197 protein-coding genes, 3 tRNA genes and 1 pseudogene (2 of these 201 cut by a window edge) are annotated in these 226,826 nt (G+C 72.3%); 98 read left to right on the plus strand and 103 right to left on the minus strand.

The genetic code is table 11. From position 1 onward, the window contains the following. Positions 1–184: the beginning of an SMI1/KNR4 family protein gene (locus ACZ4MH_RS15520; RefSeq protein ID WP_351597072.1), read on the minus strand. Its footprint begins 794 nt before the window's first position; 184 of the gene's 978 nt are visible here — the first part of the coding sequence; it begins with the start codon at positions 182–184; its stop codon lies beyond the left edge, outside the window. Positions 185–511: 327 nt separating this feature from the next. On the opposite strand from ACZ4MH_RS15520, the gene ACZ4MH_RS15525 reads away from it, so the two are divergent. Next, positions 512–1,087, plus strand: coding sequence for a YwqJ-related putative deaminase (locus ACZ4MH_RS15525; RefSeq protein ID WP_351597070.1), 576 nt, complete (start codon positions 512–514; stop codon positions 1,085–1,087). 8 nt (positions 1,088–1,095) lie between these two features. Further along, complete coding sequence (locus ACZ4MH_RS15530; RefSeq protein ID WP_351597067.1) at positions 1,096–1,626, plus strand: SUKH-3 domain-containing protein; 531 nt, start codon at positions 1,096–1,098, stop codon at positions 1,624–1,626. 147 nt (positions 1,627–1,773) lie between these two features. On the opposite strand, the gene ACZ4MH_RS15535 is transcribed toward ACZ4MH_RS15530, so the two are convergent. Beyond that, positions 1,774–3,267, minus strand: a complete 1,494-nt coding sequence (locus ACZ4MH_RS15535) for a sensor histidine kinase (protein ID WP_351597064.1) — start codon at positions 3,265–3,267, stop codon at positions 1,774–1,776. Positions 3,268–3,424: 157 nt separating this feature from the next. On the opposite strand from ACZ4MH_RS15535, the gene ACZ4MH_RS15540 reads away from it, so the two are divergent. The 7 genes from ACZ4MH_RS15540 to ACZ4MH_RS15570 all read left to right on the plus strand — a co-directional run bounded on the left by ACZ4MH_RS15540 (position 3,425) and on the right by ACZ4MH_RS15570 (position 9,050). Beyond that, positions 3,425–4,207 (plus strand): hypothetical protein, encoded by a 783-nt coding sequence (locus ACZ4MH_RS15540; RefSeq protein ID WP_351597061.1) that lies wholly within the window; start codon positions 3,425–3,427, stop codon positions 4,205–4,207. Next, positions 4,208–4,278 (plus strand) — tRNA-Gln (locus ACZ4MH_RS15545). Between the two features lie 119 nt (positions 4,279–4,397). Further along, a complete protein-coding gene (gene glmU, locus ACZ4MH_RS15550; protein ID WP_351597058.1) occupies positions 4,398–5,879 on the plus strand; it encodes a bifunctional UDP-N-acetylglucosamine diphosphorylase/glucosamine-1-phosphate N-acetyltransferase GlmU in 1,482 nt (493 codons plus the stop codon). A gap of 106 nt (positions 5,880–5,985) precedes the next feature. Beyond that, positions 5,986–6,960 (plus strand): ribose-phosphate diphosphokinase, encoded by a 975-nt coding sequence (locus tag ACZ4MH_RS15555; RefSeq protein ID WP_351597055.1) that lies wholly within the window; start codon positions 5,986–5,988, stop codon positions 6,958–6,960. 202 nt (positions 6,961–7,162) lie between these two features. After that, a complete protein-coding gene (locus tag ACZ4MH_RS15560; protein WP_351597052.1) occupies positions 7,163–7,750 on the plus strand; it encodes a 50S ribosomal protein L25/general stress protein Ctc in 588 nt (195 codons plus the stop codon). Positions 7,751–7,853: 103 nt separating this feature from the next. Next, the gene (gene pth, locus ACZ4MH_RS15565; RefSeq protein WP_351597049.1) at positions 7,854–8,447 is read left to right on the plus strand and encodes an aminoacyl-tRNA hydrolase; all 594 of its coding nucleotides are present in this window, start codon (positions 7,854–7,856) and stop codon (positions 8,445–8,447) included. A gap of 81 nt (positions 8,448–8,528) precedes the next feature. After that, entirely contained in the window at positions 8,529–9,050 is a 522-nt protein-coding gene (locus ACZ4MH_RS15570) for a hypothetical protein (protein WP_351597047.1), read from the plus strand. Between the two features lie 86 nt (positions 9,051–9,136). On the opposite strand, the gene ppc is transcribed toward ACZ4MH_RS15570, so the two are convergent. Then, positions 9,137–11,911: a phosphoenolpyruvate carboxylase gene (gene ppc / locus ACZ4MH_RS15575; RefSeq protein WP_467754532.1), complete on the minus strand. Its 2,775-nt coding sequence runs from the start codon at positions 11,909–11,911 to the stop codon at positions 9,137–9,139. A gap of 256 nt (positions 11,912–12,167) precedes the next feature. Here ppc and ACZ4MH_RS15580 point away from each other — a divergent pair, with 256 nt between their 5' ends. Together ACZ4MH_RS15580 and ACZ4MH_RS15585 are read left to right on the plus strand one after the other, a co-directional pair. Continuing rightward, positions 12,168–13,169, plus strand: a complete 1,002-nt coding sequence (locus ACZ4MH_RS15580) for an acyl-CoA desaturase (RefSeq protein ID WP_351597045.1) — start codon at positions 12,168–12,170, stop codon at positions 13,167–13,169. Positions 13,170–13,176: 7 nt separating this feature from the next. Further along, positions 13,177–13,863 (plus strand): TetR/AcrR family transcriptional regulator, encoded by a 687-nt coding sequence (locus ACZ4MH_RS15585; RefSeq protein WP_351597042.1) that lies wholly within the window; start codon positions 13,177–13,179, stop codon positions 13,861–13,863. Positions 13,864–13,932: 69 nt separating this feature from the next. On the opposite strand, the gene ACZ4MH_RS15590 is transcribed toward ACZ4MH_RS15585, so the two are convergent. Together ACZ4MH_RS15590 and ACZ4MH_RS15595 are read right to left on the minus strand one after the other, a co-directional pair. Next, positions 13,933–14,295, minus strand: a complete 363-nt coding sequence (locus ACZ4MH_RS15590; RefSeq protein WP_351597039.1) for a VOC family protein — start codon at positions 14,293–14,295, stop codon at positions 13,933–13,935. 4 nt (positions 14,296–14,299) lie between these two features. Next, positions 14,300–15,124 (minus strand): trans-aconitate 2-methyltransferase, encoded by an 825-nt coding sequence (locus ACZ4MH_RS15595; RefSeq protein WP_351597036.1) that lies wholly within the window; start codon positions 15,122–15,124, stop codon positions 14,300–14,302. Positions 15,125–15,256: 132 nt separating this feature from the next. Between ACZ4MH_RS15595 and tamR the strand changes: the two genes are divergently transcribed. The 3 genes from tamR (at position 15,257) to ACZ4MH_RS15610 (ending at position 18,762) form a co-directional block, all read left to right on the plus strand. Continuing rightward, positions 15,257–15,754: a MarR family transcriptional regulator TamR gene (gene tamR, locus ACZ4MH_RS15600; RefSeq protein WP_351597033.1), complete on the plus strand. Its 498-nt coding sequence runs from the start codon at positions 15,257–15,259 to the stop codon at positions 15,752–15,754. A 135-nt stretch (positions 15,755–15,889) separates the two neighbouring features. Next, complete coding sequence (locus ACZ4MH_RS15605; protein WP_351597030.1) at positions 15,890–16,684, plus strand: SDR family NAD(P)-dependent oxidoreductase; 795 nt, start codon at positions 15,890–15,892, stop codon at positions 16,682–16,684. 74 nt (positions 16,685–16,758) lie between these two features. Continuing rightward, the gene (locus ACZ4MH_RS15610; RefSeq protein ID WP_351597028.1) at positions 16,759–18,762 is read left to right on the plus strand and encodes a beta-galactosidase; all 2,004 of its coding nucleotides are present in this window, start codon (positions 16,759–16,761) and stop codon (positions 18,760–18,762) included. Between the two features lie 105 nt (positions 18,763–18,867). On the opposite strand, the gene ACZ4MH_RS15615 is transcribed toward ACZ4MH_RS15610, so the two are convergent. The 4 genes from ACZ4MH_RS15615 to galT all read right to left on the minus strand — a co-directional run bounded on the left by ACZ4MH_RS15615 (position 18,868) and on the right by galT (position 23,384). Further along, the gene (locus ACZ4MH_RS15615; protein WP_351597025.1) at positions 18,868–19,674 is read right to left on the minus strand and encodes a response regulator transcription factor; all 807 of its coding nucleotides are present in this window, start codon (positions 19,672–19,674) and stop codon (positions 18,868–18,870) included. Positions 19,675–20,101: 427 nt separating this feature from the next. Further along, positions 20,102–21,274: a galactokinase gene (gene galK, locus ACZ4MH_RS15620; protein WP_351597022.1), complete on the minus strand. Its 1,173-nt coding sequence runs from the start codon at positions 21,272–21,274 to the stop codon at positions 20,102–20,104. A 113-nt stretch (positions 21,275–21,387) separates the two neighbouring features. Further along, positions 21,388–22,341, minus strand: coding sequence for a UDP-glucose 4-epimerase GalE (gene galE, locus ACZ4MH_RS15625; protein WP_351597020.1), 954 nt, complete (start codon positions 22,339–22,341; stop codon positions 21,388–21,390). Beyond that, positions 22,338–23,384: a galactose-1-phosphate uridylyltransferase gene (gene galT / locus ACZ4MH_RS15630; RefSeq protein WP_351597017.1), complete on the minus strand. Its 1,047-nt coding sequence runs from the start codon at positions 23,382–23,384 to the stop codon at positions 22,338–22,340. The genes galE and galT overlap by 4 nt, the downstream gene beginning before the upstream one ends. Before the next feature lie 243 nt (positions 23,385–23,627). On the opposite strand from galT, the gene ACZ4MH_RS15635 reads away from it, so the two are divergent. Both ACZ4MH_RS15635 and ACZ4MH_RS15640 read left to right on the plus strand, forming a co-directional pair. After that, positions 23,628–25,298, plus strand: coding sequence for a sodium:solute symporter family protein (locus tag ACZ4MH_RS15635; RefSeq protein WP_351597014.1), 1,671 nt, complete (start codon positions 23,628–23,630; stop codon positions 25,296–25,298). Between the two features lie 19 nt (positions 25,299–25,317). Beyond that, positions 25,318–25,617 (plus strand): hypothetical protein, encoded by a 300-nt coding sequence (locus ACZ4MH_RS15640; RefSeq protein WP_351597011.1) that lies wholly within the window; start codon positions 25,318–25,320, stop codon positions 25,615–25,617. Between the two features lie 12 nt (positions 25,618–25,629). Here ACZ4MH_RS15640 and ACZ4MH_RS15645 read toward each other — a convergent pair whose 3' ends face one another. From ACZ4MH_RS15645 to rsmI, 9 genes are all read right to left on the minus strand, one after another. Then, positions 25,630–26,343, minus strand: a complete 714-nt coding sequence (locus tag ACZ4MH_RS15645; RefSeq protein WP_351597008.1) for a helix-turn-helix transcriptional regulator — start codon at positions 26,341–26,343, stop codon at positions 25,630–25,632. 323 nt (positions 26,344–26,666) lie between these two features. After that, positions 26,667–28,580, minus strand: coding sequence for an outer membrane protein assembly factor BamB family protein (locus tag ACZ4MH_RS15650; RefSeq protein ID WP_467754533.1), 1,914 nt, complete (start codon positions 28,578–28,580; stop codon positions 26,667–26,669). A gap of 256 nt (positions 28,581–28,836) precedes the next feature. Then, entirely contained in the window at positions 28,837–30,633 is a 1,797-nt protein-coding gene (locus tag ACZ4MH_RS15655) for an ABC-F family ATP-binding cassette domain-containing protein (protein ID WP_351596524.1), read from the minus strand. Between the two features lie 94 nt (positions 30,634–30,727). Further along, on the minus strand, positions 30,728–31,642 hold the full coding sequence (locus ACZ4MH_RS15660) for a 4-(cytidine 5'-diphospho)-2-C-methyl-D-erythritol kinase (protein ID WP_351596521.1): 915 nt from the start codon (positions 31,640–31,642) through the stop codon (positions 30,728–30,730). Continuing rightward, a complete protein-coding gene (gene rsmA / locus ACZ4MH_RS15665) occupies positions 31,639–32,520 on the minus strand; it encodes a 16S rRNA (adenine(1518)-N(6)/adenine(1519)-N(6))-dimethyltransferase RsmA (protein WP_351596518.1) in 882 nt (293 codons plus the stop codon). Before rsmA ends, ACZ4MH_RS15660 begins: the two co-directional genes overlap by 4 nt. Next, positions 32,517–33,920: a ubiquitin-like domain-containing protein gene (locus ACZ4MH_RS15670; protein WP_351596515.1), complete on the minus strand. Its 1,404-nt coding sequence runs from the start codon at positions 33,918–33,920 to the stop codon at positions 32,517–32,519. The genes rsmA and ACZ4MH_RS15670 overlap by 4 nt, the downstream gene beginning before the upstream one ends. A 71-nt stretch (positions 33,921–33,991) precedes the next feature. After that, complete coding sequence (locus ACZ4MH_RS15675; RefSeq protein WP_351596512.1) at positions 33,992–34,861, minus strand: TatD family hydrolase; 870 nt, start codon at positions 34,859–34,861, stop codon at positions 33,992–33,994. Between the two features lie 31 nt (positions 34,862–34,892). Further along, positions 34,893–35,315, minus strand: a complete 423-nt coding sequence (locus tag ACZ4MH_RS15680; RefSeq protein ID WP_351596509.1) for a hypothetical protein — start codon at positions 35,313–35,315, stop codon at positions 34,893–34,895. 168 nt (positions 35,316–35,483) lie between these two features. After that, positions 35,484–36,353, minus strand: a complete 870-nt coding sequence (gene rsmI, locus ACZ4MH_RS15685; protein ID WP_351596506.1) for a 16S rRNA (cytidine(1402)-2'-O)-methyltransferase — start codon at positions 36,351–36,353, stop codon at positions 35,484–35,486. Between the two features lie 85 nt (positions 36,354–36,438). Between rsmI and ACZ4MH_RS15690 the strand changes: the two genes are divergently transcribed. The 4 genes from ACZ4MH_RS15690 to ACZ4MH_RS15705 all read left to right on the plus strand — a co-directional run bounded on the left by ACZ4MH_RS15690 (position 36,439) and on the right by ACZ4MH_RS15705 (position 41,498). Further along, positions 36,439–38,217 (plus strand): dolichyl-phosphate-mannose--protein mannosyltransferase, encoded by a 1,779-nt coding sequence (locus ACZ4MH_RS15690; protein WP_467754534.1) that lies wholly within the window; start codon positions 36,439–36,441, stop codon positions 38,215–38,217. Between the two features lie 195 nt (positions 38,218–38,412). After that, positions 38,413–40,071, plus strand: a complete 1,659-nt coding sequence (locus tag ACZ4MH_RS15695; protein WP_351596503.1) for a penicillin-binding transpeptidase domain-containing protein — start codon at positions 38,413–38,415, stop codon at positions 40,069–40,071. A 93-nt stretch (positions 40,072–40,164) separates the two neighbouring features. Further along, complete coding sequence (locus tag ACZ4MH_RS15700) at positions 40,165–40,650, plus strand: YbaK/EbsC family protein (protein ID WP_351596501.1); 486 nt, start codon at positions 40,165–40,167, stop codon at positions 40,648–40,650. After that, positions 40,647–41,498, plus strand: coding sequence for an EamA family transporter (locus ACZ4MH_RS15705; RefSeq protein WP_351596498.1), 852 nt, complete (start codon positions 40,647–40,649; stop codon positions 41,496–41,498). The genes ACZ4MH_RS15700 and ACZ4MH_RS15705 overlap by 4 nt, the downstream gene beginning before the upstream one ends. 40 nt (positions 41,499–41,538) lie before the next feature. Here the strand turns inward: ACZ4MH_RS15705 and ACZ4MH_RS15710 are convergent, their stop codons facing one another. From ACZ4MH_RS15710 to ACZ4MH_RS15725, 4 genes are all read right to left on the minus strand, one after another. After that, entirely contained in the window at positions 41,539–42,747 is a 1,209-nt protein-coding gene (locus ACZ4MH_RS15710) for a serine hydrolase domain-containing protein (protein WP_351596495.1), read from the minus strand. Positions 42,748–42,870: 123 nt separating this feature from the next. Further along, the gene (locus ACZ4MH_RS15715) at positions 42,871–43,629 is read right to left on the minus strand and encodes an energy-coupling factor ABC transporter ATP-binding protein (protein WP_351596492.1); all 759 of its coding nucleotides are present in this window, start codon (positions 43,627–43,629) and stop codon (positions 42,871–42,873) included. Continuing rightward, a complete protein-coding gene (gene cbiQ / locus ACZ4MH_RS15720) occupies positions 43,626–44,387 on the minus strand; it encodes a cobalt ECF transporter T component CbiQ (RefSeq protein WP_351596490.1) in 762 nt (253 codons plus the stop codon). The genes ACZ4MH_RS15715 and cbiQ overlap by 4 nt, the downstream gene beginning before the upstream one ends. Before the next feature lies 1 nt (position 44,388). Next, positions 44,389–45,540, minus strand: coding sequence for an energy-coupling factor ABC transporter permease (locus ACZ4MH_RS15725; RefSeq protein ID WP_351596488.1), 1,152 nt, complete (start codon positions 45,538–45,540; stop codon positions 44,389–44,391). Positions 45,541–45,974: 434 nt separating this feature from the next. Between ACZ4MH_RS15725 and ACZ4MH_RS15730 the strand changes: the two genes are divergently transcribed. Beyond that, positions 45,975–49,244 carry a S41 family peptidase gene (locus ACZ4MH_RS15730; RefSeq protein ID WP_351596530.1) on the plus strand — a complete coding sequence of 1,090 codons (3,270 nt, stop codon included), beginning with the start codon at positions 45,975–45,977 and terminating at the stop codon, positions 49,242–49,244. Between the two features lie 83 nt (positions 49,245–49,327). Here ACZ4MH_RS15730 and ACZ4MH_RS15735 read toward each other — a convergent pair whose 3' ends face one another. The 4 genes from ACZ4MH_RS15735 to ACZ4MH_RS15750 form a co-directional block, all read right to left on the minus strand. Beyond that, positions 49,328–49,522 carry a hypothetical protein gene (locus tag ACZ4MH_RS15735; protein WP_351596486.1) on the minus strand — a complete coding sequence of 65 codons (195 nt, stop codon included), beginning with the start codon at positions 49,520–49,522 and terminating at the stop codon, positions 49,328–49,330. 89 nt (positions 49,523–49,611) lie between these two features. Beyond that, on the minus strand, positions 49,612–50,493 hold the full coding sequence (locus ACZ4MH_RS15740) for an SDR family oxidoreductase (RefSeq protein WP_351596483.1): 882 nt from the start codon (positions 50,491–50,493) through the stop codon (positions 49,612–49,614). Then, a complete protein-coding gene (locus ACZ4MH_RS15745) occupies positions 50,490–51,482 on the minus strand; it encodes an alpha/beta fold hydrolase (protein WP_351596480.1) in 993 nt (330 codons plus the stop codon). Before ACZ4MH_RS15745 ends, ACZ4MH_RS15740 begins: the two co-directional genes overlap by 4 nt. Continuing rightward, entirely contained in the window at positions 51,479–53,005 is a 1,527-nt protein-coding gene (locus ACZ4MH_RS15750; protein WP_351596477.1) for a flavin-containing monooxygenase, read from the minus strand. Before ACZ4MH_RS15750 ends, ACZ4MH_RS15745 begins: the two co-directional genes overlap by 4 nt. A gap of 214 nt (positions 53,006–53,219) precedes the next feature. On the opposite strand from ACZ4MH_RS15750, the gene ACZ4MH_RS15755 reads away from it, so the two are divergent. Next, a complete protein-coding gene (locus ACZ4MH_RS15755) occupies positions 53,220–53,999 on the plus strand; it encodes a MerR family transcriptional regulator (protein WP_351596527.1) in 780 nt (259 codons plus the stop codon). 55 nt (positions 54,000–54,054) lie between these two features. On the opposite strand, the gene ACZ4MH_RS15760 is transcribed toward ACZ4MH_RS15755, so the two are convergent. Continuing rightward, positions 54,055–54,939 (minus strand): hypothetical protein, encoded by an 885-nt coding sequence (locus ACZ4MH_RS15760; RefSeq protein ID WP_351596474.1) that lies wholly within the window; start codon positions 54,937–54,939, stop codon positions 54,055–54,057. 212 nt (positions 54,940–55,151) lie between these two features. After that, the gene (locus ACZ4MH_RS15765; RefSeq protein ID WP_351596472.1) at positions 55,152–55,949 is read right to left on the minus strand and encodes an exodeoxyribonuclease III; all 798 of its coding nucleotides are present in this window, start codon (positions 55,947–55,949) and stop codon (positions 55,152–55,154) included. A gap of 67 nt (positions 55,950–56,016) precedes the next feature. On the opposite strand from ACZ4MH_RS15765, the gene ACZ4MH_RS15770 reads away from it, so the two are divergent. The 6 genes from ACZ4MH_RS15770 to ACZ4MH_RS15795 all read left to right on the plus strand — a co-directional run bounded on the left by ACZ4MH_RS15770 (position 56,017) and on the right by ACZ4MH_RS15795 (position 61,156). Further along, positions 56,017–56,499, plus strand: a complete 483-nt coding sequence (locus tag ACZ4MH_RS15770; protein WP_351596469.1) for a GNAT family N-acetyltransferase — start codon at positions 56,017–56,019, stop codon at positions 56,497–56,499. A gap of 147 nt (positions 56,500–56,646) precedes the next feature. Further along, positions 56,647–57,576, plus strand: coding sequence for an ABC transporter ATP-binding protein (locus ACZ4MH_RS15775; RefSeq protein ID WP_351596466.1), 930 nt, complete (start codon positions 56,647–56,649; stop codon positions 57,574–57,576). Beyond that, positions 57,573–58,538 carry an ABC transporter permease subunit gene (locus ACZ4MH_RS15780; protein WP_351596463.1) on the plus strand — a complete coding sequence of 322 codons (966 nt, stop codon included), beginning with the start codon at positions 57,573–57,575 and terminating at the stop codon, positions 58,536–58,538. Before ACZ4MH_RS15775 ends, ACZ4MH_RS15780 begins: the two co-directional genes overlap by 4 nt. Positions 58,539–58,575: 37 nt before the next feature. Continuing rightward, complete coding sequence (locus ACZ4MH_RS15785; RefSeq protein WP_351596460.1) at positions 58,576–58,962, plus strand: GntR family transcriptional regulator; 387 nt, start codon at positions 58,576–58,578, stop codon at positions 58,960–58,962. Positions 58,963–59,069: 107 nt separating this feature from the next. Further along, positions 59,070–59,885 (plus strand): MerR family transcriptional regulator, encoded by an 816-nt coding sequence (locus ACZ4MH_RS15790; protein ID WP_351596457.1) that lies wholly within the window; start codon positions 59,070–59,072, stop codon positions 59,883–59,885. After that, positions 59,882–61,156, plus strand: a complete 1,275-nt coding sequence (locus tag ACZ4MH_RS15795) for a glycosyltransferase (protein WP_467754535.1) — start codon at positions 59,882–59,884, stop codon at positions 61,154–61,156. Before ACZ4MH_RS15790 ends, ACZ4MH_RS15795 begins: the two co-directional genes overlap by 4 nt. Here ACZ4MH_RS15795 and ACZ4MH_RS15800 read toward each other — a convergent pair. Beyond that, positions 61,153–62,016 carry a helix-turn-helix domain-containing protein gene (locus tag ACZ4MH_RS15800; RefSeq protein ID WP_351595538.1) on the minus strand — a complete coding sequence of 288 codons (864 nt, stop codon included), beginning with the start codon at positions 62,014–62,016 and terminating at the stop codon, positions 61,153–61,155. The two genes, ACZ4MH_RS15795 and ACZ4MH_RS15800, sit on opposite strands and share 4 nt — an antisense overlap. A 132-nt stretch (positions 62,017–62,148) precedes the next feature. Here ACZ4MH_RS15800 and ACZ4MH_RS15805 point away from each other — a divergent pair, with 132 nt between their 5' ends. After that, complete coding sequence (locus ACZ4MH_RS15805; protein ID WP_351595541.1) at positions 62,149–62,577, plus strand: hypothetical protein; 429 nt, start codon at positions 62,149–62,151, stop codon at positions 62,575–62,577. Here the strand turns inward: ACZ4MH_RS15805 and ACZ4MH_RS15810 are convergent. Next, positions 62,570–65,617: an alpha-mannosidase gene (locus tag ACZ4MH_RS15810; RefSeq protein WP_351595544.1), complete on the minus strand. Its 3,048-nt coding sequence runs from the start codon at positions 65,615–65,617 to the stop codon at positions 62,570–62,572. The genes ACZ4MH_RS15805 and ACZ4MH_RS15810 overlap by 8 nt on opposite strands. A gap of 201 nt (positions 65,618–65,818) precedes the next feature. Between ACZ4MH_RS15810 and ACZ4MH_RS15815 the strand changes: the two genes are divergently transcribed. The 3 genes from ACZ4MH_RS15815 (at position 65,819) to ACZ4MH_RS15825 (ending at position 68,114) form a co-directional block, all read left to right on the plus strand. Beyond that, positions 65,819–66,337: a M23 family metallopeptidase gene (locus tag ACZ4MH_RS15815; protein WP_351595546.1), complete on the plus strand. Its 519-nt coding sequence runs from the start codon at positions 65,819–65,821 to the stop codon at positions 66,335–66,337. Positions 66,338–66,968: 631 nt separating this feature from the next. After that, positions 66,969–67,169 (plus strand): hypothetical protein, encoded by a 201-nt coding sequence (locus ACZ4MH_RS15820; RefSeq protein ID WP_031051304.1) that lies wholly within the window; start codon positions 66,969–66,971, stop codon positions 67,167–67,169. Positions 67,170–67,253: 84 nt separating this feature from the next. Then, the gene (locus ACZ4MH_RS15825; protein ID WP_351595548.1) at positions 67,254–68,114 is read left to right on the plus strand and encodes a DUF2637 domain-containing protein; all 861 of its coding nucleotides are present in this window, start codon (positions 67,254–67,256) and stop codon (positions 68,112–68,114) included. 91 nt (positions 68,115–68,205) lie between these two features. On the opposite strand, the gene ACZ4MH_RS15830 is transcribed toward ACZ4MH_RS15825, so the two are convergent. The 7 genes from ACZ4MH_RS15830 to galU form a co-directional block, all read right to left on the minus strand. After that, a tRNA-Ala gene (locus ACZ4MH_RS15830) sits at positions 68,206–68,278 on the minus strand. A 75-nt stretch (positions 68,279–68,353) separates the two neighbouring features. Continuing rightward, entirely contained in the window at positions 68,354–69,508 is a 1,155-nt protein-coding gene (gene sepX / locus ACZ4MH_RS15835) for a divisome protein SepX/GlpR (RefSeq protein ID WP_351595550.1), read from the minus strand. A 152-nt stretch (positions 69,509–69,660) separates the two neighbouring features. Continuing rightward, entirely contained in the window at positions 69,661–70,275 is a 615-nt protein-coding gene (locus ACZ4MH_RS15840; protein ID WP_351595552.1) for a GNAT family N-acetyltransferase, read from the minus strand. A gap of 14 nt (positions 70,276–70,289) precedes the next feature. After that, complete coding sequence (locus tag ACZ4MH_RS15845; protein WP_351595554.1) at positions 70,290–70,820, minus strand: MogA/MoaB family molybdenum cofactor biosynthesis protein; 531 nt, start codon at positions 70,818–70,820, stop codon at positions 70,290–70,292. Beyond that, positions 70,817–71,320 (minus strand): cyclic pyranopterin monophosphate synthase MoaC, encoded by a 504-nt coding sequence (gene moaC / locus ACZ4MH_RS15850; protein WP_351595557.1) that lies wholly within the window; start codon positions 71,318–71,320, stop codon positions 70,817–70,819. The genes ACZ4MH_RS15845 and moaC overlap by 4 nt, the downstream gene beginning before the upstream one ends. 150 nt (positions 71,321–71,470) lie before the next feature. Continuing rightward, a complete protein-coding gene (glp, locus tag ACZ4MH_RS15855; protein ID WP_351595560.1) occupies positions 71,471–72,787 on the minus strand; it encodes a molybdotransferase-like divisome protein Glp in 1,317 nt (438 codons plus the stop codon). 4 nt (positions 72,788–72,791) lie between these two features. Continuing rightward, positions 72,792–73,694, minus strand: a complete 903-nt coding sequence (galU, locus tag ACZ4MH_RS15860; RefSeq protein WP_351595563.1) for a UTP--glucose-1-phosphate uridylyltransferase GalU — start codon at positions 73,692–73,694, stop codon at positions 72,792–72,794. Positions 73,695–73,750: 56 nt separating this feature from the next. Here galU and ACZ4MH_RS15865 point away from each other — a divergent pair, with 56 nt between their 5' ends. Next, a complete protein-coding gene (locus ACZ4MH_RS15865; RefSeq protein ID WP_351595614.1) occupies positions 73,751–74,362 on the plus strand; it encodes a 5-formyltetrahydrofolate cyclo-ligase in 612 nt (203 codons plus the stop codon). A 54-nt stretch (positions 74,363–74,416) separates the two neighbouring features. Here the strand turns inward: ACZ4MH_RS15865 and ACZ4MH_RS15870 are convergent, their stop codons facing one another. Beyond that, complete coding sequence (locus ACZ4MH_RS15870; protein ID WP_351595566.1) at positions 74,417–77,131, minus strand: penicillin acylase family protein; 2,715 nt, start codon at positions 77,129–77,131, stop codon at positions 74,417–74,419. Positions 77,132–77,323: 192 nt separating this feature from the next. Here ACZ4MH_RS15870 and ACZ4MH_RS15875 point away from each other — a divergent pair, with 192 nt between their 5' ends. The 5 genes from ACZ4MH_RS15875 (at position 77,324) to mscL (ending at position 82,968) form a co-directional block, all read left to right on the plus strand. Then, positions 77,324–78,829 carry a potassium/proton antiporter gene (locus ACZ4MH_RS15875; protein WP_351595617.1) on the plus strand — a complete coding sequence of 502 codons (1,506 nt, stop codon included), beginning with the start codon at positions 77,324–77,326 and terminating at the stop codon, positions 78,827–78,829. A gap of 393 nt (positions 78,830–79,222) precedes the next feature. After that, on the plus strand, positions 79,223–80,443 hold the full coding sequence (locus ACZ4MH_RS15880) for an MFS transporter (protein WP_351595620.1): 1,221 nt from the start codon (positions 79,223–79,225) through the stop codon (positions 80,441–80,443). A gap of 67 nt (positions 80,444–80,510) precedes the next feature. Next, positions 80,511–80,840: an FmdB family zinc ribbon protein gene (locus tag ACZ4MH_RS15885; RefSeq protein WP_351595569.1), complete on the plus strand. Its 330-nt coding sequence runs from the start codon at positions 80,511–80,513 to the stop codon at positions 80,838–80,840. A gap of 98 nt (positions 80,841–80,938) precedes the next feature. Continuing rightward, complete coding sequence (locus ACZ4MH_RS15890; protein ID WP_351595572.1) at positions 80,939–81,772, plus strand: S-methyl-5'-thioadenosine phosphorylase; 834 nt, start codon at positions 80,939–80,941, stop codon at positions 81,770–81,772. Between the two features lie 623 nt (positions 81,773–82,395). Next, positions 82,396–82,968 carry a large conductance mechanosensitive channel protein MscL gene (mscL, locus tag ACZ4MH_RS15895; protein ID WP_467754536.1) on the plus strand — a complete coding sequence of 191 codons (573 nt, stop codon included), beginning with the start codon at positions 82,396–82,398 and terminating at the stop codon, positions 82,966–82,968. 44 nt (positions 82,969–83,012) lie between these two features. Here the strand turns inward: mscL and ACZ4MH_RS15900 are convergent, their stop codons facing one another. From ACZ4MH_RS15900 to ACZ4MH_RS15915, 4 genes are all read right to left on the minus strand, one after another. Then, the gene (locus ACZ4MH_RS15900) at positions 83,013–83,264 is read right to left on the minus strand and encodes a hypothetical protein (RefSeq protein WP_351595578.1); all 252 of its coding nucleotides are present in this window, start codon (positions 83,262–83,264) and stop codon (positions 83,013–83,015) included. Between the two features lie 144 nt (positions 83,265–83,408). After that, positions 83,409–84,422 (minus strand): LacI family DNA-binding transcriptional regulator, encoded by a 1,014-nt coding sequence (locus tag ACZ4MH_RS15905; protein WP_351595581.1) that lies wholly within the window; start codon positions 84,420–84,422, stop codon positions 83,409–83,411. A 179-nt stretch (positions 84,423–84,601) separates the two neighbouring features. Next, positions 84,602–86,815: an arylsulfatase gene (locus ACZ4MH_RS15910; protein ID WP_351595584.1), complete on the minus strand. Its 2,214-nt coding sequence runs from the start codon at positions 86,813–86,815 to the stop codon at positions 84,602–84,604. Beyond that, positions 86,802–87,701 carry a formylglycine-generating enzyme family protein gene (locus ACZ4MH_RS15915; RefSeq protein WP_351595623.1) on the minus strand — a complete coding sequence of 300 codons (900 nt, stop codon included), beginning with the start codon at positions 87,699–87,701 and terminating at the stop codon, positions 86,802–86,804. Before ACZ4MH_RS15915 ends, ACZ4MH_RS15910 begins: the two co-directional genes overlap by 14 nt. A 394-nt stretch (positions 87,702–88,095) precedes the next feature. Here ACZ4MH_RS15915 and ACZ4MH_RS15920 point away from each other — a divergent pair, with 394 nt between their 5' ends. After that, positions 88,096–89,589 carry an MFS transporter gene (locus tag ACZ4MH_RS15920; protein ID WP_351595626.1) on the plus strand — a complete coding sequence of 498 codons (1,494 nt, stop codon included), beginning with the start codon at positions 88,096–88,098 and terminating at the stop codon, positions 89,587–89,589. A 17-nt stretch (positions 89,590–89,606) separates the two neighbouring features. Here ACZ4MH_RS15920 and ACZ4MH_RS15925 read toward each other — a convergent pair whose 3' ends face one another. Then, entirely contained in the window at positions 89,607–90,107 is a 501-nt protein-coding gene (locus tag ACZ4MH_RS15925; RefSeq protein ID WP_351595587.1) for an AMP-binding protein, read from the minus strand. Positions 90,108–90,293: 186 nt separating this feature from the next. Here ACZ4MH_RS15925 and ACZ4MH_RS15930 point away from each other — a divergent pair, with 186 nt between their 5' ends. After that, the gene (locus ACZ4MH_RS15930; RefSeq protein ID WP_351595590.1) at positions 90,294–90,737 is read left to right on the plus strand and encodes a nuclear transport factor 2 family protein; all 444 of its coding nucleotides are present in this window, start codon (positions 90,294–90,296) and stop codon (positions 90,735–90,737) included. A 173-nt stretch (positions 90,738–90,910) separates the two neighbouring features. Beyond that, positions 90,911–92,155, plus strand: coding sequence for an NAD(P)/FAD-dependent oxidoreductase (locus ACZ4MH_RS15935; RefSeq protein ID WP_351595593.1), 1,245 nt, complete (start codon positions 90,911–90,913; stop codon positions 92,153–92,155). A 49-nt stretch (positions 92,156–92,204) separates the two neighbouring features. Here the strand turns inward: ACZ4MH_RS15935 and ACZ4MH_RS15940 are convergent, their stop codons facing one another. Beyond that, the gene (locus tag ACZ4MH_RS15940) at positions 92,205–93,302 is read right to left on the minus strand and encodes a MerR family transcriptional regulator (RefSeq protein WP_351595596.1); all 1,098 of its coding nucleotides are present in this window, start codon (positions 93,300–93,302) and stop codon (positions 92,205–92,207) included. A gap of 90 nt (positions 93,303–93,392) precedes the next feature. Continuing rightward, positions 93,393–94,643, minus strand: a complete 1,251-nt coding sequence (locus ACZ4MH_RS15945; RefSeq protein WP_351595599.1) for an amidohydrolase — start codon at positions 94,641–94,643, stop codon at positions 93,393–93,395. 307 nt (positions 94,644–94,950) lie between these two features. On the opposite strand from ACZ4MH_RS15945, the gene ACZ4MH_RS15950 reads away from it, so the two are divergent. Continuing rightward, on the plus strand, positions 94,951–96,000 hold the full coding sequence (locus ACZ4MH_RS15950; protein WP_467754546.1) for a methyltransferase: 1,050 nt from the start codon (positions 94,951–94,953) through the stop codon (positions 95,998–96,000). 33 nt (positions 96,001–96,033) lie between these two features. Here the strand turns inward: ACZ4MH_RS15950 and ACZ4MH_RS15955 are convergent, their stop codons facing one another. Further along, positions 96,034–96,522, minus strand: a complete 489-nt coding sequence (locus ACZ4MH_RS15955; RefSeq protein WP_351595605.1) for a group III truncated hemoglobin — start codon at positions 96,520–96,522, stop codon at positions 96,034–96,036. Between the two features lie 428 nt (positions 96,523–96,950). Here ACZ4MH_RS15955 and ACZ4MH_RS15960 point away from each other — a divergent pair, with 428 nt between their 5' ends. The 3 genes from ACZ4MH_RS15960 (at position 96,951) to ACZ4MH_RS15970 (ending at position 99,668) form a co-directional block, all read left to right on the plus strand. Continuing rightward, a complete protein-coding gene (locus ACZ4MH_RS15960) occupies positions 96,951–97,775 on the plus strand; it encodes a hypothetical protein (RefSeq protein ID WP_351595608.1) in 825 nt (274 codons plus the stop codon). Between the two features lie 54 nt (positions 97,776–97,829). Continuing rightward, positions 97,830–98,981 carry a P1 family peptidase gene (locus tag ACZ4MH_RS15965; protein ID WP_467754537.1) on the plus strand — a complete coding sequence of 384 codons (1,152 nt, stop codon included), beginning with the start codon at positions 97,830–97,832 and terminating at the stop codon, positions 98,979–98,981. A 78-nt stretch (positions 98,982–99,059) separates the two neighbouring features. Continuing rightward, on the plus strand, positions 99,060–99,668 hold the full coding sequence (locus ACZ4MH_RS15970; protein ID WP_351596173.1) for a hypothetical protein: 609 nt from the start codon (positions 99,060–99,062) through the stop codon (positions 99,666–99,668). Between the two features lie 74 nt (positions 99,669–99,742). Here ACZ4MH_RS15970 and ACZ4MH_RS15975 read toward each other — a convergent pair whose 3' ends face one another. Then, positions 99,743–99,994 carry a hypothetical protein gene (locus ACZ4MH_RS15975; RefSeq protein ID WP_351596171.1) on the minus strand — a complete coding sequence of 84 codons (252 nt, stop codon included), beginning with the start codon at positions 99,992–99,994 and terminating at the stop codon, positions 99,743–99,745. Between the two features lie 517 nt (positions 99,995–100,511). Here ACZ4MH_RS15975 and ACZ4MH_RS15980 point away from each other — a divergent pair. Both ACZ4MH_RS15980 and ACZ4MH_RS15985 read left to right on the plus strand, forming a co-directional pair. Next, positions 100,512–101,699: a CaiB/BaiF CoA transferase family protein gene (locus ACZ4MH_RS15980; RefSeq protein WP_467754538.1), complete on the plus strand. Its 1,188-nt coding sequence runs from the start codon at positions 100,512–100,514 to the stop codon at positions 101,697–101,699. 79 nt (positions 101,700–101,778) lie between these two features. Next, on the plus strand, positions 101,779–103,047 hold the full coding sequence (locus ACZ4MH_RS15985) for a L,D-transpeptidase (RefSeq protein ID WP_467754547.1): 1,269 nt from the start codon (positions 101,779–101,781) through the stop codon (positions 103,045–103,047). Positions 103,048–103,139: 92 nt separating this feature from the next. On the opposite strand, the gene ACZ4MH_RS15990 is transcribed toward ACZ4MH_RS15985, so the two are convergent. The 4 genes from ACZ4MH_RS15990 to ACZ4MH_RS16005 all read right to left on the minus strand — a co-directional run bounded on the left by ACZ4MH_RS15990 (position 103,140) and on the right by ACZ4MH_RS16005 (position 108,268). Continuing rightward, positions 103,140–105,218, minus strand: coding sequence for a PTS fructose transporter subunit IIABC (locus tag ACZ4MH_RS15990; protein ID WP_351596163.1), 2,079 nt, complete (start codon positions 105,216–105,218; stop codon positions 103,140–103,142). Between the two features lie 99 nt (positions 105,219–105,317). Further along, a complete protein-coding gene (pfkB, locus tag ACZ4MH_RS15995; protein WP_351596160.1) occupies positions 105,318–106,265 on the minus strand; it encodes a 1-phosphofructokinase in 948 nt (315 codons plus the stop codon). Next, positions 106,262–107,023 (minus strand): DeoR/GlpR family DNA-binding transcription regulator, encoded by a 762-nt coding sequence (locus ACZ4MH_RS16000; RefSeq protein WP_351596157.1) that lies wholly within the window; start codon positions 107,021–107,023, stop codon positions 106,262–106,264. Before ACZ4MH_RS16000 ends, pfkB begins: the two co-directional genes overlap by 4 nt. 243 nt (positions 107,024–107,266) lie before the next feature. Beyond that, complete coding sequence (locus ACZ4MH_RS16005; protein ID WP_351596154.1) at positions 107,267–108,268, minus strand: sigma-70 family RNA polymerase sigma factor; 1,002 nt, start codon at positions 108,266–108,268, stop codon at positions 107,267–107,269. Between the two features lie 188 nt (positions 108,269–108,456). Here ACZ4MH_RS16005 and ACZ4MH_RS16010 point away from each other — a divergent pair, with 188 nt between their 5' ends. After that, the gene (locus ACZ4MH_RS16010; protein ID WP_351596151.1) at positions 108,457–109,014 is read left to right on the plus strand and encodes a GNAT family N-acetyltransferase; all 558 of its coding nucleotides are present in this window, start codon (positions 108,457–108,459) and stop codon (positions 109,012–109,014) included. 53 nt (positions 109,015–109,067) lie between these two features. Continuing rightward, positions 109,068–109,487 carry a hypothetical protein gene (locus tag ACZ4MH_RS16015; RefSeq protein WP_351596149.1) on the plus strand — a complete coding sequence of 140 codons (420 nt, stop codon included), beginning with the start codon at positions 109,068–109,070 and terminating at the stop codon, positions 109,485–109,487. A 207-nt stretch (positions 109,488–109,694) separates the two neighbouring features. Here ACZ4MH_RS16015 and ACZ4MH_RS16020 read toward each other — a convergent pair whose 3' ends face one another. Beyond that, positions 109,695–110,120, minus strand: coding sequence for a pyridoxamine 5'-phosphate oxidase family protein (locus tag ACZ4MH_RS16020; protein ID WP_351596146.1), 426 nt, complete (start codon positions 110,118–110,120; stop codon positions 109,695–109,697). A gap of 237 nt (positions 110,121–110,357) precedes the next feature. Here ACZ4MH_RS16020 and ACZ4MH_RS16025 point away from each other — a divergent pair, with 237 nt between their 5' ends. Continuing rightward, complete coding sequence (locus tag ACZ4MH_RS16025; RefSeq protein ID WP_351596143.1) at positions 110,358–111,473, plus strand: questin oxidase family protein; 1,116 nt, start codon at positions 110,358–110,360, stop codon at positions 111,471–111,473. Between the two features lie 93 nt (positions 111,474–111,566). Further along, on the plus strand, positions 111,567–112,064 hold the full coding sequence (locus ACZ4MH_RS16030; protein ID WP_351596140.1) for a MarR family winged helix-turn-helix transcriptional regulator: 498 nt from the start codon (positions 111,567–111,569) through the stop codon (positions 112,062–112,064). A gap of 54 nt (positions 112,065–112,118) precedes the next feature. Here the strand turns inward: ACZ4MH_RS16030 and ACZ4MH_RS16035 are convergent, their stop codons facing one another. Together ACZ4MH_RS16035 and ACZ4MH_RS16040 are read right to left on the minus strand one after the other, a co-directional pair. Beyond that, the gene (locus ACZ4MH_RS16035) at positions 112,119–113,672 is read right to left on the minus strand and encodes an MFS transporter (RefSeq protein WP_351596137.1); all 1,554 of its coding nucleotides are present in this window, start codon (positions 113,670–113,672) and stop codon (positions 112,119–112,121) included. A 119-nt stretch (positions 113,673–113,791) separates the two neighbouring features. Further along, a complete protein-coding gene (locus ACZ4MH_RS16040; protein WP_351596134.1) occupies positions 113,792–114,448 on the minus strand; it encodes a TetR/AcrR family transcriptional regulator in 657 nt (218 codons plus the stop codon). A 232-nt stretch (positions 114,449–114,680) separates the two neighbouring features. Here ACZ4MH_RS16040 and ACZ4MH_RS16045 point away from each other — a divergent pair, with 232 nt between their 5' ends. Continuing rightward, positions 114,681–116,171 (plus strand): M6 family metalloprotease domain-containing protein, encoded by a 1,491-nt coding sequence (locus ACZ4MH_RS16045; RefSeq protein WP_351596131.1) that lies wholly within the window; start codon positions 114,681–114,683, stop codon positions 116,169–116,171. A 75-nt stretch (positions 116,172–116,246) separates the two neighbouring features. On the opposite strand, the gene ACZ4MH_RS16050 is transcribed toward ACZ4MH_RS16045, so the two are convergent. Continuing rightward, complete coding sequence (locus tag ACZ4MH_RS16050) at positions 116,247–116,921, minus strand: TetR family transcriptional regulator (protein WP_351596128.1); 675 nt, start codon at positions 116,919–116,921, stop codon at positions 116,247–116,249. 138 nt (positions 116,922–117,059) lie between these two features. On the opposite strand from ACZ4MH_RS16050, the gene ACZ4MH_RS16055 reads away from it, so the two are divergent. The 3 genes from ACZ4MH_RS16055 (at position 117,060) to ACZ4MH_RS16065 (ending at position 117,777) form a co-directional block, all read left to right on the plus strand. Then, positions 117,060–117,218, plus strand: a complete 159-nt coding sequence (locus ACZ4MH_RS16055; protein WP_169749851.1) for a hypothetical protein — start codon at positions 117,060–117,062, stop codon at positions 117,216–117,218. After that, positions 117,215–117,592, plus strand: a complete 378-nt coding sequence (locus ACZ4MH_RS16060) for a DUF4190 domain-containing protein (protein ID WP_351596124.1) — start codon at positions 117,215–117,217, stop codon at positions 117,590–117,592. Before ACZ4MH_RS16055 ends, ACZ4MH_RS16060 begins: the two co-directional genes overlap by 4 nt. Before the next feature lie 112 nt (positions 117,593–117,704). Beyond that, positions 117,705–117,777: transfer RNA gene (locus tag ACZ4MH_RS16065), tRNA-Arg, on the plus strand. A gap of 150 nt (positions 117,778–117,927) precedes the next feature. Here the strand turns inward: ACZ4MH_RS16065 and ACZ4MH_RS16070 are convergent. After that, complete coding sequence (locus ACZ4MH_RS16070; RefSeq protein WP_351596121.1) at positions 117,928–118,062, minus strand: hypothetical protein; 135 nt, start codon at positions 118,060–118,062, stop codon at positions 117,928–117,930. Between the two features lie 227 nt (positions 118,063–118,289). Here ACZ4MH_RS16070 and ACZ4MH_RS16075 point away from each other — a divergent pair, with 227 nt between their 5' ends. From ACZ4MH_RS16075 to ACZ4MH_RS16090, 4 genes and pseudogenes are all read left to right on the plus strand, one after another. Next, positions 118,290–118,913, plus strand: a complete 624-nt coding sequence (locus ACZ4MH_RS16075; RefSeq protein ID WP_351596118.1) for a GOLPH3/VPS74 family protein — start codon at positions 118,290–118,292, stop codon at positions 118,911–118,913. Between the two features lie 362 nt (positions 118,914–119,275). Then, complete coding sequence (locus ACZ4MH_RS16080) at positions 119,276–120,373, plus strand: polyprenyl synthetase family protein (RefSeq protein WP_351596115.1); 1,098 nt, start codon at positions 119,276–119,278, stop codon at positions 120,371–120,373. Positions 120,374–120,646: 273 nt separating this feature from the next. Then, positions 120,647–121,375: pseudogene (locus tag ACZ4MH_RS16085) on the plus strand (ABC transporter ATP-binding protein); the annotation flags it as partial. Between the two features lie 268 nt (positions 121,376–121,643). Next, complete coding sequence (locus ACZ4MH_RS16090) at positions 121,644–122,435, plus strand: ABC transporter permease (protein WP_351596113.1); 792 nt, start codon at positions 121,644–121,646, stop codon at positions 122,433–122,435. Positions 122,436–122,614: 179 nt separating this feature from the next. On the opposite strand, the gene ACZ4MH_RS16095 is transcribed toward ACZ4MH_RS16090, so the two are convergent. The 3 genes from ACZ4MH_RS16095 to ACZ4MH_RS16105 form a co-directional block, all read right to left on the minus strand. After that, positions 122,615–122,845 (minus strand): hypothetical protein, encoded by a 231-nt coding sequence (locus ACZ4MH_RS16095; protein ID WP_351596111.1) that lies wholly within the window; start codon positions 122,843–122,845, stop codon positions 122,615–122,617. Between the two features lie 264 nt (positions 122,846–123,109). After that, positions 123,110–124,195 carry a terpene synthase family protein gene (locus ACZ4MH_RS16100; RefSeq protein ID WP_351596109.1) on the minus strand — a complete coding sequence of 362 codons (1,086 nt, stop codon included), beginning with the start codon at positions 124,193–124,195 and terminating at the stop codon, positions 123,110–123,112. Positions 124,196–124,335: 140 nt separating this feature from the next. Continuing rightward, positions 124,336–125,001 carry a PadR family transcriptional regulator gene (locus tag ACZ4MH_RS16105; protein ID WP_351596106.1) on the minus strand — a complete coding sequence of 222 codons (666 nt, stop codon included), beginning with the start codon at positions 124,999–125,001 and terminating at the stop codon, positions 124,336–124,338. Positions 125,002–125,161: 160 nt separating this feature from the next. Here ACZ4MH_RS16105 and ACZ4MH_RS16110 point away from each other — a divergent pair, with 160 nt between their 5' ends. Next, a complete protein-coding gene (locus tag ACZ4MH_RS16110; protein ID WP_351596103.1) occupies positions 125,162–126,652 on the plus strand; it encodes a carotenoid oxygenase family protein in 1,491 nt (496 codons plus the stop codon). Beyond that, on the plus strand, positions 126,649–127,524 hold the full coding sequence (locus ACZ4MH_RS16115) for a VC0807 family protein (RefSeq protein ID WP_351596100.1): 876 nt from the start codon (positions 126,649–126,651) through the stop codon (positions 127,522–127,524). The genes ACZ4MH_RS16110 and ACZ4MH_RS16115 overlap by 4 nt, the downstream gene beginning before the upstream one ends. 398 nt (positions 127,525–127,922) lie before the next feature. On the opposite strand, the gene ACZ4MH_RS16120 is transcribed toward ACZ4MH_RS16115, so the two are convergent. Beyond that, positions 127,923–128,120 (minus strand): hypothetical protein, encoded by a 198-nt coding sequence (locus ACZ4MH_RS16120; RefSeq protein WP_351596097.1) that lies wholly within the window; start codon positions 128,118–128,120, stop codon positions 127,923–127,925. Between the two features lie 4 nt (positions 128,121–128,124). Here ACZ4MH_RS16120 and ACZ4MH_RS16125 point away from each other — a divergent pair, with 4 nt between their 5' ends. Both ACZ4MH_RS16125 and recQ read left to right on the plus strand, forming a co-directional pair. Then, on the plus strand, positions 128,125–128,544 hold the full coding sequence (locus ACZ4MH_RS16125; protein ID WP_351596094.1) for an excalibur calcium-binding domain-containing protein: 420 nt from the start codon (positions 128,125–128,127) through the stop codon (positions 128,542–128,544). A 136-nt stretch (positions 128,545–128,680) separates the two neighbouring features. Continuing rightward, positions 128,681–130,768: a DNA helicase RecQ gene (gene recQ / locus ACZ4MH_RS16130; RefSeq protein ID WP_351596091.1), complete on the plus strand. Its 2,088-nt coding sequence runs from the start codon at positions 128,681–128,683 to the stop codon at positions 130,766–130,768. A gap of 40 nt (positions 130,769–130,808) precedes the next feature. On the opposite strand, the gene ACZ4MH_RS16135 is transcribed toward recQ, so the two are convergent. Together ACZ4MH_RS16135 and ACZ4MH_RS16140 are read right to left on the minus strand one after the other, a co-directional pair. Further along, positions 130,809–132,278: a glycosyltransferase family 39 protein gene (locus ACZ4MH_RS16135; protein WP_351596089.1), complete on the minus strand. Its 1,470-nt coding sequence runs from the start codon at positions 132,276–132,278 to the stop codon at positions 130,809–130,811. Positions 132,279–132,591: 313 nt separating this feature from the next. Further along, a complete protein-coding gene (locus tag ACZ4MH_RS16140; protein ID WP_467754539.1) occupies positions 132,592–135,285 on the minus strand; it encodes a D-alanyl-D-alanine carboxypeptidase family protein in 2,694 nt (897 codons plus the stop codon). A gap of 224 nt (positions 135,286–135,509) precedes the next feature. On the opposite strand from ACZ4MH_RS16140, the gene ACZ4MH_RS16145 reads away from it, so the two are divergent. The 5 genes from ACZ4MH_RS16145 to ACZ4MH_RS16165 all read left to right on the plus strand — a co-directional run bounded on the left by ACZ4MH_RS16145 (position 135,510) and on the right by ACZ4MH_RS16165 (position 141,930). Next, complete coding sequence (locus ACZ4MH_RS16145) at positions 135,510–136,271, plus strand: GOLPH3/VPS74 family protein (protein ID WP_351594014.1); 762 nt, start codon at positions 135,510–135,512, stop codon at positions 136,269–136,271. 834 nt (positions 136,272–137,105) lie between these two features. Then, positions 137,106–137,972, plus strand: coding sequence for a helix-turn-helix domain-containing protein (locus ACZ4MH_RS16150; RefSeq protein ID WP_030261813.1), 867 nt, complete (start codon positions 137,106–137,108; stop codon positions 137,970–137,972). Between the two features lie 266 nt (positions 137,973–138,238). Then, on the plus strand, positions 138,239–138,448 hold the full coding sequence (locus tag ACZ4MH_RS16155; RefSeq protein ID WP_351594011.1) for a DUF397 domain-containing protein: 210 nt from the start codon (positions 138,239–138,241) through the stop codon (positions 138,446–138,448). 353 nt (positions 138,449–138,801) lie between these two features. Then, positions 138,802–140,019, plus strand: coding sequence for an aminotransferase-like domain-containing protein (locus tag ACZ4MH_RS16160; protein WP_351594009.1), 1,218 nt, complete (start codon positions 138,802–138,804; stop codon positions 140,017–140,019). Between the two features lie 357 nt (positions 140,020–140,376). Further along, the gene (locus tag ACZ4MH_RS16165) at positions 140,377–141,930 is read left to right on the plus strand and encodes a sodium:solute symporter family protein (protein WP_351594007.1); all 1,554 of its coding nucleotides are present in this window, start codon (positions 140,377–140,379) and stop codon (positions 141,928–141,930) included. Between the two features lie 49 nt (positions 141,931–141,979). On the opposite strand, the gene ACZ4MH_RS16170 is transcribed toward ACZ4MH_RS16165, so the two are convergent. Continuing rightward, positions 141,980–143,101, minus strand: coding sequence for an ADP-ribosylglycohydrolase family protein (locus ACZ4MH_RS16170; RefSeq protein WP_351594004.1), 1,122 nt, complete (start codon positions 143,099–143,101; stop codon positions 141,980–141,982). Between the two features lie 235 nt (positions 143,102–143,336). Here ACZ4MH_RS16170 and ACZ4MH_RS16175 point away from each other — a divergent pair, with 235 nt between their 5' ends. Continuing rightward, positions 143,337–143,594, plus strand: coding sequence for a hypothetical protein (locus ACZ4MH_RS16175; protein ID WP_030261803.1), 258 nt, complete (start codon positions 143,337–143,339; stop codon positions 143,592–143,594). A gap of 56 nt (positions 143,595–143,650) precedes the next feature. Here ACZ4MH_RS16175 and ACZ4MH_RS16180 read toward each other — a convergent pair whose 3' ends face one another. Then, on the minus strand, positions 143,651–146,305 hold the full coding sequence (locus ACZ4MH_RS16180; protein WP_351594000.1) for a bifunctional FO biosynthesis protein CofGH: 2,655 nt from the start codon (positions 146,303–146,305) through the stop codon (positions 143,651–143,653). A 153-nt stretch (positions 146,306–146,458) separates the two neighbouring features. Then, a complete protein-coding gene (locus ACZ4MH_RS16185; RefSeq protein WP_351593997.1) occupies positions 146,459–147,283 on the minus strand; it encodes an LLM class F420-dependent oxidoreductase in 825 nt (274 codons plus the stop codon). A gap of 163 nt (positions 147,284–147,446) precedes the next feature. Between ACZ4MH_RS16185 and ACZ4MH_RS16190 the strand changes: the two genes are divergently transcribed. Further along, the gene (locus tag ACZ4MH_RS16190) at positions 147,447–148,970 is read left to right on the plus strand and encodes a CehA/McbA family metallohydrolase (RefSeq protein ID WP_351593994.1); all 1,524 of its coding nucleotides are present in this window, start codon (positions 147,447–147,449) and stop codon (positions 148,968–148,970) included. 174 nt (positions 148,971–149,144) lie between these two features. Here ACZ4MH_RS16190 and ACZ4MH_RS16195 read toward each other — a convergent pair whose 3' ends face one another. The 7 genes from ACZ4MH_RS16195 to ACZ4MH_RS16225 form a co-directional block, all read right to left on the minus strand. Further along, positions 149,145–150,713, minus strand: a complete 1,569-nt coding sequence (locus ACZ4MH_RS16195) for an APC family permease (RefSeq protein WP_351593991.1) — start codon at positions 150,711–150,713, stop codon at positions 149,145–149,147. Between the two features lie 247 nt (positions 150,714–150,960). Then, positions 150,961–152,418 (minus strand): aldehyde dehydrogenase family protein, encoded by a 1,458-nt coding sequence (locus ACZ4MH_RS16200; protein WP_351593988.1) that lies wholly within the window; start codon positions 152,416–152,418, stop codon positions 150,961–150,963. A 59-nt stretch (positions 152,419–152,477) separates the two neighbouring features. After that, positions 152,478–154,217, minus strand: coding sequence for an N-acyl-D-amino-acid deacylase family protein (locus tag ACZ4MH_RS16205; RefSeq protein WP_351593985.1), 1,740 nt, complete (start codon positions 154,215–154,217; stop codon positions 152,478–152,480). A gap of 59 nt (positions 154,218–154,276) precedes the next feature. After that, positions 154,277–155,401 (minus strand): LLM class flavin-dependent oxidoreductase, encoded by a 1,125-nt coding sequence (locus ACZ4MH_RS16210; RefSeq protein ID WP_351593982.1) that lies wholly within the window; start codon positions 155,399–155,401, stop codon positions 154,277–154,279. A gap of 119 nt (positions 155,402–155,520) precedes the next feature. Beyond that, positions 155,521–156,306, minus strand: a complete 786-nt coding sequence (locus tag ACZ4MH_RS16215; protein WP_351593980.1) for an SDR family NAD(P)-dependent oxidoreductase — start codon at positions 156,304–156,306, stop codon at positions 155,521–155,523. A 30-nt stretch (positions 156,307–156,336) separates the two neighbouring features. Continuing rightward, entirely contained in the window at positions 156,337–157,287 is a 951-nt protein-coding gene (locus tag ACZ4MH_RS16220) for an LLM class F420-dependent oxidoreductase (RefSeq protein WP_351593977.1), read from the minus strand. Further along, a complete protein-coding gene (locus tag ACZ4MH_RS16225) occupies positions 157,287–158,555 on the minus strand; it encodes an amidohydrolase family protein (protein WP_351594020.1) in 1,269 nt (422 codons plus the stop codon). Before ACZ4MH_RS16225 ends, ACZ4MH_RS16220 begins: the two co-directional genes overlap by 1 nt. A gap of 197 nt (positions 158,556–158,752) precedes the next feature. Here ACZ4MH_RS16225 and afsR point away from each other — a divergent pair, with 197 nt between their 5' ends. From afsR to ACZ4MH_RS16270, 9 genes are all read left to right on the plus strand, one after another. After that, positions 158,753–161,698, plus strand: a complete 2,946-nt coding sequence (gene afsR / locus ACZ4MH_RS16230) for an SARP-family global regulator AfsR (protein WP_351593974.1) — start codon at positions 158,753–158,755, stop codon at positions 161,696–161,698. Between the two features lie 225 nt (positions 161,699–161,923). Next, positions 161,924–162,151, plus strand: coding sequence for a hypothetical protein (locus ACZ4MH_RS16235; protein ID WP_351593971.1), 228 nt, complete (start codon positions 161,924–161,926; stop codon positions 162,149–162,151). Positions 162,152–162,371: 220 nt separating this feature from the next. Further along, positions 162,372–163,979 (plus strand): class I adenylate-forming enzyme family protein, encoded by a 1,608-nt coding sequence (locus ACZ4MH_RS16240; RefSeq protein WP_351593968.1) that lies wholly within the window; start codon positions 162,372–162,374, stop codon positions 163,977–163,979. Positions 163,980–164,170: 191 nt separating this feature from the next. Then, the gene (locus ACZ4MH_RS16245; RefSeq protein WP_351593965.1) at positions 164,171–165,745 is read left to right on the plus strand and encodes an ATP-binding protein; all 1,575 of its coding nucleotides are present in this window, start codon (positions 164,171–164,173) and stop codon (positions 165,743–165,745) included. Continuing rightward, positions 165,742–166,170 (plus strand): roadblock/LC7 domain-containing protein, encoded by a 429-nt coding sequence (locus ACZ4MH_RS16250; protein ID WP_351593962.1) that lies wholly within the window; start codon positions 165,742–165,744, stop codon positions 166,168–166,170. The genes ACZ4MH_RS16245 and ACZ4MH_RS16250 overlap by 4 nt, the downstream gene beginning before the upstream one ends. Further along, on the plus strand, positions 166,167–166,526 hold the full coding sequence (locus ACZ4MH_RS16255; RefSeq protein ID WP_351593959.1) for a DUF742 domain-containing protein: 360 nt from the start codon (positions 166,167–166,169) through the stop codon (positions 166,524–166,526). Before ACZ4MH_RS16250 ends, ACZ4MH_RS16255 begins: the two co-directional genes overlap by 4 nt. 70 nt (positions 166,527–166,596) lie before the next feature. Continuing rightward, a complete protein-coding gene (locus tag ACZ4MH_RS16260; protein ID WP_351593956.1) occupies positions 166,597–167,169 on the plus strand; it encodes a GTP-binding protein in 573 nt (190 codons plus the stop codon). After that, entirely contained in the window at positions 167,166–168,560 is a 1,395-nt protein-coding gene (locus ACZ4MH_RS16265) for a cytochrome P450 (RefSeq protein WP_351593953.1), read from the plus strand. Before ACZ4MH_RS16260 ends, ACZ4MH_RS16265 begins: the two co-directional genes overlap by 4 nt. Further along, positions 168,485–169,708: a cytochrome P450 family protein gene (locus ACZ4MH_RS16270; RefSeq protein WP_351593950.1), complete on the plus strand. Its 1,224-nt coding sequence runs from the start codon at positions 168,485–168,487 to the stop codon at positions 169,706–169,708. The genes ACZ4MH_RS16265 and ACZ4MH_RS16270 overlap by 76 nt, the downstream gene beginning before the upstream one ends. Here ACZ4MH_RS16270 and ACZ4MH_RS16275 read toward each other — a convergent pair. Next, positions 169,695–171,521 carry a FadD3 family acyl-CoA ligase gene (locus ACZ4MH_RS16275; protein WP_467754540.1) on the minus strand — a complete coding sequence of 609 codons (1,827 nt, stop codon included), beginning with the start codon at positions 171,519–171,521 and terminating at the stop codon, positions 169,695–169,697. The genes ACZ4MH_RS16270 and ACZ4MH_RS16275 overlap by 14 nt on opposite strands. 189 nt (positions 171,522–171,710) lie before the next feature. On the opposite strand from ACZ4MH_RS16275, the gene ACZ4MH_RS16280 reads away from it, so the two are divergent. The 3 genes from ACZ4MH_RS16280 to ACZ4MH_RS16290 all read left to right on the plus strand — a co-directional run bounded on the left by ACZ4MH_RS16280 (position 171,711) and on the right by ACZ4MH_RS16290 (position 174,217). Then, positions 171,711–172,862 carry a lipid-transfer protein gene (locus tag ACZ4MH_RS16280; protein ID WP_351593944.1) on the plus strand — a complete coding sequence of 384 codons (1,152 nt, stop codon included), beginning with the start codon at positions 171,711–171,713 and terminating at the stop codon, positions 172,860–172,862. Positions 172,863–172,973: 111 nt separating this feature from the next. After that, positions 172,974–173,444 carry a Zn-ribbon domain-containing OB-fold protein gene (locus tag ACZ4MH_RS16285; RefSeq protein WP_351594017.1) on the plus strand — a complete coding sequence of 157 codons (471 nt, stop codon included), beginning with the start codon at positions 172,974–172,976 and terminating at the stop codon, positions 173,442–173,444. Then, positions 173,441–174,217 (plus strand): enoyl-CoA hydratase/isomerase family protein, encoded by a 777-nt coding sequence (locus tag ACZ4MH_RS16290; RefSeq protein ID WP_351593941.1) that lies wholly within the window; start codon positions 173,441–173,443, stop codon positions 174,215–174,217. The genes ACZ4MH_RS16285 and ACZ4MH_RS16290 overlap by 4 nt, the downstream gene beginning before the upstream one ends. 5 nt (positions 174,218–174,222) lie before the next feature. On the opposite strand, the gene ACZ4MH_RS16295 is transcribed toward ACZ4MH_RS16290, so the two are convergent. Continuing rightward, positions 174,223–174,738, minus strand: coding sequence for a hypothetical protein (locus tag ACZ4MH_RS16295; RefSeq protein ID WP_351593938.1), 516 nt, complete (start codon positions 174,736–174,738; stop codon positions 174,223–174,225). A gap of 127 nt (positions 174,739–174,865) precedes the next feature. On the opposite strand from ACZ4MH_RS16295, the gene ACZ4MH_RS16300 reads away from it, so the two are divergent. Next, on the plus strand, positions 174,866–175,708 hold the full coding sequence (locus ACZ4MH_RS16300) for a hypothetical protein (RefSeq protein WP_351593935.1): 843 nt from the start codon (positions 174,866–174,868) through the stop codon (positions 175,706–175,708). A gap of 56 nt (positions 175,709–175,764) precedes the next feature. Here the strand turns inward: ACZ4MH_RS16300 and afsK are convergent, their stop codons facing one another. Together afsK and ACZ4MH_RS16310 are read right to left on the minus strand one after the other, a co-directional pair. Beyond that, complete coding sequence (gene afsK, locus ACZ4MH_RS16305) at positions 175,765–178,350, minus strand: protein serine/threonine kinase AfsK (RefSeq protein ID WP_467754541.1); 2,586 nt, start codon at positions 178,348–178,350, stop codon at positions 175,765–175,767. 666 nt (positions 178,351–179,016) lie between these two features. After that, complete coding sequence (locus ACZ4MH_RS16310) at positions 179,017–179,781, minus strand: VOC family protein (protein ID WP_351598040.1); 765 nt, start codon at positions 179,779–179,781, stop codon at positions 179,017–179,019. A 284-nt stretch (positions 179,782–180,065) separates the two neighbouring features. Here ACZ4MH_RS16310 and ACZ4MH_RS16315 point away from each other — a divergent pair, with 284 nt between their 5' ends. The 3 genes from ACZ4MH_RS16315 to ACZ4MH_RS16325 all read left to right on the plus strand — a co-directional run bounded on the left by ACZ4MH_RS16315 (position 180,066) and on the right by ACZ4MH_RS16325 (position 183,321). Then, positions 180,066–180,713 carry a TetR family transcriptional regulator gene (locus ACZ4MH_RS16315; RefSeq protein WP_351598043.1) on the plus strand — a complete coding sequence of 216 codons (648 nt, stop codon included), beginning with the start codon at positions 180,066–180,068 and terminating at the stop codon, positions 180,711–180,713. A gap of 218 nt (positions 180,714–180,931) precedes the next feature. Then, complete coding sequence (locus ACZ4MH_RS16320) at positions 180,932–182,125, plus strand: thiolase C-terminal domain-containing protein (RefSeq protein WP_351598046.1); 1,194 nt, start codon at positions 180,932–180,934, stop codon at positions 182,123–182,125. 137 nt (positions 182,126–182,262) lie between these two features. Continuing rightward, the gene (locus tag ACZ4MH_RS16325; protein ID WP_351598049.1) at positions 182,263–183,321 is read left to right on the plus strand and encodes an aldo/keto reductase; all 1,059 of its coding nucleotides are present in this window, start codon (positions 182,263–182,265) and stop codon (positions 183,319–183,321) included. A gap of 46 nt (positions 183,322–183,367) precedes the next feature. Here the strand turns inward: ACZ4MH_RS16325 and ACZ4MH_RS16330 are convergent, their stop codons facing one another. Beyond that, positions 183,368–184,258 carry an alpha/beta fold hydrolase gene (locus ACZ4MH_RS16330; RefSeq protein ID WP_351598050.1) on the minus strand — a complete coding sequence of 297 codons (891 nt, stop codon included), beginning with the start codon at positions 184,256–184,258 and terminating at the stop codon, positions 183,368–183,370. Positions 184,259–184,372: 114 nt separating this feature from the next. On the opposite strand from ACZ4MH_RS16330, the gene ACZ4MH_RS16335 reads away from it, so the two are divergent. Beyond that, entirely contained in the window at positions 184,373–185,053 is a 681-nt protein-coding gene (locus ACZ4MH_RS16335; protein ID WP_351598053.1) for a pyridoxine/pyridoxamine 5'-phosphate oxidase, read from the plus strand. Between the two features lie 66 nt (positions 185,054–185,119). On the opposite strand, the gene ACZ4MH_RS16340 is transcribed toward ACZ4MH_RS16335, so the two are convergent. Genes ACZ4MH_RS16340 through ACZ4MH_RS16350 form a run of 3 tightly spaced genes read right to left on the minus strand, consistent with a single transcriptional unit; the run spans position 185,120 to position 186,576 of the window. Beyond that, positions 185,120–185,608 (minus strand): GNAT family N-acetyltransferase, encoded by a 489-nt coding sequence (locus ACZ4MH_RS16340; RefSeq protein ID WP_351598056.1) that lies wholly within the window; start codon positions 185,606–185,608, stop codon positions 185,120–185,122. 45 nt (positions 185,609–185,653) lie between these two features. Then, positions 185,654–186,127: a Zn-ribbon domain-containing OB-fold protein gene (locus tag ACZ4MH_RS16345; RefSeq protein ID WP_351598059.1), complete on the minus strand. Its 474-nt coding sequence runs from the start codon at positions 186,125–186,127 to the stop codon at positions 185,654–185,656. Further along, positions 186,124–186,576 (minus strand): DoxX family protein, encoded by a 453-nt coding sequence (locus ACZ4MH_RS16350; RefSeq protein ID WP_351598062.1) that lies wholly within the window; start codon positions 186,574–186,576, stop codon positions 186,124–186,126. The genes ACZ4MH_RS16345 and ACZ4MH_RS16350 overlap by 4 nt, the downstream gene beginning before the upstream one ends. A 220-nt stretch (positions 186,577–186,796) precedes the next feature. On the opposite strand from ACZ4MH_RS16350, the gene ACZ4MH_RS16355 reads away from it, so the two are divergent. Beyond that, complete coding sequence (locus ACZ4MH_RS16355; RefSeq protein WP_351598065.1) at positions 186,797–189,067, plus strand: acetate--CoA ligase family protein; 2,271 nt, start codon at positions 186,797–186,799, stop codon at positions 189,065–189,067. Positions 189,068–189,140: 73 nt separating this feature from the next. Continuing rightward, positions 189,141–189,986 (plus strand): enoyl-CoA hydratase/isomerase family protein, encoded by an 846-nt coding sequence (locus ACZ4MH_RS16360; protein ID WP_351598068.1) that lies wholly within the window; start codon positions 189,141–189,143, stop codon positions 189,984–189,986. 75 nt (positions 189,987–190,061) lie between these two features. Here the strand turns inward: ACZ4MH_RS16360 and ACZ4MH_RS16365 are convergent, their stop codons facing one another. Both ACZ4MH_RS16365 and ACZ4MH_RS16370 read right to left on the minus strand, forming a co-directional pair. Further along, entirely contained in the window at positions 190,062–190,613 is a 552-nt protein-coding gene (locus ACZ4MH_RS16365; protein WP_351598071.1) for an anti-sigma factor, read from the minus strand. 223 nt (positions 190,614–190,836) lie between these two features. After that, complete coding sequence (locus ACZ4MH_RS16370; protein WP_351598074.1) at positions 190,837–191,406, minus strand: RNA polymerase sigma factor; 570 nt, start codon at positions 191,404–191,406, stop codon at positions 190,837–190,839. A gap of 215 nt (positions 191,407–191,621) precedes the next feature. Between ACZ4MH_RS16370 and ACZ4MH_RS16375 the strand changes: the two genes are divergently transcribed. Beyond that, positions 191,622–192,281 carry a flavin reductase family protein gene (locus ACZ4MH_RS16375; protein ID WP_351598104.1) on the plus strand — a complete coding sequence of 220 codons (660 nt, stop codon included), beginning with the start codon at positions 191,622–191,624 and terminating at the stop codon, positions 192,279–192,281. Between the two features lie 11 nt (positions 192,282–192,292). Here the strand turns inward: ACZ4MH_RS16375 and ACZ4MH_RS16380 are convergent, their stop codons facing one another. From ACZ4MH_RS16380 to ACZ4MH_RS16390, 3 genes are all read right to left on the minus strand, one after another. Next, positions 192,293–193,597, minus strand: coding sequence for an MFS transporter (locus ACZ4MH_RS16380; RefSeq protein WP_351598077.1), 1,305 nt, complete (start codon positions 193,595–193,597; stop codon positions 192,293–192,295). Between the two features lie 98 nt (positions 193,598–193,695). Continuing rightward, on the minus strand, positions 193,696–194,763 hold the full coding sequence (locus tag ACZ4MH_RS16385) for a Zn-dependent alcohol dehydrogenase (protein WP_351598080.1): 1,068 nt from the start codon (positions 194,761–194,763) through the stop codon (positions 193,696–193,698). Between the two features lie 39 nt (positions 194,764–194,802). Beyond that, on the minus strand, positions 194,803–195,714 hold the full coding sequence (locus ACZ4MH_RS16390) for an SDR family NAD(P)-dependent oxidoreductase (protein ID WP_351598083.1): 912 nt from the start codon (positions 195,712–195,714) through the stop codon (positions 194,803–194,805). A 97-nt stretch (positions 195,715–195,811) separates the two neighbouring features. Here ACZ4MH_RS16390 and ACZ4MH_RS16395 point away from each other — a divergent pair, with 97 nt between their 5' ends. Further along, positions 195,812–196,747 (plus strand): cyclase family protein, encoded by a 936-nt coding sequence (locus ACZ4MH_RS16395; RefSeq protein WP_351598086.1) that lies wholly within the window; start codon positions 195,812–195,814, stop codon positions 196,745–196,747. Positions 196,748–196,972: 225 nt separating this feature from the next. Here the strand turns inward: ACZ4MH_RS16395 and ACZ4MH_RS16400 are convergent, their stop codons facing one another. The 4 genes from ACZ4MH_RS16400 to ACZ4MH_RS16415 all read right to left on the minus strand — a co-directional run bounded on the left by ACZ4MH_RS16400 (position 196,973) and on the right by ACZ4MH_RS16415 (position 201,194). Then, a complete protein-coding gene (locus tag ACZ4MH_RS16400; protein ID WP_351598089.1) occupies positions 196,973–197,455 on the minus strand; it encodes an ATP-binding protein in 483 nt (160 codons plus the stop codon). Between the two features lie 414 nt (positions 197,456–197,869). Continuing rightward, on the minus strand, positions 197,870–198,856 hold the full coding sequence (locus ACZ4MH_RS16405) for an acyl-CoA dehydrogenase family protein (RefSeq protein ID WP_351598092.1): 987 nt from the start codon (positions 198,854–198,856) through the stop codon (positions 197,870–197,872). Positions 198,857–198,858: 2 nt separating this feature from the next. Continuing rightward, positions 198,859–199,992, minus strand: a complete 1,134-nt coding sequence (locus tag ACZ4MH_RS16410; protein WP_351598095.1) for an acyl-CoA dehydrogenase family protein — start codon at positions 199,990–199,992, stop codon at positions 198,859–198,861. Continuing rightward, positions 199,992–201,194 carry an amidohydrolase family protein gene (locus ACZ4MH_RS16415; RefSeq protein ID WP_351598098.1) on the minus strand — a complete coding sequence of 401 codons (1,203 nt, stop codon included), beginning with the start codon at positions 201,192–201,194 and terminating at the stop codon, positions 199,992–199,994. The genes ACZ4MH_RS16410 and ACZ4MH_RS16415 overlap by 1 nt, the downstream gene beginning before the upstream one ends. A gap of 181 nt (positions 201,195–201,375) precedes the next feature. Here ACZ4MH_RS16415 and ACZ4MH_RS16420 point away from each other — a divergent pair, with 181 nt between their 5' ends. Further along, on the plus strand, positions 201,376–202,920 hold the full coding sequence (locus tag ACZ4MH_RS16420; RefSeq protein ID WP_351598101.1) for a class I adenylate-forming enzyme family protein: 1,545 nt from the start codon (positions 201,376–201,378) through the stop codon (positions 202,918–202,920). Here the strand turns inward: ACZ4MH_RS16420 and ACZ4MH_RS16425 are convergent. After that, positions 202,887–205,541 carry a protein kinase gene (locus ACZ4MH_RS16425; protein WP_467754542.1) on the minus strand — a complete coding sequence of 885 codons (2,655 nt, stop codon included), beginning with the start codon at positions 205,539–205,541 and terminating at the stop codon, positions 202,887–202,889. The genes ACZ4MH_RS16420 and ACZ4MH_RS16425 overlap by 34 nt on opposite strands. Before the next feature lie 358 nt (positions 205,542–205,899). After that, positions 205,900–207,771 carry a serine/threonine-protein kinase gene (locus ACZ4MH_RS16430; RefSeq protein ID WP_351598967.1) on the minus strand — a complete coding sequence of 624 codons (1,872 nt, stop codon included), beginning with the start codon at positions 207,769–207,771 and terminating at the stop codon, positions 205,900–205,902. Between the two features lie 194 nt (positions 207,772–207,965). On the opposite strand from ACZ4MH_RS16430, the gene ACZ4MH_RS16435 reads away from it, so the two are divergent. Next, a complete protein-coding gene (locus tag ACZ4MH_RS16435; RefSeq protein WP_351598969.1) occupies positions 207,966–209,285 on the plus strand; it encodes a serine hydrolase domain-containing protein in 1,320 nt (439 codons plus the stop codon). Between the two features lie 82 nt (positions 209,286–209,367). Here ACZ4MH_RS16435 and ACZ4MH_RS16440 read toward each other — a convergent pair whose 3' ends face one another. Beyond that, complete coding sequence (locus ACZ4MH_RS16440; protein WP_351598971.1) at positions 209,368–211,074, minus strand: glycerol-3-phosphate dehydrogenase/oxidase; 1,707 nt, start codon at positions 211,072–211,074, stop codon at positions 209,368–209,370. Between the two features lie 209 nt (positions 211,075–211,283). On the opposite strand from ACZ4MH_RS16440, the gene ACZ4MH_RS16445 reads away from it, so the two are divergent. Beyond that, complete coding sequence (locus tag ACZ4MH_RS16445) at positions 211,284–212,531, plus strand: nucleotide sugar dehydrogenase (RefSeq protein WP_351598973.1); 1,248 nt, start codon at positions 211,284–211,286, stop codon at positions 212,529–212,531. A gap of 55 nt (positions 212,532–212,586) precedes the next feature. On the opposite strand, the gene ACZ4MH_RS16450 is transcribed toward ACZ4MH_RS16445, so the two are convergent. The 4 genes from ACZ4MH_RS16450 to ACZ4MH_RS16465 form a co-directional block, all read right to left on the minus strand. Then, positions 212,587–213,696: a GuaB3 family IMP dehydrogenase-related protein gene (locus tag ACZ4MH_RS16450; protein ID WP_030262970.1), complete on the minus strand. Its 1,110-nt coding sequence runs from the start codon at positions 213,694–213,696 to the stop codon at positions 212,587–212,589. A gap of 114 nt (positions 213,697–213,810) precedes the next feature. After that, a complete protein-coding gene (gene guaB / locus ACZ4MH_RS16455; protein ID WP_351598976.1) occupies positions 213,811–215,310 on the minus strand; it encodes an IMP dehydrogenase in 1,500 nt (499 codons plus the stop codon). A 172-nt stretch (positions 215,311–215,482) separates the two neighbouring features. Beyond that, entirely contained in the window at positions 215,483–216,058 is a 576-nt protein-coding gene (locus tag ACZ4MH_RS16460) for a sigma-70 family RNA polymerase sigma factor (RefSeq protein WP_351598978.1), read from the minus strand. Positions 216,059–216,423: 365 nt separating this feature from the next. Beyond that, entirely contained in the window at positions 216,424–217,035 is a 612-nt protein-coding gene (locus ACZ4MH_RS16465; RefSeq protein WP_003948568.1) for a response regulator transcription factor, read from the minus strand. A 388-nt stretch (positions 217,036–217,423) separates the two neighbouring features. Here ACZ4MH_RS16465 and ACZ4MH_RS16470 point away from each other — a divergent pair, with 388 nt between their 5' ends. After that, positions 217,424–217,753, plus strand: coding sequence for a WhiB family transcriptional regulator (locus ACZ4MH_RS16470; protein WP_351598980.1), 330 nt, complete (start codon positions 217,424–217,426; stop codon positions 217,751–217,753). A 96-nt stretch (positions 217,754–217,849) separates the two neighbouring features. Here ACZ4MH_RS16470 and ACZ4MH_RS16475 read toward each other — a convergent pair whose 3' ends face one another. Next, complete coding sequence (locus tag ACZ4MH_RS16475) at positions 217,850–218,761, minus strand: LysR family transcriptional regulator (protein WP_351598982.1); 912 nt, start codon at positions 218,759–218,761, stop codon at positions 217,850–217,852. A 246-nt stretch (positions 218,762–219,007) separates the two neighbouring features. On the opposite strand from ACZ4MH_RS16475, the gene ACZ4MH_RS16480 reads away from it, so the two are divergent. Then, positions 219,008–219,781, plus strand: coding sequence for an SDR family NAD(P)-dependent oxidoreductase (locus tag ACZ4MH_RS16480; RefSeq protein WP_351598984.1), 774 nt, complete (start codon positions 219,008–219,010; stop codon positions 219,779–219,781). Positions 219,782–219,873: 92 nt separating this feature from the next. Here the strand turns inward: ACZ4MH_RS16480 and groL are convergent, their stop codons facing one another. Both groL and groES read right to left on the minus strand, forming a co-directional pair. Continuing rightward, positions 219,874–221,502, minus strand: coding sequence for a chaperonin GroEL (groL, locus tag ACZ4MH_RS16485; protein WP_351598986.1), 1,629 nt, complete (start codon positions 221,500–221,502; stop codon positions 219,874–219,876). A gap of 132 nt (positions 221,503–221,634) precedes the next feature. Beyond that, entirely contained in the window at positions 221,635–221,943 is a 309-nt protein-coding gene (groES, locus tag ACZ4MH_RS16490) for a co-chaperone GroES (protein WP_019329594.1), read from the minus strand. Positions 221,944–222,160: 217 nt separating this feature from the next. Between groES and ACZ4MH_RS16495 the strand changes: the two genes are divergently transcribed. After that, positions 222,161–223,342 (plus strand): THUMP-like domain-containing protein, encoded by a 1,182-nt coding sequence (locus tag ACZ4MH_RS16495; protein ID WP_351598988.1) that lies wholly within the window; start codon positions 222,161–222,163, stop codon positions 223,340–223,342. A 36-nt stretch (positions 223,343–223,378) separates the two neighbouring features. On the opposite strand, the gene tsaD is transcribed toward ACZ4MH_RS16495, so the two are convergent. From tsaD to tsaB, 3 genes are all read right to left on the minus strand, one after another. Then, the gene (gene tsaD / locus ACZ4MH_RS16500) at positions 223,379–224,530 is read right to left on the minus strand and encodes a tRNA (adenosine(37)-N6)-threonylcarbamoyltransferase complex transferase subunit TsaD (RefSeq protein WP_351598990.1); all 1,152 of its coding nucleotides are present in this window, start codon (positions 224,528–224,530) and stop codon (positions 223,379–223,381) included. Next, a complete protein-coding gene (gene rimI / locus ACZ4MH_RS16505; protein WP_351599002.1) occupies positions 224,523–224,993 on the minus strand; it encodes a ribosomal protein S18-alanine N-acetyltransferase in 471 nt (156 codons plus the stop codon). The genes tsaD and rimI overlap by 8 nt, the downstream gene beginning before the upstream one ends. Before the next feature lie 71 nt (positions 224,994–225,064). Then, a complete protein-coding gene (gene tsaB, locus ACZ4MH_RS16510) occupies positions 225,065–225,754 on the minus strand; it encodes a tRNA (adenosine(37)-N6)-threonylcarbamoyltransferase complex dimerization subunit type 1 TsaB (RefSeq protein ID WP_351598992.1) in 690 nt (229 codons plus the stop codon). A 143-nt stretch (positions 225,755–225,897) separates the two neighbouring features. On the opposite strand from tsaB, the gene ACZ4MH_RS16515 reads away from it, so the two are divergent. After that, on the plus strand, positions 225,898–226,479 hold the full coding sequence (locus ACZ4MH_RS16515) for a hypothetical protein (protein WP_351598994.1): 582 nt from the start codon (positions 225,898–225,900) through the stop codon (positions 226,477–226,479). Positions 226,480–226,640: 161 nt separating this feature from the next. Here ACZ4MH_RS16515 and ACZ4MH_RS16520 read toward each other — a convergent pair whose 3' ends face one another. After that, positions 226,641–226,826, minus strand: the 3' portion of a protein-coding gene (locus ACZ4MH_RS16520; protein WP_351598996.1) for a hypothetical protein. The gene runs 18 nt beyond the window's last position; 186 of the gene's 204 nt are visible here — the last part of the coding sequence; its start codon lies off the right edge, out of view; the stop codon is at positions 226,641–226,643.

Here is a 226,826-nt window from a genome sequence, read left to right on the forward strand (position 1 = left end):
CCGGCGGCTCGGCGATCTCCGCCGCCGCCCGCGCATACGGAGAAAAGTCCGGAAAACCCGAACCGTCCACCCGAACACCCCGCGGAAAGCGCGCGGCCCGGACCGGGTCCGGGAAATGCACGACCTGCCCGGCGTAGGCCGTGTTCGGTGGCGCGGCGCTCTGCCCGAGCCGACCTGTCGTCATGGCGGTTGCCCCCTGGCTGGAACTGGCTACTGCCGCACAGCCTAAGCGCTACGGCAACCCCCATCCCCGCCCCCGCCCGCCTCCACAGGCCGTCCGTCGGCCACGCACCGGCCGCCCGCCGAGCGCATTTTCGGGACGTCACACCCGCACCACCACACCCTCGTACATCTGTGCCACCACACCCCCGACCGGCCGACTGTCACAGACCGGTGACAAGGACCGGCACCGACCCGTGACACCCGCAGGGCATGCCCGACTTCCGCAACACCCAGCGCGTTTGGCAGGCTGACCCCCGCAGACGGGGGGATGCAGGGAGGGAAAGCACCGATGAGCACCACCGCACAGTCCGCCGCACGGGCCGCCTCAGGAACCGGCGCAGGGAGCACCGAACAGGGCACCGCGCCGTCATCCGCGCACCCCACCGGCGACCCACGAATCGGCTGGAGCGCCACCGCCGACAACGAAGGGCCGCCCACACTCCGGCACCGCCGCGACGGCATCCTCCCCACCGTCGCCGCCGCCCTCTCCGTCCGCGGCGAGACCCTCACCTGCACCGCGAGCAAGTCCGAACAGCCCCCCGCGCTCCACCCGCTCGTCCAGGACTTCCTCGACACCCTCAACACCGCACAGCGCGAACGCTTCACCGGCCGCTGCCCGGAAGCCGTCCTGCTCTCCCGGCACCTCACCGCCGTCGAAGCCAACCGCTCCAAACGCCAGTCCAAAAAACCGCTCACCAACGGCGAGGCCCGGCGCTCCCTGAAACACTCAAAACTCACCGCCCGCCACATCCGCGAGGACGGCGACCCCCAGCACGGCCACTACGCCGCGCCCTGCCGCTCCTGCGACGCACTCCTGGCCTTCTTCGGCGTCATGCCCGTCGGCCTCTCCGCGGCAGGGAGCTGAACCGCACCATGACCCCATCGCCCCCCTCCACCACCGCGTACGACCGCGCCGCCGGGGACACCACCCGCTTCCCCGTCGCCGTCGACGCCGCCCTGCACGAAGCCGGCTGGCAACCCGGCCACTGGGACATCAAGCAGGCCGAACGCTGGGCCGACGCCCTCCGCGAGTACGCCTCCCCCGGCGGCCACCGGCACACCGTCTTCCCCGCCGCCGTCGAAGCCTGGGCCGAATTCGGCACCCTCCGCATCAGCGCACCCGGACCCGGCCGGCACATCGCCCCCACGCCCTTCGAGATCGACCCGCTGTACGGCATCCACCTCGCCCGCACCCTCGGCGACCTCGGCCGCGCCCTGGACACCCAGGTCGCACCGCTCGGCCGGGAGGCCGACAGCCAGGCCACCCTCGCCATCGACGCCGAAGGCCGCGTCTACAGCCTCGACCACACCGGCGACTGGTACCTCGGCCACGACATCGACCAGGCCCTCTCCACCCTCGTACTGGGCACCCGCCCGACCCGCCTGACGGTGGCGACGGACTGACGGGGGCGACGGGCTGACGGGGGCCTTACCGGGCCGGGCGGGGCCGGCGGGTGCGCGGGCGGGCCGGCGTGCGCCTCGCCTCGCGTGCCTCCGAACGTGCGGGCGTGCGGGCGTGCGGGCGTGCAGTACCCGCGTACGACCGCGTCGTTACCGCTCCCCGCCCCCGCCACCGCCCGCCGGCAGCACCGCCGATACCCGGAAGCCGCCCGCCTCCGTCGCCCCCGACACGAACACACCGCCCAGCCCGGACACCCGCTCACGCATCCCCACCAGGCCGTTCCCCCCACTCGGCAGACCCGCGTCCGCCGCACCGCCCTCCGACGGACCGTTCTCCACCTGCACCGCGACCTCCCCCTCACGATGCGCCAGCCGCACCCGCACCCGCGCCCCCGGCGCATGCTTGTGCACATTCGTCAGCGCCTCCTGCACCACACGGAACGCCGTCTGCTCCACCCCCGGCCCGTACGCCCGCGACTCCCCCTCCACCGACAGCTCCACCACCGTGCCCGCCGCACGCGACTGATCCACCAGCGCCGCCACCTCGACCAGCGACGGCCCCTCCCCCTCGGCCTCCGCCCCCGACACCGACGCTGACGCCGAGCCACCGCGCGCGGCCCGCGCCCGCACCGCCCCCGGAGCACCGTCCAACAGCACCCCTCCGGACCCGGCCCCGGCCGCACCCGCCGCGCCCGCCGCCTGCGCCGCCTCCGACGACTCCGATGCCTGCGACACCCTGGACACCTTCGACGCCACCGCCACCAGACGCTCCGGCTCGTCCGACACCCGCGCCGACGCCGCCGCACCCTCCCCCGTACGCAGCACCCCCAACATCTCCCGCAGCTCCGTCAACGCCTGCCGGCCCATGTCCCCCACCAGACCCGCGTTCCGCGACGCCTTCTCCGGATCCTTCAGCGCCACCGCCTGCAACGCCGCCGCATGCACCACCATCAGACTCACCCGGTGCGCCACCACGTCGTGCATCTCCCGCGCGATCCGCGTCCGCTCCTCATTGCGCGCCCACTCCGCACGCTCCTCCGCGCGCTCCGCGAGCAGCATCAGCTCCCGCTCCAGGCCGTCATTGCGCTCCCGCAGGCTCTCCACCAGGCGCCGCCGCGCCCCCACGTACAGCCCCAGCAGCACCGGCGGCGCCGTCAGCACCAGCCCCAGCGCCACCGACACCAACGGCACGAACCACCACGGCGGGTCGAAGTCCTCCTGCGACGCCACGTCCTGCTGCATCTTCAGGATCGTGATGATCAACGTGCCGATGACGGACATCCCCGCCAGCAACACCGTGAACCGCCGCGGCACGTCCGACGCCGCCAGCGTGTACAGGCCCACGATCCCCAGCAGCGCGCCCAGCTCCGCGGGCGTCACCGCGATCGACACCAGTACGACGACAATCGGCCACTTGCGGCGCAACAGCAGCACCGGGCCGACCAGCAGCCCGAGCGCGATCCCCGCCGCCATCGGCAGCCGGGACTCCTGCGCGAACTGCACCCCCTCAAGGACGCACTCCACCGTCGAGGCGACAGCCAGACACACGTCCAACGCGGCGCTGCGGCGGCGCTCCCACCACCATGGCCCGCCACCCGGCGCACCCCTGACGCCCCCGGCGCCCATTACCCCCGTCGCGGTCATACCGCCCACCCTACGGGCGCCCGCCCCCAATTTCCGGCCACGCCCACCACCATGCAGCTCGCCCGTTACGGACCAGTACCTGCGACTTTCCCTCGAAGCAGCGAATGACCCACATTTTCGGCACATCTGTCCACCACCTGGCGTGACGCTTTGCACTGTGACAAACACCCACACGGACTTCGAGTCCCTGCGCGACAAGGCGGTGACTCCTCGCAGGCCCCGGCGCCACCCCAACGCGAAGGACGACCTCCGCGCCCGAGCCCGCGAGCTCCGCTCGCAGGGCATGACCTACGACCAGATCCAACTGGAGCTGGGCTGCTCGAAGAGCTCGATCTCCCTGTGGGTACGGGATCTCCCGAAGCCGGAACGGCGCCGGCGGGAACCGTCGGAACAAGCGAAGCTCGCAGCCCGCAAACGCTGGGAGCACGAATCGGCGGTCCGCGACGCGCAACGACAGCGGACGAAGGCGGCCGCCACCCAGGAAATCGGCGGACTGACCGACCGTGAGCTGCTCATCGCCGGGGCCGCCCTCTACTGGGCCGAGGGCGTGAAGAGCAAGCCGTACCGCCTGAGCGAGGCCGTCGAGTTCATCAACAGCGACCCTGATGTGATCCGGGTCCACCTCGCGTGGCTGGAGCACGTGGGCGTTGAGCGCGAGAGGCTCCACTTCCGCCTACTGATCCACGAATCGGCCGACGTGGCCGCCGCGGAACAGTACTGGGCGGACCTGGTCGGCACCGACGTGTCCACCTTCGGCAAGACGACGCTCAAGAAGCACAACCCGAAGACGGTCCGACGGAACGCCGGCCAGGGGTACCGAGGCTGCCTGGCGATCCGAGTGCGACAAGGAGCCGATCTGTACCGTCGCATCGAAGGCTGGTGGTACGGCATAGTAGGGGGCGTCCGTGATCCACGAGCAGAGAAACGGACACAAGGGTAATCCCGGGTCGTCTAAGGGCAAGACGTCAGATTTTGGTTCTGATCATGGGGGTTCGAGTCCTCCCCCGGGAGCCTAAAAGTTCGGGTCCTGACCGCGAGGTCGGGACCCGTCCGCGTTTCGGCTGCAATACGCACCGGTATCCTTCGGGTGTCCACCACCCGAAGTAGCCAAGAAGCCGAAGGGCATCCCCGTGAGCGCCAACCGCCCGGCAGCCGTCGTCGTTCTCGCAGCGGGTGAGGGCACCCGCATGAAGTCGGCGACCCCGAAGGTCCTGCACGCGATCTGCGGCCGCTCCCTCGTCGGCCACGTCGTCGCCGCCTCCCGTGAGCTGGACCCCGAACACCTTGTCGTGGTCGTGGGCCATGCCCGCGAGCAGGTGACCGCGCATCTCGGCGAGATCGACGCGTCCGTCCGTACGGCCGTGCAGCACGAGCAGAACGGCACGGGGCACGCCGTCCGCATGGGGCTGGAAGAGCTGACCTCCGGGGGATCCGGCGCGGCCGGTGCGCCGGGTGTGGAGCTGGACGGCACCGTGGTCGTCGTGTGCGGCGACACGCCGCTGCTGACCGGCGCCACCCTCACCGCGCTCGCCGAGACGCACGCCGCCGACGGCAACGCCGTCACCGTGCTGTCGGCCGAGGTGCCGGACGCGACCGGGTACGGCCGGATCGTGCGGGACGAGGCGACCGGCGCCGTGACGGCCATCGTGGAGCACAAGGACGCGACGGACGCGCAGCGGGCGGTCCGGGAGATCAACTCCGGCGTGTTCGCGTTCGACGCGCGGCTGCTGATCGAGGCGCTGGGCAAGGTGCGGACGGACAACAGCCAGGGCGAGGAGTACCTCACGGATGTGCTGGGGATCGTGCGGGAGGCCGGGCACCGGGTGGGTGCGGCGGTCGCGGCCGATCACCGGGAGATCCTGGGGATCAACAACCGTGTGCAGCTGGCGGAGGCGCGCCGGCTGCTGAACGACCGGTTGCTGCGGGACGCGATGCTCAGTGGCGTGACGGTGGTGGATCCGGCGTCGACGTGGGTGGATGCGACGGTGACGTTCGAGCCGGATGCCCTCCTGCACCCCGGTACGCAGCTGCTGGGCAGTACGCATGTGGGGGCGTTCGCGGAGGTGGGTCCGCATTCGCGGCTGGCGGACACGTACGTCGACGAGGGCGCTGTGGTGTCCTTCACGGTGGCGGACGGGGCGCGGGTCGGGCCGGGGGCGAGCGTGGGTCCGTACGCGTATCTGCGGCCGGGTACGGAGCTGGGCCCGAAGGCGAAGGCCGGCACGTATGTGGAGATGAAGAACTCGAAGATCGGGGAAGGCACGAAGGTGCCGCATCTTTCGTATGTCGGGGATGCGACGATTGGTGAGTACACCAACATCGGTGCTGCGAGCGTCTTCGTGAACTACGACGGTGAGGCGAAGCACCACACGACGGTGGGGTCTCACTGCAAGACGGGGTCGGACAACATGTTTGTGGCTCCTGTCACGGTCGGGGACGGCGCGTACACCGCGGCGGGCTCCGTGATCACCAAGGATGTGCCCCCGGGTTCGCTGGCTGTCGCGCGTGGTCAGCAGCGGAATATCGAGGGTTGGGTCGCTCGTAAGCGACCGGGAAGCGCCGCCGCGCAGGCCGCTTCGGCTGCTCGCCAGGAGAGTGAGGGCGAGCAGTGACCGGGCAACGGGTGCGCCGTGCGGGGCGTACCGTGATAAGCGCACGCAACGTGGTCGGCGCACGCAAAGCGCCCTCATGTTTGAGAGCTTGGCAAGGAGATTTGCTGTGACCGGGATCAAGACGACCGGCGAGAAGAAGCTGATGCTCTTCTCCGGCCGCGCCCACCCCGAGCTGGCGGAGGAGGTTGCCTACCAGCTGGGTGTCAGCCTGGTCCCGACGAAGGCTTTCGACTTCGCGAACGGTGAGATCTACATCCGTTACCAGGAGTCGGCGCGTGGTGCGGACTGCTTCTTGATGCAGAGCCACACGGCTCCCATCAATAAGTGGATCATGGAGCAGCTCATCATGATCGATGCTCTGAAGCGGGCTTCCGCGCGGAGCATCACGGTGGTCATCCCCTCGTACGGCTATGCCCGTCAGGACAAGAAGCACCGCGGCCGTGAGCCGATCTCGGCGCGTCTGGTGGCGGATCTGCTGAAGACGGCGGGTGCGGACCGCATCGTCACGGTGGATCTGCACACGGACCAGATCCAGGGCTTCTTCGATGGTCCGGTGGACCATCTGTTCGCGCTGCCGGTGCTGGCGGACTACGTGGGCGCGAAGGTGGACCGGGACAAGCTGACGGTCGTCTCTCCGGACGCGGGCCGTGTGCGGGTGGCCGACCGCTGGTGCGACCGGCTGGACGCGCCGCTGGCGATCGTGCACAAGCGGCGTGACAAGGACGTGGCGAACCAGGTCACGGTCCACGAGGTCGTGGGTGACGTGAAGGACCGCGTGTGTGTCCTGGTCGACGACATGGTGGACACCGGCGGCACGATCTGTGCGGCCGCTGACGCGCTGTTCGCGAACGGTGCGGCGGATGTGATCGTCACGGCCACGCACGGCATCCTGTCCGGTCCGGCGGCCGATCGTCTGAAGAACTCGAAGGTCAGCGAGTTCGTGTTCACGAACACGCTGCCGACTCCGGGTGAGCTGGAGCTGGACAAGATCACGGTGCTGTCGATGGCCCCGACGGTCGCCCGTGCGATCCGTGAGGTCTTCGAGGACGGCTCGGTGACGAGCCTGTTCGAGGAGCAGTGAGCACTGCTCTGACGTATCTCACGTATCTCACGTAGATCGATTTCTGGGGCGGCCTCCCCGCCGGGTAGACTCACGGAGTTGCTCGGCGAGGGAGGCCGTACTTTTTGGTACGGCGGTCCGTTATCGACGCGCTCTTCGTAGCAGGTCTGTCGTGGGCCGGGTGACGGTCAGCAGGTCCGTTCAGTACTACGAGGAGTGCATTATGGCCGAGGTCAAGATTTCCGCCGAGCTGCGTACCGAGTTCGGCAAGGGCAGCGCCCGCCGTCTGCGTCGCGAGGACAAGGTTCCCGCCGTCATTTACGGTCACGGCGCCGAGCCGCGCCACGTGGCGCTGCCGCACCACGACACCCTGATGGCCCTGAAGAACTCGAACGTCCTGATCAGCCTGGACATCGAGGGCAAGCAGGAGCTGGTGATCCCCAAGGCCGTGCAGCGCGCCACGATCCGTCTGGGCATCATCAACCACGTCGACCTGCTGCTGGTCCGCAGCGGCGAGAAGGTCAACGTCGAGCTTCCCATCCACGTCGAGGGTGACCTGGCGCCGGGCAGCAACCTGCTCGAGCACATGCTGAACACCCTGCCGGTCGAGGCCGAGGCCACCCACATCCCCGAGTCGGTCACCGTCTCGGTTGCGGGCCTGGACGCCGGTGACTCCGTGCTGGCGAAGGACGTCAAGCTGCCCGCCGGTGTCTCCCTGGACGTCGAGGACGACGCCGTCGTGGTGCAGGTCGTGGCCGCGCAGGCCGAGGCCCCCGCCGAGGGCACCGAGGAGGAGGGCGCCGAGGCCTGAGCCTCGGACCACCTCTGACGGGTCACCGTCACCGGTTCTTCCGCCGCCGTCCCGTTCGTTGCGAGCGGGGCGGCGGTTTTTTCTGACGTACAGGAGTACAGCTGTGAGTGAGGACGCGGCGGGCCCGTGGCTGGTGGTGGGGCTGGGGAATCCTGGTCCCGAGTACGCCGGCAACCGCCACAACGTGGGGTTCATGGTCGCCGATCTGCTGGCGGAGCGGATGGGTGGCCGGTTCAAGGCGCACAAGGCGCGGGCGCAGGTGGTGGAGGGCCGGATCGGTCCTCCGGGGCCGGGGAGCCGGCGGGTGGTGGTGGCGAAGCCGTCGTCGTACATGAACCTGTCGGGTGGTCCGGTGACGGCGCTGCGGGATTTCTACAAGGTGCCGGTGTCGCGCATCGTGGCGGTCCACGATGAGCTGGACATCGATTACGGAGTGCTGCGGCTGAAGCTGGGCGGTGGGGACAACGGCCACAACGGGCTGAAGTCGATGACGAAGTCGATGGGGGCCGAGTACCACCGGGTGCGGTTCGGCATCGGGCGTCCGCCGGGGCGGATGCAGGTGGCGGATTACGTACTGAAGGACTTCTCGTCCACCGAGCGCAAGGAGCTGGACTACTTCGTGGACCGGGCGGCGGACGCGGTGGAGGCGCTGGTCACAGAGGGGCTGGAACGGGCGCAAAGCGCGTACAACTCCTGAGCCGGACAGGGCGGGACGACGGCTGACGAAGCGTTCCGCTCAGGTTGACCAGGTGTGCGGGGATGGCCAAGGATCGCGGCCATGTCCAGGACCAGTACGACGCGGACCAAGAAGCGGAGCCGGACCCGGCGGGCGGGTGAGAGCGCCTTCGGGGCGCTGCTCGTGGTGAAGAACGCGCTGATGGCGCTGCTCGCGCTGCTGCTGTTGGTGGCCGGTGCGTGGACGTCGTGGAGCGCGGCGCAGTACGCGATGCTGGTGCAGGCGAAGGAGCGCGGCACGATGACGGTCGCGTCGTGCGGCGAGGAGCGCTGCTGGGGTCCGTACGTGCCAACGGGCGGGGACGGGAAGCGGCGGGCGAAGGTCGTGCTCGCGGAGGCGGCGGCCCCGGAGAAGGGGAAGCTGGTCGAGGTCACGGTGGAGCCCGGTACGGATCATGCGGTGCGTACGGGTCCGGGCGGCATCCTGTACGCGTGGGCGCCGCTGGGCGGGGCGATGCTGCTGGCTTCGCTGGTGGTGGCCGGGGGGCTGCGGATGCGGCGGACGGCGTGGGCCGTCGGGCTTGCGGGCGCCGCTCTGCTGGTCGCCGCCTTCTTCACGCTGTGAAGAAGGGGCCGGCGCCAAGCGCCGGCCCCTTTGTCCGCAAGCGCCGGACGGGCTGGATTTTCCGCCCGTCCGGCGCTCGCGTGAGGTCAGCCCGTGTTGCGCAGGCCCGCCGCCACGCCGTTGACGGTGAGCAGCAGGCCCCGGGCGAGTACCGGGTCGGCTTCCTCGCCGCGCTGGGCGGCCTCGCGCTGGCGGGCGAGGAGGGAGACCTGGAGGTAGGAGATCGGGTCCAGGTAGGCGTCGCGGATGCGGAAGGTCTGCTTGAGGACCGGGTTGGCCTCCAGCAGCTCGTTCTCCCGGGTGATGCGCAGGACTTCCTGGACGGTGAGCTCGTGCTCGGCCTTGATGACGTCGAAGACGTGCTTGAGCTCGTCGGGGACGAGCGTGTCGACGTAGTGCTGGGCGATCCGCAGGTCGGTCTTGGCCAGCGTCATCTCGACGTTGGACAGGAAGTTGCGGAAGAAGTGCCAGTGCTCGTGCATCTCGCCGAGTACGGAGTCCAGGCCGGCCTCGCGGGCGGCCTTCAGGCCGGTGCCGACACCGAACCAGCCGGGGACGATCTGGCGGGACTGGGTCCAGCCGAAGACCCACGGGATGGCGCGGAGGCCGTCCAGGCCCGCGCCGCTGTCGGGGCGGCGGGAGGGCCGGGAGCCGAGGTGCAGCTCGGCGAGCTGGTCGACGGGGGTGGAGGCGAAGAAGTACGCCGGGAGGTCCGGGTCCTCGACCAGGCGCCGGTACGCGCCGTGTGCGGCGTCCGAGACCTTCTCCATCGTGGCGTCCCAGCGGGCCAGCGCCTCGTCGGACTGGCGGGGCGCGGTGTGCAGGGCGGAGGCCTGCAGGGTGGCCGCGACGGTCAGTTCCAGGTTTTCGCGGGCCAGGGACGGCACGAGGTACTTGTCGGAGATGACCTCGCCCTGCTCGGTGACCTTGATCTCGCCTTCGAGGGTGCCGTAGGGCTGGGCGAGGATCGCGTCGTGGGAGGGGCCGCCGCCGCGGCCGACGGTGCCGCCGCGGCCGTGGAAGAGGCGCAGCCGTACGCCGTGCCGGTGGGCGACGTCGCGGAGCAGGCGCTGGGCGCGGTGGATCTCCCACTGGCTGGTGGTGATGCCGCCGAACTTGGAGGAGTCGGAGTAGCCGAGCATGACCTCCTGGACGTCGTCGCGCAGGGCGACGAGGCGTCGGTAGGAGGGGTCGGACAGCATCTCGTCCAGGAGCTGGTCGGCGATCTTCAGCTCGTCGGTGGTTTCCAGGAGGGGGACGATGCCGACCTTGGCCCAGCCGGCGTGCAGGTCGATGAGGCCGGCTTCGCGGGCGAGGACGGCGGCGGCGAAGACGTCGTCGGAGCCGGCGCACATGGAGATGATGTACGACTCGATGACCTCGGGGCCGAAGGTGGCCTTGGCCTTGCGGATGGTCTCGAAGACGCCGAGGGTCTTGGCGCCGGCCGCGTCCAGGGGCGCGGGGGTGGAGGCCAGCGGGCGGCGCGAGCGCAGTTCCTTGGCGAGGAGCTTGCGGCGGTAGTCGCGCGGCATGTCGACATAGCGCCAGGACTCCTCGCCGAGGCGGTCGAAGAGCTGGCCGAGGGCGTGGTGGTGGGCGTCGGCGTGTTCGCGGACGTCCATGGTGGCGAGCTGGAGGCCGAACGCGGCGATCGTGCGGATCGTGCGCTCCAGGCGGCCGTCGGCGACCAGGCCGCCGCGGTGTTCGCGCAGCGAGGTCTGCAGCAGGGCGAGGTCGTCGAGGAGCTCGCCGGTGCCGAGGTAGTCACGCCCGGTGACGTGCGGGGTGTCGTTGGCCAGGCGCTCGCGGGTGTTGACGAGCTTCTGGCGGATACACGTGGCCTTGAGGCGGTAGGGCTCCTCGGAGTTCAGCCGCTTGTAGCGGGGGCTGATCTCGGGGAGGAGTTCCAGGTCTTGCTGGAGGGAGGCGAGGAGTTCCTCGGTGGCGCCGCAGTTGCGGATGGAGTTCGACAGCGCGCCGCGCAGCTCGTCGATGTGCTCCATGGCATCGGTGATGCCGTGCTCGTGCTGGAGGATGAGGACGTCCCAGGTCACCTGGGGGGTGACGTTGGGGTTGCCGTCGCGGTCGCCGCCGATCCAGGTGCCGAAGGTGAGGGGACGGGTGCCGGGCGGCAGCTGTACGCCGGCCCGCTCCAGCTCGGCGGCCAGGTCCTCCAGGACGTCGCCGACGGCGCCGAGGCCGAGCTCGTCGAGGTAGTAGATGGCGTTGCGGGCCTCGTCGGTGGGCTCCGGGCGCGCCACGCGCAGCTCGTCGGTCTGCCAGATCAGGTCGATGTTCTCGGCGAGGCGGAGGTCGGCGCGGCGGCGGTCGCCGGTGTCGGCGGTCTCCAGCAGCTCGGCGACCTTGCGGAGCTTGGTGAGGACGGAGCGGCGGGCGGCCTCGGTGGGGTGCGCCGTGAAGACGGGGCGTACGCCGAGGTGGGCCGCGGTCTCGCGGAGGTGCTCGGGGTCGGCGTCCTTGAGCATGTCGGCGGTGCGGGCGAGGATGCCGCCCTCGGCGGCGCGCCGGGTGCGCAGCTCGCGGCCGCGGTGCACCTGCTCGGTGACGTTGGCGAGGTGGAAGTACGTGGAGAAGGCCCGCACGAGCTTGGTGGCGGTGATCAGGTCGGTGTCGCCGAGGAGCTCGGCGGCTGCCTCGCCGTCGGTACGCGTCAAGGCGCGTACACGTTCCACCAGATCGAGGAGCTCGGGGCCTTCCTGGCGTACGAGGGTCTCGCCGAGCAGGTCGCCGAGGCGGCGGATGTCGGCGCGCAGGGCGCCGTTGCCGGCGTCCGCCGTGTCGGCGGCCCCGGGGCGCGGGGTCTGCTGGGCGGCGTCGGGAGAGATGTCGGCACTGCTCACAGGTGCGGCTCCTTGCAGTGTTGAGCACGTCTGGGCTGGTGGGTGTCTTGTGGACACTCCCTGGTGGCGGGTTGCGGACCGCGCTGTCCGACGCCTCAAGAATAGATCTCCGCTTTTCGGGCGGTCATACCGTCCGCTCTGTGAGAGGAGCTGTCGGGCCGGTCACACCCTTGTACGGTGTGGCGGCACTGCCATACTTACGAGACCGTAGGTTACGGAACCGTAGCCATGCCTCCGACCCCAGCGAGGGACACACATGACCGCTGGTCCTGAAGTCGTCGAGAAATCCCCGAAAACCGCCGAGAGCGCGCTGCCGCCCGCGACGCTGGGCGGCGACAGCAAACGGTCTGTGGAACAGATCGCGCTGCTGCTGTTCATCACCGTGCCGTTCCTGGCGCTGGTGGCCGCGGTGCCGCTGGCCTGGGGGTGGGGGGTGAGCTGGCTCGATCTGGGTCTGCTGGTGGTGATGTATTACATCGGCTGCCACGGCATCACGATCGGTTTCCACCGCTATTTCACGCACGGGTCCTTCAAGGCGAAGCGGCCGCTGCGGATCGCGCTGGCGATCATGGGGTCGCTGGCGGTGGAGGGGCCGCTGGTGCGGTGGGTGGCGGATCACCGCCGGCACCACAAGTTCTCCGATGCGGAGGGTGACCCGCATTCGCCGTGGCGTTACGGCGAGACGGTGCCGGCCCTGCTGAAGGGCCTGTGGTGGGCGCACATGGCGTGGATGTTCGACGAGGAGCAGACGCCGCAGCACAAGTTCGCGCCGGACCTGATCAAGGACCCGGCGATCCGCCGGGTCTCCCGCCAGTTCGTCCTGTGGACGTCCGTGTCGCTGCTGATCCCGCCGCTGGTCGGCGGGCTGGTGACGATGTCGTGGTGGGGCGCCTTCACGGCGTTCTTCTGGGGCTCGCTGGTGCGGGTGGCGCTGCTGCACCACGTCACGTGGTCGATCAACTCCATCTGCCACGCGGTGGGCAAGCGCCCGTTCAAGTCCCGTGACCGCTCCGGGAACGTGTGGTGGCTGGCGATCCTGTCGTGTGGCGAGTCCTGGCACAACCTGCACCACGCGGACCCGACCTGTGCGCGGCACGGCGTGCTGAAGGGGCAGCTGGATTCCAGTGCGCGGCTGATCCGCTGGTTCGAGCAGCTGGGCTGGGCGTACGACGTGCGCTGGCCGAACGCCTCCCGGATCGACTCCCGGCGTCAGGAGAACGACGCCCGCCGCAAGGACAAGGCCGCCCAGGCGGCATGATTGACGGGTGGCAATCGATGGCAGCAGCGTGAGTGGCAGTAAGGACAAGGCGTCTTCCGGCGCGGGCGCGCGGCGTGTGCGGCGGGTCCGCATGACCGGTAAGGAGCGCCGGGAGCAGCTGCTGGACATCGGACGCACGGTGTTCGCCGAGCGCGGCTTCGAGGGCACGTCGGTGGAGGAGATCGCGGCGAAGGCCGGGGTGTCCAAGCCGGTGGTGTACGAGCACTTCGGCGGCAAGGAAGGGCTGTACGCGGTCGTCGTGGACCGGGAGATGCGGCAGCTGCTGGACATGGTGACGGGTGCCCTGACCGCGGGGCACCCGCGCGAGCTGCTGGAACAGGCGGCGTTCGCGCTGCTGGACTACATCGAGACCTACACCGACGGCTTCCGCATCCTGGTGCGGGACTCCCCCGTGGCCCAGTCGACGGGTACGTTCGCGTCGCTGATCAGTGACATCGCCACGCAGGTCGAGGACATCCTGGGCCTGGAGTTCAAGGCCCGCGGCTTCGACCCGAAGCTGGCGCCGCTGTACGCGCAGGCGCTGGTCGGGATGGTGGCGCTGACGGGCCAGTGGTGGCTGGACGTACGCAAGCCGAAGAAAGCGGAAGTCGCCGCGCATCTGGTGAATCTCGCGTGGCACGGCCTGGACGGCCTGGAGCCGAAACCGCGGCTGATAGGCCATCGCAAGGCGTGACCTCTGGTCACTCCCGTCACAAAGTTCACCCAAAAGAGTGAGCAGCGCACGAGGCCCGCGCGCGCCGGGTCAGGACAGGGGTTCGAGGAATTCCAGCCGGTTGCCGACAGGGTCGTGGGAGTAGCAGCGCCGGTGGCCCGGAAGGTTGTCGTCCCAGGTGAGGTCCGCGCCGTGGGCCGTCAGGCGGGCGGCGACGGTGTCGAGGTCGGTGACGAGGAAGGCCGGGTGGGCCTTGGGGGACGGCCGGAAGGCTTCGTCGATGCCGAGGTGCAGGCGGATGGCGCCGGCCTCGAACCAGCATCCTCCGCGCCCGGCGAGCGCGGCCGGCTTCGGGACGCGGGTCATGCCCAGGGCGCCTTCGTAGTAGGCGCACAGCGCGGTCTCCGTTCCGGGTGGCGCGGCGAGCTGGACGTGGTCGAGGCCGGTGATCATCCGCTCACATCTCCTTGCGGGCCACGGCGAAGATCCGCCGGAAGGGGAAGACCGTGCCGTGCGGACCGGTCGGATACGCCTTGCGCAGCAGGTCGCGGTACTGATCGAGGAACTCCTCGGCGGCTTCGGCGTCGCCGTCCAGCGCGGTGAGGACGGGCCGCAGCGCGGTGCCCTTCACCCAGTCCAGTACCGGATCCTCGCCCTGCAGGACCTGCACGTACGTGGTCTCCCAGGCGTCCGCCGAGCAGCCCAGGTCGATCAGCCGCTTGAGGTACTCCTCCGGCTGCAGGATGTGCACGAAGCGGCGGCCCTTGCCGCCCAGGCGGGTGCGCCACTGAGGGGTCTCGCACAGCTCGCCGAGGAGGGCGTGGCTGGGGGAGGTGAAGTTGCCGGGGACCTGGAAGGCGAGGGTGCCACCGGGGGCGAGGGAGTCGATCCAGGGGGCGAACGAGTCGGCGTGGCCGGGGACCCACTGCAGTGCCGCGTTGGAGACGATGAGGTCGAAGCGCTCGTCGGGGATCCACGTGGCCGCGTCGGCGGGGGCGAAGTCCAGGCGGCCGCCGCCCGGGGTGGGGCCCGCGTAGGACTGTGCCCTGGCCAGCATGTCGGAGGAGTTGTCGAAGCCGGTGATGTGCGCGTCGGGCCAGCGGTCCGCCATGAGGGCCGTGACGTTGCCGGGGCCGCACCCCAGGTCGGCGATGCGCGGGCGGCGCGCCGCGGGCAGCTCGGGTATCCGGGCGAGCAGGTCGAGGAAGGGGCGGGTGCGGTGGGTCGCGTGGCGGAGGTACTGCTGTGGGTCCCAGGTCGGCGCAACGTGCGTGTCGTGCATGGTCGAACCCCTCTGCTGGTACGGGCCAAGGCCGGTGGAGCCTGAACTCCTGCCGACGCTGCCCAATCGTCCAGCAAAATATATCTTGACGTCAAGAGACTTCATGTCGACACAACCACTACACTGATCGTCATGGAGGACGAGGTCGACCGACTGGTCGCAGCATGGCGCCGCGAGCGCCCCGACCTCGATGTGGAACCACTCGAGGTGCTCAGCCGCGTCAGCCGGCTCGCCCGGCATCTCGACCGCGCGCGGCGGCTGGCCTTCTCCGAGGTCGGCCTGGAGCCCTGGGAGTTCGACGTGCTCACCGCGCTGCGCCGCGCCGGCTCCCCGTACCAGCTCTCCCCCGGCCAGCTGCTCACCCAGACCCTGGTCACCTCCGGCACGATGACCAACCGCATCGACCGGCTCGCCAAGAAGGGCCTCGTCGAGCGGCTGCCCGACCCCAGCGACCGGCGCGGCGTCCTGGTCCGGCTCACCGCGGAAGGGCGCGACCGCGCCGACCAGTCGCTGGCCGGGCTGCTCACTCAGGAGCGGGCGATCCTGGCCGAGCTGTCCCGCGCGGAGCGCGGCGAACTTGCGGGTCTGCTGCGGCAGTTGACCGCGCCGTTCGACAACATCCCGGGCTGAGCGCCCCGGCCACCGGGGTGGGGGTGCGGCGCCGCTGCCGAGTGCGCCACCGTTGTGGCCGGTCGCGCAGTTCCCCGCGCCCCTTACGGGGCGCCCTCTTGCCCGACGCGGCATGCGTCCACTTGGATCGCGGCCATGAGCCAGCAGCGCACCGCGGAGCGTGACGCGCCGCCCGGACCGGCACGGTTCACCGGCCGCACCCACCTCGTCACCGGCGCCGCCTCCGGGATCGGCGCCGCCACCGCCGACCGGCTGGCCGCCGAGGGCGCCCGCGTCCTCCTCCTCGACATCGACGACGAGCGCGGCGAGCACACCGCGCGCCGCATCCGTGCCGCCGGCGGCACCGCCTCCTACGAGCACTGCGACGTCACCGACGAGGCCGCCTGGCAGCGCGCCGTGGCTGCCGCCCGGGGCCGCTACGGCCCCGTCGACGGCCTGGTCTCAGGCGCCTTCACCCGGCACGTCGCGCCCGCCGACCGCACCCCGCGCGCCGACTGGGACCACCAGCTCGCCGTCAACCTCACCGGCGCGTTCCTCGGCGTACGCGCGGCCCTGGACGACCTGCGCGCGCGGCAGGGCGCGGTCGTGCTGACCTCCTCCGTGCACGCCCTGTTCGGGCTGCCGGGGCGGCCCGCGTACGCCGCGTCCAAGGCGGGCCTGACCGGCCTCGCCCGCCAGCTGGCCGTGGAGTACGGGCCCGACGTACGGGTGAACTCCGTGCTGCCGGGGCCCGTCCTCACCCCCGCCTGGGAAGGCATCGCCGAGGAGGACCGCCGGGCCACCGCCGCCGAGACCGCAGCGGCCCGGCTCGGCCGCCCCGAGGAGGTCGCCGCCACGATCGCCTTCCTGCTCTCCCCGGACGCCTCCTACGTCACCGGCGCGAGCCTCGTCGTCGACGGCGGCTGGAGCGTCCTGAAGAATTCCTCCTGACCAGCCACACCGAGCACTCGTCCGGAAACACGGCACCGACCACGCGACCCGACAAGCCGCAGGGGGACTGCGCGATGGGAATCCGGTTCGGCGGGGACTACAACCCCGAGCAGTGGCCCGAGGACGTACGGGCCGAGGACCTCGTCCTCATGAAGCAGGCACACGTCACGATGGTGACCGCCGGGATCTTCTCCTGGGCGGGGGTCGAACCCCGGCCCGGCACCTACGACTTCGGCTGGTTCGACCGCGTCATGGACGGCCTCGGCCAGGCCGGCATCGCGGTCTGCCTGGCCACCATGACCGCCTCACCACCGCCCTGGCTCCCTCACCGGTACCCGGAGACGCTCCCCGAGGACGCCGACGGCACCCGCCGCTGGCCCGGCGCCCGCCAGCACTACTGCCCCTCCAGCCCGGTCTACCGCGAGCACGCCGTCCGCCTCGTCGAACGCCTCGCCCACCGCTACGCCGGCCACCCCGCGCTCGCCCTGTGGCACATCGGCAACGAGTACGGCTGCCACACCCGGCAGTGCTACTGCGACGTCTCGGCCCGCGACTTCCGCCGCTGGCTGCGCGAGCGCTACGGCACCGTCGAAGCGCTCAACGACGCCTGGTCCACCGCCTTCTGGGCGCAGGGCTACGGCGACTTCGAGGAGGTGCTGCCGCCGCGTACGGCGCCCACCACCCCCAACCCCGCCCAGCAGCTGGACTACCTCCGCTTCAGCGACGACGCGCTGCGCGCCTGCTACCTCGCCGAGAAGGAGGTACTGGACCGGGTCACCCCGGACGTGCCGGTCACCACCAACCTCATGCCGGACCACAAGCCCGTCGACGCCTTCGCCTGGGCCCGCGACATGGACGTCATGGCGCTGGACTTCTACCAGGACCCCTACGAGCCCGACGACCACATCCGCGCCGCCTACAACTTCGACCTGATGCGCTCGGCCCGCGAAGGACAGCCCTGGCTGCTGCTCGAACAGGCCCCCGGCGCCGTCAACTGGCGCCCCCGCAACGGCCCCAAGCCGCCCGGCGCGATGCGCCTGTGGAGCTGGCAGGCCGTCGCCCAGGGCGCGGACGCGGTGCTCTTCTTCCAGTGGCGGCAGTCGCTCGGCGGCGCCGAGAAGTTCCACTCCGCGATGGTGCCGCACGGCGGCACCGGCACCCGGATCTTCCGCGAGGTCACCGAGCTGGGGCGGGAGCTGGCCGCCGTACCGGGCATCGCGGGCACCCGCTCCGAGGCGCGGGTCGCGCTGCTCGCCGACTGGGACAGCCGGCGCGCCCTGGAGCTGGACTCCCGCCCCTCCACCGCGCTGCGGGCGCCCGAGCGGGCCCTGGCCCACTACCGCCCGCTGTTCGAGGCGGGCGTCGCCTGCGACGTCGTCCCGCCGGACCGGGACCTGACCGGCTACCGCCTGGTCGTCGTCCCCAACCTCTACCTGCTGCGCACGGAGGACGCCGAGCGGCTGGCCGCGTACGTACACGGCGGCGGGCACCTGCTCGTGTCGTTCTTCTCCGGCATCGTCGACGCGCACGACCGGGTGCACCCCGGCGGCTACCCGGCGCCGCTGCGCGAGGTACTGGGCCTGCGGGTCGAGGAGTTCTGGCCGCTGGACGAGCGCGCGGCCGTGCCGCTGCGCGGGCGGTACGCGGGGCGCGCCGATCTCTGGGCGGAGGACATCGTCCTCGAAGGCGCGGGCTCCGTCGTGGACTTCCTGTACGACGGGCTACGGCCCGCGATCACCCGGCACGCCCACGGCCGGGGCACCGCCTGGTACGTCGGCACCCGTCCCGACCCGGCGCTGATGCGGGCCCTGATGGACGACGTACGGGAGGCGGCGGGCGTCACGCCCGTACTGCCGGGGCTGCCGCCGGGCGTACAGGCGACCGTGCGCTCCGGGGCCCACGAGCGGTACCTCTTCCTGCTCAACCACGGCCAGGAGCCGGCCGAGGTGGAGCTGGAGCGGCCCATGACCGACGCGCTGGCCCAGGCCACACCGCGGGCGGCAACCGTGCATCACCTCACCCTGCCCGCCCGCGGCGTGGCCGTCCTGTCGGAGCCGGGCCCACGGGCCGGCTCCTGATCCGCGGCCCCGGACGGCGGGGCGGTCAGGGTCTGCCGGCGGCCGTAGCGCGACGGTCGCCGGCCACCGTACCGGCCGGGGCGCGGCCGCCGGTCCACGCGCGCCTCACGGCACCGAGACCGACGCCGACGGCACCGGCTGCGCCGCCGGGGACGACGGGGGCGGCTCCAGCTCGACGGGCCCCACCCCGGCCCGGCGCGCCAGCGCCACGGCCGCGAGCGTGGAGTGCACGCCGAGCTTGCCCAGGACGTTCTGCATGTGCGTGCGGACCGTGTGCGGAGAGAGGAACAGCCGCTCCGCGACCGCCTTGCGGCCGAGCCCCGCGACCATGCAGCGCAGCACCTCGCGCTCGCGCGGGGTCAGCGACTCCACCAGCCGCTCGCTCTCGGTGCGGTGTTTGCGGGCCGCTGTCAGCTCCCGCAGTACGCCGGTGAGGAGCGCGGGCGGCAGATGCGTCTCGTCCCGCAGCACGCCGCGGATCACGGCCAGCAGGCGGGAGAGCGAGCAGTCCTTCGCGACCCAGCCGCCGGCCCCGGCCTGCAGGGCGGACGCGGCCCTGCGCGGGTCGTCCTTCTCCGCGAGCACCACGGAGCGCACCATCGGATGCGCGGTGCGGACCGAGATGACCAGCGATATGCCGTCCACGGGCGCGCCGTCGGCCGTGCCGTCGCGGTGGCCCTGCGGCCGGATGGGAACGGAAGCGAGCGGTGCGACGGCGGCGCCGAGGTCGGCGTCGACGAGCATGACGTCGAAGCGCCGGCCTTCGGAGGCCGCCCGCTCCAGACTTCGCAGGGCCGCCGGTCCGCTCCCGGCCGCCGCCACGTCCACGTCCTGTTCGGCCGCGAGGGCGGCCGCCAGGGACTCGGCAAAAATGCGGTGGTCGTCGACCACCAAGACCCGGATGCGTTGCACTGAGGACCCCCTGTCTCGGGGAAACGGGCAGAAACGGGTACGTGCGCCCGGGGGCGGGGTCGCCACAGCGGCACGGCCGCCGCCGTGCTGCGTCGCTGTCCCGTCCCGGGCGCCGTACCCTCACCTCCCCGCGCCGCGTTCGGCGGGAGAGGGTCCAGCTCGCCCCCTGATCGGCACCGGCCCCCACCGGTGCTCTGTTCAGCGTACGTACGGGGTCCGGCAACGGAAGCCGATTGGCAAAACTGCCCGACCCATGTGTTCAGGGTGGGGCAGGCTGCTCACCACGAGGCACCAGTAGCGGGTGATCGGCTCATTCCGGCCCGTTACCGCCGGACGCCGACGGGGCAATCGGCCAGTCGCGCGGACCGGCTGACAGCGCATCAGGGATGTGCGGGGGCGCGCTTTCGCGCCCCCGCCGCCGCCCGGTTCACGCCAGCCGCCGGGCCCCCGCGCTCGGCACGGCGGTGAAGATCCGCGGCGCGGCGTGCCCGGCCGCCGCGAACGCCTCGGTGACCGCCTTGCCCACGGTCTCCGCCGCCGCCTCTTCCACCAGCACGATCGCCGACCCGCCGAAGCCGCCGCCGGTCATCCGGGCGCCCAGCGCGCCGGCCTCGTTCGCCGCCTCCACCACGAGGTCCAGCTCGGCGCAGGACACGGCGAAGTCGTCGCGGAGCGAGGCGTGCCCGGCCGTCAGCAGCGGGCCGATGCCGCGCGGGTCGCCCGCCTCAAGGCGCGCCATGACGTCCTGCACCCGCCGGTTCTCGGTCACGATGTGCCGTACCAGGGGCCGCACGGCGGCCTCGTCCGCCAGCGACTCCAGCGCCTGGCGCAGGCCGTCGTACGCCACATCGCGCAGGGCGCGTACGCCCAATGCCCGCGCGGCCCGCTCACAGCCGGCGCGGCGTTCGGCGTACGCGCCGTCACCCAGCTCGTGCTGCACGCGGGTGTCGACGACGAGGAGGCGCAGCCCGGCCGCGGCGAGGTCGAAGGGGACCTGGCGGCGGGTGAGGTCGCGGGTGTCCAAGAGGAGGGCATGGCCTTCGGTGCAGCAGGCCGAGGCGGTCTGGTCCATGATCCCGCAGGGCACGCCGACGAAGGCGTTCTCGGCGCGCTGGGCCAGCCGGGCCAGCTCCTGGCCGTCCAGGCCCAGGCCGTACAGGTCGTTCAGCGCCAGGGCCGTGGCGACCTCCAGGGCCGCGGAGGAGGACAGCCCGGCGCCGGTGGGGACGACGGAGTCGAAGTGCAGGTCGGCGCCGCCGCCCACCGGGAGTCCGGCCTCCCGCATCGCCCACAGGACACCGGCCGGGTACGCCGCCCAGCCGCCGTCGGGCGCCGGCCGCAGGTCGTCGGTGCGCAGCTCGACGATGCCGCCCTTGACGTTGCCGGAGTGCAGGCGCAGCACGCCGTCGGTACGGGGCGCGGCGGCGGCCGTCGTGGTGTGCGGGAGGGCCAGCGGCATGACGAAGCCGTCGTTGTAGTCGGTGTGCTCACCGATCAGGTTGACCCGTCCGGGCGCCGCCCATACCCCTTCGGGGGCGGTTCCGTAGACCTCGCGGAAGGCGGCTGCGGTGCCGGCTGCGCCGGGCTGCGTGTGTGTCACTCGGACTCCCTTGTCCTGGGGAAGCCGGGGCTCCGCCCCGGACCCCGGTCCTCAATCGCCGGACGGGCTTGGATTGCCGGACGGGCTTGGATTGCCGGACGGGCTTGAAAAGGCTATGAATTGGCGAACGCCCACGCGTCCGCCACGATCTCCGACAGGTCCGCGCGGCGCGGCTGCCAGCCCAGGCGGTCGATGGCGGTCTGGGCCGAGGCGACCAGGACCGCCGGATCGCCGCCGCGGCGCGGGGCCACGACCTCGGGGATCGGGTGTCCGGTGACCGTGCGGACGGTCTCGATGACCTCGCGGACGGAGAAGCCGTTGCCGTTGCCGAGGTTGCAGATCAAGTGCTCGCCCGCGACGGCGGCGTCCAGGGCCAGCAGATGGGCCTCGGCGAGGTCGGCGACGTGGATGTAGTCGCGGATGCAGGTGCCGTCCGGCGTGGGGTAGTCGTCGCCGAAGACGGAGATCGACTCGCGGCGGCCCTGGGCGACCTGGAGGACGAGCGGGATGAGGTGCGACTCGGGGTCGTGCCGCTCGCCGCAGGCCCCGTAGGCGCCCGCCACGTTGAAGTAGCGGAGGGACACGGCCGCCAGGCCGTGCGCCGCGCACTCGCCGCTGATCATGTGGTCCACGGCCAGCTTGCTCGCGCCGTACGGGCTGGTCGGCGCGGTCTCGGCAGCCTCGGTGATCGGCGTGGCCGTCGGCTCGCCGTACGTCGCGGCCGTCGAGGAGAACACCAGGGTGCGCACGCCCGCGACGCGCATCGCCGCGAGCAGGTCCATGGTGCCGCCGACGTTGTTCCGCCAGTACTTCTCGGGGTCCACGACGGACTCGCCGACCTGCGAGAACGCGGCGAAGTGCAGCACGCCGTCGAAGGAGCGGTCCAGCCATTTGGCCGCGTCCTGGACCCGGCCCTCGATGAACTCCGCGCCCTCGGGGACGCCGACGCGGTGGCCGGTGGACAGGTCGTCCAGGACGACCACCTGGTGGCCGGCCTCCAGAAGGTGTGCCGCCACGACGCTGCCGACGTATCCCGCTCCGCCGGTGACCAGGTACTTCTTGCTCACGCGCTCGCTACCTCTCGCAGTCGCTGCGCCGCGGCTTCCGGCGGCACATCGTTGATGAACACATTCATGCCGGATTCGGAACCCGCGAGAAACTTCAGCTTGCCGGGAGTGCGTCGGATGGTGAAGAGCTCTAGGTGGAGGGCGAAGTCGGCGCGGTGCGGGGTGCGCACCGGCGCCTGGTGCCAGCCGGCGATGTACGGCGTCGGCGGCTCCCCTTCCCCGAAGATCCGGTCGAACCGTCGCAAGACTTCCAGGTAGAGCTGTGGGAATTCTGTGCGGGCCGCCTCGTCCAGCGCGAGCAGGTCGGGGACCCGGCGCCGCGGGTAGAGGTGCACCTCGTACGGCCAGTGCGCCGCGTACGGGACGAAGGCCACCCAGTGCTCGCCCTCCAGGACGACGCGGCTGCCGTCGGCGAGCTCGTCGGCCACGACGTCGTCGAAGAGGTTGCGGCCGCCGGTACGCTCCCGGTGCGCGGCGGCCGAGGCGAGCATCCGCTCGGTGCGGGGCGTGACGAAGGGGTAGGCGTAGATCTGGCCGTGCGGGTGGCCGAGGGTCACGCCGATCTCGGCGCCGCGGTTCTCGAAGCAGAAGACCTGCTCGACGTCCGGGAGCTCGGAGAGCTCGGCGGTGCGGTCGGTCCACGCCTCCAGGACCACCGCGGCCTGCTCCTCGGTGAGGTCGGCGAAGGAGGCGTGGTGGTCGGAGGTGAAGCAGACGACCTCGCAGCGGCCGGTGGAGCCGGCGAGCGAGGGGAAGCGGTTCTCGAAGACCGCGACGTCGTAGTCGGCGGCGGGGATCTCCGAGAGCCGGCCCTCGCGCGAGGGGCACAGCGGGCACTCGTCGGCCGGCGGGTGGTAGGTCCGGCCCTGGCGGTGCGAGGCGACGGCGACGGAGTCGCCGAGGAGGCGGTCGTGACGGATCTCGGAGGCGGTGGTGACCTGCGGGAGGGGGCGCTCGTCGACGGCGTCGCGCACGACGTCGTCGCGGGAGTCGTAGTAGATGAGCTCCCGGCCGTCCGCGAGCCGCGTGGACGTCTTCTTCACTGTTGCTCCTCGCCAGAAATCCTCGGCAGACGACCAAACACAAACAAACATAATGAACCACGAGCCAACAGTCCCGTCAACGCCGGGGACGGAGCGATGCGTCCGTAGCACCCAGCGTCACCAAGGGAGTCACTCGATCACGATCCAACAAACAAAACCAACAAAAGTGTTCAGTTTCCGAGCGACCGCGCGTAACTTTCTGCTCGTTCAAGCCACCGGCGCCACGCAACGAAGCGAGACCCCATGATCACGATGGCCGAAGGGCTACGCCTCCCTACCAACGGGCTCGACTACACCATCCTGGCGATCTACTTCGCCGTCGTCCTGGGCATCGGCTTCGCCGCCAAGCGCAGCGTGAAGACCAGCCTGGACTTCTTCCTCTCCGGCCGGTCGCTGCCCGCGTGGGTGACCGGCCTCGCGTTCGTCGCCGCCAACCTCGGCGCCACCGAGATCCTCGGCATGGCCGCCAACGGCGCGCAGTACGGCGCGTACACCGTGCACTGGTACTGGATCGGCGCCATCCCCGCCATGGTCTTCCTCGGCCTGGTGATGATGCCCTTCTACTACGGCTCCAAGGTCCGCTCCGTACCGGAGTTCCTGCTGCACCGCTTCGGGCCGTCCTCGCACCTGCTGTCCTCGATCATCTTCGCGGTCTCCTCCGTGCTGATCGCGGGCGTGAACCTCTACGCGATGGCGATCGTGCTGGAGGCGCTGCTGGGCTGGCCGGAGTGGGTGGCCATCGTCGTCGCCGGCTTCTTCGTCCTCGCGTACATCACCATCGGCGGCCTGTCCTCCGCGATCTACAACGAGGTCCTGCAGTTCTTCGTCATCCTCGCCGCGCTGATCCCGCTGACCATCGTCGGCCTCAAGCGCGTCGGCGGCTGGGACGGGCTCACCAGCAGCCTCACCGACTCCCACGGCGGTGACTTCCTCACCGCCTGGGGCGGCACCGGCATCGGCGAGTCCAACCCGCTGGGCGCCAACTGGCTGACGATCGTGCTCGGCCTCGGCTTCGTGATGAGCTTCGGGTACTGGACCACCAACTTCGCCGAGGTGCAGCGCGCGCTGTCCGCGAAGAACGGCTCCGCCGCCAAGCGCACCCCGCTCATCGCCGCCTTCCCCAAGATCTTCATCCCGCTGGTCGTGGTGGTGCCGGGCCTGATCGCGCTGGTCATGGAGCCCTCGCTGGGCAAGACCAAGAGCGGCCTGCAGTACAACGACGCCATCCCCGTGCTGATGCGCGACCTGCTGCCCAACGGCGTCCTCGGCATCGCCGTGACCGGCCTGCTCGCCGCGTTCATGGCCGGTATGGCCGCCAACGTCTCCTCGTTCAACACGGTCTTCACCAACGACATCTGGGGCGCGTACCTGAAGAAGGGCCGCGAGGACGCGTACTACCTGAAGACCGGCCGGGTGGTCACCGCGGTGGGCGTGCTGATCGGCATGGGGACCGCGTTCATCGCGTCCTCGTTCAGCAACATCATGAACTACCTGCAGACGCTGTTCTCGTTCTTCAACGTCCCGCTGTTCGTGGTCTTCATCATCGGCATGTTCTGGAAGCGGACCAGCGCCGCCGCCGGCTTCTGGGGCCTGCTCTCCGGCACCGTCGCCGCGATGGTCAACTACTTCTGGTTCTACAAGCAGGGCGTCATCTCGATCCCCTCCGACCAGGGGGCCAACTTCGTCTCCTCGATCGTGGCGTTCGTCGTCGGCGCCGTGGTGATGTTCGTGATCACCCTGGTCACCAAGCCCAAGTCCGCGGAGTCGCTGGCCGGTCTGGTCTACGGCACCCGCTCGCCCGGCATGGAGGAGCTGCCCGCCGAGGGTGACGACGCGTGGTACCGCAAGCCCGCCCTGCTGGGCTGGAGCGCGGTCGTCCTCGCCGCCCTCTGCTACATCCCCTTCTCCTTCTAAGGGCCGTAAGGAGCACACCATGAGTGACTACCAGCACGAGGTCGAGGAGCTGGAGGCCAAGTCCGCGACGGCGGCCCGGCTCTTCGACGTACGCCGCATCATCGGCGGACTCTTCGTCGTCTACGGCGTGATCGTCACGATCGCCGGCATCACGGCGTCCGACGCGGACCTGAAGAAGGCCCAGGACATCAACATCAACCTCTGGACCGGCCTCGGGATGCTCGTCCTCGGCCTGTTCTTCCTGGCGTGGATGAAGCTGCGCCCGGCCGAGGCGCCGGCCCCCGAGGAGACCGGCGCCACGACCGGCGCGTCGGACTGACCCGACGCGGATTCACTGCGGCGGGGCCTGCTGCGGCCCCGCCGCGTTGTTGTTCGCGTTGCTGATCGCGGCCCGGTCCAGCAGGCCCGTACGGGCCGCCAGCGCCGCCGCCTCCAGCCGCGAGCCCACCCCGAGCTTCATCAGCACCCGCTGCACGTGCGTACGTGCCGTGCTCGGCGCGATGCCCATACCGGCCGCGATGAGCCGGGTGTCCTCGCCCTCGGCGACCCGGACCAGCACCTCCACCTCGCGCGGGGTCAGCATCTGCAGCAGCCGGGCGCCCTCGTCGTCGGGCTGCGCCGCCGGATGCAGCAGCTCCTCGAAGGCCTGCTGGAGCAGGGCCGGGGCGATCGCCGCCTCGCCCGCCCTGGCCTTCATCATCGCCCGCTCCACGCCCTCGATCCGCTCGTCGTGGCGGACGTAACCGGAAGCACCGGCGGCGAACGCCGCGGCGATGCCCCGCGGGTTGGGCACCGGACCGAGCACCACGACCGCCACCTGGGGCCGCTCCTTCTTGATCCGTACCACCGGGTCGAAGGCCCCCGGCTCGGCGGGCGCTGCCGTCCCCAGGAGGCACACCTCCGGCGCTCTGCTCACCACCAGATCCGCCGCCCCGGCACTCGGCGCGGCCGCCGCGAGCACCCTGTGCCCGCGCAACTTCAGTGCCGAGGCGAGCGCCTCGGCGAGCAGGCGGTGGTCGTCGACCACCATGAGCCGCACGCCCATTCAGCAACCCCCCATTCCCCGGCGAACCCAGCCCCCCGGCCCTCGCCGGGCCCCTTTGCATCCGGAAGCTACACGCTTGTTCGACATCGCGCGCCCCCTACCGGGCAGAAGCCCGTCGGAATGCTGAAATCCCGGCCATTCTGGGCCACTTGCCGCCCGACGCCGATCATTTTCTTCCAGAGGTGGGCAGGCACGGTACCGGAACCCGGCACACCGCACTCCGGCGCACCACCTGCGCCGCCGACGCCCCGGAGAACGACGGCGGCCCCGCCCTACGCGAGGTAGGACGGGGCCGCCGGACAGGCCCTCGGGCCTGCGGTTTCTCAGCTGCCGAAGGCCAGGCCCAGGTACTTCCCGTCACCCAGGCCGTACTTGGTGCCGGACATGATGTCCTGGTTCAGGAACAGCCGGCCGTGCTCGTACACCGCGCGGGTCATGCCGGGGCGCAGCGAGCGGGCCGCGTCGGCGGTCTCCTTCGGGAGGTTGAGGAAGACCGTCTTCTTGCCCTGCTGGGCCGGGTCGATGCTGAGGACCTGGCCGCCCTTGTCGCTGTAGCCGTCCTGGTAGGCGATGAGCTTGTCGCCGGCCATCCGCAGGGGCGCGATCTCCTGGTTGACCTCCGAGGACGCCTTCCAGGTCGCCGACCCGGTCTTCAGGTCGAAGGCGACGATTTCGTTCTGGTTGTCGAAGGTGTCGCCGCCCACCGCGTCGTGCGGCTTGGAGGGCATGTAGAGGTACTTGTCGTCCGCCGTGGCGGTGACGCAGCGCTCCACGCCGCCGGTGATGCCGCAGTTGGGCTTGTACTTGTCGTCCTGCAGCGGGATCTGTGCCTGCTGCTTGCCCGAGTCGTCGATGACGACCATGTCCGTGATACTGGGCTCGCCGGCGGCGATGCCGATGACGACCGGGCCGTTGGTGGAGACCACCTCGGCGCTCTGCACGCCCTTGGGCGCGTCGTAGGTCCACTTGGGCTTGCCGGTGGCCGGGTCGATCTCCTGGACCTGGGTGGTCTGCGAGCCGTACTCACCGCAGCGCAGGATCGCGACGAGCTTCTTGCCGCCGCCGATGCCCCGGTCCAGGCACTGCATCGAGGGGTCGTTGCCGTTGTCGCGCTTGTGCCACAGCTCCTTGCCGGAGATGTCGTACGCGGCTTCGCCGTTGCCCGGCCAGGAGGCGACGACCGCGCCCTGGCTGAAGGTGACGCCCATGCCGATGCTGGAGGCCTGGTCGCCGCCGGGCATCGTCTTCGTCCAGTCGAACTTGCCGGAGTCGATGTCCAGCAGCGCGATCCGACTGCAGGGCTCGCGCTCGTTCTCCCCCTTGCGCGGGCCGGCCTCGAAGACGACCGCGGCCTTGCCCTCCTCGGTGGCGTACGGCGAGGCGCCGCAGACGATGCCGTCCATGGGGAGCTTGTACTTCGGCTTCTTCGCGTCCAGGTCGTAGCCGACGATCTCGCCCTTGCCTACCTTGGCGTACGTCTTCGCCGTCGCCCAGGCGCCGTTCATCGTCACCACCGACTTGTCCGGCGAGGGCATCGGCACGTTGAAGAGCAGCTTGCCCGTGGAACTGCCGGGCTTGGTCTCGGGGTTCAGCGCGACCTTGCCGCCCTTGAGCACCACCGGCGCGTCTCCGCCCTTGCCGCCGCCGGCGCCGCCCTGGCCGCCGCCGTTGGCGTTCGGCGCCGGCTCGTCACCGCCGCCGCTGTTGGCGAACCACACGCCGCCGCCCACGATCAGCGCGACCGCGACCACCGCGGCGACGACGATCATGATGCGGGTGCGCTGCTGATTGCCGCCTCCGCCCTGCGGGGGCATGCCGCCGCCGGGGAACTGCGCGGCGGGCGGGTAGGGGGCGCCGTACGGGCCGGGGGCGCCGGGCTGACCGGGCTGACCGGGCTGACCGGGCTGACCGGGCTGACCGGGCTGACCGGGCTGCTGCGGGTAGCCGTAGCCCGGGCCCTGGGCCGGGTAGCCGTAACCGGGCTGCGCGCCGTACGGACCGGGCGGGGGCCCCTGCGGCGGCTGACCGGGGGCCTGCGGCGGCGGGGCCTGCGGCGGCTGCCCCGGAGCCTGGGGCGGCTGCGGCGGGGCCTGGGGCGGCTGCGGCGGCTGGTTCGGCGGCTGCTGCGGCTGCTGACCGGGCTGCTGCGGGTAGCCGTACGAAGGATCCTGGGGCGCGCCGAAGCCGCCGGACGGCGGCTGACCGGGCGGTGGTGGCGGCTGCGGCGGCTGGGTCATCGGGTCGTTACCTCTTCACGCCGGCCCATGGCTCCGAATCGGCCTCCCCCGCGACCCCGAGCGGCAAAGCCCCCAGGATGGAGTGAATCAGACATAAGGCTCGGCAATTAACGGCACTTGAGCGGGAGTTCTTTGTACCACTCGCCACCGACACCGCACCGGTGCGGTACGCCGCCACCAAAGGGGCGATACCGGCCCGGGACACTCCCGCGACGCACCCGTTACGCACGCCGCCGACCCCGGGCCGCGGAGTCCGCTACGCGTCCTCCGCCAGCTCCAGCCAGCGCATCTCCAGCTCGTCCTTCTCGTCCTTCAGCTCCCGCAGCTGCGCGTCCAGTTCGGCGACCTTGGTGAAGTCGGTGGCGTTGTCGGCGATCTGCGTGTGCAGCTTCGCCTCCTTCGTACCGATCTTGTCCAGCTGCCGCTCGATCTTCTGCAGTTCCTTCTGCGTCGCCCGGTCCACCGCGGCGGCCTTCTGCTTGGGCGCGGCGGCCGCCGGCGCCGGGGCCGCGGCCTGCGCCATCCGCTCCCGCCGCTCGATGTACTCGTCCAGGCCGCGCGGCAGCATCCGCAGCGCCGCGTCGCCCAGCAGCGCGAACACCCGGTCGGTGGTCCGCTCGACGAAGTACCGGTCGTGGCTGATGACGATCAGCGAGCCGGGCCAGCCGTCGAGCAGGTCCTCCAGCTGCGTCAGCGTCTCGATGTCCAGGTCGTTGGTGGGCTCGTCGAGGAAGAGCACGTTCGGCTCGTCCATCAGCAGCCGCAGGATCTGCAGCCGCCGCCGCTCACCGCCGGAGAGGTCGCCGACCGGCGTCCACTGCTTCTCCTTGGTGAACCCGAACTTCTCGCACAGCTGACCCGCGGTCATCTCCCGGCCCTTGCCGAGGTCCACCCGCTCCCGCACCTGCTGGACGGCCTCCAGCACCCGCAGGGTGGGCTTCAGCTCCGCGACCTCCTGCGAGAGGTAGGCCAGCTTCACGGTCTTCCCGACGATGATCTTCCCGCCGGCGGGCTGCGCCTCGCCCTCCGTGCGCGCCGCGTCGGCCAGCGCCCGCAGCAGCGAGGTCTTGCCCGCGCCGTTGACGCCCACCAGGCCGACCCGCTCGCCGGGGCCCAGCTGCCAGGTGACGTGCTTCAGCAGCACCTTGGGCCCGGCCTGTACGGTCACGTCCTCCAAGTCGAAGACCGTCTTGCCCAGCCGGGAGCTCGCGAACTTCATCAGCTCGGCGTTGTCCCGGGGCGGCGGCACGTCCGCGATCAGCTCGTTGGCGGCCTCGATGCGGAAGCGGGGCTTGCTCGTACGGGCCGGGGCGCCGCGCCGCAGCCAGGCCAGCTCCTTGCGCATGAGGTTCTGCCGCTTGGTTTCTTCGGAGGCCGCGATGCGCTCGCGCTCGGCGCGCGCGAAGACGTAGTCGCTGTAGCCGCCCTCGTACTCGTGCACGTCGCCGCGCTGCACGTCCCACATCCGCGTACAGACCTGGTCCAGGAACCACCGGTCGTGGGTGACGACCACCAGCGCCGAGCGCCGGGCCCGGAGGTGCCGCGCGAGCCAGGAGATGCCCTCGACGTCCAGGTGGTTGGTCGGCTCGTCGAGCACGATCAGGTCCTGCTCGGCGATGAGCAGCTTCGCGAGCGCGATGCGGCGCCGCTCGCCACCGGAGAGCGGGCCGATGACGGTGTCCAGGCCCTGCGGGAAGCCCGGCAGGTCCAGGCCGCCGAAGAGGCCGGTCAGCACGTCGCGGATCTTGGCGTTGCCCGCCCACTCGTGGTCGGCGAGGTCGCCGATCACCTCGTGCCGGACGGTCGCCTCCGGGTCGAGCGAGTCGTGCTGCGTCAGGACACCCAGGCGCAGCCCGTTGACGTGCGTGACGCGGCCGTCGTCCGGGGACTCCAGCTGGGCGAGGATGCGGATCAGGGTCGTCTTGCCGTCACCGTTGCGGCCGACGACGCCGATCCGGTCGCCCTCGTTGACGCCGAGGGAGACGCCGTCGAGCAGCGCGCGCAGTGCGTACGCCTTGCTGACGGCTTCCAGATTGACGAGGTTCGCGGCCATCTCACTCCTGGGCTTCACATCGGTCGGCCTTCCAGCCTAGTCCGGCACACCGGTCACTCCCGCATCGCGTGGGGACCGGTACCGGGGACCGTGCTCAGCCGGTGATCGTCGCGCCCGGGGCCGGGCTGTTCGCAACGCGGGCGGTGCGGCACGTACCAGAGGTCAGAAGGGCGTCGGCGACCGCGGAAGCGGAAGCCCGGTCCGCGGCGAGGAAGGCCGTGGTCGGGCCCGATCCGGAGACCAGGGCGGCGAGCGCGCCCGCCTTGGTGCCCGCTTCCAGGGTCGCGGCGAGCGAGGGGAAGAGCGAGAGCGCTGCGGGCTGCAGGTCGTTGGAGAGGGTCTTGGCCAGCGCCGCGGCGTCGCCCGTGCGCAGCGCGTCCAGCAGCGCCGGGGACGCCTCGGGCGCGGGCACGTCGGTGCCTTCGGTGAGGCGGTCGAACTCGCGGTAGACCGCGGGCGTGGACAGCCCGCCGTCGGCGGCCGCGAAGACCCAGTGGAAGGTGCCGCCCACCTCCAGCGGCGTCAGCCGCTCACCCCGGCCCGTGCCCAGCGCGGCCTCGCCGACCAGGCTGAACGGCACGTCGCTGCCCAGCTCGGCGCAGATGTCGAGCAGTTCCTCGCGGGTGGCCCCTGTCCCCCACAGCGCGTCGCAGGCGAGCAGCGCGCCCGCGCCGTCCGCGCTGCCCCCGGCCATGCCGCCGGCGACCGGGATGTCCTTGGCGATGTGCAGGTGGACGCGCGGCTCGATGCCGTGCCGGGCTGCCAGCAGCTCGGCGGCGCGGGCCGCGAGGTTCGTACGGTCCAGCGGGACCCGGTCGGCGTCCGGCCCCTCGCAGGTGATCGTCAGGGTGTCGGCGGGCGCCGCGGTGACCTCGTCGTACAGGCCGACGGCGAGGAAGACGTTGGCCAGGTCGTGGAAGCCGTCGGCGCGTGCGGCGCCGACCGCCAGCTGGACGTTGACCTTGGCGGGGACGCGGACGGTGACGGCGCGGGGGCTGGACGGGGTCACTGGGCTGCGGCTTCCTTGTGCTCGGCGATGCGGGCGAATTCTTCGACGGTCAGGGCCTCGCCCCGGGCCTGCGGCGAGACGCCCGCAGCGACCAGCGCGGCCTCGGCGGCGGCGGCCGAGCCCGCCCAGCCGGAGAGCGCCGAGCGCAGCGTCTTGCGGCGCTGCGCGAAGGCCGCGTCCACGGCGGCGAAGACCTCTTCGCGGCTGGCGGTGGTCTCCAGGGGCGCCGCGCGGCGGACGAGGGAGACCAGCCCCGAGTCGACGTTGGGCGCGGGCCAGAAGACGTTCCGGCCGATCGCGCCGGCCCGCTTGACCTCGGCGTACCAGTTCGCCTTCACCGACGGCACGCCGTAGACCTTGTTGCCGGGGCGGGCCGCGAGCCGGTCGGCGACCTCGGACTGGACCATGATGAGCGTGCGCTCGATGGTCGGGAAGGTCGCCATCATGTGGAGCAGGACCGGGACGGCGACGTTGTACGGGAGGTTGGCGACCAGCGCGGTGGGTGGCGGGCCCGGCAGCTCGGTGACCTTCATCGCGTCGTCGTGGACCAGCGCGAACCGGTCGGCGCGCTCCGGCATCCGGGCCTCGACCGTCGCGGGCAGCGCGGCCGCCAGCACGTCGTCGATCTCCACGGCCGTGACCCGGTCGGCGGCCTCCAGAAGCGCCAGGGTCAGCGAGCCGAGGCCGGGCCCGACCTCGACGACCACGTCGTCGGGGCGCACCTCGGCCGTCCGCACGATCCGGCGGACGGTGTTGGCGTCGATGACGAAGTTCTGGCCCTTCTGCTTGGTCGGGCGGACGCCCAGCGTCGCGGCCAGTTCGCGGATGTCGGCGGGGCCCAGGAGCGGGCCGGGCTCATCGGTGTTGCTGTTGGTCACTGGTGAAGCTTACGGCCGCACACGGGCCACGGGCTCGCCCCCCGGCTGACGTACAGCTTCTTGGCGCGGTAGGTCTGCTCCTGAGGAGGCGCGTCCTGCGGGGCGCCGGTCCCGCCGAGCGAGTGCCAGGTGGCGCGGTCGAACTGGTACAGCCCGCCGTACGTGCCCGAGGGATCGACCGCGTCGGCCCGGCCGCCGGTCTCGCACTCGGCGAGCCCCCGCCAGTTCAGATGGTCGGCGCCGGCCACGCCGGCGGGCACGGTCGCGGTGCCCACGTGCACGATCTCGCTGCGCGGCACGCTGATCACCTCCTGGCGCAGCAGCCGCGGCCGCTGCCGGACGCCGTTGACGGTACGCAGCTGGTACGTGACCCGGCGCACGCCCTGGTGCCCCTGCTGGACCACCGACTCGGTGCCCTTGAAGAGCGCGGCGTCGGGGACGCGGCGGGTCTCGTAGGCGATCGGCTCCTCGCGGACCTCGCGGGAGCCGGTGACGCGCAGCACGGAGATGGTCTGGCCCTCGCGGGGGAAGCTGTCGAGCGGTACGGAGGTGGTGTCCTGGCCGTGCAGCGCGATGCCGGCCCGGACGAGCGCCGCGCGCACGGTGGCGGCGTTGGTGCGGATGCTGCGCGCGCGCCCGTCGGCCATGAAGGTCACCGTGCGCTCGGTGCGTACGGCCAGTTCGATGCCGTGGCGTGCGATGGGCAGCGACCGCGAGGCGGAGATGTACGCGCCTTCGGCCCGCACGCCGAGCTGGCGCAGCGCGCCCTCGACGGTGCGCGCGGTGGTCCACACCCGGCGGCGGTGGCCGTCCACGGTGAGCACGACGGGCCGGCCGTACCGCACGGCCACCTCGTCGCCGCTGGTCAGCGGGGCGTCCGGGCCGGGCGCGACGATGTCGTGCGGGCCGATCGGTACACCTTCGGAGGCCAGCAGCTCGCCGACGTCCCCGGCGAAGGTGTGCAGCCGCCGCGGGCTGCCGTCGACGCTGAGGCGTACGGCCTTGTCGTGCGCGACGAACGCGGTCGTGCCGCCCGCGAGGAACGCGACGACCAGCGCCTGCGGGACCAGCCTGCGCAGCCCCTCGGGCCGCTCGACGAACCGCTTGCGCCGGGCCGCGCGCCGGGCGGCGGCACGGCCCGCGGACCGGCCTCCGATGACCGGCGGCTGGTCGTACGACTGCGGCTCGGGGCGCGGCGGTTCGTAAGACTGCTGCTCGGGCAGCCACGGTGCGTACGACTGCGGGCGCGGCGGTGCGTACGACTGTGCGACGTACGTGTCGTACACCTGGAGCTCGTCCGGCGGCCCGTACGGACCGTAGCCCTGGGTCCGGGGGCCCTCCGTCCCGTCGTACGACTGCGGCGGCCCGTATCCGTATCCGTACGCCTGCGAATGACTCACGACGCTCCACTTGCCCGGGACCGGTTGACGGGCCGGAATGTAGTGGAGAGCGGGAGCACTCCGCAGACGGCTCAGTAGTCGAAAGCGCGGGCCGTGTTGGCCGCGACGGCCGTGGCCAGCGCGTCCTCGTCCATGCCCTTGACCTCGGCCATGGCCCGCAGCGTGACCGGAATGAGGTACGGCGCGTTAGGCCGACCGCGGTACGGCGCGGGGGTCAGGAAGGGCGCGTCGGTCTCGACGAGCACCAGCTCGGCCGGGGCGACGGCCAGCGCGTCCCGCAGCGGCTGGGCGTTCTTGAACGTGACGTTCCCGGCGAAGGACATGAAGTACCCGGCCTCGGCGCACACCTTCGCCATCTCCGCGTCGCCGGAGTAGCAGTGGAAGACGGTCCGCTCGGGCGCGCCCTCCTCGCGCAGCACCCGCAGCACGTCGTCGTGCGCCTCGCGGTCGTGGATGACCAGGGCCTTGCCGTGCCGCTTGGCGATCTCGATGTGCGCGCGGAAGGACCGCTCCTGCGCGGCCATGCCCTCCGGGCCGGTACGGAAGTAGTCGAGCCCGGTCTCGCCGACGCCGCGGACGTGCGGCAGCGCGGCCAGCGCGTCGATCTCCGCGAGCGCCTCGTCCAGCGCCGCGTCGCCGCCCGCCTCCCTGGCGCCCTGACGCGACCATCCGTCGGGGTCACCGAGGACGATGCGCGGCGCCTCGTTCGGATGCAGCGCCACCGCCGCGTGCACCGCCTCGTGGGCCGCGGCGGTCTCCGCGGCCCAGCGCGAGCCCTTCACGTCGCAGCCCACCTGGACCACCGTGGTCACGCCGACGGCCGCGGCCTTGGCGAGGGCCTCTTCGACCGTGCCCGTCTGCATGTCCAGGTGGGTGTGCGAATCCGCTACGGAGACCCCGAGCGGCTCGGGCAGCGGCGGCGGTGCGTCCTTCGAGCTCATACCTCGATCCTATGAGCACCGCGGTACCGGGCTACCTGCGGTGGTGCTGGAAGGGGTGCAGCAGGTCGGACAGGTGCCAGTGGTGGCCGCGCCGCGCGGACGCGTCACCGCCGGGGTCGCCGGCCGGACCGGTCGTGGGCTGCGGCTTGCGCGGCGCGTAGAGCCGCTCGGCGGCCGCCGAGACCATGGAAACCTGACCGGCCCGCATGATCCGGACTATGTTCCCGCCGCACTGGCGGCAGGTGGGCCTGGTCAGAGGTGACGGGACGCGCTCGCCGTCCGCGTAGTAGACGACGCGCGGTGCGCCGGACACGTCCACGTGGTGCTCGATGTCGTAGGACTGCTCCCAGCCGTGCCCGCATTTCATGCAGGCGAAGGAGTACGCCTCGTGTGCGGAGGGCTCGGTTCCGGGCGTGTGCGGGGTCCCGCTCGTGGTTCCCACAGGTTCAGTCATCGCAGCTCCTCTTGTCCGCTGGACAAGCTCTCGGGGACGAACGCCCCAGTTCCAGTGGACGCCTTTCCGAGCTGCGACGCAGCAAAGGTTCTTCCTATTGGCCCAGATTTGAGCGGGCCGAGGAAAAGAACCTCACCGGGCCGACCTGCTCTTTACCTTTCAGACCGGTCATTTACCCGCACGAGAATCACCACGCTCCGCATTCTTTGCCGCCACGACCGCATCGAAGACCTCCCGCTTGGGTACGCCGGCCTCGGCCGCGACCCCCGCGATGGCCTCCTTGCGCCGCTCACCGGCCTCCTCACGGACCCGCACCCGCCGCACCAGCTCCTCGGGGCCCAGATCGCCGGGCCCCGGCTCGGGCGCCCCCTCCACCACGATCGTGATCTCGCCGCGTACGCCGTCGGCCGCCCACTCGGCCAGCTCCTCCAGCGGGCCGCGGCGCACCTCCTCGTACGTCTTCGTCAGCTCGCGGCAGACGGCGGCGCGCCGCTCCTTGCCGAAGGCCTCCGCCATCGCGGCGAGGGTGTCGGCCAGCCGGTGCGGCGCCTCGAAGTAGACGAGCGTGCGCCGCTCGTCGGCGACCTCCTTCAGCCGGCCGAGCCGCTCCCCCGCCTTGCGGGGCAGGAAGCCCTCGAAGCAGAAGCGGTCCACCGGCAGCCCGGAGACGGCGAGCGCGGTGAGCACGGCGGACGGGCCGGGCACGGCCGTCACCTTCACGCCACGCTCCACCGCCGCGGCCACCAGGCGGTAGCCGGGGTCGGAGACCGAGGGCATGCCCGCGTCGGTGACCAGCAGCACCCGCGCGCCGCCCGCCAGCGCGTCGGCCAGCTCCGGGGTGCGCGCCGACTCGTTCCCCTCGAAGTACGACACCACCCGCCCGGTGGTGTGCACGCCCAGCGCGGTCGTCAGGCGGCGCAGCCTGCGGGTGTCCTCGGCCGCGATCACGTCGGCGGCGAGCAGCTCGGCGGCCAGCCGCGGCGGCGCGTCCTCGGTGTCGCCGATGGGGGTCCCTGCGAGTACGAGCGTTCCAGTCACGGCCCCATCCTTTCAGGCGCGGCCGCGTCCTTCCCGCCGCGCCGGGAGACGGGCCTCTCACAGGCCGCTTCCCTACGATGGCCCGGTGACGAGTGACACCGCGACCAACGACCGGCGCGCAGGCGACCGCGGCAGGGCCCCGGTGGCCGCCGGGGCCACCGCCCGCGCCGCGCAGGCGACCCAGGACGGCGTCCTGGCGCCGACCGCCTGGCTGCGGCGGCTGCGCCGCTTCGGCTACACCGCACGCCCGGAGCGGGACGTGCGGACCCGGCTGCTCGCACCCTTCCCCGCGCCGCGCGTCTCGCCCGGCGCGGCCCGCCTCGCCGCGTGGGGCCTGCCCGCCCTGGTCGCGCTGCTCGCCGGCATCCTGCGCTTCTGGCGGCTGGGCAGCCCGGACAAGGTGATATTCGACGAGACGTACTACCCCAAGGACGCCTGGTCCCTGCTGCAGTACGGCTACGAGGGCACGTGGGCGAAGAACGCCAACGACGCGCTCGTCGGCCACCCGTCACACCTCCTGCTCAGCCCCGAGCACTCCTACGTCGTCCACCCGCCCATCGGGAAGTGGATGATCGCGCTGGGCGAGTGGGCCTTCGGCATGAACCCCTTCGGCTGGCGTTTCATGACGGCCCTGCTCGGCACCCTCTCGGTACTGATGCTCTGCCGCATCGGCCGCCGCCTGCTGCGCTCCACCGCCCTGGGCTGCCTGGCGGGCCTGCTGCTGGCCGTCGACGGCCTGCACTTCGTCATGAGCCGCACGGCGCTCCTCGACATCATCGTCATGTTCTGGGCGCTGGCCGCGTTCGGCTGCCTGCTGCTCGACCGGGACCGCACCCGCGCCCGGCTCGCCGCGGCGCTGCCCATTGGCGAGGACGGTCTCGCTCGCCCGGACGACGCGGTCGGCGACCGGCTGCGGCTCGGGTGGCGCCCCTGGCGGCTGGCGGCCGGGCTCTGTCTCGGACTCTCCGCCGCCACCAAGTGGAACGGCCTGTACTTCCTCGCCGCCTTCGCCCTCATGTCGGTCCTGTGGGACGCCGGCGCCCGGCGCACGGCGGGCGCCCGCCACCCGTACCGCTCGGCCCTCCGCCGCGACGTGCTGCCCGCCTTCCTCTCCACCGTCGTCCTCGCGGCGGCCGCCTACCTCGCGTCCTGGACCGGCTGGATCGCCACCAAGGGCGGCTACTACCGCGACTGGGCCACCACCCCCGACGGCCGCGCCGCCGGCTGGACCTGGCTGCCGGACTGGCTGCGCAGCCTGTGGCACTACCAGCACGAGGTGTACGAGTTCCACACCCACCTGACGAGCACCCACACCTACCAGTCCAACCCCTGGAGCTGGCTGGTCCTGGGCCGCCCCGTCTCCTACTTCTACGAGGACCCCAAGGCGGGCCAGGACGGCTGCACCGCGGCGGAGGGCTGCGCCCGCGAGGTCCTCGCGCTCGGCACCCCGCTCCTGTGGTGGGCCGCCTGCTTCGCGCTGCTCTACGTCCTCTACCGCTGGCTGTTCAAGCGGGACTGGCGGGCCGGCGCCATCGCCTGCGGCATCGCGGCGGGCTACCTCCCCTGGTTCCTCTACCAGGAGCGGACGATCTTCCTCTTCTACGCGGTCGTCTTCATCCCGTTCCTGTGCCTGGCGGTGGCGATGATGCTCGGCGCCATCGTCGGACGGCCCCACGACGGCCCTGTCACGGAGCCGAGGCTGCTCCTCACCGGCGACCGCCGCCGCGCGGCCGGCATCGTAGCGGCGGGCATCCTGGTCCTGCTCATCGTGTGGAACTTCATTTATTTCTATCCCGTATACACAGGGCTACCGATCCCCAAGAGCGCATGGCAGGCACGGATGTGGCTGGACTCCTGGGTATGAGGGTGCGGCGGGGAACGGCCGGGTTCGGATGTGACCTTTCCGTGACCGCCGCATCGACTGAGTGTCACCGTACCGATGCTGTAACGAGACGCGCGAGGGTCACTCCAATACCCCGTGTCCCATAGAGTGCGCTGCACGTTCTTGTGTCGGGTTTCCAGGGACGGCCACGCTTCTTCAGGAGGGGAACGGTAAGTCATGCGCCGCGAGGTGAGGTACGGGCTGATCGGCGGGGCGATCGCCCTGGTCGCGGGAGGCGTCGGCGGGTACACCCTGATGGGAAGTTCCGGTGACGAGACCCCGCGGCAGGAGGTCATGTCGGCGGACGGCAAGTCCACCGACGGCGGGTCCTCGGTGAAGACCGGGCCGCTGTCCGCGAAGGAAGTGAAGACCGCCGCCACCGGGTTCCTGGACGCCTGGCAGTCGGGCGAGGTCGCCAAGGCCGCGAAGCTGACCGACGACGCCGAGGCGGCCACCACCGCGCTGACCGGCGTCGCCAAGCAGGCCCACATCGAGCGGGTGACGCTCACCCCCGGGACCCGCAAGGGCGACGAGGTGCCGTACCAGGTGTCCGGGCAGATCTCGTACCAGGGCAAGAGCGCCCCCGTCTCGTACGCCACCTCCCTCACCGTCGAGCGGGACAAGACCACCGGCGAGCCGGTCGTCGACTGGCGGCCCACGATCGTGCACCCCGGCCTCGGCGAGGGTGACACGCTGCGCACGGGCGAGAGCGAGGCGCCGCCCATCAAGGCGGTGGACCGCAACGGCACCGAGATCACCAAGGACAGCAACCCCGAGCTGGCCGGCGTCCTCGCCAGCCTGCGCGACAAGTACGGCGACAAGGCCGGCGGCACCCCCGGCGTCGAGTTCTTCATCCAGCGCGCCAAGAGCGACAACAAGGCCGCGCAGAAGCCGGACCAGACCCTGAAGGTCCTCTCCAAGGGCACCCCCGGCACGCTGAAGACCACCCTGGACGCCAAGATGCAGGCCGCGGCCCAGAAGGCGGTCGCCACCAAGAGCAAGGCGTCGGCGGTCGCGGTCAAGCCCAGCACCGGCGAGATCCTGGCCATCGCCAACTCGCCCGAGAAGGGCTTCAACGTCGCCACGCAGGGCTCGCTGGCCCCCGGCTCCACGATGAAGGTCGTCACCTCGTCGATGCTCATCGACAAGGGCCTGACCTCGCCGAACAAGGCGCACCCGTGTCCGAAGTACGTGACGTACGGCGGCTGGAAGTTCCAGAACCTCAACAAGTCCGAGATCAAGAACGGCACCTTCGCGCAGAGCTTCGCCGCCTCCTGCAACAACGCCTTCATCTCGCAGGCGAAGAAGCTGCACGACGACGACCTGACCAAGCAGGCCCGGGACGTCTTCGGCCTCGGCCAGACCTGGAACACCGGCATCCCCAGCTTCGACGGCAACGTCCCGGTGCAGAGCGACGCCCAGATGGCCGCCTCGCTCATCGGCCAGGGCGGCGTCCGGATGAACCCGCTGAACGTCGCCTCCATCGCGGCCACCGTCCAGTCCGGCGGCTTCCACCAGCCGTACATCGTCTCCCCGGACGTCGACCACCGGACGCTGGCCAAGGCGTCCCGGAACATGAAGCCGGACACCGCGTCCGCGCTGAAGTACCTGATGAAGCTGACCGCCACGTCCGGCACCGGTGCCGAGGCGATGTCCGGGCTCAGCGGTGACATCGGCGCCAAGACCGGCTCCGCCGAGGTCGACAACCAGAAGAAGCCGAACGCCTGGTTCACCGCCTACCGCGGCGACCTCGCGGCCGCCGCCGTCGTCCCCGCCAGCGGCCACGGCGGCGACAACGCGGGCCCGGTGGTCCGCGCCATCCTCAACCAGGGCTGAGCGCAGCCCTTACCGGAAGGGGGTCGTCCACATCGCGGACGGCCCCCTTTTCCCGGTCGCATGGCCCGTACAGCTTTCGCTAGCGTGCGGGCCATGAGTACTTCAGCCGACGCTCATCCCCTGTTCGCCGCCGCCCTGCGCGAGCTGGGCCTCGAAGTCGCGGTACGCCGCTTCCCCGACGCCACCCGCACCGCGGCGCAGGCCGCCGCCGCCGTCGGCTGCGAGCCCGCCGAGATCGTCAAGTCGCTGGTCTTCGAGGCGGACGGGGTCCCCGTCCTGGTCCTCATGGACGGTGCCTCCCGGGTGGATCTGGAGAAGGTCCGCGCCGAACTGGGCGCGGACCACGTCGGCCGGGCGAACGCCGACCTCGTCCGCGAGACCACCGGCTACGCCATCGGCGGCGTACCGCCCTTCGGGCACCGCACCCGTACCACCGTCCTGGCCGACCGGGGGCTGCTGGCGCACGGCACGGTCTGGGCCGCCGCCGGCACCCCGCACACCGTCTTCCCGCTCGACCCCAAGTCGCTCATCGAGCACGCCGGCGGCCGCGTCGTGGACGTCCGCGAGCGCACCCCGTGACCCCGCTCGTCGTCGCGGCGGTACTGGCCGCCGCCGTCACCCACGCCGCCTGGAACGCGATCGCCCACGGCATCAAGGACCAGCTGCTCGCCTTCACCCTCGTCGGCTCCGGCGGCGCCGTCTGCGGCGCGGTGCTCGCCGCGCTCTCGCCGCTGCCCGCCTCCGGCGCCTGGCCGTTCCTGATCGGCTCGGCGATCCTGCACGTCGTCTACCAGGCGCTGCTCATGCGGTCCTTCCGGCTCGGCGACTTCGGGCAGATGTACCCGATCGCGCGCGGCACCGCGCCGCTCGTGGTCACCGTCCTCGCCGCGGTCTTCGTCCACGAACTGCCCGACGCGTGGGCGCTGACCGGCGTCGCGCTCGCCTCCGCCGGCCTCCTCGGCGTCGCCCTGTGGGGCATCCGCGGCTCCGGCGCCCGGCCGCACTGGCCCGCGATCATCGCCGCGGTCGCCACGGGCCTGGCGATCGCCTCGTACACGACGGTCGACGGCGTCGGCGTACGCGCCTCCGGCACGCCGCTGGGCTACATCGGCTGGCTGATGCTCCTGGAGGGCATCGCGATCCCCGCGTACGCGCTGGCCTCGCGGGGCCGCGCGCTCTTCGCCGAGCTGCGCCCCTTCGCCGCCCGCGGGCTGCTCGGCGGCGTGCTCTCGGTCTTCGCGTACGGGCTGGTCCTGTGGGCCCAGACCCGCGCACCGCTCGCACCGATCGCGGCGCTCCGCGAGTCCTCGATCATCGTCGGCGCCGCGATCGGCGCGATCTTCTTGAAGGAACGCTTCGGGGCGCCGCGGATCGCGGCGGCGGGGCTGATGGTCGTCGGCATCGGGCTGATGCTGCACACGAGTTAGGTCGTGGGTTTTTCGCGGGGCTGCCGCCCCGCACACACCCTCAGACCGTCGTCCGCAGCGCGCGCACAAGCGCCTGTGCGCGCGGGTCCGCCGTGACGTTCTTCTGCATGCCGTTGGTCGTGTAGCCGAAGGAGAGACCCGATTCGGGGTCGGCGAAGGCGAGGGCGCCGCCGCGGCCCGGGTGGCCGAAGGAGCCGGGGGCGAGCAGCGGGGCCGCGGGGCCGTGCAGCATGTAGCCCAGGCCGAAGCGCGAGGAGGCGATGAGCGTACGGTCCGGGCCTGCGGACTCCTCGGTACGGGCCAGCGTCAGCGTCGCGGGCGCGAAGAGGCGGGGGTGGCCGTCCACCGGGCCCATGAGCGCCGCGTACAGACGGGCCAGGGCGCGGGCCGTGGCGATGCCGTTGGAGCCGGGGAGCTGCGCGGCGCGGAACTCGGGGGCGTTCTCGTCGGCGTGCGGGGAGATCGCCCCGAAGGCGCGGCGGGTGAGGGAGGTGGGATCGTCGTACGCCTCGGCGACGGACCGCTTGGGCCGTACCTTGAGGCCCGCCCCGTCGGGGGCCGGCGGCGGGGAGACCTCGGCCAGGCGCCCGACCCGGCCGCGTGCGGCCTCCGCTTCGGGGAGGCCGATCCACAGGTCCAGGCCGAGCGGCCCGGCTATCTCCTCGGCGACGAACGCGCCGATCGTGCGGCCGGTGACCCGCAGGACCAGCTCCGAGAGGAGCCAGCTGTACGTCTGGGCGTGGTAGCCGTGGTCCGTGCCGGGGGCCCAGGCCGGCGCCTGCGCGGCCACCGCGGCGGGGCCGCTGACGCCGTCGACGGCCTGCGCGGGGGTGAGCGGGGTGTCCAGTACCGGTACGCCCGCGCGGTGCGAGAGCAGGTGGCGGACGAGCGTGCGCTCCTTGCCCGCGGCCTTGTACTCGGGCCAGTACGTGCCGACCGGCGCGTCCAGGTCGAGCTGGCCGCGCTGGTGGAGGAGGAGCGGTACGACGGCGGCGACGCCCTTGGTCGCGGAGCGGATGAGCTGCGCGGTGCCCTCTTCCCAGGGCGCTTCCGTACCCACGGCGCCCGCGTCCCCGTCCCGGACCCCCGCCCACAGATCGACGACCTTGCGCCCGTGCCGATAAGCGGCGACCGCCGCCCCACGCTCGCCGCGCCGCGCGAAGTTCGCCGCGAAGGCATCGCGGACCGGCTCATAGCCGGCCTCGACCGTGCCGTGGACGTCCACCACTGGTTCCCGCTTCCCACTCATCCGTCGCGTTTGTGACCCATCCATGGTGCAACGCGCCGATCAGTGCTGATGACCAGGAACCCGCTGCCCGTGGGGAGGGTCACAGGGACGAGTCCGCTCCCGGCGCCGCGACGGGGCCGCAGGTCACACGGGTGCGGTCACCGAGCGGGGGTCGAAGCCGAAGGGCAGTTCCAGCCGGTGCGCGGCCATCAGGTCCGCGTCGGAGAGCAGGTCCTGGGTCCGGCCGTCGGCGGTGATCACGCCGCCGGAGAGGACGACCGAACGGGGGCAGAGCTCCAGCGCGTACGGGAGGTCGTGGGTGACCATCAGGACCGTGACGTCCAGGGAGCGCAGTACGTCGGCGAGTTCGCGGCGGGAGGCCGGGTCGAGGTTGGAGGAGGGCTCGTCCAGGACGAGGATCTCGGGGCGCATGGCGAGGACGGTGGCGACCGCGACCCGGCGGCGCTGGCCGAAGGAGAGGTGGTGCGGGGGCCGGTCGGCGAAGCCCGCCATGCCGACCCGGTCGAGGGCCTCGATGACGCGCTCCTCCAGCTCGGCGCCCCGGAGGCCCGCCGCGGCGGGGCCGAACGCGACGTCCTCGCGCACGGTCGGCATGAAGAGCTGGTCGTCGGGGTCCTGGAAGACGATGCCGACGCGGCGGCGGATCTCCGCGAGGTTGCGCTTGGCCACGGGGAGGCCGGCGACGGCGACGGTGCCGGCGCCCGCTTCGAGGATGCCGTTGAGGTGGAGTACGAGGGTGGTCTTGCCGGCGCCGTTCGGGCCGAGCAGGGCCACCCGCTCGCCGCGGGCGACGGTCAGGTCGACGCCGAAGAGGGCCTGGTGGCCGTCGGGGTAGGCGTAGGCGAGGCCGGAGACGTCGAGGGAGGGGGCTGTGGTGTTCATAGGGTCCATCCGAGGAGGCAGACGGCGAGGGCGGCGAGGGGGAGCACCGCGGCGGAGGTCCACTGGGCGCGGTCGGCGGTCACCTCGTCGGTGACGGGCATCGTGCCGGTGTAGCCGCGGCTGACCATCGCGAGATGGACGCGCTCGCCGCGCTCGTAGGAGCGGATGAAGAGCGCGCCGGCGGACTTGGCGAGGACGCCCCAGTGGCGGACGCCGCGCGCTTCGAAGCCGCGCGAGACGCGGGCGATGCGCATCCGCCGCATCTCGTCGGTGATCACGTCGCCGTAGCGGATCATGAAGGACGCGATCTGGACGAGCATCGGGGGCATCTTCAGGCGCTGCAGGCCGAGGAGGAGCGCGCGGAGTTCGGTGGTGGAGGCGAGGAGGACCGATGCCGCGACGCCGAGGGTGCCCTTCGCGAGGATGTTCCAGGCGCCCCACAGGCCGGACTCGCTGAGCGACATGCCGAGGGCATGCACCCGCGGGCCCTCGGCGACGAACGGCATGAGCAGCGCGAACGCCACGAACGGCACCTCGATGAGGAGCCGCTTGAGGAGGAAGCCGGCGGGGACGCGGGCCGCCGCCGCGACCGCCGCGAGGAAGACTGCGTACAGGCCGAAGGCCCAGACCGCCTCGCGGGGCGTGGAGACGACGATCAGTACGAAGCCGAAGACGGCCGCGATCTTGCAGTGCGCGGGGAGCGCGTGCACGGGCGAGTGCCCGTGCCGGTAGAGCTTGTGAGCGTGTCCCGCACCCATGTCAGACCTGCTGCGGGGTGCGGTCGTCGGTGGCGGACGCGTCCGCGGCGTCGCGACGGCGGCGGATGACGACGAAGACGCCCGTGCCGACGGCCAGGGTCGCGCCGACGCCGATCACGCCGGCCAGGCCGCCGGAGAGCCGGGCGTCGGTGATGTCCTTGACGCTGTAGTCGGCGAGCGGGGAGTCCTTGGCGGCGTGGTCCTTCGCCTGCTTGTCGATGCCCTGGTCGTGGGCGACCTTCTCCAGGCCGTCGGGGCTGGCGGAGGCGTAGTAGCTGATGCCGCCGGCGCAGACCAGCGCCGCGGCGACGCCGGCGAGCCAGACGCGCTTGGTGGAGCGGTGGGCGGGCGCCGGAGCGGGAGTCTTGGGCTCGGCCTCGGCCGTGGGAGCCGCCTCGGACGCGGCGATGGGGGCTGCGGGCTCGGGACGGGGTGCGCCAGGTGCCGTGGGGGCGGCGACAGGGACGACCTTCAGTTCGAGCGGCTTGCTGAGGCCGCGGGCGCCGTACACGAGGTCGGGCCGTACGGCGATCACCGCGCCGACCGTGAGCGCGGTGATGACGGCCTCGCCGATGCCGATGAGGACGTGCACGCCGACCATGGCGGTCAGCACCTTGCCGGTGGAGACGTCCGCGGTGCCGCCGAGCGCGTAGATCAGGGTGAAGACGAGGGCGGCGGCCGGGACGGAGACCAGGGCGGCGACGAAGCTCGCGACCGTGATCGAGCGGCGCTTGCGGGGCAGCACCTTCACCAGGCCGCGGAAGATCAAGTAGGCGACGACCGTCGTGGTCAGCGCCATGTCCGTGATGTTGACGCCGAGCGCGGTGAGGCCGCCGTCGGCGAAGAGGACGCCCTGCATGAGGAGGACGACGGAGACGCAGAGGACGCCGGTGTACGGGCCGACGAGTATCGCCGCGAGCGCCCCGCCGAGGAGGTGGCCGCTGGTGCCGGCGGCGACCGGGAAGTTCAGCATCTGTACGGCGAAGATGAACGCGGCGACGAGGCCGGCGAGCGGCGCGGTGCGCTCACCGCCGAGGCCGTCGCCGCCCAGCTCGCGGCGGGCGCCGCGCAGGCTGACCGCGACGGCGGCCGCGGCGACCGCACCGGTCGCCACCGAGACCGGGGCGTTGATGAATCCGTCGGGGACATGCATGGCTGGGCTCTCCGCTCGTGGTCGTAACCCACTCATGGTGGTCGTACTGCAAATCATGTGCAAGAGCGCCCATACTGCGGAACTGCCCGTTCGGGGAGGTCACTCCCCCTGCGTCCGTCGTGGGCACCCCGGCCGGCACCGACAAAAGGCGGTAATCCACCTCTTTTCATCGGCTCTGCGGCGACCGCGGAACGTTTTGTTCCGTACCGGAAGGGGCGCGGTATGACATCTGCCACCACCGCGTGCGGCACTGGCGTACGCCCGGAGGGAAGCGTGGGGCACAGTTCCACACACCGTCACCCCTTGGGGTGAGTTATGGGAGTCGAGTTGCCGCGGCCTGCCGGGGCCGAAACGATGGACGGGTGAGCGACGCACAGGAGGCCGTCGAGCCGCCCTCGGAGACGCAGTCCGCCCCCGCAAGAGCCCGCGGCCGCCTGCGGCCGGTCAAGCCGGACGGAGGTACCAGCGGCGGGTCCTACCTGCGCTTTCCCCATATCCACGGGGACCTGGTGTGTTTCGCCGCCGAGGACGACCTGTGGGTGGCACCGGTCGTCCCGGAGGACGCCGAGCCGCCCCGCGCCTGGCGGCTGACCGTGGACCGCACCCGCGTGAGCCACCCGCGCTTCTCCCCGGACGGCAGCGAGATCGCGTTCATGACGTGGCGCAGCCTGGACCCGGAGATCCATCTGGTACCGGCCGAGGGCGGCCCCGCCCGGCGGCTGACCTACTGGGGAAGCGTGGACGCCCGGGTGTGCGGCTGGACCCCGGACGGCGAGATCCTGGCGGTGTCCTCGCACGGCCAGCCGTTCTCGTACTACTCCTGGGCGTACAAGGTGCCGACGGACGGGAGCCCCGGCGGGCGGCTGCCGTGGGGCCCGGTGTCGAACATCGCGATCGCCGACATCGCGGGCGAGCACAAGACGCTGCTGCTCAGCGGCACCCCGCCGCACGAGCCCGCGGCCTGGAAGCGGTACAGAGGCGGCGCGACGGGGCGGCTGTGGCTGCACGGCACGCAGCTGGTGCCGGAGATCGACGGCCATCTGGACACCCCGATGTTCGTCGACGGCCGGATCGCCTTCCTCTCCGACCACGAGGGCGTCGGCAACGTCTACTCCTGCCTCCCCGACGGCACGGACCTGCGCCGCCACACCGACCACGCGGACTTCTACGCGCGGCACGCCGCGAGCGACGGCGAGCGCATCGTGTACCAGTGCGCGGGCGAGCTGTGGCTGGTGGACGACCTGAGCCCGGCGGGCAGGCCGCGCAAGCTGCCGGTCCGGCTCGGCGGGCCGCGCACGGGCCGCCGCACGCATCAGGTGCCCGCCGCCGCCAACGTCACCTCCCTCGCGGTGGACGCCACGGGCCGGGCCAGCGCGGTCGGCGTCCGCGGCAGCCTGTACTGGCTCACGCACCGCGACGGCCCGGCGCGCACGATCCACGACATCCCGGGCGTGCGGGTCCGGCTGCCGGAGATGCTGGGCGACACGGGCCGGATCGCGTACATCACCGACGTGGTGGGCGAGGACGCCATCGAGATCGCCGACCTGCCGAAGGCGTCCGGGCCCGGGGAGCCGCGCCGGCTCGCCGCCGGGCAGCTCGGCCGGGTGCACGAGCTGGTGTCGGCGCCGGACGGCGAGCGACTGGCGGTGGCCGCGAACGACGGGCGGCTGCTGCTGGTGGACGCCTCCGAGGACGGCGACGGCGAGGTCACCGAGCTGGTGCGCTCCGTCAACGGGCCGGTGCGGGACCTGGCGTTCTCGCCCGACTCGAAGTGGCTGACCTGGTCGCATCCGGGCATCGGCCGGTCGCTGCGGCAGATCAAGATCGCCAAGCTGGGCGACGGCCTGGTCGTGGACGTCACCAACGGGCGCTTCGAGGACGAGCAGCCGGTCTTCACCCGCGACGGCCGGTACTTGGCGTTCCTGTCCTGGCGCGGCTTCGACCCGGTCTACGACGTGCACACCGGCGACCTGTCCTTCCCGCTGGGCTGCCGCCCGTATCTGGTCCCGCTCTCCTCGGCCACCCCCTCGCCCTTCGCGCTGTCCCCGGAGGGCCGGCCCGCGGCCGGCGGCCTGGACCCGGTGGACACCTCGGCCGAGGGCATGGTGCTGGTGGAGGTCGAGGGGCTGGCCAGCCGGGTGACGCCGTTCCCGGTCGCGGCCTCGAAGTACTCCGCGCTCTCGCCGGTGGCCGGCGGCGGGCTGGTGTGGCTGCGCTGGCCGATCTCGGGCGCGCTGGGCGAGACCTTCGCCAACCCCGACAACATGTCGGGCCAGCCGACGCTGGAACACTTCGACCTGGTCAAGGCCAAGCGCACGGAGCTGACCGGCTCGATCGACTCCTACGCGCTCAGCGGTGACGGCACCCGCCTGGTGATCAACGACGAGGGCGACCTGCGGTCGGTGCCCGCGATCGAGACCCCGGACGCCGACTCCACGGTCTTCCTGGACCTGCGGCGCATCCTGCACGACGTGGACCCGGCGGCCGAGTGGCGGCAGGCGTTCGACGAGGCGGGCCGGATCGTGCGCTCCTACTTCTGGGACCCGGGCATGTGCGGCATCGACTGGGAGGCGGTGCTGGACCAGTACCGCCCGCTGGTCGAACGGGTCGCTTCCCCGGACGAGTTCGCCGACCTGCTGCGGGAGGTGATGGGCGAGCTGGGCACCTCGCACGCGTACGTCACGGGCGCCCGCCGCAACGAAGGCCCGCCGCACTACCAGCGCGCGATCGGCCTGCTGGGCGCCAACTTCGTGTGCCGCAACGACCGCTGGATCCTCAACCGCATCCTGCCCGGCGACTCCTCGGACTCCAAGGCCCGCTCCCCGCTGGCCGGTACGGGCATCCGCGAGGGCGCGGTGCTCACCCACATCGACGGCCGCGCGGTCGACCCGGTGACCGGCCCGTTCCCGCTGCTGGGAGCGGCGGGCGGCACGACCGTGGAGCTGACCTTCGAGTCCCCCGAAGGCGACGGCCGCTCCCGCCGCGTGGCCATCGTGCCGCTGATCGACGAGCGCCCGCTGCGGTACCAGGACTGGGTGGCCAAGCGCCGCGAGGTGGTGCGCGAGCTGAGCGGCGGCAAGTGCGGCTATCTGCACATCCCCGACATGGGCGGCTCCGGCTGGGCGCAGTTCAACCGCGACCTGCGGATGGAGGTCTCGCACCCGGCGCTGATCGTCGACGTACGGGGCAACGCCGGCGGCAACATCTCCGAGCTGGTCATCGAGAAGCTGACCCGCACGATCGTGGGCTGGGACCTGACCCGGGACGCGCAGCCGGTGACGTACGTGTCCAACGCGCCGCGCGGCCCGGTCGTGGCCGTCGCCGACGAGATGACGTCCTCCGACGGCGACATGATCATCGCGGCGTTCAAGCTGGAGGGCATCGGGCCCGTGGTGGGCCTGCGCACCTGGGGCGGGGTGGTCGGGATGACCGGCCGGCACCGCCTCGGCGACGGCACGTCGATCACCGTGCCGATGAACGCCGCGTGGTTCGAGGCGTACGGCTGGGACGTGGAGAACCACGGCGTGGAGGCCGACATCCAGGCGCTGCGCTCGCCGCTCCAGTGGGCGGAGGGCCGCAACCCGCAGCTGGGCGTCGCGGTCCGTACGGCGCTGGAGCTGCTGGAGCGGCACCCGGCGACGGACCCGCCGGGGCTCGCCAACGTCCCCGACAACAGCCGGCCGGCGCTGCCGCCGCGGGAGTGACACAACACGGCACACGTTGAGGGGCGCACCCGGCTCACCGGGTGCGCCCCTCAACTGACTTCACACGTCTTCGCGTGCCCGCGTCAGATGTCGTACTCGTCGCGCATGTCGTCCGCGCGATCCCGCAGCGACTCCTGGGTGCCCTGGCCGCGCTCCTGACCTTCGTCCTGGTCCGGCCGGCCGCGCTCCTGGTCCTCGTCGCGGCCCTGCTGCCCACGCTGCTGCGCCTGCTGCTTGAGCCGCTCGGCCTTGTCCTGGAACTGGTCTCTGATGCCCATGGTGGTGCACTCCTTCTGAAGGTGGGGGAAGGGCCGGAACCAGCCTTGCACGACCGGACATTGCACGCATTCCGGAAGGGATGCCGGAGTTACCGCTGCGAGCGCGCGCTCTCGTCCGCCGCTCCCCCGGCGCCCACCAGGCCGACCTTCATGCCGTCCAGCCGGCTGCCGAAGCGCTTCATCTCGCGCTGCCCCACCGACCCGATGAGCGCGGGCAGATAGCCGCGGACGGACTGCATGCCGCGCAGCCACCACTGGCCGTACACGTGCGAGGAGCGGCGCTCGATGCCGGCCACGATCCGGTCGACGGCGGGGCTCAGCGGATACGTCTTGTTCGACGGCCAGGGCAGCCGCTGGCGCAGCTCGCGCATCACGTCGTCCTGGTCGGCGCCGCGCACCATGTCGGTGTCGGTCCAGCTCAGGTAGCCGACGCCGACGCGTACTCCCTTGTACCCGACCTCGGCGCGCAGGCTGTGCGCGAACGCCTCGACGCCCGACTTGGACGCGCAGTACGCGGTCATCATCGGCGCCGGGGTGATCGCGGCGAGCGAGGCGATCTGCAGGAAGTACCCGCGGGACTCCATCAGTACGGGCAGGAAGGCGCGCCCGGTGACCGCGCCGCCGATGAGGTTGACCTCGATGACGCGCTTCCAGGCGACCGGGTCGGAGTCGACGAACGGGCCGCCGGTGGCCACGCCCGCGTTGGCCACCACCACGTCCACCTTGCCGAAGCGGGCCTTCACCTCCTGCGCGACCCGGGCGAGCGCCTCGTGGTCGGTGACGTCGGCGTACCAGTGGGCCGCCTCGCCGTGCAGGGAGGCGGCGACCTTCTTCAGCTCGTCCGGCTCCAGGCCGACCAGCGCGAGCGTGGCGCCGCGCGCGGAGAGCTTGCGGGCCAGCAGCTCGCCGACGCCGCGGGCCGCCCCGGTGACGACGACGACCTGGCCCTCCAGGGTCCTGCGTCCGCTCATGCCGTCTTCTCCTTCGCTTCCCGGGCGCGCCGCGCCTTCGTCTTCTGCTGCGGGGCGAGCGCGGCCGGCTCGGGCGCGGCCGCGGTCAGGTGGTCGCGGACCAGCTCGCGGACCTTGCCCGCGACCGTGTCCGGCGCCTCGATGGGCGTCATGTGGCCCAGCCCCGGCAGTTCGGTGAGGCCGAGGCAGTCCGGCAGGACGGAGGCCAGCCGGCGGGCGAGCACGACGGGGGTGAGCCGGTCGGCGGTGCCCTGCAGTATCGCGGTGGGCACGGCCAGGCGGGCCACCTCGCCGGTCAGCTCCAGGCTCGCGAGGACCTTGCCCCACTGTGCGCGTACCCCGGTCGGACAGGAGTGCACGATGCGGGCGCACGCCTCGACCTGCTCGGGCGTGGCGTGCGGGCCCATCGTGGCGTACTTCAGTACGCGCTTCCCGGGCGGCGTGACGGGGCCCAGCGGGGCGCGCGAGCCGAGGACGGCGCGGTGCGCGAAGCGGCGCGCGCCGGGCGAGCGCAGCGGTATCACCCGGGACTCGGCCGCGAGGTCGGCGGCGCCGGTGCTGCACAGCAGTATCGCGGCGGCGCGTTCGCGCAGGCCGGGGCGGCGGGCCGCGGCCATCGCGGTCATGCCGCCCATCGAGTGCCCGGCCAGTACGGTGCGTTCGCCGGGCTCCAGGGCCGTGCCGAGCACGGCTTCGAGGTCGTCGGCGAGCGCTTCGGTGCTGTAGCCGCCGGGGCCGGCGGCCGGGCTGCGGCCGTGGCCGCGCTGGTCGTAGACGACGACCTTGTGGTCGGTGGCCAGCTCCCGTACGACCGGGGCCCAGAAGGCGGTGGAGCAGGTCCAGCCGTGGGCGAGGACGACGGCGGGCGCACCGTCGGGGCCGTGGATCTCGGTGTGCAGCCGGGAGCCGTCGGCAGAGGTGACGGTCAGCTCGCGGCGGGCGGCGGGCGGGGCGTAGCGCCCGCTGGTGGCGTGCGGCGGGCGGCTCACGCGACGGCCTCCACGGTCTTGTCGGTGTCCTCGGTCCGTTTGCCGGCCTGTGGGCGTAGCACCTCGTACTCGGCGAGGTCGACCTGGCGGGTGACCTTGCGGAACTCGGAGGTGGTGCCGGGCCAGACGGTGGTGTTGCGGCCGTTGGCGTCCAGGTACCAGCTGTCGCAGCCGCCGGTCTTCCACACGGTGCGCTCCATCCGCTTCTGGATGGCGGCGGACCAGGCGTGCACGGCGGAGGGGCGGGCGTCCAGGGCTATGCGGTCGCCGAGCACGTCGAGCTGGCGCAGGTAGTCGATCATGTAGTTCAGCTGGGCCTCGATGATGAGGATCATCGAGCTGTTCCCGAGCCCGGTGTTGGGCCCGATGATCGTGAGGAAGTTGGGGAAGCCGGCCGCGCTGCTGCCGCGCAGCGCCTCCATGCCGTCCTTCCACTCCTCGGCGAGGGTGGTGCCGTGCGCGCCGGTCACCCGCTCGGCGATGGGCATGTCGGTGACGTGGAAGCCGGTGCCGAAGATGATCGCGTCGACCTCGGTCTCGGTGCCGTCCGTGGCGACCAGGGTGTTGCCGCGCACCTCCTTCAGGCCGGAGGCCACGACGTCCACATTCGGCTGCGCGAGCGCCGGGTAGTAGCTGTTGGACAGCAGGATGCGCTTGCAGCCGATGGTGTAGTCGGGGGTCAGTCTGGCGCGCAGCGCGGGGTCCTTGACCGCCCGGTGCATATGCGCCTTGGCCAGGGCCTGGACCATGCCCAGCTCCTTGGGCCGCTTGGTGAACGCGGAGACCTGGAGCTCGCGGATGCCCCACAGCAGCTGGCGGCGGAGCGCCCGGGTGGCGGGCACCTTGGTGTGCAGCCAGTGCTCGGCGCGGGTGATCTTCCGGTCCGCGCGCGGCATGACCCACGGGGGCGTCCGCTGGAAGACGGTGAGGTTCTCGACGGTCGGCTGGATCGCGGGCACGATCTGGATCGCCGAGGCACCCGTACCGATCATCGCGACGCGCTTGCCGCGCAGGTCGTAGTCGTGGTCCCAGCGGGCCGAGTGGAAGACCTTGCCCTGGAAGCCGGCCAGCCCGGGGACGTCCGGTATCTGCGGGTCGGAGAGCGGCCCGGTCGCCGAGACGACGACGTCGGCGGTGAGCGTCCCCTGCGCCGTCTCGATCTCCCAGTACAGCTCGTCGGTGTTCCAGCGCGCGCTGCGTACCTCCGCGTTGAAGCGGAGGTGCGGGCGCAGCCCGAAGGTGTCGGTGACCTTCTCCAGGTACGCCCGGATGTGCGGCTGCCCGGAGAAGTTCCGCGGCCACTCGGGGTTGGGCGCGAAGGAGAAGGAGTACAGGTGCGAGGGGACGTCGCAGGCGCATCCCGGATAGCTGTTGTCCCGCCAGGTGCCGCCCACCGAGTCGGCCCGTTCCAGGACGACGAAGTCGGTGATTCCCTGGCGGCGCAGCCGGACGGCGGCCCCCAGGCCGCCGAATCCCGATCCGATCACCGCCACCCGTACGTGTTCGTGCTCGCGCTCGGCCATGCCGCGCCTCCTGTGTCCGTCCCTGACTCCGAACCGCGCCAGTAATCACTGGCACAGTCGGAGAGTAGGGCAGGTGTGTACTGAGCGGTAGGGGTTGAACGAGAGGAAGTTACCGGCGGTTGCACCTCGCAGCGCCGCCGGGCCACCGGCATAGGGTGAAGCCGTGGAAGCGACGACAGGCACCGGGGACGGCCCGAAGGAACGCGAGTTCCGCATGACCGAGCTGGCCAAGGAGGCCGGCATCACGGTGCGTACGCTGCGCTTCTACCGCGAGCGCAAGCTCATCCCGCCGCCCCGCCGCGAGGGCCGCATCGCCTGGTACAACGAGCACCACCTGGCCCGGCTCCGGACGATCGCGGGTCTGCTGGAGCGCGGCCACAACCTCGGCGGCATCGCGCAGCTGCTCACCGCCTTCGAGAGCGGCCGCGACGTCGGCGAGCTGCTGGGCCTGGACAGCAGCTCGCTGGTGGCCCCCTTCTCGGAGGAGACCCCGGTCCGCCTCACCCCCGAGGAGCTGGCCGACCACTTCAAGGACCATGTGACGGTCGACAACCTCGCCGCGTCCCTGGACATCGGCTATCTCGCCGTCGACGGCGACGAGTTCGTGCACATCAGCCGCCGGCTGCTGGACGCCTCGACGGACCTGGTCGCGGAGGGCGTGCCGCTCGCCGCCGTACTGGACGCCGGGCGCCGGGTGCGCGCGCACGCCGACGCGCTGGCCGAGCTGTTCATCACGGTCATCCGCACCCACGTCCTGCAGGACGTACTGGCGCGCGCGGAGGCCGGCGGCACGCTCGGCCCCGACGAACTCGCGCGGATCGCGGGAACCATCGACAAGCTCCGCCCGCTCTCCAAGAGCATCGTCGACGCCGAACTCTCCATGGCCATGGACCGCCGCATCGCTACGGAACTGTCCGCCTGGGCGGGCGGCACGGCGACGGACACGGCTCCGGCGGACGCCCAGGAGGCGCCGGGCGCCCCGGAAACGGACTGAGCCCGCCCCCGGCGGCCTGCGCGCGCCGGGAACGGGCTCATCGCACTGCTGCCGGCTACGCGCCCGCCGGCTTCGCCACATGCGGCTTCGCGGCCGCGGGCTTGGTCGCCTGCGGCTGGGTGCCCTCGGGCTTCGTCGCCTCGGGCTTGGTCGCCTCCGCCTGCGACGCCTCGTGGTGGCCGGGCTCCGGCTTCGCGGCCTCGTGCTGGCCGGTCTCGTGGTGACCTGGCGCGGGCTTCGCCGGGTCCGGCTTCGTCGGGTCCGGCTTGGCCGGGTCCGGCTTGGCCGCGTCGTGGTGGCCCGGCTCCGGCTTCGTCGGCACCGGCTTCCCGTTCTGCGGCTGCTGCACCGGGTCCTGCTGCTGCGGGGCCTGCTGCTGCGGGGCCGCCGCCTGCCGGACCTCGGTCAGCTTCCAGATCTGCCGCGGGTTCTTGTCCATGCACGGCTTCAGGGCGACGCGGTCGCCCTTCTTCGGGTCGATGACCGCGGTGACGCAGTCGTGCCGGACCTCACCGCGCAGCTGTCCCCGACTGGGGTCCGTGCCGGGTCTGCGGATCTGGTAACCGGCGCCGTGCCGCGTGAACGACCAGTCCGTCATCTGCTTCACCGAGCAGGACGGGAACATCAGCTTCCGTCCGGGGTTGATGCCGAGGCAGCCCTTCTTCGCCTCGCTGCGCAGCTGGAACCGCTCGGCGTGCGGCTTCAGCCCGAACACGTCGGTCGCGCCCTGGCTGCCGCAGGTGATGAGCGACAGGTCCAGCACCCCCTTGACCGCACGGGGTGCCAGGCAGCGGCCGTCGGCGGCGCTGGCGATGCGGAAGTCCCCCTTCCCCGGGGCGGCGGGCCGGCCGCCGGGGTCACCCATGGCGGTCCCCGCCTGGGCGAGCAGCAGCGCCGCTCCGGCCACCGCGCCGGACACAGCCTTGATCCTGTACCGCATGTTGCGTTTCCTCTCCTGGCTTGCCGCACGACCGGAACGGCCCGCGGCACCAATGTCGACAAAACGCAACAAAGCACGAAACCAGAAGATATGCCGACTAACACGCATGAACGAGTGAAAGAAACGTCGCGCTGGAGTCCCCGACTCGGACACGCGAGTGAACATCATCGGGGGCTCCCGGAGCTCGCGGCGCCGGGAGTCCCCGGGCCGGCTCAGACGTCGTAGACCGCCGTCACCGGGGCGTGGTCGGACCAGCGCTGGTCGTAGGTGGCGGCGCGCTCCACGTGGGCCTTCAGGGCGCGGTCCGCGAGGGCCGGGGTGGCCATCTGGTAGTCGATGCGCCAGCCCGCGTCGTTGTCGAACGCCTTGCCGCGGTAGGACCACCAGGAGTACGGGCCCGCGACGTCCGGGTGCAGGGCGCGGACGACGTCCCGGTAGCCCGCCTCGTCCAGGACGCGGGTGAGCCAGGCGCGCTCCTCGGGGAGGAAGCCGGCCTTCTTCTGGTTGGCCTTCCAGTTCTTCAGGTCCGCTTCCTGGTGGGCGATGTTCCAGTCACCGCAGACCACGACCTCCCGGCCGTCCGCCGCCGCCTTGCCCTTCAGCTCCACCAGGTACGGCAGGAACTCCGCCATGAAGCGTTCCTTCTCGTCCTGCCGGTCCGTGCCGACCTCGCCGGAGGGCAGGTAGAGGCTCGCCACCGTGACGCCCGGGAGGTCGGCCTCGACGTAGCGGCCGCTGGTGTCGAACTCCGCCGACCCGAAGCCCACCCGCACCTGATCCGGCTCCCGGCGCGTGAGCAGCGCCACGCCGGCCCGCCCCTTGGCCGCGGCCGGCGCGTACGTGGCGAACCAGCCCTCGGGCGCCCGCACCTCCGCCGGGAGCTGGTCGAGCTCGGCACGTACTTCCTGCAGGCAGATCACGTCCGCGGCGGTCTCCGCCAGCCACGGCACGAAGCCCTTCTTCGAGGCGGCCCGCAGGCCATTGACGTTTACTGAGGTCACGGTGAGCATCCGGGCACGATACCGACTCACGAAACGCGCTCGCCCCAGGCGGTCGGACGCCCGTACGATCCCAAGAATGGAGATTTCCCCCCTCGTCCGCCCGGTGCGCTACGACCACCCCGACGCCGTCAAGCTCGACGAGCTGGTCCAGCAGGAGTACGTGCTCCGGTACGGCGACCCCGACATCACCCCGCTCGACCCGGCGATGTTCGAGCCGCCGCACGGCGTCTACCTGCTCGCGTACGAGGACGGCCGCCCGCTGGCGACCGGCGGCTGGCGCCGGCAGGACGCCAACGACGAGGGGTACTCGGACGGCGACGCCGAGATCAAGCGGATGTTCGTGACGGCCGAGGCGCGCGGGCGGGGGCTGGCGCGCCGGATCCTGGCCGCGCTGGAGGACGACGCGCGCGCCGCCGGGCGGACGCGGATGGTGCTGGAGACCGGCATCATGCAGCCGGAGGCGCTGGAGCTGTACGCGTCCAGCGGCTACCGGCCGGTGCCGAAGTTCGGGCACTACCGGGACTACGACGAGAGCCGCTGCTTCGCCAAGGCACTGTGACGCCGGCCGGCTGAGGCCGGTTGCCTGAGGCCGGTCGCCCGAGGGGCGGCAGGCACTCGGGCCCCGCACTCGCGATCTTTGTTGACATCCGCCCGGGCACCCTTCCATACTCATTCCACTAATTAACTAGTGAAAGGGGGGACCGGGATGAGTGAAGCCATCGCGATAGAAGCCCGGGAGCTGAGCAAGAAGTACCGGCGCGGCTGGGCGCTGCGGGACCTGTCCTTCCGGCTGCCGGCCGGACGGGTCTGCGCGCTCGTCGGGCCGAACGGCGCGGGCAAGAGCACGCTCCTCGGGGCCGCCACCCGGCTCGTCCGGCCGACCGCCGGGACGCTGGAGCTGTTCGGCGTGCCGGTCACCGACCCCGCCGTGCTGTCCCGGTTCGCCTTCCTGGCGCAGGACAAGCCGCTGTACAAGCGGTTCACGGTCGCCGAAACGCTGCGCATGGGCCGCGAGCTCAACCCCCGCTGGGACCAGGCGGCGGCGGAGCGGATCGTGCGGTCCGGGGACATCCCGCTGGACGCCAAGGTCGGGACGCTGTCCGGAGGGCAGCGCACCCGGGTCGCGTTCGCGCTGGCCTTCGGGAAGCGGCCGCAGCTGCTGCTGCTCGACGAGCCGATGGCCGACCTCGACCCGCTCGCCCGGCACGAGCTGTCCGGCCTGCTGCTGGCCGAGGCGGCCGAGCACGGCACGACGGTGCTCATGTCGTCCCACGTGCTCGCCGACCTGGAGGAGATGTGCGACTTCCTCCTCGTACTGGCCGGGGGCCGGCTGCGGATGGCGGGCGACACCGACGCGCTGCTCCCCGCGCACGCGCTGATCACCGGCGCGACGGAGGACGGCGCCCTGCCCCGGGAGCTGACCGACGGCCACACGGTCGTGGAGACCCGCGTCACGGGGCGGCAGTTCACCGCGCTCGTACGGAGCGAGGGGCCCCGCACCGAGCTGCCCGACGGCCCCTGGGAGACCGCCGTACCCGGCCTGGAGGAGGTCCTGCTCGGCTACCTCCGCTCCCCCGAAGCCCCGTCCCTGATCACCGCCGCTGCCCGGCCCTCGACCCACCTGGAGGCGGCGTGAGCACGCTGGCCGAAACCCGTCCCGCCACCGCCCGGAGCGGCGGCCCGCTGCACGGCCTGACCTGGCTGGTCTGGCGCCGCAACCGCACGGCGTTCCTGCTGCTGGCCGCCGTCACCGTGGTGTCGTGCGGGTACTGCCTCTACCACCGCGCCGGCGTGGTGGACTTTGTCGCGCAGTACGGCAACAACATCCGCTACAGCGAAAAGTTCGACAAGGCGTACAAGGCGGTGTTCGACCGCACCTACGTCCTGTCCTCCCTGCCCGCCGTCCTGGGCATCTTCCTCGGCGCCCCGCTGATCGCGGGCGAGCAGGAGCACGGCACCGTACGGCTGGCCACCACCCAGTCCGTCCCGCGGACCCGCTGGATCGCCGCGACCGTGGCACTGCCGCTGCTGGTCGTCCTCGTCTGCACCACGCTGATCTCCCTCGCGTTCACCGCCCTGTGGAGCCCGGCGAACCAGCTCGTGAACTACGGCGACTGGCTCGGCGGCACGATCTTCGACATCACGGGCCCGGTGCCGGTCGCCCTGGCGCTGTTCCTCACCAGCTGCGGCATCGCCGTGGGCATGCTCGTGCGCCGCGTGGTGCCCGCCATGCTGCTCACGCTCGTCGTCGCCGCCGGCACCTCGGTCGTCCTGGACCGGCTCCGGACCGGCCTGACCACCCCGCACACGGCGACCGGCCCCGCCTCCCGCGACTTCCCGAAGATCCCGGACTCCGCGATCAACTTCGACCAGTGGCTGGGCACCGCCGACGGCCGTCTCCTGGGCTATGGCACCTGCGTCGACGCCAAGAGCGAGGCGGCGTGCCTGGCCGACAAGGGCATCGTGCACAAGATCATCGAGTACTTCAGCCTCGACCAGATGGCGGGGATGCAGTGGCGCGCCGCCGCTCTGCTGCTGGTCCTCACCGCGCTGATCGTGACGTTCATCGTTCAGTGGACCCGCCGGCGGCCGCTCTGAACACCCAGCGCGCACACCGAGCGGAAAGGCGCTGACCATGGTCGAATTCCGCATCGACCGGCGCAGCGGCGTCGCCACCTACCAGCAGATCGTCCAGCAGGTCCGGCAGGCGCTGCGGCTGGGCACGCTGGTGGAGGGCGACCGGCTGCCGACCGCCGCGCAGGTCGCCGCCACCACGAAGGTCAATCCGAACACCACGCTCAAGGCCTACCGCGAGCTGGAGCGCGAGGGCCTGGTGGAGCCGCGCCCGGGCCTGGGCACCTTCGTGAGCCGCACCCTCGCCCGCCCGGAGTCCGCGGGGGACGCCGTGCTGCGCGCAGAGCTGGCGGGCTGGCTGGACCGGGCCCGCGCGGAGGGGCTGGACCGCGAGGACGTCGAGGCACTGTTCGGTGCCGTACTGGAGGAACGCTTCCCGAGGACCTGAGGTTCCCCCTGCCCCGCCTCGCTCCCCTGTCTTGACCCTCACCTCACGTCAGGCCGCAGGCTGAGCACGACGGATGACGGACGGACACGGGCGGGGAAGGCTGTTCCATGAGCTATTCGGTCGGGCAGGTCTCCGGCTTCGCGGGCGTGACGGTGCGCGCCCTGCACCACTACGACCGGACCGGGCTGCTCTCGCCCAGCGAGCGCAGCCCGGCCGGGTACCGCCTCTACAGCGACGCCGACCTGGCCCGCCTCCAGCAGATCCTCTTCTACCGCGAACTGGGCTTCTCGCTGGAGGAGATCAAGGCGATCCTCGCCGACCCGCAGGCGGACGTGCTCGCGCATCTGCGGGCCCGCCACCGGCTGCTCACCGAGCAGATCGACAAGCTGCGGCGGCTGGCCGAGGTCGCCGAGCGGGCGATGGAGGTCCAGCAGACCGGCGTCACGCTGACCCCGGAGGAGCGCTTCGCGGTCTTCGGGCAGGTGTCGTTCGACCTCACATACGCCACCGAAGCCCATCTGAAGTGGCAGCACAGCGAGGGCCACCAGCGCTCCATGGCCAGCGCCGCCGCGCACAGCAAGGAGGACTGGGCGCGCCTCATGGCCGAGGCGGCGGCCTGGCGGCAGCGGCTGACCGCCGCCTTCGACGCGGGCGAACCGCCCGAGGGCGAGCGCGCCATGGAGCTCGCCGAGGAGCACCGGCAGCACGTCACCCGCTGGTTCACGCCCTGCCCGGCCGACATGCACTGCCGGATCGCGGAGGACTTCGCCGCCGATCCACGGGCCTTCGCGCTCACCGTCCCGCCGTCCGAACAGCGCCCCGGGCTCGCCGCGTACCTGCTGACGGCCGTACGGGCCAACGCGGTGCACCGGGGAGCGGGGCCGGGCACGGCCCCCGCGGCGAACGGCGGAGGCGCGCGATGAGGATTCTGCTCACGGCGGCCGGTTCGCGCGGGGACGTCGTCCCGTACACCGGGCTCGGCGCCCGGCTGCGGGCGGCCGGCCACGAAGTGGCGCTGGCCACGCACGAGGCGTACGCGGCGACGGTACGGGCTGCGGGCCTGGAATTCCGCCGGCTGCCCGCCGACCCGCGGACGGCCGGCCCCACCGCCCCCGCCGGGGCCGACAGCAGCAGCCGGGCCCTGATGGCGCGCGCTGCCGCCTTCCTGGCGGAGCTGGGGGACGGGCTCGCCGACGCGGCGGCACCCGGCGCGGACCTGATGCTGCTGTCCACGACCACCGCCCCGCTCGGCTGGCAGCTCTCCGAGGCCACCGGCACCGCGAGCCTGGGCGTGTACCTCCAGCCGACCCACCCCACCCGGGAGTTCCCGCCGGTCATGGGCGGCGGGCGCTCGCTGGGCCGCTGGGGCAACCGCCTCGCGGGCGCGGCGGCCCTGAAGGTCGTCGACCGCCTCTACACCGGCCCGGTACGCAGCCTGCGCGCCCGGCTCGGCCTGCCCGCGGACGCCGTCTCCGCGGTGCGTGCCCGCAGGGAGGCGGCGCAGTGGCCGGTGCTGCACGGCTTCAGCCCGCTGCTGGTGGACCGGCCGGGCGACTGGCGGCCGGGCCTGGAGGTGACCGGCAACTGGTGGCCGTACGCGGCGCCCGGCGACCGCTTGCCGTCCGCCGTCGAGGACTTCCTCGCGGCCGGCCCGCCGCCGGTCTTCGTCGGCTTCGGCAGCATGGCCGCAGGGGAGGGCGCGCGGCTGGGCGAACTGACCGTACGGGCGCTGCGCCGGGCCGGGGTGCGCGGCATCCTCCAGGCGGGCTGGGCGGGGCTGACGGCCGGTGAGCAGGCGGACGGCATCCTGGCCGTCGGGGACCTGCCGCACGCGCTGCTCTTCCCGCGGACGGCCGCGGTGGTGCACCACTGCGGGGCCGGGACCGCGGCGGCCGGGCTGCGCGCGGGCGTGCCCACCGTGCCCGTACCGGTCACCGCCGACCAGCCCTTCTGGGCCGCCCGCCTGGCCGCGCTGGGCGCGGCGACCGCCCCCGTACCCTTCAAGGCCCTGGCCGCCCCGGACGCCGAAAACCGGCTGGCGGCCGCCATCGAGAGCGCGGTACGCGACACGGGGATGCGCGACCGTTCCCGGGACGCGGCGGCCCGCATGGCCACGGAGGACGGCGCCGCCCACGTACTGCGGGCGGTCGAGCGGCTCTCCGAAGGCGGCCCGGCACGGACGGCGCTCGGCTAGCTCCCCGCCGCGTCCAGTGTGCGCAGTACCTCCGCCGTGTGGTCGTCGAGCGGGAAGAACAGCTCGATGGCCAGCTCGGAGAGGGTGACGTCGTTGGGGGCGCCGATCACGGCCATCGTGCTGAACAGGGCCAGCTCGCCGTGCGGGGTACGGAAGCGGAGCGGGACGACGGCCTCCAGGGGGCGCGGCTCCGCGGTCCCGTAGGAGGGCGTGGCCGCCGCCTCCGGGGGCCCGTAGGCGCGCGCCTCCTCGTACAGCGCGCGCAGCTCCGGGTCGCCGGTCGCCTCCGCCTGGTGGAGCAGCCGCTCCAGGAAGTGGCCGCGTACTTCGGGGAGGTTGGTGCAGCGCGCCGCGAGCCCTTCGGGGTGCAGCGCCATGCGGGCCACGTTGGCCGGGGGTGCGAGCAGCTCCGGGGGCACGCCGTCCAGGAGGACGCCCATGGCGCGGTTGCCGGTGACGACGTTCCAGCCGCGGTCGACGACCACCGCCGGGTACGGCAGATGGCTGGTCAGCATCATGTCCAGGGCGCCGCGCACCGACCGCAGCCCGTCGTCCTCCAGCGCGCTCTCCCGGTAGGCGGGCGCGTAACCGGCAGCCAGCAGCAGGCCGTTGCGCTCCCGGAGCGGCACGTCGAGGTGGTCGGCGAGGCGCAGCACCATGGCGCGGCTGGGGCGGGCCCGGCCGGTCTCCACGCAGGACAGGTGCCGGGACGAACTCCCGGCACGCAGCGCCAGTTCGAGCTGGCTGAGCCGGCGGCGGCGCCGCCAGTCCCGCAGCAGCGTGCCGACGCGCGGGTGGTCGGCGGGCGGGGACTGCCGGCCGGACGCGCCGTCGGCGTCCGCGAGTTGGGCGGTGGTCATGGCTCGGAGCGTAGCCGGGCCGGTCGCGGCGTCCATGACCTCGGAGGTCATTGCCCGCCCCACCCGCCCCTTGCCACCGTTCGGTGCGTACGGACGGCCCGTACGCACCGCCGTAGGCCCAAGGAGGCCCGCATGACCACCTCGACCTCTCCCCTCGCCGCCCGGGGAAACCGCCCGGCCCGGGACGCGTCCCGGCTGCTGCGCACGGTACTGCGGACCGACAGCGCGAGTACGGCCGCGTTCGCGGTGCTGATGCTGGCCGCGAGCGCGCTGACCGCCACGCCGGTCGGGCTGCCGCGCGGACTGGCGGTGGTGTCCGGGTGCGGGATGGTGTGCGGCGCGGCGGCGTTCTGGCTGCTCGCCCGGCAGCCGGTACTGCCGCGCCGCCTCGTGGCCGGCGCGATCGCGCTGAACGTCGTGTGCGGCGCCGCGTTCGCCGTCCTGGCCTGCACCGACCTCGTCCCGCTGACCGGCTTCGGCCGGCTGTTCCTGGGCGTGGGCGCGGCCGTCGTCGCGGTCTTCGCGGACCTGGAGTACGTGGGCCTGCGCCGTATCAGCTGATACCTGGGCGCGCGCCGCGCGCCAGCCGCAGCGTGAGGATCCGGAACGGCCGCAGCGCCACGGCCACCCGCCCGCCGGCCGTCACGGCGTACGAGGGCGCGTCGGCCAGCGGCCGTTCCAGCAGGTCGGTGGCGTACGCCTCGGCCACCGGGAAGCCCGCCGTCAGCGTGGCCTCCGCCCGCCCGCCGGCCGCTTCGTACAGCCGCACGACCACGTCGCCACCCCGGTCCTCGGCGAGCTTGACCGCCTCGACGACCACCGCGTCGTTGTCCACGCCGACCAGCGGCGCGACCTCCCGCGAGCCGGGCACCGTGCGCTCCGGGAGGTTGATCCAGTGCCCCTCGCGCACCGCGTCCAGCGTCCCCGCACCGGGCGCCAGCGCGTACCGCAGCCGGTGCCGGCCCTGGTCGGTCTCCGGGTCCGGGTAGCGCGGGGCGCGCAGCAGGGAGAGCCGGACGGTCGTGGTCTGGCCGCCGTCGGGCCGCATGTCGCGGGTGACGTCGTGCCCGTACGTGGAGTCGTTGACCAACGCCGCGCCCCAGCCGGGCTCCTCGACCTGGAGCCAGCGGTGCGCGCAGATCTCGAACTTGGCCGCTTCCCACGAGGTGTTGGTGTGGGTGGGCCGGTGGACGTGCCCGAACTGGGTCTCGGCCGCCGACCGGTCGGCCTTCACGTCCAGCGGGAAGGCGGCCTTGAGAAGCTTCTCCCGCTCGTGCCAGTCGACGTCGGCGGTCAGGTCCACGACGGCGGCACCGGCGCGCAGGGTGAGCGTCTGGACGACCGTGGAGCGGCCGAAGGCACGGGTCACCTCGACGGTCGCCGCGTCCGGGCCGTCCGCCGCCAGCCGCAGCTCCGTCACGTCGGTCAGGTCGGTGACGCGGTGCCGGTAGAAGGCGTCGATGTCCCAGGCATCCCAGAAGTTGGGCAGGTCCGGGTGGAGCTGGAGGAGGTTCGCCGCGCGGCCCGGCGCCAGCGCCTCGCGGCGGGCCCGCAGGTCGTACGCGGAGACCAGCAGCCCGCGGCCGTCGATCTCGGTGCGCAGCAGCCCGTTGCTGAGGATCCAGCCGCCGCCGGGGCGCGCGACCGCGGTAACCTCCGCGCCGCGCCCGACCGCCGCACGGGCCGCGCCGCCCGCCGGTACGCCGTGCCGGGCGTGCGGCGCCCCGTTGAAGACGATCTCGTCGCTGCCCGGCCCGGCGAGTGTCCGCTGCGCGCCGTCGACGATGTCGCGCAGCTCGGCGTGGACCCGCGCGTAGGTCTCCCGGGCCTCGCGGTGCACCCAGGCGATCGACGAACCGGGCAGGATGTCGTGGAACTGGTGCAGCAGGACCGTCTTCCACAGCCGCTCCAGTTCTTCGTACGGATACGCGTACTCCGGTACGCGGACCGCGGCGGTCGCCGCCCACAGTTCCGCCTCGCGCAGCAGCGACTCGCTGAAGCGGTTGCCCTGCTTGGTCTTGGCCTGCGAGGTGTACGTGCCGCGGTGCAGCTCCAGGTACAGCTCGCCGACCCACACGGGCGCGGCCGCCGCGTACTCCTCGTGGGCCTGCTCGAAGAAGGCGGCGGGGCGCTCGATCGCGACGCGCGGCGAGCCCTCCAGGTCGCGGCAGCGCGCCGCGCGCGCCAGCATCTCGCGGGTCGCGCCGCCCCCGCCGTCGCCGTGCCCGAAGGGGACGAGGGAGCGGGTGCCGCGGCCCTTCTCGCGGTAGTTGCGTGCCGCGTGCGCCAGTTCGCGGCCGCTCAGGTCGGAGTTGTAGGTGTCCACGGGCGGGAAGTGGGTGAAGACACGGGTGCCGTCGATGCCCTCCCACCAGAAGGTGTGGTGCGGGAAGGCATTGGTCTGGCTCCAGGAGATCTTCTGGGTGAGGAACCACCGCGCGCCGGCCAGCTTCACCAGCTGGGGCATGGCCGCGGTGTACCCGAAGGAGTCCGGCAGCCACACCTCCTCGGTCTCGATCCCGAACTCCTCCAGGAAGAACCGCTTCCCGTAGAGGAACTGCCGGGCCATGGCCTCCCCGCCGACCATGTTGGTGTCCGACTCCACCCACATCCCGCCGACCGGCACGAACTGCCCGGCCGCGATCTTCTCCCGCACCCGCGCGAAGACCTCGGGCCGGTGCTCCTTGATCCAGGCGAGCTGCTGCGCCTGCGACATGGCGAAGACGAACTCCGGGTGGTCGTCCATGAGGGCCGTCATGTTGGCGCAGGTACGGGCGACCTTGCGGACGGTCTCGCGCAGCGGCCACAGCCAGGCGGAGTCGATGTGGGCGTGGCCGACCGCGCTGAGGCGGTGTGCCGAGGCGTGGGCCGGTGCGGCGAGCACGGCGGCCAGCTCGGCGCGGGCGGCCTCGGCCGTACCCGGTACGTCGTCGGTGTCCAGGGCGTCCAAGGCGCGTTCGAGGGCGCGCAGGATCTCGTGGCGGCGCGCGTCGTCCGCCGGGAGCTGCTCCATCAGCCCGCCGAGCACCTCCAGGTCCTGGATCAGCTCCCACACGACGGGCTCGAAGACGGCCAGGTCCAGGCGGTTCAGGCGGTAGAGCGGCGCGTCACCGGAGGTGAGCCGGTCGCCCTCGTACGTCGGCCGCTGGACGTTGAGTACCGGATTGGCGGCGGCCTCGACGTACAGCTCGACCTCCTCGCCGCCCGCCATCCGGTCGCCGATCCGCACCCAGTCGTTGCGCGGATTGAGCGCCTTCACCGCCTCGCCGCCGGCCCGGTAGACCAGGCCCTCGCTCTGGAAACCGGGCATCATCCGGTCGAATCCCAGGTCCAGTACGGCCTCCACGGTCCGGCCCGCCCACTCCCGCGGCACCTGTCCGGTGACCTTGAACCAGTTGGTGCCCCAGGCCGGGCCCCACGCCTCGCCCGCCGCCGCCGGCGCGTACGGCGCTGCCAGCCCCTCGGCCACCGGCACCGGCTCGCCCGGCGCGTCCCAGCGGCCCACGGTGAGCGGCACGGACGCGCTGTACAGGGCGGGCCTGACGCGTTCGTCCAGGACGCGGCGGAGGCGGTGTTCCACGATGCTGCGGTCGTCGTGCATGCGGCTGCTCCGGTGGGTGCGTGGGGAGACCCGGCGAGTACGGCCCTGCCTTCACAGCCTGCCCGGTGGGGGCGCTGAGCCATGCACGGCGCGCCCGCCGTGCATGGTTGCGCGCCCGCCGTACCGAGTGGTCCACGCCATTGACCCGGGCGGCGGGTTTCCGCATTGCGACGGCCCGTCGGACGCGGTGGGGTCGCCCCTATGACAGCGTTCAAGGATCTGACACTGCGTCGCACAGTCCCGGTCGCCGTCGCCGCCTCGGCCCTGGCCCTGACGGCCCCTCATGACGCGACCGCCGTCGACGCGGCAGGCACCTATGCCCGCCCGATCACCGCTCCGTACCACGTGACGGCGCGGTACGGCGTGCCCGGCGACTGGGCCGCCGGGCACCATCCAGGGGTGGACTTCGCCGTGCCGACCGGCACGCGCGTCCGCTCGGTGGGCTCCGGCACGGTGGTACTGGCCCGCCGCTCCGGCGCCTACGGAAAGGCGGTGACCGTTCGCATGCGTGACGGTCACTACATCGTGTACGGCCACCTCTCCCGCATCGCCGTCAAGAAGGGCCGCCATGTGGGCCCCCGCACCCGGCTCGGCTCCAGCGGCTCGACCGGGCGCTCCAGCGGCCCGCACCTGCACTTCGAGGTGCGCGACGCACGCGGTTACGGCAACGACGTCAACCCCATGCGCTACCTGTCCCGGCACGGCGTGCACATGAGGTGAGACCGGGCAGCCCGCCCGCTCGCGCCCGCTTCTTCGCGTCCGTCTCCGCTGCCGCCCGGCCTCGCTCGGTGCGGACAGGACACCGCGGAGAAACGGGTGTTGAGCGCGGTCCGGGCGGGACCTCCGGGTTGGCCGATCTGCGCCCGGGTATCCGACACCCCCGTACGAGGAGGGATACATCGAACGCGGGCCCGGGCGCCACGGCATCTCCCACGCCTTTTTACGTTTATCTCCGCGACCCCGACGGCCAGCGGGTGGAGATATATACCTCCGACTATTACACCGGGGGCCCCGATCACGAGACGCACCGCCGGCACGTCCACGACGACCGGCGGCGCGAATTCCGGGGCAATGCCGCTGCGCCCGGTGACCGGCGCGCTGCTGGACGAGTCGGCGGTCCAGGTGGGGCCGGCGGACCGGTCCGACCCGCCCGCCGCGTCCTCGGCCGGCGGCCCGTCGGCCACGGTCGCGTCCGCTCAGCATATTTACCCAAGGGCCTTCTATTGCAGAAAAACATGAACCGGTCGGCATTCCCGACGGCCGTAAAATCAAACTCGAATTACCTGGATGCCACGTTTCTTTGCGGCTTTTTCTTCGTTGACGGAGTATGCCTGAGACAACCATTCCGCGAATGCGGCAACTCGGTGGCTGGCACCTGAGTTCGGCAGTCGCCGCCGGCCGCCCGGACGTACACCTGGAGCGTGCCGGGCAGCGCGTACGGCTGGAGCACACCGGCGACCTGCTGGAGGTGCTGCTGTCGGCGCTCGACGGCATCGAGGCCACCCTGGGACCGCGGGACCGCGCGGAGCGCCCGCCGCGCATCAGACGGTAGGCGCCACTGCCGGTTCCGGCCGCCCCGCGGCTCGCACCGGCCTCCCGCCCCGGTCCCGGTCCCATCGATCCCACGAGAGCCGACGTGTACGACACTCCCCAGGCCCCCTACCCGACCGGTCCCGCGCACCCGGGAGGCGCCGGCCATCCGGACGGCCCCGGATACCCGGGCGGCAGTACCGGATACCCGGACGGCTCCGGGCGGCACCGGCTGCCGCGCCAGACCGCCGACGGGCTCGACACCGCCCCCAGCCTCGCCGGCATGCCGCTCTTCCGCGACGACATGATGCTCGGCCACGACGACATGGCGCTCGGCACCACGTCGGACGGCTGGGACGCCGCCGTGGTGGAGGAGCTGGAGGGGGAGCTGGCGCAGCTCCTGGAGACGGCTGAGCAGCCCGTGGTGGCGCCGCAGCCCACCCCGACCCCGGCCGTGCCGCCCACCCGGCACCGCAAGACCTCGTTCCTCCGCAGCCACGTCGCCACCTGGACCTGGCAGCGCGTACTGAGCCTGGTGTCGGTGACGCTGACGGCCCTGATCGTCATCGCGGTGAGCATCCTGGGCGCCCTCGCGACCTACCCCTCGCTCCGCGCCCTGGCCGGCGGCGTCGCGCCGCGCCACATCGCCGACCTGTGGCCGCTGCTGATCTACGGCCCCTGGATCGCCGCCACGCTGTCCATCCTGCGGGCGCGCGCCTACCGCCGCCGTACCGCGCAGTCCTGGCTCGTCGTCATCTTCTTCGCGGCCGTCGCCATGCTGCTGTGCATCGCCCACACCCCGGCCACCCCGGCCGGCATCACCGTGGCCGGACTGCCGCCGGTGACCGTCCTCCTCTGCTTCCACCAGCTCGTCCGCCAGCTGGACCTCTCCCCCGCACCCCAGGTCGTCGCCCGCCACGCCCAGAACACCAAGGGCGGCAGCCACCGCCAGCGCGTGGGGTCCTGAGCGGCACCCCCGCCCCGGCCGCGGAGCGCACCACTCGATACGAATACGAAAGAACCCCTGCCGGAGTTCCCGGCAGGGGTTCTGATGTCTGTGGACCTGAGGGGATTCGAACCCCTGACCCCCTCGTTGCGAACGAGGTGCGCTACCAGCTGCGCCACAGGCCCTTGCGACGAGTGAAACTCTAGCATCCTTGCGGCCGTGCTCGGAAATCGCTTCCGGCGCTGGTCAGGAGTGGCGGGTCACTCGTTCGCGGCGCGCGGGCGGTCCAGTCCCTCGTCGGCCGGAGCGGCGAACTGGTCGAAGAGCGGAGTACGGCCGCGGCGGCCGCCGGCGGGGCGGTCCCGGCCCGGCGCCGGACGGGGATCCGCGTCCGCGGCACCGGTGCCCGCGACCGGACCGGAGCCGTCGGCGGGCGCCCCCGCACCGCCCGCCGTACCGGACCGGGCGGAGCTCCAGGCGTCGTCGGCGGTCAGGTCGACATGGCCGTTGGCGCGCGGCGCCACGGGGGCGGTGACGTACGTCGGCAGCGGCACCGGGACCGGCTCCCAGCCGTCCCCGTCGCGACGGCCCCGGGGGCGCTGCGGGTCTGCCGACTCCGTATGCCCGGCCTGCTCGACAAGAGGGCGGCGGCCCGCGCTCGGCGCGGGCTCGGGGCGCACCGGCTCAGGCGCGGGGCCGGCCGGTTCGGCGGGGGTCTCCTCGGCGGGCGCCTGGTGGCCCGCCTGCGGAGGGCGGGCGCGGCGCCCCTCCCGGAGCCGCTGGGCCGCGACCTCGGCCCCCCGCTGGTCCATCGTGAAGGCGAACCGGCGGCGCTCCTGGAGGCGGAGGTACACGATGTACGCGCTCAGCAGGGCGGCGGGGACGCCGGGGGCCCACAGGAAGGTGACGCCGCCCACCCCGGCGACGACCGCGCCGATGGAGAAGACGAGGAAGAGGACCGTGATCGTGCGGCGGCGTCGCGCGAGGACCCGGGCCCGCTTCGTGCGCTCGGCGGACGAGGGACGCGGAGGCGCGGCGGCGTGCGAGGGAACCGGGCCGTGCGGCTGGACGGCCGTGGGCGCGGCCTCGCGCTCCTCGGGGGCGCGGGCGTCCGCCGCGGACGTGCCGGGCGGGCGGTCCTCGTCCGCGGGCGTGCCTGCTGACCGGACGCCGGCCGCGTCGGCCGGTGCGTCCGGGTCCCGTTCCCCGCTCGCATCGTCGGCCGAGCGCCCTTCCTGCCCCTTGGCGTAACGGCGTTCCATCGCCGCCCGCCCCGACAGGAGCCGGATGGCGGTACTGAAACGCTCCGTAGGACGGGCCTCATTGAGTTCGTCCTGCCTACGGAGCCACATCGGCACCAAGTAGGCGGCCCAGGCCCCGACGATGACTGCGTAGATGAGGCCGCTGCTGCTCACGCCTCACACGGTAGAGGGGTTTGAGCGGGGCCATCCGCCAATTGAGCCGGTGTGTCGCACGATCTGGCTGATATCTCGAACTTTTTTTGTGATTGTTGCGATCAACGCACTGTTGAATGTGTCGAATTGATGGATTAATTCGAACAGATTTTTTATTTGTGGGATGTCCCTGGGGTGCCCGGCTTCTCGCGGTGCCACCGGGCGAGCAGCCCGCCCGGCACCTCCTCCGCCGTCAGCGCGAAAACCAGGTGGTCACGCCAGGCCCCGTCGATGTGCAGATAGCGCGGCCGCAGCCCCTCCTCGCGAAAACCGAGCTTTTCCACCACCCGGCGGCTGGGCACGTTCTCCGGGCGAATGCACACCTCGATGCGGTGCAGGCCGACCGTACGGAAGCAGTGGTCCACCGCGAGCGCGACCGCGGTGGGCATGACACCGCGCCCCGCGACGGCCTGGTCGACCCAATAGCCGATATGGCCCGAACACATCGATCCCCAGGTGATCCCGGCGACCGTCAGCTGCCCGGCCAGCCGGCCCTGGTGCTCGACGACGAAGGGCAGCATCCGGCCCGCGTGCGCCTCCGCCCGCAGGTGCCGCACCATCTGACGGTAGGTCGGCCGCTGGACCGGCGGCGCACCGGGCGGCGCGGGCGGGATGGTGGCCTCCCACGGGCGCAGCCAGTCGCGGTTGCGCCGGTTGACCTCGCGCCAGGCCCGCTGGTCGCGCAGCCTTATCGGGCGGAGGGCCGTGTCGCCGTCCGCCAGCTCCACCGGCCAGGGCGCGTTCAGTGCGTACTCCCGGCCGGTCTGGGGTGGTCGCCGCCGCGGAGCTGGTCGACGGCGTGGACGAGCAGGCGTTCCAGTACGGCGAGGCCGTCGCGGACGCCCCCTGTGGAGCCGGGCAGGTTCACGACGAGGGTGCGGCCCGCGACGCCCGCCAGGCCCCGCGAGAGCGCCGCCGTGGGCACCTTGGCCAGGCCCTCGGCCCGGATCGCCTCGGGGATGCCGGGCACTTCGTAGTCCAGCACCCGGCGGGTCGCCTCCGGGGTGGCGTCGGTGGGCGAGATGCCCGTACCGCCGGTGGTGACCACCGCGTCGAAGCCGCCGGCCACCGCGTCGCGCAGCGCGGCCTCCACGGGGTCACCGTCCGGGACCACCCGCGGGCCCTCGACCTCGAAGCCGAGCGCGGTGAGCGCCTCGGCGATCAGCGGGCCGCCCTTGTCGGCGTAGACCCCGGCGGCGGCCCTGTTGGACGCCGTCACGACCATGGCCCGGTACGGGCGCGAGGGGGCGGCCGGGGTGGAGTGCGCGCTCATGCGCCCGCCTCCGCGTCGCCCTCGCGCACCCAGTCGCCCGACTTGCCGCCGCTCTTCGCCTCCACCCGTACGTCGGTGATGACCGCGCCCTTGTCGACGGCCTTGACCATGTCGATCACGGTGAGCGCGGCGACGGTGACCGCGGTGAGCGCCTCCATCTCCACGCCCGTACGGTCGGTGGTCTTCACCGTCGCCAGGATCTCCACGGCGTCGTCCGCCACCGACAGCTCCACCTTCACGCCGGAGACGGCCAGCGGATGGCACAGCGGGATCAGGTCGGGGGTGCGCTTGGCGCCCATGATGCCGGCGATGCGGGCGGTGGCCAGGGCGTCGCCCTTGGGAACGCCCTCGCCGCGCAGCAGCTCGATCACCCGCGGCGCTACCAGGACCCGGCCACTGGCGCGGGCCGTGCGCGCGGTGACGTCCTTCTCGGATACGTCGACCATACGGGCCGCGCCCGCCGCGTCGATGTGGGTGAGGTGTTGCTGGCCGCTGCTCATCGTTCTCCTGGTCCGGACCGTGCCGCGCCTGTGCGACGACACCGTACCCGCAGCGGAGGACCGTCACCCGGCCAGCCGGGCGCTACGGGAGAAGCGGGCCACCCGGGGGCGGCAGCGCGCCACCCGGGCCGGCCGCCCCCGGAGGAGCGGCTATCCGAGGAGGACCACGTCCACCTCGTCCCCCGCGGCGACCTCCGTGACGTCCTCGGGCACCGCGATCAGGCAGTTGGCGTGCGCGAGCGCCTTGACCAGGTGCGAGCCCGCGCCGCCCACCGGGGTGACCGTGCCGGACACCGGGTCGTGGCGGCCGCGCAGGAACTGCCGCTTGCCCCGGGGCGAGGAGGCGATGTCCTCGGTGCAGCGGGCCCGCTCGGTGTACCGGTGCACGTCCTGCAGGCCCATCAGGGCGCGGATGGCCGGGCGGACGAACAGCTCGAAGGACACGTAGGAGCTCACCGGATTGCCGGGCAGCGCCAGCAGCGGGGTGCGGTCCGGACCGATGAGCCCGAAGCCCTGCGGCTTGCCCGGCTGCATGGCGAGGCGCCGGAACTCCACGCTGCCCTCCTCGCCGGAGAAGTCCGCCAGCGTCTCCTTGACCACGTCGTACGCGCCGACGCTGACGCCGCCGCTGGTGACGACGATGTCGGCGCGGATGAGCTGGTCCTCGATGGCGGCGCGCAGCGTGTCGGCGTCGTCGGCGACCGCGCCGACCCGGTAGGCGAGCGCGCCGGCGTCGCGGGCGGCGGCGGTCAGCGCGAAGCTGTTCGAATCGTGGATCTGGCCGGGACCCAGCGGCTCGCCGGGCTGGACCAGCTCGCTGCCCGTGCCCATGACCACGACGCGGGGGCGCGGCCGCACCTTGACGGTCGCGCGTCCGATGGCGGCGAGCAGGGCGATCTGCGGCGGCCCGATGACGGTGCCGGCGGCCAGCGCGGGCTCACCGGCGGAGACGTCGCTGCCCCGGGCCCGTACGTAGGCGCGCGCCTCCACGGGGCGGTGCACCCGGACCTCGCCGCTCGCACCGGCCGGGTCGGTGCTGCGGGCGCGCATCGTGGTGGCGGGGCCGCCTCCGGTGCCGCCGTCGGTCCACTCCACGGGGACGACGGCCTCGGCACCCGGGGGCAGCGGGGCGCCCGTCATGATGCGGGCGGCCTCGCCGGGCCCGACAGGGGGCAGGTCGCCGCTGCCTGCCGCCACGTCACCGACGACGGTGAGGGTGGCGGGGTACTCCTCGGTGGCCCCCGCCACGTCGGCGACGCGGACGGCATAGCCGTCCATCGAGCTGTTGTCGAAGGGGGGCAGCGCGACCGGCACCGTGACGTCCTCGACCAGGACGCACCCCTGGGCGTCCAGCAACTGGAGCTCGATCGGCTCCAGCGGACGGATCTTGGACAGGACGTCCTGGATGTGGTCGGCCACCGACCAGACGCGGTCGGGGTGGCTGGTCCGGTCGGTGGTGGCGCTCAAAGCCCTACATCTCCTCGGTGACGTAACTGCGCAGCCAGGTCCTGAAGTCGGGGCCCAGGTCCTCACGTTCGCATGCCAGTCTGACAATGGCACGCAGGTAGTCGCCACGGTCTCCGGTGTCATAGCGGCGGCCCTTGAAGACGACGCCGTGCACGGGGCCGCCCAGCGAGGGGTCGGCGGCCAGCGCCTGCAGGGCGTCGGTGAGCTGGATCTCGTTGCCGCGGCCCGGCTCGGTCTTGCGCAGCACCTCGAAGACGGCCGGATCGAGCACGTACCGGCCGATGATGGCGAGGTTGCTGGGCGCGTCGGCCGGGTCGGGCTTCTCGACCAGGTCGGAGACGGTCACGACGTCGTCGTCGCCGGTAGGGGCCGCGGCCGCGCATCCGTAGAGGCCGATCTGGGCGGGGTCGACCTCCATGAGGGCGATGACCGAACCGCCGTACTCCTCCTGGACCTGCACCATGCGCTGCAGCAGCGGGTCCCGGGGGTCGATCAGGTCGTCGCCCAGGAGGACGGCGAAGGGCTGGTCGCCCACGTGGGGCTCGGCGCACAGGACTGCGTGGCCCAGACCGCGCGGGTCGCCCTGCCGTACGTAGTGCATCGTCGCGAGGTCGCTGGACTCCTGCACCCGGGCGAGCCGGGACTGGTCGCCCTTGCGGCTGAGCGCCTCTTCGAGTTCGTAGTTGCGGTCGAAGTGGTCTTCCAGCGGGCGCTTGTTGCGGCCGGTGACCATCAGGACGTCGGAGAGCCCGGCGGTGACGGCTTCCTCCACCACGTACTGGATGGCCGGCTTGTCGACGACCGGCAGCATTTCCTTCGGGGTCGCCTTGGTGGCGGGCAGGAAGCGGGTGCCGAGGCCGGCCGCCGGGATGACAGCCTTACGGATCCGAGTACGCGATTCAGTCATGCGCCACACGATAACCGGAGCTTTGTGACAGTTCATGATTGTCCGGTGAAAAGCGCATGAGAGTGGAGCAAGGGCGCACAGTGACCACGAACGACGCTAGGAAACGCGGGTTGCGGCGAGACCTCATCGAGATGAGGAACTCGTTGCCTCTAAGTGACGTATCCGCGGCCGGATCGGTTCTGTCCGAGCGGGCGCTGCAGCTCAGGGAGTTGGCACAGGCCCGGACGGTCGCCGCTTACGTGTCCATCGGCCGGGAGCCGTCCACCCGCGCGCTGCTGGACCGGCTGCGGGAGGCGGGCGTGCGCGTACTGCTGCCGGTCCTGCTGCCGGACAACGATCTGGACTGGGCGGCGTACGAGGGCCCTGAGCGGCTCGTGAAGGCCGGACGGGGGCTGCTGGAGCCCGCGGGGCCCCGGCTCGGCCCCGAGGCCGTCACGGGCGCGGGAGCGGTGTTCCTGCCGGGTCTGGCGGTGGACCGGCGGGGCCTGCGGCTCGGTCGCGGGGGCGGCAGTTACGACCGGGTGCTGGCGCGGCTGGAACGCGCCGGTGCCACGCCCGCGCTGGTGGTGCTGCTGTACGACGGCGAGGTCCTGGAGGAGGTGCCGGCCGATCCGCACGACCGGCCGGTGCAGGCGGCGGTGACACCGTCGGGCGTGCACCGGTTCTGAAAACGCGATTGCCGGGGCGGACGGGCCACCCCGGCAATCACTGGAACCACCGCGTCACGGCGACAGCGTCAGCGTGTCCTTCGTCGCGGCCTTGACGGCCTTCTCCGAGAAGGCCCACGGCAGCAGTTCGCCCTTGACCCACTTGCCGGTCTGGTCGTCGTAGTGCGCGTTGTACGCGTGCCCCGAGGCGCCGGTGAGGTTGATCCAGCGCGACTTGTCGAGGTCCGCGAGGTTGACGACCATCCGCATCGAGGGCACCCAGACGACCTGGTAGCCGCCGGCCGCGTTCCAGCCGGTGGCGTCCACGGCCGCCTCGCCGCCGCCGAGGTTCCACGGGCCGCGGTTGAACAGGCCCTGCAGCATGCCGGGTCCGTCCGTGCCGAGCGTCTGGTTCTTCAGCGTCAGCTGGTGCAGGCGGCCCCAGCTCCAGGTGTTGATGTTCTTGCCGAGCTTGGCGGTCAGCTCGTAACGCGCGTCCTTCATGGCGTGCGCGAGGAGCTGGTCGCGGTTCTTGTCACCGGGGCGGCCCGGCTTGTCCTCGGTCTTCCACCAGTCGTTGCCGGGGTCGTCGAGCATCTTCCGCACGACCTCGTACCAGCGGTCGCCGCCATCGGGCTGGGCGGAGTCCTTGGCGCGCTCGCCGCATTCGCGCACCCACTTCTGCAGGTCGTCGGCCGGCCCGGTCTCGTCGGCCGGGTGGACCGTCAGGCACTGGCCGTCGACGCGCAGCTCCTTGGGCATCTTGTCGCCGAAGGCGAGCTCAAGGGTGTTGCGCCAGACCGCGTTGAAGTAGGCGGCGGCCGCCGAGTCGGACTCCTGGGTGTAGTTCCAGCCCTCCAGGAGCTGCTGGGCCTCGCGGACGTACGGGTCCTTGACGTCGAGCTTCAGCAGGTACGGCGTGAGCAGTTCGGCGATCTCGCTGCTGTTGTCCAGCTGCATCGTCTGCATGTCGTGCATGGAGACCTTGCCGCCGTCCTTGATCTTGGACTGGATCAGGTCGTTGATCCGCTGGCTGCGCGCTCCGTAGCCCCAGTCCCGGGTGATCAGGTACGGGTACTTGTCCTGGTCGATCACGGCCTGGTTGGCGGTCACGATGTAGCCGCTCTTGGGGTTGAGCTCCCAGGGCAGCGCGGACTGCGGGATGTAGCCGGTCCACCGGTACGCCGGGTCCCAGCCCGGTGCGGGCAGCGAGCCGTCTCCCTTGCCGCGTACGGGGATGCGGCCGGGCGCCTGGTAACCGATGTTGCCCTTGGTGTCGGCGTAGATGAGGTTCTGCGACGGCACCTCGAAGTTGTGCGCCGCCTTGCGGAACTCGTCCCAGCCAGAGGCCCGGCCCAGCTCGAACACGGCATCCATGGAGCGGCCGGGCGAGAGCGCGGTCCACTTCAGGGAGATGGCGTAGCCGTCGCCGCGGTCGGGCGCGGAGTTGCCCACGGGGGCGTCCTTGCCGACCTTGGTCAGTTCGCTGTCGCGGTCGGAGACCACGGGCCCGTTGTTGGTGGACCGTACGGTGATTCTGCGGCTGGAGCCGCCGGCGACCTTGATGGTCTCCTTGCGGGTCGTGAAGGGCACCTCACGGCCGTCGTACAGATAGCCGTTCTCGCCGACCTTCTCCAGGTACAGGTCGGAGACGTCGGCCCCGAGGTTGGTCATGCCCCAGGAGATGTCCTGGTTGTGGCCGATCACCACGCCCGGCATCCCGGAGAAGGTGAAGCCGGAGACGTTGTAGTTGCACTGCGGACTCTTCGTACGGCAGTGCAGGCCCATCTGGTACCAGAGCGAGGGCATCTGCGGCGCCAGGTGCGGGTCGTTGGCCAGCAGCGGCTTACCGGTGGTGGTGTGCTTGCCGGAGACGACCCAGGAGTTGGAGCCGATGCCGTTGCCGTTCGGGCCGAGCAGCGCGGGCACTTCGTCGAGGGTGTTCGAGAGCGACGAGAGCTGGCTCTGAAGGGACTGGGCCGCGCCGGCCGCGCTCCCGGACTGCGTGCCGCTCGCGGTGGCCTTGGGGTCGAACTCCTTGGTCGCCGGGTCGACGGCGCCGCCCTGCACGACCGGCTTGTTGCGGTCGTACGGGTAGGACGGGTAGAGCTCGGCGATCTGCTTCTGGGAGAAGCGGCTGGTCATCAGGGACCGGTCGATCTCGTCCTGCATGTTGCCGCGCAGGTCCCAGGCCATGGCCTTGAGCCAGGCCACGGAGTCGGCCGGCTTCCACTTGCCCGGCTTGTAGTCGTTCTGAAGGCCGAGCGCCGCGTACTCCAGGGACAGCGCCGAGTCCTCGTGGTCCCCGAGGTAGGCGTTGACGCCGGCCGAGTAGGCGTCGAGGTACTTCTTCGTGCTGGCCGACAGCTTGGTGTCGTACTCCTTCTGCGCGGTGTCGTGCCACCCGAGGGTGCGCAGGAAGGAGTCGGTCTTCACCTGACTCTTGCCGAACATCTCCGAGAGCCGCCCGGCCGTCATGTGGCGGCGGACGTCCATCTCCCAGAAGCGGTCCTGCGCCTGGACGTAGCCCTGGGCGCGGAAGAGGTCTTCGTCGGTGTCGGCGTAGATCTGCGGGATGCCGTTGCCGTCCCGCATGACGTCCACGGGGCTGGACAGGCCGGGCATCTTCAGAGACCCGGTGGTCTCCGGGTAAGAGGCGCGGACGGTGCTGACGCCCCAGAACGTCCCGTAGCCGACGCCCGCCACGAGCAGAAGCACGACCAAGATGACGACGAGGCGGGCGCGCCGCCCCTTTTTCTTCGGAGCGGGGCCGGACTTGTTGGCGGGCATCTCTGTCCTTCGAGGGGCAGGGTGGGAGTGCTGGAGCAACCATAGGCGCACCGGTTCGGCGACCCCTACGCGGAGTCACCACCAACGCGTCCGATATTCAAGCAATGGTAAATTGTTAGGGTCAGTAACTAGATACGGTAAGTAAAATCCGGGGAGCGCTCGCCCGGAAAGTCACGTGGAAGGACCCGGCCCCTGACTGTCGACCGCCTCAACGAACTCCTGCTGGTCTGCTCTTTCGTACTGCTCATCGCCGTGGCGGCCGTACGGATCTCCTCGCGCAGCGGGCTCCCCAGCCTGCTCGTCTACTTGGGGATCGGCGTCGCCATAGGGTCCGACGGCATCGGCGTCGTCTTCGACAACGCCGAACTGACCCAGATCCTCGGCTACGCCGCGCTCGTGGTGATCCTCGCCGAAGGCGGCCTCGGTACGAAGTGGAAAGAGGTCAGACCGGCGCTCCCCCAGGCCGCGTTGCTCTCCACCCTCGGCGTCGCGGTGAGCGTGGGGGTCACCGCGGCCGGCGCGCACTATCTGGTCGGGCTGGACTGGCGGCAGGCGCTCCTCATCGGCGCGGTGGTCTCCTCCACCGACGCGGCGGCGGTCTTCTCGGTGCTGCGCAGCGTCCCGCTGCCGGCCCGCCTCACGGGCGTCCTGGAGGCCGAATCGGGCTTCAACGACGCCCCGGTGGTCATCCTCGTCGTCGCCTTCTCGACCGCGGGCCCGGTCGAGCACTGGTACGTCCTCATCGGCGAGATCGCCCTGGAGCTGGCCATCGGCGCCGCGATCGGCGTGACGATCGGCTGGCTCGGCGCGTACGGCATGCGGCACGTGGCCCTCCCGGCCTCCGGCCTGTACCCGATCGCCGTCATGGCCATCGCGGTCTCCGCGTACGCCGCGGGCGCCCTCGCGCACGGCTCCGGCTTCCTCGCGGTCTACCTGGCGTCGATGGTCCTCGGGAACTCCAAGCTGCCGCACTCGGCGGCCACCCGCGGCTTCGCCGAGGGCCTGGGCTGGCTCGGCCAGATCGGCATGTTCATCCTGCTCGGCCTGCTCGTCACGCCGCACAACCTCGGCGACGACATCCTGCCCGCGATCGTCATCGGCCTGATACTCACGCTGATCGCCCGCCCGATGTCCGTCCTGCTCACCCTGCGGCCGTTCCGTATGCCGTGGCGCGAGCAGACGCTGCTCTCCTGGGCGGGGCTGCGCGGCGCCGTGCCCATCGTGCTGGCGACGATCCCCATGGTCGGCAAGGTCCCGGGGAGCGAGCGCGTCTTCAACATCGTGTTCGTCCTCGTGGTCGTCTACACCCTCGTGCAGGGCCCGACCCTGCCCTGGCTCGCCCGGCGGCTGCGGATCGGCGACAACGAGGAGGCGGCCGACCTCGGCATCGAGTCCGCCCCTCTGGAGCGCCTGCGCGGCCACCTCCTGTCGACCGCGATCGGGCCGAAGTCGCGGATGCACGGCGTGGAGATCGCCGAGCTGCGGCTGCCGGCCGGCGCCGCGGTCACCCTGGTCGTCCGGGACGGCACAAGCTTCGTACCGTCCCCCACGACCGTCCTGCGGCGCGGGGACGAGCTCCTGGTCGTGGCCACCGATCCGGTGCGGGACGCGGCCGAGCGGCGCCTCCAGGCGGTCTCCCAGGGCGGCAAGCTGGCCGGCTGGCTGGGCACGGGCGGGGCGTCGGCGCCCCGGCGGTGACCGGACGGTCGACGCCCCGCCGATCACAGGTGTGGGACAGATCTCACCGGCCGGATCGCAGGCCAAGGTGCCCCTTCGCCTGTAGCATTGAAGAAGCAATGCACGACACCCACTCTGCCTGATGCAGAGCTGGCGCGACCGCTCGGCGGCCGCGGTCCCCTGCGCACGCAGCCACCTCTCAGGTGCGGACCCGGTATCACTCGGTCCAGCGCGAGAGGACAGCTCTCGACGCGTTCTCCGTGATCACCTCACGGGCGCGTCACCAGGCGGCGGAAAGGCCCGGCCGTGGCATCCACGGTCCAGAACGCTTCGACGGCCCACGACGAGTCGCGAACCCCCGAAAGCGCTCCCGCGGGCGACCCGTCCGGCAAGCGCCCCGGATACGGGCAGCTCCTGCGCACCCCGGGAGCGTGGACCTTCGTCCTGCCCGGCTTCCTGGCCCGGCAGCCCTTCGCGATGCTCACCATCGGCATCGTCCTGCTCGTCCAGCACACCACCGGCTCCTTCGGGACCGCGGGCGCGGTATCCGCGGCCACCGGCATCTCGATGGCGCTGTTCGCCCCGCAGAGCGGCAAGCTCGCCGACCGCTTCGGGCAGCGCGCCGTGCTGCTCCCCGGTGTGGCCGTGCACGCCGTCTCCGTGGCGGCGCTGCTTACCCTTGCGCTGCTGCACGCGCCCCTGTGGGCCCTGCTGGTCGTCGCCGTCCCTACGGGAGCCTCGACGCCGCAGGTCGGCCCGATGGTGCGCGCACGGTGGGCTGCTCAGCTCAGCGACAGCCCCCTGATGCCGACCGCGGCCGCCTTCGAGTCCGTGACCGACGAGTTCACCTTCGTGGTCGGCCCGGTGCTGGCGACCGCGCTGTGCACGAGTGTCCACCCGGCGGCCGGGCTCATCGCCGAGGCGGTCCTGACGCTGGCCGGCGGCCTGCTCTTCGCCGCACAGCACCGGAGCCAGCCGGCCGCACACCGCACGAAGGAGGGCAGCGAGGCCCGCACCTCGGCCCTCTCGATCCCCGGTGTACGGGTCCTCATCGCGGTGTTCCTCGGCATCGGCTCGGTCTTCGGCGGCATGCAGGTCTCGCTGACGGCGTTCACGGAGTCCATCGGGCAGCCGGGCATCAACGGCGTGCTGTACGGGATCTTCGCGGCGGGCAACATGACCGCCGGCATCGTGTGCGGCGCGATCGCCTGGAAGGTCGGCCCGCGCCGCAGGCTGCTCGTCGCCTACGGACTGCTGGCGCTGGCCACCACCCCGCTGTGGGCCCTCACGGCGGTACCGCTGCTGGGCGCGACCGGCCTGGTGGTCGGCCTGTGCATCGCACCGGCCCTGATCACCGGCTACACCCTGGTCGAGTCCCTGGTGCCGGCCTCGGCCCGTACGGAGGCGTTCACCTGGCTGACCGGCGCGGTGGCGCTGGGCCAGGCCGCGGCCGCCACGGCCGCGGGACAGCTCGCCGACCGCTTCGGCCCCAGCGCCGGATTCTTCGTGCCGCTGGCCGGTACGGCGCTGGCCTTCCTGGTGCTCGCGGCGCTGCGGGGACGCCTGATTCCGCCCGGTACGGGGCGGATCGCGGCACGTGGGGTCGGTCACCGTACGCCGGTCACAGTGGACTGACGCGCCGGAATACTGCACTATGGATCGTCGTTAGCACTCATTGAGTGAGAGTGCCAGGAGGAAGAACGTGCCGACCTACCAGTACCAGTGCACCGAGTGCGGCGAGGGCCTTGAGGCCGTGCAGAAGTTCACCGACGACGCGCTCACCGAGTGCCCCAGCTGCCGCGGACGCCTGAAGAAGGTCTTCTCGGCGGTCGGCATCGTCTTCAAGGGCTCCGGCTTCTACCGGAACGACAGCCGCGGCTCCTCGTCGAGCAGCACCCCGGCGTCGGCGTCCTCGTCGAGCACGCCCTCCTCGACGTCGAGCAGCTCCGACAGCAAGTCGTCGAGCTCGTCCTCGACCACGTCCGGGAGCAGCTCCTCCTCGACCACGTCGAGCAGCAGCTCGGCCGCCTGACAGCCTTTCCCGCGTACCCCGCCGTCACCGACGGCGGGGTACGCGGCGTTGTGGCGCACATCACCACGGGCGGTCCGTCGGCGGATATGGTGACCCGCATGGCGGACGCGGAGATCGGCGTAATCGGCGGCTCGGGTTTCTACTCCTTCCTCGACGAGGTGGCCGAGGTCGCCGTCGAGACGCCGTACGGGCCGCCCAGTGACTCGCTCTTCCTCGGGGAGGTCGGCGGCCGGCAGGTCGCGTTCCTGCCCCGGCACGGCCGCGGTCACCACCTCCCGCCGCACCGCATCAACTACCGCGCCAACCTGTGGGCGCTACGCTCGGTCGGCGTCCGCCAGGTCCTCGGGCCGTGCGCGGTCGGCGGCCTGCGCCCGGAGTACGGCCCCGGGACGCTCCTCGTGCCCGACCAGATCGTGGACCGTACGAAGACCCGCGTGCAGACGTACTTCGACGGGGTGCCCCTGCCGGACGGCAGCGTCCCGGACGTCGTGCACGTCGCCTTCGCCGACCCGTACTGCCCGGCCGGCCGCCGGACCGCCGTCGACGCCGCCCGCGGGCGCGACTGGGAGCCGGTGGACGGCGGCACGCTCGTGGTCGTCGAGGGCCCGCGCTTCTCCACGCGCGCCGAGTCGCGGTGGCATGCCGCGCAGGGCTGGTCGGTGGTCGGCATGACGGGCCACCCCGAGGCCGTCCTGGCCCGCGAACTGGGCCTGTGCTACACCTCCATGGCCCTGGTCACGGACCTGGACGCGGGGGCCGAGGCCGGCGAGGGCGTCTCGCACGACGAAGTCCTGCGGGTCTTCGCCGAGAACGTGGGCCGGCTGCGCGAGGTCCTTTTCGACGCGGTCGCCGCACTCCCCGCGGCCACGGCGCGCACCTGCGCCTGCTCCCAGGTCCACGCGGACCGGGAACTGGGAATCGAGCTGCCGTGACTGTTCTGGCGAACGGCAGCGACCGCGCTCGCGGACACCCCGTGAGCCCCTTGCGGGTGAGGGAGTTGTCCACAACCGACGAGTAGCGGGGTCGGCCGTCCACAGGCCGCCGCGGGCTCCGCCGGATTCGGTCAGGGTGGTTCTCGTCCGACGCCCTGGCGCACCGACGCGGGGGCGTGCAATTCCCCTCTTTCCGGCGGTGAACGGCAATGCCCACCTCCTCCTACACCAATCCCCCGTTGCCCGCACCCCCGTTGTGTGAGGTTCCACACTTCGAGCCATTCCGCATTCGCGGTGCGCGGCGCTGTACGCCGACCCTGCCGAAGGCCCGGTGGTACGCCGTTTCCGCTGGCCTGGCCGCCATGGCGGCCGCCCTCGCCATCGCCTCACCGGGCGGTGAAACACGCGCTGAAGGCCCTTTCAGCAATTCCGTTCTACTGGCCGAAACGCATCAGGCACGCAAAACTGTGACGGATGGTGGGGCAGCCACCCGATGTCGCAATGTGGCGATTTCACCCCGTACGGCGGTAACGCCATGCTGACCCGTACTGACGCTCCGTCCAACCCCCGGTCCCTTTTGACCTCATGGACAGCTCTGCCCCACCTCGCCGTAAGTTGCGCCGATGCCTTCGAGAGGCACGGCGTCCGTAGTAAGCGTGGAAAGAGGCTGTCAGGTGAGCGACGAGAAGAACGGCGTGCTGCAGGGATTCAAGGAATTCCTGATGCGCGGCAACGTCATCGAGCTTGCGGTTGCCGTCGTGGTCGGAGCCGCGTTCACCAACATCGTGAACGCTGTGGTGAAGGGCGTCATCAACCCGTTCGTCGGTGCGCTCGGTTCGCAGAACCTCGACCACTACAAGAGCTGCCTCAGCGCCACCTGCCACCCGGACCCCAAGACCGGCGAATTCACCGACGGCGTCTACATCCTCTGGGGCTCGGTGCTCAGCGCCGCGCTGACCTTCCTGATCACCGCCGCGGTCGTCTACTTCCTCATGATCCTTCCGATGAACAAGTGGAAGGCGCGTCAGGAGGCCAAGAAGCCGGTGGACGACACCCCGGTGGAGCCGACCGAGGTCGAGCTGCTGGCGCAGATCCGCGACGCGCTGATCACCCAGCGCAACGGCTCGGCGCCCGGCGTGGGCTCCGGCGCGATCCCCGGCCCCGTCGCCGTCTCCACGGAGAAGTCGCAGAGCTGACGCGAGCCGCCGCTCCACGCCTCGGACGCGGCTCTCCGGAGCCGTCAGATGTGGTGGGGCGGCTTCTCGTCCAGAAAGCGCGCCAGATCGGCGGCGCTGCTGCTCCCGGGCCCGGGCCGCTCGCCCCATCCCCGGTCCGTGTCGTCCGCCGACTGCTGGTCCAGCGGATCATCGAAGATCAACGCGGCGGCCGCGGGCTTCGCGCCCCGGCGTCCGCCGGTCCCCGCGGGCGTGACCGGAGCCTGCGCGGCCTCTTCCGGCTCGTTCTCGGCTGCGGCGTCCGCGGTCTCACTCATTCCTCCAGGGTACGGCCACCACGTACGGTCCCCGGCGCCGCTGTGCCGGGCGCTGCCGCCCCGGGGGAGCGCTTCCCCGGGTACGGAGCGTACGTCCCGTCCGAAGGCCCGCCCGGTCCGCCCGGTCCGGCCCGCCGGTCTCCGTTACGCCCCCGTCAGGGACGACTCCCGGACGACGAGGTGGTGCGGGATGCGCGTGGCCCGGTCGGCCTTCTCACCGGCGAGTACGGCGACGAGGGTGTCGACCGCGCGGCCGCCCAGCTCCTCGAGGTCGAGGGCGACAGCGGTCAGCGGAGGGCTCGTGTACATCGACAGTTCCACGTCCTCGCAGCACACCACCGCGAGGTCTTCGGGGATGCGCAGTCCCAGCTCTCCGGCGGCACGCATCGCGCCGACGGCCATCGGCGCATTGGCCGCGACCAGCGCCCGGACCTCGGGCCGCTCCTGGAGCAGGCGGACGACGGCGCGCCGGGCGGGCTCGCTCTGGAACGCGCCGCTGAGGTACATCCAGTTCTGTGGCGCGCGGCCGGCCCGCCGGCAGGCGGTCAGGTAGCCCGCGCGGAGTTCGGCGGAGAGCGTGGAGGACCGGCGGCCGCCGAGGAAGGCCACCGGCCAGAGGTCCTGGTCCAGCAGGTGCCGGGTGGCCTCGGCGCCCATGGCGGTGTTGTCGCTGACGATGGCGGGCACGGCGGAGTCGTCGACGGCGGTGCCGGTGGAGACGACGAACACTCCGGCTTCCAGCACCGCGCCGATCGCACTGCGTACAGCGGGCGCCGTCAGATCGTCGGCCGTCGCGATCAGTACGCCGTCGACGCCTCGGTGCGGCAGCCCTTCGAGGAAGGCGGTGAGCCGGTCGGACCGGTTGTCCAAGTCGTAGAGCAGCACGCTGTAGCCATGCTTCTCCGCCGCCTTCTGGACGGCCTTCGTCAGCTGCCCGTGGAACGGCTGCGAGACGTCGCCGACACACAGCGCCAGCACGCCGAAGGCGCCGCGCCGCAGGTTCCGGGCGCTGACGTTCGGGCGGTAGCCCAGTTCCTCGATCGCGGCCAGGACCCGTGCGCGCTTCTCCTCAGCCACGGTCTCCGGGTGGTTGAGGACCCGCGACACGGTGGTGCGCGATACGCCCGCGCGCCGCGCGACGTCGCTGATCGTTGCCATGGGTCCGCCTGTCCGTCCGTGTCCCGCACCGCCGGGACGCCGGGCGGCGACGGGCTCAGCCTCTCATGGGCCCGCCCCCACCCGGGCGCCGACCGCCGCCCGGCCCGCACCAACCACCGCCCGGGCCGCACCAACCGCCGCGGGGGCAGCTCCCACCACCGCCCGGGGCGCCTCGGCGGTCACTCCGTGGCCTCCAGGACGTCGGCCAGCTCATCGGACGACCCCGGGCCGGTGAAGTCCAGCGTCACATCGATCAAGGCGTCGGTGGGGAGCGGGAATTCACCGGTGTAGGCCGGGGACACCTGGCTCACCGCGTCGCGCCCGACGTCGAGGCCGAATCCGGAGAGCCGGGCAGCGGTCATCGGGATCTCCGCCCCGGCGACCGCCTCCCCCGCCACTTCCAGTACCAGCCGTGCGGACCGGTCCTCCCGGCGCTCCAGAAGGAAGCCTGCCGTCACCTCGCCGGCCGGGAGGGGCCGGGGAGAGACGCACCGCACGTGCTCGTCGAGCAGCCGGTGTTCGAAGACCAGGTGCCGGTCCTGGAGGTACAGCACGTAGCCGCCCGCGCTGGTGCCGCTGGCCAGTACGACCCCGTCGGCGGCGCGACGCAGCCGGGCGGTCGCCCGCATCGAGCGATTGCTGCCCGTGATCCGGCAGGCGGCGGGGACATGGCCCGAGCCCGCCTCCAGGACCACCCGCCGGGCGCTCAGCATGCCCTGCCCGGTGTCCAGTGCGAGCAGCTCCTTCAGCGGCCGGTCGTCGAGGGGGAAGACCTCGTGGGTGGCGGCCTCTTCCTCCCACAACTCGCACAGCAGCTTGAGCTGCTCCGGCTCCGCCGCGGCCAGGTCGTGGCTTTCGGAGAAGTCGCGGGTGGTGTCGTAGAGCCGCCAGACGTCGTCCTCGTAGGGCGTCGCGGGGACATGCGTGGCGACTGCCTTCCAGCCCTGGTGGCGGATGGCGCGGTGTCCCAGCATTTCGAAGTACTGGGTCTCCCGGGGCGCCGGCGCGGTGGCGTCGGCGAACGTCCCGGCGATGCTGCGGCCGTCGAACGCAGCGCCGTCCGCCGGGATTCCGGCGAGCCCCAGCAGCGTTGGCGCCACATCGACGGCGTGCACGAACTGGTCGCGTATGCCGCCCGCGTCCGTGATGCCGCGCGGCCAGTGCACGACCAGCGGCACGCGGACGCCGCCCAGGTCGGTGTACTGCTTGTACAGCCGGAAGGGCGTGTTGCCGGCCGTCGCCCAGCCCTCGGGATAGTGGGCAGGGCCCTGCGGGCCGCCGAGCCGGCCGAGCCGGGAGAGTTCCTGCGCGACGCTCTGGCCGACGCCGTTGTACGGGGCGTTGACATCGACGGCGCCCTGCGGACCGCCTTCCCTGCTGGCGCCGTTGTCGGACATGACGAGCACGACGGTGTCCTCCAGCGCTCCCCACTCCTCCAGCGCCGCGACGACCCGGCCGAGCTGGGCGTCGGCGTGTTCCAGGAAGCCCGCGTACGCGGCCTGCAGGTGCGTGAACAGGGTCCGCTCGTCCTCGGTGAGGTCGGCCCACGGCCTCACACCGGGATTGCGCTCGGTCAGTTCGGTTCCCTCGGGCACGAGCCCCGCTTCGGTCTGGCGGCGCAGCCGGTCGGCTCGGGTACGGTCCCAGCCCTTGGCGAAGACGTCGAGGTACCGCTCGATGTACGCCTTCGGTGCCTGGAACGGGGCGTGCGTGGCTCCCAGGGCGAGCTGCAGGTAGAAGGGGCTGCCGGGCCGGTAGGTGCGGTGCTCGCGCAGATAGCCGATGGCCCGGTCGGCGAGGTCGGCGGAGAGGTGGTACTCCGGGTCCGGGTCCGGCTGGACCTGGTGGTTGTCCTCGTACAGCTCCGGCGCGTGCTGGTCGGTGCAGCCGTCCATGAAACCGTAGTACCGGTCGAAGCCGCGCGGCACGGGCCAGTTGTCGAAGGGGCCGGCCGGGGTGATCTCGTGGCCGGGGGTCAGGTGCCACTTGCCGACCAGGTAGGAGCCGTAGTCGGCGGTCCGCAGGTGCGTGGGGAGCAGCGGCACGTCGGGGTCCACCCGGCCGCGGGAGTTGGCGAAGCCGGTGTCGGTGTCCGCGATGAAGCGCATGCCGAGCTTGTGGTTGTTGCGGCCGGTCAGCAGGCAGGCGCGGGTCGGCGAACACATCGGTGTCACATGGAAGTTGGTGTAGCGCAGCCCGTCGGCGGCCAGCCGGTCGATGGTGGGGGTACGGATCTCGGAGCCGAAGCAGCCGAAGTCGGACCAGCCGGTGTCGTCCAGGATCACCATCAGGACGTTGGGGGCCCCAGCGCCTGGGGCCGCGGGCCACCACGGCGTGGAGTCGGCGGCGGTCCGGCCGACGCGGCCGGTCGGCGAGGGCTCAGGCGATGACACTGGTTCCTCCTGTGGAGCCGGTGGTGGGTTCCGGGTCGGCCACGCAGCGGAAGCCGGTGTGTCCGGTGCTGGTGTCCGGGGTGTTCGAGGTGCGGGCGGCCACGCGGTAGCGGTTGCAGTACGAGGAGTGGCAGAGGTAGGAACCGCCGCGGATGGCCTTCGCTTCGCCGCTCAGCGGGCCCTGCGGGTTGTCCCGGGTCTCCTGGGTGTCCGGCACGTGCCAGCTGGTGCTCCACCAGTCGGCGCACCACTCCCAGACGTTGCCGGCGACGTTGTGGAGGCCGTAGCCGTTGGGCCGGTACGACTTCGCGGGAGCGGTGCCGAGGTAGCCGTCCGCACCGGTGTTGTGGTCCGGGAACGCGCCCTGCCAGATGTTGCAGCGGTGCCGGCCGCGCGGGAGCAGCTCCTCGCCCCAGGGGTAACGCGCCTGGTCGAGGCCGCCGCGGGCCGCCCGCTCCCACTCGGCCTCGGTGGGCAGTCGCTTGCCGGCCCAGGCCGCGTATGCCGCGGCGTCGTTCCACGACACGTGCACGACGGGGTGTTGATCCAGCTGCTGGAGGGAGGAGCCCGGGCCGTACGGGGCGCGCCAGGAGGCGCCGGAGACGGCGAGCCACCACGGGGCCTGCGGGACGCCCTCCTGGCGTACGTACCGGCGGGCCTGCGGGTGGACGAGCGCGTAGAACACGAACGACCAGCCGTAGCGCTCCGCGTCGGTGACGTGCCCGGTGTCGCGGACGAAGCGGGAGAACTGCCGGTTGGTGACCGTGCAGGGGTCGATGAGGAAGGGGCGGGTGACCACGGTCCGCACCGGCCCCTCGCCGTCCGCGGGAAAGGCGTCGGGGTCGGCCCCTCCCATACGGAAGCCGCCACCCGGCACGGCCACCATCCCCGCAACGGCCGCCGCCCGCTTCACGCCCACAGCCGCGCCCACGCCCGGTACCGCCGTGTCCGCCACCGCCCCGCTCGCGGCCCCCGTCCCTCCGGGTTCCGCGTTCCGGGCGCGCGGGGCGCAGCACGCGCTCACGGCGTGCCCTCCACCGGCTTCATCTCGACCTCCTGCTGGGTTCCCAGTGCCGCACAGCTACCACCGACAAGCTCTGGTATCGATTCCAGAAAGCTAAGACACCCCCTCCTCGACGTCAACCTCCACCTACCGGCCGAGCCAACGAAACGCGTATCACCTGCGAACTTTCTCACGCAGGGCCATTGACAGACTCCAGCAATCAACCTCACGCTGCACTGGAATTGATTCCATAGCGTGGGAGGTGGGGGCGGTGAGCATGGACAGTGCGGTCACGGAAACACTCCGGCAGGCCGGGCATCCCTGGAAAGCGGCATTGGCCAGCGGGGTCGGCTCGATGCTGGAGTTCTACGACTTCTTCATCTACAGCCCGATGGCCGCGCTGGTCTTCGCCAAGATCTTCTTCCCGGCGAGTGCGCCCGGCACCGGCACCCTGCTGGCCCTGGCCACCTTCGCCGTCGGCTTCGTCGCCCGGCCCATCGGCGGCCTGATCTCCGGCCACTTCGGGGACCGCGTGGGGCGGCGCCCCATGCTCGTGGCGAGCTTCCTGTTCACCGGCGCCGTGACGTTCTCCGTCGGGCTGCTGCCCACGTACGGCCAGGTCGGCATCTGGGCGCCGATCCTGCTGGTGACGCTGCGCTTCTTGCAGGGCGTCGGGCTCGGTGGCGAGTGGGGCGGTGCGGCCCTCCTCGCGGTCGAGCACGCGCCGCCCGGCCGCAAGGCGTTCTTCGGCAGCATCGTCTCGGCGAGCGCGCCGGTCGGCGTCATCCTCGCCAACGGCGTCGTGGCGCTGCTGACCGCCGCGCTCACCGAGGAGCAGATGCTCGCCTGGGGCTGGCGACTGCCGTTCCTGGTCAGCGTGGTGCTCGTCCTCGTCGGGCTGGTGCTGCGCCTCAAGGTCGAGGAGAGCCCGGACTTCGCCCGTACGAAGAAGACCGCCCGTACGAAGGAGACCGCCCGTACGAAGGAGACCACGCGTGCGAAGGAGACCACGCACAGGAACGAGGCCGCGCGCACGGAGGACACCGGGCGGGCGGACGGGGACCAGCAGGCCGTTCGGCCCCCCGGCCGGGAGCGCGAGCGCGGACGTACGCCGGTGCTGGAAGCCGTCACCCGGTATCCGAAGCAGATCCTCTCCGTGATCGGCATCCATATCGGGCCCACCACGGTCGGCTTCCTCAGCGGCGCCTTCCTCGTGGGCTACGCCGAAGCCGTCATGGGCATCAGCGCGTCGGTGGCGCTGACCGGAAACATCGTCGGCAGCGTCGTCAATCTGCTGCTCACGCCGTTGGCCGGGCGCCTGGCCGACCGCTTCGGTCAGCGCGGCGTTCTCCTGACCGGTGGCGCGGCGGTCGCTCTGTGGGGCCTTCCGATGGTCTGGCTGCTCAATACCCACAGCGTGGCGGCGCTGTTCTGCGTCTTCATCGGCGGTTCGCTGACCCAGGCGCTGCTGTCAGCGCCGGAGCCGGCGTACTTCGCGAGCCTGTTCCCGCCCGAGGTCCGCTACAGCGGCATGTCCATCGGCTATCAGACCGCGACGATCCTCGGCGGCGGAGCGGGCCCCCTCATCGCACAGGCACTGGTCAACGGCGCCGGCGGATCGGTCCAGCCGGTCGGCTTCCAGGTGCTGGTCGCGGGCCTGCTGGTGCTGGCGGCGGTACTGCTCGTCCGTCCCCTCGCGGCACCCACGGACGGCACCGGACGCACGGGCCACGGCAGCACCACCCGTACCGGCAGCCCACAGCAGGCCTGAGGCCCAGGCCCCAGCCCTTACCCCGCGTCGAGAACCTCGTGCCACCAGCGATCGCGGCCGGGGTGCCAGGCCACGGGGCGGGGGCAGCGGTTCACGACCAGTACGGTCCGTACGTCCGTGCCGCCGCCCGACAGGGCCCGGTCGATCGTGGCCTTGACCGGACGCACCGCGCCGTCCCAGAAGGCGGCATCGGCGGTGATCACCACATTCGCGCCGGACTCCTTGACCCTGGCGGCGAGTTCAGGGGCCGTCAGCGACACCGGCAGGGTGCTGCGTACGGCGTCGATACGGCCGCAGGCGAGCGTGGCGATCACCGACTCGGGCACCAGGGGCAGGTGGACGGCCACCCGGTCGCCGGCGCGTACGCCGAAGCGGGTCAGGGCGGCGGCGGCCCGGGACGACCGGTCGAGGAGCTGACCATGGGTCAACTCCTCCACCCGCCCCGGCTCGCCGGTCCAGCTCAAGGCGATCTCCGTCGCTTGCGGGGCGAGGCACGAGTCGATGGGCTCGGAGGGCACGCGGCGCAACATGCGCCCAGCTTGGAGATCGTGGATCAACGTTTGTTGAACGTGCGATAGATGCCCCCACCAACGGAACCGGATCTCGGGATTCGATGGACTCGGTATCCGATGGACTCGGGATTCGGTGGACTCGGTGTCCGATGTCCGCCAGCGTGTATCCGCCCCGGGAGTCAGGCTCATGCCATGACGACTGCCACGACTGCCACGCCTGCCACCAAGGACGTTCTCGCCGGCATGTACGCCGCCGAGGCCCAGTACCTGGCCGACGGGGGCCCGGGCAGGGCCTCGTTCGACGTGCTCGCTCCCTATTTCTCGCCCGATGTCGTCCTCCATCAGGCCGACTCCCTGCCGTACGGGGGAACCTGGCGGGGGCACGACGGCATGGCGCGGTTCTTCGTCGCGATGAGCCGCGCCTGGGCGGCCTTCGACATGGTGGAGCAGGAGTTCCTCGACACCGGGGAGAGCGGAACCGCGGTGGTGCTCACCCAGGTACGGGCGACGGCACGGGCGACCGGCCGGGAACTCGTCTTTCCCATCCTGCAGACCCTCCGCGTCGAGGCTGGACGGATCGCGGAAGTGCGGCCCTTCTACTGGGACACCGCGGCCGTCGCCGCCGCCTGTACGTGACCGTCCGCGCCCTCGCCCCCACTCCCCACCCCTGGGAGGCTGAGCGGGAACCCGTCCACCGGACACCGTCCACGGGACACGTCCGCTGGACCCCGTCAACGGACACCGTCCGCTGGACCCCGTCCACGGGACCCCGTCCGGGCGCGCCGCGCCCCTCGGTTCAGGAGGCTCATATGTCCACGTCAGCCAGTCATCCGTCCCCGCAGCCCGCGGAGCGGTCGGCCCGGGTGCACCACCGCATCGTCGTCGTCGGCGGCGGTACCGCCGGGATCACCGTGGCCGCGCGGCTGCGGCGGGCCGGGGCGCCGGACGTTGCGGTACTGGAGCCGTCCGGTACGCACTGGTACCAGCCGCTGTGGACGCTGGTCGGCGGCGGCCAGGCGCCGCTGCGGGCGTCGTTACGCACCGAGGCCGAGGTCATGCCGCCCGGCGTGCACTGGCTGCGGGAGGCCGCCGTGTCCGTCGATCCTGCCGCGCGTACGGTCGGCACGGCGTCCGGGCGGACCGTGTCGTACGACCGGCTGGTGCTCGCGCCGGGGCTGCGGCTGGACCCCGACGGCGTGCCCGGACTCGCGCAGGCCATCGGGCACGACGGCGTGACCAGCAACTATCTGCCCGAACTGGCGCCGCTCACCTGGGATCTGATCCGCCGCATGAGGAGCGGGACCGCGCTGTTCACGATGCCGGCCGGGCCGGTGAAGTGCGGCGGCGCGCCGCAGAAGATCGCGTACCTGGCCGCCGACCACTGGCGCAAGCGCGGCGTGCTGGACCGCATCCGGGTCGTCCTCGTGCTGCCCGACACGGCGATGTTCAAGGTGCCGGAGTTCGGCCGGGTACTGGAGGACGTGGCCCTGCGGTACGGCATCGAAGTACGGCTGCGGTCGGAGATGGTGTCCGTGGACGGCGCGGCGCGCGAGGCCCTGATCGTGAACCACGCGACCGGCGACAAAGAGACGCTCTCCTACGACCTGCTGCACGCCGTCCCGCCGCAGGCCGCCCCCGAGTGGGTCGCCGACGGGCCACTGGCCGACCCGGCCTCGCCCTTCGGGTACGTGAAGGCCGACCCTGCGACGCTGCAACACCCGGACCACCCGGAGGTGTTCGCGCTCGGGGACGTCGCGAACCTGCCGACCTCGAAGACCGGCGCGGCCGTGCGCAAGCAGGCCCCCGTGGTGGTCGCCAACCTCCGGGACACGCTGCGCGGCCGCCCGCTCCGCGCCCGCTACGACGGGTACACGTCCTGCCCGCTGGTCACCGCGCGCCACAAGATGCTGCTGGCCGAGTTCGACTACGACCTGAAGCCCGCTCCCTCGCTGCCCTTCGTGGACACGACGAGGGAGCGGACGGACATGTGGTTCCTCAAGCGGTACGGGCTGCCGCAGTTCTACTGGCACCGGATGCTCAAGGGACTGGGGTGATGCTCAACGAACAGGGGTGATGCTCAACGAGCAGGGCTGATGCAGGCTTTCAGGGCCCGGCGGGCCGCCCCGCCGCCGTGACCGTGTCCGCGACGACGCAGCTGACGTTGTCCGGGGCGCCGGCCGCGTGGGCGAGCGCGATCAGGTCGCGCACCGCCTGTTCCGGGGTGCCGCAGGTGGCCAGTACGCGGCGCAGATCCGCGTCCGTGACCACGCCGTACAGGCCGTCGGAGCAGAGCAAGTAGCGGTCGCCGGGCCGGGCGTCGCGCAGCTTCACGTCCGGTACGGAGCGCTCGTCGTCCCGGCCGTCCAGCGCCCGCAGCAGCAGCGCCCGCTGCGGGTGCGCGGACGCCTCCTCGGGGGTGATCCGGCCCTCGTCGACGAGGGACTGGACGAGGGTGTGGTCGTGCGTGATGCGGAAGAAGCCGCCGTCGCGCAGCAAGTAGGCGCGGGAGTCGCCGACGTGCACCAGCGCCAGCCGGGAGCCGGTCCACAGCAGCGCGGTGAGGGTGGTGCCGCTGTCCTCGCCCGTGCTCCGCTCCGCCACGGCGCGGTTCGCCCGTCCCACCGCCTCGCTGAGGGTGTTGAGGATGTCGCCGGGGAGCGGGGCCGGGGCGCTCTCCACGGTGCGCAGCGCCTCGATCGCGGCGGTACCGGCGGCGGCCCCGTCCGCGCCGTAGCCGTCGGCGACCGCGAGCAGCCGGCTGTCCGCGTATGCCGTGTCCTGGTTGCCCTCGCGCACCAGGCCGGTGTCCGACAGGGCCGCGTACCGGATGCCGGTGATCGTCTCGTGGGTCATGGCCGGGTCCTCTCCGCTGAGCTGGTCGATGAGGAAGGCGGCCAGGTCCCGGCGGGCCGCGGTGTCCGCCTCGACCCCGGCCCAGTACGCCGCGAGCTCCGCGGCGGCCTCGGCCGGGGCCAGGTCGCACACCGTCCGGATACGGGCCAGCGGCATGCCGAGGCGGCGCAGCCACGCCACCAGGCGGGCCCGTTCGAGCTGGTCCCGGGCGTAGAAGCGGTAGCCGTTGAACGGGTCGACGCGGGCCGGGCGCAGCAGGCCCAGGTCGTCGTAGAGCCGCAGCGCCTTCGGCGACAGCCGGGAGGCGCGGGCGAAAGCCCCGATCGTCAGCAGACCGTCCTCCGCCACCCGTCACCACCTCCTGGTACGCCGCCTTCCAGGACCGACCCTGGGCCCTGCCCCAAGGGCAAGGTCAACGCCGGTGCCGTACGGCGGGCTTCAGGACTCCGACGGACCGGACCCCAGCCCGGTCAGCGCCGCGGCCACCAGTGCCCGCGTCCCCATCGACAGCGTCGGCTGCTGGACCGGCGCGAAATACGCCGAGTGGTTGGAGGGGATGTCCTGGGCGAGCCGGCCGGCCTCCATCGCCTTGCGGAAGGCGGCCGGGTCCCAGCCGCCGAGCCACCAGTAGTACAGCGGTGCGTCCGCCGCCGTGGCGAGCAGGCCCGCGTCCTCGCTGCCGGAGGCCGGGTCGAAGGGGAACAGCGCCTGGTCGCCGAAGAGGCCGGCGAAGGCGGCGTTGACCTCGCGCAGCGTCCCGGAGTCGTTGCGGGTGACGGGGAAGGTCGCGAGGGTCTCGGTCTCGGGGGCGCGCGCCGCGCCGGACGCGGCGGCCTCGGCGCGCGCGATCCGGTCGACGGCGGCCAGCACCCGGGCGCGTACCTCCTCGTCGAAGGTGCGGATGCTGAGCTGGACGGTGGCCCGGTCGGGGATGACGTTCGGGGCGTCGCCCGCGTGGAAGGAGCCGACGGTGACGACGGCCTGCTCCCTGGGCGCGGTCTCGCGGGCGACGACGGACTGCACGCGCTGCACGAAGGAGGCGGCCATCAGGATCGGGTCGACCGTGGTCTCGGGGCGGGAGCCGTGGCCGCCGGTGCCGTGGAAGGTGATGCGCAGGCTGTCGGCGGCGGCCATGCAGGCGCCGTCGTGGTACGCGATCAGGCCGGCCCCGAGCGGCGCGACGTGCTGGGCGAAGACCACGTCCGGCGTGGGGACCTTGCTGTAGAGGCCGTCGTCGATCATCTTCTGCGCGCCGCCGCCGTCCTCCTCGGCGGGCTGGAAGAGGACGACGAGGGTGCCGGACCAGTGGTCGCGCCCGGTGGCGAGCAGACCGGCCGCGCCGGCCAGGCAGGTGACGTGCACGTCGTGGCCGCAGGCGTGCATCACGCCCGGCTCGGTGGAGGCGTACGGAAGGCCGGACCGCTCGGTCACGGGCAGCGCGTCCATGTCGGCGCGGAGCAGGACCGTCGGTCCCTCGCCGTTGCGCAGTACACCCACCACGCCGGTGCGGCCGATGCCCGTGAGCACGTCATAGCCGTCGGCGGTCAGCCGGCGGGCGGCCTCGGCGGCGGTGCGGGTCTCCTGGAAGGACAGTTCGGGGTGCCGGTGGAGATCTTCGTAGAGGGCTTCGAGGTCCGCCATGCGGGCGTCGAGCGGGGCCAGGACCATCTCACGCGCACGATCGCTCATGTGCCGTATTCGATCACGGAACACCCATACGGGCACAGGGGCGCGGCCCGTCCGACGGCCGCCGCGTGCCACGCGGCGAGGCGGAAGGTACGGAGCGGTGGCCGGAGTTCGCGGGTGGTGCGAGAAGCGCCCGTGACAGGCGGGCCGGGCGCTGCCACGGTGGTCGTCCGGTGCGGGACGGTCGGACGGCTCGGCTCGGCCCGGACACCAGCTCTCACCTCTGGTGAGTGACGGGAGGCAGAAGTTGACCACGTCATCGACCGGCCGGCCCACCGGGCGGCCCGCGGACCGTCCGGCCGGCGGCCGGATGCCGGAGGACCCGGTCGCCTTTCTGATGGAGCACGCGCTGGGGCACCTGTTCTCCGCCGCCCTGCGCACCGCGGTCCAGTACCGCATCGCCGACCATCTCGCCGAGGGGCCGCGCACGGCCGAGCGGCTCGCCGAGGCCACCGGCACGGACGGCCCTCACCTGCGGCGCGTGCTGCGCTACCTCGCCACCCGGGACATCTTCCGCGAGGACGCGACCGGCGCCTTCCGGCTGACGCCGGCGGCGCAGCCGCTCCGTTCGGACGTGCCGCACTCCCTGCGGGACGCGGTGCTGATGATGACCGACGAGACATTCCTCCGGTCCTCGGCGGGGCTGGCGGAGACCGTACGGACCGCCGGGCCCTCCTTCGACCGGCTCTTCGGGGCGCCGCTCTTCGAGTTCCTGGCCGCCGACCCCGGGACGCGCGAGCTGTTCGACACGGGGATGGCATCGCTGTCCGGCCCGGTGGACGGGCTCGTCGCGGAGAGCTATCCGTTCCCCGAGGGCAGCACGGTGGTCGACGTCGGCGGCGGGCGGGGCGGGCTGCTGCGGTCCGTCCTGGAGCTCCACCCCTCGCTCTCCGGAGTGCTCTACGACCAGGAGCCGGCGATCGCCCGGCATCTGCTGGACGTACCGGAGCTGGCGGGCCGCTGGCGGGCCGAGGCGGGCGACTTCTTCGCCGCCGTACCGGAAGGCGGTGACGTCTACGTCCTCAAGCACGTGCTGCACGACTGGCCGGACGCGGCCTGCGTGGAGATCCTGCGGCGGGTCAGGGCCGCGGCCCCGGCGCACGGCCGGCTGCTGATCGTCGACTCGGTGCTGCCGCCGGGCAACGCGCCGCACTACGGCAAGGCGATGGACGTGGCGATGATGGCGGTACTCGACGGGAAGGAGCGGACCGCCGAGGAGTACGCCACGCTGCTCTCGGCGGCGGACTTCCGGCTGACCCGCGTACTGTCCACGCCCGCCTTCCCCTCGATCGTGGAGTCGGTACCGGCGGCGCGGCCGGCGCCCCGGGGCGCGGAGGGGGACGGACAGCGGCAGCCGTAGCCGCCCGCCGCCGCTGTTACAGAGCCAGCGCTGTTACAGGGCCACCGCCGTCGCCCGCAGCCGCAGTGCGGCCAGCGGTACGAAGCCACCGGCGCCGCCTCCGGTGTCGGCGGACGTGCCGTACAGGCGGCGCAGCATCGCGACCGCGATCCGTTCGCCCTGCGCCTTGGCGCGCTCGGCGCGCGGTCCGGTGTGCAGCCCGTCCACGGTGGCCTGCCACAGCTGCACCCAGCGTCCGAAGTGCGCGGCGGTCAGCGGCCGGATGCCGTGCAGGACGGCGTGCGCGGCGAAGACGTCGCCGCGGTACTCCGCGGTGCGGAACAGCGCCCGCTCCCAGAAGTCGGTGATCGTCGGCAGGTGCGCCGTCAGGTCGGTGCCCGCGACGTCGGTGAAGAACGGGCCGATCAGCGGGTCGGCGAAGGCGGCGGTGTAGAAGCGGCGCAGCAGCCGGTCGAGGTCGGGGCGGTCGGCGAGGTCCGCGCGGCCTTCCGGGGCTCGCCCCTCGGGGGCCTGCCCCGGCACCGGCCCCTCGGATACGCGCTGCTCAACCCGTATGCCCGACGGCACACCCCCGTCGCACGATTCCCTCACAGCCGGTCTCCTGCCACTCGCGCCGTCTCCGCCGTTCACCACGTCCCCGGCTTCCCATGGTGCCCGATGCCGCCGCGTCGCCCCGCGCACCACCGGGTACGGAATCCGGTCAACCCTCGCTGACCGAGCGGCAGCGGTCGCCCGGGCCGCCGTACAGTACGCCGCCAGTACACCGCGCCAACTGTCCGCCCCGCACCGGTGGATACCCGTTCCGCGTCCGCACCGACCGCCACACGGCATGATGTGCAGAACAAGCGGAACAAGGGACCCGCGGGGCTAAACCCGCCCTGTGAAGGGTAGGGTGCATATTGCCCCCTTTTATGCCCACGAAGCGCTGTCGCGCGAGGAGTTGTCACACCATGGCAGGCCGGCACGCCCAGCCCAGTGAGCGAATACGCCTGTCCCGACGCGGCAAGGCCGTCGGCGGTGCGGCCGTGGTGGTCCTGATGGGCACCGCGCTGTGCGCCTGGCCCGCCTCGGGGGACGACAACCGCACGGACGGCGTCTCGGTGACCGCGCAGGACGGGCCCACCGCGACCGCCTCCTCCAAGCAGCGGCCCACCGGCCTCAAGCAGGGCTCCCCGGTCCGTTCGGAGCCGGGCCACATCCCCGGCCTCGACGCGGCCACCCGGGACCGCATCCCGGCCCGGTCCCAGCAGGTCCTCGTCGTCACGGGCGAGGGCACCGACTCGCACGACTCCACCGTCACGCTCTACACCCGCGCCAAGGGCTCCGAGAAGTGGCGCGCGGGCACGGCGTGGGCGGCGCACAACGCCGCCAAGGGCTGGACGAAGGACCACCGCTACGGCGACCTGCGCTCGCCCGAGGGCGTCTTCTCGCTCAGCGACGCGGGCGGCAAGCTGGCCCCGCCGCGCGGCACGAAGCTTCCGTATGACCACAGCTCCTCCTTCGTCGCCAACGGATCGGGCGTGGAGGGCGAGCCACTGGCCGGCGCGTTCGACTACGTCATCGCGATCGACTACAACCGCGTGCCGGGCTCCTCGCCGCTGGACCCGCGGCGCCCCGAAGGCGCGGCGAAGGGCGGCGGCGTCTGGCTGCACGTCGACCACGACGGCCCCACCCAGGGCTGCGTCAGCCTCAAGGCCGACGTGATGCGCGAGCTGCTGCGGACGCTGGATCCGGCCAAGCACCCCGTCATCGTGATGGGCCCGTCGGGCCGCTGAGACCGGCTCCGCACAATCCCCTCCGGCGCCGCGCGCCCGTGGTACGCATGGACCATGGCCGACCGCACACGCACCGGACAGTCCCCCGACGCGGGTACCGAGCAGTCCCTCACCCCGCACGGCCCGCACGACGCGCTGACCGACGTGCCGGGCCTCCGGGTCGGGCACGCGCAGCGCACGGACGCGGGCCAGCTCACCGGCACGACCGTCGTCCTCGCGCCCGAGGGCGGCGCGGTCGCCGCCGTCGACGTACGGGGCGGCGGCCCCGGCACCCGCGAGACCGACGCCCTGGACCCGCGCAACCTCGTACAGCGCGTGGACGCCGTGGTACTGACCGGCGGCAGCGCCTTCGGACTGGACGCGGCCTCGGGCGTCGCGGCCTGGCTGGAGGACCACGGCCGGGGCTTCCAGGTGGGACCCGACCCCGCGCAGGTGGTGCCGGTGGTGCCCGCCGCCGCCCTCTTCGACCTGGGGCGGGGCGGCGACTGGCGGGCCCGTCCGGACGCGGCGCTCGGCCGCGCGGCGATCGAGGCGGCGCACCGCGGCGCGCCCGGCTCGGCGGTGGCCCAGGGCAACGTGGGCGCCGGTACGGGCGCGGTGGCCGGCGGCCTGAAGGGCGGCATCGGCACGGCGAGCGTCGTCCTGCCGTCGGGGGTGACGGTCGCGGTGCTCGCGGCGGTCAACGCGGCGGGCTCGCCGGTCGACCCGGTGACGGGGCTGCTGTACGGACGGCTGTACCAGGGCACCGCACGGCCGCCCGCGCCCGAGCTGCACACGGCCGCGACGCGCCACCTGGCCGCAGCGCGCGCGGAGTCGGCGGCGCGCTCGGCGGCCTCCGTGCGCCCGCCCCTGAACACCACCCTCGCCGTCGTCGCCACGGACGCCGCCCTCACCCGCGCCCAGGCCCAGAAGCTCGCGGGCACCGCCCACGACGGACTGGCCCGGGCGATACGGCCGGTGCACCTGCTGTCGGACGGCGACACCGTCTTCGCGCTGGCCACCGGCGAGCGGCCGGCGGCGCCGGAGAGCGCCGAGAGCGACCCGGCGTTCGCCGTGCACGCCGACGCCGGAGCGGTCAACGAGATCCTGGCGGCCGGCGCCGACGCGCTGACCCGCGCCGTCGTGAAGGCGATGCTGGCGGCGGAGGGCGTGGACGGCCCGGGCGGCGTCTTCCCCTCGTACACCGACCTGTACGGAACCGGCTGAGCGGTACCGCACCGGCCCTGCCGCGCCCACCGGTCCCTGCCTCGTCGCCGCGCGAATCCCGGTGGTAGAAACGGCCGTATGCCCGAACCGCCGCCGCCCACCCTCGTCCAGCCGGCCCCCGCACCCCGGCCCGCCGCCAGGCGGCGCCGGCTGTGGTGGCACCGGCTGATCCTGGGGCTGTGGTACCGGCCGGTGGAGGTACTGGACGAGGCGCGCGACCGCGGGGCGTGGAGCGCGGCGGTCCTGCTGACGCTGGTCGGCGGCGCGCTCGGGCTGCTGGCGTCGAAGTCCTTCCGGGCGCAGTGGGGGACCGGGCCGCTGGACGTGGTGTGGCAGCTCGTGGGCGTCACCGAGGCGGGCGTACTGGTCGCGAGCCTGGGGCTGGGGCTGGTCACGCACGCCATCGCGCGCACCCTCGGCGGCAGCGGCCGGCTCCGGCCGACGGTCAGCCTGTTCATCGTGGTGTTCTGGGTGACGGACCTGCCGCGTCTCGCGCTGTCGTTCCTGCTGCCCGAGCACCATCCCGTCGCGCAGGCGGTGGCGCTGACCTCCTGGGGCTTCGGCTTCGCCCTGGCCGTGCTGCTCATACGGGGCCAGCACCACCTGCCGACGCTGCGGTCGGTGGGTGCGGTGGCGGTACAGATGCTGGCGTCGCTGGCGCTGCTCAAGCTCGGCCCGATCAGCTGATCATCAGCCGACCAGCAGGGGCTCGGTGACCGCGCGTCAGGCACCGGCTCGGTGACCGCGTGTCAGGTACCGGCTCAGTGACCGCGCGTCAGTTCCCTTACCAGGCCCGCGAAGGCCTCGCGCTCGGCCGCGGTCAGCTCGACGCTCTCCGACGGCGGGACGACCTGCCGCGGTACGGCCTTGAGCAGCCGTGGGGCCGCGCCCGGCGGCTGGGGCGCGGGGCGGTCCCGGCGTACGGTCCGGACCAGCCCGATGGCCCAGGCGAGGGTCGCGAGCAGCAGCACGGCCAGGCCGATCTGCTGCAGGGTCGAGACGGAGAGGAGCATCCGGTCCTCCATGGCGTACGGGCGCGGCGCTGCGCCGGCGCGCTCGGCACCGGCGACTGACGCGGAACAGTAGACACCACGCCTCAGGCTTTATGACAGGTTTTTATAGGACTTAAGACCCGAAGTGACGCATCTCCCACCACTATCGGACCTTCCTGCATCACTCAGGGTTCTTCCCGCATCACGCCGCAACCATCCCTCATCCCACCGCATCAGGTGCGAGCCCCTCAAGAATCGCCGGAAACACCGCAAGAATTCCGCCACAATTTCGCGCCGCGTCCGTAAGAAACCGGCGGCCCGCGGCGCGGCGTCCCGGCATCCGCCCGTTTCGCCGGTACGTCCCCACCACTCCTGCACGGCCGAGTCGGGCGGTGCGCGTTGGACGCATCGGCGGGTTCCGCCCGGCCAAGATCGTCCGCGAGCATGGCGGCGCACCACTCACCCGATACGACAACCCGATACGACAAACGGACCACCGATACGGGTGACCGGACGACCGGATCACCATGACGGAGGAGTGCGCGTGGAGTGTACGGACCTGCCGAAGCCGCTCGACGGAGTGCTCGTCGCCGACTTCAGCCGGGTGCTGGCGGGGCCACTGGCCGCCGCGACCCTGGCCGACCTGGGCGCCCAGGTGGTCAAGGTGGAGCGGCCCGGCGCCGGTGACGACACCCGGGCCTGGGGGCCGCCCTTCGCGGCCGACGGCACGGCCGCGTACTTCGACGCCGCCAACCGCTCCAAGCGCGGCCTCGCCCTGGACCTCTCCGCGCCGGACGACGCCGAGGCGGCCCGCGAACTGGCCGTGCGGGCCGACGTCCTGATCGAGAATTTCCGGCCCGGCGCGCTCGCCAAGTACGGCCTGGACCCCGTCGCCTCCCTCGCCGCCAATCCCGGCCTGGTGCACTGCTCGATCACCGGCTTCGGGTCGGGCGAGGGCGCCCACCTGCCCGGATACGACTTCGTCGTGCAGGCGGTCGGCGGGCTGATGAGCATCACGGGCGAGCCCGGCGGCCCGCCCCTGAAGGCGGGCGTGGCGCTGGTGGACGTACTGACCGCGAAGGACGCCACGACCGGCATCCTGGCGGCACTGCGCCACCGGGACCGTACGGGCCAGGGGCAGCACGTCGAGGTGAACCTGCTGTCCTCCCTGCTGGGTTCGCTGGTCAACCAGGCGTCCGGGCACCTGGCCACCGGCCGCGACCCGGGCCCGATGGGCAACCGGCACCCGAGCATCGCGCCGTACGAGACGCTGGCCTGCCGCGACGGGCTGCTGTCGGTGGCGGTGGGGAACGACCGTCAGTTCCGGGCGCTGGCAGTGGCGCTGGGAGCTCCGGAGCTGGCCGAGGACGCGCGGTTCGCGACCAATCCCGACCGGGTGGCGCACCGCACGGAGCTGGTGAAGGAGCTGGAGGCGCGGCTGGCGGCCGACACCGCGCGGGGCTGGACGGAGCGGCTCGGCAGGGCGTCGGTGCCGTGCGGACCCGTCAACACCGTGAGCCAAGCCCTGGAGTTCGCGGCGGGACTGGGGCTGGATCCGGTCGTTCCCGTGGGCGAGGGGCGGGTACCGCAAGTACGCAGCCCCCTGCGGCTGTCCCGCACCCCGGTGGCCGAACCGGTCGCGCCACCGCGGCTGGACGAGCACGGAACACAGCTCCGCGAGTGGTTGGCCGGCCCCTCCGACCAGCCGCTTCCCCCACTTGTGTGACATCAGTCACAAGATATGGAGAGCTGCAACCAAAACGGCTCACAGTCGCTGTTTAAGAACAGTGGACCAACACTCTTGCCTGGAGCAGCTCGTGACAACGCCGCACAACGCCGCGCCCGCACAGCCCCGCAATTCGCGCTCGCTGCGGCGAGGCCTCGCGGCGGCCGCTCTGCTCGCAGCCGGCGCCCTGGCCATGACCGCCTGCGGCGGTGACGCCTCGGGCGCGAACAACAAGGACGGGCAGGCGGGCGCCGACGCCGCGGCCGCCAAGGACGCCTCCGACGCCAAGATCAAGGTGTCGGCGAAGGACGGCTCGACCGGTGCCAGCATCAACGGCACGAACGTGAAGGTGAGCGGCGGCAAGCTCACCGAAGTCACGCTGAAGCGGGTCGACACCGGCGAGCAGGTCTCCGGGACGATATCCGGCGACGGCGGCAGCTGGAAGCCGGACGCCCAGCTGGAGCGCGGTACCCCGTACCGGATCGTCGCGAACGCCAAGGACGCCAAGGGCCGCAAGGCGACCGAGAACGCCAAGTTCACCACGGTCTCGCCGACCAACAGCTTCATCGGCACCTTCACGCCCGACAACGGCAAGACCGTCGGCGTGGGCATGCCGGTGTCCTTCAACTTCGACAAGGCCATCACGAACAAGAAGGACGTCCAGTCCCACATCACGGTGTCCTCCAGCAGCGGCCAGGAGGTCGTCGGCCACTGGTTCGGCAACCAGCGCCTGGACTTCCGCCCGCAGGACTACTGGAAGGCCGGCTCGAAGGTCACCATGAAGATCGCCCTGGACGGAGTGGAGGGCGCGAACGGCGTCACCGGCGTCCAGGACAAGACGGTCACCTTCACCATCGGCCGCTCCCAGGTCTCCACCGTCGACATGAACACCCAGACGATGACGGTGAAGCGGGACGGCAAGGTGTTCAAGACCGTGCCGATCTCCGGCGGCAGCGCCGAGCACCCGACGTACAACGGCCAGATGGTCATCTCGGAGAAGTTCGAGGAGACCCGGATGAACGGTGACACCGTCGGCTTCGGCGGTGAGTACGACATCAAGGACGTGCCGCACGCGATGCGCCTGTCCTCCTCCGGCACCTTCATCCACGGCAACTACTGGGGCTCCCCCTCGGTCTTCGGCCGGTCGGGCACCAGCCACGGCTGTGTCGGCCTGCAGGACAACAAGGGCGGCGGGGGCAACTCCAACGGTAAGTGGTTCTTCGACAACTCCCTCGTCGGTGACGTCGTCGTCGTGAAGAACTCGCACGACAAGACCGTCCAGCCCGACAACGGCCTGAACGGCTGGAACCTCTCGTGGGAGGACTGGAAGGCCGGCAGCGCGGTCTGAGACCCGCCGTACGCACGCCGAAACGGACATCACCCCGCTGCCGGGCACTGGCAGCGGGGTGATGTGTTCTCGGGAGGGGCGGGCGCCGGATCTCAGGCGGCGACCGGCTCCCTCTTCGCCTCGGCGGCCGACTGCGGCTCGCCCTCCACGGCGGGGGCCGCCGCTTCCATACCGGTCTTGCGCATCCCCTTCAGGACGACCACCAGGGCCGTACTGACGGCCACGCCGGCGGCGATCGCCACCAGGTACAGCAGCGGCTGGCCGATCAGCGGGACCACGAAGATGCCGCCGTGCGGGGCACGCAGTGTGCAGCCGAACGCCATCGACAGCGCACCGGTCACCGCGCCGCCCGCCATCGAGGCCGGGATGACGCGCAACGGGTCGCCCGCGGCGAACGGGATCGCACCCTCGGTGATGAACGAAGCGCCCAGCACCCAGGCGGCCTTGCCGTTCTCCCGCTCGGCCTTGCTGAACAGCTTGCCGCGCACGGTCGTGGCCAGCGCCATCGCCAGCGGCGGGACCATGCCGGCCGCCATCACCGCGGCCATCACCTTCAGGCTGCCCTCGTTGGGGTTGGCCAGGCCGCCGACCGCGAAGGCGTACGCGACCTTGTTCAGCGGGCCGCCGAGGTCGAAGCACATCATCAGGCCGAGGATGACGCCCAGGATGACCGCGTTGGCGCCGGTCAGGCCGGACAGCCAGTCGGTCAGCGCCTTCTGGAGCGCGGCGATCGGCTTGCCGATGACCAGGAACATCAGGAACCCGACCACCGCCGAGGAGATCAGCGGGATCACCACCACCGGCATGATGCCGCGCAGCGGCGCCGGCACCCGGACCCGCTGGATGGCCATCACCACCGCGCCCGCGAGCAGGCCGGCGATCAGGCCGCCGAGGAAGCCCGCGTTGATCGTCAGGGCGATCGAGCCGCCCACGAAGCCCGGCACGAGTCCCGGCCGGTCGGCCATGCCGTACGCGATGAACCCGGCCAGTACGGGCACGAGGAAGGTGAAGGCCACGTTGCCGACCTGGAAGAGCAGCGCGGCCCAGCTGCTGGTGTCCGTCCAGATGAAGTGCTCGGCGACGGACGGCGCCTTGTTGATCGTGTACCCGCCGATCGCGAAGGCCAGGGCCATCAGGAGGCCGCCCGCGGCGACGAACGGCACCATGTAACTGACGCCGGTCATCAGCCACTTGCGCAGCCGGGTGCCGTAGCCGTCGGTCTCCTCGCCGCCGCGGTCCATGGGCGCGTCGCGGTGCGAGGCCGGCGCACCGGCCTCGCCGCGCGCCGCCTTCTCCCGTACCTCGGCGATCAGTTCGGCGGGGCGGTTGATGCCGGCCTTCACGCCCACATCGACGACGGGCTTGCCCGCGAACCGCTCCCGGTCCCGGACCTCCACGTCGTGCGCGAAGATCACGCCGTCGGCGGCCGCGATCACCGCGGGGTCGAGGCGGGTGAACCCGGCCGACCCCTGCGTCTCGACCACCAGCTCCACGCCGGCGTCCTCGCCCGCCTTCGTCAGCGACTCGGCGGCCATGTAGGTGTGCGCGATGCCGGTCGGACAGGAGGTGACGGCGACGATCTTGAACGTACCGGTGGCCTCCGGGGCGGCTGCGGGCTCGGCTTCCGGGGCGGGCTCCGCTTCTGCTGGGGCGGCATCCGGCTCGTCGGCGGCGTCGGCCGCGGGCTCGGTCTCGGGCTCGGCCGCGGCCTCGGTCGCGGGAGCCTCGGGCTCGTCGCCCCGTACCAGCGCCGCCGCCCGCTCCGGGTCGTCCGCCGAGCGCAGCGCGCCGGTGAACTCCGCGTCCATCAGGTGCCGGGCCAGCGTCGAGAGGATCGACAGATGGTCGGCGTCGCCGCCGGTCGGCGCGGCTATCAGGAAGACCAGGTCGGCGGGGCCGTCCGCGGCACCGAAGTCGATGCCGGCGGCGCTGCGCCCGAAGGCCAGCGTCGGCTCGGTGACATGAGCGCTCCGGCAGTGCGGGATGCCGATGCCGCCGTCCAGCCCGGTGGGCATCTGGGCCTCGCGCGCGGCCACGTCCGCGAGGAAACCCTCCAGGTCGGTGACGCGACCGGCCGCCACCATCCGTTCGGCCAGCGACCTGGCGGCCGCTTCCTTGGTGTCGGCGGACAGGTCGAGGTCGACCAGATCCGCGGTGATCAGCTCACTCATCGCGGGCTCCCTTCACGATCCAGCCTGTCCGGGCAAAATCCAGCCCGTCCGGCGTTTGAGGACAATCGAACGGCGGGCGACCCCGACGCACAGATCCGTTCATGACACGGCCTCCGTCAGCGGGCGGTCCATCGGCACCGCATCGGTCACGGTCACGTCCGACGGCCGCAGGTCGGCAGGCGTAGGCATCACACTGCCCGGCAGCTGCACCGCGGCAGCCCCGTGCGCCACGGCCGAGGCCAGCGCCCGCTCCCCCGCGCCCCCGGCAGCCAGGAACCCGGCCAGCGAAGCGTCCCCCGCACCGACGTTGCTGCGGACGGCGTCCACCTCGGCGGTGCCGTAGTACGTACCGGTCGCGTCGACCAGCAGCTGCCCGTCCGCGCCGAGCGACGCGAGCACCGCCTCGGCGCCCAGCGCACGCAGCTCCTCCGCGGCCTTCACCGCGTCGCCGATCGTGGCGAGCGGCCGGCCGACGGCCTGCGCCAGCTCCTCGGCGTTGGGCTTGACCACGTCGGGGCGCTCCCGCAGGGCCGCGATCAGCGACGGACCCGAGGTGTCCAGGGCGATCCGGGCCCCGGCCCGGTGCGCGCGGGCGACCAGGTCGGCGTACCACTCGGGGGCCAGCCCGCGCGGCAGGCTGCCGCAGCAGGCGATCCAGGCGGCGCCCGCCGAGCGCTCCCGCACGGTCTCCAGCAGCGCTTCGGACTCCGCCGCCGACAGCTCGGGGCCGGACGCGTTGATCTTGGTGAGGGTGCCGTCGGGCTCGGCGACCGCGATGTTGGAGCGGGTGGCCCCCGCCACCCGGACCGGCGCGACCTCTATCCCCTCGGCCACCAGCAGGTCGGCCAGCGCCTGCCCGGCCGGACCGCCGATCGGCAGCACGGCGAGCGTCTCGTGCCCGGCGGCCGCGACGGCCCGGGAGACGTTGACGCCCTTGCCGCCGGGGTCGACCCGGTCGGCACCGGCCCGCAGCACGGCGCCGCGCTCCAGAGCGGGCACCTCGTACGTGCGGTCCAGGCTGGGATTGGGGGTGACGGTGAGGATCATGCGCGTACTACTTCCGTGCCCGCGCGCTCGATGGCGAGGGCGTTCTCGGGGCTGAGCCCGGTGTCGGTGATCAGGATGTCGACGTCGGAGAGGTCGCCGAAGCGGGCGAAGTGCTGCTGCCCGAACTTCGAGGAGTCGGCGATCAGCACGACCCGCCGGGCGGCGCGGATCACCGCCCGCTTGACGGCGGCCTCGGCGAGGTCGGGCGTGGTCAGGCCGCCTTCCAGCGAGAAGCCGTTCGTCGCGAGGAAGAGGACGTCGGCATTGATCTCGCGGTAGGCACGCAGCGCCCAGTCGTCGACGGCGGCCCGCGTGCGGTGCCGGATGCGGCCGCCGACGAGGTGCAGGGTGAGTCCGGGGTGGTCGGCGAGGCGGGCGGCGACGGGGAGGCCGTGGGTCACGACGGTGACGTCGGACTCCAGCGGGAACTCCGCGGCCAGCCGGGCCGCGGTGGTGCCCGCGTCCAGGATCACGCTGCCGTCGTCGGGCAGCTCGGCTAGCGCGGCGCGCGCGATGCGGTCCTTCTCGTCGGCCGCGACGGTGTCCCGCTCGGCGAGGTCCGGCTCGAAGTCCAGCCGGCCCGCCGGTATCGCCCCGCCGTGCACCCGCCGGACCAGTCCGGCGCGGTCCAGCGCCTTCAGGTCGCGCCGCACGGTCTCGGCGGTGACCTGGAATTCCTCGGCGAGGGAGAGGACGTCGACCCGCCCGCCGTCCCGGGCGAGGCGCAGGATCTCCTGCTGTCGTTCCGCTGCGTACATGCGACCTCGGTCCGTTCCGTTCCTGTCCGTACGATGCCCGAACGTGTGGTTTCACCAGCAGGCTACGCCCGGATTTCTGCGAAGTAAACAGACTCGGGCAATGTACAGACACAAACGGGCACGCCCTCGGAGGGCCGGTCACGTGCGGACAGCAAAGAGCCCCGGCACTCGGGGGAGGGTGCCGGGGCTCGTCTTGGGGGGACCCGCTTCAGGGCGAGGTCCCGGTTGTGGGATGAAGAAGCGTTACGCCGCGGCGTCGAAGCCGGTGTCGTGCGCCATGCGCTTCAGCTCCAGCAGCGCGTGCTTCTCTATCTGGCGGATCCGCTCACGGGTCAGGCCGTGCTGCTTGCCGACCTCGGTCAGGGTCCGCTCGCGGCCGTCCTCTATGCCGTACCGCGCCTTGATGATCGAGGCGGTGCGGCCGTCGAGGCGGTCTATCAGGTCCTCCAGCTCCTCGCTGCGCAGCAGCGTGAGCACGGACTGCTCGGGCGACGCCGCGGAGGTGTCCTCCAGCAGGTCACCGAACTGCGTCTCGCCTTCGTCGTCCACGGACATGTTCAGGCTGACGGGGTCGCGGGCCCAGTCCAGGACGTCGCTGATCCGCTCGGGCTTGGCGCCCAGCTCGGCGGCGATCTCCGCGTGCTCCGGGTCGCGGCCGTGCTCGCGGTTGAACTCGCGCTGCACACGGCGGATCCGGCCCAGCTCCTCGACCAGGTGGACGGGCAGCCGGATCGTACGGGACTGGTCGGCGATGGACCGCGTGATGGCCTGGCGGATCCACCACGTCGCGTACGTGGAGAACTTGAAGCCCTTGGCGTAGTCGAACTTCTCGACCGCGCGCACCAGACCGGCGTTCCCCTCCTGGATCAGGTCCAGCAGCGGCAGGCCGCTGCGCGGATAGCGGCGGGCGACCGCTACGACCAGGCGGAGGTTGGAACGGATGAAGACGTCCTTGGCCTTCTCGGCCTCGTCGACCAGCGCCTGCAGCTCCTCGGGCGTCGCGCCCGCGGCATTGCCGTCGGTCACCTCGCCGTCCAGGATCTGCCGGGCATAGACACCCGCCTCGATGGTCTGCGACAGCTCGACCTCCTTGGCGGCGTCGAGCAGTGGCGTGCGCGCGATCTCGTCGAGGTACATGCCGACCAGGTCGCGGTCGGCGATCTCCCCGCCTACGGCGCGAACACTGTTTGCCGTGTCAGCACCGCTCCTGGTGGGCTGACGACGGGCGACGGCACGGGTTGCCATGCGTGTGCTCCCTCTGCGATGAGTCGGTCGCGGGATGGTGGCGGCCGGGACACCTGATCCCTGCTGTCTGCCGGGGCCGGGTGCCCCCGTCTGAAGGAAACAACGGCTGGAAACCGGACAGAATTCCCACGGCGACCCGTCGTTTTTCTGATCATGCAGTACCCTGCGTCCCCACCGAGGGAGGCCCCATGCCGCTGGAGTGCGGGGAAGTGCAGGTCAGGCCGGGCACCGAGGCCGATCTGGCGGCCCTCACGGAGCTTTACAACCACTACATCCGTGAGACGGCCATCACATTCGACACCGAGCCCTTCACCCCCGAAGAGCGGAGACCCTGGCTCCTCTCCCACCCCGAAGACGGCCCGCACCGCCTTCTGGTTGCCCGGGAGAGCGCGGAGGGACCGGCAGCGGCCGATGGCGCGCGGCAGGGCCGCCTCCTCGGGTACGCGACCACCAGCCCCTTCCGCCCGAAGCCCGCGTACCGCACCTCGGTCGAGACGACGGTCTACCTCGCGCCCGAGGCGACCGGGCGCGGCGTCGGCACCCTGCTGTACAAGGCGCTCTTCGAGGCCCTGGAGGGCGAGGACGTGCACCGCGCGTACGCGGGCATCGCGCTGCCCAACCCCGGCTCGGCCGCCCTGCACGCCCGCTTCGGCTTCCGGCACGCCGGTACGTTCGCGGAGGTCGGCCGCAAATTCGGCCGCTACTGGGACGTGGCCTGGTACGAGAAGGAGCTCGGCTCCGGTTGACGCCGGCCGGGCCCGGGTGTCGCCTGGAGGGAGGGCGAGAGAGAGGAGCCGTCATGCAGACGCACGCTCGCACCCGCTCCACGGCCACCACGGCCGCGGCCCCCCGCCACCACCTGGCCGTCACGACCGGGGTCCCCGTCGCGGGCGGCATCGCCTACGGCATCTACGCGGGGCTGCTCGACCACAGCACCGGCTCGTCCAGCGTCCACGCGTTCGTGCTCGGCCTGCTCGCCACCGCGGTGACCGTGGTCCTCGGGCTGGCCCTGATGCACAGCCAGTCCCGCATGATCACCGAGGTCCGCGCCCTCTCGTACGGCGTGATGTTCGGCGCCACGATGGGCTTCCTCTACAGCCTCGCGGGGACGTCGACGGCCCTGAAGGCATCGGGCATGGGCGCCCTCTTCGGCGTGATCATGCTGGTCGTGGCCCTGTACCTCTTCCGTACGCACGGCGCTCCGGGGACGCGACGGTAACCACGCCCCGAGAGACCCCACGCCGCCCCGCCCCGTCGTCAGCCGACGGTCGGCGGGGCGTCGACGATCGGCGGGACGTCGTCGTTGCCGCGCCGGACGGTGCGTACGGTCGGGCCGCGGTCGGACCGTGCGGGCCACGGTCGGGCCCTTCGGGTCACGGTCGGGCCTTCGGGCCTTTCGGTCCACGGTCAGGCTCTCCGGACCACCTCAGGACGAACCCGCGTCCGCCGAGATCCAGCGCTCCGGAGTGAGGACGACGGCGACCACCTCGTCGCCGTCCCCGGAGAGCGCCTGCCGTACGTAATCCGCCACGCCCTCCGGAGGCACGTACCGCCCGGCCACCTCCTCGACGTCCTCGGCGGTGACCGGGACCAGCTTCGCCGGGCCCTCCGCCGTGACGTACCGGTACGTCGGCGAGGTGCGCTGCACGACCAGCGAGAACCGCCCCGCCGCTTCGATGAGCCGCGCCTTGCGGGACGTACGGCCGGTGAAGACCAGGAAGTCGCCGCCGGGCCGGTAGCTGTACCAGACCGGCACCGCCAGCGGGGCGCGAGCGCCTCCTGACTCCACAGCCAGCACGGCGACGTGCGGCTCGGCGAGCAACTGGTCACGTTCTTCCACGGTGAGCGGCATCGCTGCGCCTCCTGGGGCGTCGATGTGCGTGGCATGTCGAGTGGACCTGCGTGGACAGCGGGGCGCGTCGCCCCGTATGCCCTCGCAGTATGTCCTCGTCCGCCTGCACAACGAAGGGCGGCCGCAGGGCATTCCGCGTGTCGCCGGCCGTACGACCATGGGCGTAGGGCGGCCGTTCGAGGGGCGTTGGGGCCACGGTCCGTTACGCCCGCGCGCCCGCGTCCCTAGCCTCGGCACATGGACACCACGAGCGGCACCCCGCACCCCGCGAGCGGCACTCTCGACGAGGCCCTGGAGCGACTGCACACGCACGGGCCGGAGTTCCACGGCTACCTCAGCAACCACGGCCCGATGGCGGTCGAGGCGCTGGTCCGGCACGGCCGGGCCGGTTCCGTGCACCGCTGGCTCGACCGTTACGAGACCAAGCTGGAGGACCGCCCGGCCGCCGACACCGCGGTCACCGACGCGAACTGGCGGGAGGCGCTGGGCGACCCGCGCCGGGTCACCGACTGGACCGCGTACATGGGCCGGCAGCTCGCCGACCGGCCCTGGCGGGAGGTGCTCGCCGAGTGGTGGCCGCGGCTGCTCCCCGGTATCGCGGGCGCCGCCACACACCCCGTCATCAGGGTCGGGCACGCCGTCCGCACGCTCATGGAGGACGGCGAGGAGGAACCGCGGGTGGCGGAACTGGCGCACGCGCTCGGTTACTGGGCGGCGCGCCGGCTGCCGCTCGACGGGGTACCGGCCCCTGCGGGTCAGTACGACCCGCAGGACGCGCTGTGGGGCGTACCGCCGGTACCGGATCAGTCGGGCGGCATCCGGGGGCGGCTGGCCCAGCTGGCGGACACGCCGGGCTGGCCGGCCGCGGCGGCGGCCCTGCGGCCCGCTGACGGGCCTGCGGACGCCAGGGCGCTGCTGGCCGCCGTCGTCGCGGCCGCCACGGCCCGGTACGCGGTCGACGCGGCCGCCGAGCCCGTGATGCTGGTGCACGCGGCGACCGCCCCGAACGCCGTCCTACGGACGCTCCCCGCGCTGCCCGAACACCTCTGGGTGCCCAGCCTGCACGCCGCGTGGGCCGCGAGCGCGGCGGTGACGGCCGCGTATGCGCCCCGCCGCCGGCGGCCGGGGGCCGCCGCCACGGCCAGCGCCCCGGAGGCCGCGCCCGGCACCGACGCGCTGGCCGACGCTCTGCCCGACGCCCTGGCCGACGCTTTCGAACGGGCGGCCGCGCACGGCGACGAGCACGCCATCAAACTGACGGACACCGCGCTCGACGTGGCCACAGCCACCGGCCGCCCCGAGGCGCTGCGGGCGGCCCACCAGGCGGTCGCCCTCATCCCCCCGAAAAACTGACGCGTCGTTTCACTCCCCTGTCCACCCTCTCCATTTCGCTCCACTCCTTGTTAAAACTTCAAGAATTGCGGGAGCAGTGAGACAGTGGATGGTATGAGCAACGACATGGCCGGTGAGCCGCGCTGGCTCAGCGACGAGGAGCAGTACGCCTGGCAGTCGTACCTGCACGCCACCACGCTCCTGGAAGACCACCTCGACCGGCAGCTGCAGCGTGATGCCGGCATGCCGCACATCTACTACGGCCTGCTCGTCCAGCTCTCCCAGGCACCGCGGCGGCGGCTGCGGATGACCGAGCTGGCCCAGAACGCCAAGATCACCCGGTCCCGGCTCTCGCACGCGATCGCCCGCCTGGAGAAGAACGGCTGGGTCCGCCGTGAGGACTGCCCCTCCGACAAGCGCGGCCAGAACGCCGTGCTCACGGACGAGGGCCTGAAGGTCCTGGAGGAGACCGCGCCGGGCCACGTCGCGACCGTACGGGCCGCGCTGTTCGACCGGCTGTCCCCGGAGCAGGTGCGCCAACTCGCCGACATCTGCCGGTCGGTGGCGGACGGCCTGCAGCCGCAGGGCGCCGACCTGCCCTGGCTGCGCTGAACCCACGCGCACGCGAAAGGGGCGCCCGAGGGGCGCCCCTTCTGCACGTCTGCGTCAGTGCGCCATCACCGGTACCGGCACGTCCTCGGCCGCGTCCGCGCCGTCCTCCGAGCTCGCCGCCGGCGTACCGGCACCGGGCCGCCCCGTGGTGACGAAGACGAAGGCGATCGCCGAGGCGAGGAGCAGGATGCCCGCGGCCCACCAGATGGCGGCCGTGTATCCGTGCACCATCGACTGCAGCTTGAGGACGTCGGCGGAGCGCGCACCGGCTGCGTGCGCCGTCGCGTACGCCGTGGTCGCGCCGGCCGCGATGGTGTTGAGCAGCGCCGTACCGATCGCACCGCCCACCTGCTGCGAGGTGTTGACCATCGCGGAGGCGACACCGGCGTCGCGCGGCTGCACACCGTGCGTGGCCAGCGACATGGCCGGCATGAAGGCCGTGCCCATACCGAGGCCGAGCAGCAGGAACGAGGGCAGGATCAGCGCCGGGTAGGAGCTGTCCAGGTCGATCCGGGTCAGCGACAGCATGCCGATCGCGGCCAGCAGGAAGCCGGGCGCCATCAGGAGCCGCGGCCGGACCCGCGTCATCAGCCGGGCGCCGATCTGCGTCGAGCCGGTGATCATGCCCGCGATCATCGGAAGGAAGGCCAGACCGGTCGTGACCGGCGTGTACCCCTTCACGATCTGCAAGTAGTAGGTCAGGAACAGGAAGAGACCGAACATGCCGATCACGGCGAGGCCGAGCGAGGCGTAGACGCCACCGCGGTTGCGGTCGGTGACCACGCGCAGCGGCAGCAGCGGCGCCTTCACCCGCGACTCCACGACCACGAAGGCCAGCAGCAGCACAGCGGCCGCCACGAAGAGGCCGATGGTCGGCGCGGAGCTCCAGCCGTCGGTCTCGGCACGCGTGAACGCGTACACGAGCGAGACCAGTCCGGCCGTGGCCAGGATGACGCCGGGCACGTCGAGCCGGGAGGAATTACGGCCCTCGGCGGGCTCCCGGATGACCAGCAGCGCACCGATCGCCGCGACCACGGCGAAGGGGATGTTCACGAAGAAGGTCCAGCGCCAGTCCATGTACTCGGTCAGTACGCCGCCGAGGATCAGCCCGACGGCGCCGCCGCCACCGGCGATGGCACCGAAGATGCCGAACGCCTTGGCACGTTCGCGCGCCTCGGTGAAGGTCACCGCGAGCAGCGAGAGCGCGGCCGGGGCGAGCAGCGCGCCGAACACGCCCTGCAGCGCGCGGGCGCCGAGCAGCATCCCGGAGCTGCCCGCGGCGCCGCCGAGCGCGGAGGCGAGGGCGAAGCCGATCAGGCCGATGACGAAGGTGCGCCGGCGGCCCCACAGGTCGGCGACGCGGCCACCGAAGAGCAGCAGCCCGCCGAAGGCGAGCGCGTACGCGGTGATGACCCACTGCCGGTTCCCGTCGGAGATCCCGAGGTCCGCCTGGGCGGAGGGCAGCGCGATGTTCACGATCGTCGCGTCGAGCACGACCATGAGCTGGGCGAGGGCGATGAATATGAGCGCTTTCCAGCGCCGGGGGTCCACGTTCGGGACGGCGTTGGAGCCGGCTTTCTGGGCGGCTTTGGGAACGGCTTCGGACATGGGTGGGCCCACCTAGGGTGCGGAGAAGTACGAAAAGGGACGTGTAAAGCGGAGCTTGTGACGCGAGTCAGAAGAATTGAGGGAACGGCCGCCGGGACCTTCGGCTCACCGGTTTTGGATCACCGGCGACATTGCCGGAGGTCGTCCAACGTCGCCGCCGAGCCGGGCAGTTCGGACCTCGCCGGAGCCATCAGGCCGTCCAGGAACAGCTGAAGGTGGCGGTGTACGAACTTGTCGAAGTCGACACAGCCGCTGCCCGGCAGCGGCCGCGTGAGCTGGGTGATCGCGACCATCAGGTCACCGACGGCGATGTCGGTACGCAGTCGGCCGCTCTCGCGCGCGGCACCCATGAGGGCCTCGACGGCCCGCTCCAGGCGGTCCCGCGCGGCGAGCAGGTCGGGGTGGTCCTTGTCGACGCCGTCGGAGAGGAGCGGGCAGAGCGCTCCGATGCGCTCCTCGACGGCGGCGTGCACGAAGACCCGGAGCGCCTGGAACGCGTCGTCCTCCGCCGCGAGCGCGCACTCCGCACGGTCCGCCGTGCGGTCCATGACGGAGAGCGTGACGTGGTGGATCAGGTCGGCGCGCTCCGGGAAGTGCCGGTAGAGGGTGGCGTTGCCGACGCCGGCCCGGCGGGCGACCTCGTCGAGCGGGACATCGGCCCCGTGCTCGACCATGGTCTCGCGAGCGGCCGCGACGATCCGGTCCCGGTTGCGCTGCGCATCGGCCCGCAGTCGGGGCTGCGCCGCCTTGGCCGCGGGGGTACGGGTGACAGTCACGTCGGCTCACTCCTTCCGGGTACTTTCGGGTACTTCCTGGGCTGCGGGGCGAAACCGGGGAGCGGGTCCCCGTTTCGCACGGACGCCTGGTTAAACGGGGACCGGCTCCCCGGTTATTTCCCGCACGCCTTGTGACCTGCGTCACTTCCCCGCGCCCCCGCGAAAACCACTCCCGTCACCGGATGACGTAACCCGACGGGCAGGCCGCCGCCCGCCGCCCCAGGGTGAGCACATGAGGCAGATACCGTCCGCCCTGCTCGCCACCACGGCCCTGGCGGCCACGCTGGCCGTACCGGCCCTGAACGCCGCCGCGCCCCGCCCCTCCGGCACCGCCCGGCACGGCGACAGCCGCCCGGCCGCCTCCCCGCCCCCGGACACCCGGGAACGGACGGACGCCCCCACTCCCCGCCCAACGGGAACGAAACCGGGAACGAAGCCGGGGACGACGGCACGCGAGACGTCCTCAGCGCCTCCGCCGCACTCCCCCACAGGCCCCCCGACGCGCTCCCCCCGCGCCCCCTCCGCGGCCTTCCCCTCCGGCCCCTGCGCCCTCCCCGGCGCCACCACCGGCGTGTCGGAGGCGGCCGCCACTCCCCGCGGCTTCACCCGCGCCACCGGCCGCGTACGGGCCCTCACGGTGCTCGTCGACTTCCCCGACGTACGCGCCGGGATCAGCCCCCGCGCGCGCTACGGCGAGTTCTTCCCGGCCGTCCCCCGCTTCTTCCGCCAGAGCTCCTACGGCACGCTCGACTACCGCTCGACACCCGTCCTGAAGTGGATACGCATGTCCCGCCCGCTGGCCTCGTACGACATCGGGCGCGGCACCTCGTTCAACCCCGCCTCGAACAACGGCTATTACGCGGTGGCGAAGGAAATCGTGCGCGCCGTCGACCGCGACGTGGACTTCCGCGCCTACGACCTGGTCAACGTCCTGGTCACACCGAACGCCGGGCCACCCGCGACCGAGAACGTCTGGTCCGTCACCTTCAGCGGCGGCCCGCTGGGCCTGCGGACGGGCGACGGCACGCAGCTCAGGAACGTCTCGTTCATCTGGAGCCGGCAGACCGGCCCGAGCGCCTACCGCGTCCTCAACCACGAGAACGCCCACTCCTTCGGCCTGCCGGACCTGTACTTCACCGACGGGCGCGCCGATCCGCACCCGGTGGGCCACTGGGACCCCATGGACGTGGACTGGGGCCCGGAGAACGACTTCCTGGGCTGGCACAAGTGGAAGCTGGGCTGGCTGGCCCCGGACCAGGTGGACTGCGTACGCCACCCCGGCACCGTCACCACCCACCGGCTCACCCCGGCCTCCGTACCCGGCGGAACGAAGATCGTCGTCATCCCCGTCTCCCGGTACCGCGCCTACGTCGTAGAGGCCCGCCGCACCGGCCCGCTCGACCCCACCGCGTGCCGCCCCGGCGTCCTGATCTACCGCGTCACCACCGACACCCCTTCGGGCAGGGGCCCGGTCCGCGTCTCGGACGCCACCCCGAAGAGCGCCGGCTGCTACCGCAAGGACCCGAACGTCCGCGCAGGCCTGACCGATGCCACGTACCGCCCCGGCCAGACCTTCCACGCCGACGGCCTCACACTCTCGGTACTGCGGAACCCCCCGCCCGACGCGCCCCCCTCGAACACCTCAAACGCCTCGGACACCTCGCACACCTCGGACGCCTCGGACACCTTCCGCGTACGAATCACCACTCCAAAACGCCACTGACGGCGCGAGGAGCACAGGGCCACCAAGGGGTACTGGTCATGGGTACTGGTCATCAACCTCGCCAGCGGGTCTGCCTCAATCCGTCCAATGCATCCGCCCCAAACTGATGAGCCGGAGCTGACGACGAGCACGCTCCGCGACCCGATCACAAGCGGCAGCGCCATCGTCATCGGCGGCATCCGCGGCGTCCGCAGCATCCGCGGCGTCCACGACATCCGCGGCGTCCAGAATCGCCGAAGCGGTCATCACCAGATGATCGACGTACATCTCGGCGAGCATCAGCACGTCGTCGTCGCTCCAAGCGTCCGACACCGGCTGCTCCCTGAGCCCCGCCGCCACCTCCGCGGCGAACCGCGCCAGCTCCGCCGCTATCGCCTTCCGCACGGCGCGTACGCCCCCGTGCCGCTCCCGCGCGATGAATCGCACATGCGCCGGGTTCTCCCGTACGTACTGCTCGACGACCGCGACCGTACGGTCGATGCGCTCCTCGGCGCCGGGCTGCTCGGCGAGGATCGCCCGGATCACGACGTGCAGGCTGCCGAGCGACTCCTCGACCAACGCGACGCCCAGGTCGGGGATGTCCCGGAAGTGCCGGTAGAACGCCGCCGGCGCCACCCCCACCACCCGCGTCACCTCACGCAGCCCGAGGCTGCTCAGGCTCTGCTCCGCCAGCAGCCGCAGCCCGGCGTCGAGGAGCGCCTGCCGGGTCTTCTGCTTCTGGGCCTGCCGGACGCCGATGGTGTGACTCATGCCATTCAGTAAACATCCGTTCTCCGACACGATCCACCCCGGGGTCGCGCTAGACTCGTAAGTCAGTGAACAACTGTCACACCAACTGTTCACCTAAGTGTCGATCAAGGCCACTCACCTCACTCGGAAGGGCCAGAAATGATCTTCCTCGTCGCAGCCTTGCTCCTCCTGGGAGTCCTCCTGGGCACCGCGGCACATCTCCCGCTCGGGGCGACGCTGACCGCGGCCGCCGCGATCGCGGTCTGGCTGCTGATCTTCGCCATCCGCGAGTACCGCACGAAGGAGGCCCGTCGATGACCACGCTCACCCACCGCGCCGAAACCCGCACCGACGAGCCCGAGGCGCACACCGAGCAGACCGAGCAGACCGAGCAGACCGAACACCGTACGGACAACCGCACCGCGCCCGACAGCGCAACCACCTCCCGCCGCAAGGCGAACCAGGCCGACGGCATGGCCGTGGCCTCCTTCATCCTCGGCCTGGTGGGCCTGCTCGTCATGAACGTCGTCCTGGGCCCGCTGTCGCTGATCCTGGGCGCCCTCGCCCTCTTCCGCGGCACCGACCGGCGCGGCCGCGCCCTCCTCGGCATGACCCTGGGCGTCGCCGACCTCATCGTGCTGGCCGCCCTGGTCACCACCGACGGCACCGTCAGCTGGAACTTCCCCACCTGACCCATCACCTGGCGGCGAGACCGGGCACGACCCCATCCGCTACCCTGTTCACGGCCAGCCGATGGTGCGCGCAGCCCCTCACCCAGGGCACCGCACCACCACTGACCGCCCCGCCTCCGTAGCTCAGGGGATAGAGCACCGCTCTCCTAAAGCGGGTGTCGCAGGTTCGAATCCTGCCGGGGGCACAAGCTGTGCCGCAGGTCAGAGAGTTGTGGGCCCTCCGTTCACTCGAACGGAGGGCCCACTTCGTGCCTGAACGCCCCATAGATGCCCCATCTCTACGGAAACGTGGCGATGGTTTGAGGATGGACCGGGGATGGATGCGGCATCGGGACTCAGCGCGCGTTGTGCAGCTCTTGGCACACATCCGCGCTACTCGGCCGGTCGGCGGGATTCCGGCTCATCATCTGCTCGATGATCTTCCCCAACGGCCCCGGCACGTTGACCGTCCGGTGCGACTTGGTCGCCACGGCTCGCCGCCGTTCCTCACGTGAGGCATCGTCCGGGTAGTCCACGTGCCGCCAGCGGGCCAGTTCGGAGGCGACAGCCTCTCGAGCTGGCCCTTTGGCTTGTAGGCGGCCGGGCCGTGTGCGGATCGGGCAGGGGCTGGTTTCGGCGGCCTTGGGGGGGGTTGTTGTTTAGCCTGGGTGGGGGCGGCGAGTGGTCGCTTGCGGGGGTGTTTGGGATGGAGTCGTCCATGACCACTGCACGGGATTTGGTGATCATCGCTTTGGATGTGCCGTCCGGGCGGCCTCTGGAGCAAGGCGAGCTGTCGCTGGCGTTGGCGGGGGCCGAGTTGATTGATCTTCTGGCCGCCGAGGCCGTCGGGGTGGACGGTGAGCTCATCGTGCCGGGGCACCGGCCGGCGATCGCTGATCGACTGTTGGACGATGCCGCGTCGTCGCTTGTCCGGCAAGTGCCGTACGAGTCGGTTGAGGACTGGCTGTGGCGGAGGGGGCGTGGGCTGTATTCGACGTATCTGGCCGCGCTGGAGGCGGACGGGCAGATTGCTCGGGAGCGCCGTCGCTGGATGGTCGTTCGGGCCGGGCAGGTGGGGTTGGTCGATTCGCCCGAGCGGCGCTTGGCGGTGGACCGATGGGCATCGGGTGAGCCCACTCTCGTCGCTCTCGCCTCGGCCGTCGGGATTCACGACGGGGAGGGCGGGGAGGGCGAGGAGAAGGAGGAGGCGCCGAGCGTGGGTGACGAGGCGGTGGTGATGGTGCTGGCCGTGGTGCATGACGCGTTGATGGAGTTGGAGGCCGTACGGCAGCGGCGGGCCATCGAGGATGCCGCGTTCGACAACATTTGGCGCGGCAACTGACGGCGCCATCGAGATCAACGCTTTGCTACCGCACGACAGCGCGGGCGGCGGAACGTTTTGTCAAGTCGCTTGTTGGTGCGTGCTGTTGGTGGTCGTGAACTGTGTGATGAGCGTTGTGGCGCGGGAGTTCTTACGCCGCTTCAGTGATCTTGGGGTGGTGGAGCGGGCCGTGGGGGGATTCGCGTGGGCGGGCGCGATTAGGTGGGATGCGTGCCACACGAATTCTTTGCGCGCCCGTACGCGTTGGTCGGAGCGCGTACGACGACCATGTTGGAGGCCCCCTGGTACCCCTGCGGGTCCGGCGGATCGAGTCGCCGGGTGTCGGAGGGACATCGGCGGGCGCCGGCGGGCGGGGGGCGTACGTGACCGCGCTGAGCAGCATGGCCGCTGCCGCGCCCCGGAGCGCGTCCGGCGCGGCCGACGGTATCGGAGGAGGCGGCGCTGACGCGGTCCTCTTCGGGTGGGCGAGGGAGCTCGTCACGCCCGCGCTGCGCCGGGTCGTCGAGGAGCTGCCCGCGCCGCAGCGGGAGGTCGCCGGGTACCACCGCGGCTGGAACGGGGCCGATGGGAGCGCGGCCGGCGAGCCGGCCACGGACCGCGGCGGGAAAGCCGTCCGCCCGGCCCTGGTCTTCCTGTCCGCGCTGGCTGTCGGCGCGCCCGCCGAGAGCGTGGTCCCGGGGGCCGTCGCGGTCGAACTCGTACACGACTTCTCGCTGCTGCACGACGACGTCATCGACGCGGATCCGCTGCGTCGCCACCGGCCCGCCGTGTGGCGGCAGTACGGTACGCCGGCCGCGGTGCTGACCGGTGACGCCCTGCTCATCAGCGCCCTGGCCGTACTGGCCGCCGACTCCACCCCGCACGCCGCAGCGGCCACCAAGGAACTGTCCTGCGCACTGGACGACTTGCTGCGCGGCCAGAGCCAGGACGTGGCCTTCGAGAGCACGCCGCGGGTGCGCGCCGAGGAGTACCTGGAGATGGCGGCCGGTAAGACGGGCGCGCTGATGGGCTGCGCGTGCGCGCTGGGGGCGCTGCTGGCCGGCGCGTCCAACGCGCGCACCGCCGGGCTGCGGGACTTCGGCCGGCATCTGGGCATCGCCTTCCAGTGCGTCGATGACCTGCTGGGCATCTGGGGCACCACTCGGCGCAGCGGGAAGCCGGTGGGCGCGGACGTCGCGGCCCGGAAGAAGTCGCTGCCGGTGGTCGTGGCGCTCGCCGACAACGGGCCTGCCGGGCGACGGCTGGCGGAGCTGTACGACCGTACGGAGCCGCTGTCGGCTGCGGACATCGTGACGGCCACCGAGCTGATCGAAGAGGCGGGCGGGCGCGAGGCGACCGCGGTGGAGGCCAGGCGGCAGGTGGGCGCCGCGATGCGGGCGCTGGCCCGCGCGGAGCCCGTACCGTCGGTGTACCGGCAGTTGCACGACCTCGCCGTGCTGATGACCCGGCGGGATCACTGACGACACGACGGGATCACTGATGGCGCGGCCGGATCGCTGATGGCCGGCGGAGCGCCATTGGCCGACGGAGTAACGGAAATTCGGTGGCGGGCGCGATCGAGGCGCGATCGATACGTTCGGGGACGTAACCCATAAGGCCCGCAGCCGTTTCTTCTAGTGGCCATTGCGCTTTCTTGGCGGATATTGCGGGACCCAGCCGGGGGCGGCAGATTTTTGGAACAGAGACAGCACACCCTTCAGCCGAAAAAACCGTCGGCCGGCGGACCACCGGCGATCAGTGTGTACGGCCTCCGGGTCGCGCGCGGGGACCGGGCCCTTCTCGACGACATCAGTTTCGCCGCGCCCCGCGGTGCGATCGTCGGCCTGCTCGGCCCCAGCGGCTGCGGAAAGACCACGCTGCTCCGGTCCGTCGTCGGAATTCAGGCGTGTGCGGCGGGGCACGTCCAGGTACTCGGCCATCCGGCCGGTGCCGCGGCCCTGGAGACCCGCGTCGGGTACGTCACGCAGGCGCCGTCCGTCTACACCGACCTGACGGTCCTCGAGAATCTGCGGTATTTCTCGGCCGCGTTGGGGCTGCGGGGCTGGCGCCGGGAGAACGCCGTGGTGCGGGTGGTGAAGGAGGTCGACCTGGCGGACTGGGCCGACCAGCCGGTCGGGCGGCTGTCGGGCGGCCAGTACTCGCGCGTCTCGCTGGCCGTCGCGCTGCTCGGCTCGCCGGAGCTGCTGGTCATGGACGAGCCGACGGTGGGCCTCGATCCGCTCATCCGACAGGAGCTGTGGGCCGTCTTCCGGCGGCTGGCCGACGAGGGGACCACCCTGCTCGTCTCCAGTCACGTCATGGACGAGGCTGACCGTTGTGACCGGCTGCTTCTCATGCGCGACGGCCGGCTGCTGGCCTCCTGCGAGCGGTCGGAACTGCTCGCGCACACGGGCTGCGCGAGCGTGGAGGGCGCGTTCATGCGGCTGGTACGGCCGGAGGCGAGGACGGCGGACGACGCCGCCTCCACGTCCGCACCGGGCCACGCCGATTCCGTACCCACGTCATCGGGCCCCGAGCCGGCCCCGGAATCGGCCCCGGGATCGGCCCCAGAATCGACCTCTGATTCGGCCCCGGGATCGGCCTCTGATTCGGTCCCCGAGTCGGCGCCCGCCCCCGCTCCCCCGGACTCCGTCCCGCCCCCCGCCCAGCCGCTTTTCGACGGTGCCATGCTCCCCGATCCCCACGCATCATTCTTCGCATCGGAGTGCCGAGGTTGAGGAGGTTCAGCACATGAGAACCGAGTACCGGCCGTCGGTCGTGTCCCGCGCGGTCCGCACCGCCCGCGCCCTGCCGCTCACCCCGGGCATCACCCTCGCCACCGCGCAACGGGTGCTGCAGCAGATCGCCCGCGACCGCGGCAGCGTCGCGCTCATGCTCGCGATCCCATGCATGCTGATGGTGATCCTCAAGCTGATGTTCGACGACGCGGACGGCGCCTTCGAGCGCATCGGTCCGCAGGTCTTCGGGATCTTCCCGCTCATCGTGATGTACCTGGTCGCCTCGGTCTCGACGCTGCGCGAGCGCACCTCCGGGACCGCCGAGCGGCTGCTGACCATGCCGGTGCAGCGGCTGGACATCGTGCTCGGTTACAGCCTGGCGTTCGGCTTCCTGGCCCTGCTCCAGGCCGTACTGGCGACGCTGCTGTCCGTGGGGCCGCTCGGTCTGGACATCAAGGGGCCGCCGTATCTCCTCATGATCATCGCGATGCTGGGCGCGCTGCTCGGGCTGGCGCTGGGCCTCCTGGTCAGCGCCTTCGCGCGGAACGAGTTCCAGGCGGTGCAGTTCCTGCCGGCCGGGGTACTGCCGCAGTTCCTCGTGTGCGGGCTGTTCGTACCGCGCGAGGACATGAGCGGGACGCTGTCGGCGGTGGCCAAGGTGATGCCGATGACGTACGCGGTGCAGGCCGCCGGCGAGGCCGCCCGGCACGACGGGGTGACCGGCCTCTTCGTACGGGACGCGCTGCTGATCCTGGGGTGCGTGATCGTCGTACTGCTCGCCAGCGCGGCCACGCTCAAGCGCTGAGCGGAACGGAGCGGACTCAAACGCTGAGCGGAGCGGTCTCAAGCGCTCAGCGGAGCGGAAGGGCCGAGTGGGTACGACAGTTGGATAGGACAGTGAGGTGGGTCCGGCTCGCTTGCCGGACCCACCTCACCGCGTCGTGCCGGTACTGCGTACGGCTACCGGCGCCTGGTACCGACGCCTCAGTACCCACCGCCCGAGGTGTTCCAGCCGAACCCGCCCTGGACCTGGCCCGTGGAGGGGAACATGAACGGGCCCATCTGGATCGGGCGGCCGCCGGGCTCCCCGTCCGAGGGAACCGCGGACGACGCGGACGACGCGGACGGGGCAGCCAGCGCGGACGGAGCGGCACCGCACGTGGCGAGGGCGACAGCGATCACGGATGCGGCCGCGGCACGTCGCAGGAACGACATGAATTCTCCTTGTGTGGGGCGGGATTTATGCCGGACACCGAAACCTTAATAGCGGCACCGTCCGCAATCACGGGGTTCCTGGAGTTTCCGCGTTTCTTCCCTCAAAGGGGGACGACTGAGCGGCGAAACAAAGGAAGTTGGCAGGACAGCCGAAAATCAATTTGCGTGAAAAGCTGAGAGGCGGATTCCTGAGATCTGAGACCTGAGGCCTGCGGTCTGAGTCCTGAGGCATGAGGCATGAAACCTTAGGTCTCAAACCTGGAATCACACGCCGAGCAGCGCGTCGTCCCACCACCACGCCACCGTGGGCAGCCCCCGAGGCGCCGACCGGTCGTCGTCCGCCGGCGATTCGGCCCACTCCAGGGGCGCCTCGTCCATGGGGTCCGGTACGCGCCCCAGGCTCAGGTAACGCGGCACCCGGAGTCCCCACTCCGCGTTGCCCCGGATGCCGTACCGCAGGCCCTGCAGGTAGCTGCTCAGCTCCAGCCCGGCCTGCGCCCGCACCCGGTCGTGCACGGCCATGAAGCGCAGCAGTACCCGGTCCCGCAGCCGGGTGGCGGCCGCGACGGCCTCCGGGAGCGGCAGGCCCGTGTCGTGCATCAGCACGCTGTAGACGTTCTGGTCGGTCTGGCCGCGGGCCAACTCCTTGCGCAGGGAGTGCCGGTCGTTGTCCAGCGCCGCGACCATGATGGCCATCTCGGTGAGCGCGCGGACGGCCGGCTGCTCCATCTCCTGGGCGGGCACCTCAAGGCCGGTAGCCAACTCCAGCATGGCGAACGGCGGTTCGCCGCCCGCTGACAGCAGCCGCATGGCGACGTACTCGTCGAGGCCCGGCATCCGGCCGGCCGCGGCGTTGCCGACCTGCCAGGTCACGCCGGAGAGCCAGGCGCGGTGGGCGGCGACGAACCGCCGCACCTGGAGGGGCGTACCGAAGGAGCGGAACTGTGCCGCGATCTCCTGCAGGGCCGGGATGAACCCGTCCGACTCGTCCCGCGCGGACGGCGCCTCCAGCGCGCGCTGCACACGGCCGGCCAGCGCGCTGAACGTGGCGGGCCGGGTGCTGAACGGGCCGTTGTCGCACCGGTTGTCATCGAAGGCGAAGCCCCAGTACACCCACAGCGAGGTCCACAGCAGGCGGTCGTCGGTGGCGGCGTCGGGAGCGAACCGGGCGAAGAAGTCCGTACTGCACGAGGCGGTGACCCACGTGCGCTCCTCGTCCGTCGCGCACATGGGACTGGTCCGGATCCACTCCTTGGCCCGTTCGTCGACGATGTGGGCACGCGGGTGCCTGGCGGATTCCAGGGGGCAGAAGATCGGCGGGAGATCGATCTCGTTGACGGTCATGGCCATGAACAGCACCTCTTGCCCTTGCTGACGACGACGGCACGAACGGGCCTCATCCTGCAACGGCCGTCGCCGGGCGACCGCGACCTACATGCCCCCGGCAAGCATTCCCCCCTAACAGGGCAGAAGCGGTCCGAGGTTGACGGTCAGGCGCGGTGCGGTCCGTCGTCCGCGGGCCCGTTCACCGGGCCGTCTGCCGGGCCGTCTGCCGGGCCGTCCGCCGGGCCACCCTCTTGCGGCCCGCCCTCGCCCATCTGGTTGTCGACCTGGTTGTCGATCTGGTTGTCGATCTGAGCGATGGCCCAGTGGGCCCAGTCGCGCGAGGCGGGGAGCATGTGGAGGCCGAAGCCGGCGGCGAGGTGTCCGAAGGCGAGGGGATCGGGCAGTACGCCGTCGGTCAGGTCGACGTCCACGGACTCCACCAGGGCGGACAGGGCGTCGAGATCGCGCTGTGCGTTCGCCGCGTAATCGGCGAGCACGGCGCGCGCCTCCTTCGGGTCCAGCGCGAAGAGGAGGAAGAGCCGGAGTACGAATTCGTTCCGTACGACCGGGTTACGGGGCGGGTTCAGCAGCCATTGCCGCAGGTCCGCGCGGCCGGCCTCGGTGATCGCGTACGTCTTGCGGCCGCGCGCCCCCTCCTCGACGACCTCGGCGAGGCCGTCGGCGGCCAGCCGGTTGAGCTCTTGGTAGACCTGGTTGTGCTTGGCGTGCCAGGCGTACCGGTCGAGGCTCCGCTCGAATTTCTTGGTCAGCTCGTAGCCGCTGCCGGCCTCGTCGGCCAGCAGTCCCAGCAGTGCGTACCGCAGCGACATCGCGTCTTCTCCGCCCTTCCCTTGCTGCGATCACCTTAGCCGGACAACAGGTAGAAGTTGACACGTGCCGTGCCACGTGTCACTTTCTACATGTCCAATCTGGAGTGCGGTGCGGCGGCAAGACGCTGTACGCACGGACGAGGAGTACGGGGGACGGGGCATGGGCGACGCGATAGCCAAAGAGGTCGAGGATGTCGAAGCGACGGCAATCGGGGCGGCCGGGACGGGGGCTGGCCTGGCCCTCGCCGGGCATCTCACGCCCGTACCGGACGAGATCGACGCGTACGACCTGCCGGTCAGCGGCGCCCTGCCGCCGGAGCTGAACGGCCGCTACCTCCGTAACGGCCCCAATCCGCTGCCCTCTTCGCTGGCTTCTTCACTGCCCTCTTCACTGTCCTCTTCGGACGGCGGCGGGCACTGGTTCCGCGGGCACTGGTTCCTCGGGCACGGGATGCTGCACGGCATACGGATCGCCGACGGGCGCGCCGAGTGGTACCGCAACCGCTGGGTGCGCACCACGCGCCTCGCCGGCGCCCCCGCCACGCGCCCCGACGGCACCCCCGACCTGGCCGCCAACCCGGCCAACACGCACGTCATCGAGCACGGCGGCCGGCTGCTGGCCCTGTGCGAGGGCGGGCTGCCGTACCGGATGACGCCCGAGCTCGGCACGGTCGGCCCCGAGGACTTCGGAGGCCGGCTGCGTACCGCGATGACGGCGCACCCGAAGGAGGACCCGGACACCGGGGAGCTGCACTTCTTCGGGTACGCGCTGACGCCTCCGTATGTCACGTACCACCGGATGTCGGCGGCCGGCGAGCTGGAGTTCAGCCGGGTGGTGGACGTGCCGGCGCCGACGATGATGCACGACTTCGCGATCACCGAGCGGTATGTGATCTGGCTCGACCTTCCGGTCACGTTCGACACGGCGCTGCGCGGCGGGGGCATGCCGATGCGGTGGAACGACGCGTACGGGGCGCGGCTGGGCGTGATGGAACGGTCCGGCGACGGTCCGGTGCGGTGGTTCGAGATCGAGCCCTGTTACGTGTTCCACGTGGGCAACGCCCGGGAGGACGCGGCGGGGCGGATCGTGCTGGACGCCGTGCGGTACGACAGAGGAACGTTCAACGATCTGTGGGCGACGATCGGCGGCCCGGGGGCGAGCGGCTCTGCCGCGGCCGGGCCGGTGCTGTACCGGTGGACGCTCGACCCGGTGACCGGCGCCGTGGGCGAAGCGGCCCTGGACGATCTCGCGGTCGAGTTCCCCACCGTGCACGCCGGACGGGTGGGGCGCGCGCACCGGTACCTCTACCTCGCGTCCGAGGAGCCGAGCGGTGCGGTGGTCCGGTACGACGTGACCACCGGCGAGCGCCAGGTGCACGACGTCGGTCCGGACCGGGCGGTCGGCGAGGCGGTGTTCGTACCGGCTCGGGACGCGCGCGCCGAGGACGAGGGCTGGCTGCTGTCGCTCGTCACCGACCGCTCGGGCGCCGGCTCCGAACTCCTCGTCCTGGACGCCACCGACCTCACCGCGGCCCCCGTGGCCTCGATTCACCTACCGCGCGCGGTCCCGGCAGGCTTCCATGGGTCATGGCTCGCGGACGGGGAGCGGGCGAGCGACGGGGGACGCGGCAGCGACGGGGGCGAGCGATGAGCGCGACCACGTACTACGACGGTTACAACCGGCAAGGGCAGCGAGCGCAGCACGGCCAGCAAGCGCAGCAAGGAGAAGTAACGGTGCATACGGGGGCGGAGACCATGGGATCGGAAACGGCGGGACCGGAGACGGCGGGATCGGAAACGGCCGGATCGGAGACGGCCGGATCGGAGACGGCATCGGGGCGGCCGGCGGAGCCCGGCGCGCAGCAAAGGGGCGCGAGCGCCACCAGCCCACGCGAGGGCGAGCGCTGGTCGACCGGCCTCTGGGAGACGATCTCGACCCTCGTCTGGGACGTGGGGCTGTCGATCGGCGCGTACTACGCCCTGCGGGCGTTCGGCACGAGCGTGTACGTCTCGATGCTCGGCGCCACCCTCGCGGCCGCGCTCCGCGTGGCATACGTGGCGTTCCTCCCGCGCCGCTTCGATGTGTTCGCCGCGTTCATGCTCTCCGTATGGGGCGTCGGCCTGCTGCTGTCCTTCGTGAGCGGCGACGCGCGGTTCGTACTGGCCAAGGACTCGGTGCCGACCGGCCTCGCGGGGCTGATCTTCCTGGGTACGGCGGTGGCCGGACGACCAATGATCTTCGCTGTCATCCGCCGCACACAGGGCCGCACGGCGCGGGCCCGGGCCGAACTCGACCAGCGGTGGGCCGGTGAGCCCGCGTTCCGGCGCACGGTGACGATCATGACGTGCGTGTGGGGCATCGGCATGCTGGCCGAGGCCGTCCTCAGGCTCCCGATGATCTACATGCTGCCGGTCGACGCGGCCACCGGCCTGTCCGGCCTGCTGCAGATCGCCACCTTCGTCCTGCTCACCTTCTACACCGTCGTCCACCGCAAGCGGGCCACCCGCCGCGCCGCCCAGTAGGCGGCCCGGAAAACCGGACGGATGCGGGGCGACACGGTACGGCGCGGGGGGCCGCACCGCGCCACCCCGCATCCGTCTCCGCGCTCCCCGTATCCGTCTTCACGCCCTCCGCGCCCCCCAGGCGCAGCGGCCGCATGCAGCGGACAATGAAGCAACGGGCACCCGGACCGACGCGCAGGGTGCGCCATGCAGTTCCCAGAGAGCAGTGCCCCGTACCCATAGTGGTGGGTGATCTTCATGGGGCACCGGTCCCGCACACTCGGCATATCTCGCACACTCGGCATGACCCGCGCATTCAGCGCCTCCAGAGCGGTCTGCACACGACGATCCCGGTGCACCGCGGGCCTGCTGGCAGGGTCGGCCGTGGTCGCCTTGGCCCTCGGCGGCTGCTCCTCGGGTTACTCGTCCGGCAGCGCCTCGAAGACGGTCACCAGCACGGCGACGGTCACCACCCCGCCACGTACTTCGGCACCGCCCGCTCCCGCCTCCTCCTCCGCTCCCGCGCCGCCGTCGCAGCATTCGGAGGGGCCACGGACGTCGGCTCCGGCGACCGTCCGCGATGCCGCGGCCACCGTCGAGGCGTACTTCGACGCCATCAACGTGGGCGACTACCAGCAGGCATGGGCGCTGGGCGGCAAGAACCTCGGTGGCTCGTACAGCGCGTTCACCGAGGGCTTCGCCGACACGTTGCAGGACACCGTCCATATCCTCGGCGTCGAGGGCGGCCGGGTCACCGTCCATCTCGACGCACTGCAGTCGGACGGCTCGGTGCGCTCCTTCGCCGGCACGTACACCGTGGCCGACGGTGTCATCACCGGCGCATCGATACGGGCCACCGGCGGATCGACGTCCGAGGAGCCCGGAACGACATCCGAGGAGCCCGGGTCGTCGGCGTACTACGACACCTGCGCCGATGCCCGCGACGCGAGCGCGGCTCCGATCCAGTCCGGCGAACCGGGTTACGCGGAACACCTGGACCGCGATCACGACGGCACGGCCTGCGAACCGTACGAGCGGTGATCTTGCACCCCGTGCTGCTCTTCCGCGTGACATCGCCCACGCCGTTCGGCGTTCGCCCGCTCCCTGACTGTCCCGCTCGGGGGGAGTTATCCACAGGCTCAGCGGCGGGGCGGGTCGGGCTCGTAAGCTGCCTGGCATGAACGACGTGGACGATGGGCTGGACGGAGCCCCGGGTGGCACGGGCGCAGGCCCCGGCCCGGGCGGCGGTGACGCGCGGACCGGTGGGGCGCCGGGCGGCGAGGCCCTGGAGGTGCTGCACCGGATCTTCGGGTACGACGCGTTCCGCGGCAGCCAGCAGGAGATCGTCGAGCACGTCATCGGCGGCGGCGACGCCGTCGTCCTCATGCCGACCGGCGGCGGCAAGTCGCTCTGCTACCAGATCCCCTCGCTCGTGCGCCCCGGCACGGGCGTCGTCGTCTCCCCGCTCATCGCGCTGATGCAGGACCAGGTCGACGCGCTGCGCGCGGTCGGCGTGCGCGCCGGGTTCCTGAACTCCACGCAGGACATGGAGGAGCGCCGCCTCGTGGAGGCGGAGTTCCTGGCCGGCGAGCTGGACCTGCTCTACCTCGCGCCCGAGCGGCTGCGCGTGGAGCAGACGCTCGGCCTGCTGGACCGGGGGAAGATCTCCCTCTTCGCCATCGACGAGGCGCACTGCGTCGCCCAGTGGGGCCACGACTTCCGCCCCGACTACCTCGCCCTGTCGATGCTGCACGAGCGCTGGCCCGACGTCCCCCGGATCGCGCTCACCGCCACGGCCACCGAGGCCACCCACACCGAGATCACCTCGCGGCTGCGGATGGAGCAGGCCCGGCACTTCGTCGCCAGCTTCGACCGGCCGAACATCCAGTACCGCATCGCGTCGAAGAGCGAGCCGAAGAAGCAGCTGCTGGACCTGCTGCGCACGGAGCACGCCGGGGACGCCGGCATCGTGTACTGCCTCTCCCGCGCCTCCGTGGAGAAGACCGCCCAGTTCCTCGTGGAGAACGGCGTCGCCGCCGTGCCGTACCACGCCGGTCTCGACCCACGCACCCGCGCGCACCACCAGTCGCGCTTCCTCCGCGAGGACGGCCTCGTGGTGGTCGCCACCATCGCGTTCGGGATGGGCATCGACAAGCCGGACGTGCGCTTCGTGGCCCACCTCGACTTGCCGAAGTCGGTGGAGGGGTACTACCAGGAGACCGGCCGCGCCGGACGCGACGGCCTGCCGTCCACGGCCTGGCTGGCGTACGGCCTGCAGGACGTGGTCCAGCAGCGGAAGATGATCGACGGCTCGGAGGGCGACGAGGCGCACCGGCGGCGGCTGGCGGCGCACCTCGACGCGATGCTCGCGCTGTGCGAGACGGTGGAGTGCCGGCGGGTGCGGCTGCTCGCGTACTTCGGCCAGGAGAGCACCCCGTGCGGCAACTGCGACACGTGCCTGGCGCCGCCGCAGTCCTGGGACGGCACGGTGCCCGCGCAGAAGCTGCTGTCGACGATCGTCCGGCTGCAGCGCGAGCGCGGCCAGAAGTTCGGCACGGGCCAGATCGTCGACATCCTGATGGGCCGGAAGACTGCCAAGGTCATCCAGTTCGACCATGACGCGCTGAGTGTGTTCGGTATCGGCGCCGATCTGCGGGAGGCCGACTGGCGGGGCGTCGTACGGCAGTTGCTGGCGCAGCAGCTGCTGGCGGTCGAGGGTGACTACGGCACGCTGGTGCTGACCGGGACGAGCGGCGAAGTACTGCGCGGGGATCGCCAGGTCCTGCTGCGGCGCGAGCCGGAGAAGCCGGCCCGGGCGGCCAGGGCGAAGGCCGCGAAGGGCAAGCGGGCGCCGGTCGATCTGCCGGCGGAGGTGATGCCGGTGTTCGAGGCGCTGCGGGCGTGGCGCGGCCGGACGGCGAAGGAGCAGGGCGTCCCGGCGTACGTCATCTTCCACGACGCCACGCTCCGCGAGATCGCCACGGCCCGGCCGTCCACGACGGCCGAACTGGGCACGGTCAACGGCGTCGGCGAGAACAAGCTCGCGAAGTACGGCGAGTCGATCCTGGAGGTGCTGTCGGACGGCCAGGCGGGCAGTGCCCCGGCGGCCGGTGAGAGCTCGGCCGCCGTCGGTACGGATGGCGGTCCGGCCGGCGGGGCCCCGGTGGCGGCCGCCGCTGTCACCGCCGGCGGGAAGACCGCCGCTCCCGACTCCGACGAGTCCTGGGACTGGGACATGGAAGAGCCGCCTATGGACGACTGGTAAGCGGGGAAGGGCGCCCTCGGCACCCCCGCGCCGTCAGCTGTCAGTCCTCGCAGTGCCCCGGGCGGGCGTAGACCGTGACGCGGGCGCCGGTGACGTCCTGGGTGCCGCACTGGGTGAAGGAGTCGCGGAGGGTGGTGCGCTTGACGATCTCCGCGGAGGTCTCGTCCTCCGGCTCGTCGCGCGGGTCGCTGAGGACGACGATGCGCTCGGTGCCGAGCATTCGGGCCCGGATGCGGTCGGCGGAGACCTCCGTGCCGTACAGGGAGCGCGAGGAGTCCGGCGCCCGGGACAGCGCCAGGTCGGTCAGGTCGCGGAACCGCTCCGGCTCGGACCGGGTCCACACCCGCCGCCTGGCCGGCATGAAGAGCAGCCCGTCACCGGGCTCGGCCGCCGCCCGTACGGCCCGGACGACGGCGGTGGCGTCGTCCGTACGGCTCTGCGGGCTGCGCAAGTACACGGCGGCGGGCAGCAGCGCGACCAGTACGGCCACCAGCGCCCACCCCGCGCGCCGCCTGCGGGCCCGGCCGTCGTCGCCGAGCGGCCGGAAGGCCCGGTCCAGGGCAGCGCCCATCAGAAGGGCGAAGCCGACAACGCAATAGAGGACGTAGCGGTCGACGTACATCGGCTTGAGCTGGGAGAGCAGCATCAGCGCGGCCGGCGGCACGATCAGCAGCGGCAGCGCGAGCGGCCGCAGCCGCACCGGCCCCCGTGTCCGGACCGGTACGCGGGCGCAGAGTACGCCCACGACCACGAGCACCCCGAAGCTCACCAGCTGCACGGGATCGGGCCACAGGATCCAGCCGAGCTGGGCCGACTGCCCCATACTGAACAGCGCGAGCGGCGCGAGACCGGCGGCCACCACGCCGGCGGCGACGAGCCAGGTACGGCGGACGGCGCGGCGGACCGCGCCCGGCACGCCGGACAGGACCACTGTCATGCCGTGCGCCGCGAGCACCAGCACGGCGAACTCGTGCAGCAGACAGGCGGCCAGCGTCACGAGCACGTACCCCGTCCACCAGCGCCGCGCGGCACCGGGCACGCCGAAGAGTCCGAGCCGCGGCGCGTCCACGGTGACGGGGCTCTCGGCGAGCGCCCGGACAAGGAGGTACGTGGACCATGTGACCAGCGCGCAGACGAGCGCGTACGAACGGCCCTCCTGCGCGTACTCCTGCACGAGCGGCAGGAGCGGGAAGACCAGCCCGGCCGCCATGCCCGCGCGCTCCCCGGCCACCCACGCCCCCAGGAGCGCGACCCCCGCGGCGGCCGCGGTCATCGCCAGTACCGAGGGCAGCCGCAGGGTCGTCACGCCACCGCCGAGGACGTCGAAGAGGGCGTGCATGAGGAGGTAGTAGAAGCCGTGTACGGCATCGACGTTCTGCAGCGTGTCCCACAGCTCGGGCAGGCTCCGGTGCGCCATGTCGTAGGTGACGACCTCGTCGCGCCACATGCTGCCCTGGCGGCGGACGCCCCACAGGCCCAGCGCCAGCGTCAGCACGCACGGCGCCGGCACGATCCTTGTCCAGGGCGCGGGCTCGGCGCGTACGAGTCCCGTGGCGGTCCGGACGTTCAGCGCGGTATCGATGACGGGCTCCCGAGCGGTCGGAATCGGGCCTGGCGCCCCGGACTTCCGTGCCCCCGGCCCTGGCCCCCGGCCCCCGGCCTCCGGTCCGGCAGCGCCGCTTCACATTACCGCTCAGCCGAACACGTCAGCCGTACAGGTAAGCCGTGCGGATCAGCCGTACAGGGGCGGATCGCTCGCCCCCCGTACGCGCAACGCCCCGGCGGAACCGGGGCGTTGCGGTATGTGCGGGACGGGCGCCGGGTCAGCCCACGCGCGTGAGCTTCGCGCCGAAGGACGGCTCGGCGAGGTCCTTCTGGAGCGCCACCGGGACCTTGGCCTGGCCCGGGCCGCTGCCCGCCGTCAGCACGCCGACCTTCGTACCGGCCTTCGCCGTGTGCGGAATGGTCTTGCCCTTGTCCGTCAGCCCCAGCTTGACCGTCAGGGCGTTCCAGCCGACCGCCTTGAGGTCCTTGGTCGCCACGACCGGCGTGGTGCCGCCGACGCCGTCGTCCACCACACCGACGACGTCGCCCTTCTTCACGACCGTACGGTCCTCCAGGGCGCCCTGGGCGGTGGTGAGCAGTTCCTTGCTGACGGCGTTGGCGGTGTCGATGATCGGCGGCCGGTGCTGGCCGAGCACCGCGCCGACGATCAGCTGCGTCGTGCCGCCGACCTGCTGCCGGCCGGCGAAGAGCAGGTTGCCGCCCGCCTTCGAGGTGGAGCCGGTCTTGAGGCCGATGGCGTTGTTGTACGGCGGGAGGGTGTTGAAGTTCCGCCAGGTCTTGCCGGAGGGGTCGGTCCACGACGGCAGCTTGGTGATGTCCACCAGCGAGGGGATCTCCATCGCCTTCTTGCCCAGCTTCACCTGGTCCTGGGCGGTGCTGACGGTGGTCTCGATCAGACCGCTGGGGTCGGTGTAGGTGGTGTTCTTCATGCCGAGATCCTTGGCGGTGGCGTTCATCTTCTTGACGAACGCCTCCTGGGAACCGGCGTCCCAACGGGCCAGCAGCCGGGCGATGTTGTTCGCGGAGGGGATCATGACCGCGGACAGCGCGTCCTTCTGCGAGATGTGGTCGCCTTCCTTGACGGTGTCGAGGACCGACTCGTCACCGTGGCCCGCGCCCTTCTTGCCGTCCTCCTCGGCCTGCTTGTCGACCCGGATCATCGGGCCCTTCTTGCCCTGCTCCATCGGGTGGTCGCGCATGATGATGTACGCGGTCATCGTCTTGGCGACGCTGCCGATCGGGATCGGCTTCTGCGCGCCGTACGAGCCGATCGGGCCCAGGCCGGACACCTCGACGTACGCCTGGCCCTCGGACGGCCAGGGCAGGGACGGCTTGCCGCCGTCGAAGGAGTACGTCGCGTCCGAGGTCAGCGTGAGCGCCGGGTCCGGGAGCGGGCGCACGGCCTGCACGACCACGAAGACCAGCAGGAGCAGCAGGACCAGCGGGGTCCAGATCTTGAACCGCCGCACGATCGTACGGATCGGGGTCTCGGGCGGCGGCGGGGTGTTGGTGAGCTGCGCGAGCAGGTCGAGCGGGGGCAGCGGCTGCTGCTTCGTACGCTCGGAGTCGGGCAGCGCGGGGGCCCCTTCGGGGGCGGTGGACGACGGCTGGGCGGCGGCCGGCTGCGGGCCGGGGCGCGCCGGGGGCTCGGCGGCCGGCGGGAGCGGGGCGGACGCGGCGGCGGCGCCCGGGGCCTTGCCCGGGGCCTTGGGGATGTCCGAGGCGGCGCCGGGCTTACCGGCAGCCGGCTTCGGCGGCTTGACCGGCCGCTCGTCCGCCGACTTCAGCGCGACGAACTGACTGGTCCGCTCGGCGTCCCGCTCGGGGGCCGCCTTGCCGGACTTCTCGTCGTCCTTGGACTTCTCGGCGCCCTTGGCCTCCTCGGCGCCCTTGCTGTCCTTGCCGCCCTTGCCGCTCTTGCTGTCCTTGCTGTCCTTGCTGTCCTTGCTGCTCTCGGACGCCTTGCTGTCCTCGGCGTCCTTCTTGGCGCTCTCCCCGTCGCTCTTCTTGGCGCCGTCCTCCTTCTTGGCGCCGCCCTCGTCGCTCTTCTTCTCGTCCTTCGTGACGTCCTTCTGGGCGCTCTTCTGCGCGCCCTTCTCGGCGTCCTTCTCGTCCTCGCTGCCGCCGGGCTCGGCGTCCTTGGGCGTGGCGGCGGCTGCGGCCTTCTTCGCGGTCTCCGACCGCTTGGGGATGGCGGCAGCCGTGGCCTTCCGGGCCTCCGCGTCCTTCTCCGCGTCCTCCTTGGCGCCCTTCTCGGCGTCCTTGGTGGCGTCCTTGGCGGGAGCCTTCTCTTCACCCTTCGGCTTTACGGCAGCAAACACTCGGGTGGCGTCATCAGCGGGGGCCGACTTCGGGGTCACCGTGCCGAAGACGGCCGTCGGCTGGTCCGGCTGACCGGCGCCCTTCTTGGCCTTGCCGCCCGGCTTCCGTACGGGCAGCGCGGACTCCGCTTCGGCGTCGGCGTCGCCTTCGGCTTCGGTGTCGGCCTCGGCCGCGCCACCGGTCTCCGCGTCGGCCTCGCCCTCAGTCACGTCGCCCTCGACCTCGTCCTCGGCCACGTCGCCGCCCGCAGGGGCCTCCGAGGCGCCAGAAGGGGCCTCAGGGGCTTCCTCACCCGCCTCCACGCCCTGCGCGCCGTCCGTGGCGTCCTTGCCCGCCACCCAGGCGGCCACCGCCGCCTTGAGCCGGGCATCGCCGCCTTCGCCGTTCCCGGAACCGTCCTTCTCCCCGGCCGCCGCAACCGAATCCGGCTCCGCGGGCGTCTCCGTGGACGTTTCCGTGGATTCGTCCTCGGTGGCCTCCTCGGCTGCCTCCCCGGACGTCTCCGTATCCGTCGGTGCAGCACGGAAGACCGCGAGCCGCGGATCGCGTTCGCTCTCCGCCGTCTCCCCCGACGACTGCTTCTGCTCCGACCTGTCGGGGGACTCGCCCGCCACCGGTGTCTCCTTCATACGTCGCGCTGCTGATCTGCCCAGTGTTGCCAAGTGTCCTGTGTGCGAGAAGCGCGGCTGCGTCGCCGCGCGGTCCGGGGCTCGCGCCCCGCTCTCAGAGGCTGTCGCCCACGCGGTAGACGAGAACGACATACCTGCCGGTTCCCTGCCGAATCACCCACGCACTCTCGACAGATGAATGTGAGAGGGGTCACCCTGTCATTCATCCACGCGGGGAGGCATGGATGGGCAGGAGCCGCAGAACAATTCCGGAGGAGCTTCTGCTGCTCGCTTTGGACCCGGCCACGGGAACCACAGCGCAGCCGCAGTCGCTCGACCTCGGTCTTGCCGGGGCCCAGCTAGTGGAGCTGGCTCTGGCGGGACGGATAGCCCCTGACGGGGATCGTATCGCCGTGGTACTGCCACGGCCGACTGGAGATCCGACACTGGATTCGGCGCTCGAGTTGCTGCGACGGCGCGGCAGCCCGGTGCGCGCGGTCCACTGGATCGGCGGGCCCCGGCTGGGGCTGCGCCAGACCTACCTCACGCATCTGGAGCGGTGCGGCATGGTGCATGCCGTGGCGGGTCAGATGTGCGGGGTGCTGCCGACGACTCGCTACCAAGCGACGGACACGGCCATCAGCCGGGAAATCAGGACCCGGCTGGACAACGCGATCCGCACCGGCGTACCACCGGACCCGCGGACCGCGGCGCTCGCCGCACTGGCCCACGCGGTCGGCCTCGGCAAGCATCTCTACCCCGGGAACGAAGGGCGTTCATCGCGCTCCCGCCTCCGGGACCTCATCCGGCACGACCCCATGGGCGGGCTGGTCGCGCACGCCGTCATGGACGTGCAGAACGGCGCCGCGGTGCAGCCGAGGCGCGCAACGGCAGCGGGGCCGGGCCCCGGAGCCGGCCGACAGCCGGCCGCCCGGGCCACGGACGGGACGCCAGGCGTTCCGGCACAGCCACTGCGGGGCAGCATGGCCCGCGTCGGCGCCCGTTAGCCGGACGGACAGTACCCGGGCGGACAGCACCCCGGGACGGACAGGACCGGGACGGACAGGAACCGGACGCACTTCACAGGACGGGACAGCAGCAGGACGCCGCCGACCCCAGGGCGGCACCGGCAGGAGCAGCACTCGCGCGGCAGACAGCGCGCGACGGCTGCCTGACCGGACCCACCCCGTCCGCAGCAGCATCCCTCACGCACGACCGCAGTACCGACAACGTAGCGCCCGGTGACGAACCGGCTGCCGACAGGCAGTACCCGGCGGCCGAACAGCCGGCAACGCAGCACCCGGCGACACACCGCAGCACCGACCCCAGGTCCCGTCCGGGAGCCGCAGTAGGCGCGGGGTGGTGGATCTGCCGTTCTGGACGACGGCGGGCCCGCCACCCCGCGCCCCTTTTCCGGCCGCCCTCGGCCCGGGCCAGTTTCCCGGCCCTCGGCCGCCTGTCGGGCAGGTACCGGTACCGGTGCTCCGACGGCGCTCCGCGCCCCCAGCAGGCGCGCACGCCCGCGCGCCTGCTTCCGCTTACCGCCGGCGCCCGGCAGAGCCCGTACGCCCGCGTACAGGCCCGCACACCGCCTTCCAGGCCCCGGCCCGGGCGCGGGCGCACCGATCCCGGCACCGGGCGCGGGCGCCGGTTCCGCTTCCGTACGCGCTCCCGGTATCCGCCCGTACGTCGCAGCGGGCGCCGTCCGGCCCGCCGCATCCCGTAGGGCCTCTCGTACCCGTGCCCACCTTGTCCGGCCATTTCCCAGCGCGGCGCCGACCGGTGGTGGCAATCTGCTGAACAGGAAAAAACAGCAGTCCGGAGCCGGAGGTGCACGTCCCGTGGCGTCCAATGTGAATCCCACCGTCAGGCGACGCCGGTTGGGCCAGGAGCTGCGCAGGCTCCGGGAGCTCAAGGGCATGACCGCGGAGGAGGTCGCCGAGCGGCTGCTGGTCTCGCAATCGAAGATCAGCAGGCTCGAGAACGGCCGCCGCAGCATCAGCCAGCGCGACGTCCGCGATCTCTGCGGGGTGTACGAAGTCGAGGATCACCGCATCGTCGATTCGCTGATGCAGATGGCGAAGGACTCGCGCCAGCAGGGCTGGTGGCACGCCTTCGGCGACATCCCGTACAGCGTCTACATCGGCCTGGAGACCGAGGCCGCCTCGCTGCGGGTGTACGAATCGCTGCTCGTGCCGGGCCTGCTGCAGACGCCCGGGTACGCGGAGGCGGTGATCCCGGGGACCGTCCCGGAGCTGGCGCCGGACCAGCTGGAGAAGCGCATCCAGGTGCGTATGCGGCGGCAGGAGCGGGTCAGCGATCCGCACACCCCGCTGCGGCTGTGGGTCGTGCTGGACGAGAGCGCGCTGCGCCGCGTCGTCGGCAGCCACCTCATCATGCGCGAGCAGCTGGAACACCTCGTGGAGATCAGCAAGCTGCCGCACGTGACGGTCCAGGTGCTGCCGTACGACACGGGCGCGCACGCCGGGATGTCCGGCACGTTCTCGATCCTGGAGTTCGACGACGCGGCCGACTCCAGCGTGGTCTACATCGAGGGCGTCACGAGCGACCTGTACCTGGAGAAGACCAACGACGTGCACAAGTACACGATCATGTACGAGCATCTGCGGGCCCAGGCGCTCAACGCCGATCAGAGCCGGGAGTTCATCGCCGAGGCCGCCAAGCAGCACGCCGACAGCACGAGGTGAGACGCGGGCCGGGCGCCGGTCGAGCCGGCCGCCGGACTTGAGCTGCGGGGCTTCAGCTGGCGGGAAACGGCCCGTAAGGCGTCCGAATACCGAATTCCGGAAGGGAAGCGGGCACGGTACACCGGCGCCGGTTTCTTTGAAAAGGGATCAAGGAATATGCCATACGAATGAGTGACACCCCTCTGGCGTCGGTGATGTTGGCGCGTAGCGTCATGCATACCGAATCCGCGCCAAGTCGCGGCAACCCAGAGTGAGTCGGAGTAAACATGGCAACCCAGCCCAATTCCGCACTGTCCTGGACGAAGTCCTCGTACTCCGGTGGCAACGGCGCCTGCGTCGAGATCGCCGTGCCGACGACCGAAGCCATCGCGGTGCGCGACTCCAAGAACCCCGATGGCCCCCGTCTGACGTTCGACACCGCCGCCTGGAGCACGTTCGTGACGGAGGTCGGCGCCGGTACGTACGACGTGGCCTGAACGGCCCGTCGTCCAGCCCCTCAGAAGTCCGCGTTCTGCACCCACCAGAAAGCACCACCCGATTCCACAACTCCATATCCGCCGCTCCACAACTTCATTGCCTCACCACACCGCACCACCGCAACGAGCCCTCTCGACTGGATCGCCGTCCCGGCCGAGGGGGCTCGGCCTTCTGCCCATCCGGCGTCCCCCTCCCCCGACGCCGCCCTTCTGGAACAAGGCCGAGCGCGCGGAAGTGCCCACCATGCGGATAGCCGCGCGAGACGCACGTCCGGAGACATAAGCTCCATGCACCTTGCAGCTAACGTCGGTTAACGGCGTGAGCGCGAAATGAGCGATGGGAGCCAGCCGCCATGTCCGGAGCCGCGTCCGCCACTGTCACGACCGCCGTCCCCGCCCCCGTTCCCGGGCTCGCCGGGCGGGCGTCGCGGACCGGGGCCTCGCCCGTGCGGGAGATTCTGGCGCTGACCGCGCGGCCCGAGGTGATCTCGTTCGCCGGCGGGCTGCCCGCTCCGGAGCTGTTCGACGCGGACGGCATCGCCGACGCCTTCCGGCATGTACTGATGGACCGCCCGCGGCAGGTGCTGCAGTACTCGACCACCGAGGGCGACCCGGCGCTGCGCAGTATCGTCGCCGAGCGGGCCACCGCGCGCGGCCTGGCCACCGCCCCCGACGACCTGCTGATCACCACCGGCTCGCAGCAGGGCCTCACCCTGCTGTCGACCGCGCTGCTGGAGCCGGGCGACACGGTCGTGGTAGAGGCGCCCTGTTATCTCGCGGCGCTGCAGATCTTCTCGTTCGCGGGCGCCCGGGTGGTGCCCGTGCCGTGCGACGACGACGGGCTGGACCCCGAGGCGCTGGACGAGATCGTCGTGCGGGAGCGGCCGAAGCTGCTCTACACCGTGCCGACGTTCCAGAACCCGACCGGGCGCACGCTGCCCGCCGAGCGCCGGGCCGCGATCGGCGCGGTGGCGGCGCGCCGCGGGCTGTGGATCGTGGAGGACGACCCCTACGGCGAGCTGCGCTTCGAGGGCGAGCCGGTGCCGTGGGTGGCGACCTTCCCGGGCGCCGAGGACCGTACGGCGCTGCTCGGTTCGTTCTCCAAGATCATGGCGCCGGGGCTGCGGCTGGGCTGGCTGCGCGCGCCCGGCTCGCTGCGGCGCGCCTGCGTGATCGCCAAGCAGGCCGCCGACCTGCACACCTCGACCGTCGACCAGGCGGCCACGGCGCACTACCTGGCGCACGCCGACCTGGGCGCGCACCTGGACCGGGTGCGGGTCGCGTACCGCGAGCGGCGCGACGCGCTGCTCGCGGGGCTGGGCGACGCGCTCCCGGAGGGCTCGCGCTGGAACCGGCCCACGGGCGGCATGTTCGTGTGGGCGCAGCTGCCGGCCGGGTACGACGCGACGGAGCTGCTGCCGTCGGTGGTCGAGCACGACGTCGCGTACGTCCCGGGGGCGCCGTTCTTCGCGGGCCGGGCCGACGCGGCGACCATGCGGCTGTCCTTCGTGACGCACTCCCCGGAGGAGATCCGGGAAGGTCTGCGGCGGCTGGCCGCGGCCCTCCGCTGACGCCCTTCCGTATACGCCCCGTCGCACGAACTGTCATGTGACTCCGTATACGCCCTCCTCTCTGCACCGCACGGGATCCCGCTCCCGTGTGGTGCTTTTTTCTGTGCGGAGCCTGGCGAAGTGTCCGCTCATGGTGCGGGCGCCGTCGCGGGCACGACAACGAGGCGTGAGGTCAAGAGACAGTAAAATCGTTCGGTTAGGTGACTAGCGTTCACATCTGTGACCTACGAACCCTCTTGACCAGCCTCCGTACGAACGATTCAATCCCCGAAGTCCCCACTCCCGCACGGGGACACCGCCTGGGCGAAGTGCTGTTGCGTTCTTGCACGTTCACAAGGCGGACCCCTTGGAGGGGGCATGAACGGTCTCGACTGGACTGTGCTCATCGGATACTTCGGCGTCATGGTCGCCATCGGCGTGTGGTCGCACAAACGCGTCGACAACGTGAGCGACTTCTTCACCGCGGGCGGCCGGATGCCCTGGTGGCTGTCCGGCATCTCGCACCACATGTCCGGGTACAGCGCCGTGATGTTCACCGGGTACGCGGGCATCTCCTACCAGTACGGCATCACTTCGTACGTCACCTGGTCCTTCCCCATCGCGATCGGCATCGCGATCGGCGCCCGGCTGTTCGCGGGCCGGCTGAACCGGCTGCGCTCCCGGCTGCACGTCGCTTCGCCGCTCGAATACCTGAAGACCCGCTACAACCTGCCCACGCAGCAGGCGCTCGCCTGGTCCGGCGTACTGCTGAAGATCGTGGACGTGGGCGCCAAGTGGGCCGCGATCGCGACCCTGTTGTCCGTCTTCACCGGCGTGTCGCTCAACCAGGGCATCCTGATCACGGGCGTGGTCACGGCCGTGTACTGCACGGTCGGCGGGCTGTGGGCGGACGCCCTCACCGAGCTGGGGCAGTTCGTGATCCAGCTGCTGGCGGGCCTGGCGATGCTGGTGACCGTGCTGTCCGAACTGGGCGGGGTCAGCTCCCTGTGGACGGTGTGGGACCGGCTGCCGGCCACGCACACCCAGCCGACGGTCGGCCCGTACACGCTGACGTTCCTGCTGGCGTACCTGTTCATCAAGACCTTCGAGTACAGCGGCGGGATGTGGAACCAGGCGCAGCGCTACATGGCCACCAGCAGCGCCCGTGAGGCGCAGCGGTCGGCGCGACTGTCGGCCGTGCTGTGGTTCGTCTGGCCGGCGGTGCTGTTCTTCCCCATGTGGGTCGCGCCGCTGCTCGTGAAGGCGGAGAAGCCGGACGCGTCGGACTCGTACGCGCTGCTCACCGAACGCCTGCTGCCGCACGGGCTGCTGGGGCTGGTCATCGTGGGGTTCTTCTCGCACACGATGGCGATGTGCTCCTCGGACGCCAACGCCATTTCGGCGGTGTTCACACGGGACATCGCGCCGGCCGTCTCGGCGAAGGCACGCGGCTGGTCGCACCGGGCGGGCCTGGTGGCCGCGCGGCTGTCCACGCTGGCCTTCCTCGGCCTGTCGATGGCGATCGCGACGCAGGTCGACTCGCCGGCCTTCGCCGGCATCATCTCCGTGGTGATCAAGTGGGTGGCCGGGCTGGTCGGGCCGATCTCGATCCCGTTCCTGCTGGGCATGCTGCCGGTCTTCCGCCGGTCCGGGCCGGTCGCGGCGCTGGTGTCCTGGGCGGCGGGCCTGTTCGCCTTCTGGCTGACGAACTACGGGGTCACCGGCCTCTCGCTGCAGATCCAGATCGTCTCGCCGGTCGCCGTCTCGCTCGTCCTGTTCATGCTGATCGGGCTGGTGAAACCGGAGGACACGCCGGAGCGGGACGCGGTACTGGCCCGGATCAACTCCGACGGGGACGACGAAGGTCCCGGTGCGGCGGCGCTGACCGTCCCCGGGCAGTCCGCTCCGCAGGACCAGAAGAAGCCCGTGTAACCGCCGCACCCGGGAGGGGCCGCTGTGCCCGTAAGGGCAGCGCTACGACTCAGGCCCTCGGGTACCGCGCCAGCCACCCCGGTGCCGAGTTGCCGGGGCCGTGGAGCGCGGGCCCCTGGGTCATCTCCATGGCGAAGTCGTCGGCGAGCTGGAGGGTGGTGGCGCGTCCCTCCAGCTCGACCAGCCAGACCGGCGGCAGCGCCGTCTCGCCGTGCAGCGTGCCGAGGAGGTTGCCGCACATCGCGCCGGTGAGGTCGGAGGCACCGCCGTGGTTGATCGCGAGCAGCAGCCCGTGCCGGATGTCCTCGGCGACCAGCGCGCAGTACACGGCGATGGCCAGCGCGCTGCCGGCGTGTCCGGCCTCGCCCAGCGACTCGACCCGGGCGGGGGTCGGCATGCCCTGCCGTACGGCGCCCAGCGCCCGCTTGAGCGCGTCGGTGGTCTCGTCGTGGCCGGGACGGGTGGCCAGGTGCGCCAGCGCCTTCTGGACGGCGCTGTCGAGGTCCTCGCCGCGGGCGAGGGAGTGGGTGATGACGGCGAGCGCGCCGGCCGCGAGGTAGCCGGTGGGGTGGCCGTGGGTCTGCGCCGCGCATTCCACGGCGAGCTGGAAGACGAGCTGCGGCTCCCAGCCGACCAGCAGCCCGAAGGGGGCCGAGCGCATCACCGCGCCGCCCCCGTTCGCCTGCGGGTTGCGAGGCGCGTCCAGGGTGCCCATGACGCCGTCGCCGAGGCCGGCGAGGCACTCGCGGGCCGGGTCGCGGCGGGCGTACAGCCACTCCTCGCGGGCCAGCCAGCCGTCGTCGGTACGGCGCTCGTCGGGGCCCCAGTCGTGCTGCGTGACGGCCCAGCGCCGGTACGCGCGGTACAGGTCGGTGGGCGGGTGCCAGGCGCCGGTGTCGCGGCGCACCTGGGCCCGTATGAGGCCGTCGACGGTGAAGAGGGTGAGCTGGGTGGCGTCCGTGATGGCACCGCGCCGGCCGAAGACGACGGCGTAGTCCGTGAGCCCTTCGGTGCCGTGTGCCTGGCGGAGGTCGTCGAGCGAGGCGTGCGCGGCGCCCGCGCCGAGCGCGTCGCCGATCGCCCCGCCCAGCAGGCAGCCGCGCACCCGGCTGCGGAAGTCCTGCTGCTCGGCGCGGCCCCAGATGGCGTTCCCGCCGCCCGCTGCGCTCACTGTGTCCCTCCTGGCACTGTGCCCTCCTGGACCCGTGCTGCCGCTCCCGACGCCCTTCTGACGCTCGCTGACGCAGGGCACTGTAATCGACAGGGTTTCGGCCACTAGTGGGCAGGAAGGGAATGCGAAGAGGCGACCATGAGGCGGCTTTTGATCGTTACCGGAACTTTCCGGTCACCTGCGCAATATCGGCGCAGGAGTCATCCTCCGCCCCTGGTGTGGGCATGCTCCGACCATGTCCGAGTACGAGTGGGACCGCACGACCATGGCCGTCGTCGCGTGCGCGCTGGCGGGGGACAGCGAGGGGGCGGTGGAGCTGCTGCGCCCGCTCCCCCAGCGCGACACCTGCCACATCGCCGTACGGCTCGCGGCGATGGCCGCCGACGCGCTCATCACCGCGGCGGAGGACGCCGGGGGCGACCGGGCCGAGGCCCTCGCACGCTGGCAGCAGTGCATCCTCCAGCACGAAACGGAGCACAGCGGGGAGGGATGAGAACGGGCCGTCGGGGGCCTCCGGAGACGCTCCGGAGGCCCCGTACCGGCTCCGGGCTAGTCCAGTACCGGCAGCAGCTCCGGCAGGTGTCCGTCGGAGCGGCGGGCCGCGTCCTGGCGCTCCTGGGGCACCGCGCCGTACGTGGTGGTGCGCGCCCGGGCCGGCCGCCCGGCCTCCTCGGCGATGGCGACCAGGTCGCGCACCGACCGGTACGAGCCGTAGCTCGACCCCGCCATCCGGGAGATCGTCTCCTCCATGAGCGTGCCGCCCAGGTCGTTGGCGCCCGAGCGCAGCATCTCGGCCGCGCCCTCGGTGCCGAGCTTGACCCAGCTGGTCTGGATGTTCGGGATGTACGGGTGCAGCAGCAGCCGCGCCATCGCGGTCACCGCACGGTTGTCGCGTGAGGTCGGCCCCGGTCGGGCGATGCCGGCGAGATAAACCGGCGCGTTGGTGTGGATGAACGGCAGCGTCACGAACTCCGTGAACCCCTCGACGTTCTTCTCCAGCGCCGACCGCTGGATCTCGGCCAGCAGCCGCAGGTGGCCCAGCCAGTGCCGGGGCTGGTCCACGTGCCCGTACATCATCGTCGAGGACGAGCGGATGCCCAGCTCGTGGGCGGTCTTGACGACCTCCACCCAGGTGGCGGTGGGCAGCTTCCCCTTTGTCAGCACCCAGCGCACCTCGTCGTCGAGGATCTCGGCGGCCGTACCGGGAATGGTGTCCAGGCCCGCCTCCTTGGCGGCCGTCAGCCACTCGCGGATCGACATCCCCGTACGCGTCGCGCCGTTGACGACCTCCATGGGCGAGTACGCGTGCACGTGCATCCCCGGGACGCGCTCCTTCACCGCCCGCGCGATGTCGAAGTACGCGGTGCCGGGCAGGTCGGGGTGGATGCCGCCCTGCATGCACACCTCGGTGGCGCCCACCTCCCACGCCTGCTGCGCGCGGTCGGCCACCTGGTCCAGCGAGAGGGTGTACGCGTCGGCGTCCGTACGGCGCTGCGCGAAGGCGCAGAACCGGCAGCCGGTGTAGCAGACGTTGGTGAAGTTGATGTTGCGGGTGACGATGTACGTGACGTCGTCGCCGACCGTCGCCTTCCGGAGGTCGTCGGCGATGCCGCAGAGCGCGTCCAGGGCGGGCCCGTCGGCGTGCAGCAGGGCCAGCGCCTCGTCGTCCGTGAGCTTCGTCGGATCGTCGGCCGCCTGCCGCAGAGCGGCCCGTACGTCGGTGTCGATGCGCTGGGGCACCATCCCGGGGGCCGCCGCCTCGCGCAGCGCCTCCCAGTCGCCGTACACCTCGTCGAAGTCGTTCCTGCGGTCGCCGGTGCGGCCCTCGGTGTCGATCGTGCGGTGCAGGTCCGTCCGGCCCGAGCCGTGCAGCGAGAACTCCTCGTCCGGCTCCTGCCAGGGGTGCCCCTCGACCACCGCGTCCTCGCGCGCGAGGCCCGTCTCCGGGTCGGCGAGCGCCCGGACGTGCGGCAGCAGCCGCGGGTCCAGCCAGGGCTCGCCGCGCACCACGAACTCCGGGTAGACCGCGAGGCGTTCCTTCAGCTGGAAGCCGCACTCGGCGGACCGCTCGGCCAGCTCCTCGATCTGAGGCCAGGGGCGCTCGGGGTTGACGTGGTCCGGGGTGAGCGGCGAGACGCCGCCCCAGTCGTCGATGCCGGCCCCGATGAGCCGCCCGTACTCCGCGTCCACCAGGTTGGGCGGCGCCTGGAGGCAGGCGGACGGGCCCAGGATGTGCCGCGCGACGGCGACCGTGGCGACCAGGTCGTCCAGCTCCGCGTCCGGCATGCCGCGCATCGCGGTGTCCGGCTTGGCGCGGAAGTTCTGGATGATCAGCTCCTGGATGCCGTGGTACGCCCGGGAGACACGGCGCAGCGCGAACAGCGACTCCGCGCGCTCCTCGTAGTTCTCACCGATCCCGATGAGCAGCCCACTGGTGAACGGTACAGAGCTGCGCCCGGCGTCCTCCAGGACGCGCAGCCGTACGGCGGGCTCCTTGTCGGGCGACCCGTAGTGCGGACCGCCCGGCTCGCTCCACAGGCGCTCGGCGGTGGTCTCCAGCATCATGCCCATCGAGGGCGCGACCGGCTTGAGCCGCTGGAAGTCCGTCCAGGACATGACGCCCGGGTTCAGGTGCGGCAGCAGCCCGGTCTCCTCCAGGATGCGGATCGCCATCGCACGTACGTAGGCGAGCGTGTCGTCGTACCCCTCGGCCTCCAGCCACTCGCGCGCCTCGGGCCAGCGGTCCTCGGGCTTGTCCCCGAGGGTGATCAGGGCCTCCTTGCAGCCCAGTTCGGCGCCGCGGCGGGCGATGTCCAGGACCTCGTCCGGGGACATGAACATCCCGTGCCCCTCGCGGCGCAGCTTGCCGGGCACGGTGACGAAGGTGCAGTAGTGGCACTTGTCGCGGCACAGACGGGTGAGCGGGATGAAGACGCTCTTGGAGTACGTGATGACGCCGGGGCGGCCCGCGGCGTCGAGCCCCGCGTCCCGTACCCGGGCGGCGGAGGCACACAGATCGTCCAGGTCCTCGCCGCGCGCCTGGAGGAGGACGGCCGCCTCGGCCGCGTCCAGCGCCACGCCGTCCCGCGCGCGCCTCAGCGCCCGGCGCATGGCGTTCGCGGTCGGCGCGGGGCGCCGGTTTCCTTGCGGAGGCTGCTCGGGTCCCTGGGGCGGTTGCTCGGATCCCTGCGGGCTGGAAGTCATCCTCCGAGGATACGAGCGGGTGCCAGGGCGGCCGACGGGCCGCGGAGACCGTTTTGTGTGCGGATGATCACGCCATACGGAGGTTCCCTCCGACTACCGTCCGGGCAGACATCGGGCCACCCCTGCGTCGCCCACGCCTCACAGGTACTCCGCTCACAGGTACTCCGCGTACGCGTCGAGCGCCCGCAGTACCTCGCCCTCCCCCGCCGCCGGCAGTTGGACCACCACCTCGTCGATGCCCAGCTCCTGAAAGTGCGCCAGTTTCCCGGCCGAGGGCCGCACGCCGTACGGGACGACGACCGGCTCGCCCTCGCGCCCGGCCTCGGCCCACACCCGGCGCAGCTCCGGCAGTGCCTCCGTCAGCCCCCGCCCGCCGATCGGCAGCCACCCGTCCGCGTACTCCGCAGCGTGCGCGAACAGCGTGGGCCCGGCTCCGCCGCCCACCAAGATGCGCGGCGCGCCCTTCACCGGCTTGGGGTACGCCTGGCTCGCCCGCACGGATCCGAAGCGCCCCTCGTACGCGGTCGGTTCGTCCGCCCACAGCGCGCGCATCAGCGCGATGCGGTCCCGGGCGAGCGCCCGCCGCGACGACCACTCCACCCCGTGGTCGGCGGCCTCCTCCACGTTCCAGCCGAAGCCGACGCCCAGCGTGAACCGGCCGCCGGAGAGGAAGTCCAGCGTGGCGACCTGCTTCGCGAGGCCGATCGGGTCGTGCTGGGCGACCAGCGTGATGCCCGTGCCGAGCGCCAGCCGTTCGGTGACGGCGGCGGCCTGGCCGAGCGCGACGAACGGGTCGAGGGTGCGGCCGTACTCGCGCGGCAGCGGCTCGCCCATCGGCGCCGGGGTGTCGCGGGAGGCCGGGATGTGGGTGTGCTCGGGCAGGTACAGGCCGGCGAACCCGCGCTGTTCCAGCTCGCGGGCCAGCCGCACCGGCCGGATCGTCTCGTCGGTGAGGAAGATCGTGGTCGCGATCCGCATGGCGGCGTCCCTCCGCGTCGGCTGTCCCGTTCAAGGGCGTGTGGGCGCATGTTGCCGCACCGTCGCCGAGTTATCCACAGGCCTTTCGCGTCGTGTCACACACGCGTACAACAGTTTTCACATGACGCGAAAAACGTCCGGAGACACTGGCGGAGGAGGGGCGATGGACCGGCGTGACATCTTGAGACTCGGCGCCGTCGCGGGCGCGGCGGGAGCCCTTACGCTCGGCCCCGTGAGCTTCGCGGGCGCCGAGGGGCGCACGGACGGGCCGGGCGGGTCGGGCGGACCGGCGGACGAGAGCCGGACCGTCTCCGGCCATCTCCCGACCGGCGCCCCCGACTTCGTGTACGTCCCCGTGGAAGTCCCGCCCGGCGTCCGCGAGATCGCCGTTTCGTACACGTACGACAAGCCGCCCGTGCCCGAGGGGACCAACGGCAACGCCTGCGACATCGGCATCTTCGACCAGCGCGGCACGGAGCTGGGCGGCGCCGGCTTCCGCGGCTGGTCGGGCGGCGCACGTTCGGAGTTCTTCCTCCGCGCCGACGCCGCGACGCCCGGCTATCTCCCCGGCCCGGTCCGGCCCGGCACCTGGCACATCGCCCTCGGCCCGTACACGGTCGCTCCCCAGGGCCTGCGGTACGAGATCACGGTCACCTTGCGGTACGGCGCGTCCGGAGAGACCCCGAAGCCGGTGTACCCACCGCAGCGCGCCAAGGGCCGCGGACGGGCCTGGTACAGAGGCGACAACCACCTCCACAGCATCCACTCCGACGGCAGGCGCACTCCTGCCGAGATCGCCTCGCTCGCCCGCGCGGCGGGACTGGACTTCCTCACCACGACCGAGCACAACACCACCTCCTCGCACGGCGCGTGGGAGGGCCTGTGGGGCGACGACCTGCTCATCCTCACCGGCGAGGAGATCACCACGCGCAACGGCCACGTCGTCGCGATGGGCACCGACCCGGGCGTCTTCCTCGACTGGCGGTACCGCGCCCGGGACAACGCCTTCGGGAAGTACGCCCGCGCGGCGCGCCGGGCCGGCGGCCTGGTCATCCCGGCCCACCCGCACGCCACATGCATCGGCTGCAACTGGAAGTTCGGGCTGAACGAGGCCGACGCGGTGGAGGTGTGGAACGGCCCGTACACCCCCGATGACGAGGTCACCCTCGCCGAGTGGGACAACACCCTGGTCGCGCACGCCCAGGGCCGCGGCGCCTGGCTCCCGGCCGTCGGCCACAGCGACGCCCACCGCGACCCGGACGTCGTGGGCCTGCCGCAGACGGTCGTCCTCGCCGAGGACCTCTCCCGCCAGGCGATCCTGTCGGGCATACGCGCGGGCCGCGTCTGGATCGCCGAGTCGGCGCGGGTCGGCCTCACCTTCTCCGTCACCGGCGAAAGCGGCGCGCACGCCGGCATAGGTGAACGCCTCCGCGTGGGCCGCACATCCCCGGTGACCGCCCGCCTGGAGGTCACCGGCGCCCCCGGCTGCACGGTCTCCTTCGTCACGGACCAGGGCACACGCCGCACGGCCCCCCTGCCGCCCTCCGGCTCCGGCACGCTCACCTGGCGCACCACCCCGGACAACGCCGCCTACATCCGCGCAGAGGTCCGCCACCCAGCCACCACACAGGCCTGGCCGGGCCCGATGGCGGCGATGACGAATCCGGTGTTCTTGGGGGGGGATTGAGGGGCGATTGAGGGGTGACTGAAAGGCGACTGGGGAGCGGCTGAGGGACGGCTGAGAGACGTTCGACAGGCGGAGGGTGGAGGGGCGGGGGGGGGGAGGGGGAGGGCCCCCGGGGAGGAGCAAGGGGGAAGGGGAAGGGGAAGGGGAAGGGGAAGGGGAAAGGGCTCCCCGGGGTCAGTCTTCGACTATGAGGGCCGGGGTGCTTCGCGTGAGGATCTCGCCGCGGAAGAATGCCGGGCTGCGGCGTTGCATGACCAGCATGAGGATCAGGCCGAGGACGAGGAGGCCGACGCCGATGACGAAGACCGAGCCGATGCCGAAGACGGAGCTGCCGGTGCCGTAGGCCGGGTTCCAGATGTCGACGAGCGTCTTCACGAAGACGCCGGTCAGCAGCAGGCCGCCGAGCGCCGGGAAGATGCCCTTGAAGATCAGGTCGCGGGCGGAGTTGCGCAGGTCGGCGCGGAAGTACCAGGCGCAGGCGAAGGCCGTGATCGCGTAGTAGAAGCAGATCATGAGGCCGAGCGCGTAGATCGTGTCGACGAGGACGTTCTCGCTGAGGAAGGTCATCACGGCGTAGAAGACGCCGGTGGCGACGCCCGCCGCGATGGTGGCCCGGCCCGGGGACTGGAAGCGCGGGTGGATGCGGGCGAAGGAGGCAGGCAGCGCCTCGTACGTGGACATCGCCAGGACCGTGCGGGCGACCGGGATGAACGTGGTCTGCAGCGAGGCGGCGGCCGAGGCGAGTACGGCGACGAAGAGCAGCACGCCGAGGGCCGAGCCCATGACGGGTCCGGCGAGGGTCGCGAAGACGTTGTCGGAGGTGGCGGGGTTGCCCAGGCCCAGGCCCTTGGTGCCGACGCCGGAGAACATCTGCGCGGCCACCGCGGTGGTCAGGTAGGAGCCGATGAGCACGACCATGGCCAGCATCGCGGCGCGGCCCGGGGTCTTCTCGCTGCCGGAGGTCTCCTCGTTCACGGTGAGGCAGGTGTCCCAGCCCCAGAACATGAAGATCGAGAGGGAGAGCCCCGCGGTGAAGGATCCGAAGGACTTGACCTCGAAGGGGTTCATCCAGGACCAGTGGAAGTCGATGGAGCCGGCGAAGTCGCCGGCCTTGGCCTTCACGATCGCCATCGCGACGAAGACGACCAGCACGGCGAGTTGCAGACCCACCAGCGCGTACTGCAGGCCCTTGGTGGTGGTCACGCCGCGGTAGCTGATCGCGGTGGCGATGGCGACGAAGGCCAGACAGGTCAGGACGTGGACGGGTTTGTTGCCGTCCAGCGCGGCGATGGAGTCGCTGCCCGTGAGCTGTCCGAGGAGGAGGTAGAAGAAGGAGGTGGCGACGCCGGCGAGGTTCGAGAGCACGATGATCGTCGCGATCACCAGTCCCCAGCCGCACATCCAGCCGACGCGGGGCCCGAACGCCTTCACCGTCCAGGTGAAGGAGGTACCGCAGTCCGGTACGGCCTTGTTCAGCTCGCGGTACGCGAAGGCGACCAGCAGCATCGGCAGGAAGCCCGCGAGGAAGACGGCGGGCATCTGGAGGCCGACCTCGCCCACGGTGGGGCCGAGGGTCGAGGTCAGGCAGTAGACGGGGCCGACGGTGGACACACCGATGACGGCGCTGCCGAGCAGGCCGACGGAATTACCGCTGAGGCCCTTGCTGCGGGTTTCGCCCGATGCGTCGCCATTGACGCTCGTCACCGTGTCTCCGGCCGGGGGCCGGGGGTCTACCTGAACCATGAACAGGACGTTAAGCCCTGCTGTATTCGTATCCGGATGATCGGACTCCGCGGCTTGAACCTTGCTTATGGAGGGAGATTGATCTTCCTCCCTCTCATTCGATGGGACTTGGAGCTCAGTACCACGGAACAGCAAGGTCCAATTGTTGAATTCCGCATTACGAGAACCGCAGCCATGTCCGTTTTGTTGAGGTTCAAAATTTTCCCTTGGGTGTCCGCTATTCGGACTCGGCGAGTCGGCTTACGGGTCATCCCGGCCAGACGAGCGACTGGAGTTCGCCGTACGCGCGCAGGGCGTAGGAGCCGACGTCGCGGCCCACGCCACTCTGTTTGAAGCCGCCGAAGGGGGCCTCCATATTGCGGCCGACGGTGTTGATGCCGACGCCGCCCGCGCGCAGCCGGCGCGCGACCCGGAAGGCGCGGGCCACGTCGCCGGACCAGACGTAGTCGATCAGTCCGTACTCGCTGTCGTCGGCGAGCGCGATGCCTTCCTCCTCGTCGTCGAAGGGGAGGACGGAGACGACCGGGCCGAAGATCTCCTCCCGGACGACGCGCATGTCGGGGGTGCAGTCGGCGAAGAGGGTGGGGGCGACGTACCAGCCGCGGTCGAGAGCCGGCCGCTCGCCGCCCGTGACCAGCCGGGCGCCTTCCTTGCGGCCGAGCGCGACGTACGCCTCGACGCGGTCCCGGTGGGCCGCCGAGATGACCGGCCCGACGACCGTGTCCTTCGCGCGCGGGTCGCCGACCTTCAGGGCCCCGGCGTACCGCGCGAGCCCGTCGACCAGTCGCTCGTACACGCCACGCTGGGCGAGCACCCGGGTGGGCGCGGTGCAGATCTGGCCGCTGTAGAAGGAGAAGGTGGTGCCGATGCCGGCGACGGCCGCCGCCAGGTCGGCGTCGTCGAAGACCAGCGCGGCGCCCTTGCCGCCCAGCTCCATGAGCCGGCGTTTCATGCCGCGGCCGCACGCCTCCGCGATGGCCCGGCCGACCGCCGTACTGCCGGTGAAGCTGACCATGTCGACGTCCGGCGCCTCGACCGCGGCCTCGCCCGCCTCGGGGCGCGAGCCGGTCACCACGTTCACCACGCCCGGCGGCGCTCCGGCCTCCGCGAGCGCCTCCGCCATCCGGAAGACCGACAGCGGGTCCTGCGGCGCGGGCTTGACGACGACGGTGTTGCCCATGGCGAGGGCGGGGGCGATCTTGCCCGCCGGGTTGGCCCAGGGGTTGTTGTACGAGGTGATGCAGGTGACGACGCCGACCGGCCGGCGGACGGCGAGCGCGCCGAGCACCCCGGCCTTCCCCATCGGCCCGGCCTCGTTGATCTGCGGCGGCAGGGCCTCCTCGACCGGCTCCAGGGCGCCGCGCGCGTACCGCTCGAAGCGCGCGGCGCCCACCGCGACCTGCATGCCGCGTGCGGTGGCGGTGGTGGCGCCGGACTCGGCGCGGGCGAGTTCGGCGTACGGCCCGGCGTGCGCCCGGATGATCTCGGCGGTGCGGGCCAGGACGCGGGCGCGCTCTTCGGGGGCGGTGCGCGACCAGGCGTCGAACGCCTCGCGGGCCGCCGCGGCCGCCGCGTACACCTGTTCCCGGCTCGCCTCGGGGGCGAGCCCCACGACCTCCTCGGTGGCCGGGTCGATCACCTCGTAGTGACCGAGCTCGGGCGCCACCCACCGGCCCCCGATGAACAGCCGCTCGTCACGCGTCACAGGATGCTCACCGCTGAACGGCCGCTCCCCGCCCGTCACCGAGTGCTCACCGTCTCCGTTCACCGGGTGCTCACCGTCTCCGTGTCCCGTCCCGAGCGCAGTACCGTGCCGGGCACGGCGCCCGTCAGCGCGTCGTCGCGGAGGGTCTGCACGCCGTTGACGCGTACGCTCACCACGCCCAGTGCGCGGGAGTCGAGCCGGGGGCTGTCGCCGGGCAGGTCGTGTACGAGGGTGGCGGGCCCCGCGTCGATGCGTTCGGGGTCGAAGAGGACCAGGTCGGCGTGGTACCCCTCGGCGATCCGGCCGCGGTCGCGCAGCCCGAAGAGGCGCGCCTGGTCGTCGGTGAGCATCTTCACGGCCCGCTCCAGGCCGACGAGCCGGCGGCCGCGCAGGCAGTCGCCGAGGAAGCGGGTGGTGTACGGCGCGCCGCACATCCGGTCCAGGTGGGCGCCCGCGTCGGAGCCGCCGAGCAGGACGTCCTCGTGTTCCCAGGTCTCGCGGCGCAGCTCCCAGCTGGCCGGGTCGTTGTCGGTGGGCATGGGCCACAGGACGGTACGGAGGTCGTCGGCGGCGCAGATCTCGACGAGGCAAGTGAAGGGGTCCTGGCCGCGTTCGGCGGCGATGTCCCGCACCACTCGCCCGGTGAGGCCCTCGTTCTCCGCCGAGTAGGTGTCGCCGATGACGTACCGCCCGAAGTCCGCCAGCCGCCGGAAGACCCCTGCCTCCTTGCTCTGCGCGCGGCGCAGCATCTGCTCGCGTACGGCCGGGTCGCGCAGCTCGGCGATCCGTTCGTCCAGCGGGAGTCCCAGGATCTCGCCCCAGCCGGGGATGAGGTTGAGGGCGCAGAAGGTGCCCAGGGACATGTTCATGGGGGTGAGGATGGGCATGGTGAGGGCGACGATCCGGCCGCCTTCCTTGCGCGCCCGTTCACTGGCGAGGAGCTGGCGCGGCACCCGTTCCGGTACGGCGGCGTCGATGGTGAGGACGTTCCAGTTCAGCGGCCGCCCCGCCGCCGCGGACATGGCCACGAAGAGGTCGATCTCGGCGTCCGAGAACTGGTCGAGGCAGCCGGCGACGATGGCCTCCAGCTGGGTGCCTTCGTGGTCGGCGACCGCGCGGGAGAGGGCGAGCAGTTCGTCGGGGCCTGCGTGCCGGGAGGCGACGGGCGCGCCGTCGCCGTCGGAGTGCGAGGAGGACTGGGTGGTCGACAGGCCCCAGGCGCCCGCCTCCATCGCCTCGTGGAAGAGCCGCAGCATCTCCTGGAGCTGTTCGGGGGTGGGCTGCCCGCCGATCGCATCGGCGCCCATGACGTGGCGGCGCAGCGCGCAGTGGCCGACCATGAAGCCGGCGTTGACGGCGGTCCGGCCGTCCAGGGCGTCGAGGTACTCCCCGAAGGTGTGCCAGTCCCAGGGCGCGCCCTCCTCCAGCGCGACCAGCGACATGCCCTCGACCCTGCTCATCATCCGCCGGGTGTAGTCGGCGTCCTCGGGCCGGCCGGGGTGCAGGGGCGCGAGGGTGAAGCCGCAGTTGCCGCCGACGACCGTCGTGACGCCGTGGTGCATGGACGGGGTGGCGTAGGGGTCCCAGAAGAGCTGCGCGTCGTAGTGCGTGTGCGGGTCGATGAAACCGGGGGCGAGGACGAGGCCTTCGGCGTCCTCGGTCGTACGGGCCGGTTCGGCGACCGCGCCCGGTTCGGCGAGTACGGCGATCCGGCCGTCCCGGATGCCGACGTCCGCGGCGTACGAGGGCGCGCCCGTGCCGTCCACGACGGTCGCGCCCTTGATCAGGTGGTCGAGCATGGTGCCGGTCCTCCTTTCAGAGACGGGCTTTCAGAGACGGGCGTTCAGGGACGGGCTCGTCAGCCGGCCGCCCGGCGGAAGCGCGTGGTGCGGTGCACGGGGTCCGTGTCGATCTTCGGGATCACGTGCCCGCCGATCAGCTTGATCGTGTTCTTCGTGTCCTCGGGCGAGATCCCGATGGGCAGCCCGAACGACAGCTGGTCGGCGCCCGCCTGCTCCCAGCGCTTGCACTGCCGCAGCACCTCGTCCGGGTCGCCGCAGATCATCAGCTCCTCGGCGATCAGCAGCTCGATGAGCTCCTCGGTGTACTCGGGGAGGAGTTCGGGCCACTCCGGTATGCCCTCGGGCCGCGGGAAGGTGTCGTGGTAGCGGAAGAGCAGGGACTGGAGGTAGTTGAGGCCGCCGCCCAGCGCGATCTCGACGGCTTTCTGGTGCGTCTCGGCGCAGATCGCCGTCGACGTCACCATCACGTTGTCGTTGACGAACGCGCCGACCGGCTCGGCGTCCTTGATCGCCGACTTGTAGGACTCCAGGACCCACTCCATGTCGGCGACCTTCTGCACGCTGAAGCCGAGGACGCCGAGGCCCTTCTTGGCGGCCATCGCGTACGAGGAGGGGGAGCCCGCCGCGTACCACATGGGCGGGTGGCCCTTGCCGTACGGCTTGGGCAGGACCTTGCGGGGCGGCAGTTCCCAGTGCTTGCCCTTGAAGCCCACGTACTCGTCCTGGAGCCACATCTTGGGGAACTCCGCGATGGTCTCTTCCCAGAGCTCCTTGGTGTGGTTCATGTCGGTGACGCCCGGCATGAAGCCCAGGATCTCGTGGCTGCCCGCGCCGCGCCCGGAGCCGAACTCGAAGCGGCCCCCGGAGAGGTGGTCGAGCATGGCGACCTTCTCGGCGACCTTGACGGGGTGGTTGACCGGGGCGAGCGGGTTGAAGATGCCGGAGCCGAGGTGGATGCGCTCGGTGGCGTGCGCGAGGTAGCCGAGGAAGACGTCGTTGGCGGAGAGGTGGGAGTACTCCTCCAGGAAGTGGTGTTCGGAGGCCCAGGCGTACTTGAAGCCGGAGCGGTCCGCCTGGATGACGTACTCGGTCTCCTCGATCAGCGCCTTGTGCTCCGCCTCGGGGTCGGCCTTGGCGCGCGCCGCCGGGACGTATCCCTGTACAAAGAGCCCGAATTCCAAGGGGTCTGCCCTCCCTGAGTTTCTGACGCACGTTTTCTGACGTACTGTCAGATTCGATGGGTCGACTGTTCCACCGGCGCCCGGCCGGGTCAATACCTGACTGACCGTCAGTCAGCGCGTCAGAAGAGGCTCACGCCCGCCAGCCAGCCGCCGTCGACGACGAACGGCTGGCCGGTGATGTACGAGGAGTCGGCGCAGGACAGGAAGAGCGCCAGGGCCGCGACCTCCTCGGGCCGGCCGGCGCGGCCCAGGGGCACGAGCTTCCGGTAGAGCGCGTCCACCGCCTGCTGGGAGGCGACCGGGTCGGCGGCCGGGTCGAGCGCGGCCGGGTTGGTCATGGGAGTGTCCACGGCGCCCGGGCACACGGCGTTCACCCGGATGTTCCGGGGCGCAAGCTCCAGCGCGGCGACCCGGGTCAGCCCGAGGACGGCGTGCTTGCTCGCGGCGTAGGCGCCGACGAGCGCCATGCCGGTGAGTCCGGTGTACGAGGCGGTGTTGACGATCGTGCCGCCGCCGGCCGCCGCGATCTCCGGCGCGACGGTCCGTATGCCCAGGAAGCAGCCGACCTGATTGACCTGGATCACCTGCTGGAATTCGGCCAGCGGCGTCGAGACCAGTGCGTTGAAGCGGAGGATGCCGGCGTTGTTGACCAGCCCGTCGATCCCGCCGAAGGCGTCCTTGGCGGCGGCCACGGCGGCCGTCCAGTCCTCCTCCCGGGTCACGTCCAGGTGCACGTACCGCGCGGCGTCCCGGCCCAGCTCGTCGGCCAGCGCCCGCCCCTGCTCGTCCAGTACGTCCCCGAGGACGACCCGGGCGCCCTCGGCCGCGAACAGCCGCGCCTCCTGTTCGCCCTGTCCGCGCGCCGCCCCGGTGATCACGACGACCCGCCCGTCGAGCTTGCCCATGCCTGCACTCCTCGGTACGCCTCGGCCGGGTCAACCGGTGAGCAGTGGGGCGACGTCCGCCCCGAACGCCGCCATCTGGTCCGTGAGCTCCGCGCGGCTGCGGCTGCGGAAGCGCACCTGGATCTGGTGTACGCCGATGGCCGCGTACTCCCGCAGCGAGTCGGCGATGCGGTCGGGGGAACCGGTGAGCGTCCACTTGCCGGTGTCCCAGCCGGGCTCGCCCACGTACAGCGGCTCGACGATCGCCCCGATCACCAGCGGCTCGCGCACGCCCGCCTTCTCGCGCAGCGCCCGCAGCTTGGCGATCTGCCCGGGCAGCCGGTCCCTGCGGTCGCCCTGCGGGAGCCAGCCGTCGCCGCGCTCGGCGGCCCGGCGCACGGCGGCGGGCGAGGAACCGCCGACCCACAGCGGCGGGCGGGGCGTCTGTACGGGCCGCGGGGCCTGGCCCAGCCCCTCGAAGGAGAACCGTTCCCCCGCGAACACCGGGAACTCCTCGGGTCCGAGGGCCGTTTTCAGAGCGTCCACCGTCTCGTCCAGTACGGCTCCCCGCCCCTCGAAGTCCACCCCCAGCGCCTCGAACTCCTCCTGTACGTGCCCGGCCCCCACGCCGAGGATCAGCCGCCCGCCGGAGAGCCGGTCCAAGGTGGCGTACTGCTTCGCCGTGAGCAGCGGGTGCCGCAGCCCGACCACGGCGACATGGCTCAGCAGCCGTACGTGCTCGGTCACGGCCGCGAGGTGCGCGAGCGTGGCCACCGGGTCGTACCAGACCGTGCTCATCGCCCCGGCCAGCCGGCGCGGGATCGCGACGTGCTCGCAGCAGGCCACATACGCGAAGCCGTGCCGGTCGGCAGCCATGGCGATCTCCACCAGGTCGCGCGGCCCGGCCCCCGCCTCCCAGGGCTCGGCGTACAGCGTGCTCTGGGACTGGACGGGCAGCTGCATGCCGTACACGAGCCGGCCCGCCTCCGGCGCCCACACCATCAGGCGCCCGCCCCGGCCCACAGGCCGTCCGCCGTCAGGCCCAGCAGCTCGATGGCGTTGCCGCGGACGATCCGGTCGATCACGTCCGGAGCCAGGTGCCCCATCTGCGCCTCGCCGACCTCCCTGGACTTCGGCCAGGTGGAGTCGGAGTGCGGGTAGTCCGTCTCGTACAGGACGTTGCCCACCCCGATGGCGTCGAGGTTCTTCAGGCCGAACGCGTCGTCGAAGAAGCAGCCGTAGACGTGCTCGGCGAAGAGTTCGGAGGGCGGGCGGTGGACCTTGTCGGCGACGCCGCCCCAGGCGCGGTTCTCCTCCCAGACCACGTCGGCGCGCTCCAGGATGTACGGGATCCAGCCGATCTGGCCCTCCGCGTACATGATCCGCAGGTTCGGGAAGCGGTCGAACTTGCCGCTCATGAGCCAGTCGGTCATCGAGAAGCAGCAGTTGGCGAAGGTGATCGTGGAGCCGACGGCGGGCGGCGCGTCCGCCGAGGTGGACGGCATCTTCGAGGACGAGCCGATGTGCATGGCGATGACCGTGCCGGTCTCGTCGCAGGCCCGCAGGAAGGGGTCCCAGTAATCGGTGTGGACGCTGGGCAGTCCGAGGTGCGGCGGGATCTCGCTGAAGCAGACCGCGCGGACGCCGCGGGCAGCGTTGCGCCGCACTTCCTGGGCGGCGAGCTCCGCGTCCCACAGGGGGACGAGGGTGAGCGGTATGAGACGGCCGCGCGCCTCGGGGCCGCACCACTCCTCCACCATCCAGTCGTTGTACGCACGCACCCCGAGCAGCCCCAGTTCGCGGTCCTTGGCCTCGGTGAACGTCTGGCCGCAGAAGCGCGGGAAGGTGGGGAAGCACAGGGCCGACTGGACGTGGTTGAGGTCCATGTCCGCCAGCCGCTCCGGGACGCGGTACGAACCGGGGCGCATCTGTTCGTACGTGATCCCCTCCAGCCTGATCTCGTCCCGCGGGTAGCCGACCGCGGTGTCCAGGCGGGTCAGCGGGCGGTGCAGGTCCTCGTAGATCCACCAGTCGGCGAGCGGGCCGTCCTCGCCCGGTGCGCCCATCTTCGGGGCGAACTTCCCGCCCACGAAGGTCATCTCCTTCAGGGGCGCGCGCACGATGCGCGGCCCGGTGTCGTGGTACTTCGCGGGCAGCCGGTCCCGCCAGACGTGCGGCGGCTCCACCGTGTGGTCGTCCACCGAGATGATCCTGGGGAAGGTCTCCGCCGTGCCCGGTGCCTCCGGCGGCTGCGCGGTCTCCGTGTCCATCGCCATGCGCCTTACGGTAGCGCTGATCTGACGACCCGTCAGCAACGCGGAAGCGGACGATTATCCTCCGGCGCCGCCGTCCGGGCCGCCGGATCACAAGAGGAGGGATTGTGCACAGACCTGGCCCCTACTGACGCAGGGGCCGCCGACAAGGCAGACTGGCCGGTGCGAATGAGTTGCACAGGCAGGGGGACACCATGGACGAGAGTCCGGGGCAGGGGCAGCAGCAGCTCCGCTTCACCGTGCTCGGTCCCGTACGGGCCTGGCGGGGCGGCACGCCGCTCGCGGCCGGCACCCCGCAGCAGCGTGCCCTGCTCGCCGCCCTGCTGCTGCGCGGCGGCCGCACCGCCACCGCCGCCGAACTGGTCGACGCCATCTGGGGCGACGAGCCCCCGCACGCCGCGCTCGCGGCCCTGCGGACCTACGCCTCCCGGCTGCGCAAGGCGCTCGGCGACGACGCGGACGCGCTGGTCAGCGAGTCCGGCGGCTACGCCCTGCGGTCCGAGCGGCCGGACGCGCTCGACCTCGACCTGGACCGCGCCGAGGCACTCGCGGCCGAGGCCGAGAAGGCCCGCGCGAGCGGCGACCGCTGCCGCGCCCGCGGCATGCTGGACTCCGCCCTCGCCGTGTGGAACGGCGAACCGCTGGCGAACGTTCCGGGACCGTACGCGGAGAACCAGCGCACCCGCCTGGAGGAATGGCGGCTCTCCCTCACCGAGACCCGCCTCGACCTCGACCTGGACCTCGGCCACCACGCCGAGGCGGTCTCCGAGCTGACCGCCCTCACGGCCGCCCACCCGTTGCGCGAACGGCTCCGCGAGCTCCTCATGCTCGCGCTGTACCGCTCTGGACGGCAGGCCGAGGCGCTGGCCGTCTATGCCGATACCCGCCGTCTGCTCGCCGCCGAGCTGGGCGTCGACCCGTGCGCCTCGCTCGCCGACCTGCACCAGCGCATCCTGCGGGCCGACGCCGGCCTGGAGGCCCCGAGTCCGCCGCCGGAGGAGGAGCACGCCGGCGCGGGCCCCGCCGTCCTGCGCCCCCAGCAGCTCCCGGCCACCGTCGCGGACTTCACCGGGCGCGCCGCGTTCGTCGCGGACCTCGGCGAGCAGCTCGCCACGGCGGAGGGCAGCGTCATGGCGGTCTCCGCGCTCACCGGCATCGGCGGCGTCGGCAAGACCACGCTGGCCGTCCATGTGGCGCACGCGGCACGCGAGCACTTCCCCGACGGCCAGCTCTACGTCGACCTCCAGGGCGCGGGCCACACCCCGGCCGAGCCGGAGGCCGTGCTCGGCGCCTTCCTCCGCGCGCTGGGCACGCCGGACTCCTCCATCCCCGACGGCACGGACGAGCGGGCCGCGCTGTACCGCTCCACGCTCGCCGGGCGCCGGGTGCTGGCGCTGCTGGACAACGCGCGGGACGCCGCGCAGGTACGGCCGCTGCTGCCCGGTACGGAGGGCTGCGCCGCGCTGATCACCAGCCGCGCCCGCATGATCGACCTGGCCGGCGCGCACCTCATCGACCTCGACGTGATGAGCCCCGAGGAAGCCCTCACCCTCTTCACGCGCATCGTCGGCGAGGAGCGGGTCGGCGCCGAGCGCAAGGCCGCCATGGACGTCGTCGGCGCCTGCGGCTTCCTGCCGCTGGCCATCCGCATCGCCGCGTCCCGCCTCGCCTCGCGCCGCACGTGGACCGTGTCCGTACTGGCCCGGAAGCTCGCCGACGAGCGCCGCAGGCTGGACGAGCTGCGCGCCGGCGACCTGGCCGTGAAGGCCACCTTCGAGCTGGGGTACGGGCAGCTGGAGCCGCTCCAGGCCCGCGCGTTCCGGCTGCTGGGGCTGGCCGACGGGCCCGACATCTCGCTCGCCGCGGCCGCCGCGCTGCTGGACATGGACGTCGACGCCGCCGAAGAGCTGATCGAGTCCCTGGTCGACGCCTCGCTCCTCGAATCGGCGGCCCCCGGCCGCTACCGCTTCCACGACCTGGTCCGGCTCTACGTGCGTGCCTGCGCCGAGCGCGACGAGCACCCGCCCTCCGAGCGCGCCGCCGCCCTCTCCCGCCTGCTGGACTTCTACCTGTCCTCGGCGGCCCGCATGTACGCCCTGGAGCGCCCGGGCGACCGGCTGGTCGACCACATGGAGAGCACGCGCTATCCGGGCCTGGCGTTCGAGGACCGGTCGGTGGCACTGGAGTGGCTGTTCAGCGAGGCGGGCTGCCTGCTGGCCTGCGCCCAGCAGTCCACCGGCGCCGACACCGTGCGCCGCGCCGCCGACCTGCTCCTGCTCACCAAGGACCTGGCCGAGTCCGGCGCCGACGCGCGCCAGCACGACCAGGCCAACACGACGGTGCTCGCCGCCGCCCGCGCCCTCGGCGACCAGCACGCCGAGGCCCGTATCCACACCTCGCTCGCCTACATCCGCACCCTGGCCGGGCGGCTGGACGACGCCGACGAGCACGCCAGGTCGGCGATGCTCCTCGGCCTCGCGACGGACGACCCGATCTCCTCGTCCTACGCGCCCAACGACCGCGGCATCATCGCGGGCGCCCAGGGGCGGCACGCGGACGCCGAGGCGTACCTCAGCCAGGCGCTGGTCGCCTTCCGCGACGACCGCAACCAGCAGTCCGAGGCCAGCGCGCTGTGCAACCTCTCGCGGGTCCACCTGGACACCGGCCGCGTGGACAGCGCCATCGGGCTGGCCGAGGAAGGCGTCGCGATCTACCGCAGCATCGGTGCCACCCGGCGGCTGGCCAACGGGATGTACGCGCTGGCGCTCGCCTTCACCGCGGCCGGGCGCCTGGAGGACGCGGCGCAGCAGCTGAACGCCGCGCTCACCATCTTCCAGGACAGCCGGCAGCCGTTCTGGGAGGGCATGACGTACTTCCGGCTGGCCGAGGTCGATCTCGCGGGGCAGCGGCCCGCGCGCGCCGCCAACCACGCCGAGCAGGCGCTGACCGCGCTGCGCGGCGTCGGCGGCGAGCTCTGGCGCGCCAACGCGCTGACCACGCTGGGGCGTGCGCTGAGCCAGGTCGGGCACACCGGGCGGGCCCGGGTGTGCTGGCAGGAGGCGCTGTCCAGCTACGAGCGTCTCGGAGCGGCGGAGAGCGCCCAGGTGCAGCAGCTCCTGACGCCGGCCGCCGTCGCCTGAAGCCGGCCGCCGTCGCCGCAGGTCGGCCAGGTAATCGTCGCCGTTTATCGATCGTTCATCGCGGCGCGTCACTCTTCTGCGTACCGAACCGCCGCCTCGGGGGGCAAGCGGCTCGGTGACGCGGCCCCACCGAATGGTGTTCGGCCCTGGTTCACCCGTCCGGCGACCCACGGGGGAGTCGCCGGGCGGTGGACCGCAAGCGCCCATACACAGGAGTTGATCACTGTGAGCACCGAGAAGAAGGCTCCGCAGACCGACGACAAGGACATCATCAAGCCGCTCGACAGCCACCGGCCGATCATCGGTGACGAGATCGTCGCCATGGACAGCCACCGGCCCGTCATCGGCGACGAGGTCCTGGCGCAGGACGGCCAGCGTCCGGTTCCGGGCGACGGCACGATCGCGCCCCAGGACAGCCACCGGCCCATCGCCGAGCCGAAGCTGGAGCACTGAGCCCTGAGCACGCGCACGGCCCGCTGAGCCACCACCCGGGGGATCGCAGGGGCCGGCCTCGACGGCAAGGAGGGGATGCCGTCGAAGCCGGTCCCTGCGGCGTTTTCGGGGGCGGGATCGGATCACTCCGGGCAGCTGACGCTCCGTCAGTTACGGTGCTACAGTCGCGCCACACCCCGTTCCGTTCCATCCCGTCCCGCCCATTGCCGGGAGGCGCGCCGTGTATGAGTCCGGTCGGATACGTACGCTCTGGGAGCTGGTCGAGTACCGGGCCGCCGCGTCGGCGGACGCGCCGATGTTCTACGAGCCGGACGGGCGGACCGTCACCTTCGGGGAGGCGCGGGAGCGGGCGCTGCGCGCGGCGGCCGGCTTCCGGGAGCTGGGCATCGGGGCCGGGACGCGGGTCGCGTGGCAGCTGCCGACCCGCGTCGACACGGTGCTCGCCTCGCTCGCGCTGGCCCGGCTGGGCGCCGTGCAGATACCGGTCGTCCATCTGCACCGGGAGCGCGAGGTCGGGTACGTACTCGCCGCTTCGGAGGCGGAGTTCGTACTGGTACCGGGGGTGTGGCGGGACGTCGACTTCACGGCGATGGCCCGCAAGGTGGCGCCGGACGGGACGCGGGTGGTCACCGTGGGCGGCGAGGCGGGGCTCCCGGACGGCGACCCGGGCACGCTGCCGGAGTTCACGCCGGGGCACGCACGGGAGCGGGACGGCGGGCGCGAGCGGGGGCGCGCGCCTGAGCGTACTTCGTGGATCTACTACACCTCCGGGACCACGGCCGCCCCGAAGGGCGTGCGGCACACGGACGCCTCGCTGATCGCGGGCGGCGTGGGCCTGGCGACCGCGCTGGAGATGTCTGCGGCGGACATCGGGTCGATCGCCTTCCCGTACGCGCACATCGCCGGGCCCGACTACGTCATCGCGATGCTGGTGAGCGGCTTTCCCGCGGTGGTGCTGGAGACGTTCGCGCCGGGCTCGGCCGCGGACACGTACGCGCGGCTCGGCGTCACCATGGCGGGCGGCAGCACCGCCTTCTACCAGGCGTTCCTGGAGGAGTCGCGGCGGCGGGCAAGCGGCGGGAAGCTGATCCCCGCCCTGCGGCTGCTGTCCGGCGGCGGCGCGCCACTGCCGCCCGAGCTGTACTTCGAAGCGGGGCGCGAGCTGGGGTGCGCCCTGCTCCACGGGTACGGCATGACCGAGTGCCCGATGATCGCGATGGGCACCCCGTACGACAGCGACGAGCAGCTGTCGCGGACGGTGGGGCGGCCGGTGGCCGGCGCCGAGGTGCGGATCGCCGGGCCGGACGGGCGGGCGCTGCCGACCGGGGAGCCGGGCGAGGTGACGCTCAAGGGGCCGATGGTCTGCCAGGGGTACACGGACCCGGAGCTGACGGCCGCCTCGTTCGACGCGGACGGCTGGTTCCACACCGGCGACCTGGGGTTCCTGCGCGCGGACGGCCATCTCGTACTGACCGGGCGGCTGAAGGACATCATCATCCGCAAGGGCGAGAACATCTCGGCCCAGGAGGTCGAAGACCTGGTGCGAGAGCACCCGGCCGTGGCGGAGGCGGCGGTCATCGGGCTGCCGGACCGGGAGCGCGGGGAGCGGGTGTGCGCGGTGGTCACGCTCGCGGACAGCGGTGAACAGACGCTCACGCTGCGGGAGTTGACGGGTCATCTGCGGCAGGCCGGGCTGATGACGCAGAAGCTGCCGGAGCAGCTGGAGATCGCGGCCGAGCTGCCGCGCGGCGGCCCGCTGGGCAAGGTACTGAAGGGCGCGCTGCGGGAGCGATACACGCGCCCGGCGGACCAACTCGCGGCTGAGTAAGGGCAGTTCACAACTGGGGCAGGACATTCCGGGTGTATCCGACGTGACCGCCGGTAAATCGGAGTGATCTTGTCCACACGGAATGCCGCTTTCCCACTTAGCCGTGCGAAAGGTCACTTCGTGGGTAACATCGCGGCGGCGATCACGTGTTCGTTCGCCGTCGCCAAGCCACCCCCCACACGAGGACCTCGATGACTTCCATACCGGCGACACTGTTGTGGTGCCTGAGCGCGGGAACGGCCGCCGCGGTGGTGATGATCTTCTTCCTGGTCCGCACCCGGCAGGGCAGCCAGGCCCTGCGCCGGCACCTGGCCACGGCCGAGGCCCGCACCTCCGCCGCCGAGCGCGGCCACGCCGAGCTCGCCGCCCAGCTGCGCGCCACGGAGGACGAACTCCGCCACCTCGCCGAGGCCCGGCTCCCCGAGCTCGCCACCTCGCTGGCCCACCCGCACGTCGCCGTCCGCGGCCTGCGCGACCCGCGCTTCACGGGAACCGACGTGGACCGGTCGCTGACCTCGGCCATGGACCAGCTCGCGCAGGCGGTCGCCAAGGAACGGGCCCGGGTCGACGAGGCCGCGCAGGCCGCGATGCGCGGCGCCACGACTACCATCCAGGCGCTGCTGTACCGGCTGCAGACGCTGCTGCAGGAGATGCAGCACCGGTACGACGACCAGGCCGTGGCCCAGGACCTGCTGCAGGCCGACTTCCTCAACGAGCAGGCGCTGCGCCGGGTGCAGACCACCGGCGTGGTCTGCGGCGCCTGGCCGGGGCTGACCCGCGACGACTCGCACCTCGCCGACCTCGTGGTCGGCGCGATGTCGCGGCTGCGCGGGTACGAGCGCATCCAGGTCAGCAACCTGCTGCGGGACCCGGTGGGCGTGGTCGCGCGCGCCGTCGAGCCGGTCGCCATCGCGCTCACCGAACTGCTGGCCAACGCGCTGCACCACTCCCACCACGAACTGCCCGTCGCCGTCACGCTCCAGCAGGGCAACCGCGGCGCGTCCGTCATCGTCGACGACTACGGCATCGGCATGCACGCCGACGAGATCGCGCGTGCGACGCGGCTGCTGGGCGGCGGGGAGCAGGTGCTGATCACGGAGCTGGGCGACCCGCCGCGGTCCGGATTCGCCGCCGTCGGGCAGCTGGTGCGCCAGTACGGCTTCACGGTGCACGTCGAGTCCTCGCCGTACGGCGGCGTCCGGGCCGTCGTGTACATCCCGGGCGACCCGCTGCTTACGCTGATGGACGAGACGGCCCAGCCGATGTCGGCCATGGCCCCGCTGCCGCCGCAGATGATGCACGCGCACTCGACGCCGCTGGGGGTACCGCAGGCCATGTCGCAGGGTATGCCGCAGGCCATGCCGCTGACGGAGCCCGTGGCGGGGGCGCAGGTGGGGGCGCAGGCGGGGGCGTCGGCCGCGCCCGCGGCCGGCTCCGCGCCTGCGCCTGCGCCTGCGCCGGAGCACATGCCCGCTCGCGCGCCCGAGGCCGAGCCGGTCCGTACGCCGGAGGCCGGGACCGCGCAGGCGCCGGAGGCCGATGCCGCGTACGCGCCGGAGGCCGGGGTCGACACCGAGCTGCCGCGCCGCCGCAGGCGCCGGCCCGCCGGTGAGCCCGAGCGCCCCCTCCCCCGTACAGAACCCGTCGCCGAGCGCAGCCCGCAGGAGTCCGCCACCCGCTGGGCCGCCCTGCAGAGCGGCACCCTCTCCGGGCGGGCCGAAGCCGAGTACCGAATTCCGCGCTCCGAAGGGAACGACCGAGCATGAGCACCCCCGTCCGCCGCCGCGTCACACAGGACCAGTCCTGGGTGCTGGCACCGTTGCTGGAGCTGCCGCACGTCCTGCACGCGGCCGTCATCTCCGGTGACGGCTTCATCGAAGGCTCCTCCCCCGGCCTCGCCCGCGAGGCCGCCGAGGGCGTGGCCGCCATGATGTCGGCGCTGCAGGGCGCGGGCCGCGCCGTGACCGCCGCGTTCACCGGCCAGGACGACGCCCGGCTGCGGCAGACCGTCGTGGAGTCGGAGGAGGGCTGGGTGATCGCCATCCCGGCCGGCGAGAACACCTGCCTCGCGGTCTTCGCAGGCCCCGAGGTCAACATGGGCGTGGTCTCGCACCAGATGCAGGTCCAGGTCGCCACGCTGGGCGCGAAGGCGATGAGCTCGCCGCCGCGGGACGCGGGTTCGCCCGCATGACGCCCCGCCAGAGCAACCGGCGTCTCGTACCGGCCTATCTGGCGACCGGCGGCCGCGCCCGCCCCAGCCGCAACACCCTGGACCGGCTCACCGTGCTGTACGGCGCGACCGTCACCGCGCCCGCCGGGCTGCGTCCCGAGGCGCTCCGCCTCCTCACGCTGCTGCGGCCGGGCGCGCTGACCGTCGCCGAGACCGCGTCCCACCTGCGACTGCCGGTCAGTGTCGTGAAGGTACTGGTGGCCGACCTCGTCGACGCCGGACACCTGCACGCCCGTTCCCCCATCCCCGAAGCCGAGCAGATCGACCGGCAGATTCTGGAGAGGGTCCTCGATGGACTCCGCACTCTCAAGTCCTAGCGCAGCGCTCTCGGGCCCCGGCGCGGCGGGCGGCGCCGACAGCGCGGCCGACGGCTCGGGGCAGGGCGCCATGTACCTGTCCGGTACCGACCAGACCCTGGTGAAGCTGCTGGTCGCGGGGCCCTTCGGGGTCGGCAAGACCACGTTCATCCGGGCCCTGTCGGAGACCCCGCCGCTGCACACCGAAGAGGTGATGACGCAGACCGGCGCGTTCGTCGACGACCTCGCCGGGGTCCGCGAGAAGACCACGACCACCGTCGCCATCGACTTCGGGCGGATCACGCTCGCGGGCGACCTCGTCCTGTACCTCTTCGGCACGCCGGGCCAGAAGCGGTTCCGGCCGCTGTGGCAGGACATCGCGCGCGGCGCGGTCGGCGCGCTGGTACTGGCCGACACCCGCCGCCTGGCCGACTCCTTCGAGGTCATGGACATGATCGAGGAGGCCGGGCTGCGCTACGCGGTGGCGGTCAACACCTTCCCCGACGCCCCCGACCACTCCGTCGAGACCCTGCGCGACCACCTCGACCTGCACGAGGACACCCCGCTGGTGCTGTGCGACGCCCGCGACCGCGACCAGTCGCTCGACGCGCTGATCGCCCTCGTCCGGCACGTCCTGGACCACACGCCCATGGAGAACCCGTGACCTCCCCCCACCCGCCCGGGGCCACGCCGCCCCCGGGCTGCCCCGCCCACGCACGTCCGGCCGCCGAACCGGCCCCTCCGGCGTCCCCGCACTCCGCGCCCTATGCCACGGCGCAGGACGCCGTGCGCCTGTACGGACCCGACTTCGCGGCCGATCCGCACGGCATCTACGCCCAACTGCGGCGGCAGGGGCCGGTCGCACAGGTCGAGATCGCGCCGGGCGTCCCCGCGATGCTGGTCACCGACTACCGCGCCGCGCTGGAACTGCTGCACGACGACGCCACCTGGTCCAAGGACTCCCGTCCCTGGATGCCGACCGTGCGCCCGGACTCGCAGGTCATGCCGATGCTCACCTGGCGGCCCAACGTGTTCTTCAGCGACGGCGAGGCGCACGACCGCTACCGCAAGGTGATCACCGACAGCTTCGCCCTGCTGGAGCCGTACGAGCTGCGCGGATACGTGCATGGTGCGGCCGACACGCTGATCAGCCGGTTCGGCGCCGAGGGCCGGGCCGACCTGATCACCCAGTACGCGCGCGTGCTGCCGCTGATGATCTTCAATCGGGTCTTCGGGCTCCCCGACTCCTACAGCGACCGGCTGATCTCCGCCCTCGCCGGGATGCTGGAGGGCCGCAACCCCGAAGAGGCCGCGCGGGCCAACGCGGAGTACGAGCGGTACATCATGGAGCTGGTCGCCACCAAGAAGGAGCGCCGCGGCCCCGACCTCACCTCCTGGTTCATGGACCACCCCGCCGGGCTCACCGACGAGGAACTGATCCACCAGATCGTCCTCACCATGGGCGCCGGGCACGAGCCGACGACCAACCTCATCGGCAACGCGCTCGCCCGCATGCTCTCCGACGACCGTTACTACAGCACCCTGTCCGGCGGCGCACTCACCGCCCGCGACGCCATCAACGACGTGCTGTGGAACGACCCGCCGCTCGGCAACTACTCCGCGCACTTCCCCCGCCGGGACGTCTTCTTCCACGGCACCTGGATCCGCGCGGGCCAGCTCACGATGGTCTCGTACGCCGCGGCCAACGCGCAGTTCGGCACCGTTCCGCTGGAGCAGCCCGGCGCGGGCGGCGGCGCGCACCTGTCCTGGGCCGCGGGGCCGCACGCCTGCCCCGTACGCACCACCGCGCTGCTCATCGCGACCACCGCCATCGAACGGCTCACCGCCTGGCTCTCCGACATCGAACTCACCGTCCCCTTCGACCAATTGGAGTGGCGAGTCGGCGCCTTCCACCGTGCGCTGGCCGCGCTCCCGGCCCGCTTCACCCCCCTCACCCCCGATCAGGCAGGAGCCACCCCATGGGACAGCAGCCCGTCGCCATCGACCCGGCCGGCACCGACCTCCCCGGCGAGGCCGCCCGCCTCCGCGCGATAGGCCCCGCCGCGCTCATCGAGCTGCCCGGCGGCATACGGGCCTGGTCGGTCGGCGGGCACGCCCTGCTCAAGCGGCTGCTGGCCGACGACCGGGTGAGCAAGGACCCGCGGCAGCACTGGCCCGCCTGGCGGAACGGCGAACACCACGACAGCTGGCTGCAGTCCTGGGTCGGCGTCACGAACATGTTCACCGCCTACGGCACCGACCACCGCAGGCTGCGCAAGCTCGTGGCACCGGCGTTCACCGGGCGGCGCACCGAGGCGATGGCCCCGCGCGTCGAGCGGATCACCAAGGAGCTGCTGGCGGACCTGGAGGCGGCGCCCGCCGGCGAGCCGGTCGATCTGATCTCTTCCTATGCGCACCCCCTTCCGATGCGGATGATCTGCGAACTCTTCGGTATCCCCGAGGACTCCCGGGTCGAGGTGGGGAAGGTCATCGACGAGATCATGGACACCTCCGCCACCCCCGAGCAGGCGTCCGCGACCGCGGCGAAGGTCGCCGCCGTACTGGGCGACCTGATCGCCCTGAAGCGGCGGGAGCCCGGCGACGACATGACCAGCGTGCTGGTCTCCACCCGGGACGACGACGGCTCCCGCCTGGAGGAGCGGGAACTGCTCGACACCCTCCTGCTGGTGATCGGCGCCGGTTACGAGACCACCGTCAACCTCATCGGCAACGCCGTCCACGCCCTGCTCACCCACCCCGAGCAGCGCGCCCTGCTGGCCTCCGGGCAGGCCGGCTGGGACGACGTCATCGAGGAGACGCTGCGCTGGGCGCCCAGCATCGCCAACCTGCCGCTGCGGTACGCCGTCGAGGACATCCCGCTGGCGGACGGCACGGTCATCCGCCAGGGCGACCCGATCCTCGCCGCCTACGCCGCGGCCGGCCGGGACCCCGAGCGGCACGGAGCGGACGCCGACTCCTTCGAGCTGCGCCGCGCCGACCGGGAGCACCTCGCCTTCGGGCACGGCGTGCACTTCTGCCTGGGCGCGCCGCTGGCCCGCATGGAGGCCCGCACCGCGCTGCCCGCGCTCTTCGACCATTTCCCCGGCCTGGAGCTCGCCGTGTCCCCCGAAACGCTGCGGGCCACCGGCTCGTTCATCGGCAACGGGCTGCAGTCCCTTCCGGTTCACCTCAACCGGGGGTGACGGGGCTGCCGGTGGCCGGGGGCTCGGTGGACGGGGGCTGGGTGGACGGGGGCTCGGTGGACGGGGTGGCGCCGGCGCCCACCGCGCGCAGGCTCGCCTTCAGGACCTTGCCACTGGCGTTCCGCGGCAGCTCGGGCAGGAACATCACCTCCCTGGGCACCTTGTAGTTGGCCATCTCCCGGCGCGACCAGACGAGCACTTCGTCCGCCGACACCGTCGCGCCGGGACGCCGCACCACGTACGCCCGGCCGACCTCGCCCAGCCGGGCGTCCGGTATCCCGATCACGGCGGCGTCGGCGATGTCCGGGTGCCGGAGCAGCAGTTGCTCGATCTCGGCGGGGTAGGCGTTGAACCCGCCGACGATGAACATGTCTTTGATCCGGTCGGTGATCCGCAGATTGCCCGCCTCGTCCAGCACCCCCACGTCCCCCGTGCACAGCCAGCCGTCCGGGGTGACGGCGCGGGCGGTGCCCTCGGGATCCTCGAAGTAGCCCGTCATGACGTGATAGCCGCGCACCCGTACCTCGCCGGGCCGGCCCGGCGGCACCGCGCGGCCCTCGGCGTCGACCACCCGTACCTCGGTGTCCGGTATCGCCCGGCCCGACGTGCCCGCGATCACCTCGGGCGGGTCGCCGCGGCGGCACATCGTGACCACCCCCGAGCTCTCCGACAGGCCGTACGCGGTCAGTACCGTGGCGATCCCCAGCTCCCCGCGCAGCCGCTCGACCAGCCGCAGCGGCACCACCGCGGCGCCGGTCACCACCAGCCGCAGCGTCGAGAGGTCGTGCCGGCCGCGCGCGGGGTGGTCCAGCAGCTGCTGGTGCAGCGAGGGCGGCCCCGGCAGCACGGTGATCCGCTCGGCGGCGATGTTGGCAAGCGCGGTGTCGGCGCTGAACACCGGCTGCGGGACCATCGTCGCGCCGCGCAACAGGCAGGCCAGCACGCCCGCCTTGTAGCCGAAGGTGTGGAAGAACGGGTTGACGATCAGATAGCGGTCCCCCTCGCGCAGCCCCGCCAGCTCGCTCCAGACGCCGTACGCGCGCAGCGACCGGGCGTGGGTGATCACGGCGCCCTTGGGCCGCCCCGTGGTGCCCGAGGTGAACACGATGTCCGACGGGTCCTCCGGCGCGACGGCGTCCGCGCGCTCCCGCACCTCCGCCGCCGGCACCCGGGCGCCCCCGGCCAGGAACTCCCGCCAGGTGCGGAAGCCGACCGGCGCGTCGTCGGCCAGCACGACCGCGTCCCGCAGATCCGGCAGGCCCGGCAGCGGTCCGCGCCCCGTGCCCTCCGCGGTGGCCCTGCGCAGCGAGGCGACGTACGACGTGCCGAGGAAGGTGCCGGTGACGAAGAGCAGCCGGGCGCGGGTGCGGCGCAGGACGTATGCGGCCTCGGCGCCCTTGAAGCGGGTGTTGACCGGCACCAGGACGGCGCCCGCGGACACCGCGCCGAGCGCGGAGACGATCCAGTCCGCGGTGTTCGGCGCCCAGACCGCCACCCGGTCGCCGGGCGCGACGCCGGCGGCGATGCAGGCCGCGGCCGCGCGCTCGACCCGCGCGCCGAGCTCGGCGTACGAGACCCGGGCCCGCCCCTCGACCACCGCCTCGCGCCCGCCGTGCCGAGCGGCCGCCGCCCGCACCAACCGCGGAATGGACCCGAACTCCAGGTCAGCGCGCGGGTCCCGCGGCTCACCCACCGCAGCCGGTTCGCCCACCTCAATCGCAGCGCGGAACGCCCGCGGCCCGTCCGTGTCCCCGAGTCCCTGCGGGGCGCCGGCGCCCTCGTCGCCCCTCTGCCGCTCCCCGTCGCCGGGCATCGCGCCTGCCTTTCTCCCCCGGCGCCTGCGCGGGCCGTACGGGGTGTCCGGGAGCCCTCCCGGGGGCCGTGCGGCGTGTACCGGCCGGGAGAACCCTGTGCCAGTTAGCTGACTGGTCGTCAGATTAGCGGTAGCCTCCTCGGCTGTCAGTACGGACGACCTGCCGGACGACCGACCACGGAGGTGGCGATGGGGGCGACCCTCAAGGACGCTACGGCGATAGCCGGCATCGGACAGACACCCTTCGCCAGGCACCTTCCCGAATCCGAGAAGACGCTGGCCTGCCGCGCGATCACGGCCGCCCTGGCCGATGCCGGGATCGCCCCCGCGGAGGTCGACGCCTTCGCCTCCTACACCATGGAGGAGACCGACGAGGTCGAGGTCGCCAAGGCCATCGGCGCGGGCGACGTCACCTTCTTCTCCAAGGTCGGCTACGGCGGCGGCGGTTCCTGCGCCACCGTGGCGCACCTGGCCGCCGCCATCGCCACCGGCCAGGCCACCGTCGGCGTCGCCTGGCGGTCGCGCAAGCGCGGCTCCGGGCCCCGCCCCTGGACGAACACTGCCGTTCAACTCCCCACCCCCGCTCAATGGACCCGCCCCTTCGGCCTGCTGCGCCCGGCCGACGAGATCGGGATGCTCGCCCGTCGCTACATGCATCAGTACGGAGCCACCCGCGACCACTTCTTCAACGTCGCGCTGGCCTGCCGCAACCGCGCCAATCAGAACCCCGCGGCGGTCATGTACGACCGTCCGCTGACCCGCGAGATGTACATGACCGCGCGCTGGATCAGCGAGCCGCTCTGCCTCTTCGACAACTGCCTGGAGACCGACGGCGCGCTGGCGTGCGTCCTGGTCTCCGCCGAGCGCGCCCGCGACTGCCGCCGCACCCCCGTCTACGTCCACGCCGCCGCCCAGGGCCTGCCCGCCCAGCACCACGGCATGGTCAACTACTGGAACGACGACCCGCTCACCGGGCCCGCCTGGACCGCCGCCCGACACCTGTGGAAGTCCGCCGACTTCGGCCCGCAGGACGTGGACGTCGCGCAGATCTACGACGCCTTCACCCCGCTCATACCGCTCTCCCTGGAGGGCTACGGCTTCTGCGGGCGCGGCGAGGGCGCGGCCTTCACCGAGAAGGGCGCCCTGGAGATCGGCGGCCGGCTCCCGCTGAACACCGGCGGCGGTGGCCTCTCCGAGGCATACGTCCACGGTTTCAACCTGATCACCGAGGGCGTCAAGCAGCTGCGCGGCACCAGCACCGCGCAGGTGCCGGACGCCGCGACCTGCCTCGTCACCGCGGGCGAGGGCGTCCCGACTTCCGCGCTTTTGCTGAGGAGTTGACCGTCAGTGAAATTCATGAAACCGAGTGTGACAGCCGCCACTGACAGCCGCACCGCGTCCGCCACGCCTGTGGATAACTCCGCCGCAGCCGGCGCGACCGACGCAGCCGGCGTGGCCGGCGCGGCCGACGCGCACAGCGTCACCGCCGACGGCTTCCTGCTCCCCGTCCCCGACGACGACGGCGCGCCGTTCTGGGCGTACGCGGCCCGTGGCGAACTGCGCGTCCAAGCCTGCGCCGACTGCGGCGAACCGCGGTTCCCGCCCCGTCCCTGCTGCCCGCACTGCCAGTCCTTCGCGAGCGAGTGGCGGCGGATGTCCGGCCGCGGCCGGATCTGGTCCTACGTCCTGCCGCACCCGCCGCTGCTGCCCGCGTACGCCGCCCTCGCGCCGTACAACGCCGTCGTCGTCGAGCTGGCCGAGGCGCCGCGCATCCGGCTGGTCGGCAACCTCGTCAGCGCGCCGGACGCCACGCTGAACTCCGTGCCCGCGCACAAGCTGCGCATCGGCGCGGCGGTGAAGGTGACCTTCCACGAGATGGCGGACGGCGTGACCGTGCCGCGCTGGCTGCTGGAGCGCCCATGACCGTACGCGTCGACACCCGGGCCGGCGCGGGCGTCGCCCTGGTCACCCTCGACCGGCCCGGCCGCCTCAACGCCATCGACCTGGCGACCGCCGAGGAACTGGCGGGCGCCTGGCGCGCCCTGCGCTTCGACGACACCGTGCGCGCCGCGGTCGTCACCGGCGCCGGCGGCCGCGCCTTCTGCACCGGCGTCGACCGCTCGGTACGCGTGCCGCAGCCCGCCTCCCCGTACTCCCTCGACGACCCGCTGCTCCGCATCGGCCCCAAGGCGGCCGACCTGTGGAAGCCGGTGATCGCCGCGGTCGACGGCATGGCCTGCGGCGGCGCGTTCTACCTGCTGGGCGAGTGCGAGTTCATCGTGGCCGCCGAGACCGCGACGTTCTTCGACCCGCACACGACCTACGGGATGGTCAGCGCGTACGAGTCGGTCCTCATGGCGCAGCGGATGCCGTACGGGGAGATCGCCCGGCTCGCCCTGATGGGCACCGCCGAGCGGCTCGGCGCCCGGCGCGCCCACGAGGTGGGCCTGGTCTCCGAACTGACGGCCGCCGGTGAGGCGCTGCCGGCCGCCCTGCGCGCGGCGGAGACGGTCGCGGCACAGCCCACGGAGGCCGTGCAGGGCACCGTACGGGCCCTGTGGGCGGCGAAGGAGGCGGCCCGCACCCAGGCGCTGGCACACGCCCCGCACCTTGTAGCGCTCGGCAACCTGCCCCCGGAGCGGCAGACGGAGCTCTTCGAGGAGCGGCGGAAGGGGGGTGCCCCTCGGGTGCGGTGAGCCCGTTAGCCGACGTCGTCGAGGAGGCAGTTGGCGACCTTGTCGGCGCGGTCGGGATGCGCCATCGGGACCTGGACCTCCGGGTTGTCGGTGGTCTCGTCGGCGTCGTAGTCGTCCTCGTACGGATTGAGCTTCACCTTGGCGGTGTCCACGACGGTCGCGTCCGCGCCGAGGAATCGCACCGTGACGGTCACGTCGGTGTGCGGATCCCCGACGACGAGCCTGACCAGCGCATGCGGCGTGGCCTCATCCGGGTCGACGCACGCGATGATCGTGCCGCTCGGCGCCTGCGTCGCGGTGGGCTCCGGACTGCTGTCCGACCCGCTGCCGCCCGAGTAGTCGTCATCGTCGTAGTCGTCGTCATCGTCGTAGTGGTGGCTGCTGTGGTAGCCGCTGCTGCTGGAGTGGGCGCTGCAGCCGCCGCCACCGCTGTCACTCCCGTGGCCGTGCGGCCGGAAGCCGGTGAGCGAGAGCAGAACGAAGGCCACGACGGCCGTGAGCCGTAAGTGACGCTGTGCCATGAGATCCCCCGAATGTTTGACGAGCGCACGTCACGATACCGGGACCGGATTGCCGTGGCGGCCCGCGGCGGCACGGCGTAGCGTCGGCTGTGGAGGCGTCAGGACGAAGCGAAGCGAGGCGACGCTTGTGGTGCGCAACGTAATCGGCTCCCTGATCGCCCTCATCGGAGCGGCGGCCGCCGTATGGAGCCCCTTCCGTCCTTGGTACGACGGCCGTCACGGTGCGGACATCCGGATCGCGGACCTCTTCAACGGGATCACCGGCAGCGGCGCCGATGTCATGCGCTCACTCCTGCTGCCGATGCTGGTCGCGGCCGTGCTGACGCTGATCGGCGTGGTGCTGCGGTCCCGCTTGACGGTCACGCTCGCGGGGCTGGTCGTGCTCGGCTTCACCATCCTGTGGATGGTCCGGCAGGGCCAGGCGGCCGGCAGCCTCACCGCGGGGAACGGGGGCCGGGGTCTGGGCCTGGGAGTCGCGGTGGCGCTGGGCGGCGGCGTCCTGCTGTTGCTGGCCGCGCTGCTGATGAGCGGCCGCCGGGCCGTACGCGCCCGTCGCCGCCGGAAGGCGCGGGAGCGCGACGAGGAGTACGCGCCCGCACCGTACGGAGCAGAGCCCGACGACCGGTACGCGTACGAAGGCGAGCCCGGGGGCGCGCCGTACGCCTATGAGGGACAGCCGGATCAGCCCCCGTATGCGGCGACGCAGCCGGACGTCCCCTACGGAGGACCGCGGCCTGACACCCCTTACGAACAGCAGCCTGTCCAGCAGCCCGTCCAATGGCCGGGCGCCGGCGGGTCCTCGGCCGCCGGGCCCGCACAAGAGCCGTGGCCCGCGGCGACGCACGACGGCACGACCCCGCCGGCCGGTACGCCGACGGCCGCGCCGGCCGACCCTACGCAGCCGTTGCCGCGCATCCACGGCGACCAGGAGACACAGCCCGGACAGGGCCGCCCGCCCGAGGAGCGCTAGCCGGACCCCTTCCAGGTCCGCGCAGCCACAGGGCAGTACAGGCCCGCGCGGCGCCCCTAGGAGCGCCGCGCCTGCCCCGTGCCCTTCGCGGCGTCCAGCGCGTACACGCAGCGGTCCTTGCTGCAGGCGTAGACGACGCCCGCGGCGGCCACCGGGGTGCCGGTGATCTCGCCGCCGGTCGCCAGCTTCCAGCGCAGCTGGCCGCCCATCGCGTCCAGCGTGTACAGGCAGTGGTCGGCGGACCCGAAGTGCACCCGGCCGTCCGCGGCCACCGGTGCCCCGATGACCTCACCGCCCGCCTGGAAGCGCCAGCGGGGCGTGCCCGTGACCGCGTCCAGCGTGTACAGGGCGTTGCCGCTGCCCAGGTGCACCGCGCCGTCGGCGACCAGTACCGGCTCGGTCGACTGGCGCGCCTCGGTGGCGATCCGCCAGCGGTCCCGGCCGTCGTTCGCGTCCAGCGCGTAGACCGTGCCGAGGTAGTCCGCGAGGTAGATGCCGCCGCCGGTGACGGCGGGCCCGGGGGCGTACGCGGGCGGCGCCAGGAAGACGGCCGGTGCCTCGAAGTGCCAGCGGACGTCGCCGCGGTTGCTGTCGATGGCCAGGACGCGCGTGCCGGCCACGACGTAGACCACGCCGTCCGGGGCGGTCAGCAGCCGCACGGGCACCCCGCCGCAGGACGCCGCGTCCCCGACCGGGTACGACCAGCGCTCGGCGCCCGTACGGGCCTCCAGCGCCTTCAGGCGCGCTTCCGCCCAGACGTACACCGTGCCCTCGTGCACGACGGGGCCGGACTCGGCGGTCTCGAAGTCGGTCTGCGCGCCGCCGATCTCCCACAGCAGCTCGCCGTTGGCCGCCTCCCACGCCTGCACGCCGCCGCCACGGGTGCCGGTGACGACCGTGCCGCGGTCGACCCCCAGGCTGTAGACCCAGCCCTCGGTGTTCAGCCGCCACAGCTCGGAGCCGTCGGTGGCGTCCAGCGCGTACAGGCTCGGGCCGTCCGACGCGTGGATCCGGCCGTCCGAGACGGCCATCGCCCAGGCGACCTCGCGGGTCTTGAACTGGCGCCGCCCGCTGGCCACGTCGAGCGCGTGCACCTCGAAGGAGGTGACGTACAGCAGGTCACCGGAGACGACCGGGGTGCCCCACACGTCGTTGGACATGCGGAAGCGCCAGGGGCGCCAGCGGCCGTGGCCGCCCTGCGCCGCGGGGTCGCCCGGCCGGCCGCTCGCGGGCGCGCCGTGGCCGCCCTGCGGGCCCGGCGCGGGCTGCGGAGGCACCGCGGGCGGCGGGCCCGCGGGCCCCGGGGCTTGCACTCCGGCCGGCGGCCGTACCCAGTTCGTCGTCGGGCCGGGCTGCGCCTGGGGGGCGTGGCCGTCCGCCGGCCGGGGGCCGGGCCCTATCGGGGCCACCGAACCGCCGAGCCGTACGGAGCCGTCCGGGCCCTCCACCTCCTGGGGCGGCGCGGGCGCGACCGGGCCGGTGGGCGCCGCCTGCGCGAGCGGTGCGCCGCCGCGCGGGTCGCCCATCCGGCGTGCACCCGGCCCGACCGCCGCGGAAGCGGCCCATCCGGGGTCGCCGGTGGGCGCGGGCATCGGCGCGCTCTCCTGGCGCTGCGGCGCCGGGGGCGGCGCGGACGGTACGGGCGGGGCGGCGGGCGGCCGTTCCGGCTGTGCGGAGTACCCGCCCCGGGCGGCGCGGCCCGAGGAGGCCGCGGCGCGCTGGGCGGGCTGCCGGGCGGCCGTCACACGGCCGCCGCGCCGGCTCTCGATCAGGCCCACGGCGTTCCCCGGCAGCCAGGCCGAGGCCGTACCGCTGTCGTCCGTACCGGAGCCGAAGAGGTGCGGCGCCAGCTGGGACTGCAGGTCGGCGGGGCTGGGGCGGTGCTCGGCCGCCATCTGCATCGTGGCGTCGATCAGCGGCCGCAGCTCGTCCGGCAGGCCCTCCAGGTCCGGCCCCTCGCGCAGCAGCATGAAGACCGTCTCGACCGGGTTGGCGCCGTGGAAGGGGGCGTGTCCGGTGGCGGCGAAGACCAGGGTGGAGCCGAGCGAGAAGATGTCGCTGGCCCCTGTGACGCTGCGCGAGTCGCGCGCCTGCTCGGGTGACATGTACGCGGGCGTACCGACGGCGACGTTCGTCATTGTCAAACGCGTGTTCGACACGCCGCTGGCGATACCGAAGTCGATCACCCGCGGCCCGTCCTCGACGACCAGGACGTTCGACGGCTTCAGGTCGCGGTGCACCAGGCCCGCGCCGTGGATGGACTGCAGGGCCTCGGCGACGCCGGCCGCCAGCCAGCGCACGGCCTGGGCCGGCAGCGGCCCGCACTCATTGACTATTTCTTCCAGGGAGGGAGCGGGGACGTAGGCGGTCGCCAGCCACGGCACCGCCGCGCGCGGGTCGGCATCGACCACCGCCGCGGTGTAGAAGCCGCTGACCGCGCGCGCCGCCTCGACCGCGCGCGTGAAGCGGACCCGGAACAGCTGGTCCTCGGCGAGCTCGGTACGGACCGTCTTGATCGCCACCCGCCGGCCGGAGGCCGAGCGCGCGAGATACACCAGCCCCATACCGCCGGCGCCGAGACGGCCGAGCACCTCGAACGGGCCGATCCGCCGGGGATCGTGCTGCGTCAGCTGCTCCACCACTTGCCTGCCACCTCCCCGTGGGGCGTCAAAGAGACTCTCAAAAGCCAAGAGCCGCCGAGAGCCACTGCCCCGAGCAGCGTCTCACCGCGTGGCCGATTCGGCCGTACGCGTGCTGATTCTTCCTGGCGAAGCCGACGGTTGCGAACCCGGGGGCTTCCCGTCGTGTCCCGTGTCCCGCCGAGCGGTACGCACAGGGCTCGTTACCTGCCGTTACACCCCGCATACGCGAGCGCGTCGGGTCCCGTTCATGCGTCGACCGCACATATGTCCGGTGACCACCGGGTGGCCGACCTCACGGCACGGTGCACCGGCCGGCCCTTCGCGGGCGCCGGTCCGTGCCCCGGTGTGCGGTCCGTCGTCGCCATTCCCATCCCCGTACGTGCTGTTCGGTCCCGCGTACTCACCGGCCTGCCGCCGAGTCCACGGACCCGTTGCCGGGCCGCGCCGCCCGCGGCCCGGCAGCGGGAGCTGCCACGGCCCAATTCTGCTGTGCCGAACGGCGTTCGGGGGCCATGACCACGAACTAATTGGCGGATCGGTACGCCTACTTCGCAAGAGGAGGGCCGTTTTGGGCCGAGGTGTTGGGTTATGCCCTGCAACAGGCACGGGGCGAGGTGAACGCGTGGGGCAGGAGAGGCATGAGAGGCGATACGGCATCCCCCCGCCCTACTTCGGCGCCATCAGCCCGAAGGCCGCCCCCTGATTGTCGACGACCAGGGCGAGGTGGCCGCCGGGCGTCCCCTGGGGCTCGCTGAGGACCTTGCCGCCCTGCCGGACCGCCGTCCGCAGGGCGGCCTCCATCTCCTCGGCCAGGAAGAAGACGGTGAAGTGCGCCGGCAGCTCGGCCGGCGCCCGCGCGTCCAGCACGATCCGGCAGCCGATCTCGCGCTCCTCCCCGGCGATCCGCCACGGCAGGAACGTCGGGCTCGCCATCGGCCCCTCGGTCACGCCCTCGAAGCCGAAGACGTCCCCGTAGAAGGCGTCGACGGCCTCCGGTTCGCGCGTGCTGAGACCCATCCACGCGTACGCGCCGGGCTCGGCCTGCACCTCGAAGCCCTGATGCCGGCCGGCCTGCCAGGCGCCGAAGACCGCGCCGCCGGGGTCGACGCCCAGCATCATCGCGCCCAGGTCGCCGAGCGGCGTACCGCCCGAGATCACCTGGCCGCCCGCCTCCCGGACCTTGGCGGCGGTTTCCCTGATGTCGGAAGTCGCGAAGTACACGCCCCAGACGGTGGGCATCCGGCCGTCCTTCTTGGGCAGCAGCCCTGCGGCCTTGCGCCCGTCGAGCAGGGCCGTCGTGTAGTCGCCGAACTCGGGAACGCTGTCCGAGAAGGTCCAGCCGAACAGCTCTCCGTAGAAGCGCTTGCCCGCCTCAAGATCCGGCAGCATCGCGTCCGCCCAGCAGGGGGCACCCTCCGCAAAAGCCGTCATACGGACAAAGTAACCGGGCTTTCCGATACGCGCCCGGCGCGGAGCCCGGCGCATACCTCCGCATATCCGCCCGCACACACCCCCGCGCATACCCCCGGGCGGTTGTCCACCGAAGTTGTCCACAGGCTGTTGATAAGATGATTCACTTGTTCAGGCCAATGCTGCCGACGCGGATCCGCGGCCCCGAAGCCGGGCGGCGAAAGCCTCTTCCCGGCCCGATTCGCCCCATCCCCATTTGCAGGCAGCCAAATCGCGCTCCGATCACCCCTCGGTAAGCTGACGGCATGACAGGACAAGTTCGAACCGTCGACGGCAGAGTCGCCGGCCGCCGCGGGCAGGCGACCCGGCAGAAGCTCCTCGACTGCCTCAGCGAGATGCTCAGTTCGTCCCCGTACCGGGACGTCAAGGTCATCGACGTCGCACGCAAGGCGGGCACTTCCCCCGCGACGTTCTACCAGTACTTCCCCGACGTCGAAGGCGCCGTACTCGAGATCGCCGAGGAGATGGCCCAGGAGGGCGCGAGCCTGACCGACCTGGTCGCCGGGCGCTCCTGGATCGGCAAGTCGGGCCGCCAGACGGCCGAGGAGCTGGTCGACGGCTTCCTCTCCTTCTGGCGGAAGCACGACGCGATTCTGCGCGTCGTCGACCTCGGCGCGGCGGAGGGCGACAAGCGGTTCTACAAGATCCGCATGAAGATCCTGAACGCCGTCACCAACTCCCTTACGGACTCCATCAAGGAGCTCCAGACCAAGAACAAGGTGGACAAGGAGGTCAGCCCCGCGGCGATGGCCGGCTCACTGGTCGCCATGCTCGCCGCGGTCGCCGGCCACCAGAAGGGCTTCACCAGCTGGGGCGTCAAGCAGGCCGAGCTCAAGCCGAACCTCGCGCTGCTCGTCCATCTCGGCGTGACGGGCAAGAAGCCCGCCAAGTAGCCGGGGCGCGGCGAGCGACCGCCGCCCCCGGCACGACGCGACCACAGGACCGCGCACGTCCTGCCGCGCCCGCGTCCCCCGCCGGTCCGCCCTTCGTCCTGCCATATCTGCACACGCCTCGGGCACCGCCCGGACTCTCACGGAGAGCCGGACGGTGCCCGAGGCGTATCCGTACGACGGACTGCCCGTACTCACTTATCTGATGTACCGTCAGTTTTATGACCACCGGGACCAGTACGGCTCCGTCACGTACGCGCAGGGTCGCCGTCGCCGGAGTGGCACTGGCCGACTGCGGGCGCGTCGACGACGCCACCCCTTACGCCCTGCACGCCCAGGCCGCCCGCCGCGCGCTGGCCGACTCCGGGCTGGACCGCTCGGCGATCGACGGCTTCGCCTCCGCCGGGCTCGGCACGCTCGCCCCGATCGAGGTCGCGGAGTACTTGGGGCTTCGCCCCACCTGGGTGGACTCGACCTCCGTCGGCGGCTCGACCTGGGAAGTCATGGCCGCGCACGCCGCCGACGCGATCGCCGCCGGCCATGCGAACGCGGTCCTGCTGGTGTACGGATCGACCGCGCGCGCCGACCTCAAGGCGCGGCGCCGCACCGCCGACCTCTCCTTCGGGGCCCGCGGCCCTCTGCAGTTCGAAGTGCCCTACGGCCACACCCTGATCGCCAAGTACGCGATGGCCGCGCGCCGCCACATGCACCAGTACGGCACGACGCCGGCACAGCTCGCCGAGGTCGCCGTCCAGGCGCGCGCCAACGCGGCGGCCAACCCGGACGCGATGTACCGGGACCCGATCACCACCGACGACGTGCTGTCCGGGCCGGTGATCGCGGATCCGTTCACCAAACTGCACTGCTGCATCCGCTCCGACGGCGGCTGCGCGGTCCTGCTGGTCGCCGAGGACCGCGTACCGGACCTGGCCCGGCCGCCGGTCTGGGTGCTCGGCTCGGGCAGCGCCGTCTCGCACACCACGATGTCGGAGTGGAACGACTTCACCGTCTCGCCGGCCGCCGTCTCCGGGCGGCTGGCCTTCGAGCGGGCAGGCGTGCGCCCGGACGAGATCGACATCGCCCAGATCTACGACGCGTTCACCTACATGACGCTGGTGACGCTGGAGGACCTCGGGTTCTGCGCGAAGGGGGAGGGCGGCGCGTTCGTCGAGAAGGGCCGGCTGCTCCGGGACGGAGCGCTGCCGACGAACACCGACGGCGGCGGGCTCGCCGCCTGCCACCCCGGGATGCGCGGGCTGTTCCTGCTGGTCGAAGCGGTGCGGCAGCTGCGCGGCGAGGCCGGCGAGGGCCGCCAGGTACGGAAGGCGGGCGGCCGCCTGCCGCGCCTCGCGGTCGCCTCGGGCACCGGCGGGTGGTTCTGCTCGTCCGGGACGGTGGTGCTGGGGGCGGAGTGAGGGGCGGGCGCCGGAGCGTGCTCGGGGTGGGGTGGCCCGGTGCTGCGCTTCGGGGGTACCGGACGGCGCGTGAAGGTTGCGTTGGAGCGCGCTCCAGCTCGTAGCGTCCGGCTCACGACCCGACCCAAGGGGGAGCCATGCGGTACACACTGTTCGGCAGGACCGGTCTTCGGGTGAGCGAGCTGAGCCTCGGCACCATGACGTTCGGCGAGGACTGGGGGTGGGGCGCCGCCGAGGACACCAGCCGGCGGATCCTCGACACGTACGCCGACGCGGGCGGCAACTTCATCGACACCGCGAACAACTACACGGACGGCAGCGCGGAGCGGATCGTCGGCGAGCTGCTCGGCGGCCGCCGGGACCAGTTCGTCCTGGCCAGCAAGTACACCTGCGCCACCCGCAAGGGGGACGTGAACGCGGGCGGCAGCCACCGCAAGAACCTCGTGCGGTCGGTGGAGGCGAGCCTGGACCGGCTGCGTACCGACCGCCTGGACATCCTCTGGGTGCACGCGCGCGACAACTTCACCCCGGTCGAGGAGGTCATGCGGGCCCTGGACGACATCGTGCGAGCCGGCAAGGTGCTCTACGTCGGGGTGTCCGACTGGCCGGCCTGGGAGATCGCGCAGGCGAACACCCTTGCCGAGCTGCGCGGCTGGACCGCCTTCGCCGGATCGCAGCTGCGCTACAACCTGTTGGAGCGCACGCCGGAGCGCGAACTGCTCCCGCAAGCCCGCGCATTCGACCTGGCCGTGCTCGCGTGGGCGCCGCTGGCCGCCGGCAAGCTCACCGGCAAGTACCGCCGCGGGGAATCCGGCCGGCTGCACGTCGTCGGCGGCGAGGACGGCACGGACCAGCAGGAAGAGGCGGTCGTCAGCGCCGTCCTGGAGGTCGCCGAACAGGGCGGCTGGAGCCCGGCGCAGGTGGCGCTGGCCTGGCTGCTGCAGCGGCCCGGCAACATCGTCCCGATCGTCGGCGCCACCAAGGAGAGCCAGCTCCTGGACAACCTCGCCGCGGTCGGCGTCGAGCTGGACGCCGAAGCGGTGGCCCGGCTGGACGAGGTCAGCGCGGTACCGCTGGGCTTTCCGCACCAGTTCCTGCGCGAGCCCGCGATCACCGAGAACGTGTACGGCGATCGCTGGGCCGACATCGACGACCGGCGCTCCACCTACCGGCGCACGCCGCACGAGATCCGCTAGCGGCGCCACAGGGGCCGCCGCTCCAGGCGCCCGGCGCCGCGCGGCGTCACTCCTCGAGCAGCGCCCGTAGGACGGGACCGGCATGCGTCCACAGGAGCATGCCGCCCGCGTCCGGTACGAGGTGGCGGCGCGCGGTGCGTATACGGGTGGCGAGCAGGGCGCCGTGGTCCGGTGAGTGCGTCGGGGCGGTGTCCAGCGCGCCGTACCAGAGGTCGACCGGCACCCGGATCACCCCGGGATCGAACGGCCAGTGGCTCATGGCGAGCAGCGTGTCCCGCGCATAGCCGGCCGGGCCGGGCGCGAAGCCCTCGGCCATCGCCTCCCGGAAGGCCGCGGCGAACGCGGGCTGTTCCAGAAGGGCGCGGTCGCGGTCGCCGCTGCCCGCGGCGACCAGTTCGTACAGCACCTCCGGGCTCCCGAAACCGGCGAACGAGCGCTCGGCGGCCACCGGGTCGGCCGCGGCCCGCTCGGCGAGGTACCGCACCTCGTCCGGCAGCAGCGCCTCGAACGCGGGCGCGGCGAGCTCGTCCGTGCCGGAGACCACCGCGAGCCGGGTGAGCAGCCCGGCGGCGGCGCAGGCCAGCGCGAACGGCGCGCCCTGCGAGAAGCCGACGCCGCGCAGCCCCGCGAGCCCGCGCAGCGCGGCGAACTCCCGTACGTCCTCGGCCCAGCCGGTGAGCGTACGGCCGGGCGACGGGTCGGACGCGCCCAGCCCGGGACGGTCCACGGAGAGCAGCCGTACGCCCAGCTCCTCGACCGCCTCCGCGCCGAAACCGAGCCGCCGGGACGTGGCCGCACCGGGACAGAGCAGTACCGGCGTGCCGTCCTCGGGTCCCCACTCCCCCCAGGCCAGCCGCCGTCCGTCGGCCAGCCGGACGGCCCCTCGCCGGGCAGGCGCGGGCACGGCGACGGCCGTCCCGGCCGAGATCGCAGACATGACACCAGCGTCCGTCGCCGACGCCGCCCACCGCAACCGAATTGCCGGCGGGGGCGCGAGGGACGCGGGCGGCCCGACGGACGCACGCCGCCCGGCGGACGTACGCTGCCCGGCATGACCACGACGGACGACTCCCCCGAAGCCCGCGCCTTCCGTGACCTGCTGCGCAGCCTGCGGGTCTGGACGGGCGAACTGCCCGCGTTCGATCCGGACGCCGCCCCCGAAGCGCCGCTGCCGCTGTTCCGGCAGTGGCTGGGCGAGGCGGCCGCCGCGGGCGTACCGGAGCCGCACACGATGTCGCTGGCGACCGCGGACGCGGCGGGCGCCCCGTCCGTGCGCATCGTGATGCTGCACGACGCCGACGAGAACGGCTGGCACTTCGCCTCCCACCGCGGCAGCCGCAAGGGCCGCGAGCTGGCCGCCAACCCCCGTGCCGCGCTGTGCTTCTACTGGCCGCTGATCGCACGGCAGGTCCGGGTCAGCGGCCCGGTCACGGCGGGCACGCCCGAGGAGAGCGCGGCCGATCTGCACCGCCGTTCGCCGGGCGCGCTGGCCGCCGCGCTCGTGGGCAGGCAGAGCGAGGTACTGGACTCGTACGCGGAGCTGGAGCGGGCAGCGGACGCGTCCTGGGCACGGGCGCGGCGCGAGCCGGAGGCAGAGGTGCCGAGCTGGACGGCGTACGTGCTGCGCGCCGAGGAGGTGGAGTTCTTCCAGGGCGACGACCGCCGCCGGCACGTACGGCTGCGCTACCGGCGGTCGGGCGACGACTGGCAGCGGGAACTGCTGTGGCCGTAGCCCGTACCGGTCCGTACGTACGGTCCGTACGGACGGACACCGGGGCTCAGAACCGCTGGTACGTGGTCAGAACCGCTGGTACATGATGTGCAGCCCGACATAGCCCTTCTTCGGGTGCAGGAACGCCTCCGGCAGGGTCGTCATGATCTCGAAGCCGAGTGACCGCCAGAGGGCGACGGCACCGGTGTTGGTCTCCACGACGGCGTTGAACTGCATCGCGCGGTAGCCCTCGGAGCGGGCCCGGCGCAGTACGTACTCGCCCAGGGCGCGGCCGACGCCCTTGCCGCCGTGCGCCGGGTCGACCATGAAGCTGGCCCCGGCGATGTGCGCGGCGCCGCCCATGTGGTTGGGGTTCATCTTGGCCGTGCCCAGGACCGTGCCGTCCTCGTCGGCCGCGACGACCGTGTGGCCCGGCGGGCTGAGCATCCACAGTGCGCGGCCCGCCTCCTTGTCGAGGTCGCGCGGGTAGGTGTACGTATCCCCGGCAGCGACGATCGCGTGGAAGAACGGCCAGATGGCGTCCCAGTCCTCGGCGGCGGCTTCTCTGATCAGCACCCGCCCAGGGTGCCTCCCGGCGCCGCGCGCCGCCACCGGATATCGCTACTCGGCGGGCCGGAAGACCGGGACCGCGGGGCCGCCCGCGCCCGCGCCATCGCCATCGCCATCGCCTTCGCCACCGCCCTCGTCATCGCCGGCGCTGCGGAAGTGGACCAGCAGCTCCATGCCGATCCGCAGCGCCGCCTCCGGGCAGTCGACGACCTCGGTCATCATCCGCGGTCCCTCGGCGAGATCGACGACGGCGGCGGTGTACGGGACGCGGCCGCCGAACGGCGGCAGGTCGTTCCGGTGCACCACGGACCAGGTGTACAGCGTGGCCCGGCCGCTCGCCTCCTCCCAGACCACGTCCTCGCTCCAGCAGCGCGGACAGAATTCCCGCGGGTAGTGGTGCGCGGCACCGCAGCCGGCGGTCCGGCAGCGCCGGATCAGCAGCCGCCCGTCCGCCGCGGCGTCCCAGTACGGGCGGCTGAAGGCGTCGGTCTCGGGCAGGTCGTGCCGGGGCATGGTCGCGGTCATCGGAAGAGTCCCATCGCGGCGTCGAGCGACCAGGTCTGCCAGCCCATCGCGCAGAGCGCGACGAGCGAGATCAGGGCCATCATCGCGTTCTGCCCCTGCTCGGCCCAGTCGTGGATCATCAGTACGAGGTAGAGCAGGTTGAGCACCAGGCCCGCGACCAGCGCGACCGGCGTGAGGAAGCCGAGGACGAGACCGGCGCCGAGCGCGAGTTCCGCGTACACGACGACGTACGCCATCGCCTTCGGGCGCGGCCGTACGACCAGGTCGAAGCCGCGACGCACCACGGCCCAGCGGTGCTCGGCCGCCACGCCGGCGGCCCACGCGATGCCCGTACCACGTTCGAACCAGCCCTTCTTGTCCTTGTGCCGCCAGCTCTCCAGCCACCACAGCCCCAGGCCGATACGGAGTACGGCGAGCCATTCGGGCCCGCCGAGCCAGATCGTCTGCATCGCACGCCTCCCGCACGGCCGCCGTTCCTGACGACTCGTCAGTTACTCGGCCAGTTCAGCCGAGAGTGCGGCCGCTGCGCAAGAGGTGGAGCACCGGCACCGCACCCGAGGACCATCTGCACGCACCATTCCTGACTGAGCGTCAGTTCTGTAACCTGACTATCTGTCAGGTACCTGCCTGCCAGGTACGCATCGGCGGTCAGACGGGAGCGGCGCAGCGATGCTGGGATCCACTCATGGCACCCTCACCACTCACTCGCGGCCCGCCCGGGTCGTGGCCTGCGGAGGGCCGACGCCGCAGGCCGTGCACGGGACGGCCGGCCCGGAGCAGGGCAGCGGCGGCCCCGGCGCGGGCGGCGGCCGGGACGGCACCGGCGACCCGGACGTCAGCGGGCGCCCGCTGTCCGCGGCCGTGCCGGACCTGGACCACTTCTTCCGCCCCCGGACCGTGGCCGTCATCGGCGCCTCGGACAGCGAGGGGCGGCCCCACACCGGCATCACCCGCCGGCTGATCGACTGGGCCGAGCGGGTCGGCGCCCGGCTGCACCCGGTCAACCCGGGCCGCACCTCCGTCTTCGGGCTGGCCTGTCACACCTCCGTCTCCGACCTGCCGGAACAGGTCGATCTCGCCGTACTGCTGGTCGCCGATCCGCTGCCGGTCATCGAGGAACTGGCCGACGCCGAGGTGAAGTTCGCGGTCGCCTTCGCCGCCGGCTTCGCGGAGACCGGCGCCGACGGCGCCGTCGCGCAGGAGCGGCTGGCCGCGGCCGTCGCCCGCTCCGGCATCCGGCTGCTCGGCCCGAACACCAACCTCAACGCCTTCGAGACCTTCCGCGAGGACCTGGCCGGGCCGGCCATCGCGCTGATCACGCAATCAGGCCACCAGGGCCGCCCCGTCTTCGCCCTCCAGGAGCTGGGCATCCGCCTCTCGCACTGGGCCCCCACCGGCAACGAGGCCGACCTGGAGACCGCGGACTTCCTCTCCTACTTCGCCTCCCGTCCCGAGGTCGGTGCCATCGCCGCGTATGTGGAAGGGCTCAAGGACGGCCGCAGCTTCCTGCTCGCCGCCGACCGCGCGGCCCGCAACAAGGTCCCGGTCGTCGCGGTCAAGGTCGGCCGCACCGAGACCGGCGCCCGCACCGCCGCCTCGCACACCGGCAAGCTCACCGGCGCCGACGAGGTGGTGGACGCGGCGATGCGGCAGTTCGGCGTGGTCCGCGTGGACGGCCTGGACGAGCTGCAGGACACCGCGGCGCTGCTGGCCAGGGCCCGCCCGCCGGTCGCCGAGGGCGTCGCCGTCTATTCGATATCGGGCGGCACCGGCGCGCACTTCGCCGACCTGGCGACGGCGGCCGGCCTGCGCCTGCCGACGCTCGGCGAGGACAGGAAGCGGGAGCTGCACCAGTGGATACCGGACTACCTCAACGTCGCCAACCCGATCGACAACGGCGGGCACCCGGTGGGTGACTGGCGCGGCCGGAAGATCATCGACGCGATCCTCGCCGACCCGTCCGTGGGCGTCCTGATCTGCCCGATCACCGGCCCCTTCCCGCCGATGAGCGACAAGCTCGCACAGGACCTGGTGGACGCGGCGGAGCAGACGGACAAGCTGGTGTGCGTGGTCTGGGGCTCGCCGGTCGGCACCGAGGACGCCTACCGGAAGACCCTGCTCGGCTCCTCGCGGGTGGCCACCTTCCGTACCTTCGCCAACTGCATCACGGCCGTCCGCGCCCACCTGGAGCACCACCGCTTCACGGCTGCCTACCGGTCCCCCTTCGACGACGCGCCGCGCACGCCCTCGCCGTCCGCGCGCAAGGCGCAGGCGCTGCTGCGCCCGGGCGAACAGCTCAGCGAGCACGCCGGGAAGCAGCTGCTGCGCGCCTACGGCATCCGTGTGCCCCGCGAGCAGCTCGTGACCAGCGCGGCCGGGGCCGTCCGGGCGGCGGCGCAGGTCGGCTACCCCGTCGTCATGAAGGCGTCCGGGCCGCGGCTGGCCCACAAGAGCGAACTGGGCCTGGTCAGGATCGGGCTGACCTCGGCCAGCCAGGTCAGGGACGCCTACCGCGAGCTGACGGACATCGCGCGCTACGAAGACGTCGCGCTGGACGGGGTGCTGGTGTGCCAGCTGGTCGAGCCGGGTGTGGAGATGGTCGTCGGCGTCACGCCCGATCCGCTCTTCGGGCCGACCGTGACCGTGGGACTGGGCGGCGTGCTCGTCGAAGTACTGCGGGACACCGCGGTGGCCGTACCGCCCTTCGGCGAGGACCACGCGCGCGCGGCGCTCGGCCGGCTGCGGGGCCACGCGCTGCTGGAGGGCGTCAGGGGGGCGCCGCCGGCCGACACCGACGCGCTGGTCGAGGTCATGCTGCGGGTCCAGCGGATGGCGCTGGAGCTGGGCGATCAGCTGGCCGAGCTGGACATCAACCCCCTGGTCGTCCTCCCGAAGGGCCAGGGCGCCGTGGCCCTCGACGCGCTCGCCGTCTGCCATTGAACGCCGGCGTCCGCACCCCGGCCGCACCGGCAGCCGTGTCCATGCCGACGCCAGAAGCTGGAGCAGCTTGACCATGACGACCTCCCCCGACGGTCCCGACGGGACCTCCCGATCCTTGATACTCCACACCACTGACAACGGCGTGGCCTGGATCACTCTCAACCGCCCGCAGGCGAGGCACGCCCTCACCCCCGACCAGCGCGAACGCATCATTTCGCGGCTTGCGGAAGCGTCCGCCGACCCGGCCGTGCGCGCCGTGGTGATCACCGCGACGGGCCGCGGATTCTGCGCGGGCGCGGACCTGCGGGCCCGCCCCGGCGGCAGCGGCGGCAGCGGCAGCGGCAGCGGTGAGCGGATCGCCGGTGACGTCGCGCGCGTGATCCGGCAGGGCGCCCAGCGGCTGATCGCCGCGGTCATGGACTGCGAGAAACCGGTGATCGCGGCGGTCAACGGCACCGCCGCGGGACTCGGCGCGCATCTCGCCCTCGCCTGCGACCTGGTACTGGCCGCCGAATCGGCCACGTTCATCGAGGTGTTCGTGCGCCGCGGCCTGGTGCCCGACGGCGGCGGCGCGTACCTGTTGCCCCGGCTGACCGGGCCGCAGCGCGCCAAGGAGCTGATGTTCTTCGGCGACGCGCTGCCCGCCGCCGAGGCCGAGCGGCTCGGGCTGGTCAACCGAGTCGTACCGGACGACGACCTGGCGAGGACCGCGGCCGCCTGGGCCGACCGGCTGGCGGCCGGCCCGACGCGCGCGCTGGCCCTCACCAAGCAACTGGTCAACGCCTCGCTGGACGCCGACCGCGGCGCGGCCTTCGCCGCCGAGGCCGCCGCTCAGGAGATCAACATGACGACGGCGGACGCGCAGGAGGGCGTGGCGGCCTTCGTGGATCGCCGCACACCGGAGTACCGCGGCCGCTGACCACGAAGGTGCGCGCGTTGCGCCCGGCACTCGCCGTCGCGACGGGCGGCCGAACCCCGCTGCTGATACGGGGAGTTAAGACTCACCGCTGGGGCAGAGCGGTACCTCGTGGACGTCGCGGGTGTGCACGCCCGGCAGCCACCCCTCGGCACCCTCCACGGAGGTCACCCGGTACCACCGGTGGGAGAGCGCGCCCGTCGTGTCCCGCACGAGGCGCCCGTTGGTGATGACGCACTCCGTGGCCAGCCGGTCGCCGTTCCAGACGCGGCCCGCGGCGTTTCCCGGGGCGGCGTACGCCTGGTGCGGGTCCCGGGCCAGGCGCAGCGCGCACCGTACGGTGCGCGCCTTCTCGCACGCCGGCTCGCTGTTGTACACCGTGACCTCAAGTCCGGTACCCGGGCCGGGTGGCGCGGGCTGCTCGCTGCCCGTCCCGACGAGCCGCCACACACCGAAGCCCAGGACGAGCGCCGCCACAGCGAACAGCACCGTCATCAGCTGCGGCCGCCGGCGCAGGAACGACAGGGGGCTGCGCGGCGCACCGGGCGCGGGCGCGGACTCGGCTATGCGGGTCCACAGTCCGGGCGGTGGCTGGATTTCCTCGTCGGCCGCCCGGAGGCGTTCCCGCAATATCGTTTCGGCACCCCGGCGCCCCAGGCCGTTCCGGTAACCGCTCCGAGGATTCCGCCGCCCGCCTCCGGGGCCCCCGTGGCCATTACGGGGGCGCCCCGGCCCGCTACCGGGACCGCCCTGCCGGTTCCCGGGACTCCCCGGCCCGTTCCAGGGGTCGTCCCCCCGCCCGTCCCCGGGGGCCACATGCGTGTTCCCGAAGTCGTCCCGCTCCACGGTGTGCTCACCTCCCCGTGAGGTCGTACGGCGACGCGGCGAGGTAGCCGCGCAGCCGGTCCAGCGCGCGGGCCCGGTGCCGGGCCGCCGTGCACCGCTGCACCTTCATGATCCTGGCCGCCTTGCCGATGGTGTATCCGTCCAGGTCGACGAGGATGACCAGGCCGGCCTGGCGGTGCGAGAGCCGGCTCAGCATCCGCACCGCTTCCAGCTCGGCCTGCCGGCGCTCCCGCCGGCCGTCCCAGCCGGCGCCGGGCAGCTCCCGCATGAGCGCGCCGCTGCCGGGCCCGTCCTCCGGGCCGCCCTCGCCGATCAGCGCCTGCCGACGCTCCCTGCGGTGCGCCTCCCGGGCGACGCTCAGCAGGGCCGTGAAGGCGCGGGCGTACGGCTCCGGATGCTCCAGGAAGCGGTACGGGCGCGCGGCGAGCTTCAAGTACGCCTCGTGCACGATGTCCTCCGCCGCCTGCCGGGACCCCGCCAGCAGCACCGCCCGGCGGTACAGCCGCGGCAGCAGCCCGCAGAAGACGTCGTCGAAGGACGGCGACGGAAGGGACGACGACGCCATCGCATCGGCCATGCGGCGGAACTCTCCCCGAATCAGATACGGGTGCGGCCGTGAGGGAGATACCCGGCATGATCCGCTGCCAACCGACCGAATACCGACAATTATTCGATCCGCCGGTGATCCGCCACCAGGCGCCGCCCGCGCAGCCCACCTGGCCCCGCGCGCCCCGCCCTTCCTATCTGACGGCCCATCAGTTTCAATGACGTTGTGGAAGGGAGCGCAGCATGATGGGACATGCCGGCATGGCGGCCACAGCGGTGCGCTATCTGCGTGCGGCCGGCGCCGCGGCCTCGACCCCGGCGACGCCCGGGCCCGCCACGCCCGATACCCCGGAAACGGCCTCCAGGGCGCCCCTGCGGGCCGTGCGCGAGGACGAGCGGGCCCCGGTCGACCGGGGCGAATTCCGGCGCGTGCTGGGCCATTTCGCGAGCGGCGTCACGGTCGTCACGGCGCCCGGCGACGCGGCCGATCCCGCGCCCGCCGGCTTCGCCTGCCAGTCGTTCGCCTCGCTCTCCCTGGACCCGCCGCTGGTGGCCTTCATGGTGGCGCGCACGTCCACGACCTGGCCGGTGATCGCGCGGGCCGGGGTCTTCTGCGTGAACATCCTGGGCGCGGGCCAGGGCGCGCTGTGCCGCGCCTTCGCGGTCAGCGGCACCGACAAGTTCGCCGGGGTACGGCACGTGCCGGCGCCGGTGAGCGGATCCCCGCGGCTGGCGGGCGTGCCGGCCTGGATCGACTGCACCGTCCAGGCCGTCCACACGGGTGGCGACCACCTCGTCGTCGTGGGCCGGGTGGACGCGCTCGGCACGGACGAAGCGGCGGCGGCCGCGGGGCCGTTGCTGTTCCACCGGGGGGCGTTCGGGGAGTTCCGGGAGGTCAGGGGCTGACCTCCCGGAGGTCAGGGGCTGACCTGCGCCTCCGTCCGCCGCCGGATCACCAGTGCCATCAGGACCGCCAGGGCGCACAGCGCTCCGGAGGCGTACCAGACCGGGTCGTACGTGCCGAGCGCGTCCCGGGCGAGGCCCCCGAGGAAGGCGATGAGCGCGGCACCCACTTGGTGGGAGGCCAGCACCCAGCCGAAGACGATCGCGGCGTCGCCCCCGTAGTGCTCGCGGCACAGGGCGATGGTCGGCGGCACGGTCGCGACCCAGTCCAGTCCGTAGAAGACGATGAAGAAGAGCATCGGCGGGTGGACGGCGTCCGAGAGCAGCATCGGCAGGAACATCAGCGAGACGCCGCGCAGCCCGTAGTACGCGGCGAGCAGCCGCCGACTGTCGAAGCGGTCGGTGAACCAGCCGGAGGCGACCGTCCCCAGGATGTCGAAGATCCCGATGACCGCGAGCAGCGAGGCGGCGAGCGTCATCGGCATGCCGTGATCGTGGGCCGCGGGCACGAAATGCGTTTTGACCAGGCCGTTCGTGGTGGCGCCGCAGATCGCGAAGGTACCGGCGAGGAGCCAGAAGGGGCCGGTGCGCGCGGCGTTGGCGAGCGCACCGAGTGCACGCCGGGCGGCGCCTCGTTGCGGAGCGGGGCGCGGTACGAACTCCGTCGCACCGTACGGTGCCACGCCCACGTCCGCGGGGTGGTCGCGCAGCAGCAGCCACACCAACGGGGCGACGGCCACGGCGGTCAGCGCCACGGTGACGGCGGCGGGGCGCCAGCCGTGCCCCTCGACGATCCAGGAGAGCAGCGGGAGGAAGACCAGCTGGCCGGACGCGCCCGCGGCGGTGAGGATGCCGGTGACCAGTCCGCGCCGCTGGACGAACCAGCGCCCGGTGACGGTGGCGGCGAAGGACAGCGCCATGGAGCCGCTGCCCAGTCCGACGAGGACGCCCCAGTAGAGGATCAGCTGCCAGGGGGCGGTCATCACCACGGTGAGCCCGGCGCCGGCCGCGATCACGGCGAGCGCCGCGGCGACGACCCGGCGGATGCCGAACCGGTCCATGAGCGCGGCGGCGAACGGGGCCGTGAGCCCGTACAGCGCGAGGTTGACCGAGACCGCGAATCCGATGGTGCCGCGCGACCAGTTGAAATCCTCGTGCAGCGGCTCGATGAGCAGGCCCGGCAGCGAGGCGAAGCCCGCGGCACCGATGAGGGTGAGGAAGGTGGCCGCGGCGACGGACCAGGCGCGGTGCGGGCGGCGGCCCCCGGTGGGCGGTATCGCCACCGGGACCGCTTCTCGGAGTTCGGGAATCTGCGTCACCCGATCATCTTCGGGCAACGGTCCGCCGCCATCGAGTGGCCAGATGGCCATGGTCCGTCAGGATCGGGCCAGCAGGCTCCGAGAATCAGAAGGGAGGATCAGAAGAGCAGCACCCCCCGTGCCACCCGCCCCCGTTCCGCGTCCACCGCCGCCTTGGCGAAGTCCTCCACCGGGTACGTACGCGTGACCAGCTCGTCCAGGAGCAGCCGTCCCGTGCGGTACAGCTCCGCGTACAGCGCGATGTCCCGCTGCGGCCGCGAGGAGCCGTACCGGCAGCCCAGGATCGCCTTGTCCAGGTACATCGACGACACCAGGAAGGACGCCTCCGTGTCGGCCGGCGGGACGCCGAGCAGGACCGCCTGGCCGTGCCGGTCCAGCAGGTCGACCGCCTGCCGGATCAGCCGGGCGCTGCCCACGCACTCGAAGGCGTGGTCGGCACCGGTGGGCAGGACGGCGCGCACCGCCGCTTCGGTGTCGGCGACCGACGAGGCGTCCACGAAGTGCGTCGCGCCGAACTGCCGCGCCATCGCCTCCTTCGCCGGATTCGCGTCCACCGCGACGATCGTCGACGCGCCCGCGATACGGGCGCCCTGCAGGACGTTCAGCCCGACGCCGCCGGCCCCGATCACCACCACCGACTCGCCGTGGCCGACCCGGGCGCGGTTGAGCACCGCCCCGACGCCCGTCAGCACGCCGCACCCCAGGAGCGCGGCGGAGGCCATCGGGAGGTCGTCCGGGATCTTCACCGCCTGGACGGCCTTGACGACCGTGCGCTCGGCGAAGGCGGAGTTGGAGGCGAAGCTGTACAGCCGCGTGTCGCCGCGCCGGAAGGGCCTGCCCGGCATGCCGATCGCCTTCCGGCACATCGTCGGCCGCCCCCGGTCGCAGTCGGCGCACGCCCCGCAGTTGGCGAGCGTGGACAGCGCGACATGGTCCCCCGGCACCACATGCGAAACCCCTTCCCCCACGGCCTCGACGACCCCGGCGCCCTCGTGCCCCAGCACGACCGGCACCGGAAAGGGAATCGTCCCATCGACCACTGACACATCGCTGTGGCACAGCCCCGCCGCACGGATGCCGACCAGCACCTCGCCCGGCCCCGGAGCGCGTACCTCCAGGTCGGTGACGACCCACGGCGCCTCGCCATCGAAGATCACGCCCCGCACGACGCCCTCCTCCTCGGAGAGCCGTTCCGCGTGGCCCCCCTAGACATTCGGGCGTTCCTTCGCGGCCGCCGCGGCCGCCATCGCCTCCAGCCGGTCCAGCAGCGGCATGGGGTCGGTGCCGACCGTCCCCGGGAGGAAGTCGGCGATCTTCTCGGGGGTCCACGGGCCTTCGGTGTACGCGGCGCGCAGCTCCCGGGGCTGCGCCCAGACCGCGATCTTCGGGCCGGCGACCGTGTACACCTGACCGGTGATCCCCTCGCCCTTGGCGCGCTCGCTCAGCAAGTAGACGACGAGCGCCGCGACGTCCTCGGGTTCGCCGATCTCCTGGAGCTCCATGGGGACGCCCGCGGACATACGGGTGCGCGCGACGGGCGCCACGGCGTTCGCCGTCACGCCGTACTTGTGCAGCCCCAGCGCGGCGCTGCGCACGAGGGAGATGATGCCGCCCTTGGCCGAGGCGTAGTTGGCCTGGGAGACGCTGCCCTGGTGGTTGCCGCTGGTGAAGCCGATGAGGGTGCCGGTGCGCTGCCTGCGCATCACCGCGGCGGCCGCCCGGAAGACCGTGAACGTGCCCTTGAGGTGCGTCGCGACCACCGGGTCCCACTCCGCCTCGGACATGTTGAACAGCATCCGTTCGCGCAGGATGCCCGCCACGCAGACCACGCCGTCGATGCGCCCGTAGCGCGCGAGGGCCGTGTCCACGATGCGCTGCCCGCCGTCCATCGTGGCGACGTCGTCGGCGACCGCGACGGCCTCGCCGCCGGCCGCCTCGATCTCCTTCACCACGGCGGCGGCGACCTCGCTGCCGGGCTCGCTGCCGTCCACGGAGACGCCGTAGTCGTTCACGATCACCTTGGCGCCCTCGGCCGCGGCCGCCAGCGCCACGGCCCGCCCGATGCCGCGGCCCGCCCCCGTGACGGCGACCACCTTGCCGGTCAAGAAGTTCCCCATGCCGCGCCCCTTCCCGCAGTTTCTGACGGTCCGTTAGATTTTTGAGCAGACGCCGTACGAAGACAAGCCCCACGGCCGAATCCCCCGAGGAGGGCGCATGCCACTGGCGCCGGAGTTCCACGAGATCGCCCGACGTGTGAACAACTGGGGGCGGTGGGGGCCGGACGACGAGATCGGCACGCTGAACCTGATCACCCCGGACGTGGTGCGCGCCGCCGTCGCCACCGTCCGCAGCGGCCTGCGCATCCCGCTCGCGCTGCCGCTCCGACAGGACGGCGTGCAGACCGGCGCCATACCGGGGCGGGTCAACCCGCTGCACACGATGGTCGCGGTCAACCACGAGATGTTCGGCCCGGACACGGTCGCGACCAGTGACGACGTGGTGACCATGGGCCTGCAGGCGGCCACCCACTGGGACGGCCTCACACACGTCTCGCACTCGGGGAAGCTCTACAACGGCCGTCCGGCCACCGCCGTCACCGCCCACGCGGGCGCCACCGCGCTCGGCATCGAGAAGGCCCCTCCCGTCCTGTCACGCGGCGTGCTGCTGGACGTGGCGCGCGTACGGGACGGCGGCGGCGACCGGCCGCTGGACGGCGCGCACGCCGTCACCCCGGAGGACCTGGAGGCCGCGGAGGAGCTGGCCGGCACGGCCGTACGCGCCGGTGACGTCGTCCTCGTACGCACCGGGCAGCTGCGGCGCTATCTGGCGGGCGACAGGCAGGGGTACGCGTTCCCCTCACCCGGGCTGTCGATCCGTACTCCGGAGTGGTTCCGCGACCGGGACGTCGCCGCGGTCGCCAATGACACCCTGACCTTCGAGATCTTCCCGCCGGAGATCGCGGACCTGTGGATGCCCGTGCACGCGCTGCACCTCGTGGAGATGGGGCTGCTGCAGGGTCAGAACTGGAACCTGGAGGAGCTGTCGGCGGCCTGCGCCGCCGAGGGGCGCTACGCCTTCCTGCTCTCGGCGGTGGCGGAGCCGTTCGTCGGCGGCTCCGGGGCGCCGGTCGCCCCCGTAGCGGTGCTCTAGGGGGCTTCCGCGGCGGCGCCACAGTAGGGCCGGCCCGGCCAAGGTGGCGGTGCGCTCATGCGCACCCCGAGCGCGGCACCGCGGACCGCCACCCGGCTCCGGGCGCGACCCGCACTCGCCAAGGGGCGTCTCCCCCGTACCCTCGGCGTCCCCTCACGGCGAATCGCTGCCCCAAGAGTGATCAAGGTGCCACGTCACGTCAACACCTGGTCTGGACTTTTTCCGTTACATCCTGTTTGTGACGGCACACGGCTGCTCGTACGCCCCCAATGCGCCCGGTTCGGCCCCCGCGGCCATCAGCAGTGACCGGCCGCGGTCCACCTCGCACCAGATGCGCTTGCCCGGGCCCTCGGGCTGCCAGCCCCAGCGGTCGGCCAGCCCGTCGACCAGCTCCAGACCGCGGCCGTTGGTGTCGTCACCCTCCGCACGGCGCGGCCGCGGCGGGCGTGCGCTGCCGTCCACGACCTCCAGCCGCACCGTCCCCACCACGGGGCCCGCACCGGAGAAGCGCAGCCGCAGCTCGGCGTGCGAGCCCGCGTGCACCACGGCGTTGGTGACGAGCTCGGAGACCAGCAGGATCAGCGTCTCCGCCAGCGGCTCGTCGGCCCCTATGCCGGACCCGGCCAGCCGCGACCGGGCCCACCTGCGGGCCCGCCCCACCTCAGCGGGGTCGGGCCGCACCTCCAACTGCACCTGAAGCACCTGCACCGCTCACACCATCCGAACCGGCGGAAACATCGCCTCGCGCCTCCACGGGATCACGGTGCGTGATCCCGGCGAAGCACAGCATGGTTGACGTTCAGTCACCCCAACAAGCGCTTCAGGCATATTCCAGCGGAAGGGAGTATGCGTGCTGCATACTGTGCGACGCGCAGTGCGGGGAGTCGAACGCGGGGGTTTCGCGGGCCCCCGCCCGGTGCGAGCGGTACGCATCCCGGACCCCGGAGGTGCCTCGCAGGCAGCGCCGGGGTGGTTGCGCCTCAGAACCACTCGCACCCGAGCGAGCGTACCCGAGCGCCGCGCCGACTCCCCCGCGTAACGAGTCACGCGAAGGACACAACCCGATATCGACGCAGCGTGACCGCTCATCCGTGCGGAGTCCGACATTCCGCTCAACGGCCGTCACACAGCGATATGACCGTCGGCCAACGCTGCCGCCAGCGCCTCTTCGCCCGCAGCCGCCGACTGCCAGCTCTCCGCGCGCAGCCAGGCCCGCTTCAGGAGGAGGTGCACGTCCGCCTCCCAGGTGAATCCCATGCCGCCGTGCACCTGAAGGCAGTCGCGGGCGTTGCGTACGGCGGCCTCGTCGGCCAGCAGCTTCGCACCGGACACCTCGGCCGGATCTTCGGTGACAGAGGCCGCATAGACGGCACTTCGGGCGAGCTCCACCCGCACCAGCATCTGCGCGCACAGGTGCTTGACCGCCTGGAAGGAGCCGATCGGGGCCCCGAACTGCTCCCGCTGCCGCGCGTACGCCACCGCCGCCTCGACCGCGTGCGCGGCGCCGCCCAGCTGCTGCGCGGCGGTCAGCAGCACGGCCTCACGGCGCAGGCGGGGGACGTCCGCCGCGTACGGCGCACCGGAGAGGGCACCGGACGGCGCATCGAGGAGCCGGGCGAGCGGGGTCAGCGGGTCCACCGAGCGCACCGGAGCCGTCCGCAAGCCTTCGGGCGCGCACCGGTACGCGGCGTGCTCCGCCACCACGATGACCTCATCACAGTCGGACGGATGTTCCCAGAGCGCGGGGACCGCCGCCGCGTCGCACAGCCCCGCGACCCGCTCGCCGGCCGCCACCCCGTCCACCGCGCCCGCCAGCAGCACCCCGGCCACCAGAGGCCCCGGCAGCAGCGCACGCCCGGCCTCCTCCAGCACCAGCACCGCTTCCGGCAGCCCGAGCCCCGCGCCGCCGTCCGCCTCGGGCAGCAGCAGCGAGAAGAAGCCCGCGTCCGCCAGCTCGCGCCACAGCGCGCGGTCCAGTACGGGCCCGTCGCCCGCCGCCTCGTAGGCGTCCACCGCAGCCCGCAAACGCTCCCTGGGGAAGCGCCCGGACAGCAGTTCGCGCACGCCCGCGCGCAGCGCCCGTTGGTCGTCGGAGAGGTGGAAGTCCACGGTCAGCGCCCCTTCGGGAGGCCGAGGAGCCGCTCGGCCACGATGTTCCGCTGGATCTGGGAGGTACCGGCCGCGATCGTGTACGAGAGGGCCGAGAGCCGGTCGGCGATCCACTCCCGGTCCGCGTCCAGCGATCCGGCGCCCAGTACCTCGGCCGCCGCGTCGTACAGCTCCTGCCGGGCGTGCGAATACCGCAGCTTGAAGACCGAGCCGCCGAGCCCGGGCACGCCGCCGCCGTGCTGGGCCTCGCTGACGTTCCACTGCGTGAGCCGCCACAGCGCGGCGAACTCCGCGGCCAGCCGCCCCAGCCTGCGCCGCAGCACCGCGTCGTCCCAGCGGCCGTTCTGCCGCGCGGCGCGGGCCAGTTCGGCCAGCACCCGGCGGCAGGCCACCACCTCGCCCACGAAGGCGGTGCCGCGCTCGAAGGAGAGCGTCACCATCGTCACCCGCCAGCCGTCGTGCTCGGCCCCGACGCGGTTCGCCACCGGCACCCGTACCTCATCGAGGAAGACCTCGGCGAACTCGGCGGTCCCCGTGAGCGTGCGCAGCGGCCGTACGGTGACGCCGGGCGCGTCCATGGGCATCGCGAGCCAGCTGATACCCCTGTGCCGCGGCGCCTCGGGGTCGGTGCGCACCAGCAGCTCGCACCAGTCGGCGACCTCGGCGTGCGAGGTCCAGATCTTGCTGCCGCTGACCACGTAGGCGTCGCCGTCCCGCACCGCCCTCGTACGCAGCGCCGCCAGGTCCGAGCCGGCGTCCGGCTCGCTGAAGCCCTGGCACCAGACCTCCTCACCGCGCAGGATCGGCGGCAGCCAGCGGGCACGCTGCTCGGCGGTGCCCTCGGCGGCGATGGTGGGGCCGGCGTGCAGCAGGCCGACGAAGTTCGCGCCGACGTAGGGGGCGCCCGCCTTCTCCGTCTCCTCCAGGAAGATGAGCCGTGTGGTCGGCGAGGCGTCCCAGTGCACGTGCCCGTACCCGGCGTCGTACAGCAGCCGCTGCCAGGCCGTGTCGTAGGCCCTGCGGCCGGGCCAGTCGGTGGCGGCGGGCCGGGCGGGGAGTTTCGGCAGCACCTCGCGCAGCCACGCGCGCAGCCGCCCGCGGAAGTCCTCCTCCTCCGCCGTGTACGCGAGGTCCACTACGCGGCCCGGTCCTTGTCGAGGTCCAGGCCCAGCATGCGGATGGCGTTGCCGCGCATCAGCTTGTGGATCGTCTCGTCGTCGAGGCCCTTGACGTGGTCGAGGGCGACCTCCTTGGTGTGCGGGAAGGTCGAGTCGACGTGCGGGTAGTCGGTCTCGAAGGTGGCGTTGTCGCGGCCGACGACGTCGATCGAGGCGACGCCGTGCTTGTCGCGGAAGAAGCAGCAGAAGATCTGCCGGTAGTAGTACGTGGACGGCGGCTCCGGGATCAGATCCCTGACCCCGCCCCACGCGCGGTGCTCCTCCCACACGTCGTCGGCGCGCTCGAGGGCGTACGGAATCCAGCCCATCTGACCTTCGCTGTACGCGAGTTTGAGCCGCGGGTACTTCACGAGGACGCCGGAGAACAGGAAGTCCATCATCGACGCCATCGCGTTGTTGAAGCTGAGCGAGGCCTGTACGGCGGGCGGCGCGTCGGGCGAGGCGGCGGGCATCTGCGACGACGACCCGATGTGCATGTTGACCACCGTCCCCGTCTCCTGGCACGCCGCGAAGAACGGGTCCCAGTACCCGGAGTGGATCGACGGCAGGCCCAGGTGCGTCGGGATCTCGGAGAAGGTCACGGCCCGGACGCCGCGCGCCGCGTTGCGGTGGATCTCGGCGACGGCGAGGTCGATGTCCCACAGCGGGATGATGCACAGCGGGATCAGCCGGCCGCCGCTGTCGCCGCACCACTCCTCGACCATCCAGTCGTTGTACGCCCGCACGCACGCCAGCGCGACCTCCTTGTCGTGCGCCTCCGCAAAGGTCTGGCCGCAGAACCGGGGGAAGGTCGGGAAGCAGAGGGACGCCTCGACGTGGTTGAGGTCCATGTCCTTCAGGCGCTCGGCCGGGTCCCAGCAGCCGGGGCGCATCTGCGCGCGGGTGATGCCCTCCAGCGTCATGTCGTCGCGGTCGAAGCCGACGGCGGCGATGTTGCGCTTGTACGGGAACGTGAGGTCCTCGTAGATCCACCAGTCGGTGGGCGGGCCGTCCGGGTCCATGGTGATGACGTACTTGCCGCCCACGTACGCCAGCTCGCCGATGCCGGCGGTCAGCGGCCTGGGCCCGCGATCCCGGTACTTCGCCGGCAGCCAGGTCTCGAAGAGGTGCGCGGGCTCGATCACGTGGTCGTCGACGCTGATGATGCGCGGTAGCTCCATCGGACTCCCCTGATTCCCCTCGGTCGGGTTCGCCTCGCCCGGGCACGGCTCCGGTCCAGCCGTATCTGATGGCCCGTCAGATGCAGGCTAGCCCTCGCCCTCTGAACCGACAAGGCATGGGCCCCTACGCTGCCGTTCGCATCTGATGCAGCGTCAGTTCTGGTGAGCGATCGGAGGGCGGATGGCGGTCGGAGAGACCCTGTGGGGCCTGGTCGAGGAGCGGGCCGGGCGCAGTCCCGACGCGACCGCCCTCATCCAGGCGGGCGAGACCGCCGCCGACGACCGCGCCCTCACCTTCGGCGCGCTGCGCGCCCGCGCGGAACGGGTCGCGGCCGGGCTGCACGCGCGGGGCGTGCGCGCCGGTACCCGGGTCGTCTGGCAGCTGCCGACCCGCATCGAAACGGTCCTGATCGGCCTCGCCCTGGCCCGGCTCGGCGCGGTCCAGAGCCCGGTCGTGCCGCTCTACCGCGACCACGAGGTCGCGCACGTACTGCACCGCACCGCGGCGGAGTTCTTCCTCGTACCGGGCACCTGGCGCGGCTTCGACCACACCGCCATGGCCCGCCGGACCGCCGCCCGGCTCCCCGGCCCGCTCACGGTCCTCGACGCGTACGCCACGCTCCCCGACGGCGACCCGGCCGGGCTGCCGCCGCCGCCCGCCGGCCCCGGGGAGACCCGCTGGATCTACTGGACCTCGGGCACCACCGCGGGCCCCAAGGGCGTCCTGCACTGCGACCGCGCGCTGCTCACCGCCGGCACCGACCTCGGGCGCGCGCTGCGCGTGCACGCGCGCGACGTGGGCTCGATGGCGTTCCCGTACGCGCATGTCGCGGGCCCCGATTACACCGTCATGCTGCTGCGGCACGGCATCCCGGCCGTCCTCTTCGAACACTTCGCGCTGCCCGAAGCGCTGGGCGCGTACCGCCGGCACCGCGTCACCATCGCGGGCGGCTCCACCGCCTTCTACCAGCTCTTCCTTGCCGAACAGCGGCGCCGGGCCGACCCCGGGCCGCTGCTCCCCGACCTGCGCCTGTTGGCGGGCGGCGGCGCGCCCAAACCTCCCGGGCTGTACTACGAGGTGGTCCGCGAGCTGGGCTGCGCCCTCACCCACGGGTACGCGCTGACCGAGGCCCCGATGGTCACCATGGGCGACCCGCTGGACGGCGACGCGGACCTGGCCACGGCCGACGGCCGCCCGCCGGCCGGCATGGAGATCCGCATCGGCGCGGACGGGGAGATACGGCTGCGCGGCCCCGCCGTGTGCCAGGGGTACCTCGGCGAGCCGGACCCGTTCGACGCCGACGGGTTCCTGCCCACCGGGGACCTCGGGCGCCTCACCCCCGAGGGGCGCCTCGTCGTCACCGGGCGGCTGAAGGACATCATCATCCGTAAGGGCGAGAACGTCTCGGCCCAGGAGATCGAGGACCTGCTCCACCTGCATCCAGACCTCGGGGACGCCGCGGTCATCGGGCTTCCGGACGCCGAGCGCGGGGAACTGGTGTGCGCGGTGGTGGAACTGCGGGACGGCGCGCTCCCGGTGACACCGGAGGCGCTGGGCGCATGGCTACGAGGGCGCGGGCTGGCGCCGCACAAGGTGCCCGAACGGGTGGAGGTCGTGGACGCGCTGCCTCGGGGCGCGACGCTGCGCAAGGTGCTCAAGGGCGAGCTGCGCGCCCGGTTCGCGCCCGGCTCTCAGGGGCGGAAGGACGTCGACGCCTGCTCGTAGAAGCGGTCCACGTCGGCCCGATCGCGGTCCGGGCCGATGACCAGGACGAGGTGGTAGCGGCCGCCGTCCAGGAGCGCCATGTTGCGCGCGTACGTCGCGGAGGCGCTGTCCTCGCCCCAGGTGAAGGTGCCCTCCGCCATGACCGTACGGCCGACATCGGTGCGCCGCAGCCCCGAGGACGAGGTCCAGTTCGCGTCGCGGAACGGCGCCAGCTCCGCCTCCTTGTCCTGCTGGTACGCCATCGGGTCGGAGCCGAACCGCTTCGCGGTGTCCCGGCCCGGCACCACCAGCAGCGTGAACGCGCCCCTGGTGTAGCGCACCTGGCCCTCGGCGTTCTTGCCGTGCCGCTGCCAGCCCTCGTGCACGGCGATCCGGAAGCCCTCGGGGTCGTCGCGCATCTCGAAGCCGTCGGCCAGGCCGTCCGGTGCGGTGGTCCGGGGGCGGGTGCTGGTCGGCTCCGCGCCGTCCGGCTGCGACTGCGCCGGGTCGGGCGCGGGCGCGCCGGTCTCGGTACCGCTGGGGACGCTGCTCCGCGCGTTCCCCGAGTCGTCCGGGTCGGTGCCGTTCCCGGGCAGGAACGCCACGGCGACCAGCACCGCGCCGACGACCAGCAGCAGCACGAGGCCGAGCAGCAGCATGCCGAGCCGGCGCGGGCCGCCGCGGGACGTCCGGTCGCGGCTCGGCCGCGGCTCGTGCTGCCGCACGCGGTCACGGCCGCGGTCACGGACGCCTCCGCGGTCGCGGACGCCGTCGTGGGCGCGCGGTGGCGGTGCGGGGCGCTCGGCGGGCGGCGGCGGTGCGGGACGGGCCGTGGGCGCCGCGGGCCCGTGCGGGCGCTCCCGGCCCGGGCGCGGCTTCTTGTGCCGGCCGCGCCGCACGAGCTCGCCGCGCCGGCGCACGATCGGCAGCCTGCGCGGATCACTGCCCAGTTCCAGGGCCGGTACGGTCACGACCGCGCGGCCGGCCTCCGGCTCCGGTGCCGCGCGCACCAGGGAGCGCAGCCAGCCGCGCAGCTCCTCGAAGTCGGGCCGTTCGGTGGGGTCCTGGCGCAGCAGCGACTCCACTACCGGGCGCAGCGCGCCGCACTCCTCCGCGTGCGCGGGCGGGCGGGCGCACACCAGCTGGACCAGTTCGGCGGCGCTCTCCTCGGCGTACGGGGCGTGTCCCTGCACGCTGCGGAAGAGCAGGGCGCCGAGCGCCCAGAGGTCGGCGGCCGGGCCGACGGGCGGCGCGAGCTGCCAGTTCGCGTGGACGGGGCCGGCCTGTTCGGGCGCCCAGCGCTCGGTGACCGCGCCGACCATCGTGATCCGCGCCTGGCGCGCCCGCTCGGCCGCCAGCGCGTTGCCCTGTGCCACGCCGGGGTACACGCCGGTGTCCGGCCCTCCCTGCACGCCGGCCGCCGCACCGGCGCGCGGCGCGGGCAGCCCCACGGGGCGGCTCTGCGGGCCGGTCGGGAGCGCGTTCGTACCGCCCTGCGGCCTGCGTACGGGGCCCGGCAGCCCGCCTCCGTACGTGGCACTGCCCGGTGCGGCGGGCTGCCCCTGCGGCGGGCCGGGGCGGCCCGGTACGCCGGGAGGCCCCGGCGGCAAGGCGGAACGGTTCCCCGGACCGGCCGTGCGCGCCGCCGCGGCCCTGGCACCGGCCCGGTACGCGGCGATCGCCCCGGCCCGCGCCCGCCGCGGATCGTCCTCGGCCGCAGCAGCCTCCGAAGACGCACGCGCTCCGGGCGGCCCCGCCTCCGCAGGCGTACGCGGCCCCGCCTCCGCAGGCGCGCGCTCCCCAGCCGCCCCCGCCCCCGAAGGCGTACGCGCCCCAGGCACCCCAGAAGAGCCACCGTGCACGGCCCCACCAGGTACAGCACCACCCCGCACAGCCCCACCACCCAAAGCCCCCGGCGCGCCCCCGCTCCCCGCGCGCCACTCCCGTACCACGCCCGCGCGGACCGCTCCCGGGGGCGGCTCCGCCTCGCGGGGTACCGGGTCGTAGCCGCACAGCGCCTCCTCCGCGGCGCCGGCGGCCAGGCCGGTGAGGACGACGCGGCCGTCGTCGCAGACCAGGACCGTGCGCGGGGTGATGTTGCGATGCGTCCAGCCGTGCGCGTGCAGGGCGCGCAGGGCGGTGAGGATGTCGGCGGCGATCTCCGCCGCGCGGTGCGGGGTCAGCGTGCGGTCGGCGAGCAGCGCCGACAGCGGCCGGGCGGGGATCAGTTCGCTGACGATCCACAGGCTGCCGTCCTGCGCGAAGACGTCGAAAACCTGGTCGAGCCGGGGATGGTCCGGGACGCGCGCGGCGGCCGTCGCGGCCTCCAGGGCGCGCCGCACCACGGGATCGGACGGATCGCGGTCGGCCCGCGAGCCCCCGCCGGAGCCCGGACCGGCATCCGTACGCCGCCCGCGGCCACCGCCCCCCGCACCGCCGTACTCCCGGCCGGACCCGGCCCCCGTGTCGTACTCGTCGACCAGCTCCGCGTCCACGACGTCCGGGAGCGGCACCTGACGGACCAGCACTTCCTGGCTGCTGTAGGTGTCCAGCACGCGGGTCAGGACCGGCTCGGGCGCGTCCGGCGGCGGCACAGGAAGGCGGTAGCGCTCGGCGAGCACTCGCCCCGCGTACTCGTCCACGACGCCTCCCCAGTGCGCGCGATGCCCGCGGCCTACCCCTGGACCGTCCTTACCCCCCGGCACAGCGGTCCGTGGTCGGTTCCAGTCGCAATACTGCCGAAATGCGGCCGCGTACGGTCTATGTGGGGCCACGATACGTGTCCCGGGTCCGCCTGGGGACCGCTCGGCGCAACAGCGCTCACCCGCCCCGGCGGCTTTCTGCCACCGGAGCGGGCGGAATGATCAGTCCCTCATACGGACGCGGGGGACGGCAGTTACGCGCGTGCCGGGATCAGCCCGCTGATCCGTGGGCCACCGGCTCTCCCCCGTAGGCCACCGGCCCTCACTCCGTAGGCCGTCGGCGCTCCCCCGGAGGCCCTCAGCCCTTCACCTGGAAGGTGCGGAACGCGGTCTCCCGGAGCTGTCGGCACTCCTTGTCCGACCAGCTCCCCGCCTTGCAGCTGATCATGATCGCGTAGCCGTGGCCACCGTCCACCTTGAAGCCACGGTTCAGTACGCGCACCTTCTGGCCGTGCTGCTCACGGGTGAACGACCAGTCGGCGACGGTCGGGAAGTCCCGCCAGTCGGCCTTCTTGATGCCGATGAGGTGGTAGCCCGCACTGCTGCCGCGCACCGCGGGCTCCAGGCCGCGCCAGGCCGCGGCGGCGTCGTCGGTCGGCTTGGCGTTGAAGTCGACCTGAATGCGCGGGAAGCCCCCGGACGCGCTGTAGATGCCGCCCGAGCTCTGCCCCGCCGTGCCGGTCTGCTTCCAGCCCTTCGGCATCGCCATCGTGAAGTGGAACCGGCCGTTGGAGACCTTCTCGAAGCCGTCCGGGAGGGCGCCGTTCTTGTCGCTGCCCTTGTCGCCGCCCTTGTCGTCGCTCTTCCCGTCGTCGCCCGCGTCGTCCTTCGCGGGCGTCCCGCTCGCCTGCTCGGCCGGCGCCCCGCTGCTGGCCTGCGGGCTCGCCTTGCGCTCGCCCTGCGGCTCGTCGGACGCGGGGGCCGCGTCGGTGCTCCGCTTGCCCTGGGCCGTGCCCTTGCCCGCGGTGTCGTCCCCGGCGCTCAGCGCGAAGGCCAGCACCGTACCGATGACCGCGAGGACGGCGACCACCGCGACGATCACGAGCGTGCGCTTCGGTACGACGTCGGTCAGCGAGGCCCGGGACGCGCCCGACGTCGGCCGGCCGGACGCCGGCGTGCCGCCCGGCTTCGGCGCGGAGCGGGCGGCCGAGGCGGCCGCCGCGGCGCTGCGTACGGACTTCAGGGCGCCGCGCATCCGCTCCCTGGCCGGCTCGGCGGCCGCGCCGGCGGTGGCGGCGGTGGGTCTTGGCGGTGCCGGAGGCTTCGGCGGCAGCGCCATCATGCGCGTGGCCTCGACGGGCTTCTCCGGCGGCTTGGCGCCGGTGTCCTCGGGCGCGTTGACGGCGGCCGTCAGCAGCGCACGGGCGGCCTCGTCGCTCAGCCGCCCCGCGGGGTCCTTCACCAGCAGCCCGTAGATGACCTCTTCGAGGCCACCGGCGTTCTTCGGCGGGTCCACCGGCTCGGTCATCACCGCGGTGAGGGTGGCGATCGCGGAACCCTTGTCGTACGGGGGAACCCCCTCGACGCAGGCGTACAGCAGGCCGCCCAGCGACCACAGGTCGGACGGCGGGCCGGGCTTCTGGCCGCGGGCGCGCTCCGGCGCGATGTACGAAGGCGCGCCGACGAGCATGCCCGTGGAGGTGACCGAGGGGTCGCCCTCGACCTGGGCGATGCCGAAGTCCGTGAGCACCACCCGGCCGTCGTCGGCGATCAGGACGTTGGACGGCTTCACGTCGCGGTGCAGGATGCCCTCGCGGTGCGCGGCGCGCAGCACGTCCAGGACGGCGAGGCCGACCTCGGCGGCGCGGCGCGGAGTGAGCGCGCCGTCGTCGCGGATCACCTCGGCGAGCGAGCGGCCCTCGACCAGTTCCATGACGATCCACGGGCGGTCGTCCTCGTCGACCACGTCGTAGACCGTGACCGCGCCGTTGTTGCGGATCCTGGCGATCGCCTTCGCCTCGCGCAGCGTACGGGTGATCAGGCGGCGCTTCTCGTCCTCCTCGACCCCGCCCGGGAAGCGCAGTTCCTTGACCGCGACCGTGCGGCCCAGGACCTCGTCCCGTGCCCGCCAGACCGTGCCCATCCCGCCCCGGCCGAGGACATCGCCCAGCCGGTAACGGCCCGCGAGCAGCCTGCCCGTCTCGCCGTCCTTGGCGTCCTCGTCGCCCACTGAATCCCCTCTGCAATCCAGCCGAGTTGGCAACCGCAACACCAAAATACCCCAACTCGGACAACCCACCCTGGCAGAGCCTTCATTCTCCCTCATCCGCGGCGGTGGGGAAGGCCCGGGGCCAGGAGGAGTACGCGCTGGGCACCCGTCATGATGGGCCCGACTACCGGGAGTCCCGATTGACCTTGCGATCCGTGAATTTTAGCCGTGCGGCGGCGCTGGCGGCGGCCCTTGGCGTGCTCCTCACGGCCGGATGCGCCGGCAACGACCGCGCTCCGGCGCACTTCGCGGCGACGGATGCGCCCGGCGCGCGCCGCCCCGCCACAGGCTCGCCGGACCCCGGTACGGGCTCGCCGCCGCCCACGCCCCGTACGCCGCGCCCCGATGCGCGCCCCCCGTCACCCGGTAGGCACGCGCCGTCCCGTACCCCGAGTGCGACGCGTACATCCAGCACACCGAAGGGCCCGGCGCACGCGCCGAAGCCCGCGACCGCCCGGGCGGTTCGCGCGCTGGCGGACGGGGAGGCGCCGGGCGCGGCGGCGCTGACGACCCGTGACGGTCAGGTGTACGCCTCGCGGTTCACCGCAGCGGGCGTGGCCGACCTGCGGACGGACCGGCCCATCACACCCGCCGACCACTTCCGCGCGGGCAGCCTCACCAAGACCTTCATCGCCACGGTCGTGCTGCAGCTGACCGCCGAGCACCGGCTCTCCCTGGACGACACCGTCGGCGCGCTGCTGCCGGCCCTCGTCCCCGGCCGTACGGACCCGCGCGAGGTCACCGTCCGCGAACTGCTGGACCACACCAGCGGCCTGTACAACTACACCGCCGACCCGGAGCTGTCGCGGGAGCTGCACGGCGCCGGCTTCACCGCGCACCGCTACGACACCTACACCCCGGCGGAGCTGGTGCGGACGGCGCTCGCCCATCCGCCGGAGGCCGCCCCCGGCGCCCGGTACGCGTACTCCAACACCAACTACCTCGTACTGGGGCAGATCATCGAGGCGGTGACCGGGCACTCGTACGCCGAGGAGGCCGGGCGCCGGATCATCGCGCCACTGGGGCTGTCGGATACGTCCTTCCCCGGGACCGATCCGCGGCTGCCGCGGCCGTACGGGCGCGGGTACTCGCAGGTGGGCGCGGAGCGGGTGGACAGTACGACGCTCGACCCCAGCCGGGCGGGCGCGGCGGGCGAGCTGGTCACCACGCTCGGCGACCTGAACCGTTTCTTCGCGGCGCTGCTCGGCGGCCGGCTGCTGCCGCCCCGTCAGCTCGCCCAGATGCGGGACGAAAAGGACACGAACGGCGTGTACGGGCTGGGCCTCTACGGGACCCGGCTGCCGTGCGGCGTCACGGTATGGGGCCACGACGGCGACATCAACGGCTCGTACGCGCAGACCGCGGCCACCGAGGACGGCCGGCACGTGCTGACGCTGCGGATGAACACGGACCGGCCGGACGCGCCCCGCCGGATACGCGCCCTGCTGACGGCGGAGTTCTGCCCGCGGGCGTGACGCCGGACGGACCGGCGCCACGCCACGCCCGGCGCCACGCCACGCCCGGCGCCACGCCATGCCCGGCGCCGCGCCGCGCCCGCTAGCGCGACACGATGTCCGGCGCGCCCAGCCGGGCCGCGTCCGCCGTCAGGTCGTCCGGCTGCCGCTGGGACTCCCGCTCGGCCTCGACCCGCTTCTCGTAGTGCTCGATCTCCCGGTCGATCTGGTCCTGGTCCCAGCCCAGCGCGGGCGCCATCAGCTCGGCGACCTCGCGGGCGCTGCGGGTGCCCCGGTCGAAGGTCTCGATGGAGATCCGGGTGCGCCGGGTCAGCACGTCGTCCAGGTGGCGGGCGCCCTCGTGGGTGCAGGCGTAGACGACCTCGGCGCGGAGGTAGTCGTCGGCGGCGGCCAGCGGCGCGCCGAGTGACGGGTCGTCGGTGATCAGCTCCAGTACCTCCTCCGCCATCGAGCCGTAGCGGTTCAGCAGATGCTCTATACGGGCGACGTGCAGGCCGGTGCGCGCCGCGATGTGCGCCCGCGCGTTCCACAGCGCCTTGTAGCCCTCCGCGCCCACCAGCGGCACGTCCTCGGTCACGCAGTCCGCGACCCGCTGGTCCAGCCCGTGCACCGCCTCGTCCACCGCGTCCTTGGCCATGACCCGGTACGTCGTGTACTTGCCGCCCGCGACCACGACCAGGCCCGGCACCGGGTGCGCGACCGTGTGCTCGCGCGACAGCTTGCTCGTCGCGTCCGACTCGCCCGCCAGCAGCGGCCGCAGCCCCGCGTACACACCTTCCACGTCGTCCCTGGTCAGCGGGGTGGAGAGGACGGAGTTGACGTGTTCGAGGAGGTAGTCGATGTCGGCGCTGGAGGCGGCGGGGTGCGCCTTGTCCAGGTCCCAGTCGGTGTCGGTGGTGCCGATGATCCAGTGCCGTCCCCAGGGGATGACGAACAGCACGCTCTTCTCCGTGCGCAGGATCAGCCCGGTGGTGGAGTGGATGCGGTCCTTCGGTACGACCAGATGGATGCCCTTGGAGGCGCGGACGTGGAACTGGCCGCGCTCGTTGATCAGGCCCTGGGTGTCGTCGGTCCACACGCCCGTGGCGTTGACGATCTGCCGGGCGCGCACCTCGTACTCGCCGCCGGCCTCCACGTCCTGCACGCGGGCGCCGACCACCCGCTCGCCCTCACGCAGGAAGCCGACGACCCGGGCCCGGTTGGCCGTGAGCGCCCCGTAGGCGGCGGCGGTGCGCACGATGGTGGCGACGTACCGCGCGTCGTCCATCTGGGCGTCGTAGTACTGCAGGGCGCCGACCAGCGCGTCCTTCTTCAGGCAGGGCGCGACACGCAGCGCGCGCGAACGGGTGAGATGCCGGTGGGCGGGCAGCCCGCGGCCGTGCCCGGAGGAGAGCGACATCGCGTCGTACATCGCCACGCCCGTGCCGGCGTACCAGCGCTCCCAGCCCTTGTGCTGGAGGGGATAGAGGAAGGGCACCGGCTTCACCAGATGCGGCGCGATCCGCTCCAGCAGCAGCCCGCGTTCCTTCAGCGCCTCCCGTACGAGCGCGAAGTCCAGCATCTCCAGATAGCGCAGCCCTCCGTGGATCAGCTTGCTGGAGCGTGATGACGTGCCCGATGCCCAGTCCCGCGCCTCGACCAGGCCCGTGGACAGTCCGCGCGTCACCGCGTCCAGTGCGGTGCCGGCGCCGACGACGCCGCCGCCGATGACCAGCACGTCCAGCTCGCGTTCCGCCATCTGTGCCAGTGCTCCGGCGCGCTCGGCCGGTCCCAGTGTCGCTGTCCTCACCACTGCCTCCCGCTTCGGTCGGTGCTGTGATCGGTGCCACACCCCGTTGTTGATTCTGTCCGGAGGTGGCCGGGCCAGCCACCCTCCGCACACTTACCGGTCGGGAAGGCGCCACTCCGCACCCTTGATCCACCAATCCCCATTCTGGGTCAAATGTCGGCTTAGTCTACTTATGCGCTACCTGGAATCGCTCGGGAAGGACGGCCAGAATGCCCGCAGACCTCGCCGTCATCGGACTCGGCCACATCGGCCTCCCCCTCGCCCAGGCCGCCGTCGCCGCCGGCCTCGGCACCCTCGGCTACGCCCCCGCACCGCACACCGCCGCCGGCCTCGGCGCCGACGGCCCGCTCTCCCCCACCGAAGTGCGCCGGCTGCTCACCGCCGGCTTCCGCACCACCACCGACCCGGCCGCGCTCGGCCGGGTCCGTACGGCGGTCATCTGCGCCCCCACCCCGCTCGGCGAGGACCGCGCCCTGGACCTGCGCGCGGTGGCCGACGCCGCCCGCACCCTCGCCGCACATCTGCGCCCCCACACCACGGTGATCCTGGAGTCCACGGGGTACCCCGGGACCACCGAGGAATTCCTCCGGCCACTCCTGGAAGCGGGCTCCGGCCTTATCGCGGGACGCGACTTCCACCTCGCCTGCTCCCCCGCCCGCTACGACCCCGGCAACCGCCGCTACGGCCACGCCAACACCCCCAAGGTCATCGGCGGCCTCACCCCCGCCTGCACCGAAGCCGCCGCCGCCTTCTACGGCCGGCTCACCGACAAGGTCGTCCGCGCCCGCGGCCCCAAGGAGGCCGAGACCGCCGGGCTGCTGGAGACCAACTACCGGCACGTCAACATCGCCCTGATGAACGAGATGGCCGTCCTCTGCCACGACATCGGCGTGGACCTCTGGGACGTCATCCGCTGCGCCGAGACCAAGCCCTTCGGCTTCCAGGCGTTCCGCCCCGGCCCCGGCGTCGGCGGCCACGCCGCCCCCATCGACCCCAATTGCCTCGCCCACAAGGGCCGCACCCCCGGCTACCCGCTCCGCATGGTCGAGCTCGCCCAGGAGGTCAACGGCCGGATGCCCCGGTACGTCATCCAGCGCTGCGCCACCCTCCTGAACGAGCACGGCAAATCGGCCCGCGGCGCGCGCGTACTGCTGCTCGGGGTGACGTACAAGCCGGACATCGGCGACGAGGAGGGCTCACCGGCCCGCGAGATCGCCTCCCGCCTCCTGGAGCTGGGCGCCCACCTGACGTACCACGATCCGTACGTCCCCCAGTGGCAGGTGCTGGGCCGCCCGGTCCCGCGCGCGGACTCGCTGTACGAGGCCGCCTCCGCCGCCGACCTCACGCTGCTCCTGCAGCACCACCGCACGTACGACCTCCAGGGCCTGGCCGTGAAGGCCCAGCTGCTGCTGGACACGCGCGGGGCGACGCCTACGGGGGCGGCGCACCGGCTGTGAACGCGAAGGGGCCCTGCCGCGCCGGCAGGGCCCCTTACGCGCGAAGAACCGCGGATCAGGCGCGGACCGTCACCTCGACCCGCTGGAACTCCTTCAGGTCGGAGTAGCCGGTCGTGGCCATCGCGCGGCGCAGCGCGCCGAAGAAGTTCATCGAACCGTCCGTGGTGTGCGACGGGCCGTGCAGCACCTCCTCGGTCGTGCCGACCGTGCCGAGGTCCATGCGCTTGCCACGCGGCACGTCCTCGTGGACGGCCTCCATGCCCCAGTGGTGGCCGCGGCCGGGCGCGTCGGTGGCGCGGGCCAGCGGGGAGCCCATCATCACGGCGTCCGCGCCGCAGGCGATGGCCTTGGGCAGGTCGCCGGACCAGCCCACGCCGCCGTCGGCGATGACGTGGACGTACCGGCCGCCGGACTCGTCCATGTAGTCGCGGCGCGCGGCCGCGACGTCCGCGACGGCGGTGGCCATCGGGACCTGGATGCCCAGGACGTTACGGGTGGTGTGCGCGGCGCCGCCGCCGAAGCCCACCAGCACGCCGGCCGCGCCGGTACGCATCAGGTGCAGGGCCGCGGTGTAGGTCGCGCAGCCGCCGACGATGACCGGGACGTCGAGCTCGTAGATGAACTGCTTGAGGTTCAGCGGCTCGGCGGCGGAGGAGACGTGCTCGGCGGAGACGGTGGTGCCGCGGATCACGAAGATGTCCACGCCCGCGTCCACGACGGCCTTGGAGAACTGGGCCGTGCGCTGCGGGGAGAGCGCGGCGGCGGTGACCACGCCGGAGTCGCGCACCTCCTTGATGCGCTGGCCGATCAGCTCTTCCTTGATCGGGGCCGCGTAGATCTCCTGCAGGCGGCGGGTCGCGGTGGCCTCGTCCAGCTCGGCGATCTCCGCGAGCAGCGGCTCCGGGTCCTCGTACCGGGTCCACAGGCCCTCGAGGTTGAGCACGCCCAGGCCGCCCAGCTCGCCGATGCGGATGGCGGTCTGCGGCGAGACGACGGAGTCCATCGGGGCGGCCAGGAACGGCAGCTCGAAGCGGTAGGCGTCGATCTGCCAGGCGATCGAGACCTCCTTCGGGTCGCGGGTCCGCCGACTCGGTACGACGGCGATGTCGTCGAAGGCGTACGCCCGGCGGCCGCGCTTGCCGCGCCCGATCTCGATCTCAGTCACTATGTGGCCTTTCGCTTACTTCGCGGCTTCGTCTGCCGTTTCCAGTATCCCCGACATGCCGCAGCCCGCGGACGTGTGGTCCGCGGGCTCCTGCACAGGCTGTGTACTGCCTGGTCAGCGGGCGTTGTAGTTCGGCGCCTCGACCGTCATCTGAATGTCGTGCGGGTGGCTCTCCTTCAGGCCCGCCGAGGTGATCCGGACGAACCGGCCCCGCTCCTGCAGCTCCGGGACCGTCCGGCCGCCGACGTAGAACATCGACTGGCGCAGGCCGCCGGCGAGCTGGTGGACGACCGAGGAGAGCGGGCCGCGGTAGGGCACCTGGCCCTCGATGCCCTCGGGCACCAGCTTCTCGTCGGAGGCGACACCCTCCTGGAAGTACCGGTCTTTGGAGAAGGACTTGCGGTCGCCGCGGGTCTGCATCGCGCCCAGCGAACCCATGCCGCGGTACGACTTGAACTGCTTGCCGTTGATGAACATCAGCTCACCCGGCGACTCCTCGCAGCCGGCGAGGAGGGAGCCGAGCATGACCGTGTCGGCGCCCGCGACCAGGGCCTTCGCGATGTCACCGGAGTACTGCAGGCCACCGTCGCCGATGACCGGGACGCCGGCCGCCTTCGCGGCGAGCGACGCCTCGTAGATCGCGGTGACCTGCGGGACGCCGATGCCGGCGACGACGCGGGTGGTGCAGATCGAGCCGGGGCCGACGCCGACCTTGATGCCGTCCACGCCGGCGTCGATGAGCGCCTGGGCGCCGTCGCGGGTGGCGATGTTGCCGCCGACGACGTCGACGGAGGAGTTCGACTTGATCTTGGCGACCATGTCGCCGACCAGCCGGGAGTGGCCGTGCGCGGTGTCCACCACGATGAAGTCCACGCCGGCCTCGATCAGCGCCTGGGCCCGCTCGTACGCGTCGCCCGCCACGCCGACGGCCGCGCCGACCAGCAGCCGGCCCTCGGAGTCCTTGGCGGCGTTCGGGTACTGCTCGGCCTTGACGAAGTCCTTGACCGTGATCAGGCCCTTGAGGACGCCCGAGTCGTCGACCAGCGGCAGCTTCTCGATCTTGTGGCGGCGCAGCAGCTCCATGGCGTCCACGCCAGAGATCCCGACCTTGCCCGTGACCAGCGGCATCGGCGTCATGACGGCGCGCACCTGACGGCTGCGGTCGGTCTCGAAGGCCATGTCGCGGTTGGTGACGATGCCGAGCAGCTTGCCCGCCGCGTCGGTCACCGGGACGCCGCTGATACGGAAGCGCGCGCACAGGTCGTCGGCCTCGGCCAGGGTCGCGTCCGGGTGCACCGTGATCGGGTCGGTGACCATGCCGGACTCGGAGCGCTTGACCAGGTCGACCTGGTTGGCCTGCTCCTCGATGGAGAGGTTGCGGTGCAGCACACCGACGCCGCCCTGGCGGGCCATCGCGATGGCCATCCGGGCCTCGGTCACCTTGTCCATCGCCGCGGACAGCAGCGGGACGTTCACCCGGACATTCTTCGAGATGTACGAGGAGGTGTCGATCTGGTCGGGCGCCATGTCCGAGGAGCCCGGCAGCAGCAGCACATCGTCGTAGGTCAGCCCGAGTGTCGCGAATTTTCCGGGCACTCCGTCGACGTTGGTCATGACACCTTCCCAATGGCCTTGATCAGTGCGGATGTCCATGCTAACGGGAATGGCCGGTGTCTCATTCCACGAGCAAGATCACCCGTATTTTTTGTGCGTTCACACGGGCGGCGCCGCCCGGACGTCAGCAGGGCGCGGCAGCCCGCCCCCTCCGCTTCCGGAGGGGGCGTGACTACTGCTCGGCGAGCGCCCGCAGCCGGCTGAGCGCGCGGTGCTGCGCGACCCGCACGGCCCCCGGCGACATCCCCAGCATCTGCCCGGTCTCCTCCGCCGTCAGCCCGACCGCGACCCGCAGCAGCACCAGCTCCCGTTGGTTCTCCGGCAGGCTGGCCAGCAGCTTCTTGGCCCACTCCGCGTCACTGCTGAGCAGCGCCCGCTCCTCGGGGCCGAGTGAGTTGTCCGGCTGCTCCGGCATCTCGTCCGAGGGCACGGCCGTGCTGCCGGGGCCGCGCATCGCGGCCCGCTGCAGGTCGGCGACCTTGTGGCCGGCGATGGCGAAGACGAACGCCTCGAACGGCTTGCCGGTGTCCCGGTAACGCGGCAGCGCGCAGAGCACCGCCACGCAGACCTCCTGTGCGAGGTCCTCGACGAAGTGGCGAGCATCACCCGGCAGCCGCGACAGCCGCGTACGGCAGTAGCGCAGTGCGAGCGGGTGCACGTGTGCGAGGAGGTCGTGCGTGGCCTGCCGGTCCCCCTCGACGGCACGTGCGACGAGCCCGCCGATCTCCTGGGTCCCGTCCTCGCGCATCGGTCCATGGTGCCTTGGTGCCGCGCGGTTCGCGGCATCGCCCCCGTAGTTGTGCACCGAAGTGTTATGCGTCGGTGTGCCTGCACTCACGTCCCACGCCTCCCCCTTTCGGGTGTTGCCCATGCCGGACCCGAGACGTCGCCCATGGCGTTCTTCGGCGCCGTAGGGCACCGGGCAGGGCATGTCCGTCATGAGGTCTCTTCTGGCCGAGTGAGAAGCCCCGGCCCTGGAGCCGGGGAGGAGTCACACCTCAAGCATGCGGCATAGCGTGAGGTTTCGGCGCCGGACGGCGGCACAACGGGGCCGTGGCACGCGCCACCCCGTCGGGAGGGCGCGCGCCGCGGCCCCGCTGTGCCCTAGGGGGCTCAGCGGACCAGGCCCCAGCGGAAGCCGAGCGCGACCGCGTGTGCGCGGTCGGAGGCGCCGAGCTTCTTGAAGAGGCGCCGGGCGTGCGTCTTGACCGTGTCCTCGGAGAGGAAGAGCTCGCGGCCGATCTCGGCGTTCGACCGGCCGTGGCTCATGCCTTCGAGCACCTGGATCTCACGCGCGGTGAGCGTCGGGGCTGCACCCATCTCGGCGGACCGCAGCCGGCGCGGGGCGAGGCGCCAGGTCGGGTCGGCGAGCGCCTGGGTGACCGTCGCGCGCAGCTCGGCGCGCGAGGCGTCCTTGTGCAGATAGCCGCGGGCGCCGGCGGCGACGGCGAGTGCCACGCCGTCGAGGTCCTCGGCGACGGTGAGCATGATGATCCGGGCGCCCGGGTCGGCGGACAGCAGCCGGCGCACGGTCTCGACGCCGCCGAGGCCGGGCATCCGTACGTCCATCAGAATCAGGTCCGAGCGATCGGCACCCCAGCGGCGGAGGACTTCCTCGCCGTTGGCCGCGGTCGTCACGCGCTCGACGCCGGGGACGGTCGCAACCGCCCGACGGAGCGCCTCTCGGGCAAGCGGGGAGTCGTCGCAGACGAGGACGGAAGTCATGGCCGTCCTCCGCAGCTGATGCGCGTCACGTTGTGCCTCCAGGCTGGTACGTATCGTCACCTGTGCGATTGACGGCCTCGGACACCTGCCCGGGGAGTCCCTCTGTCAACCGCTTCCGCACTCTCAACGACGGTCACCCGAAAGAGTTACGGGCTGAGGAGCCGTTTTCGACACTCTATGTGAGGGGCCGGACACGCAGCATCAAGACCCGCGCCCCCTGCCGCACCACTTCCCGTAACGGGGGCGGTATGCCCTGTTTGGTGGCTTTTCTTCCGTTTGCTAGTTATCTGGGGCAAGATTCGAGATGAGTCATATTTACATCTGCTTAGACGGTAGATGTACGGTCTTGAACAGGAGCCCGTACCGCCACGCTTCGAGGGGACTAGCAATGGCAGATTTCTCCCGCCTTCCGGGCCCGAACGCGGACCTCTGGGACTGGCAACTGCTCGCCGCCTGCCGCGGCGTGGACAGTTCGCTCTTCTTCCACCCCGAGGGCGAACGTGGCGCGGCCCGCAGCGCGCGCGAGACGTCCGCGAAAGAGGTCTGCATGCGCTGTCCTGTACGCGCCGAATGCGCGTCCCACGCCCTGGCCGTCCGCGAGCCCTACGGCGTGTGGGGAGGACTGACCGAGGACGAGCGGGAAGAGCTGATGGGCCGGGCGCGGCACCGCCTCGTGCCGGCCGGCGGCTCGAACCCGGCCACGCTGTACAGAGGGTGACGCCGTCCACCCGAACAGACGTAACGTTTCTGCGCCGCTGCCGCGCCCCGCGCGGTGCGGCGGCCGGTACCGCCGGGAGAGCGGTACCGGTGCAGATCAGCGGCGGCCCGCGGCCGCCAGCTGGTCGAGCATCGCCGCCACCGCCGGGACCTGCGCCAGGTCCGGCAGCGTGAGCGCCACGATCTCGCGCTGCACGACCGGCTCCAGCCGGATCGTGCGCGCCGCCTTGGGCCGTACCGAGGCCAGCGCCAGCTCCGGGAGAGCGGCGACGCCCAGGCCCGCGCCCACCAGCCCGATCACCGCCGGGTAGTCGTCGGTGGCGAAGTCGATGCGCGGCGTGAACCCGGCGCGCTCGCACACTGTGACCAGGTGGCGGCGGCAGCGCGGGCAGCCCGCGATCCACGGCTCGTCCGCCAGCTCGGCGAAGCCGGCGCGCCCCTCGCCGGCGAGCCGGTGCTCCTCGGGCACCAGCCCCACCAGCCGGTCGGTGAGCACCCGCCGCACGACCAGGTCGTCCCACTCCGACTCGGCCGCCGGGTCGGCGCCCGGCACCTCCGGATACCGGAAGGCCAGCGCGATCTCGCAGTCGCCGCCGCGCAGCATTTCGATGGAGCGCGGCGGCTCCGCCTCGTCCAGCGAGACCCCCGTACCGGGGTGCGCGGCGCGCATCGCGGCCAGCGCGGTCGGCACCAGCGTGGAGCTGCCCGAGGGGAAGGACACCAGCCGGACCCGCCCGGCGCGCAGCCCGGCGATCGCCGCGACCTCCTCCTCGGCGGCGGTGAGCCCGGCGAGGATGCCGGCGGCGTGCCGCACGAGGGCCTGGCCGGCCTCGGTGAGCCGCATCTCGCGGCCGGCACGGATGATCAGCGGCGTGCCCGCCGACTGTTCGAGCGCCTTCATCTGCTGGGAGACGGCGGGCTGGGTGCAGCCGAGCTCGCGCGCGGCGGCGGAGAAGGAACCGGTCCGCGCGACGGCGCGGAGCACGCGGAGATGACGAGCCTCGATCATGCCTCAAGCATAAGCATCACTTGGGGCGAGCTCGGATAAATCACTCGCCGCTTTGGCGCATCACCCACCGTACGACAGCGGAAACCGCCGGAACATTCGGCGCGAATCCCATCACCAGTGGGCCGGAAGTACACCGTGCGCGGGCTCCGAAGTACCGGACGGGGCGAGGGAGCTGACGGCGGGTCGGTCGCCCGTACGGCGGGTGCCCGGGCGGGCGGCGGACCACCGTGCCGATAGCGTTCTCTTATGACGACTGCATTGGTCACGGGAGCGACGGCGGGCATCGGGGCGGCGTTCGCGCGCCGGCTGGCGGGCGACGGGCACAACCTGGTGCTGGTGGCCCGTAACGAGGAGAAGCTGCGCGAACACGCGGCCGAGCTGCACGACCGGCACGGCATCGAGGCCGGGGTGCTGGTCGCCGATCTGGCGACGGAGGAGGGCATCGCGGCCGTCGAGGAACGGCTCGGTGACACCAGGCACCCGGTGGACCTGCTGGTCAACAACGCGGGCTTCGGCAACAAGGGCGAGTTCCTCGAAGTGCCCATGGCCGACGAGCTGACGATGCTGAAGGTGCACTGCGAGGCGGTACTGCGGCTGACCTCGGCGGCGGTGAAGGGGATGCGCGAGCGGCGGCGCGGCGGCGTGGTCAACGTCGCCTCGGTCGCGGCCTTCGTGCCGCGCGGCACGTACGGCGCGAGCAAGGCGTGGGTCGTGCAGTTCACCCAGGGCGCGGCCCGCGACCTGGCCGGCAGCGGGGTGCGCCTGATGGCCCTGTGCCCGGGCTTCGTCCGTACGGAATTCCACGAGCGGGCCGGGATGGGGACGGACAACATCCCCGACTGGATGTGGCTGGACGCCGACAAGCTGGTCGACGCGGCGATGAAGGACCTCGCCCGCGGCAAGTCCCTCTCCATCCCCGACCCGCGCTACAAGGCCATGATGGGCGTCGTGAAGCTCGCCCCGCGCAACCTCCTGGGCGGCGTCACGTCCCGGACGGGACGCAAGTACGGGCCGCAGTAGCGCTCACCCGGCAGCAGCCCGCACGTACCGGAAAAGCCCGAGGCCCGGCTCCCCTTCGCGGGGTGCCGGGCCTCGGTGCGGAGCTACTGCACTCAGTGCGAGTGGCCGTGGCCGTGGCCGTGGCCGGCCTCGGCCTCCTCCTCCGCCGGCTTCTCGACGACCAGGGTCTCGGTCGTGAGCAGCAGGGAGGCGATGGAGGCGGCGTTCTCCAGGGCGGAGCGGGTGACCTTGACCGGGTCGATGACGCCGGCCTTCACCAGGTCGGTGTACTCGCCGGTGGCGGCGTTGAAGCCGTTGCCCTTCTCGAGCTCGGCGACCTTGGCGGTGATGACGTAACCCTCGAGGCCCGCGTTCTCGGCGATCCAGCGCAGCGGCTCGACGACGGCGCGGCGGACGACGGCGACACCGGTGGCCTCGTCACCCTCCTTGCCGAGCGAACCCTCGAGCACCTTGGCGGCGTGGACGAGCGCGGAGCCACCACCGGAGACGATGCCCTCCTCGACCGCGGCGCGGGTCGCGGAGATGGCGTCCTCCAGACGGTGCTTCTTCTCCTTGAGCTCGACCTCGGTGGCCGCACCCACGCGGATGACGCAGACGCCACCGGCGAGCTTGGCGAGGCGCTCCTGGAGCTTCTCGCGGTCCCAGTCCGAGTCGGTGGACTCGATCTCGGCCTTGATCTGGTTGACGCGGCCCTGCACGTCCTCGGAGTTGCCGCCACCGTCGACGATGGTGGTGTCGTCCTTGGTGACGGTCACGCGGCGGGCGGTGCCCAGCACGTCCAGACCGGCCTGGTCGAGCTTGAGGCCGACCTCCTCGGCGATGACGGTCGCACCGGTGAGGGTGGCCATGTCGCCGAGCATCGCCTTGCGGCGGTCACCGAAGCCGGGGGCCTTCACGGCGACGGCGTTGAAGGTGCCGCGGATCTTGTTCACGACCAGGGTCGACAGGGCCTCGCCCTCGACGTCCTCGGCGATGATCAGCAGCGGCTTGGAGGAGCCGGCCTGGATGACCTTCTCCAGCAGCGGCAGCAGGTCCTGGATCGAGCCGATCTTGCCCTGGTGGATCAGGATGTACGGGTCCTCGAGGACGGCCTCCATCCGCTCCTGGTCGGTGACCATGTACGGGGAGAGGTAGCCCTTGTCGAAGGCCATGCCCTCGGTGAAGTCGAGCTCCAGGCCGAAGGTGTTGGACTCCTCGACGGTGATGACACCGTCCTTGCCGACCTTGTCCATCGCCTCGGCGATGAGCTCGCCGACCTGCTTGTCCTGGGCGGACAGGCCGGCCACGGCGGCGATGTCCGACTTGGAGTCGATCGGGCTGGCGGTCGCGAGGAGGTCGTCGGACACGGCCTTCACGGCGGCGTCGATGCCCTTCTTCAGGGCGGCCGGGGAGGCACCGGCGGCGACGTTGCGCAGACCCTCGCGGACCAGGGCCTGGGCCAGGACGGTCGCGGTGGTGGTGCCGTCACCCGCGATGTCGTTGGTCTTGGTCGCCACCTCCTTCACCAGCTGGGCGCCGAGGTTCTCGTACGGGTCGTCGACCTCGACCTCGCGCGCGATGGTGACACCGTCGTTGGTGATGGTGGGGGCGCCGAACTTCTTGTCGATGACGACGTTGCGGCCCTTGGGGCCGATCGTCACCTTGACCGTGTCGGCAAGCTTGTTGACGCCGCGCTCGAGGGCGCGACGGGCGTCCTCGTCGAACTTCAGAATCTTCGCCATGAGTTACGTGTCCTTAGTCGTACTCTCAACGAAATGCGCCCCTGCCCCGGGTGGTGAGACGCGGGAACCAGGGGCGCAGATCAGAAAAGCTGGGTGCAGTACTGGTGTCCGAGGTGAACCCGGACTCCCGGCTTACTTCTCGACGATCGCGAGAACGTCGCGGGCCGAGAGGACGAGGTACTCCTCGCCGTTGTACTTCACCTCGGTGCCGCCGTACTTGCTGTAGAGCACGACGTCGCCGACGGAAACGTCGAGCGGAAGACGGTTACCGTCCTCGAAGCGGCCCGGGCCCACGGCCAGGACAACGCCCTCCTGGGGCTTCTCCTTGGCGGTGTCCGGAATGACCAGGCCCGAAGCCGTGGTCTGCTCGGCGTCGAGCGGCTGGACCACAATGCGGTCCTCGAGCGGCTTGATGGCAACCTTGGAGCTGGCGGTCGTCACGATCCGACCTCCCCCTTCGGAGATCTCACGGGGTTAACTGTCTGAGGTGGCGACCAGGTGGATCCGTCGTCGCGGGTGCCGGACCTGCCCGTCGCTGTGTTTGGCACTCTCCAGTGGTGAGTGCCAGCGCCGAGACTATGACGCGGTTAGCACTCGGTCAAGCGGAGTGCCAACGTGGCTTCGAAAGAGATCCGTGACCTGCCCCAGAATGGGCCGGGTGAACCCTCTCGACTCCTTCTCCGCGCTGCTCACCGACGAGGGCCGGGCGCTGCTGTCCGGCCTCCGCGACCACGACCCCGCGCAGGAACTCGCCACCGCCACCCGGCTGCGCCGCGAGCACCCGGCCGAACTGGTCTCCGCGGCACTCGGGCAGGCCCGGCTGCGGCAGCGGGCAGTCGCGAAGTTCGGCGCCGAGGACGCGTACCGGATGTTCTTCACCCCGAACGGCGTCGAGCAATCCACCCGCCGCACCGTCGCCGTCCACCGCGCCGCGCGGCTGGCCGCGCTCGGCGTACGGTCCGTCGCCGACCTGTGCTGCGGCATCGGCGGCGACGCGATCGCGTACGCCCGGGCCGGCATCCGGGTCCTGGCCGTGGACCGCGACCCGCTCACCGCCGAGGTGGCCCGCGCGAACGCCGAGGCGCTGGGCCTGGCCGACCTGATCGAGGTGCGCTGCGCAGACGTCACGGAGATCGACACGAGCCCGTACGACGCCGTCTTCGTGGACCCGGCGCGGCGGGGCGGCCGCGGCCGCGTGTTCGACCCGGAGGCGTACTCCCCACCGCTCTCCTGGGCGATCGAGGCGGCCCGCAAGGCCCCGCACGCCGCCCTCAAGATCGCCCCCGGCATCCCGCACGAGGCGATCCCCGAGGACGCCGCCGCGGAGTGGATCTCGGACGGCGGCGACGTGAAGGAGGCCGTGCTCTGGTTCGGCACGGACCCGGGCTCGGTACGGGCCACCCTGCTCCCCTCCGGCGCCGCGCTGCACACCACAGCGCCGCTCCCCGACCCGGCCGTGCGCCCGGTGGGCCGCTACCTCTACGAGCCGGACGGCGCCGTCATCCGCGCGCACCTGGTCGCGGAGGTCGCGGCGGAGCTGGACGGCGGCCTGATCGACGAGACCATCGCGTACGTCACCGCCGACGAGCTGCGCCCCACCCCGTACGCCGCCGCCTACGAGATCACCGACGAGCTGCCTTTCAACCTCAAGAAGCTCAAGGCACTCCTCCGGGAGCGCGAGATCGGCGTGCTGACGGTCAAGAAGCGCGGCTCCGCCGTCGAGCCGGAGGAGCTCCGCCGCAAGGTGAAGCTCCGCGGCCCGCACTCCGCCACGGTCCTCCTCACCCGCGTCGCGGGCGCCCCGACGATGCTCATCGGCCGGCCGGCGACGCCTCGATGAGGAGGCCGGCGCCTCAGCAGTACGGCCGACGGCCGCTCACGAGTACAGGTTGTCCTTGCTGATCTCGTGCACGTGATCGTGGTCGTGGCCATGACCGTGGCCGTGGCCCTGGCTGTGCGGTACGCCGTGGCGGTGACGGTGCTCCGGGGCCGGGACGTGCGGCTCGGTGACCGGGAGGGAGGAGTCGGCGGACAGCTCCCAGGCGGAGTGCGGGCGGTTCCGGGCGACCATCTCGGCGCCCAGGGCCGCGACCATCGCGCCGTTGTCCGTGCACAGCTTCGGGCGCGGCACGCGCAGCGTGATGCCCGCGTCCTCGCAGCGCCGCTCGGCCATCGCGCGCAGCCGGGAGTTGGCCGCGACGCCGCCGCCGATCATCAGGTGGTCCACGCCGTGGTCCTTGCAGGCCCGTACGGCCTTGCGCGTCAGCACGTCCACCACCGCTTCCTGGAAGGACGCGGAGACGTCGGCGACCGGCACCTCCTCGCCGGCCGCGCGCTTGGCCTCGATCCAGCGGGCCACGGCGGTCTTCAGGCCGGAGAAGGAGAAGTCGTACTTGGGGTCGCGGGAGCCGGTGAGGCCGCGCGGGAACGCGATCGCGTCCGGGTCGCCCTCGCGGGCCATCCGGTCGATGACCGGGCCGCCGGGGAAGCCGAGGTGCAGCACCCGGGCGACCTTGTCGAACGCCTCGCCCGCCGCGTCGTCGATCGTCGAGCCCAGCGGCCGCACGTCGGAGGTGATGTCCGGCGCGAGCAGCAGCGAGGAGTGGCCGCCGGAGACCAGCAGGGCCATGGTCGGCTCGGGCAGCGCGCCGTGTTCGAGCTGGTCGACGCAGATGTGCGAGGCGAGGTGGTTGACGCCGTACAGCGGCTTGCCGAGGGCGTACGCGTACGCCTTGGCCGCCGAGGTGCCGACGAGCAGGGCGCCCGCCAGGCCGGGCCCCGCCGTGACGGCGATGCCGTCCAGGTCGGAGGCGGCGACGCCGGCCTCCTTCAGGGCGCGCTGGATCGTGGGGACCATCGCCTCCAGGTGGGCGCGGGAGGCGACCTCGGGGACGACGCCGCCGAAGCGGGCGTGTTCGTCGACGCTGGAGGCGATCGCGTCGGCCAGCAGGGTGTGGCCGCGGACGATGCCGACACCGGTTTCGTCGCAGGAGGTCTCGATGCCGAGGACGAGCGGTTCGTCAGCCATTGATCGGTGTTCCTTGTACGAGGGATTCGGTGGTGTAGCGCATGACCAGGGCGTCGACGTTGCCCGGCTGGTAGTAGCCGCGGCGGAAGCCGATGGGCTCGAAGCCGAAGCGTTCGTACAGGCGCTGGGCGCGGTGGTTGTCGACGCGTACTTCGAGGAGCACTTCGTGGCACTCGAAGGTGGTGGCGGCGGTGAGCAGGTCGGTCAGCAGCCGGCCGCCGAGCCCGGAGCCCCACTGGTCGCGGGCTGTGGCGATGGTCTGGACGTCGCCGGTGCCGTCCACGGCGGCGAGCCCGCCGTAGCCGACGAGCCGGCCGTCCCGCTCGGCGACGGTGTAGTGCCGGTTGGCGCCGGGCCCGCGGGCGTGTGCCAGCTCGGACCAGAACATCCCCCGGGACCAGGCGTCCTCGGGGAACAGCTCTTCCTCCAGCGCCAGCACCGGCTCGATGTCCCACCAGCGCATCTCGCGCAGCGTGGCGGGCCGGTCGGCGGGCTGCGGGTCACCGGCCCCCGGGGGCCGGCCGGCGTGGGCGGTCACTTCGGGGTGACCACCTTGTAGTTGGCGGGCACCTGGGCGTCGGGGCGGCGCAGGTACAACGGCCGCGGCGGCAGCAGCTCCTCGCCGCGGGCCAGCTTCTCGGCGGCGAGCGTGCCGAGGGCCGCCGCCGACTGGTACTCGGGCCCGTCCGTCCGTACGCCGTCGAAGGCGCCGTCGTACAGGAGCGCGCCCGCGCCCACCGCCGGCACCCCGGCGACCTGCTCGGCGATGTCGGCCGGGCGGTCGACGGCCGGGTCGGTCAGCCGGTTACGGAAGTCGGCGTAGCGGGCCCAGTAGACCTCCTTGCGGCGCGCGTCCGTGGCGACCACGAACGGCTCCTCGATACCGGAGGCGTACGCGATGCCGTCCAGCGTGCACAGGCCGTGCACGGGCACGTCCAGGGCCGCGCCGAAGGTGGCGGCGGTGACCAGGCCGACGCGCAGGCCGGTGTACGGGCCGGGGCCGACGCCGACGACGACGTCCGTGACCGCGTCGAGTTTCACGCCGGCCTCGCCGAGCACGCGGTCGACGGCGGGCAGCAGCAGTTCGCCGTGGCGGCGGGCGTCCACCTCGCGCGCCTCGGCGAGCACACGGGGAGCGGCCGGGCCGCCGTCCGGGCCGGGGTCGCAGCTGAGCAGCGCGGCGGAAACGGCGGGGGTCGCGGTGTCAAGGGCAAGCAGCAGCACGCCCTCAAGACTACGGCGCGGCGGACACCGCCCTGCCGGGTACCGCGCTCGCCGGTACGCTGCGTGCGGGGACTTCGGACTTCTGACGCGTACGGACCGTACGGAAAGGTGGCACGGCGGTGGCCGCTAGGAGCAGCTCGATCGTGACGGCTCTCACTGTGGCGGCGCTGGCCGCGGTCGGCTTCCTGGCCTTCCAGGCCTCGGCGGACGCCACCGGCCCGTTGGCGCCGGTCCGCGCGGCCAAGGGCGGCGCCGCGGTCTCGCCCGCGCCGTCGGGGCACCCCGCGCCCAAGGAGTCGGCGAAGGAGAAGGAACAGCGGGAGACCGCGGTACCGGCGCACTCCGGCACGGGCGAGCGCGTGGTGTACGCGCTGGACGCCCGGCGGGTGTGGCTGGTCGGCCCGAAGGACCAGGTCCTGCGGACGTACGAGGTCGTGCCCAGCACGGTCAGCCCGGCGCCGGGGGCGTACTCGGTGACCACGCGCTCCGCGAGCGTGACCGGTTCCGACGGCATTCCGATCGAGAATGTCGTGCGGTTCGCGACGGTCGACAACGTCGTGGTCGGCTTCAGCGCGGCGGTCGACGGCTCGATGCCGCAGCCGGGCACGGGCACGCCGCAGAAGCAGCAGAAGCAGAAGACCGGCGGCATCCGCGAGAAGCGGGCCGACGGCGCGGCGATGTGGAAGTTCGCGACGATCGGCAAGAAGGTCGTCGTCGTTCCGTAGCCCACGCGAGGCGGGCCCGCACCCGTACGGCGCAGCGCAGAGGCGCGGGCTTACGAATCACTCGTACGGGCTACGCGGGAAACGGGCCGTCGGTGGACGGCGGAGGCATCGGCCGACGGCGGGGCATTGGCGTGCCGACCACCGAGGGTCCGGCTTGCCGCCTACGCGGCGTCGCGGCCGCTGTTCTCGCTCGCGTCGGGCGAGGCCGGCTCGGGGGCGTCCGGTGGCGTGGAGACCGCGGTGGCGGCCGCGCAGGACGCCAGGAGCTCGTTCATGGTCGGCCGGGGCCCGTCCTCGCGGCGGTGCGGAGACGGTTCGCTGTCGTCGCGGCGGGCCGCCGCGGCGAG

The organism is Streptomyces sp. NPDC026301, assembly GCF_055567935.1.

Excerpts from the sequence above, each read along its gene's own strand:
- ACZ4MH_RS15525 (WP_351597070.1), top strand. The coding sequence starts at position 512 with ATGAGCACCACCGCACAGTCCGCCGCACGGGCCGCCTCAGGAACCGGC.
- ACZ4MH_RS15530 (WP_351597067.1), top strand. The coding sequence starts at position 1,096 with ATGACCCCATCGCCCCCCTCCACCACCGCGTACGACCGCGCCGCCGGG.
- ACZ4MH_RS15535 (WP_351597064.1), bottom strand. The coding sequence starts at position 3,267 with ATGACCGCGACGGGGGTAATGGGCGCCGGGGGCGTCAGGGGTGCGCCG.
- ACZ4MH_RS15560 (WP_351597052.1), top strand. The coding sequence starts at position 7,163 with ATGGCCGAGGTCAAGATTTCCGCCGAGCTGCGTACCGAGTTCGGCAAG.
- ACZ4MH_RS15570 (WP_351597047.1), top strand. The coding sequence starts at position 8,529 with ATGTCCAGGACCAGTACGACGCGGACCAAGAAGCGGAGCCGGACCCGG.
- ACZ4MH_RS15580 (WP_351597045.1), top strand. The coding sequence starts at position 12,168 with ATGACCGCTGGTCCTGAAGTCGTCGAGAAATCCCCGAAAACCGCCGAG.
- ACZ4MH_RS15590 (WP_351597039.1), bottom strand. The coding sequence starts at position 14,295 with ATGATCACCGGCCTCGACCACGTCCAGCTCGCCGCGCCACCCGGAACG.
- ACZ4MH_RS15595 (WP_351597036.1), bottom strand. The coding sequence starts at position 15,124 with ATGCACGACACGCACGTTGCGCCGACCTGGGACCCACAGCAGTACCTC.
- tamR (WP_351597033.1), top strand. The coding sequence starts at position 15,257 with ATGGAGGACGAGGTCGACCGACTGGTCGCAGCATGGCGCCGCGAGCGC.
- ACZ4MH_RS15605 (WP_351597030.1), top strand. The coding sequence starts at position 15,890 with ATGAGCCAGCAGCGCACCGCGGAGCGTGACGCGCCGCCCGGACCGGCA.
- ACZ4MH_RS15610 (WP_351597028.1), top strand. The coding sequence starts at position 16,759 with ATGGGAATCCGGTTCGGCGGGGACTACAACCCCGAGCAGTGGCCCGAG.
- ACZ4MH_RS15635 (WP_351597014.1), top strand. The coding sequence starts at position 23,628 with ATGATCACGATGGCCGAAGGGCTACGCCTCCCTACCAACGGGCTCGAC.
- ACZ4MH_RS15640 (WP_351597011.1), top strand. The coding sequence starts at position 25,318 with ATGAGTGACTACCAGCACGAGGTCGAGGAGCTGGAGGCCAAGTCCGCG.
- ACZ4MH_RS15645 (WP_351597008.1), bottom strand. The coding sequence starts at position 26,343 with ATGGGCGTGCGGCTCATGGTGGTCGACGACCACCGCCTGCTCGCCGAG.
- ACZ4MH_RS15650 (WP_467754533.1), bottom strand. The coding sequence starts at position 28,580 with ATGACCCAGCCGCCGCAGCCGCCACCACCGCCCGGTCAGCCGCCGTCC.
- ACZ4MH_RS15655 (WP_351596524.1), bottom strand. The coding sequence starts at position 30,633 with ATGGCCGCGAACCTCGTCAATCTGGAAGCCGTCAGCAAGGCGTACGCA.
- ACZ4MH_RS15675 (WP_351596512.1), bottom strand. The coding sequence starts at position 34,861 with ATGAGCTCGAAGGACGCACCGCCGCCGCTGCCCGAGCCGCTCGGGGTC.
- ACZ4MH_RS15680 (WP_351596509.1), bottom strand. The coding sequence starts at position 35,315 with ATGACTGAACCTGTGGGAACCACGAGCGGGACCCCGCACACGCCCGGA.
- ACZ4MH_RS15695 (WP_351596503.1), top strand. The coding sequence starts at position 38,413 with ATGCGCCGCGAGGTGAGGTACGGGCTGATCGGCGGGGCGATCGCCCTG.
- ACZ4MH_RS15700 (WP_351596501.1), top strand. The coding sequence starts at position 40,165 with ATGAGTACTTCAGCCGACGCTCATCCCCTGTTCGCCGCCGCCCTGCGC.
- ACZ4MH_RS15710 (WP_351596495.1), bottom strand. The coding sequence starts at position 42,747 with ATGAGTGGGAAGCGGGAACCAGTGGTGGACGTCCACGGCACGGTCGAG.
- ACZ4MH_RS15715 (WP_351596492.1), bottom strand. The coding sequence starts at position 43,629 with ATGAACACCACAGCCCCCTCCCTCGACGTCTCCGGCCTCGCCTACGCC.
- cbiQ (WP_351596490.1), bottom strand. The coding sequence starts at position 44,387 with ATGGGTGCGGGACACGCTCACAAGCTCTACCGGCACGGGCACTCGCCC.
- ACZ4MH_RS15725 (WP_351596488.1), bottom strand. The coding sequence starts at position 45,540 with ATGCATGTCCCCGACGGATTCATCAACGCCCCGGTCTCGGTGGCGACC.
- ACZ4MH_RS15735 (WP_351596486.1), bottom strand. The coding sequence starts at position 49,522 with ATGGGCATCAGAGACCAGTTCCAGGACAAGGCCGAGCGGCTCAAGCAG.
- ACZ4MH_RS15740 (WP_351596483.1), bottom strand. The coding sequence starts at position 50,493 with ATGAGCGGACGCAGGACCCTGGAGGGCCAGGTCGTCGTCGTCACCGGG.
- ACZ4MH_RS15750 (WP_351596477.1), bottom strand. The coding sequence starts at position 53,005 with ATGGCCGAGCGCGAGCACGAACACGTACGGGTGGCGGTGATCGGATCG.
- ACZ4MH_RS15755 (WP_351596527.1), top strand. The coding sequence starts at position 53,220 with ATGACCGAGCTGGCCAAGGAGGCCGGCATCACGGTGCGTACGCTGCGC.
- ACZ4MH_RS15760 (WP_351596474.1), bottom strand. The coding sequence starts at position 54,939 with ATGCGGTACAGGATCAAGGCTGTGTCCGGCGCGGTGGCCGGAGCGGCG.
- ACZ4MH_RS15765 (WP_351596472.1), bottom strand. The coding sequence starts at position 55,949 with ATGCTCACCGTGACCTCAGTAAACGTCAATGGCCTGCGGGCCGCCTCG.
- ACZ4MH_RS15770 (WP_351596469.1), top strand. The coding sequence starts at position 56,017 with ATGGAGATTTCCCCCCTCGTCCGCCCGGTGCGCTACGACCACCCCGAC.
- ACZ4MH_RS15775 (WP_351596466.1), top strand. The coding sequence starts at position 56,647 with ATGAGTGAAGCCATCGCGATAGAAGCCCGGGAGCTGAGCAAGAAGTAC.
- ACZ4MH_RS15785 (WP_351596460.1), top strand. The coding sequence starts at position 58,576 with ATGGTCGAATTCCGCATCGACCGGCGCAGCGGCGTCGCCACCTACCAG.
- ACZ4MH_RS15790 (WP_351596457.1), top strand. The coding sequence starts at position 59,070 with ATGAGCTATTCGGTCGGGCAGGTCTCCGGCTTCGCGGGCGTGACGGTG.
- ACZ4MH_RS15795 (WP_467754535.1), top strand. The coding sequence starts at position 59,882 with ATGAGGATTCTGCTCACGGCGGCCGGTTCGCGCGGGGACGTCGTCCCG.
- ACZ4MH_RS15800 (WP_351595538.1), bottom strand. The coding sequence starts at position 62,016 with ATGACCACCGCCCAACTCGCGGACGCCGACGGCGCGTCCGGCCGGCAG.
- ACZ4MH_RS15805 (WP_351595541.1), top strand. The coding sequence starts at position 62,149 with ATGACCACCTCGACCTCTCCCCTCGCCGCCCGGGGAAACCGCCCGGCC.
- ACZ4MH_RS15810 (WP_351595544.1), bottom strand. The coding sequence starts at position 65,617 with ATGCACGACGACCGCAGCATCGTGGAACACCGCCTCCGCCGCGTCCTG.
- ACZ4MH_RS15815 (WP_351595546.1), top strand. The coding sequence starts at position 65,819 with ATGACAGCGTTCAAGGATCTGACACTGCGTCGCACAGTCCCGGTCGCC.
- ACZ4MH_RS15820 (WP_031051304.1), top strand. The coding sequence starts at position 66,969 with ATGCGGCAACTCGGTGGCTGGCACCTGAGTTCGGCAGTCGCCGCCGGC.
- ACZ4MH_RS15845 (WP_351595554.1), bottom strand. The coding sequence starts at position 70,820 with ATGAGCGCGCACTCCACCCCGGCCGCCCCCTCGCGCCCGTACCGGGCC.
- moaC (WP_351595557.1), bottom strand. The coding sequence starts at position 71,320 with ATGAGCAGCGGCCAGCAACACCTCACCCACATCGACGCGGCGGGCGCG.
- galU (WP_351595563.1), bottom strand. The coding sequence starts at position 73,694 with ATGACTGAATCGCGTACTCGGATCCGTAAGGCTGTCATCCCGGCGGCC.
- ACZ4MH_RS15865 (WP_351595614.1), top strand. The coding sequence starts at position 73,751 with ATGAGAGTGGAGCAAGGGCGCACAGTGACCACGAACGACGCTAGGAAA.
- ACZ4MH_RS15870 (WP_351595566.1), bottom strand. The coding sequence starts at position 77,131 with ATGCCCGCCAACAAGTCCGGCCCCGCTCCGAAGAAAAAGGGGCGGCGC.
- ACZ4MH_RS15890 (WP_351595572.1), top strand. The coding sequence starts at position 80,939 with ATGGCGGACGCGGAGATCGGCGTAATCGGCGGCTCGGGTTTCTACTCC.
- mscL (WP_467754536.1), top strand. The coding sequence starts at position 82,396 with ATGCCTTCGAGAGGCACGGCGTCCGTAGTAAGCGTGGAAAGAGGCTGT.
- ACZ4MH_RS15900 (WP_351595578.1), bottom strand. The coding sequence starts at position 83,264 with ATGAGTGAGACCGCGGACGCCGCAGCCGAGAACGAGCCGGAAGAGGCC.
- ACZ4MH_RS15905 (WP_351595581.1), bottom strand. The coding sequence starts at position 84,422 with ATGGCAACGATCAGCGACGTCGCGCGGCGCGCGGGCGTATCGCGCACC.
- ACZ4MH_RS15915 (WP_351595623.1), bottom strand. The coding sequence starts at position 87,701 with ATGGTGGCCGTGCCGGGTGGCGGCTTCCGTATGGGAGGGGCCGACCCC.
- ACZ4MH_RS15920 (WP_351595626.1), top strand. The coding sequence starts at position 88,096 with ATGGACAGTGCGGTCACGGAAACACTCCGGCAGGCCGGGCATCCCTGG.
- ACZ4MH_RS15930 (WP_351595590.1), top strand. The coding sequence starts at position 90,294 with ATGACGACTGCCACGACTGCCACGCCTGCCACCAAGGACGTTCTCGCC.
- ACZ4MH_RS15935 (WP_351595593.1), top strand. The coding sequence starts at position 90,911 with ATGTCCACGTCAGCCAGTCATCCGTCCCCGCAGCCCGCGGAGCGGTCG.
- ACZ4MH_RS15945 (WP_351595599.1), bottom strand. The coding sequence starts at position 94,643 with ATGAGCGATCGTGCGCGTGAGATGGTCCTGGCCCCGCTCGACGCCCGC.
- ACZ4MH_RS15950 (WP_467754546.1), top strand. The coding sequence starts at position 94,951 with ATGCCGGAGGACCCGGTCGCCTTTCTGATGGAGCACGCGCTGGGGCAC.
- ACZ4MH_RS15960 (WP_351595608.1), top strand. The coding sequence starts at position 96,951 with ATGGCAGGCCGGCACGCCCAGCCCAGTGAGCGAATACGCCTGTCCCGA.
- ACZ4MH_RS15965 (WP_467754537.1), top strand. The coding sequence starts at position 97,830 with ATGGCCGACCGCACACGCACCGGACAGTCCCCCGACGCGGGTACCGAG.
- ACZ4MH_RS15970 (WP_351596173.1), top strand. The coding sequence starts at position 99,060 with ATGCCCGAACCGCCGCCGCCCACCCTCGTCCAGCCGGCCCCCGCACCC.
- ACZ4MH_RS15975 (WP_351596171.1), bottom strand. The coding sequence starts at position 99,994 with ATGCTCCTCTCCGTCTCGACCCTGCAGCAGATCGGCCTGGCCGTGCTG.
- ACZ4MH_RS15990 (WP_351596163.1), bottom strand. The coding sequence starts at position 105,218 with ATGAGTGAGCTGATCACCGCGGATCTGGTCGACCTCGACCTGTCCGCC.
- pfkB (WP_351596160.1), bottom strand. The coding sequence starts at position 106,265 with ATGATCCTCACCGTCACCCCCAATCCCAGCCTGGACCGCACGTACGAG.
- ACZ4MH_RS16000 (WP_351596157.1), bottom strand. The coding sequence starts at position 107,023 with ATGTACGCAGCGGAACGACAGCAGGAGATCCTGCGCCTCGCCCGGGAC.
- ACZ4MH_RS16005 (WP_351596154.1), bottom strand. The coding sequence starts at position 108,268 with ATGGCAACCCGTGCCGTCGCCCGTCGTCAGCCCACCAGGAGCGGTGCT.
- ACZ4MH_RS16010 (WP_351596151.1), top strand. The coding sequence starts at position 108,457 with ATGCCGCTGGAGTGCGGGGAAGTGCAGGTCAGGCCGGGCACCGAGGCC.
- ACZ4MH_RS16015 (WP_351596149.1), top strand. The coding sequence starts at position 109,068 with ATGCAGACGCACGCTCGCACCCGCTCCACGGCCACCACGGCCGCGGCC.
- ACZ4MH_RS16020 (WP_351596146.1), bottom strand. The coding sequence starts at position 110,120 with ATGCCGCTCACCGTGGAAGAACGTGACCAGTTGCTCGCCGAGCCGCAC.
- ACZ4MH_RS16025 (WP_351596143.1), top strand. The coding sequence starts at position 110,358 with ATGGACACCACGAGCGGCACCCCGCACCCCGCGAGCGGCACTCTCGAC.
- ACZ4MH_RS16030 (WP_351596140.1), top strand. The coding sequence starts at position 111,567 with ATGAGCAACGACATGGCCGGTGAGCCGCGCTGGCTCAGCGACGAGGAG.
- ACZ4MH_RS16035 (WP_351596137.1), bottom strand. The coding sequence starts at position 113,672 with ATGTCCGAAGCCGTTCCCAAAGCCGCCCAGAAAGCCGGCTCCAACGCC.
- ACZ4MH_RS16045 (WP_351596131.1), top strand. The coding sequence starts at position 114,681 with ATGAGGCAGATACCGTCCGCCCTGCTCGCCACCACGGCCCTGGCGGCC.
- ACZ4MH_RS16050 (WP_351596128.1), bottom strand. The coding sequence starts at position 116,921 with ATGAGTCACACCATCGGCGTCCGGCAGGCCCAGAAGCAGAAGACCCGG.
- ACZ4MH_RS16055 (WP_169749851.1), top strand. The coding sequence starts at position 117,060 with ATGATCTTCCTCGTCGCAGCCTTGCTCCTCCTGGGAGTCCTCCTGGGC.
- ACZ4MH_RS16060 (WP_351596124.1), top strand. The coding sequence starts at position 117,215 with ATGACCACGCTCACCCACCGCGCCGAAACCCGCACCGACGAGCCCGAG.
- ACZ4MH_RS16075 (WP_351596118.1), top strand. The coding sequence starts at position 118,290 with ATGACCACTGCACGGGATTTGGTGATCATCGCTTTGGATGTGCCGTCC.
- ACZ4MH_RS16090 (WP_351596113.1), top strand. The coding sequence starts at position 121,644 with ATGAGAACCGAGTACCGGCCGTCGGTCGTGTCCCGCGCGGTCCGCACC.
- ACZ4MH_RS16095 (WP_351596111.1), bottom strand. The coding sequence starts at position 122,845 with ATGTCGTTCCTGCGACGTGCCGCGGCCGCATCCGTGATCGCTGTCGCC.
- ACZ4MH_RS16100 (WP_351596109.1), bottom strand. The coding sequence starts at position 124,195 with ATGGCCATGACCGTCAACGAGATCGATCTCCCGCCGATCTTCTGCCCC.
- ACZ4MH_RS16105 (WP_351596106.1), bottom strand. The coding sequence starts at position 125,001 with ATGTCGCTGCGGTACGCACTGCTGGGACTGCTGGCCGACGAGGCCGGC.
- ACZ4MH_RS16110 (WP_351596103.1), top strand. The coding sequence starts at position 125,162 with ATGGGCGACGCGATAGCCAAAGAGGTCGAGGATGTCGAAGCGACGGCA.
- ACZ4MH_RS16115 (WP_351596100.1), top strand. The coding sequence starts at position 126,649 with ATGAGCGCGACCACGTACTACGACGGTTACAACCGGCAAGGGCAGCGA.
- ACZ4MH_RS16120 (WP_351596097.1), bottom strand. The coding sequence starts at position 128,120 with ATGGCGTCGAAGTACGCCTCGACGGTGGCCGCGGCATCGCGGACGGTC.
- recQ (WP_351596091.1), top strand. The coding sequence starts at position 128,681 with ATGAACGACGTGGACGATGGGCTGGACGGAGCCCCGGGTGGCACGGGC.
- ACZ4MH_RS16140 (WP_467754539.1), bottom strand. The coding sequence starts at position 135,285 with ATGAAGGAGACACCGGTGGCGGGCGAGTCCCCCGACAGGTCGGAGCAG.
- ACZ4MH_RS16145 (WP_351594014.1), top strand. The coding sequence starts at position 135,510 with ATGGGCAGGAGCCGCAGAACAATTCCGGAGGAGCTTCTGCTGCTCGCT.
- ACZ4MH_RS16155 (WP_351594011.1), top strand. The coding sequence starts at position 138,239 with ATGGCAACCCAGCCCAATTCCGCACTGTCCTGGACGAAGTCCTCGTAC.
- ACZ4MH_RS16160 (WP_351594009.1), top strand. The coding sequence starts at position 138,802 with ATGTCCGGAGCCGCGTCCGCCACTGTCACGACCGCCGTCCCCGCCCCC.
- ACZ4MH_RS16165 (WP_351594007.1), top strand. The coding sequence starts at position 140,377 with ATGAACGGTCTCGACTGGACTGTGCTCATCGGATACTTCGGCGTCATG.
- ACZ4MH_RS16175 (WP_030261803.1), top strand. The coding sequence starts at position 143,337 with ATGTCCGAGTACGAGTGGGACCGCACGACCATGGCCGTCGTCGCGTGC.
- ACZ4MH_RS16180 (WP_351594000.1), bottom strand. The coding sequence starts at position 146,305 with ATGACTTCCAGCCCGCAGGGATCCGAGCAACCGCCCCAGGGACCCGAG.
- ACZ4MH_RS16185 (WP_351593997.1), bottom strand. The coding sequence starts at position 147,283 with ATGCGGATCGCGACCACGATCTTCCTCACCGACGAGACGATCCGGCCG.
- ACZ4MH_RS16190 (WP_351593994.1), top strand. The coding sequence starts at position 147,447 with ATGGACCGGCGTGACATCTTGAGACTCGGCGCCGTCGCGGGCGCGGCG.
- ACZ4MH_RS16195 (WP_351593991.1), bottom strand. The coding sequence starts at position 150,713 with ATGGTTCAGGTAGACCCCCGGCCCCCGGCCGGAGACACGGTGACGAGC.
- ACZ4MH_RS16205 (WP_351593985.1), bottom strand. The coding sequence starts at position 154,217 with ATGCTCGACCACCTGATCAAGGGCGCGACCGTCGTGGACGGCACGGGC.
- ACZ4MH_RS16215 (WP_351593980.1), bottom strand. The coding sequence starts at position 156,306 with ATGGGCAAGCTCGACGGGCGGGTCGTCGTGATCACCGGGGCGGCGCGC.
- ACZ4MH_RS16220 (WP_351593977.1), bottom strand. The coding sequence starts at position 157,287 with ATGGTGTGGGCGCCGGAGGCGGGCCGGCTCGTGTACGGCATGCAGCTG.
- ACZ4MH_RS16225 (WP_351594020.1), bottom strand. The coding sequence starts at position 158,555 with ATGGACACGGAGACCGCGCAGCCGCCGGAGGCACCGGGCACGGCGGAG.
- afsR (WP_351593974.1), top strand. The coding sequence starts at position 158,753 with ATGGACGAGAGTCCGGGGCAGGGGCAGCAGCAGCTCCGCTTCACCGTG.
- ACZ4MH_RS16245 (WP_351593965.1), top strand. The coding sequence starts at position 164,171 with ATGACTTCCATACCGGCGACACTGTTGTGGTGCCTGAGCGCGGGAACG.
- ACZ4MH_RS16250 (WP_351593962.1), top strand. The coding sequence starts at position 165,742 with ATGAGCACCCCCGTCCGCCGCCGCGTCACACAGGACCAGTCCTGGGTG.
- ACZ4MH_RS16255 (WP_351593959.1), top strand. The coding sequence starts at position 166,167 with ATGACGCCCCGCCAGAGCAACCGGCGTCTCGTACCGGCCTATCTGGCG.
- ACZ4MH_RS16260 (WP_351593956.1), top strand. The coding sequence starts at position 166,597 with ATGTACCTGTCCGGTACCGACCAGACCCTGGTGAAGCTGCTGGTCGCG.
- ACZ4MH_RS16270 (WP_351593950.1), top strand. The coding sequence starts at position 168,485 with ATGGGACAGCAGCCCGTCGCCATCGACCCGGCCGGCACCGACCTCCCC.
- ACZ4MH_RS16275 (WP_467754540.1), bottom strand. The coding sequence starts at position 171,521 with ATGCCCGGCGACGGGGAGCGGCAGAGGGGCGACGAGGGCGCCGGCGCC.
- ACZ4MH_RS16280 (WP_351593944.1), top strand. The coding sequence starts at position 171,711 with ATGGGGGCGACCCTCAAGGACGCTACGGCGATAGCCGGCATCGGACAG.
- ACZ4MH_RS16290 (WP_351593941.1), top strand. The coding sequence starts at position 173,441 with ATGACCGTACGCGTCGACACCCGGGCCGGCGCGGGCGTCGCCCTGGTC.
- ACZ4MH_RS16295 (WP_351593938.1), bottom strand. The coding sequence starts at position 174,738 with ATGGCACAGCGTCACTTACGGCTCACGGCCGTCGTGGCCTTCGTTCTG.
- ACZ4MH_RS16310 (WP_351598040.1), bottom strand. The coding sequence starts at position 179,781 with ATGACGGCTTTTGCGGAGGGTGCCCCCTGCTGGGCGGACGCGATGCTG.
- ACZ4MH_RS16315 (WP_351598043.1), top strand. The coding sequence starts at position 180,066 with ATGACAGGACAAGTTCGAACCGTCGACGGCAGAGTCGCCGGCCGCCGC.
- ACZ4MH_RS16320 (WP_351598046.1), top strand. The coding sequence starts at position 180,932 with ATGACCACCGGGACCAGTACGGCTCCGTCACGTACGCGCAGGGTCGCC.
- ACZ4MH_RS16325 (WP_351598049.1), top strand. The coding sequence starts at position 182,263 with ATGCGGTACACACTGTTCGGCAGGACCGGTCTTCGGGTGAGCGAGCTG.
- ACZ4MH_RS16330 (WP_351598050.1), bottom strand. The coding sequence starts at position 184,258 with ATGTCTGCGATCTCGGCCGGGACGGCCGTCGCCGTGCCCGCGCCTGCC.
- ACZ4MH_RS16335 (WP_351598053.1), top strand. The coding sequence starts at position 184,373 with ATGACCACGACGGACGACTCCCCCGAAGCCCGCGCCTTCCGTGACCTG.
- ACZ4MH_RS16345 (WP_351598059.1), bottom strand. The coding sequence starts at position 186,127 with ATGACCGCGACCATGCCCCGGCACGACCTGCCCGAGACCGACGCCTTC.
- ACZ4MH_RS16350 (WP_351598062.1), bottom strand. The coding sequence starts at position 186,576 with ATGCAGACGATCTGGCTCGGCGGGCCCGAATGGCTCGCCGTACTCCGT.
- ACZ4MH_RS16355 (WP_351598065.1), top strand. The coding sequence starts at position 186,797 with ATGCTGGGATCCACTCATGGCACCCTCACCACTCACTCGCGGCCCGCC.
- ACZ4MH_RS16360 (WP_351598068.1), top strand. The coding sequence starts at position 189,141 with ATGACGACCTCCCCCGACGGTCCCGACGGGACCTCCCGATCCTTGATA.
- ACZ4MH_RS16370 (WP_351598074.1), bottom strand. The coding sequence starts at position 191,406 with ATGGCCGATGCGATGGCGTCGTCGTCCCTTCCGTCGCCGTCCTTCGAC.
- ACZ4MH_RS16375 (WP_351598104.1), top strand. The coding sequence starts at position 191,622 with ATGGGACATGCCGGCATGGCGGCCACAGCGGTGCGCTATCTGCGTGCG.
- ACZ4MH_RS16390 (WP_351598083.1), bottom strand. The coding sequence starts at position 195,714 with ATGGGGAACTTCTTGACCGGCAAGGTGGTCGCCGTCACGGGGGCGGGC.
- ACZ4MH_RS16395 (WP_351598086.1), top strand. The coding sequence starts at position 195,812 with ATGCCACTGGCGCCGGAGTTCCACGAGATCGCCCGACGTGTGAACAAC.
- ACZ4MH_RS16415 (WP_351598098.1), bottom strand. The coding sequence starts at position 201,194 with ATGGAGCTACCGCGCATCATCAGCGTCGACGACCACGTGATCGAGCCC.
- ACZ4MH_RS16420 (WP_351598101.1), top strand. The coding sequence starts at position 201,376 with ATGGCGGTCGGAGAGACCCTGTGGGGCCTGGTCGAGGAGCGGGCCGGG.
- ACZ4MH_RS16445 (WP_351598973.1), top strand. The coding sequence starts at position 211,284 with ATGCCCGCAGACCTCGCCGTCATCGGACTCGGCCACATCGGCCTCCCC.
- guaB (WP_351598976.1), bottom strand. The coding sequence starts at position 215,310 with ATGACCAACGTCGACGGAGTGCCCGGAAAATTCGCGACACTCGGGCTG.
- ACZ4MH_RS16460 (WP_351598978.1), bottom strand. The coding sequence starts at position 216,058 with ATGCGCGAGGACGGGACCCAGGAGATCGGCGGGCTCGTCGCACGTGCC.
- ACZ4MH_RS16465 (WP_003948568.1), bottom strand. The coding sequence starts at position 217,035 with ATGACTTCCGTCCTCGTCTGCGACGACTCCCCGCTTGCCCGAGAGGCG.
- ACZ4MH_RS16470 (WP_351598980.1), top strand. The coding sequence starts at position 217,424 with ATGGCAGATTTCTCCCGCCTTCCGGGCCCGAACGCGGACCTCTGGGAC.
- ACZ4MH_RS16475 (WP_351598982.1), bottom strand. The coding sequence starts at position 218,761 with ATGATCGAGGCTCGTCATCTCCGCGTGCTCCGCGCCGTCGCGCGGACC.
- ACZ4MH_RS16480 (WP_351598984.1), top strand. The coding sequence starts at position 219,008 with ATGACGACTGCATTGGTCACGGGAGCGACGGCGGGCATCGGGGCGGCG.
- groL (WP_351598986.1), bottom strand. The coding sequence starts at position 221,502 with ATGGCGAAGATTCTGAAGTTCGACGAGGACGCCCGTCGCGCCCTCGAG.
- tsaD (WP_351598990.1), bottom strand. The coding sequence starts at position 224,530 with ATGGCTGACGAACCGCTCGTCCTCGGCATCGAGACCTCCTGCGACGAA.
- rimI (WP_351599002.1), bottom strand. The coding sequence starts at position 224,993 with ATGCGCTGGTGGGACATCGAGCCGGTGCTGGCGCTGGAGGAAGAGCTG.